Origin of the sequence: Veillonella infantium (assembly GCF_002959895.1) — a bacterium.
Lineage (GTDB): Bacteria > Bacillota > Negativicutes > Veillonellales > Veillonellaceae > Veillonella > Veillonella infantium.
Window position 1 is genome coordinate 1 of sequence record NZ_PPDD01000002.1, and the last position, 230,686, is coordinate 230,686.

Here is a 230,686-nt window from a genome sequence, read left to right on the forward strand (position 1 = left end):
ATTCATTGACATTGAACCTCCTATGTTGAAATGTTGTGGTTGCCAGACCAACTTCATTCTATCACTAGGAGGTTCTTTCCTTTTCTCTAAGAATTTTTACCGACCCCCAGTTTAACTGGGGGTTTAGTCATGCCTATTCGGCGTACAATGCAAAAAAGAACCGCCCCCGAAGGAGCGGTTCTTTCACAATTAAACAGCTGTTACTATACACACATAATCGAATTCACACAGTTCGATTATTTTTTTGTTACATCATTTTGGCGGTCACGTAAGTTACCAACTGGTACATATACGGTACCTGCACTGTGGATTGCATCCACGTCTTGTTGCAATACCATTACAACAGAATAGTCATCAGTTGTGTAGAATTCAGTAGGCATTTTGTCGATGTTTACTTCGCCGCCCAATTGATTCTTCACATCTTGATTATTCTCGATAGCATTCACTAATTCTTTTTTGTTAAGGCCACCAAGGTCATACAAGGATAATTGACGACCTGTTGTAGTGTTGAATGTGAAGCCTTTTACATAGTTGACGCCATTAGCATCACGATCACGCATTGTGTACGTATGAATCAATACACTGAAAATACCATTTTTGTCTGTTTTAACATCGTAGTACATAACTACATTTGTTTTATCAGCGTCTTTGGCATTCAATTTTTCTACGTCGTTTTGTACTTTTGCAACGTATTTTTTGATAGTATTATTGATTGCTTTTTCTACAACTGGACTAACAGATTTAACTGTTGGGAACACTAGATCAAGATGATCTGTAGTTGATTCCACTGGAGATACAGCCACCTCTTTGCGGTCCATATAGCGGTCTGCATTAGGTGCTACTACTTCAACTGCATCGCGATCAACCTTAGTTGCTACAGAGCGTAACGCACGGTTTTGCTCCGGTGTAGCAGTACTAGAGATACGGTATGTTAAATCGTTGCGATTTACTTTATTCGTATCAGCTTGAACTGCTTGCACTGTTGCAGTGTCTTTTGTGACAGGAATTGCTTCGCTTGCTGCGAAAGATACTACTGGCAATGCAGCAGCCATCATGATGAGTACAGACTGTTTTAATTTCATTGTTTAACCTCTTATTGTTGTTCTTGCTCAGCTTTCATCGCTAAAGCTTCTTCTTTATTGAATTTGTGTGTTACAACACGACGAACAAGGTAGAGACCAGAGAAGATGAATGCAAGCAATCCTAACCATTGTGCTGTGCTTTCAAATTGAGGACCTACTAATTCAAGTGGAGATTCACCGCCACCAGTTGTAACAGACAATACAATAATAACAGCTATGATTACACCAATCAAGCTTTCACCAACAATCAAACCAGAAGCGAAGAGAACGCCACGGCGGTTAGATTGTTCAACATCGTACTCAGCGAGTTCGCCAGCACGCATTTTAGCACGAGCTACTAAGTAACGGCCTACGAAATAGCTAATGAAAGAACCTATGATGAGAGGCACTTCCAATGTTGGAGGTAAGTAGATACCCATACCAACTGCCAATGGAGGCAATGTTAAAGAAGCTGTTGTGCTCTTAAGAATTAAGTTAACGATGATTGCTACTACGCCAACACCAACGCCAATCAAGATATAATCCCAATCCATGCTAGAACTGAAGATACCTTGAGCAATTGTAGTCATCAAAGTTGCTTGTGGAGCAGATAATGCAGCATTAGGATCCATTTCAGGACGTGGTAACGCACCTGTGAAGCCGTATGCTTGGTAAAGCAAGTTAAGAACAGGAGCAATTGCAACCGCACCAGCTACGGAGCCAAGTAACAATGCAATTTGTTGACGCCAAGGTGTAGCACCAACGAGTTGGCCTGTTTTCAAGTCTTGCAAGTTATCGTTAGAAATAGATGCAATCGCAATAACTACGGATGTCATAAAGATAGCCATAGCTGTAGCGAATTGTACGCCTGCTTCTGTAGCGAACAAGTTATTTTCAGAAGCGATGAAGTACACCACTAAGGAAGAAATAATAGTTGCCAAGATACCAATACCGGAGATTGGAGATGCAGATGTACCGATAAGACCTGCCATGTAACCACATGCAGCAGCTACAAAGAAGCCGATTAGCAAAGCTACGAGAACACCTACGATAACAAGTGTCCACATTAAGCCTGCACTAATAGGTACTGCAGATACGAAGTCCCAGAATGTAAGAACTAAACCTAAAAGGATGATACCGAACACGATGATAACAGATTTTGTGCTCATATCTGTATCCATACGATGCAATGCACGTTCAGTGGAACTGCTATTCATGGATTTAACAGAAATTTTCATACCTTCGATGATTGGCTTAATCAATGTAATCAAAGTCCAAATCGCTGCGATACCAATAGCACCAGCACCGATGAAACGAACTTTAGATTTCCAAACAGCCATTGCAAATTTAGCTGTAGCACCGCCGTCTGGAGCAAACATATTAGTTAAATAAGGTACGAAGCCAGCCCAAGCGATGAGTACACCAACTAGGATAGCGATACCAGAAGCAATACCGATAAGGTAACCAGCACCTAACAATGCTGTAGAGAAGCCCAATGGAATTTGAGTAATACCCTTGCTACCTACAGGAAGCCAGAAGCTCATGCTGTCGCCAAGGACTTTGAAACCATTTGCACAAAGACTGATAATACCAGCTACAAGACCACCGGATACGATGTCGCCCATACCGGAGCTAGATTGAGGGCCTTGGCCAGCATTGTGGGAACCAACCTTCAAGATTTCTGCTGCTGCACGGCCTTCTGGATATGGTAGATCACTATTTACTACCATGGCACGACGCAATGGAATGGTGAATAACACACCAAGGGAACCACCGCATGCGCAGAGCAAGAATGTTTGCCAGAATGGGAAGCCATTCCAATAGCCAAGCATGAGTAGACCTGGCAAGATAAAGATAATTGCGGACAAAGTACCGGCTGCAGAAGCCTGAGTTTGTACCATGTTGTTTTCAAGAACGTTAGAATCCTTGAAGAAACGTAAGATTGCCATTGAAATAATGGCTGCCGGAATGGATGACGAGAATGTCAAACCAACCTTCAAACCGAGATATACGTTAGATGCTGTAAAAATTACAGTAATCAATGCACCAAGTAGCATCCCACGTAGTGTCAGTTCCGGCAGATGAAGGTCATGGCTCATAAAGTCATGTTTCATAAGTACTTACCTCCTCTGTGAAACTAGAGCTTAAAACAATATAATAAGCTACTTCCATTTTAACGTGTTAAAGCGATGATTTCAATATATATACGATATTTATAATGTATACATGTAAATAGATATAAATTATGCCCCTTATATGCACAAATCGCATATACAACTCCCTTCTATATGAAAATAGAAATCATTATCTTTTATTCTGTACAAATATACAGGATTTTATATAATTAAATTACCGACGATAAGGTCGGCATGTCTTTTAAGGAGGTTGTAAACATTATGGAAACAAGAATTGAATACGATTCAATGGGACCAGTCGAAGTCGACGCTAGACGAATTTACGGACCTCAAACGCAACGCTCGTTCAATAACTTTAAGATCGGTGACCACCGTATCCCTATTGAAGAAATCAAAGCGCTTGCGCTTGTAAAAAAAGCATGTGCTTTAACCAATGCAAAATGTGGCGCAGTAACTGAGGAAAAAGCGAAACTCATCGCTCAAGTAGTTGATGAGATCGTAGACGGCAAATGGGATGATGAGTTCCCGTTAACCGTATTCCAAACAGGTTCTGGCACACAAACCAACATGAATGTGAACGAGGTAATCGCTCACCGGGCTAAACAGTTAGATGAAAGCAACCCGCTCCATCCTAACGACGATGTAAACCGCGGCCAAAGTACAAATGATACATTCCCTACGGCAATGCATATCTGTGGATACTTTGAAATTACAAAACGGGTAATCCCTGCATTGGACGGCCTTATCGCATCCTTTGAAAAATTACAAGAAAAAGGAAAAGGCTTACAAAAAGTTGGTCGTACTCACCTACAAGATGCGACTTTCATCATGGTGGACCAAGAAATTAGCGCCTTTGTGGACGGCTTAAAAACTGCTAAAACTATGCTCCTTCAAAACGCTGACTACCTACTCGATGTAGCCCTTGGTGGCACTGCAGTCGGCACAGGTGTAAACACGCCTAAAGGCTATCTAGACGTTATGGAAACTGTATTGCCAGAGGTAACAGGTGCTCCATTCCGCGTGAAGAACAACAAATTCCAAGGGCTAGCTCTCAAAGATGCGTTTATGATGGCTCACGGTGCACTTAATACATTGGCGACTACCTTATTCAAAATCGCTAACGACGTGCGTTTCTTAGGCTCTGGTCCTCGCTGTGGTTACGGCGAATGGCATCTACCTGAAAATGAACCGGGCTCCTCCATCATGCCAGGCAAGGTAAATCCTACACAATGCGAAGCATTGACCATGGTATGCGCCCAAGTATTTGGCCATAATACAACTATGACGCTCTGTGCAGGCAGCGGTGCGTTCCAATTGAACGTGTACATGCCTATCATGATTTATGATTTTGTTGAAAGCTGTCGCCTCCTCGTAGATGCAATGAATTCTTTCACAACACACTGTATTGACGGTGTAGAATTCGTACCGGAAAAACTCAACTTCTTCGTAGAACAATCCCTTATGATCGCCACATCCTTAACACCATACATCGGCTACGACAAGAGTGCTAAGGTAGTAAAAGAAGCGTACAAACGCGGTTGCTCTATTAAAGAAATCATCTTGGAAGAAAAACTCATGACCGAAGACGAATTCGGCGAAGCAGTTCGCATGAAATAAAATCTCTCTCATCTCTATGACATATCTGTAACATCCTCTCATACCTCAAATGAACGGAAACAGCCCCGATACCAAATGTATTGGGGCTGTATTTTAAATTATGACTTCATTACATATTTAATAAAAAGAAAACCTAAAATGTAAAATATTACTATACCAAGATATACATATGGTAATGAGCTTAGTAATCCATCAATTGGAATACCATAAAAAAAATGATGTAAAACATGAATTATAGGAAATATAATAGCCACGAGTATAATACTATAAAATAAAAACTTAAAAACACTTTTCACTTTACTACTCCCATCCAATAAAGCAATCCAAGAAAAAAGGATGGCCTCTAAAACTAATGGTAAATGAATATGCACAAATACTAACCTCTTTTACGTCTTAAATAGTTATAAATATAATTCCAGGCCACATAAAACAAAAGTATTAATACATATGCGATAACAAAGAAATAAAAGTCTACTTCATCTTCAATCAACTCTGGGTTTGTGACAAGACTATATGGAATACATATAAGTAAAAAAAGTACTAAACCTCGTACAAAATAATTATAAAGCTTTAAAAACATATATTTACTTCCAACATAAACACTATACTTTCACAATACAACTAAAAACCTTATCTCTAATACCTTAAGAGTTTTATAGCAATTAATATCATAAAAAATACGATTAAAAAAACATATGTCATATTGAATAGATTATTAATCTCTTTAAACCCATTTTGCTTAAATGCTTCTATTAATAGCTTTACTTGTTTACGACCGAGTATATATAAAAGTATATGGAATACTATTGCCGCAAGTATTGCTGCTTTTATATTTCCTTCGTATCCACCAGTTATCATTGCACTAATAAGAGCTATATCCATAAGAATAATTGGAATAGTACATATAATAACTCTGTAGATAAAAAATTTACTATACATTAATCTGCACCTATAAAATAGATCTACAATAGCGAACGCTTCGATTTAGTTAATCATTCAATTAAACATCATCCACAATAATATGGCTGTCATGAAATATAAATAATACCGAAAAACCTTCGCATTAGAATAGCTTTTTGAGGACTTAAGTTTAAATGTTGCAATGATTTCAATAATAAATAAGATACCTCCATTTACATAGAGTAAAGAATGGTAATCAACACAAACAAAATTTTAACTCTAATATATCATAAATTTTATATAAGTTCATATAATAAAAAGAGGTATTGTATTTTCATATACAACACCTCTTTTAATTTATTCCCTATGATTTTCTAAAATTTAATAACATTTATAGTCATTAATACGACAAAGGATATGATAAAAACCATCTGTTTCGTACTTAATAGTTCATAGGTCTCGTTAAATGTATCATTTTTGAATGCTTGTATTATCAGTTCTTCTTGTTTACTGAGTTCCAGGTATATATCTAAATGGCATCCAACTGCCACTAGTATTGCTATTTTGAGATATCCTTTATATATATCTGCTGTCATGTCGTAGATTAGAGAGATATCAAATATAGCAAGTAGAATGATACATATAAGAAATTTATGGATAAAGGATGTATTATACATTTTTGTATCCCTATAATGAGCTCATCTTTTATTCTAAGGAGCTCACCTTTACTTCTATGCTACTCCGTCAAAGAATGTAATAACTGTAATTTCTCGTGGGCAGTTAATACGGATTGGGAACCAGTGGCCTGTACCGTTATTGACGTAGCACACGCTTTGTTCTTCTACATAGCGCCCTTTTGTATATGGAGTGCCAGTTGGCACTACAGGAACGCCCATAAATACAATTTGACCACCATGAGTATGACCAGAGAGGGTCAACGGAATTTTACGTTCAATGGCTTCTTCAAAGAATTCGGGGTGATGCGCCAATAGGATAACAAAGGCATAGTCTGGAATACCGGATAAAGCCTTATCAATCATAGCTTCACGTTTTTCTTTTTCTCGATCATTGTCGTACGCAACCCCCGCAATATATACCGGTTGTTTACCACCCATAATTTGAATATTGCTATTCACAAGAATATTCATTGGTGTATTGTGTTTTAGTTCATCTAGTACCTTATTCACATCGTGATGGTATTCGTGATTACCTAATATAAAATCTACACCGTCTGGAATTTGTTTTGCAAAGGTCGTCAGTCTTTCACAGACTTGAGGCAACCAAGCAATTTTATCGATGAGGTCACCAGTAATAACAACGCGATTAGGCTTTTCTACAAGGGCGAGCTTTAAAATTTCATCAAGATCATCTAAGTCGATGCTTGGCCCTACATGAATATCGCTGAGTTGAACGATTTTATAATCCTTTAACCCAGGCGGTAAATTCGTATAACCGAAGCTTTCATGAGTAACCTCAATCTCATGTTGCCCTACATAGGCTGCATAGCTAGAACCGCCTATGGTTGCTAACGGCACTACTGTAGCTGCCGTTCTAAAGAAGGCACGGCGGCCCGTTCTATTTTCCTCTGGCGTTTTACTCCAAATCTTATTGACCGCCCAGTATAATAGGCCAAGCACAATAAACACAGGAATAGCCAAGAATAAACCAAAAAGGAAACCATAACTTTCAGTACGGAATATATTCATCAACGGATAATACATCGTTCCGTATAGATCCACTTGATTGAGTATATAGTATCGGATAGCAGCGAACCACGCACCGATAATAATTAGATAACCTACCCAAGCAGGCCATTTCTTTTTAGGCTTCCACAAGTTGAGGAAAAGCGCCCAAAATCCTACCAATCCTATTATGAGGATAGCAGAAAAAATGATATTAAATAGTAGTCTCATTCATTGCTCCTACAAATTACTTTGCCATCTCCGTCAATTTACCATGAGGACCTGCCCAAGCATAGTCGGCGAACTCATCGCGCTTGATGAGCATCCAGTCCTTTGGCAATTGCTTTTGAATAGCTTCGATTGTTATATTTTTAGCATCTCCTGCATACGTTAAATCGCCACGGAATGCTTTCATAAACCATTTCCGATGAGAGAAAATATGTGTTATTTCTTTTACTAATACAGGTTGTAAAGATAGTTCAAAACCTAGGTCCTGAACTAATTCTTCAAGGCCTCGTTCACCCTCGTCAAAGGTAGATACCATTTCCACCGAAGGGAATTCCCACATGGATCGTAACAACCCACGATTAGGTCGTTTATGCAATAGATAGTAATCTTTGTATTGTAAGATACCTACAAATAGAGGAACCTCTACGACCTTCGTTTTCTTTATGCGCACAGGTAATTTGTCTGTATCCTTATGTTGGTATGCTTCGCACATGTTTACAATAGGGCACTCCCCACAGCGTGGAGACTTTGGAATGCACACAGCAGAACCAAAATCCATCAAGGCTTGGTTAAAATCTCCAGGCCGATCGTGAGGTAATGTGTCCTCTACAATAGCAGTTATGGCCTTCTTACCTTTAGTGCTCAAAATATCATCAAAGATGCGATATAAACGAGCGTAAATGCGCAGCACGTTGCCGTCCACAGCTACCTCTGGTTCGTTGTATGCCATAGATAGCACGGCCCCAGCTGTATAAGATCCTACGCCCTTCAAGGATTCCATAGTCTTACGGTCACGGGGCACGATGCCACCGTAGTTTTCTACGACATCCTTCACGCCAAGGCGCAAGTTACGAGCACGGCTATAGTAACCAAGCCCCTGCCAAGCGTGAACGACCTCATCCTCAGTAGCCTTTGCTAAATCCTCCAAGGTTGGGAATAAACGCATCCAGTTGTCATAGTAGGGCTTCATCGCCTCAATGCGCGTCTGCTGGCTCATCACCTCAGACACCCAAATCTTATAAGGGTCTCCACAATCGCGCCATGGCAACTCCCGTTTATGCACATCATACCACGTCAATAGCTGTGGCACCCACTTAGGGTTCTTTTTATCAGTCATATTACCTCAATATATTATAAATTTAGGACTCTAGTACCACTTTCGTAACTACATAGCCCCTTTTTGTACTTTAATATCCACTAGTCTTATCTTGATGCAAGCTAATAAGGTCCAACTTATCCGTTAATATACAGATCAATACGCGCCAAATGTTCGCTTTCAAGAACGATATCTACAGTGGTCAAATCCATCTTATCTACCGTACTATTGTCTCGACCAAATACGATAGGTCCTTTTAGTTTCTTGCCTTCTAACAGCATTGGCAACCATTGGCGGTCACCATCCCACATGTGCTCATAGGGAATTTCATCGATTGTGAGCCAATGAGGCTCCATTTCGTCCGTTTCCTCTACATTACCTGTGAAAGTACGCAAAAAATATACATAACCTACATGGGTTAAGCTTTCATCAAAAGGAAATTGAAAGTCAAAGGCAGCCACACATTCTAAATCTTCTGGACGTCCATAAAGTCCAGATTCCTCAAACAACTCACGGATAGCACAGTCTCGGAAGCTTTCACCAGCCTCGAGTTTACCGCCAAATCCATTATATTTATCAGCCCCGAAACCGCGTTTCTTACGACCTAGCAATATGCGATTTTGTTCATCAATAGGAAATACGAGCGTCGTCGGTTTCATAGGGCCTCCTTAATCGTTAAAATAATACCCTATTATTATACCATTATTTCATGTACGAATGGGCTAATTATGGTATGATTAAGAGTATAGATTTTCTTATACGGAAGGAGGCACATGATGAATAAACCACTACGATTTAACATCGCACTAGGGCGCACAAAGCCTGTTAATATTCGGAACGAAGAAGTGCGCTGCCCCTTCTGTGATCGTTCAAAATTAACGGATATTCTAGATACATCAGGTCATATCATATGGCTCATGAACAAATATCCTGTATTAGATAAAACATGGCCAACAGTTATTATTGAAACGGAAACGGACGAAGGCGAATTTTCTACATTGCCTGCCGATGAAGCGGCTCGTATTCTCCAATTTGGCCTAGATAAATGGCGTGAAACACGAGAACGGAAAGAGTTCAAATCAGTACTCTTCTTCAAAAATCACGGATACATGTCTGGCGGTTCCATCCGCCACCCTCACAGCCAAATTATAGGCCTTGAGGATTACGATTACCACGAAGATATTACGGCCCAAAATATGGAAGGCTGGCTCTTGTACGAAGATCAAGATGTGCGCATCACCTTATCTACACAGCCCATCATTGGTTTCTTCGAGTACAACATTCGATTCAAACCAGATGCGCCCGTTCGTTCTGTGTCCGTCCGATTGCAACAAGTGCTACGTTATGTTTTGCGTAGCATCGCTAATTACAGTCAGTCTTATAACTATTTTGTATATAATCTTGAGGATGGTTACGACTATATCAAGGTAGTAGCCCGTTATGTCACAACACCACTTTACGTGGGTTACAAAATTCCTCAAACGTGCGACGAGGAACGAGCTGCAAAAATCATTCAAGACATTGCGCCGTACTTCCACGCCTCTAAATAGTTTAATATACAAATTGTATCTAAATAATTTTAATATATTTGAAAGGATGTTTATGAAAGTATTTGCCATCGGCGATCTCCATCTATCTGGCAATCCTCCAACGAAGCCGATGGATATTTTTGGTCCCCATTGGGATAATCACTGGAGCCGCATCAAAGAAGATTGGATCTCCCGTGTAACAGACGAAGATATAGTCTTTCTCGTAGGTGACATGAGTTGGGCCCTTCGACTAGATGAAGCAGCTTGCGACTTACAAGAAATTGCATCCATGCCGGGCAAGAAATATATGATCCGCGGCAATCACGACTACTGGTGGGCCTCCGCTAACAAGATGAGAAATCTCATGGGCGATGCTATCACCTTTTTACAAGGTCATGGTACAGCACAGCTCATTCAAACAGAAGAAGGCCCTCACATCATCGCTTTTGGTGGAACGCGTGCCTATCTCTGCCCTGGCGACTCCCATTTCTCACCAGAAACGGACCAATCGATTTACGAAAGAGAATTGATGCGCACCGAAGCAGCATTACAAGAAATGGATGTGGCTGTGGAAAGACTCCTACAACAACTCACAGCGGAAACAACCATAGAAACAACAGATTCTGAAACAACCATAGAAACAACAGGTTCTAAAACAACAGAGCCATTAACAATAGACATACACAACACACCAGTAACAAAACTGTTATTGTTACACTACCCTCCGTTCAATGAGTCCAACGCTCCTTCAGGCTTTACAGCACTCATGGAGACATACAATGTAGATACTTGTATCTTTGGACATTTACACGATCAAATATCCTTTAAGCGCATTCCAAAGGAATTTGGTTCTACTAAATTAGAGCTAGTGTCTGCAGATTACCTAGACTTTAGACTGAAAGAAATTATGTAAGGAGAGCCCATGAGTCGCATTCATAAAGAACATTTACAAGCAGGATATATCTTTGGTGATACTATCAACCAAGAATATATTTACTTGCCCTCTGGTGAGGTAGGCACTGACCATCCTTTGGCTGTCCTCGAAACACCGACAAAGCGTGAGGATATCACATTGGATGAAGCAGTCCACATGATTGATACATTAACACTAAAACGTTGTAGTCACCCTACACTAGGGAAAAAATCATTTTAATAACAAATAGATTATAAAAGCACATTAATAATCATAACCACCCGTAGAACGGGTGGTTTGCTCTGACCCTATAAGGGTCTTTCTCTAGTGGTGGCCCTCTAAAGAGGGCATTGAATGATCTGACAACCACTCTATTACCACTGGCTGCCCCCTACTCGGGGGCTTTTATTTTGCCTATTTTACTGGCTCACCCGTAAACGGGTCGGTGTATTCTTTAAAGTTTAATGTATCTTGCGCTATATCCTCTTGTAGTTGATTGCGAATATACTCTTTTATCGCTCCTTCATATCGTCCTACCGTATCCACATAATATCCTCTACACCAGAAATGTCTATTTCCATACTTATATTTTAAATTTGCGTGTTTATCGAATATCATGAGGCTACTTTTACTTTTTAAATATCCCATAAAACTCGATACGCTTAAATGTGGTGGTATCGTTACTAACATATGAATATGATCCGGACAGCATTCCGCTTCTATTATCTCTACATTTTTTCTCTTACATAAATCTCGTAAGATTTTACCTATATCAGCTTTTATCCGACCGTAAATTATTTGTCTTCTATACTTTGGAGCAAAAACAATATGATATTTACATCTCCATTTACTATGTGATAAGCTTTTTACGTCATTCATTGACATTGAACCTCCTATGTTGAAATGTTGTGGTTGCCAGACCAACTTCATTCTATCACTAGGAGGTTCTTTCCTTTTCTCTAAGAATTTTTACCGACCCCCAGTTTAACTGGGGGTTTAGTCATGCCTATTCGGCGTACAAATATAACAAAAACCCTTATCTACTATTAATAGATAAGGGTTTTTCTTGTAATATGTGACTTGCCTTCGGTAGAATCGCTACACAAGAATATTCCAAAAAAGTCTAGGAATATATAGATTATCATACGGTAATATGTAGTGTACGTCCTGTAGGTTTATACTCAATAATTTCTACACCTGCTGTATTAAGCATCCGCTTAGATGCTTTTACCTCTTTTGTATCCTTATAGAGATCATCGCGATAAATAACGGCCTTAATACCACTTTGAATGATGGCTTTGGCACATTCGTTACATGGGAAAAGGGTTACATAAATCTTAGAGCCCTCTAGAGAGCCGCCTCGATAGTTTAGGATAGCATTGAGTTCGCTATGTACGGTATAGAAATATTTATTATCGTCTGCCGTATCGCGTTCCCAAGTGAAATCATCATCACTACAGTTTAAAGGCATACCATTGTAACCAATAGATAAAATTTTATTATCATTGCTTACGATACATGCACCAACTTGCGTATTTGGATCTTTAGAACGTTGTGCTGCCAAAATGGCAACGCCCATGAAGTATTCATCCCAAGAAATATAATCGCTACGTTTTGCCATAATTACCTCACTATAAAATAAGCCCCCTTCTACCTATGTAGTTGGGGGCTTACAGTATTAAACGAATAGAATATCGTTATTTAACAACGATATTTACAAGTTTACCCGGTACGTAAATAACTTTTACGATATTTTTACCTTCTGTAAACTCTTGAACACGGCTAGATTCTTTAGCCAATGTTTCTAATTCTTCTTTCGTAATATTTACAGAAACAGTAAGTTTATCGCGAACTTTACCATTTACTTGTAATACTACTTCTACTTCATCTACAACAAGAGCTGCCTCTTCATATACAGGCCAGTTTTCAGTGTGGATGGATGTAGTTTCACCCAATTCATGCCACAACTCTTCTGTCATATGAGGAACGAATGGAGCTAAAAGAAGTAATAAAGAATGAGTCAATTCATTAGCCAAAGCGCTATTGATTGTTTCAGCTTTATCCTTATGAGCGTACATAGCATTTACAAGTTCCATGATGGCAGAAATGGCTGTATTGAAGTTGAAGTTGTTATCGAGATCTTCTGTTACCTTTTTGATAACCCGGTGTAACTCGCGACGCAAAGCGAATTCGTCTTTTGTAAGTTCACCAGTTACATTTTTCTTACCTTCTTCGTTGTATGCATCAACGATACGCCATACACGACCTAAGAAACGATAAGAGCCTTCAACACCTTGGTCAGACCAATCGAGGTCACGATCTACAGGAGCCGCAAAGAGAATGAACAAACGGGCAGTGTCTGCACCATAAGTATTGATAATTTCTTCAGGAGAAACTACATTACCTTTGGATTTAGACATCTTGCTGCCTTCTTTAAGAACCATACCTTGTGTCAACAAACCACGGAATGGTTCGTTAGCTTCGATAAGGCCTAAATCATGAATAACTTTCACAAAGAATCGAGAGTATAACAAGTGCAAGATCGCATGTTCAATACCACCGATATATTGGTCAACGTTCATCCAGTAATTAGCAATTTTTTTATCGAATGGAGCTTGGTCATTTTTAGCATCTGTATAGCGCAAGAAGTACCAAGAGGAATCGATAAATGTGTCCATCGTATCTGTCTCACGACGTGCAGGGCCACCACATTTAGGACATGTAGTGTTTAGGAAGCTTTCAGATGTAGCCAATGGAGATACGGCACCAGATTCAAATTTAACATCCTCTGGCAAGCGTACTGGCAATTCTTCTTCAGGAACGAGTTGTTCACCACATTTTTCACAATATACGACAGGAATTGGCACGCCCCAGTAACGTTGACGAGAAATCAACCAGTCACGAAGGCGGAAGTTTACTTTACCTTCACCAATACCGCGTTCATTAAGAGCAGCTGTAATATTTTTACGAGCCTCTTCAGATGTTTGGCCGTTAAAATCACCAGAGTTAACTAGAATACCATCTTCATGGTACCATTCTTGCCATTTTTCAAGGCTATATTCTTCGCCTTCACGAGCTACAACTTGTTTAATAGGCAAGTCATATTTATGAGCAAACTCCCAGTCACGTTCATCATGTGCTGGTGAACCCATAACGGCGCCTGTACCATAGTCTACTAATACATAGTTTGCAATCCAAACTGGAACTTGTTCGCCAGACATAGGGTTTACTGCATAGGAACCAGTGAACATACCTTCTTTTGGTGCATCTGTAGATGTACGGTCGATATCGCTCATATTGCGCATACGCGTAATGAAAGCTTCTAGTTCAGCTTTATTAGGAGCATTTTCAATAAGGCGTTCTACATATGGATGTTCAGGAGCTAATACAACATAGCTTACGCCGTAAATAGTATCTACACGTGTTGTATACACAGATACACGTTCATTGATGGATGGAACTTCGAAGGAGAACTCTGTACCTTCAGAGCGACCAATCCAGTTCTTTTGCATCAATTTAACACGTTGTGGCCAGTGATCAAGAGTGTCTAAATCAGTTAACAAGCGATCAGCATATTCTGTAATACGCAAGAACCATTGAGACAAATCTTTTTTCTCAACTGGGTTATCACAGCGCCAGCAAGCACCGTCGATAACTTGTTCGTTCGCCAATACAGTATGGCACGTTTCACACCAGTTTACTTTAGCTTCTTTTTTGTATGCTAAGCCTTTTTTATAAAATTGTTGGAAGAACCATTGGGTCCATTTGTAATAATCTTCTTTACATGTTGCAACTTCACGGTCCCAATCATAGGACAAACCAAGTGCTTTTTGTTGCAATTTCATGTTCTCGATGTTGTCCAGTGTCCATGTTTTAGGTGCAATACCATGTTTGATAGCCGCATTTTCAGCAGGCATACCAAAGGAGTCCCAGCCCATTGGATGCAGCACGTTGAAGCCCTTCATTTTTTTGAAACGAGCTACTACGTCGCCGATGGAATAGTTACGCACGTGACCCATGTGTAAGTTACCAGATGGGTACGGGAACATTTCTAATACATAGTATTTTTCTTTAGATTCATCATATTCTGTTTTAAATGTATGGTTATCTTCCCAATACTGTTGCCACTTTTTCTCAATATCTTGGGCTACATATTTTTCATTCATGTAGGGGCCTCCTCATATAGTCAACCTCATTAGTTGCCGTTTTATAATCAATATTTTTATTTTACTACGTACTATGAAAGCAGTCAAACTCTAGCGTTTTACTACTTGTACAGATTTTGTTAAACGTTTTTTCTCTGCCTTAGCTTCCTCTGCTTGACGTTTTTTCTCAGCTTTTGCTTGTTCAGCTTCTTCTTTAGCTTTTCGTTTAGCTAATTCTTTTTCCTCTTTAGCTTTGCGTTTAGCTTCAGCCTTCGCGGCTTTTGCCTTTTCTTTTTCTTCTAAGCGCAATTTGTATTGTTCAAGCTTAGTTAATGGTTTTGTTTCTTCTACTACAGGTTCAGGAGCAACCGCTGTAGGAGATTTAGGAATGCCACGTCCTAAGTCTTTACCTTGAATCATAGCGATAGTACTTTCATCTTCAAAGCCTTTACGCCATGCAGCAAAACCACCAAGCTGTAATTCTTTTACGAGATCTAGTTTCAAACCTAAAGACGTATTATCTTCAAACCAGATACGGTCAGAACCAGAGCCAGTTGGGATGGATAAATAATATAGTTTTAATCGATCATCCCAAGTCATTTTATCTTTGTAATTTGCAAAATAGCTACCTGTGTTTTTCATAGCCAAAGTTTCGCCTTTTGCATAGCCATTAGTATCATGCCATAAACGCATATAGAATGGTACCCCCAGCACTAGTTTTTGAGAAGGTACTTCAGAAATCATTTTCTCTGTATGATTACGAACCCATGGATAACTTGCTACAGGACCTGCTGTTGTACTTTTAGCCCATGTTTCGTCATAGGCCATGAGAACCACATAGTCTACGGAATTAGCAAGGGCACTGCGATTATATACTAAAGACCATTCAGGGCTATCAGAATAACCAGTTACATCAATGGATGTTTTAATATTGTATTGATGTAACTGGTTAGACAAATACGCTACAAACGCTGTTAAACGATCGCGGTCAGCATAGTCGATGTTTTCAAAGTCAAAGTTATAACCATCAAAGCCGTAAATATAGGCATATTGAACAAGGTTATGAGCATATTTTTTCCATACCGATTGGTCTGCTAAAATGCCACTAGTAAAGCCAGGATCGAATCGATTCGTAATTAATGGCCATACGTGATAACCTTTACTCTTATAATCGTTAACATAATCAATACTTACATTAGGACTTGCTTCGAGGCCAAGGCTATGCAATTTGAACCAGCTTGGAGAAATGATATTATCACCACTAGTATTCAGTTTTGCTTGATATGGAGTTCCCTGTGTTGGCCATGGGTCAAAGGCCCAGGACAATGGTGTTTGCATTGTATACGGAGCTTTTACAGTAGAAGCTTGCGGAGCAGGACCTAATGTTAATTGTCCATTATTCTTTGTATAATTTACACCAAGCATAGCTGGATCAGACTCTATATCAACATAAGTCATCCCATTTTTACTTGTGGTAGGCAATTTTACAGGTTCACCTACAGCAGCAGGATTTAAAATAATAGTATTCCCTTGTAACTCTGTTTGAGGTACATATACTGTATAGGATGTTTTATATTGATTAGCTTCGTAATGACGCGTAGTATTCGCTAAAAATTGATCTATAGGAACTAATACTTCTGCTTGAACAGCAGTACTGGATAAAGCTGACATTACTAAAGCTGTTAAAGATTTTAAAATAGTAGATTTACGAATCATGAACTCTCCTAACTCTAGCCCCATAAGGGGATATAATTTTAATCTCTATATTATACCATATTATATAGAATTCATCTCATTTGTTGCATGAAGGGTGCATGTAATTTATAATTTACTTTATATAATAAAAGTTATCACATAAGGAGTTTAATATGCATCAATATCTATTTTTTATAGGTGACTTTCCTATCAGGGCTTATGGTGCCATGTTAGCCTTAGCTATCATCTGTGGTGCCTCGGTTGCCTATGTTTTATTAAAAAAAGATGGTCGTGGTTGGCATGAACATATCATCGACTTTTCCATTACTGTTGCCGTAGCAGGTCTCATTGGTGCCAGATTATGGGATGTATTCTTCTTTGATTGGCAGTACTATGGCAATCATTTACTAGAAATCCCCTTTGTATGGCAAGGTGGCATGGCCATTCAAGGAGGTGTCGTTCTTGGCACCATTGCAGGCTATTGGTACTTACGTAAAAATAATATCGACTTTTGGGCCTTTGCCGATTTATTCGCACCAGCATTGATTTTGGCACAATCTGTAGGCCGTATGGCAAATCTCTTAAATGGCGATGCCTTTGGTCATCCTACGGGCGGTAATTTTGGTATTCTCTACCCTGAAAGCACGTTAGCACATCGCACCTACGGCAATCAACCATTATGGCCAGCCGAAATCTGGGAAGGTCAAATCGACATTCTTATCTTTGTAGCCCTCCTATTATTCGGTTCCTTCAAACATGCTAAAGGCCAAGTATTTGTCCTATACGCTATTCTCTACTCTACAGCTCGTTTCTTCTTAGAGTTCTTGCGTGGTGATTATGTAAATCTAACATTAGGTTTAAAATCTGCTCAAATGACTAGCCTTGTAGCAATCATTGTGGGCATCTGTGTATTTATCTATCTAGGCTATCTAGAAAAGAAAAATCAAGCTGTTAAAGTTGCTACAGAGCCAACAGTTAAAACTAAAAAGCGTAAATAAAACAAAAAATAACAAAAAAAGTCCTTCATTCGTAGGTTTGCCCTTTGAATGAAGGATTTTTATATGTAAGCTATAATTTACGATTTTCCTAGCAAGCTAAATCAATATATATAAAACCTTGTCTTACAAATTTTCTTTAGCTTTTAATGCATCTAGCTCTTCTAATGCTCGATTAGCAATGAGTGCATTCTTCTCTTTTTTCTTACGTACTTTTTGAGGCCATGGATCCATGATGCCAAAGTTGACATTCATCGGTTGGAAGTTAGACCCTTCGTAGTTAGAAATATAGTGGCTAAGAGAACCAATTGCCGTAGTTTTAGGGAAGTCTATAAATGGACGTTCTTCCAAATAACGATCCACTTGTAAACCTACCATAAGACCACTCGCAGCAGATTCTAAATACCCTTCTACGCCTGTCATTTGACCAGCGAAGAATAGACGTGGTTCCTTTTTAAGTTGGAACGCATGATTCAATAACTCAGGAGAGTTAATATATGTATTGCGGTGCATAACGCCATAACGAACGAATTCAGCATTTTCTAGACCTGGAATCATACCAAACACACGCTTTTGTTCGCCCCATTTTAAATGAGTTTGGAAACCTACCAAGTTAAACATGGTGCCTTCTTTATTCTCCTTACGCAATTGTACTACTGCATAAGATTCCTCATTAGTCCGTTTATCTACTAAGCCAACTGGTTTAAGTGGACCATAGCGTAAAGTGTCTTCCCCACGGCTCGCCATGATTTCAACAGGCATGCAACCTTCAAAGTAGATTTCCTTTTCAAAATCCTTCGGTTGCACGGCTTCAGCCGTAGTGAGCTCACGCCAGAATGCTTTGTATTCCTCTTCTGTCATAGGACAATTAAGGTAATCTGCATCGCCCTTGTCGTAACGAGAAGCGGCAAATACTTTGTCGTAATTCAAAGATTCTGCGGTAACAATAGGAGCTGCTGCATCGTAGAAATAAAAACCTGTTTCACCTGTTAAGGCTTTTATTTTATCGCCTAATGCTTCAGACGTAAGTGGACCAGAAGCCAAAATAACAGTGCCTTCAGCAGGAATCTCCGTCACCTCTTCATGGTGAACTGTGATATTAGGATGACCCTTTACCTTTTTCGTCACCATTTCACTAAATAAATGACGATCAACGGCTAAGGCGCCACCGGCAGGTACAGCAGTTGCATCGGCACATTCCATAATAAGGGAACCTAAACGACGCATTTCTTCTTTTAAAAGACCTACTGCATTTTCAATATTGCCAGCCCGCAAGGAGTTACTACATACGAGCTCTGCAAATTGATCTGTTTGGTGCGCTGGAGAACTCTTTACAGGGCGCATTTCATATAAGTCTACATGAATGCCTCGATTAGCGAGTTGCCAAGCCGCCTCAGAACCTGCTAGGCCCGCACCAATAACAATAACATTTTTATTATTCAACTGTTGTTTCCTCTTTTTTAGCTTTGCTAGACTTTTTAGACTCTTTAGACTCTTTAGATTCTTTTACAGTTTCTTCACTAGCTTCGCTTTTTTTCTTTCTTGTTTTCTTTGGTGGCCTAGTTGGACATGTTTCATTGGAACAGAACTTTTTAGTTGTCCCATTTTTATATGTCTTTTCAACCATAATAGAACCACATGTGTCACAGAAATCATGGGTTGGTTTATCCCATAATGTAAAGTCACATTGTGGGTATCGATTGCAGCCGTAGAATAAACGACCACGACGAGACTTACGTTCTACGATTTCCCCGTCCTTACATTTAGGGCAAGTTACACCTGTACTTACTGTAATAGGTTTAGTATTTTTACATTCTGGGAAATTAGAACATGCTAAGAACTTACCATAGCGACCAAATTTATATACCATTGGACTATTGCAAAGTTCACAGGTTTCATCGCTTTCCATAGATGCAATTTCAATGCGATCTACATCGCTTGCATCTTCTAGCTCTTTAGCAAATACCTCGTAGAAGTCAGATAATACTTTTACATACGTATCTTTACCAGATGCAATAGCATCAAGTTCTTCTTCAAGGTCTCGCGTAAAGCCAGTGTTGATGATTTTTTCAAAGTACGCGATCAAGAAGTCTACTACTACAAAGCCTAACTCTGTTGGAACGAATTGTTTATTCGTATTTTCTACATAGTTACGGCTAACGATTGTATCTAGAATTGGTGCATACGTACTAGGACGACCAATACCGAGTTCTTCCAATGTTTTGATAAGACTCGCCTCAGAGTAACGAGGAGGTGGTTGCGTGAAATGTTGTTCAGGCAATACCTCTACCGTATGGGCTGCATCATTCTTTTTAAGAGCAGGCAATTGAGGAGCATCCTCTTTTTTTGTATCTTCATAAACGGCGCTAAAGCCAGGGAAGATAACACGAGAGCCTGTAGCTTTAAACGTATAATCATTTTGAACAGACAACTCAATCGTTGTAGATTCATTTTGTTGTGGTGCCATTTGGCTCGCCATAAAACGATTCCAAATTAACGTATACAGCTTAAGTTCATCACGACTCAAGAAGGGCTCAACCATTTTAGGTGTGAGCTCAAGAGATGTGGGACGAATTGCTTCATGCGCATCTTGAGCAGAACCCTTAGCACCATACATATTTGGTTTAGACGGATAATAATCTTCACCATAGTTGCGAAGAATATAGTCCTTAGCCATAGCTTGCATCTCTTTAGAGATACGCGTTGAGTCTGTACGCATGTACGTAATCAAACCTACGTGGCCATAGGATCCAATTTCAAGACCTTCGTAAAGATGTTGCGCAATCATCATGGTACGCTTCGCACCAAAGTTCAATTTACGCACACCATCTTGTTGCAACGTAGACGTTGTAAACGGAGGTGCCGCTTTACGAGAACGTTTGCGCTTTTCAATATTTGTCACTACTGCATCGGCTCCGCCAATATCATCTACTACGGCTTGTGCTTCACTTTCAGTAGTAATATCGATTTTCTCGCCTTTGATATGAGTCAGTTCTGCTGTAAAAGCCTCTTTTTTAGGTGTTTCAAAGTTTCCTTCAATAGTCCAATATTCTTGTGGCACGAAAGCTTGAATTTCTCGCTCTCTTTCACAGATAAGTCGAACTGCAACGGATTGCACACGACCTGCGCTGAGGCCTTTACAAACCTTTTTCCATAACAAGGGACTCAATTTATAGCCTACGATACGGTCTAATACACGGCGTGCTTGTTGGGCATCAACCATGTTCATATCGATAGTGCGTGGAGACTCTAAAGCCTCTGCTACGGCATTTTTAGTAATCTCATTGAACGTAATACGACATGTAGATGTAGGATCTACATTTAAAATGTACGCTAAATGCCAAGAAATAGCCTCCCCTTCGCGGTCAGGGTCAGTTGCGAGCAATACGGCACTGCTTTCATCTGCATAAGAAACGAGTTCATCAATAACCTTTTTACGAGTTACCAAATTGCTATAACGAGGCGTGAAATCATGTTCGATATCGATGCCCATTTGAGATTTTGGCAAATCTCGTAAGTGGCCCATACTCGCCTTTACAACATAGTTAGGGCCTAAGAACTTTTCAATTGTTTTAGATTTAGCAGGAGACTCTACGATAACCAATACTTTGCCATCAGGATTATATACGCGTGGTTCACGTTGCTCTGGTGGCACGGAGGTTTGTAGTACAGATTTATCCCGTACAACCCCCATTGGAGTAAGGGATTCTTTAGTAACCTTACGCTTTATGGTAGTACTCTCTTTCTTAGTACTTTTCTTTTTACTATCTTTACTAGTACTAGCTGCTTTTGGCTCGCCAATAACGATTGATCGTTTAATGGACAAGTATATCACTCCTAGTCATATTAATATAGCCTCTCGGCGGATGATTCTCTATAGCCCCTTCCATTTCTAACTCTAGTAATAAGGGCTGCAGTTGTTGTAATGGAATAGAGGTCGCTTTCAAAATATCACTAACAGTGATACATCGATCATGAGGTATTTCGCTTAAGATTAGACTCCTATCCACATTAAAGCTTAACATAGAGAGCCCTTGTGTATCAACACCCTGACCCTGATTCCCTATTTGATTGCTATCTTTTACACCCATTGTATCTCTTTTATTTGGTGATGAAAGTGTTTCTTTAGTACTAAACATATCTCGCAAGGTTAAATGATATTCCTTAACGATGTCCTCATAACCAGTTAATACAAAGGCGCCATTACGCATGAGGAATTTATTGCCATCTGCCGTGTGGTCTAATAAATTACAAGGTACTACAAATACATCCCGACCTTCGCTAACAGCCATATCCGCCGTAATCAATGAACCACTACTTCCTTTTGCCTCTACTACGATTACACCTCTACTAAGGCCACTAATGATACGATTTCGAGCAGGAAAATGTTTAGCAGATGGTGGCGTACCAGGTGGGTATTCAGATACAAGTAAACCTTTGTTTTCTAAGATTCGGTCAAATAATTTTGTATTCTCTCGAGGATATGCTATATCTAAGCCACACCCCATGACTACAATACCATACCCCTGACTCGCTAACAGTCCTTCATGACCATGTGCATCGATACCTCTTGCGCCACCACTGACGATAATAGTGCTGTATTTACCAAGCTCTTTACCTAGCATTCTCGCCACATTACGGCCGTACAAGGAACACCGCCGTGCCCCTACAAGGGCAATCCGATTTAACCGTTTATCTAAAAGGGCTCTATTACCTCGCATAAACAATATAGCCGGTGGATTATAGATATGGTTCAAAATAGATGGAAAATCTTTATCTAAAAAGGTAGTAAAATCCATCTTATATTCGTCAATTTTATGAATTATATAATCTAACTTTTCATCCTTTGCCGATGATGCTATAGCACGTTTATCAGCGTTAGGAATATGTGTGTAAGGCTTTAAATTTTCAACCTTCTTAACGGCATCCCAAGCATCATAGGGCGACCCAAAATCCTCTATGAAACGCCGTACATGTGTAGCTCCAACATTATATAAACTTTGCAAGCCTGCAATATAAATAGTATCATCGTATCTAGTCATCTTTTCACCTATTTACCTATTTACCTGTTCTAAACAACATAGCCTCAGAAATATGATGAGGCTCCACTTGTGGGTTTCCTTCAAGGTCAGCTATAGTACGGGCTACCTTTAATATGCGATCAAAGGCACGTCCACTTAAATGAAAGTGGTCAAATATATTACCTAAAACACTCCAAGACTTATAGGTAATATTACATAACTCACCTATAGCCTTATGAGGTACAGCTCCATTAGAGTTAAACTCTAAGCCTTCATAACGTTTTTCTTGCAAAGCAGTTGCCATAATCACTTGTTGTCTCATGCTTTCACTTGTCATGGTAGACGTGGAATGATCTAATAATTGTTCTAATGTAGGCCTTTCAACGGGAATATGTAAATCAATACGGTCCATAATAGGCCCCGATAGTCGTTGCTGATAGTTTTTGACCATCGTTTCAGAACATATGCATTCCCTATGGGGATCATGATAGTAACCACAGGGACATGGATTTGCAGCCAATATACAAATAAAATTTGCCGGATATATATAATTGCCTTGAGACCTGTTGATAGTAATTGTGCGAGACTCTAATGGTTGCCTTAGAGCATCAATAACTTGACGCTGAAACTCTGGTGCTTCATCCATAAATAAAACACCTCCATGAGCAAGTGTGACTTCTCCAGGGCGTCCTTGTATACCTCCACCCACCATACTCGCCAAAGTCGCCGTATGATGTGGATGCCTAAAAGGCCTATTTCTAACGAGTCCATTATCACCGAGTAAACCGATCACATCTTGTATACGACTGACCTCAACCATTTCATTCCAAGACATCGGTGGCAATATGGTAGGTAATCGTTCGGCCATCATCGTTTTACCACCACCGGGAGGACCTATCATAATACAATGATGATGACCTGCAGCACTAATGAGCATGGCGCGTTTACCAAGCTCTTGACCTTGTACATCACCAAAATCTACATCATACGTAGTATTATGGTTTTTATTATCCATCGTATCTGTTAATATCTCATCTTGATTTTTCCCTATTTTTACCTTTTTGGAAGTTGAAATAGATTTAGATTTAACCTGATTTTCTAAGACGGTAATAATATTTTGTAATGAAGACTCGCCATATATAGTAAGATTTGGAATAGCTTTTAGATTATATCCATTTTCTACGCTTGTATATATAGTAGAATAATTAGCTTCTAACCCTGCCAATGACATCGCCAAGGTGCCAAAGGTCGGTAGCAGTGAACCATCTAAGGATAGCTCACCCATAAATAGACATCTATTCAATAAAGCTGAAATATTAGCTTTACGCCCTTTTAACTGCCCCGATGCAACGAGAATCCCTAGAGCAATCGCTAAATCGAGTCCTGCGCTACTTTTACGAATCGTAGCAGGTGCTAGGTTTACTACGATACGCCTCATAGGGAAGTCATATCCACTATTTTTAATAGCAGCCCTCACACGTTCACGAGCTTCTTTTACGGACTGATTTGGTAATCCTACGATATCAAAGACAGGTAACCCCTGCGATATATCGACCTCAACCGTAATAACACATCCATCTATACCATGTAAGGTGGCTCCATATAGTTTTGCATACATAGGTAACCTCTCTAAAAGCACTGCGGCAAATAATGAATGGAACTTTGAAAGTCTTCATGCAAGTACACTTCGATTACATCAAAAGATAACTCTTTCCAGCGCCGTCTTTTCTGATGTAGATCATAGAGAAATAACATGGCTGCCCGTTTAATATGCTTCTGTTTCTTCTTTGTGACCGCCTCTCGAGCCAATCCATGCTGCATTCCACGACGGGCTTTAATTTCAATAAAGTGATACACTAAATCACGTTTAGCAATGATATCAATTTCACCTAATTTAGTTCGATAATTCGTATCTACTACGGTAAGGCCTATTTTTTCTATATATTTAATGGCCACCCGTTCCCCCCATTTTCCCAGTTCCTTGGAATCGAGTTCATTGAATGCTTTACCTGTACTAATCGTTTTCATATATACCTCCTATTTACGTGTAGTAACTACAATAATTTATAGAATAGTTATCACTCAATCTACATCTAAACTTTCAACAGGTAACACTTACTTGTAGCGTAGAATATGGCGACTGTAAAAGTAAATAGAAAAGAGGTTCCTAATAGTCACATCGGTGACCAATAGGAACCTCTTTACGGTTATAAACTATATACAATTTGTATAATAAATCTACCTTACTATAATCACTCAGGTTTAACCCAACGTACGATAGATTTAATAGGTTCAAAGCTCTTGCGATGTAATGGTGTTACACCTTGTTGTTCAACAGCTTCTTTATGTAACTCCGTATAATAGCCTTTATGAATACCAAATCCATAACCAGGGTATTCGTCATCAAGGCTCTTCATATATCGATCTCGCGTAACCTTTGCTATGATGGATGCAGCCGCAATATTAGCGCTTTTACTATCACCTTTAATGATAGATTCCACAGGAATCGTTAAATCAGGCAATTTCATAGCATCGGCTACTACTGCTTCCGCTGGTACGCTGAGAGTTCGAATCGCCTCATACATCGCTTGTCGCGTTGCTTCGTAGATATTGAGTTCATCAATCTTTTCTGGACCGTAGGAAATACAGCTCACGGCTACGGCTTCTTTCATGATGATATCGTAGAGGGCTTCACGCTTTTCTTCAGTTAGCTTTTTAGAGTCATTTAAACCAGGAATCAATGTCATAGGTGGCAATATAACGGCAGCTACCGTTACAGGCCCCGCAATAGGGCCACGACCTACCTCATCGACACCAGCTACATGATACATACCTTGATCATAGAACATGCCTTCATAGTCATACATACTCATCAAACGTTGTTGTTCTTTTAGCTCTTTTTCTTGACGCTTAATGTAAGAAGCAGCCAATTTTTGTACAGAACTACGATCGTCCTCTTGGGCTAAAGACAAAATCTCTAAGGCTTGTTCAGTTTCAAAAAGAGCTTTTATATCTGCCACTTTTAATTTACTAAATGTATCCTTATCCATTTTGCGGGTCCTCACCGTTTTCAGGATAGTATGGTTCTTCATCAACTTTATCGAGAGTAATTGTACCTAGTTTAGTATTGCGGTAGTCTTGCAAGATAATGCGGCGAGCTTTATCAAAATCTACTACGCCACCACTAACGAGACAACCACGACGACGACCGATGCTTTCAAGAATAGTATCCACATCTGTCATCTCTTCTTCTTTTAATTTATAACGTTCAACCAAAATATTTGGTGTATTCGTCAATAAGTGATTAATTAGCTGTTTAATAACATGCTCTAAGTCGTACACATCATCAGAAACAGCACCCGTCATAGCAAGGCGAGCCGCTGCGCGTTGGTCCTCTAATTTAGGCCATAATACGCCTGGTGTATCGAGCAATTCAAGGTTCTTACCAATTTTAACCCATTGTTGACCACGTGTATGACCAGCCTTGTTAGCTGTACGTGTTGCTGCAGAGCCAGCTAAGGAGTTAATTAACGTAGATTTACCTACATTAGGAATACCTAAAATAATAGTACGTACAGAACGACTACGAATGCCTTTTGCTACCCAACGATCGATGATAGGCTTGCTCAAACGCTCTACAGTAGATATTAACTTCTTATTACCCTTGCCAGACTTAGAATCAATAGCCAATACCGTAATGCCTTGTTTAGTAAAGAATTCAGTCCATTCCTTTGTAGCTTTAGGATCTGCTAAATCTACTTTATTTAACAGTACGATATGAGGTTTCTGACCAACCAGCTCTGTGATTACAGGGTTTGCACTAGAACGAGGAATACGCGCATCTAGTAACTCGATAACTACATCTACCTTTTTGATATACTCCGTAATCATACGTGTAGCTTTCGCCATATGCCCAGGGAACCAATGTACAATAGGTGAATCTGCCATAGTATTTCCTTTCATATCTAAATTTTAGCAAAAATAAAAGGCTGCCAACGGCAGCCTTTTATGAACATTAGCGTTTTTCGCGAATACGAGCAGCTTTACCAGTAAGGTTACGTAAGTAGTACAATTTAGCACGACGAACAACACCACGACGCATAACTTCGATTTTAGCTAAGCGTGGGCTGTGAAGTGGGAATGTACGTTCTACACCTACACCGGATGCAATACGACGAACTGTGAAAGTTTCACGTACGCCACCGTTTTGACGTTTAATTACCAAACCTTCGAATACTTGGATACGTTCACGAGAACCTTCCACTACTTTTACGTGTACGCGAACTGTGTCACCAGCGCGGAAAGTAGGGATGTCTGTACGAAGTTGTTCTTGTTCAAGTACGTTAATAATGTTCATTGTTTCCTCCTGTTTGCAGACATTCAATACCTACACCTTATAGGCAGCGGACTGTCTCAAATTAACAGAAATATATTATCATAAATCACGTACTGTTCGCAAGTATTTTCTATATAATTTTGAGAAACTAATTATTTACTTAAAATTGGACGCTTTAACTTACCTAACAAGCGGTATAAATCATCTTTTTCATCATCAGAAAAATCAGAAAATAGTACATTAAGAAATTGGTCATATGAATGTAATAATGACTTACCTAATCGTTTCCCCTCTTCAGTAAGCCCTACTACGGAAATTCGTTTATCCATATAATCGATATGCTTTGTTACATACCCTAATTCAATAAGAATATCGGTCTGCTCTGATACTGTAGCAGGACGCATATTAAGAGCATCTACTAATTGTTTTTGAGATGCCCCTTCAGATCGCATATATAATTCTATAATTATTTTATCACGAGACTTTTCTTTACCATTTGGCACCTTACATAAGGCTTTATATAATTCATCATGATTCATGACAGTTATCTCCTCATACAACTTTGTATATTATAAGATATTCGCCATAGTCTCAAAAAATCCTGCATAAAATTTGTATATTCTTCGTAAAAGCAAAAAGAGGTACCAATGGTACCTCTTCTTTCATATATTACTGTAAAAGTTTTATCTATCTTTTACCCAATATATTATTTTAATGCACTAATGTCGCCGATAATAGCCATTACACTATAAGCTAAACGAACGAGTTGTAAACGGTTAGCTTTAATAGCTTCATCTTTGTCCATAACCATTACATCTTCAAAGAATTTGTTGATGGCTGGAACTAAAGTAGCAGGAACCGCTACAACTGCAGTGTAATCATTTGCTTCCCATGCAGCAAGGCTTGCTTCGGAAGCTTTAGAAGCAGCTTCGAATAATGCTTTTTCAGCATCTTCTTTCAATAAGTCGCTATTAACACCTGTATATTCCACATCTTTTACAAGATTGTACATACGAGTATAAGCTTGAACAAGCTCAACATTTTCATCGATGCGATTTGCTAACAATGCATTTACAAGACCTTCAGCATCAGCAACGGACAATTCGTTGTTGGACAACAATAAGTCGATAACATGATGAGGTACTTCGCGATCAAGGAAGATGTTTTTCAAACGAAGTGTGAAGAACTCTTCAACTTGGTTAAGCAATTCTTCTTGTTTGTCAGCAGCTACATTCAATAATTCCATAGATGCTTTGAAGATTGGACGCAAGCTAATATTCCATTCGCTACCAAGCAAGATGTTCAAGATACCAATTGTTTGACGACGCAATGCATATGGATCTTGAGAACCTGTAGGGATTAAGCCACGGCTGAAAGTAGCAACGATGTTATCAACTTTATCGATGATGGACAATACTTTACCTGCTTCTGTTTGAGGCAATACATCGCCTGCAAAGCGTGGTAAATATTGTTCGAAAATAGCTTCTGCTACCTCAGGAGATTCACCATCGAGCAATGCGTACTCTTTACCCATTACACCTTGTAATTCAGTGAACTCTGTAACCATACCAGTTGTAAGGTCAGTTTTAGCAAGCTCTGTAGCACGTTCTAATACAACAGCTGCATCTTCGTGCAAGCCACATTCTTCACCAAATACACGGCCCAATTTAAGTAAACGTTCAGTTTTATCTGCTAAGTTACCAAGACCTTCTTGGAATACGATTTTAGTCAAACCATCTTGACGGTCGATAAGAGGTTTTTTGCGGTCTTCGTTAAAGAAGAATTTAGCATCATCAAGACGTGCGCGCAATACACGTTCGTTACCAGCTTGAACTACTTCGATGGAATGATCGGAACCGTTACGAACTGTTAAAAACATTGGCAATAATTTGCCCTCTTGGTCAACCAATGGGAAATAACGTTGATGGTCTTTCATTGGAGTAATGATAGCTGCATCAGGAAGTGCCAAGTAGGACTCTTCAAAGCCGCCGCACAATGCTGTAGGCCATTCAACAAGATAGTTGATTTCTTCTAACAAATCATCATCCCAAACGATAGATGCATTTTTAGAAGCTGCAATATCATGTAATTGTTTGGAGATCAACTCACGACGTGCGTCTTGATCAACCATAACAAAGTTTTCTTTTAATGTGTCTACATAGGATGCTGCATTTTTGATAGTGATTTCATCAGCACCTAAGAAGCGATGACCACGTGTTACATTACCAGATTTTACAGTAGCAAATTCTACAGGAATTACGTCTTCATCAAGTAATGCTACAAGCCAACGTACAGGACGTACGAATTTAGCATCTAAATTGCCCCAATGCATAGATTTAGGGAAGTTAAGACCTGTTATCAATTGTGGCAACATGTCTGTAACAATATCTTTTGCAGGTACGCCTGCCGTTTTAGTTTCAGCGTAAATATAGCCGTCTTCTACAACGAGATCAGCTACATCAAGACCTTTACCACGAGCAAAGCCGATAGCTGCTTTTGTAGCATTGCCGTCAGCATCGTATGCGATGGATGCAGAAGGGCCTTTATGGCGTTCACTGATTTCAGCAGATGTATCAGCAAGACCTTTAACGATAAGAGCCAAACGACGTGGTGTACCGTATGTTGCGATGCTTTCAAAAGGAAGATGGGCATCATTTAGTTTTGTTTCAGCCAATGTTTTCAATTGACCTAAGATATTTGGCATAAAGCCGGCAGGAATTTCTTCTGCACCGATTTCAAATAATAAATCCTTTGCCATCTTATTTATCTCCTTTCAAAAGTGGGAATCCTAATTCTTCGCGTTTAGCGAGGTATTGTTGCGCACAAATACGAGCTAATGCACGTACGCGGCCGATGAAAGCCGTACGTTCGCTGATGGAAATAGCGCCACGAGAATCAAGCAAGTTGAATGTGTGGGAACATTTCAAAACATAATCATAAGCTGGTAATACATACCCTGCGCCGCAAACGCGTTTTGCTTCTGCTTCGTACATATCAAACAATTTGAAAAGCATATCTGTATCAGCTAATTCAAAGTTATATACGGATTGCTCAACTTCGTTAGCATGCCAAACATCGCCGTATGTAACGTTTTCATTCCATTTAAGATCATATACGTTTTCTACGCCTTGAATGTACATAGCTAAACGTTCTAAACCATATGTAATTTCTACGGAAACTGGTTTGCAATCGATGGAACCAACTTGTTGGAAATATGTAAACTGCGTTACTTCCATACCGTCGAGCCATACTTCCCAACCAAGGCCCCAAGCACCTAATGTTGGAGATTCCCAGTTATCCTCTACAAAACGGATATCGTGATCTTCAGCGTGAATACCAAGTGTTGCCAAGGATTGTAAGTATAATTCTTGGATGTTATCAGGAGATGGTTTCACAATAACTTGGAATTGATGATGTTGGAACAAACGGTTAGGGTTATCACCATAACGACCGTCTGCTGGACGACGAGAAGGCTCTACATAACATACAGCCCATGGTTCAGGACCAATAGCATGCAAGAATGTAGCAGGGTTCATTGTACCTGCACCCTTTTCGATGTCATATGGATTTTGAACGATACAACCTTGATCGCTCCAGAATTTTTGTAGATTTAAAATAATCTCTTGAAATGTCATTGCTGCCTCCACTTTACACAACCGACATAAAATCAACCATTTCGTTACAAACAAAAAAGTCCCTGTAACGAAAAACGTTACAGGGACGAGTATACCCGCGGTTCCACCCTATTTGGCTTGCGCCCTCTTTTTTCTATGTTGGCCTTTACTAACAGATACCTGCGTTCCTGCCAATGCTCTACAGCGCCTTCAACCAAATGTGAGCTTACACCATCCTCACTCGCTAGAGAGGTTTACTACTCTGCTTCATCGCATATATTATACACAATATTGTAGCAATACAGGGGGATGAATGTCAACACAGATATAAATTAACGGGAATTAATAAAAGTACTTTACATATAAGAATTTAATAATTAAAAGAACAACACTACCACAACCTAGTATACGTTGCCAATTACTCATATCTGCATAGAATATTAATATATTCATCATATGGATACTTAAAATTAGAGAGTTTGCTAATCACAAATTTATTAACTTTATAAAGAAAATTGTAATTGCTTTAAAGTCAACATTTTTTATCTACTTAACTGTTTTAACTGTTGAAGAATTATGGGAAGCATTGTTTGATCTGTATACATTAATAATTTTACAAAATTATCATTCCACGATCCTCCTAATTGTGCTGAAATTTCTAAATGTCCATATTTCTTAAATTGTGCTTTTACATAGTCATCAGAATGTTCATAATTTATTAAAAACTCCCCTTCCAACTCCACATACATCTTTTCAATATCACAAATTAATTTCTCATAGTCACTAATCATTATGCCAAAGTTAGTCCTACCTGAAAAATCCCCTGCCTTCATATAGACAGAAAACTTATACCAATCATCAAATTTTTCTATCAAATCAATTTTTATATCATTCATTAGAACACCTCTTATTTAAATTTGAAATCATCAAATTGTTGCGTATTTTTGTTATAAACATAGTGTATCTCAACACCATTAACATTTTTAGCCATCTTGACCCAACCCAATTCACCAGGCCATCTTTTATAAGTCATCGGAATTGGAAGTTGTTTAGCGCCACGATAATCATATATTATTTTTCCCATAATAGAGAATAATAGAATCAAAAAGATCAAATAAAATGCTAGCTGTATCATTTATCCAAACCTCAAGTTTTGAATTAATACTATTTATATGCCTAAAATTGCCTTCAATATGCCAAAGAATATTACCCAACAAACGAAAAATGCTCCATAGAAATCATAATGGATTTCGGCACCGGTCATATAATCATATCCCATACTATATATAAGAGAAATTAAATTGAATAATGCAAATGCATAGAAAAATATTTTTTTAATAGTAACCATTTTAATTTTCACCTAAAAAACAAAAAATAAATTTAATAATATTATATTTACTACATACAGTATTATTTCTTTCATAATATTAATTATAGATTTTTAAACCTGATGTAAAGCTAATAAATCAACATCGTTATAAACTAATGTCAATAAATTATAGTTTTGATCTATTGAAAATGTTCCTTTAAGGCCGCCTGCATCAACAAATGAGTAAGTACTATCATCAATTTTATAGAATTTACTTTCTAAGGGTACAAAATATTTGTCTAATGCTAATCCGACCTTCTCTGCCTCTTCTTCAGAACACCCTAAAACATCTCGTACACGTTTAAAGTATGGCTTGTGAACATTTTCTATTCTGTCTTCTATTATTTTATTTGTTTTTTTATATGTCTTAAATCTATAGATTAGATACAAGATAGCAAGTAGTAAAGCAATATTCTCTTTCATAATCGCCTCTAAAATATACTAATTTTCCTTATATAATATATGAGAATATAAAGTTAAATGAACCATTATAGTTATATAAATAAATTGTAAACCACCTACCAAAGATAATCAATTCATCTTCGATAGGTGGTTTATTTTATTCACCCTTAGCAATTCGATCTAAGAGTTCAATATAGCTTTGTGTATTTAATGCTGGTGTAAAGTTGTCTAATACGTCTTTAGCACCTGCTGCGTCATCATATAATAAGTCTACGATTGTCATAGCCAAGGCTTGTGCTGTTTTAATGTACGCTACATCAGGTACAGAGATTTCGTATTCTGCACTGTGTAGTACACCACTGATACAGCCAACCCATGGATGGATAACCGGCATCAAGTGAGATACGTCCCCCATGTCTGTACTAGCCGTAATATGTGGACCTTGGTATACATTGGCTTCACCAAAGATAGGATTTGAATTTTCTCGTAATAGAGCATTCATACGTTCATCATTACGCATCGGTAAATAACCAGGTAGGTCTTTGATAACACATGTAGCTCCTACTGCATCACCACCAGCTTTTAAGGCTCTGTTAACACGATGGTTACCATCTACAATAGCTTGAATATTAGAGGCACGCACATAGCTTTCAACTTGAACATAATCCGGCACACAGTTAACCAATGTACCTCCTTGATTAATGATTGGGTGGAATCTGAAGTAGTCGCTTTCTTTGAAAGTTTCACGAATGGAGTTAACCCCCATAACGCCCATCAAAGCAGCATTAAGAGCATTAATGCCTTCATGAGGTGCTTGAGCGGCATGAGCTACCTTGCCGTGATATTCAATCAGTTTTGATACAAAACCATTGGATGTACTACCAAGCCCCATTTCACCAGCTGGAGTTTTGGCAGTCTCCACATGCATTTGCATAGCCATATCGATATCATCAAAAGCACCTTCATAGATAAGCTGTTGCTTGCCGCCCATATATTTCAGTTTTCCTTGTTCACGCAATTTATTGCGGTAATCAATTTCAATCATTTCCTCTGCTGGAACAGCAAATAATACGACATCCCCACCGAGTTGATCCATCACAGCTTGTAAGCCCATAGCGACAGCAAACATATTGGTAATTTGTACATTATGACCACAGCAATGAGCAGCCCCTGTTAAATCATCAGCTCGAGGATGGCGAGGACAGAGAATCGCATCTAATTCCCCCACCATGGCAACCGTATATTTACTATCTCGGCCATTCATTCTACCTTTTACACCTGTTAATGCATGCCCTGTAGTATAAGAAATGCCAAGTTCATCAAACATAGCTTGAACCTTCTTAGAGGTTTTCACCTCTTTAAAACCCAATTCAGGTTCAGCCATAATAGATTCAGCCAATTCTCGTAAACGCGGTTGTGCATCAACAATAGCTTTACAAACACGTTGTTTTACTTCTTCCTTTGTCATACGGCTCATAATATCTCCTTTATAAAATCGACCGTATAAAATACGGTCGATCATGTCATCATGATGTATAGATATCTTCTAAAATATAAATCTATAATTATATCTTAACATAATTTAGACATCTAACATTATGATTTAGTATTAAATTAAACCTTCTAAGTGAAGTACTAATTGGGCTAATGCTGTTGCACAGATGAAAGTACCTGCTGTTACAGCTAGTGCAACAGGAATAATGCGCCAAGATAAGCGACGGAATGCACCAAGGTCTTTCCCTAAGGATAAACCTGCATAAGCAAGTACTGGTGTTGTAGTAGCAAGGAATGTAACTTGGCTAGTTTTAGCTATAATCCATTCTTGACCAGGCATACCTGGTAAGGATGCAACAACACCGACTAAGGAAACCCAGAATACCATAGGCAATTTATTTGCATATGGCAAGTAAGAAATCATAGCCCCAATAGTAGCAAGACATGCTAATACGGCAACGCCGATTAAGCTGTCCCCAAATAGGTGTTTACCGTCCATTACGTTACCTACTGCAGTAATGATAGCAGCAATACAAATAACGATGACAAATTGTGTAATTTTTTCGCTTTTACTCATGATTTGCTGCCTCCTCTGCTAAATCTTGTTCACGTGTACGACCAGTAAAGAAGTTGTAAGCTTTTTCCATTACCGGTAAGGAAATAAATAGGCCGAAGTATACGCCTAATACTGTAGTCAACAAGTTTGCAGCCCCAGCAAGAGCCATAATTTGTTGTTCATAATCTGGATATACTGCAATGATTGGAGCCGTAGCTGCAGCCATCATACTAGCACTACCTACACCAGCACCCATAGCTAATGCCAATGGATGGAACCAACCAGATTGTGCCAACATACCAGCCAATACGGAGGACCACATAGCGCCAATAAGAACACCACAGATGTACATGCCCATAACACCACGGCCCTCAGGAGAGCTAAAGCCAAATTTGTCGATAATAATCGCTACGTTCGGCTCACGGTCTACGGAATAACAAGCACCTACTGCTTCTCGACGCATACCAACTAATAATGCTACAGGTAAACCAAATACAATAGTACCAAAGAAATGACCAAGCTCTTGTAATAACAATGCCCAGCCAGCACTTGTAAGAATACCAAGATTTGGACCAATACCTAAACCTACTTTTACCATCAAGATCATAACGGCAATACCGATATAATCGGCAGATTTTTCCATCTGTTTAATGGTTAGGATTTTAAACTTAGGAATAGAAATTAATAAACCTAGAATCAATGTGTACAATAATGGCAATAATACAACAGGACCTAGTTTTTTTATGCCTATAAATTCAGCGACTACAGTTAACACGAGCGCTAGAAAATGTATTTTGAGATTTCCCAAAAGCTGCATAATGACCTCCTATAAAAACATATAATATAACATTGTTATATTATAAATAATTGTTATTAAAAGTGTCAACTACAGATGTACAATTGTCTATCAGTATTATATTTTTCATACGTATCTTGAGATACAGAAAATATATAGTAGTTATGCTTACTGGAAAATGATATCTCCATTTAACATCTCATAACATGTAAAAAAGGCAGTTTGATTTCTCAAACTGCCTTTTGACTATCATTAAATTATGGAGTTCAAAAACTTAACACTTTGTAGTTGTTTTCCTATTTCTTGCTCGCAGTATGCAAATAGTAGTTTTTCTAGTTCCTTCCATATTGTTTTGGGAAGTTCTATAGGCGTGTCTTCGCCCCACTGGTAAGAAAGAATTTGAGGTAATCCAGCTTTTACAGAAGGAGAAATACTGAGATTCGTCGTTTCTCGTACCTGCAACCAAAATGGATCAATACCATCTTGATGAGTAAAAGCATTAGCCCTAGGCACAACCCCTGCGAGGGATAGTAATTGCCATCCTAGCATTATCGTTCCTAGCTGTACATTGCGGCGCCGTATTTGCTTGGAATAGTTTACAACGGTATCAAACACCTTGCGATCTACATCATACATAGCAAAAAGTTCTTGAATGAGCTCACTGGCCACTGCAGCATAAGCAATATTATCTAAATTCACATCTAATGATTCTACCACATAGGAACCATCAATTTGTGTAACATTTACATATTCACCATCAGATACGACCGTTATATACATGGCACTAAAGGGACGTAAATAGGAACTGTTACGCATGGTCATCATGCGCTTATGCGGTATAGATGCACGTATAATCCCTAAGCTAGGTGTGATAAAAGTAAATACAGAGTATAGCTTATGTTTTTTTCGACTAATGACGATGGCAGGCGTGTTAAAACCACCATTAAGCTTCTTCATGTTCTTCTTCCGTTATTTCCTCTTCAGGTAAAGGTGTTACTTTAATACGGGATACGCGATAGCCTTGCATTTGTGTTACTTCAAAGGTATATCCCAATGCATCCACAGTATCACCAACGATTGGTGTCCGTTCTAAGAGACCAAATACATAGCCCCCAATTGTATCAGAATCGGAATCGTCGATTTCAACGTCCATCATTTCCTCTACTTCGTCTACGAGGACCTTACCATCAAACTCAAAGGATCCATCTGCATAAGCAATTTTAGCTGGTAAGTGTGGTTCATGTTCGTCTTGAATATCCCCAACGAGCTCTTCGATAATATCTTCAAGGCCTACGAGACCAACCATACCACCGTACTCATCTACAACAATAGCTTGATAGATACGACGAGTTCTCATGTATTGTAGCAGTGTGGATAACTTCATTACCTCTGGCACAGTTAAGATATCTCGTTTTACATTACGCAAATCCTTACGCGCTTGGTTAGGACGTTCCATGAGGTCCTTAATATGAACTAGACCAATGATATGATCCTTATCCTCCACACATAGAGGGTAACGCGTATGAGCCTTAGAACGAATAAATTTCATTGCTTCATCGTAACCGTCTTCAACGAAAATACAGTCCACATCTTGACGCGGTACCATAACCTCTTTAGCTCTACGGTCTACAAAGTTAAAAACATTGTCAATCAACTCTGATTCTACTTGGTCTAGTTGACCTTCTTCATGACTTCGAGAAATCATCATACGGATTTCTTCTTCAGAGTACACAAGGTCTAGCTCTGTTAAATATTTTGTTTTGTAAAAGCCCAAAATAACAGTGGAAATTTTGCTAGCAATCCAAATGAACGGATATACCAAACGACCAGCAGCTACTACGATGCGGCTATAGGTATTTACATACTTTGTTGGGAACGATAAGCCCAATGCTTTAGGTACGATTTCACCAAAGATTAAAACGATTAAGCTAATTAATAGCAATAAAAGTATATCTAGTACGAGGTGCATCCATGTACTATGCACATTAAATACCGCTACAAGTTGATCTACGATGTTATCAAATACATAGGTGCCTGTACCAGCAAGAGCCAAAATAAAGAATAAAATCAAAAACTGCGTAGTATTTAAAAAATACTCAGGGTTTTGATAGAGTTTTAATAAAAACTCTCGATCCTTCTCTAAAAGGATATCCATATCCTCAACATGCTCTTTACGAAGGCGGGCAAAGGAGAACTTTGCGACCACAAAAAAGTTAATTAAAAATATACATACAAGGCCAAACCCTATGGGTAACAGGCCATCTACACTATCCATCTTAATTCCTTTCATACAATAGGGAAAACAAGTTAGTAATTATTATATCAGAATTTATTTTCTATAACCAAGTTCAGATAACATGCCGGATTTATTGCGCCAATCCTTTTTAACCTTAACCCAAAGGTCTAAGTACACCTTTGTAGCCAATAGTTTTTGAATATCTACACGGGCTTCAGCACCCAGTTGTTTCAACAAGGCACCTTTCTTACCGATGATAATTCCCTTTTGAGAGTCTCGTTCACAGTAAATAGTAGCACGGATATAGGTTGTACCATCATCACGCGTTTTCATTTCATCTACATCTACAGCGATAGCATGAGGGATTTCATCACGTGTAGCCAATAGAATTTTTTCACGAACAATATCGGAAATGATAAGACGTTCTGGTTGATCCGTAATCATGTCCTCTGGGAAGTATTGTGGACCTTCCGGTAATGTTTCTTCTAATACATGTAGAACTTCATTTAGGTTCTCTTTATCCTTTGCAGAAATAGGAATAACCCCTGCAAATGGATATGCATCTTGATAAGACACGATGGCTTCTAAAAGCTCCTCTTTTTTTAGAGTGTCAATCTTGTTAACGACTAAGAAAACAGGCACTTTTACACGTTTCAATTGTTCAATAATGAAATTATCCCCAGGGCCGCGTTTTTCGTTGCCTGCCACTACAAATAAAACAGCTTCCGTTTCTTTCAAGGACTCAATGGCAGCATCTACCATGAATTCACCTAATTTATGTTTTGGCTTATGTACACCTGGTGTATCCATGAAAACGATTTGTTTTGCTTCATCTGTATATACACAGATAATACGGTTGCGCGTTGTTTGAGCCTTATCGGATACGATAGCGATTTTATCACCAATAAGGGCATTAATTAAGGTAGATTTACCGACATTTGGTCGACCTACAACGGCTACAAAGCCAGATTTGAAATGTTCGTTGTTATTCATTATATGGTGCATCCTCCCGCACATAACCGAGATTACCTAAGATAAATTCTTCTTCAGTACGCATCTCTTTTTTATCTTCATCGTTCATATGGTCATAGCCTAAGATATGTAAGCAACTGTGAGTCGTTAAGTACGCTAATTCTCGTTCAAAGCTATGTCCATATTCAATAGCCTGTTCACGAGTGCGCTCTAAAGAAATAATCATATCACCAAGTAAGTGATGTTCCTCTTCACTGCCTTCATAATCATCCCCTTCATTAAGGGCAAAGGACAATACATCGGTAGGTCTATCGATACCGCGATATTCCTTATTGAGCTCGTGAATCTTTGCATTATCGCAAAGTAAAATACTCATTTCATCTTCTTCAAGACCATATACGCGACTCACTTCATCACAGACCTTACGTATAACAGCCTCAATATTGGAATCCTCTTGAATTCCTTCATCATAGCTAATATTTATATACATGCTTATCCTTTCGCTACATGCTCTTTAGATGCTGCGTTAGTTTCCGCAGTCTCACCAGCTAATTTACGTTCATGATACTGATCGTAAGCTTTTACAATACGGCCTACTAAATCGTGACGAACAACGTCTTGATCGCTAAAGTAAACCATATTAATACCAGGCACATGGCGCAATACCTTTTCAGCCTCGCCAAGACCAGACACAACACGTGGTGGCAAGTCAATTTGTGTCTTATCACCGTTGACTACCATTTTAGAATTGTTACCTAGACGTGTTAAGAACATCTTCATCTGCTCAGCCGTCGTATTTTGAGCTTCGTCAAGAATAACGAAAGCATTTTCTAAGGTACGACCACGCATATATGCTAATGGTGCTACCTCAATAGTACCGCGTTCCATAAAACGTTGTACTTGCTCGATGCCAAACATTTCATGTAATGCATCATAAAGAGGTCGCAAATAAGGATCTACCTTGTCTTGTAATTCACCAGGTAGGAAACCTAATCGTTCACCAGCCTCTACAGCAGGACGAGTCAAAATGATTTTATCAACATTGCGGTTTTTTAAATAGAATGCAGCTAACGCTACGGCTAGGAATGTTTTACCTGTACCAGCAGGACCTATACCAAAGGTAATGGTGTTTTTGCGAATGCTATCTACATAGTATTTTTGACCTTCCGTTTTAGGCGTAATATTTTTACCGCGCATATTAACAGATAAGGTATCTTCAAACATAGTATGTACAGCATCAGCTTTACCGTTCGCTACAAGTTTGGCCGCAATACGAACTTGGGACTCAGTGATGGTACTACCTTCTCTGTATAGGAATACTAGTTCTTCTAAGGTGCGATAAAGGGCCTCTACTTGCTTTTCATCGCCCTTGATAACCACGGTATCTCCACGTGCCACTACATCTACAGAGATGACTTCAAGCATCATATGCAAATACCGATTATGTTGACCTAGTATGGATTGTGCTAGGTCATATGTAGGAAATGTAAATACTTGTTCGCTCATACAACCTCCTAATCTATAAACTTACGAACGGCTTTGCCGTTTAAATAATCACATAAATCACCTTGATGGGCATCCAATTCGTCTAATTTATCATCAATCAAATCTTGTACGCGCCACCAGCCCATAGACCAATTTGTAAAGAGCGTATTATCTTCAGGTGCTCGTCCTACAAGACGTTGTAATACAATGTCAGGATGTAAATGACGAACAAAATTTACAACCCGATCAGCATATTCTTCAGCACTGATTAAGGTGAACTGACCTTCTTGATACCACTTGGCCATCAGTGTATTTTTTACGATATACAAGGCATGTAATTTAACTTGATCAACACCGAGGGCTGATAAGATACGGGCCCCTTCGATGGTATCTTTCATGGTATCCCATGGAAGATTAACAATCATATGTGTAGTAATGTTAAATCCGTATCGTTTAATGCGCAGTACAGCATCAATAAACTGTGCTAAATCATGACCCCGATTAATTTTCTCTAATGTATCATAATTAACCGTTTGTAGGCCTAATTCAATATAGATATCTTTTTGAAAACGATCACGAATATCCGCCAAGATTTCTAGGTATTCATCGGCAATACAATCTGGTCGCGTAGCAATAGCAATGCCTACAGCTTCATCAATACAGCCTTGCTCCATATAGCTTTTAAAATCATCAAGTCCCAAATAGGTATTACTAAAGTTTTGATAATAAGGTATAAATTTTTTCGCCTTATATTTAGGACCTATGTGAGCAATATTTTCCTCTAATTGCATGCGCACTGTCATCCAAGCAGGACGATTTTCATAGCCCGCACCGATTTCACCACAGAAGGTACAGCCCCCTACGCCTGCCGAACCATCTCGATTTGGACAAGTCAGGGGCAACGCAACAGGCAATTTATAAACCTTTTCCCCATAGGTTTCTTTATAATATTTAGATACCATGCGGTATCGCTTTGGTCTCGTTGTATCGGTCATAACACTCCTATTTAACTAACCAATCATCGCTTATTATGTAATATTTCAACTATCAAAAATACTATGTTTATATTACTAACAAGCCTCTATTTCAGGACGTATAAAGGGTTTTACCTCTTTATTAACGTCGATAACTACGGTAAATGGTGTATTAGGTACATTTTCTATACCTAATACATGTGCCGTGTCCTCAGACATTGGCATTTCCACATATTGTTGGCGAATTTTACGCCATTCTTTAAATGTATAGTCTGGAATATACTGAGATGCAATCTCTTCGTTGCGCCAGAATGCTTCCCCTTCTTGTAAAAGTTCTTTTGTCTGCTTCGGCAAACCAACGGCTTCGCTGCGAACCTTACCACGATAGCTAACAAGTGTATCATATTGCAATAGTTCGGCTGCTACTTTGTCACCTTTAAACAAGAAGAAATTATACAAGAACTCAATTTGGTCGATATCTTTCAAATTAACCTTATGATTTCCAGCATCGAGCCAAGCCTGTGTCATTTCACAGAAATAAGAAAAGGCATCTTTTTTAGGCTCCACTTTAGAAGGATCATACTTTTTCATAGGTGGTACATGATTTGTTGCTGTATCTTCACCAGTTATGGATGTATCAGTATGTTCCTTTATGAGCTTGCTTCCAATATAGCCAAAGACAGTTCTAAAACGTTCACTATTATAGAAGCGTTCAAATACATCTTCAAAGTGTTTTAAAAAACGTATATCTTTATACGGTAATACATGAGTGGTTAGTACCTCATATGGCGCTAAAGGATCGCTAATATATTGGTATTCCTCCATACGGCGTACACCAGACCCTTTTAATAATTTCAAGAAACCGATTTGCAGCGCATGAGGTTGTAAACTAAATAAATCGTTGAAGGATAATCCAAATCGAGCTTTATTTTCGTAAGGTAAGCCTACAATTAAGTCCATATGTACATGTGTGCGTCCCGCCTCAATAATAGGACGAATTGCCTTTTGAATGTACGGCCAATCGTTATATCGATTAATAGCATCTAAAGTTTTCTTATGTGTACTTTGCACGCCCACTTCGATTTGAATACGCCCAGGTGGTGTTTCACAGAGAATATTTGTTTCCCATTCCGTCATGAGCTCAGGTTCCATTTCTAAATGGAAGTTAGTCTCTGTATCAGCATCACGCATAAATTCCATCAACGGACGATGGTGATGTGGTGCACAGTTAAAAGTTCGATCTACAAATTTAACTTGCTTTACCTTATGATCCATAAACCATTGTAACTCTTTTAATGTTCTTTCTTGTGGAAAGAATCGAACCGTATTCTTGTTGCCAGATAAACAATACTGACAGGAGAATGGACATCCTCGAGAGGACTCATAGTAGATGATTTTATGTTCTAAATCGACCATATCCTCTTCCACGTATGGGAATGGTATAGTACTGAGATCCTTAACCTCTACGGTCTCAATAGAGCCCATGAGTTGGCCAGAAATATGGCGGCCACGAACGCCAGCAATTTCCTCTGTAAGGCCATCCTTGCCATTTGTTAAGGCCCTAATAAGTTGATAAAAGGCTTCTTCCCCTTCACCTTGTACAACATAGTCTACAGCATGGCAACGATTTAGAATTTCATCGGCTGTGAAAGATACCTCTGGACCGCCTAAGATAATTTTAATATCTGGTCGAACAGCTTTCACCATGTCTACCACATGTAAGGTCATTTCAATGTTCCAGATATAGCAAGCAAAGCCCAATACATCTATATTGCGCTCTGTAATATCGCTAAGAATATGTAAAACAGGCATATTAATAGTATATTCTACTATATCGTATGCCTGTCCGTGAGCCTGCCCATAGGCTTTGAGATAACGCAAAGCCAGGGAGGAATGTATAAATTTTGAGTTTAATGTGGATAAAACTACGTTCATAGGTCCCCTTTATATCATCGAATGGCTCAGCCACCGTCTAGTCATAATATATATATTATACCATTAAAAGAGGCCAAAGATAAAGGAAACAATAGCCCCCACTAATATGACAACACCTACTACGGATAGGATAATGCCACCAAAGAATACTACAGCTGCTAAAACAATTGCTAGAAGGATAATTAAAACAATACGACTCAGCCAGCTGGTACTATTAAAGCTATACACCTTAACATGAGGGCCATATTGATTGTACTCTTCACCGCGTTGATACTCTTCGTTCATATTACTAGGTGTAGAGTCCACATGAACAGAGTCTCCTACCTCTTCAATAGTTACACCATCAAAGTCACGTCGTTCATCATCAGACAGTACCCGTGTATTTGGTTCTGCAGAACGAGCATTACTACCAAAGCTATCGCTACGTTCATTATTTCTATATGTATTTTGATTGTTATTTGTATTGTATTGATCAGACATCGTTACGTCCTTTATATAACCAAAATAATAATTAATTTTATACAACTTATTATATCATATTTTAGATAGAAAAATGCAAATAAATATCCCCTACAGATATAAATTTATATATCTATAGGGGATGTATTATATTAGTATTCTTTGTAACTAATATATGCTAACGCACAGATTAGTCATTCAAGAATTTTTGAAGTAATTCATTAACCATACCAGGGTTAGCACGGCCTTTAGATTCCTTCATAACTTGACCAACTAAGAAGCCAATAGCCTTGCCATTACCGCTCTTGAAGTCTGCCACTGGTTGTGGGTTGTTAGCGATAACTTGTTTAACGATTTCTTCAATAGCGCCTGTATCTGTAATTTGAACAAGACCTTCTTCTTTTACGATAGTATCAGCATCCTTGCCGGATTCCCACATGGATACGATAACTTTTTTCGCAATTTTACCAGAGATTGTACCTTTATCAATAAGGGCAATCATACCAGCCAAGTTTTCTGGGCTTACTTTAGATTCAGCAAATGTTAAACCACTTTCATTAATCATCTTGGACAAGTCACCAAGCATCCAGTTAGCCACAGTCTTAGCATCTGCACCTGCTTTTACAGTAGCATCTAAGAAATCTGCAGTTTTACGAGATACAGTAAGGATTGTTGCATCTTCACGAGATAACCCATATTCAGATACAAAGCGTTCAATCTTAGCATCTTGCAATTCAGGTAATGCACGACGTACTTCTTCGATTTTTTCGTCTGTAATTACGATTGGTACCAAATCTGGTTCTGGGAAGTAACGATAATCGTTTTCTTCGTCTTTTTTACGCATACCAATAGTAATGCCTTGAGCATCATCCCATGTACGTGTTTCTTGATCTACTTTACCGCCAGCTTCAATCAACTTAGCTTGACGTAATGCTTCATATTCAACAACCTTTTGAATAGCTGTTAAGGAGTTTACATTCTTAGTTTCTGTACGCGTACCGAACTCTTTAGTACCGCGCAAACGTACGGATACATTACAGTCACCACGCAAGGAACCTTCTTCCATACGGCCATCAGATACTTCTAAATATTGCAAAATAGAACGTAGTTTTTCAACATATGCTCTCGCTTCTGCACCGGAACGAATATCTGGTTCAGATACGATTTCAAGTAGAGGTACACCTGTACGGTTGTAGTCAACATTAGAAGATTTGGAATCGGAAATAGTGTTGCCACTATGAACGAGTTTACCCGCATCTTCTTCCATGTGAATACGGGTAATACCAATGCGTTTAGTTTCACCATTTACTTCAATGTCCAAATGACCATTTAAGCAAATTGGCAAATCATATTGAGATGTTTGATAGTTTTTAGGCAAATCTGGATAGTAGTAGTTTTTACGGTCAAATTTGTTAAAGTTTAGAATTTCACAGTTCAATGCTAACCCTACTTTAATAGCAAATTCTACTACTTGTTTATTTAACACAGGCATAGCACCAGGCAAGCCAAGACATACTGGGCATACATGTGTATTTTGATCGCCGCCGAATTCAGTGGTACAACCACAGAAGATTTTAGACTTAGTCTTAAGCTCTGTATGAACCTCTAAACCAACGACTGTTTCGTATTTACTACTCATAGAGAAACCTCCCCAGTTGGTGCTACTAATTGACAGTCTGGACGTGCTTGTTCAAATGTGAAAGCCGCACGTAACAATGTTTCTTCACCCATAGCAGGACCAAGCAATTGCATACCGATTGGTAAATTGCTACTACTCATACCTGCTGGAATGCTGATACCTGGGATACCTGCAAGGTTAGCTGGTACTGTACAGATATCTTCTAAGTACATTGCTAATGGATCATTTGCTTTTTCACCAAATTTATAAGACGTATTAGGTGCAGTTGGTGTTAAGATTAAATCCACTTTGGAGAAAGCTTCATCAAATTCGTTTTTAATAAGGCGACGAACTTTCAATGCTTTCAAATAATAAGCATCATAGTAACCAGCACTCAATACATAGGTGCCTAACAAGATACGGCGTTGTACTTCAGGACCAAAACCTTCTGTACGAGTTTTAGTAGACATTTCTACTAAATTATCTGCAGGTACGCGCATACCATAGCTTACACCGTCATAACGAGCCAAGTTAGAGCTTGCCTCTGCCAATGCAATGATATAGTACGCAGATAATGCATATTTAGAATTAGGCAAGGAAACCTCAACGATTTCAGCACCTAATTTTTTGTATGTTTCGATAGCTTCTTCAATAGCTTTACGAACTTCGCTATTGAGACCTTCACCAAAGAATTCTTTTGGTACACCAATTTTTAGATTTTTTACATCATTTACAAGAGCTGTAGTGTAGTCTACACGAGTACCTGGAATGGATGTGGAATCTTTAGCATCGTGGCCAGAAATAGCATTTAATACTAAAGCAGCATCAGTTACATCTCGAGTAACAGGGCCAATTTGATCCAAAGAAGATGCGAAAGCAATTAAACCGTAACGAGATACATTACCATATGTTGGTTTTAAACCTACAACGCCACAGAAGGATGCTGGTTGACGAATAGACCCACCTGTATCAGAGCCAAGAGCCCAGATTGCAGAACCACTAGATACAGCTGCTGCACTACCACCAGAAGAACCGCCTGGTACACAATCAATATTCCAAGGATTAGTCGTTTTTGCTAATGCAGAGTTCTCTGTAGACCCACCCATAGCAAATTCGTCCATGTTAAGTTTGCCTAGACTAACATAATGATTGTCTTGTAAACGTTCGATAACAGACGCATTGTATGGAGGAATAAAGTTTTCTAACATTTTAGATGCACATGTTGCAGGCTCATCTTTAATACAAATATTATCTTTGATGGCACCAGGAATACCTGCCAATGGGGAAATAGCTTCACCTTTAGCAATTGTTTCATCTACAAGCTTAGCTGTAGCCAAAGCGCGATCATGAGAATCGGATAAGTACGCATGTACAGTCGGTTCCACTTTCGCTTTATGTGCAATAACAGCATTCGTCAATTCAACAGCGCTGATTTCTTTATTCACTAGTTTCTTGTGTAATTCATGAATTGTTGCCACAGCGAAACCTCCTATTCTTGTACAACGCGAGGTACTTTAAAGTACCCATCCTCTGCTTCTGGAGCATTGGATAAAGCTAAATCATGATCGAGGGATGGTTTTGTTTCATCCTCTCTAAATACATTGTGCAATGGTACTGCATGAGCCATAGGCTCCACACCATCAAGTTCTAATGCATCTAGTTCAGCAACATAAGTCAAGATGTCGGACAACTCTTTTTCTACATGTGCCATATGTTCTTCCTTAACTTCCAACCGTGAAAGTAAGGCGATTTTTTTAATTTCCTCTTGGCTGATTTTCATCGAGACACATCCTTTCATAATTATTTATTATAAAGCAAATAATATATATTTTCAAAATATTGTAGAATGTATGTCTATTGGATTTCTCCGAGTTCGCGTAGGAGTTCTACAAACTCTTCTTCATTCATAACACGAATCCCCAATTCATTTGCTTTAGTAAGCTTACTACCACTGTCTTCGCCAGCAATAACAAGGGTTGTTTTCTTAGAGACGGAACCTGTCACCTTTGCTCCATGAGCTTCAAGAATTTTACCGGCTTCACTGCGACCCATAACTTCAAGCTTCCCTGTGAGAACGACGATTTCCCCTTCCAGTTGATTACCTGCAGCTTCTACAACATCTACAGTCATCTTAAGACCTGCCGCAGTTAAACCTTCAATGATTTCTACATGAGTAGGATCTTGACGGTATTCAACAATACTATCTGCCATCGTAGGACCAATCTCTTCTACTGCAACGAGTTCTTCCTTAGTAATAGTCATAAACCGTTCCATAGATTTCACGACATTAGCAATTGTTCCGGCTGCTTTAGATCCAATTAGTCGAATACCAAGACCATATAGTACACGATCTAATCCGCGAGATTTAGAATCTCCGATAGCTTTTACTAAATTCTCTGCAGACTTCTTACCCATTCGGTCCATGGTAACTAGTTGATCCACCGTTAAATGATATAAATCAACAACATTGGTGATTAATTTGTTATTGATTAGGTTTTCTACAATGCTAGGCCCGAGACCATCGATATTCATAGCATCGCGAGATGCAAAATGGATAATTTGTTCCTTTTCAATGGCAGGACAATGTTTATTGGTGCAGCGAACAGCGGCTTCACCTTCACGTCGGACTGCAGGAAATTCGCATACAGGACATGTATTAGGAATTGTGAAAGGTACTTCAGAACCAGTTCGTTTTTCTGGAACTACGCGGATAACCTCTGGAATAATCTCGGCTGCCTTGTGAATGATAACATGGTCACCAATGCGAATATCCTTTTCATTGATGAAGTCTTGGTTATGTAATGTAACACGACTTACATTTGTACCGGACACGAATACAGATTCTAGCTCACCAGTAGGTGTAAGAACGCCTGTACGCCCTACATTAATCGTAATATCCTTGAGAATGGTTTCTACCTCTTCTGGAGGATATTTATAGGCTGTAGCCCACTTAGGATCCTTGGCTGTACTGCCAAGTGCCTCTTGATCATCAAAGCTATTTACTTTAATAACCATACCGTCGGTATCGTATGGCAAGTCATGGCGTTTTTCATCCCAATAATTGATAGTTTCAATAACTTCATCAATGGTTTGACACACGCGATAGTGAGGATTCACAGAGAATTTAAAGTTTTCTAGGCTTTTGAGTAATTCCTCTTGGCTATGAATATTAGCACCTACTTCGGAACCTAAAGCATAAGCAAAGAAGGCTAAGTTACGACTTGCTGTAATAGCAGGATCTTGTTGACGCAAGGAGCCTGCCGCCGCATTACGAGGATTCACAAAGGTTGGCAAGCCCTCTTCATCACGTTCTTCATTTATGCGTTTAAATTCGCTATGAGGCATATACGCTTCACCGCGAACCTCGATAAATTCTGGCGCATTCTCTAAATATAAAGGAATGGATTTAATAGTACGCACATTAGCAGTTACATCTTCACCAACGCGACCATCACCACGTGTTACGGCACGTACAAACATGCCGTTCTCATAGTGCAAATTAACAGCTAAACCATCGATTTTAAGTTCTACCACATAAGCAGAAGGCTTATGACCTAATTCCTTCTCTACACGACTAGCAAATGCACGTACTTCATCAGCACTAAATACATTAGATAAGCTCAACATAGGACGGCCATGAACGACCTTTTCAAAGGAACCTTCCACCTTCATGCCTACCCGTTGTGTTGGAGAAGATGGCACAATATATTCAGGATGAGCGGTTTCCAAATCAACAAGCTCACGATATTTTTTATCATATTCAAAGTCACTCATTGTAGGAGCATCTTTTACGTAGTATAAATACTGCGCATGAGTTAGCTCTTGTTGTAACTCTTTAATTCTATCTTTCGGATTCATATTACATCCCTTTTACTGTGCAGTAACACTCTATACGTTCCTAACAAGTAATGTAGAGAGGTTAACTGCGATACACAAGTTTTATTCCTTCTTAACAGGTGCAAATTTTGCCATTACTACACGTACACCTTGTGTAGGGAATTCAATTGTCAGCTTCATACCAGCCCCTTCGCCGGCAACATTGATGACTTTACCATTGCCCCACTTGCTATGAATAGCCGTATCGCCAACCTTCCAATCGGCAATTACTTCATTGCGAACGATTGGCTTTGTAACTGGTCGGCTTGTAACACTCATATGTTGCGGCACATGACGCTTAATATCATCAGGTACTTTACGCTTAGCACGCAAACCATCTACTAATTCTTCTGGAATTTCATCGATAAAACGAGATGGTAAATAGCTGCTAGTCCGTCCAAATACGGTACGCGTAGTGGCATTAGAAATATATAATTCCTTTTCAGCACGAGTAATACCTACATAAGCAAGGCGGCGTTCCTCTTCAATTTCCTCAGGGTTCATCAAGGTGCGACTATGAGGGAATAAACCTTCCTCCAAGCCACCTAAGAATACAATAGGGAATTCCAAACCTTTGGCAGCATGTAATGTCATCAAAGTAACTTTAGACTCTTCTTGCTCGAAAGAATCAACATCATTTACGAGTGCTACTTGTTCCAAGAAGTCCTCCACTGTACCAGTTGGATTTGTATCTTGGAAGTCTTTAGCTACAGATAAAAGTTCACCGATATTCTCAGCACGAGCCTGATCTTGTGGATCTGTACTTTCTTCTAATTGTGCCAAGTAACCAGTTCTATCAAGAATGGCTTCTAAAATATCGAGTACCGATTTATCTTCCATTTCAGCTACAAGAGTAAAAATAAGAATACCAAATTCTTCTAACTTTTCCTTTGTCTTACCTTTAATCGTATCTACTAGATGCAACTGTGTTAATGTCATAAACAAGGATGTACCATTTGCACGAGCATAATCTTGTAGTTTTGCCACTGTAGTAGCACCAATACTACGCTTAGGTACATTGATGATACGCAATAAGCTTAAATCATCGAACGGATTATATAACACGCGTAAATATGCTAAAACATCCTTAATTTCTTTACGATCGTAGAACTTTGTGCCTCCTACCATTGTATAGGGCAATGCTCTCTTAATCAGTGCTTCTTCCAGCACACGAGATTGAGCATTAGTACGGTACAAAATAGCCATATCACCATAAGGTACACCATGGATATCGTGCTTTTTAGCAATAGTATCGCCAATGAAAGCAGCTTCTTCATGTTCAGATTGAGCTGTAAAATGCTGAATTTTAGCCCCTTCTGTTTTATCTGTCCATAAATTCTTCTTAGGACGACCTTCGTTATTTTCAATTACCGCATTGGCTGCATCAAGAATGATCTTTGTAGAACGGTAGTTTTGTTCTAGCTTAATAGATGTACAGTTTGGATAATCCTTTTCAAAGTCCAAAATATTTTGAATATCTGCACCACGCCATGCGTAAATACTTTGGTCAGCATCACCTACCACAGCAATATTTTTCCAATGAGAGGCTAATAATTTAGCCAATAAATATTGAGCGTGGTTTGTATCTTGATATTCGTCGATCATAACATAGCGGAATCGCTTACTATATTTATCTAATACAGCCTCATTGGACTGCAATAATTTAACGGCTACCAATAAAAGATCATCAAAATCTAGAGCATTATTCTTACGCAATTCCCGTTCATAATACTCGTATACATCAGCAACCTTTTGTTGGTAAAAGTCTCTCGCTTGTTTTCTAAAATCAGATGCAAAAAGCAATTTATTCTTTGCGTCAGATATAGCGGCGATCATAGCACCTACAGGATAGTATTTATCGTCAAGGTTTAATGCTTTCAAAGCCGCCTTAATAACAGCTTGAGAGTCAGATGTATCATAGATTGTAAAGTTACTGTTATAACCTAAGAAATTATCTAACTCAAAACGCAAAAATTTGGCACAGAAGCTATGGAATGTGCTGAGCCAAATACGATTAGCTACATCACCTACTAAACCTTCTACACGACTTTTCATTTCTTTTGCCGCTTTATTGGTGAAAGTAATAGCTAAGATTTCATAAGGATTAACACCTTGACCCAATAAATGTGCAATACGAACAGTTAAAACCTTTGTTTTACCAGATCCTGCACCGGCTAAAATCAATAAAGGGCCTTCCGTATGTTGAACGGCTTGTTGTTGCTCTTTATTTAAACCTGTTAATAATGAATTCATCGGAACACCCCTATCGCCCTTACATATACTATAGTTTCATAATCATATAAATAGAGAAGAAGAACGTTGCAAGCAACGTTCTTTTCCCTTTGTATACTACTATACTATTTCATAGCACCAAGAATTGGTGGTACGATTTGTTTTTTACGAGACATAGTATTTGGCAAGAATACGCCATTATCTTTAACTTCTTTTTCGAATGCTTTTGTTACTACAGCTTCTACATCACCGCTGAATAACAATGTAGTACTTTCATCAAGAATATTTGTAATCATGATGTAAGATGCATCATAGTTATTAGCACTGCGAAGAGCTTCTAACGCTTGTACTAATTCACCTTGTTTAGCCAATACGTCTGTTGTATCCATAACGGAAATTTGACCGATAGAAATTGTTTTACCTGCTTCGGAGAATTCTTTCATGTCTGTACGAACGATGTCGTCGTTAGTCAAATCAGAAATATCTGCACCAGCTTTTAACATATCAAGGCCATAGGACTCGATATCTACACCAGCGATTTCCGCCAATTTATGTGCCATTTCTTTATCTGTTTCTGTGCATGTTGGAGAGCGGAATAAAACAGTATCAGAAATGATAGCGGACAACATCAAACCAGCAATAGTTTTAGGAATTTCTTGATTGTTTTCCATGTACAATTTAGTAATGATTGTATTAGAGCAACCTACTGGTTCTAAACGCATAAATACAGGACCATCAGTTTCGAAATCACCAATGCGGTGATGATCCACAACGCCGCACATATTCATAGACTTGTAACCGTCAATGATTTGTTTAGATTCATTGTGGTCTGTTAAATATAAGTTACCACCTTCTGGAGCAAATTCTTCCCAATTCTTAACGATTTGAGGGTGTTCAAAACCAAAATGATTCAATACGTATGTTGTTTCCTTATTTGCTTCACCTGCACATACTGGAGTAGCTGGTGTACCCATTTGTGTTAAGAAATTAGCAAAGGAAATAGCAGAACAAATAGAATCTGTATCAGGGCTTTTATGACCTGCTACATATGTTTTTACATCACTCATAATATACCTCTTTTATATAAATTTCACACTTAATATCGACTTACGTCAATCCGATTTTTAACTCTATTATTATATCATAAATTATATAAAAAAACACGCCACTACTAAGTAGTGACGTGTTTTTATCATTCTAAAAAATTATCTAATGTAAATGATTAGTCGTGATTTTTTTTGCGGTTTGTAAACAAACCAGGCCCAAGTGTTTCAATGATGATGAACAGCATTGGAATGATAAAGATACCAAACAATGTTGCTGTTGTCATCCCTGCTACTACAGTAATACCCATGGATGTACGAGCACCAGAACCAGCACCAGTAGATACTGCCAATGGCAATACACCAAGGATAAACGCAAAGGATGTCATCAAAATTGGACGTAAACGAATTTTTGCAGCTTCGATAGCGGCATCAACAACGTTCATACCACGTTCGTCAACACGGATCTTAGCGTACTCAATAATCAAAATCGCATTTTTGGCAGCCAAACCAACAAGGGTTAAGAGACCAATCTGCATGTAAATATCATTAGCTAAGGAATATCTGCCTGTAAAGTTCAACAAGAATGGAACTAAAGAAGCACCAATCATACCAGATGGTACGGAGAACAATACGGCAAATGGTACCTTCCAAGATTCATACAAGGCAGCCAAAATTAAGAATACAAATACTAGACCTAAACCAAGAATCATGATGGTTTGAGAACCAGCTTTCAACTCTTCACGAGATTGACCTGCCCAGTCATATGTATAACCGGCTGGTAATGTTTTAGCTGCCGCCTCTTTCAATGCATTTATGGCATCACCAGAGGAGTAACCATTCGCTTGAGAACCACCGATTTGTACAGCCATCGCATTATCAAAACGAGTAATACTAGACGGTGTACCTGTTTGTTCTTTCGTAATATAGTTAGAAACTGGAACCATAAGGCCCTTGCTATTACGAACAGCTAGCATATTAAGCTGTTCCGCATTTTGACGGTAAGCGTCTTCAGCTTGAACTACTACTTTATAGTTTTTACCATATGTAGTAAAGTCATTGACTTGAATACTACCATAGAAACCTTGCAATGTAGTAAAGATATCAGCTAATGCCACGCCATCTTGAGCCGCTTTTTCACGATTCACATCAAATTGTAAGGATGGTGTAGATGTATCAAATGTAGTGTAAATAGATCGAATTGCTGGACTCTTACGAGCTTCTGCTAAGAATTCATTAGCACGTTCCGCCATAACTTGTGGGCTGTCACCAGCTTTGTTAATGAGGTACATGCTGAAACCACCTGTAGAACCTAGACCAGGAATAGATGGTGGGTTCATAGCAATTACAGTTGCTTCTGGTACCTTTTCAGCAGCAAAGCCAAATGTTTGACCAACCATGGCATTAATTGATGTTGCTTGTGTTGTACGATACTTCCAGTCAGACATAGTAGCAAAGATTACACCTGCACTTGATTTTTGACCACCACCTAAGAGGTCAAAGCCTGCTACTGTAAATACTTCTTGGAATAATTGCTCATCTTTTGGCTTTTCAGGATCATTTTTACCTTCCAAGAAAGAGGCAATTTTTTCAAGGGTCGCCATCGTACGCTCAGATGTGGAACCTGGCGGCTCATTAACAGCAATCATGTAATAACCGCTATCCTCTGCAGGTACAAAGGATGTTGGTAAGAAGTGGAATACTAAGCCTGTTCCCCCCGCAAAGATAAGCAATGCAATAACGGTTAAGCTCAAACGATGGCTTAAACGAGCCAATTGGATACCATACCAATTGCTGAAACGTTCTAGGCCTGCATTGAATTTATTTAACTGACGATGTACCCAATCTTCACGCTCTTTAGGTGTGTGAGGTTTTAACATCGTAGCACATAGTGCTGGTGTTAATACAAGGGCAACAATCGCAGAAATAACAACAGATACAGCGATTGTTAATGCAAACTGTTTGTAAAGAATACCTGTCATACCACCCATGAAGGCAACTGGTACGAATACAGCTACCAATACAAAGGCGATACCAATTACAGGGCCTTGTACATTTTCCATCGCTTTAATAGCCGCCTCTTTCGGAGGTAAGCCATTATATTTTAATTCATACTCTACCGCTTCTACTACTACGATAGCATCGTCAACAACGAGGCCGATAGCCAATACCATGGCGAATAATGTTAACGTATTGATAGAGAAATCAAGTAATACGAAAGCACCAAATGTACCTAGCAAGGATACTGGAACAGCAATCATAGGAATGATCGTAGATCGCCAAGATTGTAGGAACACATATACTACGATAAGAACGAGTAACAATGCTTCTACAAATGTATGCTCTACCTCTTTAATGGAAGCACTTACGAATTTAGTATTATCTACAACTACGTTATATTGCATATCTGGTGGGAAAGATTTAGATTGTTCATCTAGTACCTTCTTAACATTCGCAATAGTTTCTAATGCATTCGCATCATTTTGTAAGGAAATAGCAAAACCTGCTACCTCTTTATGTGCGGACTTAGCAATAAAGTCATATCCTTTAGCACCAATTTGAATGCGAGCAACATCTTTTAGATGCAATACCTTACCATTAGAGCTTTTAATAGCAATATTACCAAATTGTTCAGGTGTTACAAGACGACCTTCAATTTTGATAGGGTATTGAAATGCTTGTTCCCCATTAGTAGGATTTTGACCAACTGTACCTGCAGCAGCCTGTAAGTTTTGTCCCTTAATAGCTGCTGTTACTTCAGAAATGGTAACACCAAGATTTTGCATCTTCGCTGGATCTAACCAAATGCGCATAGCATAATCAGAACCGAACTCTTGTACAGAACCGACACCCTTAATGGCTTTAATAGCATCCATCATATAGTTGGTACTATAGTTCTTTAAGAATGTAGAATCATAAGTACCATCAGGTGAGTTCAAGGAAAATACCATAGCCATATCACCAGAAGATTTAGTAGTTGTAACACCAACTGCTTGTACCTCTGCAGGTAATTGAGCAAGTGCTGCTTGTACACGGTTTTGTGTATTAACCGTATCCATATCGGCATCTGTGCCTTGATTGAACTGAACAGTCAAAGAGTAACTACCATTACTAGAGCTACTAGATGTCATATAGTCCATATCTTGTACGCCTACGATTTGTGTTTCAATAACACTGGCTACCGTATCATTAACAACTTGAGCCGTTGCACCTGTATAGGCAGTGTTTACACGAACTGTAGGTGGAGAAATTTGTGGATATCGAGCTATCGGAAGGTTCATCATAGAAATGAGACCTACCAAGGTAATAACAATGGCTATTACAATGGCAAAGATAGGTCGATTAATAAAGAATTTCGACACGATCTAGCCCCCTTCTATTTTGTAGCTTTTAATTGTTCTTTTGAAAGCAATTTAGCATTAACCTTCACACCGTTTTTAACCTTAGTTAAGCCATCAACGATGATTGTGTCTCCAGGTGCTAAACCGGCTTTAATAATTGTATCGCTACCACTTGTACCGCCAACTTCAACACTTTTTTGTTCTACTACACCATCAGCATTTACAACATAGATAAAGTTTTTATCCATGATTTGAAGAATGGCACGACTAGGAACAAGAATAGCATCTTTAAGTTTTTGACCAGGAGAAATCACTGTAGCAAACATATTTGGCAATAACAAATGATCAGGATTTGGGAAAGATGCTTTCAACACAAGCTTACCTGTTGATTGATCAAGACTTTTTGCTGCTTGAACAATAGAACCCGGTTGATTATATGTTTCACCGTCTGCAAGTTTTAATTGAATGTTTGGACCATTGGAATCATCGCCAGTTGGATTTTTCATGAAGTCAAGATATTCTTGTTCAGTCATACTAAACTCAACAAAGATAGGATCAATGGAGTCAATTGTAACTAATGTTGTAGAACCAGCTTGTACAAATGCACCCATATCAATATCATCCATACGTAATGTACCGGAATATGGTGCATATACCATTGTGTCACCCAAGTTATCTTGAGCAATCTTTACAGATGCTTGGTATGCTTCATATGCTGCCTTAGCTTGTTCTGTAGTACTGCGTTGCGTATCTACACGTTGCTGCGCAATCGCATCTTGTTGAGCCAATGTTTCATAACGATTAAGATCTACTTCAGCATTTTTATAAGTCGCATTAGCTTGAGCCGCTTGCGCTTCAGCGTTGGCAAGACTAGCTTCGTATTGACGAGAATCGATACGATATAATGGCTGCCCTGCTACAACTTGCTCCCCACCTTTAACATATTTTTCAACTACGTAACCAGTTACACGAGCATGTACAGCTACAGAGTTTTCTGCAACTACTGTACCAGCATAGGTTTGGTTTACCTGTGCATCACTTGCAGTAATTTTGTATGCATTGACACTCACGTCGCCTGCTTGCTGTTGATTACTGCCACAACCAGCAACCATTACAGCGGATACAACGAGAGCCGCTAACATACGGGAATAACGGAACTTCATTATCTGTACTCCTTTACACGAAACTAATCATCTATGTGTCATAATTACATAAATATCTTTATATATTTTACAGGATTCTATAGACAAAGTCAATTTTTTCGATACCCTTCCACCTTTATAAAACATAGATAAAATCTATATAAATTCATATTCATTGTACACAATCAAAGCGACAAAAATTATTGACTTTTATATTTTTCTGTGTACAAAAAAATTCTAGAAGCATAGAACCATTATTAAGCATTCTATACTACTAGCATATATATTCAATATGGTGGAGATGAGGGGAGTCGAACCCCTGTCCAAAAGTGTTGCCATATAGACTTCTCCGAGCACAGTCTATGATTGACGTCTCAGGTTGCTACCGCTCACAGACAAGCTACACAACCCCAGTTCATATTGTCTCGCCTAATTCATATGAACAACTGAATTAAGCCAGCCTACGGTTTGACGTCCATTCACACTTGGTAGGCACAAGTATGAGGGACGTAGCTTATGCAGCTAATGCAAAATTTTCTTCTGCGTTTAAATGTTTTCCCACCGTTTAACGGCCTCATGGAACGCCGACTCGCTATCTATACCACACGCACCCCTGTCGAAACCTTTACATCCCCGTGCGTCGGTCTCATAATTATAAGCCTATTTAGTATTACTGTCAATTATATGAAACCTTCACCAATTCGGTATATTCACTACTCTTAGCCTTCTCAACTTATCTAAATTTGACAGCTTTACCAATCCAAGGATTCTTTTATCACTTATTACTGTCTTTAGTGAATATATTATCTATTATCATGATTATAACTGTTTCATAGCATTATGCAGTGATTGGCACACATAATCTATTTGTTCTTTATTATGCGCAGCAGTCACCGTAAGTCTAATTCTGCTTTCACCAATAGGTACTGTAGGGGGACGAATAGCAGTCCCAATAATACCACTCTCATATAGATACTCAGATACTGCAAGTGTATCTTCATTACGCCCAATTAGTATTGGGAAAATTGGTGTTTCATTGGTAGCATTAATCCCCATGGAAATCAATTTGTCTGCCATATAATTTACATTTTCATGTAAACGCTGTAAAACGGATATATCTGATTCAAGAACATGTAGAGCAGCTAAGGCAGCCCCTATATCAGCAGGAGATAATGCGGTAGAAAATATAAAACTGCGACTCGTATTAACGAGATAATCTATAATAGTGCTATTTGCGGCTACATAGCCACCAACAGAGCCTAAAGATTTACTCAATGTACCAAGTTGTATGTCTACTTCTTTTTCGAGTCCAAAATAGGCCGCTGTACCATGACCATTACCAATAGTTCCAGTTGCATGGGCATCATCTACCATGAGCAGTGCATTATATTCACGGCTCAGTTCATATAGCTTATCTAGTGGTGCAATATCCCCATCCATACTAAATACGCCATCTGTAACTATAAGCTTTTGAGTGTTTCGATCCACCGATTTTAACAAATACTTTAATTCGTCTATATCACAGTGGCCATATGTTTTTATAGTACCTCGACTTAATCTACAACCATCAATAATACTAGCATGATTTAAAGCATCGCTAAAGATAATAGTGTCCTTATCTGCAATAGCTGAAATTGTTCCTACATTAGCCATATAACCTGTATTAAATACGAGCGCTTTTTCTGTATTCTTAAATTTTGCTAATGCATTTTCAAGCTCTGTAAACAATGGAAATGTTCCAGACACAAGTCGAGACCCACCTGAGCCAGTACCATATTCTTGAGTCCCTTTCAGAGCCCCTTCTATTACACGAGTATCAAAAGTTAAGCCCAAATAATTATTTGAAGCCATCATTAAATATTCTTTATCATCTCGTTTTACTCGCACTGCATCTAGAGGACAGTATTCTCTTAAGGTTCGTAAATTATGGTTCTCTATCTTAGAGTCCAATTGTTCTTTAAAAAATTTGTACATTCTATCTCCGTTGAACAAGTACTGGAGCACTCTCCAAATACTCAATTACACTTTCACTATCTATATCAGACCGTACAAAGAAAATACGGCCCCCTATATTTGAGCCCAATTCTTTCATATTAGGAATGCGATGGTATACACCATTGCAAGCAACATAACCTACTGTATAGTCTGGATCATCAGACCAACATAATTCGCCAACAATACCATCTGCTGATTGAACCTTTGAAGCTAATACTAAAGCCTCTCTCATATGTTCATTATCACCTAACGCATGAGAGTCAAAGGAGTCCATATGGCTCACACGTACTCCACGATTGCCTTCATCTAAACGCCCACCAGTAATTGTATCCACTAACATAGCGCCGCGCATGGATTTATCTAAACTTTTTAACATAGAAATAGCTTTGTAAACAGCAGTCTTACTAATAGCAGGATCATCTAATAATTCAATCGCCAATTGGTGGGATTCAGAAATGCTATTAGTTTTATGTTCCTCTACCTTTAGACAGTCAATATATCTAATCTTCTCCGGTGGGATTAAATCTACAGTAATATTGATAAAATCAGCTGTTCCTTTACTGTGATACAGTGCGCGATCAGCTAACGATTGAGCTATAGCCCCTACTTCTTCTAACTTCACAATCCGCTCTGCACCAGAAATATGGTGGCCCCCTTTTTCATGGGGACCACCTTGAGCAGCACGCATGCGTACACTATATAATTCAGCCATTATGACACCTTCCCTTTAACAAGATCATTTTGAGGTACTTGGCTGTGAATTTTACGGAATACTTTTACAAATACTGGTGCCATAATGACTGTAAAAATCATGCCAGGCACTGCTAATGCAACCATAGGTAATGCAGCCTTACCAATATATACAGACAAGGTCAATCGCGCTAATGCAGATGCAATCGGGCCAGAAATCATAATACCGATCATATGATTGTGGCACATCCAAAGAATTAGCCCTACGATAAGTCTAAATTGCATAGCAATCATAACATTCAAAATAGTTTGTGTACCTAGTGCTAAACCGATTAAACTAGATAGACAACCACTAATAATATATTTCTTAAATCCGAATACGGCACATATAGCTACCGCTAACGGGGCTGATAGTTGAAATTCTATACCTGGAATGACATTAGGTATTTTAATAGCACCTAACACAGTAATCATAGCCGTTAAAATAGCAATCTCTGTAATGTACCGGATGTTCTGATTCATGATATTTCTCCTCTACTTAGAAAATGTCAACTACAAATACTGCTCTTTGTTTACATTATAATTTCAATATACATATTTATCAACCAAAAGTACAAAATAAGTTGACAAATATCACAAAAAAATCGAGCCATTATGACTCGATCTTTTTATTTTAATATTTTTGCTGTTCTTTAAGTCTCTTAGCAATATCTCGCTTAGCATCGCGCTCTGCCATATCTTGACGCTTATCATATAGCTTTTTACCAGTTACAAGACCAACGGTTACCTTTACATAACCATGACTGAAATGGAAATTGAGCGGCACTAAAGAGAATCCTTTCTCCTTAACCTGAGCATGCAGTTTATTGATTTCAGATTTATGCATCAACAATTTGCGAGTTCGTTCAGGTTCATGATTAAAGCGGTTCCCCTGTTCGTATGGACTAATGTGAACGCCATACAATAAGAGCTCACCTTTATCAATGCGACAAAAGCTGTCTTTTAGGTTCAGCTTACCTTGACGTATGGATTTAATTTCAGTACCTGTCAAAGCAATACCGGCTTCATAGGTTTCATGAATATTAAAATCATGACGCGCCTTACGATTATCAGCAATAAGAGATGGACTAGATTGTTTCGCCATATATACCTCTATCGTTTACGTTTACTTTTAGATTTCTTAGATTGATTGCGCTTCGATGTTTTATTAGATTTCTTACGACTTGATTTGCCTTTACCAGATTTTTTACTGAAAGTATCATATCTAGAATGGCCGGATTTACTGCTATCACGTCGGGAAGATTTTTTACTGGATTTTCTTGAAGATTTACGACCTTTACGACTACCATAGCCATCGCGACTACTTGCATAGTCAGAACCATTTTGCAATTGTTCTTGTATAGCCATTAGGTTATTGACTTCACCAAGTACAAAGTCGATCTGTTTCTTTTCTACATCGGCTTTTACTAAGGTAACAGTTACCTTTTCACCTAAGTGATAGGTTTTACCTGTTCTTTTGCCTACAAGCACAAAATGTTCTTCATCAAAGAAATAGTAATCATCATTCATCATGCTCATATGCACAAGGCCATCGATACCGTTTTCTAATTCTACGAACATCCCAAAGGATGTAATGCTAGAAATAGATCCTTCAAAGACTTCTCCTACAAATGGAACCATATATTGTGTCTTTTTAAGATCTACTGTATCTCGTTCAGCCTCAGTAGCTACTTGCTCCTGTATAGAAGAATGTTCAACAGCTCCAGCTAAGAATGCTTCCTCTACATCCCGTTTAGAATAACCATTTTTCCAATGCATATCAGCTTTTAAAAGGCGATGAACCATTAAGTCTGGATATCGTCTAATAGGAGATGTAAAATGCGTATAACATGTAGATGCTAAGCCAAAGTGTCCCACATTGTTAATACTATATTTAGCCTGTTGCATAGAACGCAAGGTCATAATTTGAGCTACTTGCTCAATATCTTGACCCTTTACTACATCTAAGATTTTTTGAAAATCTCTTGGTGTTACACCATCAGCACTAAGGACGAGATTTTGCCCCAAGTAATTTAATACCTTTTGGAATAAATCTAACTTTTCTTCACTTGGGTTCTCGTGAATACGATATACCGATGTACGATGCGTATTCTTTAAGTGTGTAGCCACTGTTTCATTGGCAATGAGCATACATTCTTCGATAAGTCGTTCTGCCATGGTACGATCTCGTTTTACAATACGTAACGGTGTACCATCATGATCGAGTAATACTTTATATTCAGGAAAATCAAAATCTAAAGCACCTCTACGACGACGCATTCGATTCAAAATCTTAGAGATTTCTGCCAAATCATGCAGCATAGGCATAAAGTCTTGTAAGTCATGAGGAATAATATTTTCCTCTAATGCTTTATAGACCTCTTTATAGCTACAACGACGTCCTACATGGATAATAGATGGACGAATACGATAGTTTACAACCTTACCATCTTTATCTATTTCCATCATACACGTCATAGCATAACGATCTTCATGAGCATTTAAACTACAAATGCCATTAGATAGAACCTCAGGTAACATCGGTACTACACGATCTACTAAATACACAGATGTACCGCGTTTATAGGCTTCATTATCAATGGCCTGTCCAGATACTACATAATGACTCACATCTGCAATATGTACGCCTAATTCATAATTACCATTTGGTAATTTTCGGCCACTCACAGCATCGTCTAAATCTTTTGCATCTTCCCCATCGATAGTGACCATTTGTAAATCACGAAGATCCCAGCGGGCAGGGTCTTCATGAATAAAGGTATCAATTTTCTTGCTCGCTTTAATAACATCATCTGGGAAGTTAAAAGGAATCTTATGATTCGCCATGATACAGTTAATATCGAGACCTACATCGCCCTTATAACCAAGAATTTCAGTAATAATACCTTCGGGCTTTTTATCGCCTTCAGGCCATTTAGTAATTTTCACTAATACCTTTGCGCCACTACGAGCATCTAATGTATTTTTTAAATCTACAAAGATATCAGTCCCAATTCGCTCATCATCAGGGATAACAAAGCCAAAGTGTTGTTGTCGGTCATAAGTACCCACTACGGTTTCATTAGCTCGTTCAATAACATCAACGATAATGCCTTCTCGTTTATGCTTTGTATAATTAGAAGGTATGACGCGAACGCGAACCTTGTCATTATGCATGGCAGTACCTTTATTTTGTTCTGCTACATATATATCTTCATCTTCAGGCATAATGACAAAGCCAAAAGACTTACGATAGCCCTTATAAATACCTTCATATTCTTCATGTTGTTGCTCTGCATATTGATATACATCAGGTCGCGAAGATATTAATACCCCTTCTCGAGCAAGCATTTTTGCAGAACGAATAAACATCTCAAGATCTTTACCACCACGGATGTGGTTATCCATGGCAGCATCTTCAATATGATATGCATGTGGTTGTATAGATTTATAAAAGTCTAATACTTTCTTCTTCAAATTTTCACCTCCTCATTTGATAAAAAGAAAAAGCCTGCAAAGCAGGCTTTCATCATTAGAATTGATTAATCATTGCCCCTAACACTAAGCTCAACACAGCAAAGATAATCCCCAATATAATCGTACATTTAGATAAGAAAGCGTCTAAACCGCGTTGCTTACCACCAAAAGAAGAGTCTGCCGCACCAGATACAGCACCGCCCATGCCTGCGTTTTTGCTATTCTGTGCAACAACTACTACGATTAATAAAATAGATACGATTACTTCTACAATCATTAAAAAATTTGTCACGACTGTCATCCTTCCTGTGTGGCTCTTGGAGAGTCCAAAACCCGATGTTCTAAATACTTCTCTAATTTACGTTTAACCCTTTGCAACGCATTGTCTATAGATTTGACACTGCGATCAGTGACCTCAGCCATTTCTTGGTAGGAACGTCCGTCTAGATATCCTTCCAAGACCTCCCACTCGAGTTCACTTAAAATATGACCAATATTGCGCTCAATATCATCCAATTCCTCTTGGCTGATAATAAGGTCCTCAGGATTGGTAACCTTTGCTGAAGATAGCATCTCGATCAATGTACGCTCTGATTCCTCTGTATAAACTGGTTTATTTAACGATACATAAGAGTTCAAAGGCGCATGTTTTTGTCTAGTAGCCGACTTAATAGCCGTAATAATCTGTCTAGTTATACAAAGCTCTGCAAAAGCTCTAAAGGACGCTAATTTATCATGTTTAAAATCCCGCGTAGCCTTATAAAGACCAATCATCCCTTCTTGAATGATGTCTTCACGATCTGCGCCTACTAAAAAGTAAGAACGCGCCTTTGCACGAACAAAGTTTTTATATTTATTAACAATATAATCGATTGCAAACTCATTTTGCTCTTCTTGAGCTATGACCACAACTTGCTCATCGGTCATTTCTTTGAAATTGTAATCGGGCTTGCGTGTATGAATTGTGTTCATATGCTCCTCCTTACAATTGAGCAGAAAAACCAATATATTCATTATACTGGAACTATATGTGATTTTCAACTATCAATGGCCACGCCGTAATTTCTCTAGCTTTTCAGCTACTTCAGGAGATAATAACCCTCCTACTTCATTACGTCGCAAGCTAAATTGATCTCGTCTATGTTCATGAGCATATTGTAGTCGTTCCTCTTCCTTAGCTATACGAATCATATTTTGCAATTCTCGAGCTGGAATGCGCAAGCCTCCAGATCCAAGAATTTGATTTTGTTCAGCTCCATCAGAGGTCACAACATATACATTGGTGTATTTACCTTTTCGCAAAAACACCTCTCGCTCAATAAAGGAATCCGCCGTTTCCCCATCTTCAGTATACACTTCGAGGAATCCGCTCGTAATAGCCTCTACAGAGCCGCCAGATTTTGTATATTTACCATCAAATACAAGGATAACTTCATAACCCTTGAATTTTCCGTAATTCAACAATCTATCTCGAAGCTCCATACGGGCATGTTCTAATGATTCATGAGCCAGTTTCTTTAGATGAGTCCAGGCGAATATCACATTATATCCATCTACAATTAAAATATCTTTTAGCATAATTATTTCGCTTGGCGCTGACGCACAGCTTCATACATAAGAACAGCAGCAGCCACAGATGCATTCAAAGAATTCAAATTTCCATACATAGGAATGGTAACGAGGAAATCACATGCCTCTTTCACAACGCGACTAATGCCTTTCCCCTCATTACCAATTACGATAACAGTAGGGATTGTCATATCCGCCTCGTATAAAGTGCGATCTCCTTCCATATGAGCGCCCATAACCCAAAATCCTTGTTTTTGAAGTTGTTTAATAGTTTGAACTACATTTCCAACCTGTACTAGTGGAATTTGTTCAATAGCACCGGCTGATGTTTTAGCAACTGTCGCATTAATAGGGGCATTATGTCGCTTCGGAATAAGTACCGCTGTAGCACCTACACATTCAGCAGTACGAATGATAGCCCCCATGTTATGAGGATCCTCAACGCTATCTGTCAAAATAAGCAAAGGCACTTCATGATTCGTCTCTTGTAGCACTTCACCTAGTTCTTTAAATTGAACGGCAGATACAAGAGCGATAACCCCTTGATGTGGTACCTCTAAATCATATTTATTCATTTGTTTGATAGGCGTTGGACGTACTTCAATACCTTGAGATTTAGCAAGACCAACAATATCAGCTAGACCAGTTTTAACCTTATCTTCACTGACCATAATGCGTTGAATAGAGCGGCCGCTTCTAAGGGCCTCTTTAACTGCATTGCGACCTACAATATAATTATCCATACTACATACCTCGTAGAGTTATTGAAAAGGCTTGCTTCATAACATCTTGTAATCGCTCATCTTGACGCGTTTCATAAAGAAATCCCAGTACTGCTTCAAAAGCGGTACTACTACGATATTCTTGAACTGAACTGCTTTTCGGTACATTTACATTACTATTTCTAGCACGTCGTGCAATAGCTTGTTCTTGTTCTGTAAAAGTATCCTCTATTTCTAGCAATGCCTTCGCTTGTGACTTAGCACAAATAAACTCAGTAACAATTGTGTGCAATACTTGCACCTTCGTTATATTCATTTGTACCACTCGTTCACGGACATACATGGAGTATACTGCATCACCAATATAGGCAAGCATAACTGCATCTGTACTAAGGCATTCCTCTATAGTTCTTTTACGCAAACGAAGCGGCTCTTGTTCAAGAGCCGTCAACTTTTTTATCGCTTCATTCTTTAAGAATTGAAATTGTTTAAATTTCACGTTTTTTCCACCGTGCACCTTGAGGAGAATCCTCAATAGTAATACCGATTTCAGCCAAACGATCGCGGATACAATCAGCTAATGCCCATTGTTTTTGTTCACGACACGCTTGACGTACAGACAATATAACTTGCATTAATTCTTCGTATTCAGCAGCGTTAGCACCTGTGTTGCCTTCCCATGCTTTTTCAAGAATACCAATAACCTCTGTCATGAACTTGAAGATACGTTTTACTTCAGTGATTGCTTCTTGGCAAACAACACCTTCACGGCCGGTCACAGCTTGGTAATAGATGTTGATTTCTTTTGCAAGACCAAACATGCTAGATGTAGCTAAAGCAGTATTGAAGTCATCGCTCATAGCTGCTTCGAATTCTTCTTCATATTCTTTAGCTTTTTCTAATAAGTGTTGCGCTTCATCACAAGGACCTGGTTCACATTTTTCAAGGTACAATAGATTTTCAATAGCAGTGCTTAAACGTTCTAAGGATTTATTTGCTTCTTCTAAACGTTCATCAGAGAAATCTAATGGACTGCGATAATGCGTGCTCAACAAGAAGTAGCGTAATGCATCTGGGCTATATTGTTCTAAAATATCTTTTACCAAGAAGAAGTTATTCAAGGATTTAGACATTTTTTCAGAGTTAATAGTAATGAAGCCATTGTGTAACCAATAACGTACAGATGGATGTTGCCCAGAGCAGCCTTCAGATTGAGCAATCTCATTTTCATGATGTGGGAAAATCAAATCACTACCACCACCATGGAAGTCAAATTCTGTGCCCAAGTACTTTTGGCTCATTGCAGAACATTCAATATGCCAACCTGGACGGCCATTACCCCAAGGGCTTTCCCAATATGGTTCGCCTGGTTTTGCCGCCTTCCATAATGCAAAGTCCATAGGATTTTTCTTACGACCATCAACTTCGATACGAGCACCAGCTTCCATATCATCTAAGGTACGACCAGATAACTCGCCATAATGTTCAAATTTATCAACGCTATAATATACATCACCATCGAGTTCATAGGCATAGCCTTTTTCAATCAAGGTAGAGATCATAGCAATAATATCTTCGATATGTGTAGAAACACGTGGATAAATGTCAGCATGTTGTACACCAAGGGCATCCATTACTTCGAAATAGCTGTCGATATAACGATTTGCAATAGTATCCCAAGATACGCCTTCACCATTGGATGTATTAATGATTTTGTCATCCACATCAGTAAAGTTTTGAACATATGTTACTTTATAGCCTACATGTTTCATATAGCGACGAATTACGTCCCAAGTTACAAATGGACGTGCATTGCCAATGTGAGGATGGTTATATGGTGTAACACCACATACGTACATCTTTGCTTCACCTGGTGTTACAGGGTTGAACACCTCTTTTTGGCGCGTCATAGTATTATAAACTGTAATTTCTCTCATCGTTACCGATGCCTCCATCTTCATAAAATAAAAAGACCCCTCATCTCATACAGAGACGATGGTCCGCGGTTCCACTCTGTTAGGTACCAATATAGTACCCACTCATCGCATAACGGCGCGTCACCGGACAAACCTACCTATAATCGGAATGTCAGCTCGTGAATGCATTTCGTCCACCTATCCTTGAACCCTCCCACCATCGGTTCTCGCTAAAAAGTTAGTTGTAGAGTACTTCTTTCAGTCTTAGCTTTTACTATTAAATCTATATTCAGATATATAAATATTGTATCAATTATCCTATAGAATGTCAATGAAAACAAGAAAATCCTCATCTTTCAATATATCCAAATAATGTATTAAACATGCACATTTCGACTATATAATTTGAAAGATGAGGATGAGGAATTAACGATTAAGCATTTTCCAATTTTTCTTGATCATCATGTTTGCGGCAAATACCTGCAAAGATAGATCCTGTAAAGTTATGAATAATAGAGAATACTGCACCTGCTACTGCCGCTTGAGGAGTAAAATGTTTAAGTGCTAAAGATACGGATAATGCAGAATTTTGCATTGCCACTTCGATTTGCATTGCACGACGAGAAGAAACATCGATGCTTAACGCTTTACATACAAAGTACGTTACTACATAACCACTCACATTTTGTACTAAGCACGCTACGAAAATGATGAAACCAGTTTCAGCAATTTGTTTTTGGTTCACCGCAGTAACAGCAGCCAAGATTAACAATACTGCAATAGCCGCAATTGTAGGGCATACAGATTTAACAGGTTCGATCTTAGAGCCAATGAAGTAATTCAATACGATACCTAAGATGATTGGTACCAATACGATTTTTACGATAGAAATAAACATCGGCATGAATTGAATTTCAATGGAAGATGTGGCACCTGCATACAATACAACGAATAAAGGTGTTAATACTGGAGCCAATAATGTAGAAACAGTCGTTGCAGATACGGATAACGGAACGTTACCATTTGCAAGGAATGTCATAACATTAGAAGCAGTACCACCAGGACATGCCCCTAACAAGATGAATCCGATACCAATTTCTGGTGGGAAATTGAAGATTAAGGCTACCAAGAAACCTGCTAATGGCATCCATAAGAATTGGATAACAGATACGAGGATAACTTTCATCGGTTGCTTAAATACATCAAGGAACACTTGAGCTGTTAATGTTAACCCCATGGCAAACATTACAAATTGTAGCATGTACGCAATGTACGGCGTCATCCAAGAAAATACAGTTGGTAATAAATACGCTAACACTGCCATCAATAGCACTATCCATGAAAGATAACTATTGAATAAGTGGTTAAGAGAACGAATAATACTCATAAAAGCACTCACTTTCATAATAAATAAAAATAAAAGACGCCGATTATTATAGCATTTCTATTGAATAATCTCAATATACATAAAAAAGCTCCCATAACCATAGCTATGAGAGCTTTTAAATTAACTTATGTTACTATTTTGTTAAAGCACTGACATTATCTAAACGATGTAAGCATTTTTCTTTGCCAAGCAATGTAACAATATTATTCAAATCTGGACCATGCATTTGACCTGTTAAAGCCACACGGATTGGCATGAATACGAATTTACCCTTCAAAGCAGTTTCTTTCATAACAGCTTTAATCGTTGCTTTTACAACGTCAGGTGTAATTTCATCAAGTTCTGCCAATGCTTTACGGAATGCACCAAGAACTGTTGGTGCTGTTTCTTCATTCAATACAGCACGCAATTCCTCTTCGTGACCTTCTTCAAGGAATACTGTTTCGCCCATGAACATGCCTACATGATCCTTAATTTGCGCGCCATAGCTAATATGATCGCGGAATGTAGAGCATAACAATGTCAACCAATCAATATCCGCTTGATTTAAGCTATCTGGAGCCAAACCAACCTCTTTCAAATGAGGTAAGCAAAGATGGAATAACTCTTCATCGCTCAAGTTTTTCATGTAGTGGAAGTTGATATGGTTCAATTTATCAATGTCGAATACGGCAGGGTTCTTAGCTACGCGATCCATGGAGAAGGCTTGAATCAATTCATCTTGTGTAAAGAACTCTTCTTCCCCTTCTGGAGCCCAACCTAGAAGCGCTAAGAAGTTTACAAGTGCTTCTGGCAAGTAGCCTAATTGTTTGTATTGTTCAACAGAGGTAGCACCATGACGTTTGGACATTTTCTTGTAATCTTTACCAAGAATCAAGGAGATGTGGCCAAACTTAGGTACTTCCCAACCTAACGCTTCATAAATAGCCATTTGACGTGGTGTATTAGATAAATGTTCCTCTGCACGAATAACGTGAGTAATGCCCATCATATGATCGTCCATTACTACGGCAAAGTTATATACAGGAATACCGTCGGATTTAACGATAACGAAGTCACCTACACCGTTGGACTCAAAGGATACATGACCACGTACCATATCATCGAATGCATATGTTTTATTCAAAGGAACGCGTAAGCGAATTGTTGGTTTACGACCTTCTGCAATATATTTAGCCTTAGTTTCTTCGTCTAAGTGTTGGCAATGACCATTATATTTAGGTGTTTCGCCACGATCCATTTGTTCTTGACGAACAGCATCTAATTCTTCTGGTGTACAGTAGCACTCATAAGCTTTGCCTTCGTCTAATAAGCGTTGTGTCACTTCTTTATATAAATCGAGACGTTCTGTTTGACGGTAAGGGCCATTGTCGCCACCTACATCAATACCTTCATCCCAGTTCATGCCAAGCCATTGTAAGGAGGCTTTGATATTTTCTTCACTTTCACGTGTGGAACGAGCCAAATCTGTATCTTCAATACGCAATACAAATGTGCCTTTTTCCTTACGTGCTAATAGCCAGTTAAACAAAGCAGAACGAGCACCACCAATATGGAATGGACCCGTAGGGCTTGGAGCAAAACGAACTTTCATGGAACTCATGATTATACCTCTCCTTCATATACAGAAACGACAGCTTGTGCAGCAATGCCTTCACGGCGCCCGATAGCACCAAGCATTTCATTTGTTGTCGCTTTAATACTAATACGTTCTAATGGTATTTCTAAAACAGATTGTAAGTTAGCCTTCATCGTGTCGATGTGTGGTTTTAACTTAGGTGTCTCTGAAATAACCATAATATCTATATTATAGGCTTGTAACCCACGTTCTTTCAATAAGGAATTAACCTTTTCTAGTAAAAGCATGCTAGAAATCCCTTTGTACTGGTCATCTTCAGGCGGGAAATAATATCCAATATCGCGCAAACCTGCCGCACCTAACATAGCATCCATCAATGCGTGAATGAGAACATCCGCATCGGAATGACCATCAGGGCCGAGTTCAGATTCGATATGAACACCGCCAAGAATACATGGGCGACCTGCTTTTAATTGATGAATATCATAACCAAATCCAACGCGCATACGTGTATCCTCAATTCCTAAATATCGCTTAGCTACTGCAATATCATTTGGTGTTGTTACCTTTATATTACAATAGTCACCTTCAACTATATGTACAGGCTTACCTACATACTCAACTAGTGATACATCATCAGTACCAAGATACTTTGTTTCATATGCCGTTTGGTGAGCCTCCACAAATAATTCTTTTTGAAAGCCTTGTGGCGTTTGAATTTGGTATAGCTCACTGCGCTGTAATGTTTCTAGAACATTATGGTCCGTATCAATTCGTTTAATGGTATCCGTAGCTGGAACACCTACAGTAGCCGCACCATAGGTATTAGCCGAGTCAGCAACATTATTAAACAGTTCTGTAGAAGCTAATGGTCGCGCTCCATCATGAACAAGGACAATATTGGTATCCTCCGATACAGCCTGTAAGCCACATGCTACAGAGTCTTGACGCTCTTTTCCACCAAGTACTATCTGAACTGGAACAGTTAAATCTAACGCTTGAATATGTTTTGTCATATATTCTTGTTCACCATCGGCTACAACAAGAATAATCTCTTTCAAGCCATCAACATTTGCTACATTTTGCAATGTACGCTGAATGATAGAGAATCGACCCAAAGGGATAAATATCTTATTCTCTTTGTACCCCATGCGACGCCCTGCACCTGCGGCGAGAACAATACAACTAATTACCTTGTCCATTTTGTCCTCCATCTACACGAGCAAAGATCATGCGACCAGCACTAGTTTGTAATATGGATGTAACCATTACCTCTACAGTTTGACCCACATAAGGTTTACCATCTTCAACAACAATCATGGTACCATCATCGAGATAAGCAACACCTTGGTGTACTTCCTTACCTTCTTTCATAATTTGTACGCGAATCCATTCGCCTGCAATGAGGGCTGGTTTCAGTACATTGGCGAGTTCATTCAGATTAAGCACCTCAATGCCTTGTACCCGAGCCACCTTATTTAAGTTGAAGTCATTAGTCATCAACTTCCACTGCTTATCCAAAGCAAGACGCATTAATTTAGAATCTACTTCTGTAAGATCATCATAATCATCTTCTACCACTTCAATGGCTACCTTTTTAGCATCTTGCATCTCTTTCAAAATATCGAGGCCACGACGACCGCGATTTCGTTTTGTAGCATCAGCAGAGTCAGAAATAATTTGTAACTCATTCAATACAAAAAGGGGAACCATTAGAGGTCCTTCAATAAATCCTGTATTACATAGTTCCTTAATACGTCCATCAATAATAACAGATGTATCTAGTAGTTTTGGTGTGCTCGTAGTTTTATCAGATTTATGAGTAGAGAACATTTTAAAACGACTTGTTTTTTTAGTGCCTTCTCCACCCCATTGTTGTACGTAGTTATAGTATATTTCAGGGCCTTTACGAGCCATAATTTTAAGGCCACTATATCCAAAGATAGCACTCAATATAATAGGAATATAAGGTCCTATAATAGGTACTTGATGAAATGCAACACCAATTAAATTTGCAATAATAAGACCGAATAATAAACCGATGGTGCCTGCAATCAATTCTTGATTTGGAATATGAGTAAGAATGCGTTCTAAACGTTTAGCAATGACTAAGCCTTGCTTTAAAATAAATGAAGAAATTAAATACCCAATAATAACGCCTAATAAAGTACCAAAAATTAATACTGAAATACGTGCAATGGTCAATGACATATCCCCAAAAGACTCAAATTGAGAGACCAAATATGGGTCAATAATAGGTGCTAAGCTATCCATTCCTACATAGGCTGCTGTGCCCACAAGAATGGCTATTACATAGCGCAATATCCGATAAATCATCAAATCACCTCCTAATTAAGAAAATACCAACTGCATTGCCTCTTGAATAGATTTAACGCCTCTAATCTTGATAGAACTATCATTATCCTTGATTTGTTTATAATTGCCTTCAGGGATAATAAACTTTTTAAAGCCTAATTTCTTAGCTTCATTGATACGCTGTTCAATACGTGGAATGCTACGAACATTACCAGTGAGCCCTACTTCACCTAAAATGACCATATCTGTAGGAACAATGCGATTTTTTAAATTAGATACGATAGCAACGGCCATAGACAAGTCACAAGCTGGTTCATTTACCTTGAGACCACCAATAACGTTAACGTACACGTCCTTATTACCTAACGTAAAACCACAACGTTTTTCTAATACTGCCAAAAGTACAATTAAACGATTAAGGTCATAACCGATTGCAGTTCTTCTAGGCATACCAAAAGCAGTCGTAACAACAAGGCTTTGTACCTCTACAAGGATAGGACGAACCCCTTCAAGATAAATCATAACGGCGCTGCCACTTTCCTCATCAGATCGTTCTGCCAATAAGGAAGCTGATGGGTTAGATAACTCTTGTAACCCTTCCTCAACCATGGCAAAAATACCTGTTTCAGATGTAGATCCAAAACGATTCTTAATTGAACGCAAAATACGGAATTGGTAAGACCGTTCGCCTTCAAAGTAAAGCACTACATCCACCATATGTTCTAACATACGAGGACCCGCAATATTGCCTTCCTTAGTAACATGTCCAATGATTACCGTTGGAATATTTCGTTCTTTACAGAAGCGAAGGAGGCGCGATGTACATTCTCGCACTTGGCTAACACTACCTGGAGCAGCATCGATATCTCCGGTATACATGGTTTGAATAGAGTCGATAACTAACAAAGAAGGCGTCATTGCATCAGCTTGCTCTAAGATATGATCTAAATCTGTATCAGCAATAACTTGTAATCGCTCACTATTGATATGAAGTCGTTCTGCCCGAAGCTTAAGCTGTAACTGAGACTCTTCTCCAGATGCATATAGTACAGTACCTACCGTATCGGCCACCTTTTGAGATACTTGAAGAAGTAGTGTAGACTTGCCTATACCAGGATCACCACCTAAGAGCATAAGGGCCCCAGGAACAATCCCACCACCTAATACGCGGTCGATTTCACCAAAGGTTGTAGAGACACGAGCGATAGATGAAATTTCAATATCTGGTAAAGCTGTTGGTTTTGTTGTTTGACTTCCCACACCTCGTGAAGGTGTGCGGCTATGTTTAGTTTCTTTAATAATCTCTTCAACTAATGTATTCCATTCACCACATTGTGGACAACGCCCCATCCACTTAGAAGACTCCGCTCCACAATTTTGACAGAAGAATACTGATTTTGCTTTTGCCATAATACCTCAAAACTTTTATAAAAGATAAAAAAGGCCATGAATGATAACCATTCATGACCTTTTATGCATAATTTTACTACATGGTTACTATCATTATTCTATAGTATACCATTTAAGCCATATAATTTATATGAAAGGTAGTCATTAACTATTTATTTTTGTATTTATATTAAATCGTTACAACAATATCATTATCCTTTACATTAGCTTTAATAGTTTTTCCTGCTATCGCCTCTCCTTTCAAAATAAGATCGGATACAGGGTCCTCTATTAAGCGTTGAATAGCGCGTTTTAAAGGCCGAGCACCCATAGTAAAATCGGAACCTTCTTTAACGAGCAATTTCATAGCCTCAGGTGTAATTTCTAAATGTAAATCACGTTCTCCAAGACGTTTTATTACATCACTCATCAAAATTGTTACAATTTTTGTTAAGTCCTCTTCAGTTAATGGATGGAATACAATCATCTCATCAATGCGATTTAAAAACTCTGGTCTGAAGTGACGTTTTACTGCATCCAGAACAGACTTCTTAGCCTCTTTAAAATCTATTCTTTTAGAATCATTAGAATAAGATTCTGCTTTTTTCGGTGCCAAGAAACCTAATTCTGTAGAGTTCTTATGTAATGCTTTAGCACCTAAGTTACTAGTCATGATGATAACTGTATTTCTGAAGTCTACGGTTCTCCCCTGACTATCTGTAAGGCGGCCATCATCAAGAACTTGTAATAGGATATTAAAGAAATCTGCATGAGCCTTTTCTACTTCGTCAAGTAAAATAACGCTATATGGTTTACGTCGAACTGCATCAGTCAATTGGCCTCCCTCTTCATAGCCTACATATCCTGGAGGTGCTCCAACTAAACGAGAAACAGTATGTTTTTCCATATATTCAGACATATCAAGTCGAATCATAGCAGATTCATCGCCGAACAAGGAGGATGCAAGTGCTCTTGCTAGCTCAGTTTTACCAACTCCTGTTGGTCCAAGGAACAAGAAGGAACCAATTGGACGTTTTGGATCCTTTAATCCAGCCCTTGCACGGCGCACAGCTTTTGCTACAGCTGTAACAGCATCATCTTGACCGATGACACGTTTATGTAATTCATCTTCTAAATGAAGCAAGGTTTCTGATTCTTCTTCTGCGATTTTAGTTACAGGAATACCAGTCCACTGAGCTACAACGGCAGCGATATCTTCCTCTGTAACTATTAATTTTTGATCACTTTCTTCTTTAGCTACAGTTTTTTTATCATCAATTTCTTTAACTAGAGCTTGCTCTTCATCACGAAGTTTAGCTGCCTTTTCAAAATCTTGTGATGTGACAGCCGCTTCTTTTTCCTTCTTAACCGTATTGAGTCTGTCTTCTAAAGCTTTAACATCTGGTGCTGCCGAAAATACCTTCATACGAACCTTAGATGCAGCCTCATCAACCACATCGATAGCTTTATCCGGCAAAAATCGATCTGTAATATATCTACTAGATAAAGTAACAGCAGCTTTTAATGCTTCATCTGTAATTTTAGCCTTATGGAAGGCCTCATAACGATCTCTTAAGCCGCTCAAGATTTCAAGAGCATCCTCTTCATTAGGTTCTCCTACTTGAACAGGTTGGAAACGACGCTCTAAAGCAGCATCTTTTTCAATATGCTTTTTATATTCATCAAGTGTCGTAGCGCCAATAACTTGGAATTCACCACGTGCCAAAGCTGGTTTCAAGATATTTGCCGCATCCATAGCGCCTTCAGTGGCACCTGCTCCAACTAATGTGTGAATTTCATCAATGAAGATAATCATATCATCATGTTGTTGAACTTCATCAATCGCTTTTTTTAAACGCTCTTCAAATTCGCCACGGTATTTTGCACCAGCTAACATAGAGCTAATGCTAAGGGAAATAATGCGTTTATTACGCAAAATTTCTGGCACATTCCCGTTGACGATACGTTGCGCCAAGCCTTCAGCAATGGCCGTCTTACCTACACCAGGTTCACCAATGAGAACGGGATTATTTTTAGTTCTACGACTAAGTATTTGAATAACTCGTTGAATTTCAGTATCGCGACCAATAACAGGATCAATTTTACCTTGTTTTGCAGACTCATTTAAGTCTGTACCGAAATCAGTTAATTCACCTAAGTCGCCATTGTTATTCGCTCCTTCTTGACCACTATGATCACCATTAGTACTAGAGCCAAGAATATGACGAATCGCTTCAACTATATCGTCGGTACGAATATTCATAGCCCGTAAAATCCCAACTGCAACACCACCGCCGTCGCTGAGTAAACCAAGTAGAATATGCTCAGTACCAACGTAATTATGATTCATGCGATTAGCTACTTGAACAGCTAACTCAAGTACATTCTTAACACGTGGCGTCATATATATAGATGTTGCTTTTTTATTACCGCGGCCCACTTGCTCTTCTACAGCTTCAAAAATATCTTCTGTAACAATATTAAGCTCTTCTAAGGCCTTAGCAGCAACACCATTTTTAACCTTTGTCAGGCCGATGAGTACATGTTCAGTGCCTACATAGTCATGTCCCAACTCCAATGCGGCTTCTTGAGCAAAGGAAAGAACACGCTGTGCATCATCTGTAAATCGTTGCATCATACTATCACCTCATCTATCTATGTAAATTGTAATTTTTTCTCTTCAAATATATGTAAACAATGGTAGGCTATACCATTGGAATAGCTATTAATGTGAAAGCTTTTGACGGATTACCTTTGCCCGATAGCTATCACGCTCGATATCTGTTAGATTATCATTTCCTGCATACTTTGAAAGGAAATTAGGTCTAGTTATAGCAATCAGCTCATTAAAGGAATCCTTGCCCCATTGAGGTAAAATATTTAAGTCAACGCCTAACTGGATATCACTAAGCTTTGTTAAAGCCTCTTTACCATTTACACGGCGTGCATTCTGTAGAACTCCATAGGAGCGCCATAACACATCTTCTAAACCTTCTTTATCATTATGTAATAATAACTGACGAGATTTTCGCTCTTCTGCAATAATCCCTTCTACAATCTTTGTTAATTGTTCTATTGTATCTTTTTCACTAGTACCCATGGTACGTTGGTTAGAAATTTGATATATATTTCCTAATGCTTCTGAACCTTCACCATATAATCCACGCACAGAGTAGCCCAACTGAATAATACTACGAATGAGGCGTGTAATTTTTCCAGATATAGTCAAGGCTGGTAAATGTAACATTACAGATGCTCGTAAACCTGTACCGACATTAGTTGGACAAGCCGTTAAATAACCAAATCGTTCATCAAAGGCATATGGATATTTTGCTTCAATAGCCTTGTCGATTTTTAATACACGTTCATAAGCTACTTCTAATCTCAATCCAGAAACCATAGATTGAATTCGCAAATGATCTTCTTCATTTACCATAATCACAATTGATGCATCGTCAGAAACCACTAAGTTGCGGTACGGTAGTTTTTCCTCTAAAGCAGGGCTCATCAAATGTTTTTCCACTAATATAGCCCGATCACGTTCACTTAATTGCTCTAGGTTAATATTGGAATATTGATGTCCATCTACGTCTTTTAGGGGTTTAAGCAAACTTCTAGAAAAAGAATTTACTTTTTCTAATGACGACATATCATTTCGATTTGTAAAAAGCACACCATCAAAGTTTCTTGCTAATCGAATCCGACTAGAAATCACAATATGATCCGTTGCGTCCGTATCGAGTTGTAGCCATGAACTTAAAGGAGAGTCTAATATAGTATCTAACATAATAAGAACCTCCTATTCTTTATTGCCACCAATGATGGCTTCTAATTCTTTTATTTTATCTCTTAAGATAGCTGCATCTTCAAATTTCTCTGCTTGAATTGCCATCTCTAATTGATTACGCAATTGTTTAACTTCATACTTAGCTTTAAACACATTATTACCATGACTAGGAACTGACCCTTCATATTCAGAACTACCTTGCAAACGTTGTAATAACGGTTTTATTTCACTAGCAAAGGTTTCATAGCATGTATCACAACCAAACTTGCCTACCCGATTAAACTCATCATAGGTAATACCACATTGAGGGCACCGTTTAGATTGATGAGATTTTAATAAATTATCAGGATAGACCATATTTTTAAAGAAATCATTGGTAAAAAAGCTATCATCCCACATATCATTCATAAAGGAACTATAGGGAGATAATTTTCCCTCTTGTTGTAGTGCTGTAGCACAAGTATTGCACAGATGTTGTTCCGTTTTCTGATTATTTACAATATTTGTCATATGGATAGTAGCTTCATTTTTATGGCAATGATCACATATCACTGATCATCACTCCTTCCGTAGTGTATCCACCATTGTTGCGTATAGCTCACGAATTGCATTATTTCGATGTTCAATATCCGTATTTTTAATCAATGTAGCAAAAGAATTATGCATCAATTGAGCCTCACGACGAGTAATTTTTTCTGCTTGTAGTAATTGAAATAATGATTGGTCTACATCTTTTATATCAATTAAACGATCTACTGTATTTTGACCTTCATAAATACGATAGGTTGTTACAGCTGGTAGAGAATCAGAACTTTCTGGATTTAATTTTGTGATTCGAATATATCCACCTAATCCACGTCTTGATTCCACATCAAACCCACGCTCATTGGAAAATCGCGTACTTAAAACATAACTAATTTGCGAAGGTGCACAATCTAACTCATCAGCTAATTCGTTACGCTTTAAAATTAATTTCTCTTGTTCTTCACGCATACGATCCAATATAAACTTTTCTATTTTATCAGCTATCATACTCATAAAAAACACCTCTTTAACATTTTATTTAATATATATTTTGACTATTTGCTTTTTACATATATCTATTATATTTGACTTTTTGACTTTAGTCAATATAAAGGTCAAATTTCTATACTATACATTTGACCTTTTAATACATCCCCCTATGATTGGACTTAATCTTAAATTATAGGTATAATAAATGAGATATATTTTTATGAAAGAAGGTGTTGTTATGGCAGAAGCATTAGGACAAGAACTGTTAATTGATTTATATTCCTGCGATGAAGATGCAATCTCATCCGCTACAGCTGTACAAGAAAGTGTAGCAACCGCATTTGATTTAGCTGACCTTGATGTTGATGAAATCAGTTGTCAAGTTATGGACGAGGAGATCGCCCTCCTATCTGTTGCACCAGGCTTTCACTTTACATTGCACACGTATCCTGCTCTAGGCTATGTGGCTGTTGATTTGTATTCTTTTGAGCAATCCTTACCGCTCACATTAATTATGAAAGCGTTGCGTAAATCTTTCAGAGCAGAAAAGGTAAAAGCAACAAGTGTACAACGTGGCGACTTTGGTAACGAGCGCGATATGAAGCCACGTCGCAAAACAAAGATTACTACACTTGGTCGTGTTTCTCGTACACGTATTCAACTCAAACAAACAGGCGGCAAATTGAAAAAACAAAGTGCTAAGGTTATCAAAACATTAGCTAAAAAAAGCGGCCTAAAAAAATAGTACAAAGGACTAACCTTATTGGTTAGTCCTTTTATTAGATAGATACAAAAAGGCTAGAGGAAATCCCTCTAGCCTTTTTAAGGTTAATATTTTATTTATAATAGCTTATCTACGAACCATCATTTCTTCAAGATCGAGAACATCAGCAATTTCATCAACATCATCACAGATGTACTCTGCATCGGCTTCTTTTAGTTCAGCTTCTGTACCATAACCATAAGTAACACCGATAGAAATACAACCAAGTTCGTTGGCTGCCTCTACATCATACTTACGATCGCCTACCATAAAGGCCAAACGACGACCATTTTCATCAGTTAAAGGATTGCCACAAAGTTTAAGAGCTTTTTCAAGAATCTCTTTCTTATGCAATAAACCACTTTCATAATTAGCACCTACAATTACATCAAAGTAAGGTGTTAATTCAAAGTGATCTAAAATATCCTTAGCATAATGCTCAGGCTTTGCTGTAGCAACGGCAATAGTATATTGTTCTGTTTTGCATTTAGCCAACAAGTCTACAATATTCGGATACACTTGATTTTCAAATTTACCGATTGTACCATATCGTTCGCGGAATTTAAAGTACGTTTCTTCCGCTTGTTCAAAGGTCATGCCACAATGCTCTTGAAAAGCATCTACCAATGGTGGTCCTAAAAATAATTGCAATGTTTCTTCATCAGGAACATCATAGCCAAAATGTTCCAATGCAAATTTAATACTTTTAAGAATACCTTCTTGAGAATCTGTTAAAGTTCCATCTAAATCAAATAATATTGTTTTCTTCATATTATTTCTTTAAAGCCTCTTTTAATGTATGCCATGCAAGAACCGCACACTTAACACGTGCTGGCATGTTAGAAATATTTTGCAATGCCATAGCATCTTCTAATTCTTCTAACTCATTTTCATCAGTAATTTCTTTTTTAATCATACCTAAGAAAATTTCTACCAAACGAAGAGCTTCTTCAACAGATTTTCCCTTAATAATATCAATCATCATAGATGCAGACGCTTGACTGATAGCACAACCAGAACCGGTGTAAGCAGCATCTTTGATAATGCCATCTTCTACGTTGAGTTGTAATGTTAGATCATCACCACAACTAGGGTTATGGCCATGTTCAGAATTTGTAAAATGAGCTAACTCATGTTTATTACGCTTATCTTGGTTATGTTCCAAAATAAGTTCTGTATATAATTGATCCATTTCCATTGATGGTAAATCTCCTAATCTTTAAAACCCATTACTGAACGAACTGTCTTCAATACTTCTAAGAATGCATCTAAATCTTCCTTACGAGTATATAAGTACATGCTTAGACGAGTAGATGCAGATACATTGTAGAATGCACCTAATGGTTGTGCACAATGGTGTCCAGAACGAACACAAATGCCTTTAGAATCTAAAATTGTAGCAACGTCATGAGGATGTACATCATCTACAGTGAACGCGATTACACCATGTTTTTCCTTAGGATTTTGGGAGCCAATCACATGAACATGTGGCAATGCAACAATTTTAGGAAGAATATATGCTACTAGTTCCTCTTCATAAGCTTCAATAGCATCCATGCCAAAGGATTCTAAATAATCAATTGCCGCATGTAAGGAAACGGCACCGTCAGCATTTGGTGTACCTGCTTCAAACTTATATGGAAGCTCATTGAATGTAGCAGTTTGTTCTTTTACATATTCAATCATATCCCCACCCAATAGGAAAGGTGGCATAGCTTCTAATAACTCACGTTTACCATAAAGTACACCAATACCTTGAGATGCACACATTTTATGACCAGAGAATACGAAGAAATCGCAGTCTAATTCTTGAACATCAATTTTTTTATGAGGTGTAGATTGAGCACCATCGAGAATTACTACAGCACCTACGGAATGCGCTTTTTCAGTTAATTCTTTTACAGGGAATTCCATACCAAGCACGTTACTAACATGAGCAAAGGCAACAATTTTAGTGTTATCATCAATTTTATCGATTTCACCATCTTTTAAGTGCCCATGTTCATCAAGGTACATATATTCTAAGGTTGCCCCTGTTTGTTCTGCTACATATTGCCATGTTACAAGATTCGCATGATGTTCCGCAACAGTAATGACAATCTTGTCACCTTTCTTCACATTATGAAGACCATAGCTATGAGCAATCAAGTTCATAGATTCTGTACTATTACGTGTAAATACAACTTCTTCACGCTCACGAGCATTGATAAATTCAACTACGCGATCACGTGCATTTTCATAGTCTTCAGATGCTTCAATAGCTAAAATATGAGAGCCACGATGTGGATTACCATTACGTTGTGTCATATGTTCCACAACACGATCAATTACGGATTGTGGAATTTGTGCAGTAGCACCGCTATCTAAATAGATAACACGGTGCCCATTATGCTCTTTATGTAGTATAGGAAAGTCTTTGTATGCTTCTGCAATTGGTCTCATAAAAACGCCTCTTTAAATTTTATTACGTACAGCTGCTAATGCTGCTTCTTCAATCGTTTCATCACCAATGCGATCAATAATAGGTCGAATCATAGATTCTACAATGATATGTTTTGCTTCTACTTCACTAAAGCCACGGCTCATGATATAGAACAATTTATTATGATCAATTTGGCCTGCACTCGCTGCATGATTACCCACTACATTATCTTCTTTACACAATAATAGAGGTAAAGAAACAGATTTTACAGTTGGATCTAACAATAAGCAAGTATCTTCTTCCGCACCTTCAGAAGCTGTTGCACCATGAAGGAAATCAAGAGTACCACGGAAAGATTTTTTAGAATTGCCACTAAGAGCACCTAATGTATGAATATCACTGAAGGATTTTTTACCACCATGACTCATAATCATGGAGATATCAAATTTTTGTTCTTCGTTACCAAGATAAGCAATATCATGAACCATACGAGATTCTTGACCTACTAAATCATGATAGTAGTTCAAAATATTTTCGCTACCACCAAGTTCAATGTTAATGTATTCTACATCTGCTTTATCTTCCAATTTTGTATAACGATGTTCGATATGTTGTACATGTTCAGGTAAAAGATTTACCTTTTTCACTACAACTTTACCGCCTTCTTTTACATCGTATTCATTTAGATAGCTAACATTTGTTAAAGCTTCACCAGCGCCAGTTACATAGAATTGTACCTCTAGTTCTGCCCCTTCACCAACGATGAATTGGAAACGGTTAGCTACACGTGCATTAGCATCAATGCGGATGCCTACAACTTCCTTTGCCTTAGCAGGAACATTGATAGCATAACCTTCTGCATTATCCACCAATGCTTGAACAGCATCCTTATTAGCACCTTCATATGTAGCATTTAACAGTGCTGTTCCTGTAGGCAATGGTGAAAGTATATTTTGATTCGCTTCTACAGCGATGGATTGTACAGATGTATCTTCTCCAGCTAGAGAGCTTACAGTATGGTTAACACGTAACCATCTGAATGTCGGTCTAGGGAGTTCATTAAATAGTAATTCGCTCATAATTCCTCCTTAACCGATAGAACCTTCTAATTCAAGATTGATTAGATTGTTCATTTCTACAGCATACTCAAGTGGTAATTCTTTGGAGATTGGCTCAACGAAACCACGAACGAGCATTGCACGAGCTTCTTCTTCACTAATACCACGTGTCATGAGATAGAAAATCGCTTCGTCGGAAATACGACCGATTTTAGCTTCATGACCTAAATCCACATTATCGTTTTCTACGATAATAGCTGGAATTGTATCAGATTGAGACTCTGCATCAAGCATCAAGGATTCACAAGATACAGTCGCTTTGGAATGTTCTGCTTTAGGGCCAATTTTCAAAAGGCCACGGTAAATAGCAGCACCACCGGATTTGGAAATAGATTTAGAGTTTACATTACTAGTTGTGTAAGGAGCATTATGAACTACCTTACAACCAGTATCAAGGAATTGTCCTTCGCCAGCAAATGTTACACCTGTGAATTCAGCATGTGCACCTTCACCGTTAAGGATACTCATTGGATACAAGCAAGATACTTTGGAACCGAAGGAACCAGATACCCACTCAATAGTACCACCTTTACCAACTACACAACGTTTTGTGTTAAGGTTGTACATGTTTTTGGACCAGTTTTCAATTGTAGAATAACGCAAAGTAGCATTATCCTTTACAAACAATTCAACGGCACCGGCATGAAGGTTAGATACGTCGTATTTAGGAGCAGAACAACCTTCGATGAAGTGCAATTTGGCCCCTTCTTCCACGATGATCATAGTATGCTCAAACTGACCAGCACCTGGTGCATTCAAGCGGAAATAGGATTGCAATGGAATCTCTACTTGTACACCTGCTGGAACATATACGAAGGAACCACCAGACCAAACGGCACCATGAAGAGCAGCCCATTTATGATCTGTAGGTGGAATCAATGTCATCCAGTATTTTTTTACGATTTCTTCATGCTCATGAAGCGCAGTTTCGATATCAGTATAGATAACGCCTTGTTTAACAAGATCTTCTTGGATACTGTGGTATACAACTTCAGAGTCATATTGAGCACCAACACCTGCAAGAGATGTTTTTTCCGCTTCTGGAATACCTAAGCGGTCAAAAGTACTTTTAATTTCTTCTGGAACTTCGTCCCAGTTTTCTTTCATATCTACTTTTGGCTTAACATAAGTATGGATATTTGCCATATCTAAGCCAGAAATATCAGGAATCCAATTTGGAATACCCATGCGATTGTAGATTTCTAAAGATTTCAAACGGAAGTCAAGCATCCATTCAGGTTCATTTTTATTAGACCAAATTTCACGGATAATATCTTCTGTTAAACCAGCATCAGAAATATAAGAATATTCAAAGTCATTCTTAATATCGTAGACACCACGGTCCATATCCGCGACTTGGGTTTTCTTTCTTTCTTCCATTGTGCCTCCTATGCTAATGCTTTGTATGCGTCGTAACCTTTTTCTTCGATTTCACGTACAAGAGAAGCATCACCAGTTTTAACGATCTTACCATTGATCAATACATGAACGAAATCAGGTTTTAATTTTTGCAAGATTTGGTTATGGTGAGTGATGATCAATACAGCATTTTCTTCGTTGTGGAAACGTTGTACACCTTCAGATACGATACGAACCGCATCTACGTCAAGGCCGGAGTCTGTTTCATCAAGAATAGCCAATTTAGGATTTAAAATGGACATTTGAAGAATTTCATTTTTCTTGCGTTCACCACCGGAGAAGCCTTCATTTACATAACGTTGTGCATAAGATACATCGAAGGATAATTCATCCATTTTTTCTTTCAATTCTTTTTTGAAAGATAAAGCACGTACATTTTCACCAGTAATTGTAGATTTTGCAGTACGGATGAAGTTTTCTACTGTAATGCCAGGAATAGAAATTGGATTTTGGAAGGACATAAAGATACCTGCTTTCGCACGATCATTTACTGCATCTTCCGTAATATCTTTACCATCAAAAACAATAGATCCGCTATCTACAGTATATGTAGTGTTACCCATAATAGCATTGGCAAGTGTAGATTTACCTGCACCATTTGTCCCCATTACAACATGGATTTCACCTTTATTAATTGTTAAGTTGATACCTTTTAAGATTTGTTTACCTTCAACGGATACCTTTAAATCTTTTATCTGAAGTAATTCAGCCAAAATGTTCACTCCTTCTCATAATGTATGTATTAATAAAAAACATACAAGCATTATATGTAAAACGTATATATTGACACATATAAAAAGGCGGTACGCACTAACGTGAATACCGCCGTAATTCTCGCCAACTTAGCAAGTATGTGCATAACAATCTATAATCATTATACATTCTTATCTAAATGATAGCAAGATATTCCTACTAAAATATACAGGAATTAAAAGAATATCATATATTACATATATTGATAGGTTTTTATTAATATTCATTCTCATCCTATTCGATTCTCAATATTAAATTATAGGTTAGAGAAATCGAGGGTGCCAAACAAATCATCATATGTTTCAGCACGACGAATTTGTGTAACAGAACCGTCTTTATGTAATAACAACTCAGCAGAGCGCAATTTACCATTATAGTTGAATCCCATGGAGTGACCATGCGCACCAGCATCATGAATGATGATACGATCACCAATATCGATTTTTGGCAACTCACGTTGAATAGCAAATTTATCATTGTTTTCACATAAAGAACCAGTTACATCGTACACGTGATCCTTAGGTGCATTTTCTTTACCCATTACAGTAATATGGTGGTAAGAACCATATAATGCTGGACGCATAAGGTTTGCCATACAGGAATCTAAACCGATGTAGTGACGATAAATATCCTTTTTGTGAATTGCTGTAGAAACTAAGTAACCAAATGGACCTGTAACCATACGGCCACATTCATAAGCCAATGCTACATCACCAAGGCCATTAGCTACTAGAATTCTATTATAGGCCTCTTCTACACCTTTACTAAGTGCATTGAAATCTACTGGTGTTTGTTCTGGTTTATAAGCAACACCTACGCCACCACCAAGATCAATAAACTCAACATTGATGCCTAGTTCATTTTTAATATCTACTGCTAGATTGAAGCAAAGTTCAGCAGTGCCAACTAAGCCATCAATATCAAGCTCGTTAGATACAACCATTGTATGGATACCAAAGTGTTTTACACCTTTAGCTTGCAATTGTTTATAAGCTTCAAGAATCTGTTCACGTGTCATACCATATTTAGCTTCTTCAGGAAGGCCGATAATTGTATTGCCTCCTTCTTTTAAGGAGCCTGGGTTATAACGTACGCAGAATGTATCAGGCAAAGAACCATGATTTTTTTCCAAATATTCAATATGAGTAATATCATCAAGATTGATGATAGCACCTAATTCAAGTGCTTTTTTATATTCCACATATGGTGTGTCATTAGATGTGAACATAATATCATGACCTGTAATGCCCACTTTTTCACATAGCATTAACTCTGCTAAGGAAGAACAATCGGCACCTACACCAAGCTTTTGTAATACACGCATAATATATGGATTAGGAGTTGCTTTTACAGCAAAATATTGTTTGAACCCTTTATTCCAAGAAAATGCATTAATGAATGCTTTCATATTTTCAATGATACCTTCTTCATCATAAATATGGAATGGTGTTGGGTATTGGGCAATAATATTTTCCAATTGTTCAGCTGTAAACGGAACTGTTTTTGTGTTCATAATAACCTCGCTATACAAATAAAAGACCCATCAAACGATGAGTCTATTATCCTAATTATTATTTAAATAAAGCTTTATCAAGGCTATAGCGACCTGCGCCAGCGAAGAACAACATAAGAGCACCAAAGCCCATTTGAGATGGGTAATCCCAACTAAAGAAACTACCGTTAATACTCAATGTTGTTGCCATAGCTAATGTACCGATGAGCATAAGAGATCCAATTCTAGTGAATAGACCTAAAACAATAAGGATACCACCAATCATCTCAGCACAAGATGCCATAGTACCTAAAATTTCATAACCACCAGGTACACCTAATGGTGCCAACATAGCTCCAACTTTATAAAGGCCTTCAGCACCGCTCAAGTACTTTAAATATCCATGATAAAACATGGAAATACCAAGTGCCAAACGGTAAATTAAGAGGCCAAAATTAACATAATTAGGTTTACTTTTAAAAATAAAGCTTAACATAGTAATCCTTCTTTCAAATCAAAATAAAAATCGAAATAATTCGATATCGTTATTATAGAGGAGAAAAAGTACCATGTCAAACTAGACTCAATATTAAATTCTATAGAATTATAACATATGTGGTATACAAAATCAATTTTATCGATTTGATAAGCCACATATAATCTTCTAATTTAATACCTAAAAAGTCAAGAAATATTCTGTACCTAGTAATACAAAAAACCATTTAATTTTCAGATATATAAAAATAATCCTAATGAAAAAGTGAACATATAGTTCCTAATTCATTAGGATTATTCTAAATCTTATAGATTATGCGCTAAGCAGTTGATTACATCATACCGCCCATGCCACCCATTGGAGGCATTGCAGGAGCTGCAGCATTTTCTTCTACTTTATCAGCTACGATTGTTTCAGTAGTCAATACAAGAGATGCAATGGATGCAGCATTTTGAAGTGCAGAACGTGTTACTTTAGCAGGGTCTACGATACCAGCTTTAACCATGTCGATATATTCTTCAGTCAAAGCGTTGAAACCAACACCAGCTTCTGTATTTTTAACTTTTTCTACTACAACGGAACCTTCAAGACCAGCATTGTAAGCGATTTGACGAAGAGGTTCTTCTACTGCACGTTTAACAAGGTTAATACCAGTTTGAACGTCACCAGTTTCTTCCAATGTGTTCAATGCAGGGATGATATCGATGAATGTAGTACCACCACCAGCTACGATACCTTCTTCAACAGCTGCACGAGTTGCGTTCAATGCGTCTTCGATACGAAGTTTTTTATCTTTCATTTCAACTTCTGTAGCAGCACCTACTTCGATAACTGCAACACCACCGGATAATTTTGCAAGACGTTCTTGTAATTTTTCACGGTCGAATTCGGAAGTTGTTTCTTCTACTTGTGCACGGATTTGGCTTACACGTTTAGCGATTACGTCTTTATCGCCTACACCATCGATGATTGTAGTTTCATCTTTAGTGATGCGAACTTGACGAGCTGTACCAAGATCAGTAAGTTCTACAGAATCAAGTTTACGGCCCATATCTTCAGTAATTACAGTACCACCAGTCAAAATAGCGATATCTTCAAGCATAGCTTTACGACGGTCACCGAAGCCAGGAGCTTTTACTGCTACGGCTTTAAAAGTACCACGCAAGCGGTTTACTACCAATGTAGCCAATGCTTCACCTTCTACATCTTCAGCGATGATAAGAAGTTCTTTACCTACTTTTACCACTTTTTCAAGTGTTGGCAACATATCAGCGATAGCACTGATTTTACGGTCAGTAATCAAGATGTATGGATTATCCATTACAGCTTCCATACGGTCAGGATCAGTTACCATGTATGGAGAAATGTAACCACGGTCAAATTGCATACCTTCTACTACGTTTAATGCAGTTTGCAAGCCTTTGGATTCTTCTACAGTGATAACGCCGTCGTTACCTACTTTTTCCATAGCTTCAGCAATTAAGCCACCGATTTCTTCGTCCGCTGCGGATACACTTGCAACTTGAGCGATTTCAGCTTTACCAGAAACTTTAATGGAACGTTTTTTAATTTCTTCAACCAAAGTTTTAACTGCTGTTTCAATACCTTTTTTCAAGATCATTGGGTTAGCACCAGCTGCTACGTTGCGCATACCTTCTTGGATCATAGCTTGTGCCAATACTGTTGCAGTAGTAGTACCATCACCTGCTACGTCATTAGTTTTAGTAGCAACTTCTTTAACTAATTGAGCGCCCATGTTTTCAAATGGATCTGGAAGTTCGATATCACGAGCAATAGTTACACCATCATTTGTGATTGTTGGGGAACCGAATTTTTTATCCAATACAACATTACGACCTTTTGGTCCTAATGTAACTTTTACAGCGTTTGCCAATTGATCAACGCCACGACCTAAAGCGCGACGAGCTTCTTCATTAAACAAGATTTCTTTTGCCATATGTATTACCTCCTAGATAATAACAGTATCTAATGTAAGGGAATGTATATGCCCGTAGGCAGTATAGAATGTATCAATAGTATGTTTAGCTCTATACAGATATATTAGCTATTATAGTACTGCTAAGATATCGCGTTCGCTAATGATCAAATGAGTAGCGCCATCGATTTCTAATTCGCTACCAGCGTATTTTGCGAACATAACAGTATCGCCAACTTTAACTTCTGGAGCTACACGTTGACCATTGTCATAAACTTTACCAGCACCTACAGCTACTACTACGCCTTCTTGAGGTTTTTCTTTTGCTGTATCAGGAAGGAAAATACCACTTTTAGTTTTTTCTTCTTTTGCTTCTAAACGGATAAGAACGCGGTCAGCTAATGGTTTTAACATATGATGTCACTCCTTATTTACTAGTTATTATTTACAATTCATTAGCACTCTAAGTAGTCGAGTGCTAATCACATGTATTATTATAACCTATGTCAAAATAAATGCAAGTAGAAATTTTGATTTTTTGACTTTTTAGTTTTTATTTGATGTTAGACACAAAAGACTAGTATAAGTTTTGATTCTTATACTAGTCTTTGTATCTATTTTGAAACTTGATTAATTAATGCTTTACAGATATTAACAATACTATCTCGTTTCTTCATACTTAGGGCGCGAATACGATTATAGGCTTCCTCTTCTGATATAGAGTACAGCTCCATCAATATACCGGTTCCTTTTTGAATGATTTTACGATCCTCTAATGATCGTTCTAATTCAGCCATTTTTTCGCGTAGCTCAGCATCACTATGATAACGCCCTAATGCCATTTCTAAGGTTGGAACCAATTGTTCTTCACGAACAGGCTTAATTAAATATCCATATACGCCAGATTCTCTAGCCTTATTTATTAAATCCTGTTGACTATAACTTGTTAATAGAACTACAGGTGCTTCATGGTGAAAGCCAATTTGTCGTGCTGCTTCGATGCCATCTAATTCTGGCATTTTTACATCCATTAGAACAATATCAGGTTTATATTCTTTGCAAAGCTTGATGGCTTCAACACCATTAGTCCCTTCTGCCACAACTTCATGACCACAGGATTCAATAATATCGCGTAGATCCATACGTATAAGGGATTCATCATCCACTATTAAAACGCGCATTTACTTCTCCTTCTTCATATGTATTGTCACTAGAACACCGGCATCAGTATTTTTAACAGATAGACGCCCTTTTAACTCATGGGTAACTAAATTATTAATGATAGTTAATCCTAAACGCTTATTCGAGTTAATAGAGAAATCTTGAGGTAACCCTTTTCCCGTATCAGAAAAATCTAATACAATATATTCCTCTAATTCCGAAACAGCTAGACGAATCTCCCCTGCTTTACCATCTAAACCATGTTCAAGGCTATTAGTAATTAATTCATTAGTTATGAGGGATACATAACTTGCCATATGAGAGGAAATCAATATATCTTCTCCACTATAGGTAAAGGTAACCTCTTGGTCTTGTCTGATCATACTCATGCGCAACAAACGACATAACTCGTCATAGATTGATCGGATACCAATATAATCCTCATCATAATGGGACACAATATCGTGAACCAAAGCCATACTTTCAATACGATTGATTCCCTCTTGTAAGGCTTGTTTAACTTCTGGCAGGCTAGAACGTCTTGCTTCCATCCGTAGTAATCCCGCTACGGTTTGTAAATTGTTTTTTACACGGTGATGAACCTCTTTGATAATAGAATTCTTTACCAGCAATTCTTGTTGCTGCTTACTTTCACGGGTACAATCGTGAAGCACGAGGAAACAACGTGTTTCATTGCGTCCCATAGCAATAGGAATCATATGCTGACGAATTACCATATCTTGATAGATTTCTTCACTAGTGTATATCGTTCTATCATCCAACACTTGTTGTATGGCAGAAATTTTTAAGGTACTGCTATAAATTGATGACCCTACTAGTCGTCGATCAAATCCAAGCAAATCTACTAATTGTATAGCCGACTCATTACCATAGAGAATTCTATGAGAATCATCGAAGATGATTAAACCATCGAAATAAGAAATTGGCTCATACGATTGTATTTGCTCATCTGTAGCAGTTAACATGAGACGTTGCATCGTATCAGATAAGATATATTCTTGTTCGTATTGATTTTTTTTAATAGACGGAGATACTGTAAAAGCTATCCCCCCAATAATACGACCACCATTGTCGACAACAGGAAAAACATGTTGTCGTTGATCATGCTCTACCCCAATAAGAGGTTGACCATTTCCCATCATAGAATGCCACGTATTATTTCCTTTTATTTGTCGAGTAATAACACCTTGCTCGCTCCGTTCAATGCATAGCATATCTGCACGTTGCTGCATATCACCTTGTGATTTTTCTAGAAGAGGCGTAAAAATCTGTATCCTTTGACGGGTCAATGACTCGCCAAAGGATATAAGTTTACTAATATGCTCAAGTAGTGAGGTTTGTAATGGTCCTAATGATGTTGTATTTAAAATATCTTGACCGATATCCACAATTAATCCTCTTTCCAAGATACATGACCAATTTCAACACTTGGTTTTGCATTCAATGTTAAATCGCCAAATTTACCAGCTTTAGCCATATAATAGGCACGACAACCAATCATTGCAGCGTTATCGGTGGACAAAATTTTATGAGGCTTGTAATAGGTAAAGCCTTCTTCCTTACACATAACCTCTAAGGCTTGTTGTAAGCCTTTATTAGCAGATACGCCTCCCGCAATGGTAATACGCGTTTCACCTAATGTATGAGCTGCATCTTTCGTTTTTTCAACTAATACATCAACAATAGCCTTTTGGAAGGACGCGGCAACATCGGCTTGGTTAATAGGTTCATTCTTTTGTTGCTTGCTATTTAAATAGTTTAATACAGCAGACTTTAAACCACTAAAACTAAATTCAAAATTACCAGGCTCACTTAAAGCCTTTGGAAATTCAATCGCATCTGGATTACCTTCAAGGGCAAGTGCATCAATATGAGGGCCACCTGGGTAAGGGAAGCCCATAACACGAGCAATTTTATCAAAGGCTTCACCCGCTGCATCATCACGAGTCTGACCAAGAATATCAAACTCTTCGTACCCTTTTACATGAACTAGCATTGTATGACCACCAGATACAACGAGGCTCAAAAATGGAGGTTCTAATTCTGGATTAGCTAAGAAATTAGCAAAAATATGACCTTCCATATGGTGAACTGGTACCAAAGGAATGCCTGTAGCAAAGGATAATCCCTTTGCAGCAGCTACACCAACCAATAATGCCCCTACGAGACCAGGACCATAGGTAACACCGATGTGGTCAATATCTTGTAACGTTACATTCGCATCGCGTAGCGCTTGATCTATAACAGGTATAACTTGTTCTATATGGTGACGTGATGCGATTTCTGGCACAACGCCACCAAATTTTCTATGAATCGGCACTTGGCTAGAAATAACATTAGATAAAACAGTGCGTCCATCCTTTAAGACAGAGGCTGATGTCTCATCACAGCTACTTTCCAAGGCTAATGTGTATATACTCATTCTATTTCCTCTGAAACGAGAGACATAATATAAGCATCCTCTTTTGGCTCTGAATAATAATCTTTGCGAATCCCTTTAACAGAAAACCCAAGATTTCTATACATTGATAAGGCAGGCAAATTGGATATGCGTACCTCCAAGAAGATTTCGTACATACCTCTCTTGAAACATTCATCTATTAATTGTTTAGTAAGTTCTGAGCCATATCCCTTACCACGAGCAGAAGGAATAATGGCAATATTTGTTATTTGTCCTTCATCATATACGAGCCAAGCACCAGCATAACCAACAATATGATTGTCTTCGCAAATAACCATATATAATTTATTATCTGCCCCTTCAAGTTCAGCAAGTACAGATTCTAAACTCCATGGAACAGAAAAGGACTGTTGTTCTATATCATAAATGACCTGGGCATCATCGATGGCCGCTAACCGAATCTCCATTATTCTGCTCCTGCCGCTTCAGTCACTATCACAGTAGGATTTTGGTTTAACATTTCAGGATTATCCTTATGTCGCTCCTCCCATAACACCTCTGCCTCAGAGCGACGAATATAGTAAGGAACCATATCCATTGGATCGCATATCTCTTCACGTTCTATCAATTCACGACCTGCTAATAGTAAGGAGCTTGCCTTCGGAATACGTTGTGAAATATCTAGGACAGTCAAATTAGTATCCCTTTCCTCTAAAAGCTTTTCAATTCGCTTGATACCATCCCCTAAGAATAGGACCTCTTCCTTTGTTTCTCTAAATTTATCTAATAAATCACTAGCAGCAATAACAAATGGATCCTCTTTACATACCAGTTTGTTATTTTCATATCTATATAAACCAGCATATACATGCTTTTTCTGAGCATCAATAACAGTACAAATTGTACGATTTGTATATGAAACATTACGAGCTAAGCTGTCCATTGTCATCACACCATACAATGGAATTTGTAAGGCATAAGCCATTGCTTTTGCAGTCCCCATGCCAATACGCAATCCAGTGAAAGAACCAGGCCCGATACTAACGATAATACCTTTTAACTCATTCTTTTTTACTTGAGAGGCACGCAATAACATATCAATATGAGGTATTAGTTGCTCAGAATGAGTTAATCCAGCTTGGATAGTCAACTCACCAATAAGGTTATGTTCATCCATTAAAGCCACACTCGAAACGAGTGAGCTTGTCTCAATTCCTAACCACATATGGGCCTCCTATTTCTACTAAATCACCCTCTGAAAGGTAATCACTACCTAATGTGATAGATCGACTTGTATCATCAATGCGCGTCAAATAAATCCATAATGTTTCATCTGGTAATTCATCTGGGAATTTATCGGCCCATTCCACAATGGATACGCAATCCTCTGTATATTCGTAGAAGCCAATATTTTCAAGCTCGCTTATATCATCTAAACGATATACATCAAAATGATATAAATGTGTTCTATCCACATCATAAGTATTCATGATTGCAAAGGTAGGGCTTGTAATCTCCTCTGTAACTCCAAAGCCTTTCGCAATACCTTGGGATAGGTGCGTTTTTCCTGTCCCCAAATCACCAATTAAAGCAATACATAAAGGTTCTCCGCTTTGTTTGACCCATCTGCCTAATAACTGTCCAAATTGTTGTGTATCTTCTACTGTATGAGTTTCTAATTGAACATGTGCCTTATGATTCATGAAAATGATTATATCCTTTCGCTTCTATGGTCTTAATCGTTTTATCCGGTGTTACCATCTGAACATGACATGGTCCAGATATAACTTCACCGATTATAGTAATGCCAGATAAATTCTCTAATTTAGGAATCAATGCTTTAGGAGCCGTGAATACTAGTTGAAAATCCTCACCACCATATAATGCATAATCCACTGGATTAGTCTGTAAATACTTAGCTAATTCATAAGTTTCTTCATGAAGTGGAACAGCTTTTTCCTCTATAACAATGGATACGTTACTAGCCGATGCAATTTCATTTAATTCACTACCAAGACCATCACTAATATCATTCATACTATGAATTCCCAGTTGTCTCAATTGTTGACCTAATTCAATTTGTGGATCAGGTCGTTGATGACCAACCTTCGTCATAGCATAGCCATCTAAATTATAGGATAACGCACCTAAACCTGTGGCAGCATAACCTACATAATTTGTAATACCCACAATATCGCCAACTTGCGCACCACTACGCATAATAGCAGTGCCAGTAGGAACTTCTCCTATGATGGTAACAGTCCACACCATAGGTCCTTCTGTACGCACCGTATCTCCACCAAGTATATTGAGATGATATCTAGCACATTGAGCTTTAATGCCTCTATAGATTTCATCTAGAATAGCAGTATCAACATATTCAGGTGCCGCCACAGATAACACTATTTGTCGAGGAGTCCCCCCCATAGCAGCAATATCACTTAAATTGGCTGTCATGAGACGATAGCCTACATCATAAGGTTTCATATAGCGAAAGCTAAAATGAACACCTTCCACCATCGTATCTGTACTAATTAGTTGATCTGTTTCATTTGTAGCACGATACACTGCGCAATCATCACCAATCCCTGTAATTACAGTGCTCGGATCATGTATTGTATCATTTTGAATGTGGCTTATGAAATTAAATTCCCCTACCTCTTTTAATTGCATCTCATCACCTGGCTTCCGATTAGTATACATATTGTATTGTAACATATATAAAAGACAACAACAAAAATAGCAGATAGTTGATATATCAACTATCTGCTATCAATGAGCCTAATATAATTATTTTTTAATTAGGTTTGTCATCCGTTTAACAGGATCTTTCGTATCAAAGGAACCTACAGTAAGAACCTTTTTACCATTATTAACGAAGAGAACGCCATTAATATTATCAAAGGATGTCAATGTATTTACAATGGCAGCCATTTGCAATTTAACAGTTAAGTCCCCACCATTACCTTTTACGAAAGCGTCATTCACTTCTACAGAAGCAATACCGTCCTTTACAGTAACAGATGTGATTTGAATATCCTTAGAGAATACTGGATATTTTTGTGCTCTATCAGCTTTTAACATAGCTAGAAGAGCCGCTTTAGGCGTTACTTTATCCGCCTCCATCTCAACGGTTGATTGTGTTACCCCTGAGCCATCCTCTGTTGGAACAAAGAAGGCCATCTTAACCTTTTCTTGAGATACTTTCGTTGTTTCTGCATCCTTATTGACTTTCGTCTCTTGCACAGGTTCACTTTTACCTGTTGTAGGAGCTTGATTAGGTGTACAACCTGCTACAAATGCAAGCAAGCCTACACAGAGGATCGACAGAACTTGTTTACGTAATTTCATCGATTAACCTCCAAAGTAACTAGCAATACCATTGGCAATGCGATTAGCAAAGTCTTCTTGTGTTTGAGGAGATTGCAATGCTCGTTCCTCATTAGGATTGGAAATAAATCCAAGCTCTACAAGAACGGCAGGCATATTAGTATGTCTTAATACATACAAGTTGCCTTCTTGAATGCCACGGTCACCATTGAATCCTGGTACACTAGCAATTTGAGATTGTACCTTTTGTGCTAAACGGGCATCATTACCTGTTTTAGCATAGTAGTATGTTGCAATACCACCAACACTTGGATTGTTAAATGCGTTAATATGCACGCTGATGAGCGCATCAGAATTGCTACGGTTCGCTACATTAACACGAGCACCTAATTCATCAACACCACTTGCATTAGGACCATATACGTCTACGTCTGTAGTACGAGTCATAAGCACTTTAGCGCCACGATTTTCTAAGGCTTTTTTCAAGTACATGGAAATCGGTAGTGTAATATTTTTCTCTTGTACACCATGAGGTCCAACGGCACCAGAGTCACTACCACCATGACCTGGGTCAATAGTAATTGTCTTGCCAGATAAACCACCGCTAATAGAATACTTGCCAGATCCTGTGGGCATATTTTTCGCAGGATGTGCAGAAGGAGATGGACGTTTGCCATAGTAAGCAGGTTTAGGTGCTACACCTTTTTTCTGTACATCTACAACGATGCGATACGGTTTCTTATTAATCGTATCTTTCTTTAGGGAAAATACCTTTACATCACTCGTATCGATAGATGAAGGTGTCTTGATTGTTACCTTCACATCTCTGCCGTCCTCTGTAAGTCTAGCAGAACTAGCTATGCTAGAGTCCATATTAATATTCTCTTTAGCAGTTTTTAACTTTGTGTTCTTTAAGGTAACAGTCGTCGTTTTCCCATCTTTGCTAATCGATGCAGATGCTTTCACAGGTGCTGATAAATCCATTACCATACGAACATATGGCACAGGTGCATCAGTTCGTGTCACCCATCGAGCATCTTCAAGATTAGCTGCCTTTGCTTGAGTCAAGAATAGAGGTAAAGCCATCAAGACAGCAAGGCACATAAAAAATAGTTTACGCAATACATTCACTCCAATCTAACTGACATACGTAGTGTCCAAACCATAGAGATGAGTCGATGATATCTTTGTGAATCAAAGTCTCATCGTTCCAATCTATCCATAAACTAATGTTAGATTATAGATAGATTATTTCATACAAACATGAAGATTAGTATGCCGATTATACATATTACTATATAAAGTCTTTATACAGTAAACACAAAAATCAGTTGCTTAAAATTATTTTTTGTGCTATACAATCGATACTAACGTTCAGTTGTAATTTGCCATTCATTCCCATCCGTACTAATGTGAATACGTCCCATCGTATCTGTACGGTAAATGGCAATATTGTTCTCCTGCAAACGACGCAATGTTATATCGTGAGGATGACCATAACTATTATACATGCCATTTGAAATTAATGCACTTTCTGGTTTAATAGATTTCAAAAAATCTTCAGAGCTACTTGTGCGAGAACCGTGATGTCCTACCTTAAGAACACGAGCAAACAGTCTAGAGTTCTGCTCTTTTATGAGTTTTTTCTCTTCTTGTAATTCTGCATCACCAGTAAAGAGCATAGAGAATTTACCAAAAATTAATTTACCTACGATAGAGTTATTATTAAGATCTGGCGCCCCTTTTTTATCTGTTAAAGGTTCCGCCCATGGTGCATATACTAGAAATACAGCACCGTGACCAAAATCAACTACATCTCCACTACGCAATGTGGAGCGTTGGATTTTATTTTTATCAATCCATTTCTCATAGGTTTTATACATATTATTATCAACAGAAATGCCATCATCATACACATGTTCAATGGGCATAGCTTTCGCAATAGCATAGAAGCCACCCATATGATCAGCATGTGGATGTGTAATGATAATATTTTTTAACTTAGTAACACCCATAGATTTTAGCTGAGCTACAATATTTTCACGATGCTCTATGTCACCTGTATCAATCATACTATATTCATCGCCAACCTTAAGCAGTATAGCATCCCCTTGACCGATATCTAACATATATACATCTAGCTTACCTTCAGGTGTAGTTGTCTTAGTATCAATAGAGTAAGCCCCATTAGCACTAGAGGTCGCCTGATTAGCAGCATTAGCTACATCTTTATTCGTACATCCTGCAATAGAAAAGATTGGAATACATAGCACTAATAAAAAAGCTATAAAGCGTTGTATTTTATTTGTCATTCTTATTCTCCCAATAATTCACTAATGACACAGCCTATAGAAGTACTTACATCACTAGGTGTATATCCCCAAGTTTTCGTATCACTTAGTATATCTGCACTGCGGCTATGTACATAGACCCCTAAAATGGCACTATCCTGTAAGGAATAGCCTTGGCTGATAAAGCCTGCAATGACTCCGGTTAATACATCCCCCATACCGCCAGTTCCCATACCAGTGTTTCCGATAGTATTAACATATACTGTACCATCAGGTAGTGCCACAACAGAAGGAATTCCTTTTAGAACAAGTACTACCTGATGAGCCTTAGCAAATGCTCGTGCCAATGTAATATAGTGACGTTCAATCCATTTTATAGGCAAATCAATAAGTCTACTAAATTCACCTAAATGAGGTGTCATCACGCAATATGGTAACTGTCGTTCCATCTTATATATAGACTCAACCTTACCATCTCGCAATGCATCTTTATCTACAGATCCCACATGACCTAATGCATATAACGCATCAGCATCAATGACTAGAGCACCTTCATAGCAATCAATAACATGATTTACTAAATCCGGAATATCTATTGTACGTCCCAAACCGGGGCCAATAGCAACTACTTGACGGCCTTCATAAATGGAGTGGTTTTCATTGATAGAGGTAACCATCACTTCTGGTATGATACGTCCTTGTACTGCCCGTTTAATTATCTCTGGAACACACAATGTAACTTTACCAGCACCACTATGAACAGCAGCTTCTGCAGCCAACATAGGGGCTCCCACCATATCACTAGAGCCACCAATAATTAGGGTATTTCCATTTACTCCTTTATGAGCCATTGGAACTCGATAATTAATTAGTGTTTCTGCTAAATCTGAATCAATAGTTATAGTGCTATCACGATTAACTAATACTTGCTGCCACGGAGCTCCTAAAGGGGCAACAATAACTGTTCCTCCTATAGCCTTGCCAGGATACAATAATAGACCTTGTTTTATCGCACCAAAGGTTACTGTATAATCATAAGACAATGTGCCCTCTGAGATTTGACCAGCAGTTGCATCAACACCTGCAGGTACATCAATAGCCCACAAATCAAAATTATATTGACTACGCATAGTATCAATAACGTGCAATATATCTATTGTGGTATCTCGAAGACGTCCAGCTAACCCTGTTCCCATAATGCCTTCTACAACTATAGCTACATTTGACCAATCATTAAAATCATCAAACATATCAATGATACAGCCCATTGCTTCACATCTCTTGAGTTGAACTGCAAAAAGGTCGCTACATTTGCTCGTATCACCTACTAGTGCAATTTGTACAGGTACACCTTGCTCTAAAAGATGACGAGCTGCTACAAGGCCATCTGCCCCATTATTACCTGTGCCACAGATAAATAGTACAAAACTATTGATAGAACGTGCATTATCTAAGGAAAACAAGTCATATTGTCCCCACAAAGCATCCACAATGCCACGTCCTGCATTTTCCATTAAAATTTCTAACGAGACACCTAATTGCTTAGGTACTTCTTGATCTATATATCGAGCATCTTCAGTTGTTAATATTTGCATCTTATGCTCCTTCAAGTATAACTGTACTCATTGCATATGCTTTGCAATGACTAATCGACACATGTGTATCCGTATAGCCTAATGTTTCATAAATATCTTTAAAAGTATCTTGTAAACGAATTAAGGGAGCCCCTAATTCATCATGACCGATTTCTATATCTTGCCAAGATCCATGACGCATTCCCGTACCTAATGCTTTAATGAAAGCCTCTTTAGCGGCATATATACCGGCATAAGACTCGTAACGCCCCTTATTTCGACTTTCACAATAATCAATCTCATGAGGCGTATATACACGGTCGCGAAATGATTGAGATTTCTCTAAAGCTTGACGGATGCGGTCAATTTCTATAATATCATTCCCTAATTTCATAATAACTCCTAAATTACCCTAACATATATATTATACACTCTTAAAGTGGATAAAAACATAGATAAAATCTAGGCATTTACAGAGAATGGCAATGTGGCTAGACTGTAAATTTCTACCTTACCTTTACGGTTAACCGCCACGTACATCTGACCATTACGGTAATCCATATCCTCTACTTCCATTCCTGAAGTATAAGGACTTATATTCTTTACTATGCCTTCATTATCGACGAAAACGAAGGTCGTTAAGGTTGTAAAAATAGTGTTACCATTAGCAGCATAAGCACCATTATTATTTAAGTCGGTATGCTCTGCATCAATCTTATACGTTTTTACCTTATTAAAATTTGAATCATAGTAGTTAATAGTACGATGAGAATTTGTTAAAGGCACAATCGACACATATTCATTACGGTCTTTATCAAAGGCAAAATTAAATACCTTTTCTTTCAATTTAATAGGCGCTTCAACAATCATACTATCCGCCTCTATAGGCGTAACAATAAATCCATCTACAACAGCATTAGTAGTATAGTAGCGATTGTTATTCGGATTATAGGTTAATGTATTCATATGACCTAATAAACGTTTTTGACTATATTCATACTTAGCAACCACTTGCAACGTTGTGGGATTAATTTCATAAATAATTTGCTTTGTATTATCAGCATTTATACATGCGAGGACAAATACATCTTTTTTTGAGTTATAACAAAAGCCTTGGCACTGATTAACAGAACTATCTAATGGTATCTCCGCCAATCGTGTTAACGGCAAAGGCATTTGGACCGCACTTACAGGTTGTGCAAGCTTTGGTATATCAAAGACATTAGCAATATAATCAATCACACCTTGATCCATATTATCACCTCAATCAAACAAAAATGTATATAATCGTATATTAATTCATAAATATAAATATATAAAAAATAGGCGGTAAGACAAAAGTCTTACCGCCTAAAGTTGGTGCCGGAGGTGGGACTTGAACCCACACGGTGTTACCCGCTTGATTTTGAGTCAAGTGCGTCTGCCATTCCGCCACTCCGGCGTCTCGGAACATTTGTTATTATACAGATATCCCAAAACAATGTCAACACATTTTTTATATTTTATCTAAAATATTTTGAACCGTCTCCATACCGATGTCACATTGTTGCTTCCACGTAAGAGCTACACCTGTTATATAGCCTTTACGAGCATATTCCACATCAGTAGGAACACTTTCAGCACCATAATCTAGCTCGCCTGCCAACCAATAGTAATCCTGCCCTCTTGAGTTAATGCGAGCATCAATAATATTGCTATAAGTTTGTAAACCTTGGCTAACCATTTTAAAATGATCCCAATCACATACGCCACGTAACGGAAAGTTCACATTTAATAGGCCATCAAAATTCCCTTTCACATAAATTTTTTCTATCAATTCATGGATAAAGGGATGCATTTCATCCCCTCGTTCAGGAGAATATCGTTCCACAGATAATGCTAACCCTGGAATGCCATAAAAACAACTTTCCATAGCAGCAGATACAGTACCAGAATATAGCACATCTGAGCCCAGATTAAAGCCATGGTTAATACCTGAAATCACAAGATCAGGCATATCATCACTCAATAAATAACTAAGGCCAAACTTCATGCAATCAGAAGGAGTTCCCGTTAGAGCATAAAGGCGAGGATTTTCATCCTCGCCATTGTACGCGTCTAATTTTAAAGGAATCTCAGTCGTCAATGCATGGGATTTAGCACTTTGCTCATTTGCAGGTGCTACAACGGTAATTCGATAATATTGACTTAAGTACGATGCAAGACGGCGTAAACCATCTGCTAAAATACCATCATCATTACACATTAAAATATGCATAGTCACTCCTACAGATTCTATTTTTTATTCTTATTCATATTGCCCATACGTGTTAATTTCACGTCATTCAAACCAACAGCTCGCGTATGAACTGTATGAGACCATTCCTTATTATGACGACGGAACCAACCTAAAATATTTACAGGAACCCAAGAGTATACAAAAATTGGATATAACAAATAGTAGAACCAAATTTTAGGTGGAACTTTAATTTTTAACAACACAATAAGTGGGAACAAATATTGACCAATACCGATAATTTGCCATACAGACATCGGCATAATTTGATATAAAATATTTGTATAAATCGGCACATATGCATTGATATATGAAAATACTAAATATATAGTTGTCAACAACAAGAAATAAGGCTGACTAACTTGTAAAATGCCATCTAGGATAACGATATTTCCTTGTTTAATACCTGCGGCAAATAATTTAGGAATATATCGATCCGCACAGTCAAATTGACCTTGTGCCCAACGTAAACGTTGTTTACAAGAAGCCATCATAGTCGTAACTTTTTCATCATACACAATGGCATCGTGAGCCCAAGTAGTTTTAAGACCATGTGTTAATAGCTTCATAGAGAATTCCATATCCTCAGTCAAGCTATTACAATCCCAGCCATATTCACGGATGATAGATGTGCGTATACACATACCAGTACCACCTAGTGCTGTGGACAAGCCAATGCGGTATTTTGCTAAATGCCACATATGATTAACCATCCAAAACATGATGGAAAATGTACCCGCAACCCAAGAGTCTGTTGGGTTTTTAGAGTTCAAATAACCTTGAATTACAGACTCACCTTTTTCAAGATGATCATTCATTTCTAACATAAATTGAGGATGTACTAAATTATCGGCATCAAAGATAAGAAAGGCATCATATTTCCGATCCATTTTTTCCACACGATCAAACATCCACCCCATGGCATAGCCTTTGCCTACTTCTTCTTTATTGAATCGTTCATGTACATTGGCACCAGCGGCACTTGCTACCTCAGCAGTCTTATCTGTACAGTTATCGGCAACAACAAAGATATCGTACAACTCATCAGGATAGTCCAAACTACGTAAGTTTTTTACTAACTCACCAACTACGGCTTCCTCATTATGAGCACACACAACGATAGCAAAGGAATTTTTAGGGGTATAGTTTTTATGTACTCGAGACCGCCACATACCAATTACGGCGAGCACAAAATAATAAACCGTATAAATTACGATTATTACCTGCATAGGGATCAATATCAGATCCAGTAGGTAATTCATACTATTATCCTCCACACACTTATTTACGCACTATATTTAACGCCCCATTAACAAGGCCAAATACTACATAACCAGCAAAGATCATTACTGCCCATGTATGCCAATCATATACGAGACAAGCTATGACAAAAATAGCAGTTAGTACAATGGAAAGTTTATTAATATAGATTGCAGTTTTACCTTTGAAGTCTGGGTATTTTACTTCACTAACCATTAAGAAGCCTACACCAATCATGCAAACTACTAATACAAATTGAGGAACCTCTACACCACTCAATACGTAGGTAGCCGCCAAGCAACCTGCAGCCGGAATTGGCAATCCTTCAAAGTAACCATGAACTTCTTCGGTTTTAATGTTAAAGCGAGCAAGACGGAATGCGCCCAATACAGCAAATACTAATAATGGTACATAGGCAATCCATCCCAAACCATAAAGCTCTTTCATATATAACATATAAGCTGGTGCTACACCAAAGCCTACAACATCTGACAAAGAGTCTAATTCACGACCCATAGGTCCTGCCACACCTAAAGCTCTTGCTACACGACCATCTAAACCATCAGCAACTAAGGATAATAGTACGCAGATAGCAGCATAGAAGGTATTCCCTGTGGCAGAGAATGTGATACCTAGAACACCAAAAGCTAAATTAGCACTGGTAAACAAATTTGGAATAATAGATTTATTCATGACGCAACCTCCCGATAACAGTGTCTCCACCTGTAATATGTTGACCTTTTTCCACGAACAACTCTACATCCTTATCCATGTAGATTTCAGTACAAGAACCGAATTTAATCATCCCGTACAATTGGCCGCGTTCAAGCACGCTATCAAGGTCTGTCCAAGATACGATACGACGCGCTAAAAGGCCTGCAATTTGTGTTACCAATACGGAAGTGCGATCATTTTCAATACAAATAGTATGACGTTCATTTTCAAAACCTACACTATCTTTAAAAGCAGGCAAGAAACTACCCATTGTGTAGTGACGGTATGTAATTTTACCATCAATAGGCGCACGATTAGCATGTACGTCAAAAACAGATAGGAAAATAGTTACTTTTTTACACTCTTTATGTAAGTAAATATCTTCGTATACATCAGAAATATCCATAATTTTACCATCCGCTGGAGATAAAATTAAATCTGGATCTTGAGGGATTACACGTTTAGGATTTCTAAAGAAATTGACGAAAAATAATGCCAGAATAAATGAAATAATCGCAATTACATAATGTCCTAAAAATCCTAATACCACCGCGATAATGAGCATAGCCCCTATCAGTGGAAACCCTTCCTTAATTATTGGTCCTGTAGGCACGATTCAACACTCCTCTATTTATTTCTAATAACGGTCCACATAAACTTTGGAATAGCCAACATGCGGCCAATCCGTTGAGGTTCTAAATATAATCGATACAACCATTCGAGACGATTGCGTTGCATCCATTCTGGAGCCCGAGGAATATTACCTGCCAACACATCAAAGGAACCACCTATGCCGATAGCAACAACGCCATCCAGGTGACTCAATTTTTCTGAAATCCATTGTTCTTGCTTTGGTACGCCTAAGGCAACAAAGACTAATTTTGCCTTAGACTCACTAATAGCTTTAACGATTTCTTGTTCCTCTGTGCTATCGAAGAATCCATCATGAATCCCTGCTATATTTAACGGTCCAACTTGGGCAGATAAATTATCAATTGCTCGTTGAGCAACACCAGGTGCTGCCCCTAAGCAGTATACAGGAATTTGCCGTTCAGCCGCAACTTTAAATAATCGTTTAGTTACGTCTACACCAGTTACGCGTTCAGGAACATGTTCACCTTGACGCTCTGCAGCCCACAAAATGCCAGCCCCGTCAGGAACGACGAGACTAGCATTATTCAATATGGTGTGCAATGTAGGATTTTCATTTGCCAACATAACCATTTCTGCATTAGCCGTGGCTACTAAATGTAGTCCCGGCTCTTCAGTTAATTGTAAAATACGTTGGACAGCCTCATCCATTGTTACACAATCGATAGGCACAGATAAAACAGAAATACGTTTATTCAATGTAATACTCCATTATCAACCACTATAATTTGGTGCTTCAACGGTAATGCTTACATCATGCGGATGACTTTCTTTTAAACCAGCCGCTGTAATTTGAATGAATTGAGTATTTTCAATCATTTCTTGGATGTTATGACATCCGCAATACCCCATACTTGCACGCAAACCACCAACCATTTGGAAAATTGTATCAGCCAACATACCTTTATAAGGCACGCGACCTTCAATACCTTCAGGAACTAATTTCTTAGCTTCTGTTTGGAAATAACGATCTTTACTACCAAGTTTCATAGCTCCTAAGCTACCCATGCCACGGTATACTTTATAGGAACGACCTTGGTAAATCACTGTTTCTCCTGGACTTTCATCAGTACCAGCTAAAATATTCCCCATCATGACTACATTAGCACCAGCAGCAATAGCCTTAGCAATATCGCCAGAATATTTAATACCCCCATCAGCGATGATAGGAATGCCATAGCGACGACCTACTTGAGCAGACTCGTAAACAGCAGTAATTTGAGGTACCCCAATACCTGCAATAACGCGAGTTGTACAAATAGAACCAGGTCCAATACCAACCTTAACAGCATCAGCACCAGCTTCAATAAGAGCCTCTGTACCAGCTGCAGTAGCAACATTGCCTGCAATAACAGGAATATGAGGATAAGCTTGTTTAATTTCTTTCAATGTACGTAGTACGCCTGCAGAATGCCCATGTGCTGTATCTACAATGATTACATCAGCCTTTGCAGATACAAGTGCATCAAGACGGTCATATAAATCTTTAGACACACCAACAGCAGCACCAACTAATAGGCGGCCACTACCATCTTTAGCTGAATTTGGATATTTTGTCGCTTTTTCAATATCTTTTATAGTAATTAATCCTTTTAAGTTTCCATCATCATCTACAAGAGGTAATTTTTCAATGCGATGTTCACTTAAAATTGCTTTCGCCTCTTCAAGAGATGTACCTTCTGGTGCAGTAACAAGGGAATCCTTTGTCATGCATTCTCCGATTTGGCGAGTTAAATCAGTTTCAAAACGCATATCGCGATTTGTAATGATCCCTACTAGTTTACCATGTTCTGTGATAGGTACACCAGAAATTTTATATTTTTCCATAATTTCTGCTGCATCAGATAGTAAATTTTGAGGGCTTAAGAAAATAGGATCGACGATAACACCATGTTCAGAGCGTTTTACCTTATCAACTTCATGGGCTTGTTCTTCAATAGACATATTTTTATGGATAACACCAAGGCCACCTTCACGAGCCATAGCAATAGCCATACGGGATTCAGTAACTGTATCCATCCCAGAACTAATCATAGGGATATTCAATGTAATGTCACGAGTTAGTTGAGTTTTTAACTCTACTTGATGTGGTAGTACATCAGAAGCCGCTGGTACTAACAAAACATCATCAAAAGTTAGTCCACGCATACCGAATTTATCGTCTCTCATATTTAATTCCTTTCCGTATAATAAAACAAAACTACGACCCGCCTAGTCCATCTGGACTAGGCGGTCAGTCGTAGCTTAGCGTTCAGACCGCAAAATGCCGCCTTCCATATAATCATCTTTTTTCATATCTACGAAGATAATCTTTACTGCGTCAGCAGGTACATTAACGATATCAACCGCAGCTTTAGTGATAGCTTCACCTAATTGTTTTTTTTGTTCTTTTGTGCGCCCTTCAACGAGCTCTACATGAATAAGTGGCATATTGACCTCCATAGATGAAAATGAAATAAATTTGTTTGTTCTATTATACGGTATGAGGAACAGATACACAAGGGAAAAACCCAGATAAAATCTAATATTATCGCTACTTATGTACTTATTATTCCTACCTCTTAATTATACAATATTCTAAGAAATTTTTCACCAAATCTTTTTTCTAATTCTTCTTTCATTACAGATTCAAGTTTTTCCATTCCATATTGACTTGCAAACTCTAGTACATCCTTGCGAGCCTGTACCAATATTTCAATATCTTTAATAATATTAGCAACCCGTAAATCAGGTAATCCTGATTGAGCTAAGCCAAATAATTGACCAGAACCACGAAGCAGTAAATCTTGCTCTGCTAGTTCAAAGCCATCCTGTGTGTGTTCCATCAATTTTAATCGCTCTTGGCTCACATCATTTTTAGAATCACTCACAAGAATGCAATAAGATTGATGAGATCCACGACCTACACGGCCACGTAACTGATGCAATTGAGATAGGCCAAAACGTTCTGCCCCTTCAATACACATAATGGTCGCATTTGGCACATTAACACCAACCTCGATAACGGTAGTGGAAACGAGCAATGAAATCTCACCCCTATGGAAGGCATTCATCACTTCATCCTTTTCACTTGGTTTCATGCGCCCGTGTACAAGACCAACTTCATAGGCCTTGTAAAAGTACTCTTTTAACTCCAGATATAATTCCTCAGCAGCTTGCAAGTCTAATTTCTCAGATTCTTCAACAAGTGGGCATACTACATAAACTTGACGACCTTCTGCCATCTCCTTGCCAAAGAATGTTCTTAATCGTTCCTTATACGAACTATCTACAACATAGGTTTTGACAGGTTTGCGTCCCGGTGGCATTTCTTTGATTAAGGATACTGCTAAATCACCATACACAGATAATGTCATGGTTCGTGGAATTGGTGTAGCCGTCATGATGAGCACATGAGGATATGTCCCCTTTTGTTGCAATCGTGCCCGCTGCTCCACACCAAAGCGATGTTGTTCATCAATGATAACAAGGCCTAAATTATGGAAGTTTACGCCCTCTTGAATAAGCGCATGAGTACCGATGATCATATTAATTGATCCATCTGCTAAACCTTCATAGATACGTTCTTTTTCTTTTCTTGTAGTGGATCCCGTTAATAATTCAATGGTAATACCTAAATTACAGCACACCTCTGTTATACCTTCATAGTGTTGGGCAGCCAATATCTCAGTAGGAGCCATCAATGCCCCTTGGTACCCATTCTCGATGGCTTTCAACAAACTCAAGGTAGCTACAACCGTTTTACCGGAACCTACATCACCTTGCAATAATCGTTGCATAGGCCGTTCATCTTCCATATCGATACGAATGTCCTCTAATGCACGCTGTTGATCACCTGTTAAGGAGAACGGTAAATTTTCTATACACTGAGCCATTAAGTCTCCATTGGGACCCATCTTAGGACCTTTATGACATTGTTCTTTATTTCGTAACAATGCCAATCCAGATTGCATAACAAATAACTCCTCATAAGCTAGTTGATGACGCGCCTCTTCATATCGCTCTGAAGACTCTGGGAAATGCATCATTTTAAATGCATCATAACGAGTCATATATTGATGTACTTCACGAACTTTAGCAGGCAAAATCTCTGGCAACTCATGATTAGCTGCAAACCAATTACGTACCGATGAGCGCACCACAAATTGAGATACCCCATCTGCAAGAGCATAAATGGGAACGATACCACGATCAGGTTCTCCACCGTCTCCCAAATTTTCTATTTGGGGTGTATTCATTTGCATAGACCCATATTGGAACTCTGCTTTACCATACGCATATAGACGCTGACCCTTTTTGTAAAAGTTCTTCTTATACCCTTGGTTAAATAGCACAATCTTTAAAGGACCTGTACCATCTTCAATGACTACTTCTAAAATAGACAATCGAGGGCGAGGACGTTTTTCTTGTACAGCAATAACATTCCCAACCACACCACCAGTCATGCCAGACTTTAATTCACCAATTCTATAAATCGTACGGCGGTCTTCGTAGCTTCTAGGAAAATATGTCAACAACGATGTTACATTCGTAACCCCTAGCTTATGTAATTGTTTCTCTCGACCAGGACCAATCCCCTTTATGGTCGTCAATCGTTCATCCATAGAAACTCCTTTAAATATACGATAAACACATGAGATATATCCAATTTCTGTATATCCTTGTGTAAAAGCCCACTCATATCATAGAATATGATATATAGTATACCTTATATTGTAGTATATTTCATAAAAAGAGCAATATGTACGATAAAAACACTTGCTTTACGCTACTCTTTATGATAATATACTTTTGTTATGTTATAGATTAAGCTTGGAGGTGGAAACTATGGCAAACCTTTGCGAAGTATGTGGCAAATCCACATCTAGCGGTATGAACGTGAGTCACTCTCACATTCGCACAAGAAAAACTTGGAAACCGAACATTCAAAGAGTACGGGCGGTTGTAGACGGTGCTACTAAAAAAGTAAACGTATGCACTCGCTGCCTTCGTTCTAATAAAATTACACGCGCGTAAAATAAAAAGTACATGTACTCTTTGGGGTTCTAGAGCCCCAAAAAAAGCAGTTAGTTCATTTGAACTAACTGCTTTTTTTGTTATCTATGTACCTATTACTAAAAGTTACAAGGTAATATTTGGAATGTAATACTGTTTAAATAGCTTTATGGCATATTGATCTGTTAAGCCGGCTACATAATCTACTACATCACGGGTAGAATAAAACTCTCTTGTACTTTCACAACCCTCCATATCGTCAGGATGTTCCATAAAGTGAGTAAATAAGTTTTTCACCACATGAGATGCCTTATTTCGATCTGGAATTAAAGCCGGCGCCAAATAAACATTTTTAAACATAAATTGACGGAATAGATTCATAGTCATCTCTATATCACTAGACATAGAAATAACAGGTTTATCTAAAGACTCTCGCACCATATCTTCAACCATGGCGGTGATCATACTAGAAGGAGTCATTCCAAAGTGTTCACGCACTTCAAAAGGTAATTCCTCAGCGGTCAACATACCAGCGCGCTGTGCATCATCAAAATCATGACACAAATAGGCAATGCGGTCTACGATACGAATAATTTGACCTTCCAAAGTGACAGGGATATGTGCCCCTGTATGACCTACGATGCCATCACGTACAGCAGTGGTTAAATTAAGACCTTGATGGTCGCCATGCTTTTCTAAAACCTCAACCATACGCAAGCTTTGTTCATTATGATTAAAGTGACCAACCATATCACGCAACGCATATTCACCGACGTGACCAAATGGGGTATGTCCCACATCATGCCCCATAGCGATAGCTTCTACTAAATCTTCATTTAGTCGCAACGCACGAGCCACTGTACGACCTATTTGTCCTACCTCAAGGGTATGGGTCATACGCGTACGATAATGGTCACCTGGCGCAATATAAACTTGTGTCTTATGCTTTAACCGTCTAAAACATTTACTGTGAATAATGCGGTCCCGATCACGTTGAAAGGCAGTTCTAAGTGAATCGGGGGCTTCCTCTAAATCACGGATGGCATCACGGCTTTTCGCTGCATAAGGAGAGAGGAGTAAAGCCTCCCTCTCCTCTATTTGTTCCCGTATATTCATTTACCCTCCGATGCACGGTTTTTATCGATCAATTGCATAACTAGAGATGCTGTTTCTTCGATGGATTTATTAGAAACATCTAGCACTTGGCAATGTAAACGACGCATAATAGCTTTTGCATATTCTAATTCAGATTGAATACGCTCAATAGATGCGTAGTTTGCTTCGTCTTCAAGACCGATAGCGCGTAACCGTTCACTACGAATATTATTTAATTTGAATGGGTCAATAATAAGGCCCACGATTTTTTTTGCTGGAATTTTAAATAATTCCTCTGGTAATGGTACCTCAGGTACTAATGGCAAATTGGCAGCTTTAATCTTTTTGTACGCCAAGAACATAGATAATGGCGTCTTACTTGTTCTAGATACACCAATAATAACTACATCAGCCTTTTCAAAGCCCGATGGATTTTTACCATCGTCATATTTTACGGCAAATTCAATGGCTTCTACCTTTTTGAAGTATTCTTGGTCAAGCTTATGAACCATACCAGCTGTCATACGAGGCTTTGTGGATGCAACAGTACCTACAGCATTGAGAACTGGGCCCATAATATCTACAGCAGGAATATTGTATTCCGCCACTTTTTCATGAAGATATTTGCGCAAAGACTCAGATACAATGGTATGACAAATAACATGATTACCGCGTTTTGCATCTGCTATAATTTCATCAATTTGGCTTTCACTATCAATATAAGGAATACGAACAATTTCAATTTGTTCCTTATCATATTGACTCGCCGTAGCTCTTGCTACAGCCTCTGCAGTCTCCCCAAGGGAGTCCGATATTGCATAAATAATTTTTTCTGCCATTCTATCAACCTCAATGTATGCTACATTCTAAAAATACTTTCGCTACCGTCGTTTTAGATACACGGCCTACAACCTTTAGACGTTTCTTGTTTTCCACATCCTCGCGAACGACGACAGGTAAACAATCCACTTCATAATCTATCATTTTCTGTGCAGCCTCTACTAATGTATCGGTAGGCTCCACTGTTATAACCTTACTTACAGGGGTCATAATCATAGATATAGGCATTGTGTGCGAATCTGTTTGCCCCATAGAGGCACGCAACAAGTCCTTACGAGATACTACACCTACTAAATAGGAATCATCACACACTAGAATAGTCCCTACATCTTCAGTAAATATAGTAACAATCGTATCATACAAACTTGTATCCCCGTTGACCACGACGGCTTGAGATAATACATCACTTACCAGAAATGATTTTAATCGCTCCGCCGTTTGTGTTTCTTTTGAAAGTCCCACATAGTAGTAACCTACATTCGGACGCGCATCCAAAACACCTAGCATAGTTAACACCGACAAATCTGAACGCAATGCAGATCTAGTAACCTCTAAATGTTCAGCAATAGCACTGCCCGTTACAGGCCCTTCTTCACGAACGATTTGAGCAATTTGTTCTTGTCGTTTCGACAGTTTCACACGGTAACCCCCTTTCATCTCTGTTTGTATTATATCCTAAGTTACCATTCAGAAAAAGAGGAGACCAACGGGCCTCCTCTTTCAATACCACTATATGATTACCAAGTTAAGTCATCAGTTTCTTGACGACCACGACCAGTCATAGCATCGAGCATAATTCGTTGTTCGATTTGAGCCACCATTTTCTTAGTGTTCACAACCGCATCTGGGTTAACAGAAATGGAATCGATACCACTCTTCACGAGGAATTCGCAAAGTTCAGGATACACGCTTGGCGCTTGGCCACAGATGGATACAGTTTTACCATCTTTGTGAGCCACTTCGATGAGATGGCGAATTGCTCTACGAACTGCTAGATTCCGTTCATCATAGATATGTTGAACTGTTTCGTTATCACGGTCACAGCCAAGAACGAGCATAGTCAAATCGTTAGAACCAATGGAATAACCATCTACATATTTATTGAATTGATCAGCTAAGATAATATTGGATGGAATCTCAGCCATGAGCCATACTTTGAAGTCTTTACCGCGTACAAGACCTTCTTGAGCCATTAAATTAGTTACTAATTCAGCTTCCTCTACAGTACGGCAGAATGGAATCATAACTTGTAAGTTTTTGAAACCAAATTCGTTACGTACTTTTTTGATTGCTTCTAATTCTAATTTGAAAGCAGGTGTATATTTTGGATCATAGTAACGAGCTGCACCACGCCAGCCAAGTAATGCACTGGATTCATGTGGTTCATATTTGTCACCACCGTTGAGATCACGGTATTCGCTAGATTTGAAGTCGCTCAAACGAACTACTACTTGGCGAGGAGCCAATGCTTGACAAACTTTACGCATACCTTCTGCCAATGTATTAACTGCAAAGTCACTGCGACCAGTTTCAATAAGGTGTAATGGGTGTTCGTGAATGAAAGTAGTCCAAATGAACTCTTCACGCATTAGACCAATACCATCACATGGTAATACACCATGTTTTTCAGCTAAATCAGGATTGCCTAAATTCATGTAAATTTTAGTGCCTGTTACAGGAACATATTCAGTTGCAACACTTGCAGTAGCTTGTACTTCTGGCTTTTTAACGATATCTTCTAATACACCATCGTATACGATACCATTTGTAGCATCAACAGTAATCATTTGACCATCTTTAATGGATGTTGTTGCTTCATGGCTACGGCTCTTAGTACCTACGATACAAGGAATACCAAGCTCACGGCTAACGATGGACGCATGACAAGTCATACCGCCAGCATCAGTAACAATAGCTTTTGCCTTTTTCATTGCTGGTACCCAGTCAGGAGCTGTCATAGCAGTGACAAGGATTTCCCCTTCTTTGAATTCATCAATATCCTCAGGATTGATGATAACATGAGCTTTACCGGCTGCATTACCAGGGGAAGCTGGCAAACCTTTTACAATAATTTCACGATTACCTGCATCTAATGTACTAGGTTTTTCAGTTGTTTTTGGCTTTTCTTTACGGGACCAAACTGTTTCTGGGCGAGCTTGTAAAATCCAAATTTTACCGTCTCGTTCATCTACACCCCACTCCATATCCATGTAGCAACCATAATGTTTTTCGATTGCTTTTGCGTATTTAGCAAGCTCCAAAACTTGAGCATCTGTAATAACTTGTTGTTTAGCTTCATCTGCTGGAACAACTTCTTCAACACAGTCCCCGTCAGCTTTACGAACTAAGCGGATATGTTTGTCATTAATCATGCGATCAGTAATTTCCATTTTGGCTTTATCTACATGGAAATTATCTGGTGTAACTGTACCTTGTACAACGTACTCACCTAGGCCCCAAGAACCTTCGATAAGGATGTTGTTATCGTTACCTGTTACAAGGTCAACAGTGAACATTACGCCAGCCGCTTTAGAGAATACCATCATTTGAACGGCAGCACTCAATGCTACTGTCATATGATCGAAACCTTGTTTTACACGGTAGTATGTTGCACGATCTGTGAAAGTAGATGCATAACATTCTTTTACTTTCTCGATGATAACATCAGCACCACGTACATTTAAATATGTATCTTGTTGGCCAGCAAAGCTTGCATCTGGCAAGTCTTCTGCGGTTGCACTAGAACGAACTGCTACGAATGGGTTTTCTTCGTTTACTTTTTTACCAAGTTCTTCATAAGCATGACGGATAGCATCTGCCAACTCTTTTGGCATTACTTCTTCGCAAATCATGCGGCGAATTTTAGCACATACTTCACGCAATAATGCAGAATTTTCTACATCATCTAACGCATCAAGTTCAGCGCGGATTTTATCTTCCAAACCTGTTGCTTTCATAAACTCACGATAACCATGAGCAGTTGTAGCAAAACCGTAAGGTACAGGTACATTAGTGGAGGATGTCAATTCCCCTAAGGAAGAAGATTTACCACCAACTAAATTAACATCTTCACGTTGTAATTCATCAAACCAAAGTACGTATGCTGTTTCGCGATTCATGTGAGAACCTCCTAGTCAATTAGTGCAACACATTAAACCTTTTACACATAAATAGTATACCTTAATTTAAAATCTGTCAATTTATATGAGGGTTATTATGCAAATAAATCTCCCTATATATATCTAAAAAGTTTTTCAGCACTCGCCCCGTTAGTCCCCATATGGTGTATTGTTCATAGGGATAGAAATAGACGGAGTAGTTTTGTCTAATTTTCCAGTCAATGTTGTAGCCTTCTAATAAATGGAATGGAAAGTCCTTTAACGGTCTTGTAGCTATATCTAGATGACCTACAGTTGGCTCCATGTCTAATAGATATTGTAATGGAACGGTGAATACCTCTCCTACTTCATCAGGATTTGGTTTTAAATCACTTGTATGTAAACGTACGGCTACAGCATATAATTTGACACCTATCGCAGATACGAGACAGTCTAAATTACCAAGTAATTCAATTTGATCTAAATCTATGCCCAATTCTTCAGAGCACTCACGCATGGCAGCATGGGCACTGCTTTTATCATTAGGTTCACAGTGGCCACCAGGAAAGCTAATTTCACCAGGCTGACGGCGTAGCTTATTACTGCGTACAGTAAATACTACGTGATCTTCCCCATCGATTTCTAGTAATGGTACTGCTACGGCCGCAGTTATAACATCAATGTCGGTAAGAACAGTATGTTCTCGTTTTTCTAGGAAATTAGATAGTTTCTTGTCCATATATAGTCCTCTTACTTTATAGTAAAATTTATACAATATCCATATAAATCTTTTATGTATCAAATTAGTATTTTATATTTATCTTTTATATTTATCTTTTATATTCATCTTTTATATTCATTATACATTAACTTGTACCTAAATTTTGGAGTTACTATTAATAGATACAATAGAGGAAAATCTTATAAAGAAAATGGACAAAAAAACTGTGATGAGGTTTCTACCCCATCACAGTTTTATATTAGTTAAATTTAATTTTTATAAATTTACGCTTACCTACTTGAACGATCATGCCCTCTTCAAGGGTAAGGTTTTCTTCTGTATATTTTTCTCCATTTACTTTAAAAGCACCAGCTTTAATGGAGCGACGTGCTTCACCATTAGAGGCAGTCAAACCAGCATCTGTACAGAATTGTGGTACAAAGATTGGTTCTGTTGGCGCATCCATAGCGTATTCAGGAATATCTGTAGGTAATGCGCGTTGTTGGAATACACGTTTGAATTCTTCTTCTGCCTCAAGAGCAGCCTCTTCACCATGGTACAAACGAACAATGGTACGAGCTAATTGCATTTTAGCGTCACGTGGATGTAATTCACCACTTTCAAGACGTTTTTCCATGTCCTCTTGTTCTTCAATTGGCATATCTGTAACGAGCATGAAGTAGCGCATCATCAATTCATCAGGAATAGACATTGCTTTACCGTACATTTCTTTAGGTTCTTCGTCGATACCGATGTAATTGCCTAAAGATTTACTCATTTTTTGAACACCGTCAAGGCCTTCAAGCAATGGCATTGTGATAACAACTTGAGGTTCTTGACCTTCTAATTCTTGTAAATGACGGCCCATTAACAAGTTAAAAGTTTGGTCTGTACCACCAAATTCAACATCAGCATGTAATGCTACAGAATCTTGACCTTGCATCAATGGATACATAAACTCATGAACACCAATAGCACGACCTTCTTTAAAGCGTTTATTGAAATCATCACGTTCCATCATACGCGCTACAGTGTAAGAACTTGCCAAACGTAGAACATCAGCAAAATTCATGGATTCAAGCCATTCACTGTTGTCGCGAACGATAGTTTTTTCAGGATCCAACACTTTGAAGATTTGTGTTTTATAAGTTTCAGCATTTTTCAATACTTCTTCTTTTGTAAGTGGTGGACGAGTTGCGCTTTTACCAGTAGGATCACCAATACGTGCAGTGAAACCACCGATAACAATCACTACTTGATGACCAAATTCTTGGAACAAACGTAATTTACGAAGTGGTACAGTATGACCCAAATGAATATCTGGCGCTGTTGGGTCCAAACCTAGTTTTACAACTAACGGTTTATTTTCCTTAATGGATTTTTCTATTTTCTTTACAAGATCTTGTTCATTAATTAAATCTGCTACGCCGTGTTTAATTTGGCGTACTTGTTCTTGAGCACTAACCATGATAATCCTCCTCGAAATACTATTGTTTTAGTATACCATTATCTAAAAACTTTCACAATTATATATATAGTATTGGTTTTAAGCCTTTTATGATATAATATTTATAACTGCGTAATAGAATTTACGTTATATTTACTAACAAAAGAAAAAAGAGGTGACTCTATGAGTAATAACTCAAATGCGAGAAGCAGCCGCCGTTCTAACGGTAGCGGCTCTACACCGAAGAAAACAAGTCCAAAGCGTCTATTTTGGATTTGTGCCCTTCTCCTTATACTCATCGTAGCCGGAGGTGGCTGTGGTTTTATCAGTGCCACACTGTCTAACCTACCAGATGTATCCAATGTACGTCCTTCCGCATCGTCTCAAATTTACGATGTGCACGGTAATCTCATCACAACGGTTCATTCCACAGAGAATCGATTACCAGTACCTTTAAAAGATGTACCAAAGGATTTACAAAATGCCTTTGTTGCTACTGAGGACTCTCGCTTCTACTCCCATCACGGTATCGACCCAGTTGGTATCTTACGTGCTGTATGGGTTAACCTTGTTCATAGTGGCGTATCTGAAGGTGGTTCTACTATCACTCAACAGTTAGCGCGTAATGCATTCTTGTCTCAAGACAGAACATTTAAACGTAAAATTTCTGAAGCATTACTAGCACTAAAAATTGAACAACACTACACTAAGGATGAAATCCTAGAAATGTACATGAACCAAATTTACTTTGGTCAAGGTGCATACGGTGTACAATCTGCAGCTCATGTGTACTTTGGTAAGGATGCTAGCCAATTAACGCTTGCTCAAGCAGCGCTCATTGCGGGCTTACCACAAAGTCCTAACTACTACTCTCCATTCAATGATTTGGAAGCTAGTAAAAAACGTCAAGCCGTTGTATTAGGCCAAATGGTTAAATACGGATACATTACACAAGAGCAAGCTGATGAAGCGCGTCAAGCAGATTTAGGCTTAGTGGCAAAACAAGAACAAACGCATGAAAAATCTAATGCGTCTTACTTCATTAACTATGTTATTGCACAAGTTTCTGAAAAATATGGTGACGATGCAATCTATAAAGATGGTTTAAAAATTTATACTACTCTCGATATGGATGCACAAAATGCAGCTGTAGCAGCAATGCAAAACTTGCCTAACTACTACACAGATAGCAATGGTTTACATCAACCACAAGGTGCTATCGTAGCTATGAACCCTCATAATGGTTACATTATGGCTATGGTTGGTGGCCGTGGTGATGATGCATTTAACCGTGCTACACAAGCAGAACGTCAACCAGGTTCCGCTATGAAACCATTTGTATATTTGGCAGCTATTCAATCTGGTAAAACTCCTGGTTCTATCGTAGATGATAGCCCTGTTACATTTGGTAACTGGAGCCCTAAAAACTATGAAAATGACTTCGTAGGTAGCATTACATACCGCTATGCATTACAACATTCTCGTAACGTAGCTGCCGTAAAAATTGCTGATGAAGTAGGCATGTCTAAGATTATTAAACTTGCTAAAGAAATGGGTATCTCTACTCTAACTGATCAAGATAATAACTTGTCTACTGCACTTGGTGGTTTAACTCATGGTGTAACACCTCTTGAAATGGTTCAAGCTTATGGTGTACTCGCTAATGGTGGTATCAAAGTTCAACCTACGGCAATCGTTAAAATTGTAGACCGCAATGGTCAAGTTGTGGAAGAAAACTCCATCCAAGAAAAACGTGTTGTAGATGAAAAAGATGCAGCTATCATTACAAATATGCTAGAATCCGTTATAAATGGCGGTACTGGTGGTAATGCCGCAATCGGTCGTCCTGCAGCAGGCAAAACTGGTACAACAGATGATTCCAAGGATGCTTGGTTCGTTGGTTACACGCCTGATTTAGTAGCTGCCGTTTGGATTGGTGATGACTATGGCTCGGAAACATTACGAGGCATGACCGGTGGTGACACACCTGCTATTATGTGGGGCCAATTCATGGCAAATGCGCTTGCCAATACCCCTGCTTCTGACTTCTCCGTTCCTGCTAGCGCTCAATCAGCTGTTTCTGAAGGTTATTATAATCCTGTAAAAGCACAGCCGAAAAAAGAAGCTGCTAAGGACGAAAAAGCAGACAAAAAAGACGATAAAGACAAATCGAAAGATGAAGCTGTAAAAGATGACAGTGGCTCAAAAGATGATGCAACTGAACAGAAATCTAATTCATCCAAAAGTAAAAAGTCTAGTAAAAAAGATCGTTAATCTCATACGCTAAAGGAGCGGAACAAGTGTTCCGCTCCTTTCTTTTACGTAAAAAAAGTAGTAAGTTCAAAGAACTTACTACCTTTTTTATTGCTTTATAACTATATAATCATCCGCAGCATACAGATATGCAATGATCAATTAGAGATCTATTAGAGAAAGTATACACTTTTATTTCAGAACTACATTGGTAGCCCCTGCACCACCTTCGTCATAGCCTGCTGTTTCAAAATGAGCCACATGCGGTAAGGTGCGCAAATATTGATGTACACCTTCTCGTAATGCACCAGTCCCCTTACCGTGAATAATGCGCACTTGATTAACACCACCAAGTAAAGCTTGATCAATAAATCTACCAACAGAAACTGTCGCTTCATCTACCGTTTGTCCAAGAATATTAATTTCAGTACGAACCTCTTTTTGGCGTTGTACGGCAGAGCCACCCATACGTTTTCTAGTTTTAGGCATAGCCGCTTTTTGTTCACGTTCTAGTTTATTGCCCTCTTCACGTGTGGTAGATTGCAATTCATTAACCTTAACTGTTGCAGTTAAGCCATTAATATCTACATTTACACGATTGCCATTGATAGCTAATACGGTACCTAATGAACGTAAAGATGTAACATATACTGCTTGGCCTACCTTAATAGCATCTGCCGTCAAGGACTTACGATCATCATCTACTGGGGCTTCTGGTACATGTACATTAGAAATGCCCTTACGTGCAGCATTAATAGCAGATTGACGCTTATCCTTATTTGTTTCGGAGAATTGCGATTTCAATTGCTTGATAATCGCTTCCCCTTCGACGCGTAAACTACGTTTCATAGCTTCTGCATCTGCTTGAGCCTTGGCTAAGATTTGTTTACGTTTTTCATTAAACTGTTTCTTTTCCTTCTCTAATTGGCCGCGCATGCGACGTGTTTCATCAAGCTCTTTCTTTAAGGCTCTTTCACGTTCAGATGCCTTACGAAGTTGCTCATTCAAATCTGAAAGAACTTCTTCCATTTCATGGCTACCAAATTGAGATTTATACTCTGCCGCGCGCGTTACGATATCTTTTGGTAAACCTAAGCGGGCCGCAATACTCAATGCATGGCTACTACCTGCTACACCAATATGAAGTCGATACGTTGGCTTTAAGGTGCGCTCATCAAATTCTACATGGCCGTTTTCGATTCCTTCTGTATGGTATGCATAGTTTTTAAGCTCATTATAATGGGTACTTACCATCATAAGAGAACCTTTTTTACGGAAGAACTCAAGGATAGATACAGCAAGTGCACTACCTTCCTCTGGATCTGTACCAGAACCAAGCTCATCCAGCAATACCAAGTCATTTGGGCCACAATGTTTAATAATGGAAATAACTTGTGTCATATGAGCAGAGAACGTACTAAGGCTAGCCTCAATACTTTGTTCATCCCCAATATCGGCAAAGATATTTTGGAATATAGGCAACATTGAGCCGTGGTCTGCAGGAATAAATAGACCACATTGGTTCATTAAACTCAATAACCCTAATGTTTTAAGGGATACTGTTTTACCGCCTGTATTAGACCCAGTAATCAATAAAATACGGTACGATGTACCTAATTGAATATTTGTAGGTACTACCACATTCGGTGGGATTAATGGGTGCCGAGCTCTCATGAGATTGACAGTTCTGTCTGTGCTCAAGATGGCCGGTACACCCTTATAAGAAATAGCAAGGCTCGCCTTACCATATACAAATTCGATGTGGGATACCTTTTCACAAGCATCCATCAAATCATTACTATGTTGTTTTACAAGGGCTGATAATTCACGGTAAATACGCAATACCTCTTGCTCTTCACCAATCAAAGCCTCTTGTAATTCATTATTTAGATTCACCAAGCGCATCGGTTCAATATAGAGTGTTTGACCCGTTGCAGAACGGTCGTGAATAAGACCATCAAAATATTGGCGATATTCCTGTTTTACAGGGATTACATAGCGATTGTTACGCTGCGTAATGATTGTTTCTTGGAAATACTTCTGATTATCCTTGTCGTGTAAGATAGCTTGAATATCATTTTTAATCTTTTCACGAGTTTTAATAATCGTATTTCTTAGACTCGCCAACTTAGGAGATGCTGTATCAAGCAATTCCCCTTTTTCATCAAAAACGCGTTTAAAGCGATTTTCAATGCGATCTGTATTTGGCATATCCTGTACCCATAAGGATAGCAAAGGATATTCCATATATTTCGTTCTAAAGAACTTTGTCATGCGCTTATAAGCACCAATGGTTAAATAAATATCCCACAATGCTTCACGCGTAAGGACAAAGTCTTTACGACTCTTTTTACAGGATTCGCGAATATCTCGCGTACCGCCTAACGGTTGTTCTACCTCAGTTTGCAAAGACCGCATTGCCTCTGCCGTTTCATCAAGGTTCTCTTGAATAGCTTTTGCATCTGTCATAGGTTCGATGTGCATGGCTAATTCTTTAGCAATGGTAGAACTACAATGTTGTTGTAATTGTTCTTTTATATGGTGAAAGTCTAATACATCTTCGTTAAACAATGTACTACCTCTTTTATAAAATACCTCTAAAATAGTGGCCCCTTGTAATAGGTGTATCATCCTTGCCTACACTTTTAGGAGGAGCCTCTTTTGTTCCATTTTGAATGGATACATAATCTGCTACGATAATACGCAATCTCTTTGGATCCATATGACGTCCATCGATGCGCAAAATATGTAGCCCTTTTCGGTGTAACTCTGGCACATACGCGCGCATATCCATTTCATGACTATTCATGATGTGCATACGGCAATACGGATCCGTACGAAGTGGGAATACTTCCCCTTTACGGTCCTTCAATGCGTAATCTTCCTTTACACACGGCATAGGGCAATTTTCTTTTTTACCTGTCCCTACAAAGCTAGCGATGGCACAGTATTCAGAAATCATCATTTCCGTATAGCCATGAACCATAACCTCTAATGGCAAATTAGTAGATTTTTGTAAGCTTACGAGTTGCGTCAAGGTTAACTCTAAGGATGGCGCTATGCTACTCATATGTAAATCTTCCCATACTTGTAATGCAGAGCCATTAAATATGTTAAGACCTGTATCAGCTTCAATAGCACCTGTATACCCTAAGTCACGAAGCCACAATAAGGCTTGAGGGACGTGAATAGAAATGCTATCTGGTTTCGCCTCAACTATGGCCTTAAGGGTATTCATATACGCCTTTACTTCATCATCTTTCACAACCCGAGGGGTAGCAAATACACAAAGTACATTATGGTCTTTACAAAGCTTAGCTACCTGTTCGTAGATGCTAAGTTCATAAGGCTTACGTTGTAAACGGTCACCACCGAAGATAATCTTCTTAGCGCCCCCGTCAATAGCTGCTTTCACAGCCTCTAGTTCATCAACGCGAGCACTCACCATAGGCTCAGAATATTGAACCTTACCCTTAGCAACCATAGATGACATATCTTGAGGCTCTACAGCCAGCTCAGCCCAAGCAGTTTCATGATCTGTAATTAACAGAGTTTCTAAAGACTCCACTGCATCGCGACGCAATGCATTCAAAACACTAGCAGGCCACATATATGGACCTTTTGGAATAGACATAGAGGCTAGAGTAAACAATGTATTACCTAATCTACCCACTTGGTCTGTAACCTTCTCTAAACTAGTCGGTTTATTATTAGCATAAACTGGTTCAAACTCATTAGATACTGTCACAGTACGACCGTCGTTTAATACAAAGGTAAGATTTGTACATGGCTGTTCTCGGTCTGTATTAATAGATAGATAACCATGTACTTCTAATTTAGCACTAAAGTCTTGTAAGCCCCGTTGCTTTTGAGATTTTGGCGTAGATGCCAAGAATACTTGTCCTGCCGCAAAGCCTTCATCAGGTTTACCTACAAAATGTTTTTCATTTACTAAGGACCAATTCTGATCAATTTGGTAGTACGTAATACTACCAGAAGCTTGCATTACCTTTAAGAGTGAACCTTTTTCAATCGGTTCTGTTAGGTACAAATGAACTTGTCCCTTTTTGACCTCTGCTTTGCCGATCAATTTCCCTTGATTATTTGGAGCCACAACGGTCATCATGGATTTCCCTACATGGTCTGTTAAGTAATCAGTAGAGAACCCACGATTAAATCCTGATGCCAATGCATCGGCATCAGCAGCATCCATATGAGCTGTATCTAAAATATGGCGATACGTTCCAATAACTTGACGCACATAGGAAACCTTTTTCATGCGTCCTTCTACTTTAAAGGACGTAACACCGGCTGCAACGAGTTCATTCATATGCTCACTATAGTTAAGATCCTTTGGACTTAACAGATAGGCTTCATGTTTTGGCAACAAGCTAGTGCCAGATGAATCTAATAACTCATAAGGCAAGCGGCAAGGTTGTGCGCAGGCACCACGGTTACCACTGCGACCACCGATAAAGGAACTCATCAAGCATTGACCAGAATAGCACACACATAAGGCACCATGTACAAAGACTTCGATTTCAGCTGTACAGTTTTTACAAATATGTTCAATTTCAAGGAGGCTCAATTCACGAGCCAATACAACACGGGTAAAACCGAGGCTTTCATAAAAACGAACAGCATCTAATGTAGCAGCCGTCATCTGCGTACTGCCATGCAAGTGAAGTTTAGGAGCCACTCGTTGTGCCAATTTAGCAACTGCTAAATCTTGAACGATAATAGCATCCACACCGATGCGCTCTAAGTCCTTTAAATACGCCTCGAGATCCTTTAATTCGGAATCACCTATGAGGATATTTACGGTTACATATACGGACACATCTAAAATATGAGCCAAACGAATAGCCTCAGCCAGTTCTTCAATGCCAAAGTTTGCTGCATGAGCACGAGCATTAAAGCCTTTACCGCCAAGATAAATAGCATCAGCCCCAGATTCTAAAGCGGCTATAAAGTTTTCCATCGTACCGGCAGGAGCCAATAATTCCATGGATAATCCTTTCTACCTAACTAAAGGTATAACTATAGTACTAAAAGGGTTTACCATATGGTAAACCCTTTCAATATACTGCTTGAGATTAACGTAATCTGCAGTTAATTTCTGCTAATGCATCGATAATAGCTTGAATGTTACCATCAATATCTTCATCATTCAACGTGCCTTCCATAGAGCGGAATTGCAAGTTGTATGCAAGACTGCGGTAACCAGCTTCGATATGTTCACCTTCGTAAACGTCGAAGATAGATGCACTTTCTAAATATTCGCCACCATGCTCTTTAATGATAGATAAAATTTCACCACTAGATACGGACACAGGTGCCACAATAGCAAGGTCACGGCTAGTACCTGGGAATTTACTGAAAGATGTATAGCGGAATGGTGGAATCGTTAAGGATAATACTGCTTCCAAATCGATTTCAAACATGTATACTTTTCCTGGTAAATCAAAGTTTTTGCTCACTTGTGGATGTAATTCACCATATTGAGCAATCATTTTACCATCAACTACGTATTGAGCACTTACGCCTGGGTGGAAGTAAGGTTCAGTGCTACGATTAATTTCGTAGCCTGTAACGCCTAATTCAGCTAACAACGCATCTACAATGCCTTTTACATCATAGAAATCTGTAGTGCGTTCTGCTTGGTTCCAGCCAGCTTGGTTTGCCTTGCCCATCAAGATACCACAAGCCATAGGGCGTTCATGAGGTACCTCTGTCAAAGGCAATGCTTTTGGTTCATATACATTCGCTGTTTCAAACAACCAAAGATCCTTATTTTGTTGCGCAATATTGCGTTTCGCAGCTTCGATAACAGCCGGCACCAATGTAGTACGCATATAAGGGAATTCTTCGGAAATAGGATTCAAAATTGGAATGGCTGTATAACGGCTATCCCCTTCAGGAAGCATCATATTGGAAAGGCCATCTTTATGCATAAAGCTAAATGTAATGATTTGAGTCATACCCAATTTAGCTAACGTATGTGTTACCTCTTTCGTAAGAGCTTTCTTAGGCGTCATACCACCAGAGGACAATACGGCTACAGGAATTGTAGGAGCGATATTATCATAGTTATAAATACGAGCTACCTCTTCAGCGATATCAGGCATTACTGTTACGTCACCGCGCCATGTTGGAACGAGGGCAGATAATTGGTCCCCTTCTTCAGTTACAACGAATTCAAGAGCAGTCAAAATGCGAACCATTTCGTCTTTTTCAATGTTTGTACCCAAGTAATCGTTGATTTGTTTTGCTGTGAAAGTAACGGTATGTTGCTCTACAGGGTTCTTGTACACATCGATAACGCCTACGTCAACTTTACAGGATGGGCAAATTTGTTGCAACAACTGTGCTGCTCGGTCGATAGCATAGGCAGTGTATTTATGGTTTACGCCACGTTCAAAACGTCCAGATGCTTCAGAACGCATACCAAGCGCTTTTGCAGTACGGCGAATGGATGGTCCATTAAACACAGCAGCTTCAAGCATAACAGTAGTAGTTTCATTTGTTACTTCGCTATCAAAGCCACCCATGATACCAGCTACACCTACAGGGCGTTCTGCATCGGCAATAATAAGCATAGAATCATTTAATTCACGTTCAGAACCATCAAGTGTAACAAGAACTTCTCCATTTTTAGCACGTCTTGCCACTAGTTGATGCCCTTTTACATGGTCATAGTCATAGGCATGCATAGGTTGACCAAGTTCTAACATAACATAGTTTGTTACGTCTACTACATTATTAATAGGACGGATGCCGCTGTTACGCAAACGATTTTGCATCCACAATGGGGATGGTTCAACCTTTACATCTGTAACGATACGAGACATGAATCGCGTGCAAAGATCATCCGCTTCGATAGATACAGATGCTTTGCCTTCAATGGACTCACCATTTTCGTTAACCATGATAACAGGGAATAAAGTTTTTTGATTTGTCATCATGCCGAATTCACGGGATAAACCAACCATGGAGAAACAGTCCGCACGGTTTGCAGTCAATTCAAATTCATATACTATGTCGTTTAAGCCTAATACATCTTTTACATCAAGGCCGATTGGTGTGCCTTTAGGAAAGATATAAATACCTTGTGCTTCTTCTGGCAATACTAAATCGCTGGAGATACCAAATTCTGCAACAGAACAGAACATACCTTCAGATACCTCGCCGCGCAATTTACCTTTTTTAATTTCTGTTCCATCAGCTAAGCGAGATTTATGGTATGCTACAGGTACGATTTGACCTACCGCTACATTTGTTGCTGCTGTTACGATTTGTTTTGTAACAGGCTCACCTTCTTCAGTAAGGCATTCAACTTGACATACTTGTAATTTATCTGCATCTGGATGTTTTGTGATTTCTACGATTTTACCAGTATAAATTTTCTTAATGCCATTATCCATAGCAATGACATCTTCTACAGGAATCCCTGCTTGTGTTAATTCATCGGCCAATTCTTGAGCAGGACGATTCATATCCACAGGCACGTATTCGTTCATCCACTGTAAACTTGCTTTCATGAGTTCCTCCTAAAATTGTTCCAAGAATCGTACATCATCTTCAAAGAATAGACGTAAATCATTAATGCCATATAAAAGCATAGCAATACGTTCTACGCCCATACCAAAGGCAAAGCCTTTAACCTTTTCAGGATCGTACCCATTAATACGCAATACATCAGGATGAACCATACCGCATCCTAAGATTTCAAGCCAACCTGTATGAGAACATACACGGCAACCTTCACCACCACACATTACACAGGAAATATCTACTTCTGCAGATGGTTCTGTGAATGGGAAGAAGCTTGTACGGAAACGTACCTTTGTTTCATCCCCATACATATGACGCAAGAAGGACTCTAATGTGCCTTTCAAATCAGCAAATGTAATATGCTCATCGATGATGAGACCTTCCACTTGATGGAATACTGGGGAATGTGTTGCATCATAATCCCAACGATAAACCTTACCCGGCGCAATCATACGGATTGGGCTGTTAGGTTCATGACGTTGCATTGTACGAGCTTGTACTGGAGATGTATGGGTACGCAATAAGAAGTTTTCTGTAATATAGAAGGAATCTTGCATATCACGTGCAGGATGGTCTTTAGGCAAGTTTAAGCATTCGAAGTTAAAGTAATCCTGTTCAATTTCTGGCCCCTCTTCAACGGTATACCCCATTTTCATGAAGAAGTCCTCAATCATTTCATTAACCTTAGTTAATGGATGGATATGACCAGCTTTTTGTGCACGACCAGGCAATGTAATATCGATGCGTTCTTGTTCTAAACGAGCGTTTAACTCTGCCGTTTCCATACGAACTTTAACCGTATCAATTTCGGCTTCTAATGCTTCACGAACAGCATTAACGAGGGCGCCAGCCTTCGGGCGTTCTTCTGGAGATAATTTACCAAGACCTTTTAGTAATGCCGTTACCTCACCTTTTTTACCTAAATATTTAACGCGTATATCTTGCAGTGATTGTATATCTGTCAACCCTTTAATCGCATCAAGAGCTTCAGCCTTAATCCGTTGTAATTCTTCTTTCATTAAAGCATCCTCCTATATTTAAAAGTCTAAACTATATTATACCAAATCAGGGTTGTCTTCTTCAATAAAACGCCATGGTAATTCAGGTAATGACTTCTCTTCTAGTACAAAAAATGTACCACGTGCTAAATGAACTAGTTCACCTAATTCATTATAGATACGTGCTGTCGCAACCATGGTTGTTTTACCACTGTGCTCTACATTAGCTACACCACGCAATACGGTACCACCCTTAACAGCTTTCACATAGTTACCATTAAGATCAATAGTGCTAACAGATTTGCCCAATGTGAAACAAGCGGTCCCCATTACACTATCTGCTAAACCAATACAAACGGCACCATGTAAATCCCCTCGGAAATTACAATACTCTGTATCATTTGTTTGTAAGGTCATTTCTGCATGACCTGGTTCAACTGCTGTAATTTCAGAATCTTTTACCCAAGAAAATGGATTCTGATTTCGTAATTCGTTGAAATATTCTAACAATGTTGTAGCCATAAGTTTCTCCATTCAATATACTTACCCGTAGATTAGGTAATCTACATACCCCGTTTATTACAAATTGCTTGTATGAAAGTTTCATAAGTATATAGCACAAATTACATACAAGCATATAAAAATGGTGCGTTACATCATACATATTGTATCATGCAACGCACCATATGCGAATAACTCTATCTATTTATTAGTATGTTCTTAAAAATACAAACTTACAGTTTAAGACTATTCATAATGTAATGCATCAATTGGATTAAGTTTTGCCGCCTTGCGAGCTGGATAAATACCAAAGATCAAACCTATTGCCATAGAAAAGGCAAAAGACATTACAATAGTTGGTACAGATATAACCGTACTCATACCCGAAGCCATGCCAATCAGCTTAGATGAGCCTATGCCGAGTATAATCCCTATAATGCCCCCCATCAGACTGATAACAACAGCTTCGATAAGGAACTGTGTAACGATAACACTGTAAGTTGCGCCTAAAGCTTTACGTACCCCAATCTCTCGAGTACGTTCAGTTACGGATACGAGCATAATATTCATAATGCCAATACCACCAACAACGAGCGAGATAGCAGCTACAGCGCCAAGGAATAATGTTAACGTTCCTGTAGTTTCCTCCATAGTTTCCATGATGGAGTTCATGTTCTGAATATTGAAATCATCTAGATTAGTATCCTTGATCCCATGACGTACGCGCAATAGGTTTTCAATATCGGATTGTAATCGATCGATACCGTTTTCATCCTTACCTACTACGTAGATCATTCGAAGATAATCAACACCTTCTACCCGTTCCATGGCTGTAGTATACGGGATAATAACCATATCATCTTGGTCATTACCCATAGCACCACTGCCCTTACTATTAAGAACACCAATGATACGGAATGGAATATTTTTGACACGAATTTCAGCACCTACTGGATCTTCATCACCAAATAGATTCTTAACAACTGTTTTACCTACGACTGCAACGCGTTCACGATTCTGTACATTCTTTTCAGATAAGAAGCGACCGGATTTCATAGACCAATTGTTTACATCTAAATAGTTATAACTAACACCAGATACAGAAGTGGTCCAATTCTTATTTTGATAAATTACTACATACGAACCATTTGTCATCGGACTGGCAGCTTTTACACCATCTAGTTTTGCAATCGCTTCGTAATCAGAAACCTTTAAAGACTTCATAGAACCTGCAGAAGGTCGAACCCCTGGTGTGCGCGGTGCACCAGGCATAACCATCAATAAATTAGAACCTAGGCTAGAGATGGAGTTTTGGATATCTTGCTTTACACCATTACCAATAGATACTAAGGCAATTACGGCAGCTACACCAATGATGATGCCTAACATGGTTAAAATGGAACGCATTTTATTAGCAATGAGGGATGCCCATGCCATTAAGAAACTCTCTTTATACATGTGGCACCTCCTGTACAGACGTCATATTGAGATTTTGAGAATCCTCTACAATCAAACCATCACGCAATACTACATTACGACTTGCATAGGTTGCAATTTCAGGTTCATGAGTAACGAGGATAATTGTACGCCCTTCATCATAGAGACCTCTAAAGATATTCATAACATCAATAGTCGACTTGGAGTCAAGGTTGCCTGTCGGTTCATCGGCCATGATGATAGCAGGATTATTCGCTAACGCGCGAGCTATGGCTACACGTTGACGCTGACCACCAGATAACTCAGATGGCAAGTGATCCATACGATCCCCAAGGCCAACAGAGGATAACAATGCAGCGGCACGTTCATTACGTGACTTTTTATCCATCCCTGCATAAATCATAGGGAGCGCCACATTCTCTAAAGCTGTCAATTTTGTTAATAAGTTAAAACTTTGGAATACAAAGCCTATTTGTTTGTTTCGTACAAAGGCCAATTCATCGTCGGATAAGGTTGCAACCTCATCGCCATTTAGGCGGTATGAACCTGTTGTTGGTCTATCTAAACAACCAAGTATGTTCATAAAGGTAGATTTACCAGAACCAGATGGACCCATAATAGACACAAATTCGCCTTTGTTGACCTGTAAATCGATGCCATGCAGAACAGGCACCGATAATTTACCATTTACATAGGTCTTCGTAATCCCTTGTATATCGATTACTGCTTGATTCATATTCACCTACTATTAGAACGGTCCACGGCTATTATTCTTAGGTGCTGTTACATCACCACTTACGATGATTTCATCACCTTCAGATAAACCTTTTAGAATTTGTACATTAGTATCACCAGTTACACCTGTAGAAACAGCTGTACGTACTGGTTGACCATCTTTAATAACATATACATATTCCCCTTGCTTATCTGTACGCACTGCAGTAAGAGGTACTACCAATGTATTTTTAATATCTTCGCCAAAGATAGTTGCACGAGCCGTCATAGATGGTAAGAAATTATTAGAAATATTTTCAGGAATTTGAACTTTTACGGTATAGTACACAACGCTATTGCTTGTAGCGCCCATATTGCCTTTTGTACCTTTTGCAATTTCAGACACGTAACCTGTGAAAGTTTCACCTGGTTTAGAGTCTACTGTAAATTCTACTTTAGCACCCTGTTTAATACTACCAATATCTGTTTCATCTACAGTTAGGTAAATTTCTAAATCACTTAAATCTGCAATCGTAGCGATAATCATTTGTGTAGAAATGCCAGTACTGATAGTTTGACCAGCTTTCAACGGTGTACCAATAACAGTACCAGACATTGGCGCCGTAATAGTAGCATCATTTAAATCTGCTGCTGCACGGTCATACGTAGATTTTGCCCGTTCATAAGCTGTTACAGAATCATCATAGGTTTGTTGAGCAATAGCATTTTGATCGGCTAATGCTTTATAGCGGTTCATATCAAGTTCGGCCTTAGCTAGTGCAGCACGAGCATCATCTGCAGAGGCTTGTAATTGACGTGTATCAATATAGGCAATCACTTGACCTGCTGTAACTTGATCGTTCTCTTTAACTAAAACTTTTTCAAGTTTACCAGCCACATTCGTAGAAACGTCTACATAATTAACAGGGTTAATAGTACCTGTAGCACTAATACTTGTTTTTACATCACCCTTTTCTACCTTACCAGTAGTATATAAGTTTTGTGTTTGCTTAGAACCTTCACTATGCATGTAGTAGTATGTACCACCACCAAGAACACAAAGAACAACAGCACCAGCAATAATGCGTTTACGATGCTTTTGTAAGAATTCTTTCATTATAATCTCCTTATATTAAGACGAAGATATTTGCACAACATGTATCATTTCTAACAATACTAATAGTATCTTTAAATTATACAGTACCAATTACTTTTATGCAATATAATTTTATTCATGAATAAATGATGATAAAAATAGAAAATGACCCTTCCGGGTCATTACTAGAATTAACTACTTAATATGGATAATAGTGTATAGTCCTTCTCTTGAATAGGAAAATCCAAAAGCTCTGCCTCCTGATAGGAAATAGGACGAATATGACCATCTATATAGCCCAATAATCGATTATCTGTACCATTCATTAATAAATCAATACAAGTTTCACTCATACGAGCCGCTAAAATGGAGTCAAATGCAGAGGGACCGCCACCGCGTTGTAAATATCCCAATACGGTCAAGCTCGGATCAAATTCCGTATGTTCCTTAATATAGGATTTTACTTCCCCACTATTGTAAGCACCTTCAGCAACGAGTATCACACTATATTCTTTACCACGTATCTGTGTTTCCTTTAAATGACGACATACATCATGTAAAGGCATAGGCTTTTCGGGAACGAGTACAATTTCTGCACCACAGGCAAGACCCGCTTTAAGCGCAATATGACCTGCCTTACGTCCCATTACTTCGACAATGGCTACTCGTTCATGTGAATTAGAAGTATCACGAATTCTACCAACCGCATCAACCACAGTATTGAGCGCCGTATCAAAGCCTATAGTATATTGAGTACCACCCATATCATTATCTATGGTACAAGGAATAGTCATTGTGGACATACCCAATTTCGCTAAACTGGTAGCACCGCGCATAGATCCATCACCGCCGATAACAATAAGGTGATCAATACTATGAGCCTTTAAAATATCATAAGCCTTTTTTTGAACATCCTCATTTTGGAACTCTGGAAAACGAGCTGTTTTTAGCATCGTTCCACCTTGAGTAATAATGCCTCCCACAGAGCGGTTTGATAAAGGAATAAATTGCTCTTCCATAATGCCTAAATAGCCACGTTCAACGCCGAACACTTCAAAACCTTCATGTATTGCTTTTCTAGTTAGCGCTCTGATGGCGGCGTTCATGCCAGGTGCGTCTCCGCCGCTTGTTAGTATTGCGATTCTTCTCATATCCATTACCCCCTTGTGGTGTACGTTGTTTGGATATAGCTTCTGACTTACGTCCTTTACCTGCCTGATTAGACGTCTTCTGTTTACGACGTTTATCACAGCAAGATGTATTAGATCCTACCTTATTAGAACCTAGTGTATGAGAAGTTCGTTTATGAGCTTCTATTTTCTTAGGTATTCTACTATCATTTGTATTTCTAGTAACAGAATTATTTAGTTTTAGTTCTTGAGATGATTCTTTATCATCTCCATTGTTCATATCATTGGGTTGACGTCTTGCTTTAAATTGCACGCCTGAAGAAACTAATTCATCTTCAATACGTTGCATAAAATCATAGGTCCGACCATTTGTTGTATCTAGTACAAAATCACACTGCTTATATACTGGTTTCCAGGATTGTATCATAGCGTGTACAAAAGCATGTACATTATTGTAATCCATAGTTGGCCGTTTCCCAATTCGGCGATTTACACGGCTCACAATACGAAATTGTGCAGCGCGAATACCAATAATATATGAGTATTTTTTTAATACTTTTAACGTACGATGTTCAATCGGAAAATTACCACCTACAGATATAACCGCTTCATGGTATAAGCATACCTTTTTAAGTACATCCATTTCAGCACGACGGAATGCTTTTTCTCCAATTTTCTTGAATATTTCAGCAATAGGCAACCCAAAACGACCTTCTAATACGCGATCAGTATCTACAAATTGCCATCCCTTGCGTTCTGCAAGATTACGACCGAAATGACTTTTGCCACTTCCCATAGAACCGATGAGCATAATATTGCGTTTTATTATCATCTATTTATGTGCCCCTTATTATTTCATATCCTTCATTGTACTATAAAATGCTACAAAAACAAAGACAGACTATAGATTAACTCTCTATAATCTGTCTCTATTAGTATTACTAAAAACAATTTATATGTTAAGACCTCATAGTTGGTTTCACTGCACAATGTACATATACGACATTGCCTTTCCGTTCTATGTCCTCTATTTCTATACGGCGTGAAGGTTCTTTCTCATCAACAGTATTAATCCAGTTTATAAGTCGTTCTGTACTCCCTAATACAGTTAACTCTAATACACCTTCATGCTCATCAGTACTAACAATCATTAATGGTTCTCCTTGCAAAGAATCAAAAACACTTGTATTAGAACTCGTGTTAGATACCTTATTTTGCGTAAATGACTCTAACAATTTGGCTTCCTTAGATACAATATAATCTGACTCAGCATGCATTTTAATAACATAGTTTTCTTGTCGCTCTTTCAATTGAGTAACTTTCTGATTTAAACTAATAAATCCATATAGTGAACTACTAATGATGATGCTCCACACTATTACGATCATTAGTATCTTCTCTACTGGATGTGTTGTGCTCTCCTTTAGATCCTTCCACATGGAATGTATATATACCTTTATCTGCTTTAACTGTTCCATGACACTCCATCCCTATTAGTCTGTGTTGAAGACTAGCTATAAACTTACGACACGCATCATCAGTAACACCTACACCATCCACACTAATCTGTCCATCTTTTATATGGAGGTGCTGTAAACTAATACCTTGCTCCATAGCTATATCAATGACATATAGGACTATAGTATTTTGAATCATAGATGATGTATTATTTTTTGAACTATTCTTAAGAATTTGATCTTTAACGGCTATTATATCTGCATACTGTTTCCCTATAGACTGATACTGTGGATTTTCTAATAGACTCAATAGTTCTGATTTTTCAGCTTTATAATGTTCGTAACTAGACCAGCAATAACCTAAAGATAATAATCCTACTATTCCGTATATAATACTCATTCCATATAGATAATATCGATATCTGTGCCATATACCATGCCAATATAACGAACGAGGCATTAAATTAATGTGTCTATCCTTACCAGCCCAAGCCAATCCATTTAAGCCCCCTTGCTGCCATACCAATGGCCATATCCCAATCTAGTTGGCCTAGTTTACACCGATTACGACCACGACCTAAAAATAGTAGAGGAATATACTCCGTCTCTCCATATATGGAGATAATAGCTTCCATATCCTTTCGTTCCTCTTCAGTTAACTGTTCTAAACCATACAGCTTAATGCCTTGTATTTCATCTACGCCAAACTCCTGCAATCTAGCCTCAAGCTGTTCTATCCCTTCTGATACATCGGTACTAGTAATTGGAATTCTACATTCTTGAATACATATATCGTTCCACCATAGCCATAAGTGTAAATTACCCTTTTCAACAACGCCAGTTACAGTCCCACTACGCCGCATCAAACTGTAACAAATAGGGATAGGCCAAAAATCAATTACATCTACTGGAGCATAAGTGTCTCGTATTCCTTGTTTTAACAATTCTAATGAATGACGCTCTACAGCTACCATAAACATATGATAATTATGTCTTGGATATTCTCGACGACACGCATCCATTTGGAAGCAATCTCCATCAAAGCTAAAGTAATCCTCTACATTCCACTTGATGAACTCTTTCATATCAAAATCGTGAGGATCATAAGGTGCCACATGCATTTGTGTATCGATATTTGCAACAATGCTGTAGGCACCATCATCTAAATCATACATTTCAATAAATTTTCGAATATCCTCATCAATAGGTGCACTGCGTTTCATTTCTAGTGCATCGGTAATGACCATAGTTTTATTTTCTACATGAGCTGTAACACATACAATACGTTCATCTGTAATGCATACTCCAGTATGTATTTTCTTTTTTCGTTTCATAGATTCACCTCAATATGGTTTTACCTTTATAACATGCATATTATTATCCTTATCTACCGTCACATACATATGTACTCGACTGACAATTTTGTGACGCTTCAATTTCCCATAACTCATAACATGACGAGGGTTTTCTGATACTGAGTCAGCTTCAATCGTTATTTCCACGTCCGCATCATCAGCTACTATTAGCTTTTGCTGAAAGTCCCATGTATTACCCGCTCTACAATAGCCTACAAACCAATGTGCTCCACTTTGAGCAGCATAGTGTGCCTCTTCTAAATGCAATTCATCTATAGCATTACCTTCACAAATTTGACCAATACGCAGCCCCATAAAGGCTAACAATAATAAAAAAGACATTGTAAGTATCGCTACATATGTAATAAATCCATCATTATGGGCCCCCATGTTCATGACTCTGTTCCTCATGATATTTATACCAATCATATATACTACTTTGACCTATAGCAACTTCATATATAGCTAATCCTCCATATCCAGCAGTATATTGCTTATCACCAGTAAATCGATTAGTAATATACCAACGCATGTGGATAGTTTCACTTTCATCTATACTAAATGGATGCTCTTGTGTATACCCCACATTTCGCTTATCTTTTGTACCTATAATGCGGCTACCACTAACCGGCTGCAAGCTGCCATCCGTAAGTTTTCTATACAGCGCATGGCGTTGTACAGTTAATGTAGTCCGTTTAGTATCGTGAACATATAAAGTCTTATTTCTATCCTCTACAGTTACCTGTACAGGATTCCATATAATTTGAGCTACGACCATACGCCTTGTATACCGGCCATCCTCCATCATCGCAACACTATCTATTAATTTTGCATTCCACATAACTCCGTAAAAAACTATCCCTAATAACAAGGTTAGAACAATAGTAGAAATAGTTATACTCATAAGTGTGGAATACAAAATAAAACCACTTTGTTTATCATGAGTACTCAACGTATTTCCTCCAAAACGAGAGATAAGCTATACACAATAGTTTCATTATCTATGGCCTGTACAGTTAATCGTTGTAGGGCAATGCCATTTTCTACGGTAGGTTCTATGTGTGTTTTATAAGTAATAGATTCCCTAGGGCTCATAATAAATTGAGAGTTATGAATCCCTTCCTGAATGTGACCTGTTTTGTAATACTGGGACTTACTTTCCTCTAAATATGTTACAGTGTCTTGTACTATATAATCCCAATAATAAGCCTTATAGATTGTCAGGGTCGCCATCCAAAATACAGATAGTATAACAGGCAATATAAACATAATAATGGCTGTTGATACTAAGGCATCTCCATACATAAATCCCTTAGTGTACTTCTTCCCATCGAATACGTCCCGTCTGCACAGATATCCATATACGATTTCTCTCACCACTTTCTCGATCCCGTAAAATAAGTTCCGTTCCATCATAAGGCAATCCTAGAGAAGAAAAGGAGATAATCGTTAAAGGTTGTACATTTTCAATCCCTGTAGGTAACGATATATCGACTGTATGATGATGCGCATCCTCCTCTAAGGTATAGCTATCTTTATTTAATATGAATAACATGCGCCCTTTCCCATTCGACTTATGACCAAGCATGGACCAAAGTTGAACCTTTTTTAACATATATACCACTTCTTGAGTACTTCCATTTAAGGTATAACGACTGGGCGTCGTAACAATAGGCAAAGACAGAGAAATCAAAAGTAAAAATAAACTAATAGCAATAATCCACTCGGCTAACAAAGAGCCAAACTGATGATGTATAGGTTGTGCCTTAACCATTGATATAACACCTCCATATAGGACCCGCCATGTAAGGCACACCAACCACCAAAGCATAGAAAGGGACCAAATGGAATATATCGATTACGATAGCTCGTTAGTAAGAGATAGAGAGAACCAACGCAAAAGGCTACGTAAAAAAAGCATATAATCTCCCAGGGCGTAAGCCACATGGAAATAGCAGAAAACCATTTCACATCGCCTAGTCCAAAACCTTTATGACTAATAAGACGAAGTCCATATGTAATAGTACCTACAGTCATAACACTTATGATTGTTATAAGCATAGACTTATCATTTAGAAAGCTGTACAAAATGCCACCTATAACAAGCACTAAGGCCCCTTCATCAGGTAATATATAGTAATGCATATCGATGGTAGCACCTGCTATGATGATGAGTGAAAACACAGCATACAAAGCAACGTGAATAAAGGATATTACCTGGGATGAAACTATAATAGGTAGTACTATGGATGCTATATACACGATCAGGGCTATAACATAATGCGTCCCTTTCATACCTTGTCCTTCCATACAATCAACTATAGATATGTAAATCTAACGATTGATATAACTACATATATATGAAAACCTAAAACTACATATATATGAAAACCTAAAACTACATATATATGAAAACCTAAAACTACATTCCTATCATTAATACATGCACATTAAATACTAAATACTAAATACTAGTTACTTGATACTGATATTAGATGCTAGATGCTAAATTCTAGATATAAGTTACGTTAAGGTGCGTCAGGTGCTTTAACTACAACTGCTTTTGCAGTACCGCCATTAACCACTTCATAAGTAATGGTATATTCCTTATCCTTTGCAGTCTTAACATGTTCTGTAAGATAACCTTCTTTATATAGATTTTCTACAGTTGGTGGTGTATCTACATTCTTGTCAATCATATAGAGCTGCGTTGCATTTTTTATGATTTGAATATCTGCCGTTTCCTTCGCATTTCGTGCTCTATCAGCAGCCGATAAGAATTGTGGCATCGCAATAGCTGCTAATATGGCAATAACGGCTACCACAACCATTAACTCGACAAGGGTAAAGCCCCCTTTTCTCGACTTCTTGAGATTTTCCCGAACACGAGAAATATGTAAATGGTCTAAAACCCATTGACCACATAATTCTAATCGAGAATTTAAACCATGAACCATATGTATAACAGAACTCATAATATCCTCCTTATAATGATTAAATAACAGCTATCCATTTATATTGACCTCTATTGTTCTAACTATAAATAGCTATTGTGCTAACTATAAATAGCTATTGTCCTCCCAACTTAGCAATAGACGTAAATAATGGATACATAACAGATACAACTAAAACAGCTACACCAATTCCCATTACAGTTAGCAAAATTGGTTCTAAAAGCCTCTCTAGTCGGGCGATATATTTTGAAAGTATAGATTCATAGTAATGTCCACAATGATGTAGCATCTTAACGAGCTCTCCACTTTCCTCGCCAATAGAAATCATTTGCCATATAAAGGAATTTCCAATATTCTCAGATCTAAGGCTCTCTTCAAAAGAATGACCCGTTAATAACTTTGCCTCTACTTTCTCACTACATTCGGCACCATACATATTGCCCCATAAAGGTCTTGTGATATTCATAGTATGAATAATAGAAATTCCAGAATCTAACAAAAGGGCCCAAACCTTTAGCATACTTGTATAGTAAATGCAGGTCATCCATTGGTATCTGTGAGCCAACAGCCAAAGCCAACGATGTACTTTGCGTTTTATACTATGTTGATGGTATGCAAAGACTAAAGCGCCTATACCTACACACTGCATAATAAAGACTAATATAGGATGATTCTTTAGCCCTTGTCCTAATGCAAAGAGGGCTCGTGTCATCAATGGTAATGTAATATGCATGGTAGTAAAAACCTTCTCAAAGGATGGAATGATAAACAGGATGGTAACGAGAAAGAATACGTTCATCATGAGAAGAAGAAATATAGGATAAGAAATAGCACTCATAACCTTTTGTCGCAATTGTCGCTCCCAGTCATAGTGACGTGAAATGTATTGTAAGCTTTCACCTAAAGTGCCTGCTGCCTCTCCACTTTCTAGTAGTGCTAAGGCTATCGCAGGGCAGCCTTCACTACGCAATGCTTGCGATAAGGTTTGACCTCTCTCAATCGATTCATAGAGGGCTGTATATAAAAGCCCTTGCTTCCCATGACAGAGTAACTGTAATGCCCTCCGTAAAGGCACACCAGACTCGATGAGTAGTCCTAATTGATAAGTTACATCTACCACCATGGTATGATTCCACTTATGCTTTTTCTTATTTACTTGTAAAGTGATTTTATAAATCTTATATCCATCGCGCTTTAACCGTGTACCGACCTCCTGTTCTGAATCTGCCCACATCAAACCTTTTACTGTTTCATTATTCTCATTTTTTACGACATATTCATAAGCCTCCATATCTGCACCTACGATAATTGTTGATCTAATAGCATATGTAGTTGATGCTGCGTTCCATATTGTGCTTTTACATCTCGTACGGCCATTTCTAGTGTTTTCATAGGCAGTTGTGTTTCTTGAATAGAGATAATTTGCGGTTCCTTACGGGTGCGTATTAAATTTGCCACTGCATGAGTGTTTAACAAAATATCACGAATGGTAATAAACTTTTTATTCCACCTAAGGAGTCGTTGACATATAACAGCACGTAACACTTGAGATATTTGACTGCGAATCTCCTCTTGTTGTTCACCAGGAAATAGTGAAATCATGCGGTGAACTGCCATCACGGCCCTTTGCGTATGCATAGTGGCCATCACAAGATGACCCGTTTCGGCCGCATGAAGTGCGGCCTCTAATGTTTCACGATCTCGAAGCTCTCCAACCATAATGACATCTGGGTCTTCTCGCAATGCATCGCGAATACCATTAGACATAGACTTAATGTCGGCACCTAATTGGCGTTGATGAATTAAAGATTTCTTAGGCTTAAACTCAAATTCTATGGGGTCTTCTAAGGTAATGATATGACGCTCCATAGTTTGATTTATATAGTCAATACAACAGGCTAAGGTAAAACTTTTCCCACTACCTGTAGGCCCGCATACAAGCAATAGACCATCATGTGCTTCACATAGTTTTTGAAGTAAATGTCCTTCACTGTTATCCTCTAGCTTAAGTTGTTGATGGCACAATAACCTCAGTGTCCCACATATCGTTTGATTAGCCTTATATAGATGAACACGTATACGCACGCCACAACAGGAACAAGCTTCATCGAGAGATTGCCATTCATAAGAGGCTATACCACAACGTCGTAAAATATCTTCAATTAAGATAGTAGTACATATAAACGAAGTAGCCTTCAATCCATCACCATGTCGCAAATAGATAGGCTCACCACATTGTAGATGAATATCTGTAGATGATAATTGTATTGCTTGTTCAACAATGGTTTCTAAACTTCCACTATTACAGCATGAGTCCACAACGATGCACCTCCTCTATCGATGTAACATGCTGAGATACAGCTTCACGAGCGGAATCCTCTAGGGACACAAGTAAATGTGCTTCTAATTGATCCCAGTGAACTGAATTGGTTGGTATTTCTAAATATTCAAAGAGCGCAGTCCGTCCATGATACGTGGTGCCATCAAATTTTCGAACTAAACGTTGCGCTATTGCCCCCATTAAAGTAGCCCGTATTAAATACGGTTCTACCCCCATATCCATGAGACGCGTTACAACACCAATAGCTGTGTTTGTATGAATGGTAGATAACACTCGATGCCCTGTTAAAGCAGATTTAACGGCCAGCTCTGCAGTCTCCTTATCCCTGATTTCACCAATCATAATCGTATCTGGATCTTGCCGTAGCACTGATCTAAGCCCTTTGGCAAATGTAAAGCCAATCTTCTCATTAATACCAATTTGTATGGCTCCTTTAATTTCAGCCTCTACGGGATCTTCAAGACATATGAGCTTTGTTTCCTCTAGATTTAACATGCGTAACATGGCATATAAAGTAGCCGTTTTACCACTACCTGTAGGTCCACAAATTAGAAGTAAGCCATAAGGACGTTTTAGTAATTGTTTAATATGCTCATAAATATCTGCACGCATCCCTAGCGCTTTTAAATCTTTATGGCTCCCTTCATTTCCCATAAGTCGGCAGACCAAAGTCTCACCATATAGGCTAGGCAATGTGGATACGCGCATTGTTACAGATGTATCCTTATGACTCCAAGCCCATCGACCATCTTGAGGCAATCTTTTTTCACTAATATCTAATGCACTACAAACCTTGATGCGGTTGATAATAAGTTCAGCCTCTTCAGAAGTCACAGTCATATTTGTTCGTAGTAATCCATCTTGTCGTAACCGAACTTGGACACCACTTTTTGTGGGATCAAAGTGAATATCGCTGACATGATGTTCTAAAGCATATAGGATAATGTCGTCTAATGTTACGTCTACATACATGGTCACCTCCTATACCTTGCGGTATGTTTTTACCTCACACTAGCGTATGGCGTTATAGGTTTCGACATCATCCCCAAAATCCCTTTTTTATTTTTAAAAATCCACGAAGCGAAAACTTTTCTATTTTTAGGCATACAAAAAAGGCGCCCCGAAGGGCGCCCTTATTGGACTTTTAGCTAAGACGATTTTTATTTTAAGTTATAGAAAACGTCATTACCTTTATATTGTGCTGTTTTGTATAACATTTCTTCAATACGAAGCAATTGATTGTATTTAGCTACACGTTCAGAACGAGCTGGTGCACCAGTCTTAATTTGGCCAGCATTTACAGCTACTGCAATATCAGCGATAAATGTATCTTCTGTTTCGCCAGAGCGGTGAGATACTACACATGTATAACCTGCGCGTTTAGCAAGTTCCATAGCGTCAAATGCTTCTGTTAAAGTACCGATTTGGTTTACTTTTACAAGAATAGAGTTACCTACACCAAGCTCAATACCACGAGCTAAGCGTTTTGTATTAGTTACGAATAAATCGTCACCAACGAGTTGTACACGATCGCCAAGGCGTTCTGTCAATAATTTCCAACCATCCCAATCTTCTTCAGCAAGACCATCTTCGATGGATACGATTGGGTATTTACCTACTAAGTATTCGTAGAAATCCACCATTTCAGCAGCTGTTTTAACTTTGCCTTCGCCAGCTAAATTGTATTTGCCATCTTCATAGAATTCAGAAGATGCAGAATCAAGAGCTAATTTAAAGTCTTTACCAGGTTCATAACCTGCCGCTTTAATAGCTTCACAAATTACTTCTAACGCTTCTTCATTGGATGCCAAGTTAGGAGCGAAACCACCTTCGTCACCTACGGCAGTGCTAAGACCTTTATCATGAAGTACAGATTTTAATGTATGATATACTTCTGCACAGCTACGAAGAGCTTCAGCAAAGGATTCCGCGCCTACAGGCATGATCATAAATTCTTGAATATCTACGTTATTATCCGCATGTGCGCCGCCATTCAAGATATTCATCATAGGAACTGGCAATTCTTTTGCGTTGAAACCGCCAAGGTATGCAAATAATGGCAAATCTAAGGATTCAGCTGCTGCACGAGCTACTGCCATAGATACACCAAGAATTGCATTAGCACCTAAGTTAGATTTATTGTCTGTACCATCTAATTTCAACATCAAGTTATCGATAGCTACTTGTTCAGTCGCATCATAACCAATAATGGCAGGACCGATTTTAGCATTTACATTATCGATAGCTGTTAATACACCTTTACCGGAGTAACGGGATTTATCACCATCACGTAATTCTACAGCTTCAAACTTACCTGTGGAAGCACCAGATGGAACAGCTGCTGTTGCAATAGTACCATCTTCTAAACATACTTCAACTTCAACAGTTGGGTTACCGCGGGAATCTAAAATTTCTCTTGCAATGACTTGTTCAATTACTGCCATTTCTTCACCTCATAAAAATCTAATGGGATAACTGTCATGCGACAGATATTATATATTGAGCAAAACCATATAGGTTATAACTCTTGTTAACTACTAATATAGTGAAAGTTCTATATTATACTTTTTTTACTAAACTATGACCTGTCATAGATTCTGGTTGTTCTATACCAGCCAAGTCTAATAATGTAGGAGCAATATCACATAATTTGCCAGCCTCTAATGTAGCTGATTTTAAGGCATCACTCATTAAAATTAAAGGAACCAAGTTTGTTGTATGCGCCGTATGAACTTTGCCAGTTTCATGGTTAACCATAAGCTCCGCATTACCATGATCTGCTGTAATCAATAAGTGGCCATTCTTACTGCGTATAGCCTCAACGATACGACCTAAACAAGTATCTACAGCCTGAACTGCTTTAACAGCTGCTTCAAAGCTACCTGTATGACCTACCATATCTGGATTTGCAAAGTTTAAGATGATCATGTCATACGTTTCATCTTGAATAGCTTGTACAACTTTATCGGTTACTTCATAAGCGCTCATCTCAGGTTGCAAATCATAGGTTGCCACTTGAGGAGATTTCACAAGTATGCGGTCCTCACCTTCAAATGGTTCCTCTTTACCGCCGTTGAAGAAATACGTAACATGAGCGTATTTCTCTGTTTCAGCAATACGCAATTGACGATAGCCGCCTACGCTTAGTACTTCGCCTAGTGTTTCAGATAAAATGTCCTTTTCATACACAATATGAACTGGTAAACCATCTTCATATTTAGTCATAGTCGCCATGTATAAAGATAATGGTTCACGGTTAAAGCCATCAAAGTCTGGCAACACTAAGGCTTTTGTAAGCTCACGACCTCGGTCTGGACGGAAATTACAGAAGATAACAGCATCGCCATTCTTGATCGTTCCTTCAGCATCAATTACCGTAGGAAGAACAAACTCATCTGCCGCATCTTTGTCATAAGATTGTTGCACCGCTTCACAGACTGATGCGGCTCTTTCACCTTGACCATTTACAATCGCATTGTAAGCAAGTTCCACACGGTCCCAACGATTATCACGGTCCATCGCATAGTATCGACCACTCACAGTAGCAATTTTTCCACAGTTTAGCTCTGCCATATACGCTTCTAAGTCTTTTAAATAGCCTTGTGCACATTGAGGGGCTACGTCACGACCATCGAGCAAGGCATGTACATAAACGTGCTCAATACCATTGTCATGAGCGCCTTTAATAACAGCCTTGATATGTTCTAAAGAACAATGCACATTGCCATCAGAAACTAGGCCAATAAGATGTAAGCTTTGTTTTTTGCCTACTTCATACAGTTCCTTTATAACAGGGCGATTATAGAACTCGCCAGACTCAACGTCTTTAGTAATACGAGTTAAATCTTGGTACACAATACGACCAGAGCCAAGGTTTAAATGACCAACCTCAGAATTCCCCATTTGGCCTTCTGGAAGGCCTACCGCTAGTCCTGATGCTTCTAATTTTGTATGGGGATACATATCCCACAATTGATTAAAACAGTGCGGCTTCGCCTGTACTACAGCATTGGTTGTATCTGATTGATCTCCCATGCCAAAGCCATCTAGGATAACTAGCATTACGGGAGCCTTTAATTTAGCCATTTTTAACCTCATATTAAGCGCTTACTTGATTCGCCGCTTTAATAATATCAATAAATTCATCAACTACTAAAGATGCACCACCTACAAGGGCACCATCAATATTTGGTTCCCCAAGGATTTCACGGGCATTTTCGGATTTAACACTACCACCATATTGGATGCGCACGGCATCAGCAGTCTCATCATCGTATAAAGAACGAATGTAATCACGAATTTCTTTACATACCTCTTCAGCTTGATCGGCAGTTGCTGTTTTACCTGTACCGATAGCCCAAATTGGTTCGTACGCAATAATCAACTGACTAACTTGTTCCTTTGGAACGTCAACTAAAGCACCTTTAAGTTGAGATGTAATCCAGTCTAGAGTATGCCCGGATTCACGTTGTTCTAAACTTTCACCAACACAGACAATAGGAGTCAAATTATGGTGAAATGCACTTTTGATTTTTGCATTTACCGTCTCATCTATTTCACCATAATATTCACGGCGTTCAGAGTGACCAATAATAACATAATTGACGCCTATCTCTGTAAGCATAAGTGGTGAGATTTCACCAGTGAATGCACCAGCATCATGATAATCCATAGTTTGTGCGCCTACTTCAATAGCTGTATCTCGTGTTAGTGCTACAGCACGTTCGATAGCTGTGAAAGGCGGGCAAACAACTACATCACAGGATAATTCCATATCTTGTAACACGCTGTTAAACGCTTCGATCAGAATAAATCCAGACGCAATGGTGCCATTCATTTTCCAATTCCCTGCAATAATGGGTTTTCTCATATTATGCCTCAGACAATGCAGCAATACCTGGTAGAATTTTGCCTTCTAAGAATTCTAAAGATGCACCACCACCTGTGGAGATATGGCTAATTTTATCTGCTAAGCCACTTTTTTCAATAGCCGCTACAGAGTCGCCACCACCAACGATAGTCATCGCATCGGATTCAGCTACAGCTTTTGCTACTGCATTAGTACCAGCTGCAAAGTTTTCCATTTCAAATACACCCATAGGACCATTCCAAATAATAGTCTTCATTGGCGCCAATGCTTCTACATAGAGCTCCCGTGTTTTAGGACCAATATCTAGAATCATCCAACCATCTTCAATATTTTCAACGTCAACGATTTTAGTATTAGCGTCGTTGCTGAAAGCATCAGCTACTACAGCATCGATAGGTGTCAATAATTTAGCACCTGCTACGCGAGCTTCCATAACAAGATCTGTAGCAATAGCTTCTTGACCTTCTTCAAATAAAGAGCTACCAATGTTGCAGCCTTGTGCTTTAATGAAAGCATTTGCCATACCACCGCCGATGATCATTACATCAACCTTAGGCAAAAGATTTGAAATAACAGAAATTTTATCTGTTACCTTAGCACCACCGATAATAGCTGCCATAGGTGTTTTAGGATGAACTACAGCTGCACTTAATGCATCAATTTCTTTTTTGAGCAAGAAACCTGCTGCCATAGGGATATAGTCAGCAATACCAACTACGGATGCTGCATTACGGTGGGATACACCGAATGCATCGTTGATTGCTACATCAGCAAGAGATGCCAATTGTTTAGCAAATTCAGGGTCGTTTTTAGTTTCTTCATTATGGTAACGCAAGTTTTCAAGCATCAATACATCGCCTGGTTGTAATGCTTTTACAGCCGCTTCAACCTTAGGGCCAATGCAGTCATCTACGAATGCTACTGGCTTGTTGATAAGCTCAGATAAATGTTTTGCACATGGTGCCAAAGACATTTCAGGTTTGCGTTCCCCTTTTGGACGACCAAAGTGAGAAGCAAGAATTACCTTTGCCCCTTTTTCAATTAAATAATTGATAGTAGGTAATGCACTACGAATACGAGTGTCATCAGTGATGACACCGTCTTTCATAGGAACATTAAAATCAACACGAACAAATACTGTTTTATTATCTACTTGTAAACCTTCGATTGTTTGTTTCATCAAAGCCTCCCGATTATAAGCCTTTGCTTGCTACGAATGCTGCCATGTCGATAAGACGTTCGGAGTAACCCCATTCGTTATCATACCAAGAAACAACTTTTACCATATTGCCATCCATAACCATTGTTAAATCAGCGTCAACAATGGAGCTACGTGGATCGGAGCTGAAGTCACAAGATACTAATGGCACATCAGATACACCTAAGATACCTTTTAATTCGCCAGCAGCTGCTTTGCGGAATGCTTCATTGATTTCTTCTTTAGTTGCAGGTTTTTCAAGTTCGCAAACAAGATCTGTAGCAGATACGTCTGGAGTTGGAACGCGCAATGCAAAGCCATCTAATTTACCTTTTAATTGAGGCAATACTTTAGCAACCGCTTTTGCTGCACCAGTAGTTGTAGGAATGATAGACATAGCTGCTGCACGAGCACGGCGAGGGTCTTTATGACGTGCATCAAGAATTTTTTGGTCATTAGTATAGGAATGAATAGTTGTCATCATGCCGCGTTTAATGCCGAATTCATCGCATAATACTTTAGCAAATGGAGCCAAGCAGTTTGTTGTGCAAGATGCGTTAGAAATAATATGATGTTTTGCAGGATCATACATATCTTGGTTAACACCCATAACCATAGTTAAGTCTTCGTTTTTACCAGGTGCAGAAATTAATACTTTTTTTACAGTAGGTTGATTCAAATGAACTTTTGCTTCCTCTGCATCACGGTATTTACCAGTACATTCCATAACAATTTCAACGCCTTCTTCAGACCAAGGCAATTTAGAAGCATCGCGGTCATGGAATACGCGAATTTTCTTACCGTCAACATAAATGTTGTCTTCATCAAATGTTACTTCGTTAGGAATTGTGCCATGAACAGAGTCATATTTTAACAATAATGCAGTACCTTCATTATCGCCAGTAGCATTGATTGCTACAACTTCTACGTCAGGATTGTTAATCGCTGCACGTACTACACATTTACCAATACGACCAAAACCGTTAATACCAACTTTTACTGCCATTGTTAGATCCTCCTAATAACAAAAATATTCTAACAAAATATTTAACTACTAACTTCACTTATAACGCTGAAATTTGTAACAATTGACGCATACCTTCTGCAGCTTGCTCATCAATGATAAGTATGCCTTTTTGACAAGCTCTCATAACACCAATAATGGCACTCGATTTATCTTGTCCACCAGCCACAGCAATCACATTTGGAATTTTTGCAACATCTGGAAGAGATAAACCAATATTATTAGTGGAATAAATCAACTTACCATCTATATCGCAATATTGACCAAGAGCTTCGCCAACAGCATGATTATCTACTAACTGCTTACGCACATCATCAGCTATATGGCGCTGATCCGCCATGCGCATAGCTGTACCAATACCAAACAACAGTACGTCAGTCCTACTAATGAGATCCCCAATTTCCTTAATTTGAGGTTCGCAAGTCATGAGCATATGCAATGAGTCTTGTGAAAGCCCATCAGGTAAATGGAGCATTTTATAGGTCCCACGAAGTCGTTCAGCCAGCACTGAAGCAATTACGTTAGCTTGATATTCAACTACCTCACCAACGCCCCCACGGGCAGGTACAACAATAGGATTAAATGGTAATACAGGCATCTCTTCAGCTACTGCAGCCATTGTACTGCCACCACTGATAGCAACTACAGAGTCAGGCTCTAATAATTCCTGTAATAGCTTTGCTGCTGCAAAACCTAACTTTTTAACCATCAACGTTCCTTCTGTGGGAGTGATGATAACCCTATCGATATGAAGCGCTTCAGTCAATCGATGTTCTAGCTCGTTAATACGATCTAATTCATTTAAAAAATTTCGCAACTTTGGAACAATTGCATGTCCCTCATCAGTGAGAAAAATTCCTGGTTTATAAATGTCTACAAGACCATTAGCACGCATTAGCTCAATATGACTTCGTACGGTTCGCTCTGGAAGGTCCGTTGCAGTAGCTAATGTCCTACGGCCTATAGGCTCTTCATAAACTAGGTGGTTTAATATTTTGTATCGCTCCTTTAATACACTAACGATTTCAGGAACAATACGTTCACATATCATTAGAAACTCGTTCATCGGGTCCCTCCTTTACCCGTTAGGATTGTATGAATCGTTTTTCGTCCCATGTGAACAAAATTCGTCCCACCCAAAATAAAAAAATACTTTTACATCTGTATTGTATACCCTATGTAGATTTTATTCAAGACTTTATAGGAGAAAACGACATAATTTAGATATTTTATACAACTTTGTACCTAAATTATGTCGCTTTATATGATTATATTATTTTGTACCGAAGATACGGTCACCAGCATCGCCTAAACCAGGCAAGATGTAACCATGATCATTAAGTTTTTCATCAAGGGCCGCTACATAAATAGGAACATCAGGATGTTCTTTATTCACTGCTTCCACACCTTCAGGAGCCGCAACAAGACACATTAACTTAATATTTTTAGCGCCTTTTTCCTTTAACAATGTAATAGCAGCTGCTGCACTACCACCAGTAGCTAACATTGGATCTGTTACTATAAAGTCGCGTTCGCCTACATCAGAAGGTAACTTGCAGTAGTATTCTACAGGTTTCAATGTTTCTGGATCACGGTATAAGCCAATATGACCAACCTTTGCAGTTGGAATCAAGTTAAGCATACCATTGACCATACCTAGGCCAGCACGAAGAATTGGGATAATACCCAATTTTTTACCTGCAATACGTTTGCCAGTCATTTTAGTTAAAGGTGTTTGTACTTCTACATCCTCTAATGGAAGGTTACGAGTGATTTCATAACCCATCAACATAGTAATCTCATCAAGTAATTCTCTAAAATCCTTAGAGCCTGTTTCTGCATCACGCATCAATGTAACTTTGTGTTGAATCAATGGATGTGTCATAACATTAACTTTCATGACTGTCCTCCTATAAATAATTTACATACCCTATCGGTATCCATTTAATATTCATATTTACTCTATCACAGATTAATAAATCATGCCATAAAAATATTAAAAGGGATGTGCCTAGGCACACCCCTTTTATGCTACTTATAGGTTTATAGAACTACAAATATGTAATTGTTATAGTTAATCTAATAGATTAGTATAAAGGATACGCTTCACAAAGTGCTGCCACACGTTTGCTTGCTTCTTCATGAATTGCTTTGTCTTCAGGATTTTTAAGAACAGTTGCAATGATATCTGCAATTTCTTCCATATCTTTTACTTGTAAGCCACGTGTTGTAAGAGCTGGTGTACCAAGACGGATACCGCTTGTTACAAATGGGCTAGCAGGATCGAATGGAATAGTATTTTTATTACATGTAATACCAACTTCATCAAGTAAGTGTTCTGCTTCTTTACCTGTTAAACCAGTATTGCGAACATCTACAAGCATAACGTGAGTATCTGTACCGCCAGAAACAATTGTTAAGCCTTTTTCTTGCAATGCAGCAGCCAATGCTTTTGCATTATCAATAACTTGTTGTGCATATACTTTAAACTCAGGTTGTAATGCTTCACCAAATGCTACAGCTTTAGCAGCGATAACATGCATCAAAGGACCACCTTGAATACCAGGGAAGATAGCTTTGTCGATTGCTTTTGCATATTTTTCTTTGCAAAGAATCATACCGCCACGAGGACCACGCAATGTTTTATGAGTTGTAGTAGTAACGATATCAGCATGTTCTACAGGATTTGGATGTAAACCTGCTGCTACAAGACCTGCGAAGTGAGCCATATCTACCATGAAGATAGCATCAACTTCATGAGCTACATCAGCCATTTTTTTGAAGTCAATTTGACGGCTATAAGCACTACCACCAGCGATAATCAATTTAGGTTTTGCTTCTAAAACGATTTTACGGAACTCATCATAATCGATTTGTTGAGTTTCTGCATCTACACCGTAAGGTACTACATTGAAATATGTACCAGATACGTTAACAGGAGAACCATGAGTTAAATGACCGCCATGGGACAAATTCATGCCTACAATAGTATCACCTGGTTGTAATAATGCGAAATACACACCAAAGTTTGCTTGAGAACCAGAGTGAGGTTGTACGTTGGCATGTTCTGCACCGAACAAGCGTTTTGCTCGTTCAATAGCTAATGTTTCGATAACATCAACATTTTCACAACCGCCATAATAACGTTTACCAGGATACCCTTCTGCATATTTGTTAGTTAATACGCTACCTTGAGCTTCCATTACGGCTTGAGAAACAAAGTTTTCAGAAGCAATCATTTCTAATTTATCGCGTTGGCGTGCTAATTCTTGATTGATAACAGCTTGAATATTAGGGTCTTGTTTTTCTAAGAAACTCATGAGTATCCTCCTCGTGCAAAACGAATATATATAGGTAATGATGTATTACTTCTCTAATGTTTTAATTTTCTCTACACGGCGTGCGTGACGGCCACCTTCGAATTCTGTTTTCATAAAGATGGCAACAATATCATTAGCTAGGCCCGGACCAATAACGCGTTCCCCCATTGTGAGAATGTTAGCGTCATTATGTTCACGACATGCATGAGCAGAGAATGTATCATGACAAAGAGCAGCGCGAATACCTGCAATCTTATTTGCTGCAATACCGATACCAATACCAGTACCACAAATCAAAATACCTCTGTCTGCTTGACCAGATACGACTGCATTTGCTACAGGTACAGCAATATCAGGATAGTCGCAAGAATCAGCTGTATGACAACCAAAATCCTCTACTTCATGTCCCAATGCATTTAACAATTCCTTAACGGATGCTTTTAAATTTAATCCGCCATGATCACAACCAATTGCAACTTTCATAATTTCATCTCCTACGCCTTCTGAGGCACTGATGTAAGACCAGTTTCTACTAAGTGATAAATTTGTTCCGCACATTGATTATATACGGTTTGATCAGCCCCATATGGGTCTGTAACATCACCATCTTGACCACCCCACTCGGAAATCGTTTTGATTTTACCTTCCTCAAACGGGAATTGGCGAAGTAGTACAGATTTGTGATCTTTCGTCATACCAATGATAAGATCTGCTGCATTAACGAGATCCATCGTCAATGGTCTCGATTCATGATCAGAAATATCTGCAATGGAACGGACGGCTTCTACGGCTTGTTCAGTTGGTTTTGCTCCATAGGCGGCAAATAGACCAGCTGATACAGTCGTCACATCCTTATGTTGCTCCGCTGCAAGGGCCCGTGTAATACCTTCAGCCATAGGGCTACGGCAAGTATTACCGGTACATACAAATAAAATATTCATAATAACATCCTTACTTAATCACATTTTGTGATTACTTTATACATTATAGCAAATTCATCCAATATGTAAAGACATATTTCTATTATCAGTGGACATTTTTATTTCAGTAAATTTACTTATAAATGATATGATGACTCGAGGCCTTTTCCATGCGGTTCATAATGGCAACACCAAAACCGTCGTCATCAACACCTTCTGCCAAGATTAAGGCAACATGATTTTCGTTAAAATATAATAGGCTTTTATAAAAGTCATGGCCTAATGATAAGGCATCACCATAGTTGCCAAAACAATGGAATATAAAGCGTGTATCCTCTTTCATAAGGTTATACGTTTCATGACTCACTAAACAACCTATAGGCCCTTCTATCCCCTTTGATAGCTCTTTAAAAGTACTTGCCACCCGCTCTGGACTACCTACAACAACTGTCATAGGTGCATCAGGAGCATAATGGGTATACTTCATACCAGGAGCTTTAGGCTTAGTTGTGGCATTAACGAGAGCAGTATCATACTCAACCGTAGATACAACAGCTTCAAGTTGTGCTTTTGTTATTCCACCTGGTCTCAATATAATGACCTTGTCATCATGTACCTCTACAACAGTTGACTCTACACCAATCATACATGGTCCTGCATTTAAAATATAGGAAATTCGACCATTCATATCATGGTAAACATCTTGTGCCGTTGTCGGACTTGGACGTCCAGATATATTAGCACTAGGAGCTGCTACCGGTACACCGGTACGCTCTAATAAAGCTCGACAAATCGCATGATCAGGACAACGTAAAGCAACACGAGATAAACCACCTGTAGCACGATCTGGCACTAAATCTGATTTAGGCAATGTGATTGTCAATGGACCAGGCCAAAATGTATCCATTAATAGTTGTGCAGTCTTCGAAACCTCTGTTACTAAAGGTTTTATACTTTCACTATTGGGAACATGTAAAATCAATGGATTATCTGAAGGACGACCTTTAGTGGCGTAGATTTTATCCATCGCCTCCGGATCAAGCCCATTAGCGCCAAGTCCATATACAGTTTCTGTAGGAATGGACACCAATTCGCCATTACGCAAAGCGCGAGCAAGCATATCTAGTTCTTGATCTGATGGATTTGTAATAATTTGAGTATCCATATTATCCCTCATATACAGCTGTTACAACGCGGTCATTTCCGCCGAGATCAGTAATACATCGAATATTAGAGTACTGCCCTGTTTCTTCTAATAAAGCCTTTACAGCCTCAGCTTGATCAAAACCTATTTCAAAGGCAATATGGCCTTTTGATTTTAAATATGTGCCACATGTTTTAGCCAAAATACGATAGAAATCAAGTCCATCTTCACCGCCAAACAAGGCAATATGGGGCTCATTTAATACGTCCTGAGACAATAATTTAGCATCCCCAGTACGGATATAAGGTGGATTTGATACGATGAGATCAAACTGTTCATTTTTACCATCTAAGGCAGAAAACATATCGGACTCTAAGAATTGAACACGATCATTTAAGTTAAATCTTTCACTATTTACCTTAGCCAATGACAAAGCATCGGTAGATATTTCAATACCCATGCCACAAGCATTCGGCAAATAGTGCAATAGACTTAATAATATCGTGCCAGGGCCCGTACATACATCAAGGATACGAATATTACTATCCTTTTGATACGTGCCTAGTACATGCTCAATCAACGTTTCTGTATCAGGTCGTGGAATCAATACCTTATCATTAACCTTAAAGGTCAATCCCATAAAGTCCTTTTCCCCAATAATAGCCGCTACACAATGCCCCTTAGCTCGTTCTTGAACGAGAGGTCTGAAAGCATCGAGTTCCTCTTGAATAAGCGGTTGGTCATAATGGGTATATAGATAAATACGATCCTTGCCTAAAACGTGAGAAAGCAGTACTTCCCCATCAAGTCGAGGTGTATCCATCTCCTTGCTTTGAAAGTACTGCTCTGTCCACTGGAGAATACGACCGATTGTCCAAATCTCCTTATGCATTTGTATTAGCCTCCTGCATTTTTGCCGCTTGGTCAGCAGCATTTAAGGCTTGAATGATTTCATCTAGATCACCATTTAAAATAGCATCTAATTTATACAATGTTAAGTTAATACGATGATCTGTTACGCGACCTTGTGGGTAGTTATAGGTACGAATACGTTCACTACGGTCACCTGTACCAACCTGGCTCTTACGGTCTGCAGCCATGCTAGAAATAGCCTCTTGTTCAGCTTGGTCTTGCAATTTTGCACGCAATACACGCATAGCTTTTTCACGGTTTTGTAATTGAGAACGTTGGTCTTGACATGCTACAACGATACCAGATGGTAAGTGAGTAATACGAACAGCAGACTCAGTTTTATTAATATGCTGACCGCCCGCACCACTCGCACGATAAGTGTCGATTTTTAAGTCTTTTTCATTAACTTCAATATCAACATCTTCCATTTCTGGCAATACCGCTACTGTTACGGTAGATGTATGTACACGGCCTTGTGTTTCCGTAGCAGGTACACGTTGTACACGATGTACACCAGATTCAAATTTCATCTTGGAGTATACATTTTCACCATCTACGGAGAAAATAACCTCTTTAAAGCCACCAAGTTCAGGTTCATTAGCATCAATAATCTCGCAACGCCAGCCTTGGCTTTCCGCATATTTTGTGTACATACGGAACAAGTCGCCTGCAAATAGTGCCGCTTCATCACCACCGGCACCACCGCGAATTTCAATGATAATATTCTTATCATCATTAGGGTCCTTAGGCAATAAAAGGATTTGTAATTTCTCTTCTAATTCCTCTTTTTGAGGTTTTAGCTCTTTTAATTCCTCTTGTGCCATTTCACGGAATTCTTCATCCATGGATTTATCTTCAATAACTTCCATAGCTTCATCAATACCAGCTAATACTTTTTTATAAGTACGGAATGTTTCAACTGTTTCAGATAATTGAGCATGTTGACGTGTTAATTTACGCCATTCATCTTGGCGTGCAATCACTTCAGGGTCACTGATGCGCTGCTCCAGGTCCATAAATTTATCTTCAATAACTTGTAATTTATCTACTAACATGTTTATTCCTCTTCATATGCATCACTCTCAGGAGGGCGAACCTCTTCAAGAGCTCGTATAGCAACTTCAATTTGATCATCTTCTGGTTCACGTGTGGTCATGTACTGTAATGCAAGACCGGGTTTGATAAGAGCTTTCACAAAGGAATGCTCACTACGACCAGCAAGACGAATAACCTCGTACGCAATACCTGCCACTACTGGCATGAGAAGTACGCGGCTTACGATACGTTCCAACAAATTAGGCCAACCTAAAAAGGCAAATACAAAGATACTTACTACCATAACGATAAGTAAGAAATTTGTACCACATCGAGGATGTAAACGACTTTGTTTACGAACGTTTTCTACGGTAAGAGGCAAGTCTAATTCATAGGTATGAATCGTTTTATGCTCGGCCCCATGATATTGGAAAACTCGTTGAATATCCTTCGTAAGCCCAATCCCCCAAATATAGAGTAGAAAAAGAACTAAACGAATGACACCTTCAATGAGATTTAATACTATATGATTATCCTGTACACCAGGAATGAATTTTACGATAAATGTAGGCAATGCCAAAAATACAGCAATCGCAAATATGGTGGAAATAACCATAGTAATGGCAATTTCACTATTAGACATTTCTTCCTCTTCATCGCCAGCGGCTTTAGCAGAGAAGGACAATGCCTTCATGCCAATAACTAGAGATTCATAGAGGGCTACACAGCCCCGAAGAAATGGTTTTTTCAAAATTGGATATGTGTCAGCAATAGATTTTGTAGGCTCTTTTTGAACTACAATAGTTCCTGATGGTTCTCGTACAGCTGTTGCTGTAACACCAGGCCCCCTCATCATGACACCTTCGATCACAGCTTGTCCACCGACAAACTTTTTAATACGTTCTGTGTTCACAAGAGCTCCTCTCATAAACAAATAGAGGCAGAGCCCATAGCCCTGCCAATAGATGCTACATTACATGACAAATTATTTGCCGTAACGTTTGTTAAATTGTTCAATACGACCACGAGCTTGAGCTGCGCGTTGTTGACCAGTGAAGAACGGATGGCATTTGGAGCAAACGTCTACACGAAGGTCTTCTTTTACAGAGCCAGTTTTGAATGTGTTGCCACAACCGCAAGTTACTGTAGCTTCTTTATAGTCTGGATGAATACCTTGTTTCATTCTATACACCTCTTTCCGACAATCAATATTATTCTTATAGATTATAGCATGACATATGCACAAATGCAAGTTGCCAATACTATTCCTTGGATGCTTGTTTTTCTTCAATAGACTCAGCTAAGATGGTCTCTAAGTCACTTTCATTAAGGATGTCACGCAATGCGATGAGCTCCTCTAAAGAAAGGGTAATACCCTTTTTCATACTTGTATATTCACTATCCCAAGCACGAAGGTCAAACTTAGGATTATATTTGCCCCAGCTTGTGCATGTTAATTGTTTTTTCCAACCGTCTTTATCTTCAGATAAAGTACCAATGACTTTGAAGATTTCAAAATTAATAACAGCCATGGGTCCTCCTTTCTTACACATTCGTGTAGTATGTTTCATACCTACTATATTTAGTAGTTTATATTTTTTAGGATACGATATATTTTAAACTAAATACTGTACTTTTACAATTAGTTTTTATAATCGCTATAATCTTCAATATCAATAGATGTTGTTGGTGGCATTACTTGTGCACCCACTTCATCTACCGTAAACTTCCAATTCGCAGTTGCTTCTGTAACAGCCTTGATGTAGGCTTCGTCAGCAGCTTGTACAGATGAAATTAATCGGGCTTCGTCTTTTACATCCAATACACGTCGACGTACACTGCTAAGCATATAACCGAATGACTCATCTGTTTGAACAAGCATGGAAATTTCTTGAATCAAGGTTTGTCCTGTACCACTACAGAAATATGCATACCACATATATGCCAATTCAGCATCCGGGAACATCCAGTAAATATCCTCTGTAGGTGCCTCTGTAGTAATATCTACGTCAACATGATCAGCATAACGTTTAAATGTAAGGAAATATGCTCCACTTTCAATTAGAGCATTACGACCTAATTCAGAAACTCGGCTGTCGATACAGTAAATACCATCTTGACCTAAGGCTACATCAGTTTGACCACCTGGTAGTAAAATAGAACGCAAAGACAATCCATAATTTAACACCGTGAATACTGGTAATTGAGCAAAAACACCATGAGGTAATGGAATATAGTTAATTGTTTTCCACTCATCTCCTACGCGTTCACGAAGACCTACACGCATCTTTTTAATATCATATTTACCATACACAATTTCGTAAGCCCCTAGTGGAGTCCATTCGCGGATTGCTTCTACACGCTTTTGATTCAAGAAGAATTGCAATGCCATATTATTTAAACCCAATTGATTTTGCGCCATTGTAGCAGGTAAGAATAATTGTGCAGTTCCTTCTGGAACAAGATTATGTAAACCATTAGCCACTTCTTCCACAATATCTTCAGAGGATTGGAACATACCAACTGTGCCCGTAAAAATATGATCAAAATAGCTGCGATGAGGCCATTGATTAATAATTTGTGCCATTGGATATAATCGTGTCAAAATGCTATAGCACACTGGAGATGCCGTATAAAGCACAACTTTTTTATCTTCATAAGATTGAAGGATTTCTTCAATCATACCTGCGTATTCTTCTACATAAGCATATAGAACGAGTTCTCCCGTTTTACTATGGGCTTCGATACTTTCACGAACAGGTGTCTCCCAAATAGTACCAACATCTAAACCATCCAAAATACCTGTATCGCTAATAAAATCAAACAATTCGACTTTAAAGGAAGGACCATATAGAGCTTGGAATGTATTCAAATCATATGGAACAGGGCCAAAAGACTCTACTGTAGATTTTTCTGCTAACGCATATAAATCATCAGCCGTAACGCCCCACTCACGGGAGCTAGCATTACTAGAAATTAATTGATCTAACACTTTAAAACGCATTAACTCATTTACAATATCAATACCTTCAATGCCATGAGTAGCACAAAGGGCAATAAATTCTTCGTTATTTACTTTCATATTAAACCTTTCCAGCTGAAGGACATAAGTGATTTAAAAAACATTCTTCACATAATGGCTTACGAGCCTTACATAGTTTACGACCATGATAAATCAACCAGTGATGTGCAGCCGCCCAATCCTCTTTAGGAATTGCCTTCTGCAACTTTAATTCCATCTCTTCTGGGGTTTTAGCAATACCCAGTTTTAATCGGTTAGACACACGGAATACATGAGTATCTACAGCAATCGCTGGCGTACCAAACAATACAGATACTACCACATTTGCAGTCTTACGACCTACACCAGGTAATTCAACAAGTTGGTCAAACTCCCGTGGCACTTCCCCATGGTATTGTTCCACTAGAATCTGACAAGTTGCAATCAAATTTTTTGCTTTAGATTTATAAAGGCCACAGTCCTTAATCAGAGTTTCTAATTTGGTAACCCCAATTGCTAACATCTTAGCAGGATGATTTAACTCAGGGAACAATCGTTTAGTAACGATATTAACCCGTTCATCAGTGCATTGTGCAGATAAGACAACAGCTACTAATAATTCAAATTCATTTGTATACTCAAGGGCAGGTTTTGCATCAAAATAATGCTCTTGTAACAGTTTTAACTGCTCTGCCTTTATTGCTTTTGTTACACGCATACAGCTCTCCTTTCTCACTTGTGAAAGTACAGACGCGTACAACTTATATCTTACCATACGTATTCATTTAGTTCTATGTTATAATAAATTACGTTATTCTAATATAGAATACAGGAGGTCAACATGAGTAATATTAATGATACATTAAAACGCATAAATGAGCTAGCAGCAAAGAAAAAATCTGGTCAAGAACTGACATCTGAAGAATTAGCCGAAAAGAAAGAGCTATATAAAATCTACTTAGAATTTATTAAAGGGCAAATTACAGACACCTTAGATCGTGTTGAATTTGTAGATCCAGATACAGGTGAACGTACGGCTCCTAAACGAGCGCTCGAAAACTTGGCTAAAGAAGCAGACAAAGATATTAAAGAACATAAAGATATCCACTAATATAAAAAAAGCCACTTGATACATGTATCAAGTGGCTTTTCACATAAGTTTTACTTATCTATTATAATTTGCCAAGACGTTTCATGGCATTATAAATTTTTTCCGCAAGGCCTGTCATTTGGAATTTTGGAATACCGCATGCTGCAACGCGAATACCATTTGCTAAAGCAATAACATAAATATGCTCTTTCTTCAACTCTTCACAAATAGCATTAGCAGAATCTGTAGGGATAGTAATAAAGAAACCACCGCGGTAAGGCAACATAGGAAGGCCTACTTGTGCAGCCTCTTGTTTAAAGATGTCAGCACGATCCCGAATCAATTTATAATAGCTATTACGTTCAGCTTCATATTCCTTAAACTTCGCTGGATCAGCCACAATATTAGCCATTGTACGCATTGCTGGACGACAAATGTTAGACCATGTAGCACGACTTGTAGATTTATTAATTTCTAAGAATTCATCAGCAATTTCTTCATCATCAGAAATACCAATCAAGGCACCAACACGTTGCCCATACATAGTGAAGCCTTTAGACAAGCTATAGCAAACACATGTAAGAATTTCTTTTGGCAAATGACTGAATTTACTAAAGAATGCACGAACCTCTTCTTTTTCACCAGAATAATCAAGGTATGCTACATCAATGCCAATGATTACATTATTACGGCCTATAGCAACGAGTTCTTTCAAGAAGTTAAGGATAGATTCCCAATCTTTGTCCTCTATAGAGTAACCTGTTGGGTTATTACCAGGTGTATTAAACACAATTAAAACATTTGTTTGTTTAGCAGCTAATTCATTAACTCGATTTTGAAATGCTTCATGGTTAAAGTTATTATGTTCATCAAATAAAGAATATGTAACAAGTGTACGACCTACATCACTACAAATTACGCGATAGGCACCCCAGTACCAATCAGCTGTCAAGACCTCATCACCAGGTTCTGTATAGTTATGAATTAAGTGATGGATACCGCCAGTACCACCAGCTGTAGCGATGCTACGGATGTGACCTTCTGGACGAGAATTACAAAAACATTCTTTCTCAGCAGCTGCTAAAAACTCTGGAATACCTGCAATTGGGGCATAACCAATATGTTCAGTGTCATTAAGACCCAAATATTCTTCTTTAACGGTTTTGAGGAAAACTAATTTGCCATCTTCATCGTGAATAGCACCTAAAGTACCATTTACAACGTTCTCTCGACCATTTTCTTTAGCATCAGCTAATGCTTGTCCAGCAGTTACAAAGATCACATCTTTAAGTTTTTTCCCTTTCGCATGCTTTGCAGCAACACTTGTCATAACTTACACCATCCTATCTAAAATGAATTATTACATATTTATCATACCTAAACTTATTTAATTATACAATGTGTATTTAGTAAATATATTGTATACATAAGAAATTATACTGACTACTAAAAAATGTACTATAAAATTAAGGTGTATAGCCTAATAAAAGATTTTATAGAAAAAATATTTATAAAGAATATATCAATTTTTTATATAAAAAAAGACCACTCATTTGAGTGGTCTTTAGTATCCTTAGAAGGAGTAGCCTACACCAGCGTGTAAACCTTTTGCAGTTTTATCGTTGTTGTTTACGCTATATCTATCATAGCCATAGTATACGTTCAAGTCTACATCAGGGCGAACTTCATATTGAGCACCTACTTGGTAAGTTTGCTTAATGTCGTTACCCCAACCAGCTTTAGCAAAACCGTTTACTTTTTCTGTTAATGGCACATGACCAATAACACCAGCTTGGAAGCCTAGTTCAGTGTCATTTGTACGAATTGCAGTACCTGCACCATATACATTTACGTTTGGATGTACTTTGTAAACTAATGCTAATTGATGATCTTTAATGTCGCCATTTTTAGCATTTACTTTATCGTAAGAGTATTGTACTGCAGTTTTATCGGAAAGATCGTGTTGTAAAGAAACACCGAAACCATCGTTGCTATTACCGCCACCTTTGGATACATGTTGTTTAAATGCATAATCAGCTTGTACCTTAGTGGAACCATCGCTAATTTTTGTTACAGGTGCTGCAGCAAATGCGCTACCTGCTACAACTGTTGCTGCTAGAGTTAATAATACTAATTTCTTCATTTGTACCTCCTATTCACATACCTATTGGTATGTCTTACTAAGTTACTTATTTACGAATGTTTTGATTATACACTCTATAAATTAGCGTTTCATGAATACAGGGATATCTGGGATACCGCTGTTAGTTGTTGTAGTGGATGCTGGACGAGATGTAGTAGTTGTTTTACCGAATTCTGGTACGCTTTTAGTGTTATTGCCAAAACCAGTTGCTACAACAGTAACTTGAACTTTATCGCCCAAGCTTTCATCGATAACAGAACCGAAGATGATATTTGCATCAGGGTCTGCTGCATCAGAAATAATTTGAGCAGCTTCGTTTACTTCAAAAATACCCAATTCGGAGCTACCAGAAATATTAAGCAAGATTCCTTTTGCACCATCGATGGAAGTTTCCAATAATGGGCTATTGATAGCCATTTTTGCAGCATCTGCAGCACGGTTTTCACCTGTACCTTCACCAATACCCATCAAAGCTTCGCCTTGATTAGTCATAATAGTTTTAACGTCTGCAAAGTCAAGATTGATTAAACCAGGAATTTGGATCAAATCGGAAATACCTTTGATACCTTGACGAAGAACTTCATCAGCTTTGCTGAATGCATCAGATACGGAACATTTTTTATCTACAACTTGTAATAATTTGTCATTAGGAATAACAATAATTGTATCAACTTTTTGAGTCAAGAACTCAATGCCTTTTTCTGCCGCAGCACGACGACGTTTGCCTTCGAATGCGAAAGGTTTAGTTACAACGCCAACTGTTAATGCACCAACTTCTTTAGCACATTCAGCTACGATTGGAGCAGCACCAGTACCAGTACCACCGCCCATACCAGCAGTTACGAATACCATATCAGCACCTTCAAGAGCTTTAGTAATTTCTTCACGGCTTTCTTGAGCTGCTTCTTCACCGATTTGTGGGTTAGCACCAGCACCAAGGCCTTTAGTAACTTTTTCACCGATTTGAATTGTTACATCCGCTTTAGACAATTCAAGCACTTGGTTTTCTGTATTAACGGCTAAAAATTGAACACCTTTAATTTGGTTATCAACCATACGATTAACAGCGTTATTACCGCCGCCACCAACACCGATAACTTTAATATTTGCAAAATCAGACATTGAACTTCCTCCTCTTATCGTTATCTATTGTATCAATATACGTCCCAATGTATCGATTTATATACTGACTATCTTATAACAATTACATTTATTTTACACTAAAATTTGAAAACTTTCCACTATATAGAATGGGATTTATTAGAACCGCTTAGTCATAATTATCTTGCGTATAGCGCCTACATTAATAAATACACGTAACCCAAATCCAATAAGGGCCACATAGTATAGGTTAATGCCTATTAAATCACCAACATATACAAGAATAACAGCTAATACCATATTTGAAAAGAACCCAATGACAAAGTTACTAAGATCAAAGGTTCTTTCCAATGCTGCTCGACTGCCACCAAATACTGCATCTAAAGCTGCTAGAACAGCTACCGAAGTATAATTCGAATAACTAGCAGGGATATGAAGTGGTGCTATCCATCCTAAGATAGCCCCTATAATTAGGCCAATGATGGCAAAGATATAGATATTCATTCTTTACCTCCTAACTCATTAGGCTTCATATGTTCTTCTCTAAAAGTACCTGTGAAAGCAGGAATCGCTACATCCTCTTCTTGCTTTATAGTTACCTTTATTCCCCAATGTTTAAGTGAATCTACTACACCACCGCGCATAGTTAGCGCAGAATTTAATGTCTTTGGATCTCCAATAGCTTTCACCGTAAAGGGAGCTCCAAAGACCTTACCATTTACAGTAATAGTCGGTCCTGAACATCGTATTTCAGACGTTCCTATGAGGCGTTGATCATTAATAGCTATCGCTTCAGCCCCACCAGCCCGTAATTCATTAACAATTCTTAGAATATCTTCATCATGAATTACATACAAATTGGGATTTTCCCCACTTTGTACAGGCTTTAAGCTATCTTCAATCAACACACTAACGCCCGGCCCTTTAACATTTGTTAAAGCCGCTTTCATCATAAGCTGTTCATCAGCTTTACCACCGCCATTGGCACCAGATTTTTTTAGTGACTCAATTTGCTTTAACAAAGCATCACGTTCACTCTGGGCCTCTCTCAATTGTACCGCCAAATCGCCAGTCCGTTGTAAGCGAATATTTTCTTCTATATTATCTTGAGTCATCTTATATTGGGTAACAACCATGAACCCTAATATACAGCTGACTATGGCAATTGCCCACCGTTCGTGTCTCACGACTATCATCTACCTTTATATTCAACATGACCTTATCTATCTTGTTTCTTATCATCCTTCTTAGTAGATGAATTCTCTGTAGTCGGTGCTCCATTCTGATGCTTTTTAACTTCTGGCATCACATCGGTTTTAATGTACGGCGATGAAACATTAACATCTATATACTGTACATTACCATGTGTCTTTTTAATATCTTGTAACATCGACTGAGTTAGCTCTGCTTTTTTAGCTAAGTCTTTGCCATCCCCCAGTCGAATCTGTACACCGGAAACAGTATATGCCATTATCGCATCAGGATCCCCAATATTAACCTCTGCAATATTTTTGAATGTCTCCTCATCGAGTGAATTCAAATATTCAAGAGCCGCCAATATTGGCTTATCTACTACCGTATCACCTAATAGTATATTTCCAGCTTTCACACCAGAAATCATAGGAACAGATGTGTCTTGTATAGCTGGCTCAGATGCAATCACTTGTCCCTTACTATCAAGGGTTAAGTATCCAAACTGAGCCGGTACGACTGCAACTGCCTTGCGTTCTACTACATTTACAACCATTGTCAGTGGCAACTGATAGCTAATCTGAGCCTCTTCGACACGTAAATCTTTCGATAATCTAGTTTTTAATTTTTCTGTACTAATCTGCAATATATTAACAGGTTCATGAATATCACCAGCTACCATTACATCTTGTACAGTTACCTTATCCGATCCAGTAACTTTTAAAGATCCAAAAGGAATAGGTAGTGTAAACAACCCCACCAACACGAGAGTAACTGCACCACCGATTTTTAACACTCGTTTTCTAAATACAGCCCGTTCATCACGAACAGGTGTAGAAGACTGCATCTCCCCAGAGTTGGATGGATGGTTTTGCTTATCATCCATAGTTAACTCCTTATCTTCTATTAGCCCTTAAAATTTCCCTATACTAGCTGTTAATAGAATTTTTTCACATAATGTTGGGAAGTCAATTCCCATTTCTTTTGCTGCTTTTGGTACTAAAGATGTTGCTGTCATACCAGGCACAGTATTGTATTCAAGAACATACATATTATCTGCATGATCTGTCATAACATCAACACGAATTACCCCACTGCCTTGTACTTCACGATACACAAGCTCCCCTATGTGTTGCATTTCAGCAGTCATTTCTGCACTAATAGGCGCTGGCACCAAGTATTCTGTAGCACCTACAGTATATTTGCTCTTGTAATCATATTCGCCAGAATGTGGACGAATTTCAATAACTGACAATGCTTTACCATCTAAAACAGATACTGTAAATTCACGACCATCAAGGAATTGTTCTACCACAAGAATAGGGTCATATTTAAGAGCTTCCTTTACAGCCTCTTCTAACTGAGCTTTATCGCGAACAATAGTAACCCCAATGCTAGAACCTTGCGTAGCAGACTTCACAACTACGGGAATTGTAAAATCCTTACGAATATGTTCAATAATAGCTTCTGCAGATTCAATATTACCATTAAAGGACTCAGAAGCCGCAGTAGGAATATTGGCACCTTTAAATACATCTTTACTTACTTTTTTATTCATCCCTACTGCATGAGCCATAATACCTGACCCAGTGTATGGAATTTCAGCCATTTCTAATAGGCCTTGCAACGCACCATCTTCGCCGTAACGACCATGAATTGCATTAAATACAACCTCGCCATCTAAGTCTTCAATATCTTTTAATACAGTGCGCGGATTGAGTTCTAAGGTTTGAGCATTATAACCTTTGCTTTCAAGTGCTTCTGCAATAGCAGCGCCAGTACGGCGAGATACTTCAGCCTCTTTGGAAGGACCACCCATTAATACGATTATTTTTTTATCTTTCATTGTAAGCCTTCCTCCAATATAGCTAATAATTTTGGTCCATATTGATTAATAGAACCTGCACCCATGGTGATAACCAAGTCATTAGGTCTTACTACTTTCGCTAATACCTCAGGCAAATCGTCAACAGACTGTACATAATGTACATCTTGACCTGTGGCCGCTTTAATAGCATTTGGAATTGTATTGCCATCAATGCCAGAGATTGGATCTTCACCAGAGCTATAGATATCTGTCATATATACTTCATCAGCGCTTGTGAAAGCAGTAGCAAATTCATCCTTTAACAAGCTTGTGCGAGTAAAGCGATGTGGCTGAAATACACAAATAACACGATGTTTTTCTAACTCTTTAGCAGCCTTTAAGGTAGCTTTAATTTCAGTAGGATGATGTGCATAGTCATCAACAACCCATACACCTGCTACGTGACCTTTAGTTTCAAAACGGCGTTTTGCACCGATGAATTTACCTAAGCCTTTAGTAATGATGCGCGTTTCTACACCGCAACAATCATGTGCCACAATAAAGGCAGCCAAGGAATTCAATACATTATGTTCACCAGGTACTCGTAAGCGAATGCGCTCAACATTCACACCATTATGGTATACATCATATACCAAAGTAGAGTCTACATAGTGAATATTTTTAGCTACATAGTCATTATTATCACTTAATCCATATGTAATGAAATTACGATTTACACGGCTCATAACATAACGAATATTTTCATTATCGCCACATACGATTGCTTTGCCAGATTCTGGTAATGTTTCTACGAACTCACAGAATGCATTTAGCAAGTTATCCATCGTTTTATAATGATCCATGTGATCATCTTCAATGTTAGTAATAACAATAGTGTGTGGACGTAGTTTCAAGAAAGAACCATCGCTTTCATCTGCTTCTACTACAGAGAAATGGCCTTTCCCAAGACAACTACTACCTTTTAAATAATCTACTTCACCACCGATTATAACTGTTGGATCAGCTTCTGCTTCTACTAAAATTTGACCAATCATGGATGTAGTAGAAGTTTTACCGTGAGCACCAGCTACTGCAATGCCATCTGTTACGTCTAACACAGCTTTTACAATATCGGAACGGTGTAAAATTGTAATACCTTGTTCTTTAGCAGCTACAATTTCAGGGTTATCTTCGCGAATAGCCGTAGAACGAACTACAGCATCAACGCCTTTTACATAATCTTTATTATGACCAATATGAACTGTAGCGCCCATATTTCTGAACTTTTCAATAACTGCAGAATCAGCTACATCTGAACCAGATACGTCATAACCTTTTTGAATTAAAATATTCGCTATAGCACGCATGCCAGACCCACCTATACCAATAAGATGAATCTTATGAATACCGTCTAACATAAAAGCTCTCCTTGTTACTTTGCAATAGATAATGCTAATTTTGCAATATCATGAGCCGCATTAGGTTTACCTAACTGCAACGCTCGTTCTCCCATTTGTGACAATAAATCACGATTGGCCATAAACATTTCAATTTCCCCTATCAAATCATGGGCACTTAACATTTGATCAACAATCATATGCGCTGCCCCTTCTTGAACAAAAATACGGGCATTATAGGTTTGATGATCTTCCGCTGCATATGGATATGGTACCAATACAGACGGAATACCTCGAACTGCTAGTTCAGCAAGACCGATAGCACCAGACCTAAAGACTGCTAAATCAGCTGCCGCCAATGCTTTTGGCATATCGTGTAAATATGGCAGGATCAATGAGGAATTACCTAAATCATCACCATCGGTAATACCAAGCTGAGATAACACAGATTGATATTCCCCATCCCCTGTAATATGGATTAATTTAATTCCATCTGTTCCTTGAAAATGCTTATGTACATCTATCATAGCATTATTGATAGTTCTCGCCCCACGAGAACCACCGGCTATAAGAACGGTGAACGTGTCATCACTTAAATTAAAATAATTACGTCCATCTTCCCTAGTATCAACTAATACATCAGGACGTACTGGATTACCAGTATATACTACGCGTTTTGCCTTTGAAAAAGATGCTTCTGCATCCTTGTAGCCCATAGCAACTACATCAACAAAACGGCTTAGAATTTTATTTGTAATGCCTGCAATGACATTTTGTTCCTGTATCAACGTTGGAATATTGCGCAATGCTGCAGCCATAAGAATAGGACCACAAACATAACCACCAGTACCAATAACTACATCAGGCTTAAAGTTGGAAATGATTGCATTAGCTTTCACAAGAGAAAAAGCAGTCTTGCCTAACGTCACCAACGTACCAAAAGATAATTTACGTTGCAAACCTTGTACAGGTAATGTAGTAAATTCAATGCCTTCTTTAGGCACTAAGGTAGCCTCTAAGCCTCTTTCCGTTCCTACATATAAAACCTGTGCATCAGGGTTCTGTTTCATAATTTCCTTATATATAGTTATTGCTGGGTATATATGTCCACCAGTGCCACCACCTGAAATAATGATACGTTTCATTAATGGTGTCTCCCTTCTTGCAACATATGAACACAGTTTTTAAAATCATCGCCACGTTCTTCAAAACAGCTATACCAATCAAAACTTGAACAAGCTGGCGATAATAATACAATATCACCTTGGGCAGCCAGTTTATAACCCTGTTCTACAGCATCTTTCATAGATGAAGCTCTATAAATAGGCTGAACACCAGCCTCTTTTGCAGCAGCTTCAAATCGATCCGCCGCTTCCCCCATAAAGATAACAGCTTTTGTATGATGTTTAACAAGCTGCATAAAGTCTTCTAAGGGAGTCATTTTATCATGACCACCAGCTAATAAAATAACTGATTGATCAAAGGATTCCAATGCTTTTACAACAGAATCTACATTGGTAGCTTTAGAATCATTATAGAATGTAATTCCATCAAGAGTTTTAACTCGTTCTAATCGGTGTTCAACACCATGGAACTCACTTATAATACGATGAATGGTTTCTACCGGCACCCCTAATGCATAAGCTAAAGCGATAACAGTTAAAATATTTTCAATATTATGACTACCTGGAATGTGGATATCAGCACTACTAATAACAGGTGTTGCTGTACCATTCTTTGTTACATAACATTGTCCTTTATCATAGTAAGCACCATTTGAAACCACTTGATGTTGACTAATTTCAAGGATATGGCTAGGTACACGATGTTTCATGTCTGCTACAATAGGATCATCAATATTAAGAACCATAAAATCTGTACTCAATTGATTTGCAAAGATGCGTTCCTTCGCAGCAATATAATTTTCCATTGTCTTATGACGAGCTAAATGATCTGGTGTAATGTTAAGCATAATAGCACCAATCGGTCTAAAATGCTTAATTGTTTCTAATTGATAGCTAGATAACTCAGCTACCAAAAAACCATCTGCTGGCATGGAATAAGCTACTTCACTAAGAGAATCGCCGATATTGCCACCAACGCGAACTGGCTTTCCAGTTCCTTCCAATACCTTAGTTAATAATGTTGTAGTAGTGGTCTTACCATTTGTACCTGTAACGGCTACAATTGGCGATTTAGATAACTCATAAGCCACTTCTACTTCACTAACCACATCAATACCACGAGCTTGAGCGGCTTTTACAATGGGAATATCTAGAGAAATACCTGGAGAAATAACAATGCGATCCACACCATCAAGCAAGGATTCATCTTGTCGACCTGTAATAATATCTACACCTGCGGATACAAGTCTTTTTTCCTCATCTGCAGGCAGTGTAACAGGCTTATAATCATTTAACACTACATGGGCCCCAACTTGAGCTAATACCCAAGATGCGCCTATACCGCTGGCACCAGCGCCAAGTACAAGTATATGTTTATCTCCGTATTCCATCTATATCACCTAAATTATCAACAAAAATAATGTATTCCTATCTTATAAGCATACCATTATTTGCGTGTTCCGTTAAGTATTATCTTACAAAGTTATAGTCGCTAAAACGACGCCAATAACAGCTAATACAGCGCCACCAAACCAGAAGCGATTAACAACAGTTTGTTCAGCCCAACCAGACAACTCAAAATGATGGTGAATTGGGCTCATTTTAAATACGCGTACACCACGAGTTTTAAAGGATATAACTTGAATAATAACAGACAATGCTTCCATAACAAAAATGCCACCAATTACAACGAGTAGCAATTCTGTTTTAGTCAAAATTGCCATAGCTGCAAAAGCACCACCTAAAGCTAAGGAGCCAGTATCCCCCATGAACACCTTCGCAGGGTTTACATTGTATACCAAGAAACCAAGGCATACAGCGGCTACAATGGCGCCAAAGTAAGCAACGCTTTCAGCACCAGTAGAGTTTGTTGTAGATGCAGCCATAAGACCAATCACGGAGAAAGCAATGGCAGCTACAGCAGAGGTACCACTAGCTAATCCATCAAGACCATCTGTAAGATTTACTGCGTTCGTAGCACCTACGATAATTAAAAACGCCAAAACATAATAAGCCCAACCTAGTTGAAGATGTATATCTGCTACAGGAATCCACAATGTGGTAGGAATAACCATAATTTCAGTAATACAGTAACAGAATATGGCCGCCAAAATAAATTGACCTAGCAACTTTTGCTTAGCTGTTAAGCCAAGATTACGTTTTTTAACTGCTTTTACAAAATCATCAAAGAAGCCCAATAAACAATGGCCCAATGTTAAAAATAATAACATGCCTGTACCTACATTCCATGGTGCGAAAATAGCAACACCAAGAACAAGGGCAATCATCATGAAAGCACCACCCATTGTTGGCGTACCCGCTTTTGCTTGATGACTTTCTGGACCCTCTTCACGAATACTTTGTTGTGCGTGTAAAGAACGCAACATAGGAATAGCAATTTTACCTAGCACTACTGTAATGATAAAGGTCACTACAAAGGCTAATAGAATATGATATATCATATGAACCCTCTACTCATTAATAAACAGATGACGGCTAGATATAACTAGCCGTAACCTTTTATTCTCGATCTTTTAACTCTTCAACAACCCGTTCCATTCGCAAGCCTCGAGAACCTTTGACAAGGATAACATCCCCTTTTTCACGAATATCGCTATAGGCATTAGCCATTTCTAAATGACTATTACAACGGAATGTAGTTAAACTTGCTTTTTTTGCTTCCTTAGCTATAAAGGCCGCAGCATCACCAAATGTGAATACTACACTATAGCCTTCTTCAGCAAGCAATTGACCAATTTCACGATGCGCTTGTTCAGTATAATCACCAAGCTCAAGCATATCACCAAGCATAGCGATTTTACGTTTGCCTTCTAGTTGACCTAATGCTTTAATCGCTTCAGCCATAGAGGAAGGATTTGCATTATATGCGTCATTTAAGATAACAATATCTTCAAATGGTACGATTTCTTGGCGCATAGGAGTGCCGGTAAACTCACTTAAGCCTTTACGAATAGTATTGGATTTAATCCCCAAAACACGACCTGCTACGATGGCTGCCAATGCATCATATACATTGTGTTCACCAATCATAGGTAAGAAGATATCGAAAACTTCGTCATAACATTTGCAAGTAAACTTAATACCGTCTTTTTTATAACGCAAATGGCTACCAATACAGGTAGCATTACGTTCGATACCATAAGTAATAGTTTTACCTTTAGCAAGGCTATCCATAGCCTTAACATATGGATCATCTTCATTGAGAATAGCCACACTATTTTCAGGCAAACAACGAATTAATTCACCTTTAGCTTGTGCAATGGCTTCACGAGAGCCTAACAACTCAATATGGCTAGTACCAACATTGGTAATAATGCCCATAGTTGGTTCCGCAATCAATGCAAGCTCTTCAATTTGACCAAGGCCACGCATGCCCATCTCTACGACACATGCTTGATGTTCTGCAGTTAAGCGCAACAATGTTTTTGGCAAACCAATTTCATTATTAAAGTTTTTTTCAGTTTTCAAAACATTAAATTCTGTACCAAGTACAGCGGCCACCATTTCCTTTGTTGTAGTCTTACCAGAAGAACCAGTTATAGCCACTACAGGAATATCAAAGCGACGGCGATGATACCGCGCCAAATTCTGATACGCTACCAAGGTATTTTCAACCTCGATACATGCGATACCTTTTACGGCACGACCTTTTTCTACGATTGCACCTGTAGCGCCCTTTTCAATGGCCGTGTTGATGAAATCATGACCATCAAAGGTATCACCTTTTAAGGCTACAAACAAAAAGCTTGATTCAATCGTTCTTGTATCAGTAGATACATCTAAAAACTTAATATTGTCGGTATGTGTACTCGTCCCCTCTGTGGCTTCTACCACTTGAGACAATGTAAATTCTGCCATATTAGATCTCCTTGAGGGCTGCTCGCGCCTCTTCACGATCATCAAAATGAATCGTTTTATCCTTTAAGATTTGGTAATCCTCATGCCCCTTACCAGCAATTAGTACAATATCCCCAGGTTTTGCATTTTGTATTGCATGTTGAATCGCTTCCCGACGATCAACGATTACTTCATAATGAGAGCCTTCACGAAGGCCTTCTTTAACGCCTACTTCTACATCTTTCACAATTTGTACAGGATCCTCTGTACGAGGATTATCAGATGTTACATATACTACATCACCATATTGTGCAGCAATACGACCCATGATAGGGCGTTTTGTCGCATCTCGGTCACCACCACAACCAAAGACTACAATAATGCGATTTTCTTGAATAGCCTTTGCAGTTTGTAGAATATTTTCTAGCCCATCTGGTGTATGTGCATAATCTACAACCACAGCAAATGGTTGACCTTCTTCAATGAGCTCAAAACGGCCAGGCACAGCGCTAAATGTTTTCAACGCTTTATCTATATCTTCCATAGATATGCCTTCTAATAGACAAGCACCAATAGCAGCCAAAGTATTATATACATTAAATAAACCTGTGGTATTCATAGCTACTGTATAGTCATGACCATCATAAGAGACAGTGTAACGACTAGACTTAGGTGTCATTTCTACATCATGAGCATTCAACGTACCTTTACCATCAATACTGTAAGTAATGATAGGTGCCGTTGTTTTCTCAATTACACGATGACCATATTCGTCATCGATATTAATGATAGCCCCTTTACCAGATTTACTTTGATTAGGTGCGCTAACTTGTTCAAATAATTTACACTTAGCTGCCAAATAATTTTCAAAGGTCTTGTGAAAGTCCAAATGATCTTGTGTTAAGTTTGTAAATACCGCTGTATCATATTCAACACCAGAAACTCGCCCCAATGCCAATGCGTGTGAAGAAACCTCCATTACGCAATGTGTAACACCTTCCTCTACCATTTGATGAAGAATATGTTGCAAATCCACTACATCAGGTGTCGTATTATGAATTGGATATGTTGTATCACCAATCATAATATGAACAGTACCAATAACGCCCACTTTATGACCTTGAGCTTTCAAAATATGACGAATCATATGCGTTGTAGTCGTTTTACCATTCGTACCAGTAACACCAATCATACGCATGGAATTTGCTGGATAATCAAAGAAATACGGTACACATGCCATCATAGCCTTACGAGTGTCCTCTACAGTGATAATACAAACATCACCACTTACCTCTACTGGTTTAGATACAAGTACTGCTACTGCGCCAGCTTCTACGGCTTTATTTACATAATTATGACCATCTACAGTGGCACCATCTAAAGCAATAAATAAACTACCTACTTTTACAGCACGAGAATCAGCTGTAATATCAAATACTTTAACAGCTGTATTACCTTCTACATGCGTTGTTTGTAAGGTTTTTACTATATCTTGTAATTGTTTCATATACAATCTCCTTTACATGCAAAGGAAAGCAGCCCAATACGAGCTGCTTTGCCTGCTAGTCTATAATTTGCTGTTTCTCTTGTACAGTGCGTTCAGTAACAGCGCTTTTTGTGCTATAAACAAAAGAATCAGGCAAAACCATCCCTAGTTGTTGTTCTGCGATTTGTTGGATACGAACAGGAGACTTCAAGGAAGCCACTTCAACATCCAAAGCATCATTATCTTTTGTTAATTGTACTACAGCTTGCTGTGTTTTAACTACTTCGTAGCCCAATTTTGTGCTGTACGCATTCATAACCATCATAATAAGCAAAAATGCAACCAATGCAGCAATACCATATACAACTTGCCACATCATAGGACTCAAATCTAGAGCCACACTTGCACTACGTTTTCTCCCTTGTGAAGCGACCAACACATCGCTTTTTACTTGGCCCACAACAGCCTTTCTCGCTAACATAAACACTAACCCCTTCCAATTCTACAACTTGACGGCTACGCGCAACTTCGCGCTTCTAGCCCTCGGATTAACCTCAATCTCCCCTGCACTTGGCTCTATAGCCTTATTCTTCGCCTTCACAACAGCTTTGTGGTTACATACACACATCGGTAGTTCTGGAGGACATATACATGCTGTACTCAACTCTTTGAAAGTTTGTTTTGTAATTCGATCTTCCAAGGAGTGGAATGTGATAACCCCAATTTTCCCCTTTGGTTTCAACATGGATACAGCATCTACAAAACTATCATGCAAGATAGCTAATTCTCTATTTACTTCAATGCGAATTGCTTGGAACGTCCGTTTTGCCGGATGCGGTCCATCTTGACGCGCCTTCGCAGGTATTGCTTGTTTAATAATTCTAACTAAGTCACCAGTAGTGGTTATTCGTTTTTCTTGACGTGCATTAACGATGAATTCAACAATCCGCTTAGCCCATCGTTCTTCACCATAGTCACGGATAATTTGCAATAGTGCTTCAGCATCATATTCATTAACAACTTCCTCTGCTGTTAATGGTGCTTCCTTATCCATCCGCATATCAAGTGGACCATCATTCATATATGAAAAGCCACGTTCTGGTGTATCTAATTGATAACTTGATACGCCAAGATCAAAGATAAAACCATCTACTTCATAGATGCCCTCATTTTGAAGAGCTTCCTTTAAGTTAGAAAAGTTTGTCGGTATCGTTAACACCTGACACTTTAAATCAGATAGACGCTGTCGAGCCACGCTCAATGCATCTTCATCTTGATCTAAACCGATTATCATGCCTTCTGGGTCAAGCATTTCGCCCACTGCGTGCGCATGTCCTGCCCCACCAAGGGTACAGTCCACATAAATGCCTTTTGGATTAGTTACGACGGAGTCCACCGTTTCGCGTAAAAGTACGCTGGTATGATTAAATTCCATCATAGCCTCCTATAACATAATCCCTTCAAGCCCTTCGACTAATTCTTCCATACTTTCAGCCACTTGATCATCATAGTAATCATATTTTTCGCGGCTCCAAATTTCAACGTGATCCCCAGCACCGACAATAACGGCCTGTTTATCAAGGCTCGCATATTCACGTAGTGGTACAGGAATGAGGACACGACCTTGTTTATCATACTCAAGCTCAGCAGCACTACCAAAAACAAAACGTTTTAAGGCACGTACGCTAGCTTTAGTGGAGGATTGTGATTGTAAAGCTGTAGAAATTTTCTTCCACGCTTCTTCGGTGTAAATAGCTAAGCAGTTATCTAGGCCCTTAGTCACAATGCATACTTCGCCTAGTTGTTCACGTATTTTCGCGGGTATAATCATCCGCCCTTTTGTATCAATGGTGTGATTATATTCTCCCATGAACATACGTATCACCGCCCTTTACTATTCCTTATCCACCACTATATGGTAAATTCTACCACAATTCCCCACCATTCACAATAAAAAATCCATTTTTATCCCACTTTTTTATATTTTTCTTTCATAATCTCTATTTTTCTCGTTTTTTCTTCGATACATATGTTCGAAAATAAATAATAATTAAATCATAAAAACCACTATCTACCACCAAGAGGAATTATATAGATCTATCTGTATCTAATCCCCACTACAAGATAGCTATCCACTCCATTACACCAAAATAAAAAGATATATATGGAGATAATCACCACACATCCACACAAAAAGAAAACCGCGTAGCATTTCTGCTACGCGGTTTCTATACCTACGATAGATTATTATGTAACCCATCGGTTGGGAGGCATATTATTTAGTTGTTTTTACAGCTGCTTTTGGAGCTTGTTGTGGTTGTTGTGCAATCACTTTATCAAGAAGTTCACGAATTTCTTTGTTTTGTGCTTGCAAATCAGCCACTTTGTCTTCAAGAACTTTTACAGTTGCAGGAGATGCTTTAGGAGCTGTAGGAGCATTACCAATACCGATTGTTACACCAGCATTTGCCATTACGCTATGGTCACCACCATAAGCTGCACCAGCATGGATTAACAAATCAGGATTTGCATAATGAGCTACACCCAACGCAGTAGATGTTTTACCTTTGTAAGTACCAACAGCGGCCATAATTTGAGCTTTTTGACCTTCATGGTATTCGATAGGTTTCAATGCTGCCAAAGCTGCTGCATTAGCACCTACAACTTTAACATCACGTTCTACGCTGCTAATGCGGCGAGAGTTTTCTGCGATTTGTGCATCATGTTGTACAAGTGTTGCATGATCTTGTAATGCAATGTTAGAAGCTTTCAAGCTATAATTTGCAGCTTCTGCTAATGTACTGATATCTTGAGTATTTTTATTTACTTGTAAGCCCAATACATTAACTTTTTCATTATTTTCTAATGCAATAGCACCAATGTTTTTAGTTAATTTAACGTTTTCATCAACTTTAGTATTTACATTTGCAATTGCTGTTGCATTGTTAGAAATGTCTTCTGTATTTTTGTTTACTTGTAAACCTAATACACTAACTTTTTCATGATTTTCTAGTGCTAGAGTACCAACAGCTTTAGTTAATTGTGCATTTTCATTAACTTGGTTAGCTACTGTAGTTACACGGTTATCTACCTTAGTGATATTTGTAACATTAGTATCTACTTTAGCATTTAGAGTGTTGATGTTTGTAGTATTTGTATTAACTTGGCTAGATACTTTACTAATATTGCTTGTGTTTGCATTAACTTGGTTAGTTACATTTGTAATATTAGTTGTATTTTGGTTAACAACATTATTAATATTAGCAATATTAGTTGTATTAGTATTAACTTGTTTAGATACATCGTTAATAACTTTACTATGTTCATCAACTTTGTTGATTACTTTTTGTACAGTTACATTAGTATTTTGAATTGCTTCAGCATTTTGCTTGATCGCTGCTTTGTTAATATTGATGTTTTCAGTGTTATGTTTGATTGCTTCAGTATTAACAGAAACTTGGCTTTGAACATTTTTAATGCGTTCTTCGTTAGCATTTGCTTTTTGAGTATTAACATTAACTTGTTCTTTTACTTTGTTTACATCAGCGCTTACATTTTGTAAGTTCTTAATTGCTTCAGTATTTTTGCCAACTTGATCTTTCAAACCAGATACATCAGTTTTGATATTGTTGATTACAGTATTTTGATTATTAACTTTCACATCAATATCATTTACCTTGCTATCGATATTTGTAACTTTATTATCGATGTTTGTAACTTTTGTATCAATGTTCTTAACATCATTTTGAACATTAGAAATATTGTTGTTTACAATATTGAGTTGTTTATCAACTTTAGCACTAATGTTGTTGATATTATTATTTACAATGTTGATTTTTTGATCAACTTTAGCATTGATGTTTGTGATATCAGCTTTAACTACTGTCACATCAGCTTTAATATTGTTTACATTCTTTTCAACGTTAACAACATTAGCTTTAATGTTATTAATATTGGAAGTATTATTTTGAATGTTTACAGTATTAGCTTGGATATTGCTGTTTTGAGCGTTAATGTTTTGAGTAATATTTTCTACTTTTTGAGCTACATTAACGATTGTAGTATTGCCTTTACCAACTTGACCTTTCAAGGATTCAATAGCTTGAGAGTTAGCATCAACTTTACCAGTTAAGTTATTAATAGCTGTTGTATTAGATTCAATACGGCCAGTATTAGCATTTACTTTAGCAGTTACATCTGTGATGTTAGCAGTGTTGCCAGCAACTTGTTTGCTAATGTTTGCAATAGCTGTTGCATTGTGAGCAATGTTAGTTGTATTATTTGTAACTTGTTTGCTTACATTAGCAATAGCTGCAGTGTTATTAGCAATATTTGTAGTGTTAGATTCTACTTTATTGTTAATATTAGCAACATTTGCTTTGATATCAGTAATAGACTTGCTATTATTAGCAATTGCATTTGCATTAGCTTCAACTTTAACATTTACTTCATTAACTTTGTTGTTGATAGTTTTATTGATTTCTGTGTTGTTATTAGCAATCTTAGCATCAATATTTTGATCTACTTTGTTAATGATTGTTGTGTTGTTTTCGCTAATAGCATTTGCAATATTTTTGTTAATAACAGTGTTATTATTAGTAATTGCAGTGTTGATATCGTTTCTAATTACTGTGTTGTTAGCTTCAATCTTAGCGTTGATTGTGTTTTCAACATTAGTAACTGTTGTACCAACTTGACCTTGTAATTTCTTAATAGCATCTTCATTAGCACTGATACGTGTAGAGTGATCTACAATGTTATCTTGTAAGTAATCTAAACGTTCATCATGACGATCTACACGTGCAGTAAGACCAGCTACATCACCTTTAACACCATCAATCTTAACATTTACATCACCAATCTTAGTATTGATTGTATTGTTGATTTGTTTGTTGTTTTCATTGATTTTTACATCGATGTTTTTATCAACTTTGTTAATGATTGTTGTGTTATTAGCCGTAATCTTAGCATCGATATTTTGATCTACTTTGTTAAGGATTGTAGTATTGTTAGCTTCAATCTTGTTATTGATAGTAGATTCGATGTTAGTGATAGTAGTACCAACTTTGCCGTTCAATGCTTCGATAGCTTTTGTATTCTTGTCGATAGCAGCTTTGTTATTGCCAATGAATGTACGGTTTTCCATTGCAATTGTACCAGCTACATTGATGTCTTTTTCATTTTGGTCAACACGTTTAGTAAGACCATTCAAGTCACCTTTAATACCGTCAACTTTAACATTTACCTTGTTAATTGTATTGTTAATTTCCTTGTTGTTTTCAGTAATTGCATTTGTGATATTTTGGTTAATTACAGTGTTGTTAGCTTCAATCTTAGTATCGATATTTTTATTAATAACTACATTGTTTTCAGTAATTTTGTTATTAATAGTAGTTTCGATATTTTGAACTGTTTTACCAACTTGACCTTTTAAATCATCAATAGCTTTAGTGTTATTAGCAATATTAGTAGTATTTACTTTAACATTATCTTCTACTGCTGTAATACGTGTAGAGTTATCTACAATGTTATCTTGTAAGTAATCTAAACGTTGGTCATGACGATCGACACGACCTTTCAAGCCGTCTACATCACCTTTAACACCATCAACTTTAACGTTTACGTTGTTAATTGATGTAGTATTTTTAGCAATATTAGTTGTGTTATTAGTAATATTTGTAGTATTTTCATTAATACGTTTGCTATTATCAGCAATTGCTACTACATTAGCTTGAATGTTTGTAGCATTGTTAACAATGTTAGTAGTGTTATTTTCTACTTTACCATTAATATTAGTAATTTCTTTTTTAATATCATTGATTACTGTAGAAGATTTACCTACTTGACCTTTTAATTCATCAATAGCTTTTGCATTAACATTGATATTTGTAGTGTTATTTGCAATAGCTACTTTGTTGTCGCCAATGAATTTACGGTTTTCAAGAGCAATTGTGCCAGCTACGTTGATGTCTTTTTCATTTTGTTCTACACGTTTAGTAAGGCCAGCTACATCACCTTTAACACCATCAACTTTAACGTTTATATTGTTGATTGCAGTTGTATTGTTAGCAATGTTAGTAGTGTTAGCATCTACTTTCACATTAGTTGCATCAATACGTTTGCTATTATCTACGATAGCCTTTGCATTAGCATCCACTTTAACGTTTACATTGTTAATTGCAGTTGTATTGTTAGCGATATTAGTAGTATTAGCATCAACTTTAACGTTTACGTTGTTAATTGCTGTAGCGTTTTTAGCAATATTAGTTGTGTTGTTAGCAATATTTGTAGTATTATTTTCTACTTTACCATTGATATTAGTAATTTGTTTCTTAATATCGTTGATAACTGTAGAGGATTGACCTACTTGACCTTTTAACTCATCGATGGCTTTAGCATTGATGTTGATATTTTTAGTATTGTTTGCAATAGCAACTTTATTATCGCCAATGAATTTACGGTTTTCCATTGCAATTGTACCAACTACATTAATATCTTTTGCATTAGCTTTCACACCATCTTCAACTATAGAGATACGTGTGGAATGATCAGCAATATTATCTTGTAAGTAGTCTAAACGTTGATCATGACGATCTACACGACCTTTGAGGCCATCCAAATCACCTTTAAGACCATTCAAGTCACCTTTAACTCCATCAATCTTAACATTTACATCACCAATCTTAGTATTGATTGTGTTGTTGATTTGTTTGTTGTTTTCATTGATTTTTACATCAATGTTTTTATCAACTTTGTTAAGAATAGTAGTGTTATTTGCATTGATTTTAGCGTCAATGTTTTGATCTACTTTATTAATGATTGTTGTGTTATTATTATTGATTTTTTGATCAATATTTTGGTTAATAACAGTGTTGTTAGCTTCAATCTTAGTATCGATATTTTTATTAATAGTTACATTGTTTTCTGTAATCTTATTATTAATTGTAGTTTCGATATTTTTAATTGTAGTGCCAACTTGACCTTTTAACGCATCAATATCTTTTGCATTTTTATCAATTGCAGCTTTATTATCGCCGATGAATTTACGGTTTTCCATAGCGATAGTACCAACTACATTAATGTCTTTAGCATTAGCTTTAACGCCATCTTCTACTACAGTGATACGTGTAGAGTTATCTACAATATTATCTTGTAAGTAGTCTAAACGTTGATCATGACGATCTACACGACCTTTAAGGCCATCCAAATCACCTTTAACTCCATCAATCTTAACATTTACTTCACCAACTTTTTTGTTGATTGTATTGTTAATTTGTGTGTTATTTTCGTTGATTTTTACATCAATGTTTTTATCAACTTTGTTAATGATTGTTGTGTTGTTAGCATTGATCTTAGCATCAATATTGTTATCTACTTTATTGATAATAGTAGTATTGTTAGCTTCAATCTTATTATCGATAGTTTTATTAATTACTGTATTGTTTTCGTTGATTTTATTAGTAATTGTATTTTCAATATTTGTGATTTGATTGCCAACATGACCTTTTAACTCATCAATAGCTTTTTTGTTAGCACCGATAAGTGTACGGTTTTCAATAGCAATTGTGCCTGCTACGTTGATGTCTTTAGTATTTTGATCAACGCGTTTAGTAAGACCATCTAAATCGCCTTTAACACCATCAATTTTTTGATCAACTTTAATGTTATTAGCATTAATCTTAACATCGATGTTATTGTCTACTTTATTAAGAATTGTAGTGTTATTAGCTTCAATCTTAGCATCAATATTTTTATTGATTACTGTGTTGTTTTCATTGATCTTATTAGTAATTGTATTTTCGATATTAGTGATTTGTGTACCAACATGACCTTTTAAGTCGTTGATTGCTTTTTCATTATTGGAAATACGAGCAGAATTAGCATCAATACGTTTACTATTATCTGTAATAGCTTTGGCATTAACTTCAGTCTTAGCATTTACATTGTTAATGTTATTGTTAATAACTGTGTTATTTTTTTCAATCTTAGCATCAATATTACCATCTACTTTGTTGAGGATTGTAGTATTATTAGCTTCAATCTTCTTATTGATTGTAGTTTCAATATTAGTAATTTGTGTGCCAACATGACCTTTTAACTCATCGATAGCTTTTTGGTTTGCACCGATAAGTGTACGGTTTTCCATTGCAATTGTGCCAACTACATTAATGTCTTTTGTATTAGCTTTTACACCATCTTCAACAATAGAGATTCGTGTGGAGTTATCTGCAATGTTGTCTTGCAAGTAGTCCAAACGTTGGTCATGACGATCAACACGACCTTTAAGGCCATCCAAGTCACCTTTAACACCATCAACTTTTACATCAACCTTGTTAATTGCAACTGTGTTTGCTTCAACTTTATTGTTGATATTAGTGATGTTGTTTTTAATATCTTTAATATCTACTTGAACATTACCAATATTTTGACCAACTTTACCTTTCAAATCAGCAATATCTTTAGTATTGATATTAACTTGATTTTGAGTGTTAGCTACATCAGTTTTAATAGTTTTATTGTCTTGTTCAAGCGCCTGGATACGACCTTCATGATCAGCTAAAGCTTTACCATTATAATCAACTTTTGCGCTTACATTATTTACAGTATTATTAATATTTGTAATATCAGTTTTAACGGCATTGATCTTAGTATCAACATCATTGTTTACTTTATTAATAATAGTTGTGTTGTTAGCTTCAATCTTAGAATTAATTGTTTTGTTAACTTCACTAATAATGTTAGTTTTGCTATCGTTGATTTTAACATCTACATTGTTATTAACTTCGTTGATAATCTTAGTGTTATTTTCATTAATCTTATTATCAATTGTAGTGTTAATATTATTGATTGTTGTGCCAACTTTACCTTTCAATTCATCGATGGCTTTTTTGTTCTCGTTGATAGCTTTTTTGTTATCACCGATAAGTTTACGGTTTTCCATTGCAATAGTATTGTTGAAAGTAATGTTAGCTGTATTTTCTTCAACTTTAGTAGTTAAATCAGCAATAGATTTGCTATTTTTATTAACATTTACAGTTAAGTTGTTAATAGCTTTTTTATTATCACTAACTTTAACATCTACATTATTGATATTTTGATTGAGTTCATTTTTAACATTAGAAATGTTAGTATTTAACTCATTTTTCGTATTATTGATAGTTGTTTTAATATCATTAATCTTAACATCTACATCTTTGTTCACATTGTTAATAATAGTAGTGTTATTATTTTCAATTTTTTGATCTACTTGATTAAGAATTGTAGTGTTATTGTTTTGTATTTCATTTTTAATATTTTGATTTACTTGATTAATAATATTAGTATTATTAGCTTCAATATGTTTTTTTACACTAGCATCAATGTTAGTATTTACATTATTAACAACATTATTTGTGATCTTTGTAATTTTATTATCGATTTTTACATCAATATCATTGTTAATTTTAGTAAATTTAGCATCAATATTATTGTTAATATTTGTGATGTCTTGTTTAATGTTAGTGATTTTAGTGCCAATTTGACCTTTTAATCCTTCAATATCTTTGCTATTTTTATCAACTTTAGCGTTGATTTTTGTAATATTAGCATTGATTTTATTAATATCAGTTTTTACACTCTCAACCTTATTATTAACAGTATTAATATTAGTAGTATTGATATCTACCTTTTTATTTACAACGTTAATGTTATGTGTATTTTTCTTAACATTTTCAACATCAGTAGTTACAACTGTATAGTAGTTATTAATTACGGTATTACCATTGGAACCGCCTTTTTTAGGGATTTGTTGTTGCTGCTGTTGTTGTGGCACTTGTTGTTGCCATTGTTGCTGTTGTTGTTGCTCTTGAGGATGTTGACGTCGCTGTTGTTGTTGCGGCACTTGTTGTTGCCATTGTTGTTGCGGCACTTGTTGTTGCCATTGTTGTTGCTGTTGTTGCTGTTGTTGTTGCTGTTGTTGTTGCTGTTGTTGCTGTTGATCTAATTGTTGTGGATCAACTTGATGTTGATCTTGCATATGACCCCAAGCATTTTGATCAGGTGTTAACCATCTTTGGCTACCAATAAGATCAGCTCTAGCCCAATCCTCAGGGCTGGATGCATTAGCAACACCTCCAGAAAAGCTAGCCGCCAAAATAACAGCTGCTACAATTGTAGTAGCAGATTTTTGGTGAGACTTAGCTAACTCAGACGTTACGACATAAGCGTGCTTCGTTGCACTCCATACAACTTTGAATACCTTATTCATATTAAGTTCCCTCCCAACATTTGTGGCTCTCACCCCACAATGAAGAAATAAATCAAATATTGCACTCTTTTCACTAAACATTCACAATATTTAACATAATACTACCATATATTATTTTAAATTTCCATAAAAAAATTAATAAGTTAAACTTATGCTTCATTTTTTACTCATTCAAAAATAAGTAATTATCCGCATAAACACTGTGTTATTAATAATATTGAATTATGTAAAATGAAAATTTATATTTTAATTTAATTTTATATTTATACGATACTTTTTATTTACCTCTATAAAAATTATGAAAAAAACCTCATCAATGTATGCTTTATACATTGATGAGGTTTTTTTGCCTCTATTTATATAGTTTTATTCCGATTATTAGAATTTAGATTCAATAGCGCCTTGAAGATCGCCTTTTGGCAAGAAGCCAATTTTACGGTCTACTACTTCGCCATCTTTTAAGATAACAAATGTAGGCAATACTTCAACTTGTAAATTACGTGCTAATTCTGGTTCTTCATCTGCATTTACTTTTACAAAGTTAGCTTTACCTTCAAGCTCACCTGCAATTTCTTCGATGATTGGCATCATACGTACGCAATAACCGCACCATGGAGCCCAGAAATCAATAACAGTTACGCCACCTTGATTTACTAAATCTTGATATTCAGCAGTTTTTAATTCTTTTAATTCGCTCATTATACCCTCCTACGGTAATTGAACTAATACACAATCTTGAATGACATGCAAGTTTAAAGCATGTGCTTTTTCAACAACAGATGGTTTATCCGCTCCCGGTTGTAACCACACAGTTGGAATGCCAAGTTCTTTGCATTCATCAAGTGCAGCTAAACCCGCTGATTCTGGTACAACAAAATCCACAACAGCTGGTACAACAGGAAGTACAGAAAGACTAGAGTAACACTTGTCTCCATCTATTTCTGCAACATTAGGATTAACGGGATATACTTCATATCCATGATCTTTAAGACATTTATAAATCTTATAGCCGAACTTTTCGGTTTTATGGGTGGCTCCAATAACGGCCCACACCTTTTGATCTAAAGCTTGTTGAATTGTCATTTCGACCACCTCTTATATACTATTATAAATAAATATCGAATTTTGTCAATGTAATGTATCGAAATTTATAGTTATCGAATTATACGCTTTTAGCAAACATTTTAGAACTAAAATCAATGTATCTATTATCATTCAATAATAATTGTTTTTTGCCTCAAACTAGGAACTGAGAGGTCTAAATGAAGTAAATCAGAAAGGCTTATTTGTGGATGAGCATACCTAGCACCATCTATAAGCCCACCTGCAACAGCTAACTCGCCTAAAATCCTAGATGCTGACCATTGCTGTTCTCGTAATTCGCGGATTGTAATACTCTTTTGACGTTTAGATAGCCTATGTCCATCCGCATCTACTAAAAGTGGGGCATGACCATACTTAGGAACTTCTATATCTTTATAAGAATAGCATTGTTGTAATGTGTTATATAAATATAATTGTTGCCCTGTTGTATCAAGTAAATCATTACCGCGAATAACTTCAGTTATTCCCATAGCTATATCATCTAATACAACTGCCAAATTATAAGCATACATACCATCACCACGACGTAATACATAATCATCTAATTCACATTCTAAATGGATATGTTGAGCCCCCTGCCAGCGATCATCAAAATTTAAATCACAAGTATTCACGGCTAGGCGCAAAGATGGCTCTTTACTATTACGTAAATCTTGTATTTCAAAATCACATAAATGGCGACATTTACCATCGTAACGATGAACTACTTCTCCTGCATGAGGCGCTGATGCTATAGATTGTAGCCGTGCTCTATTACAAAAACAAGGATAAATTAGTTTTTCTAATGCTAGATATTCTAGTATGTCTGCATAATATGTTTGTCTTTCACTTTGCCAATAAGATACCTCAGGTCCACCTACACGAGGCCCTTCATCCCATTCAAAGCCAAGCCATTCTAAATCATCTAGTAAAGCTTCACCCAATTCTCGTTTTGACCGTTGCAGGTCTATATCCTCCATCCGTACAACATATTTTCCGTTTTGTTGACGTGTGGAGATATATGATAAAAGTGCTATCCACACATTACCAAGATGAATATATCCTGTTGGACTAGGCGCAAATCTACCTTTCATGAGAACTCTCCTATAGCAGAAAACAAGTGGCATATTCATTATGAATATGCCACTTATCCATTCAAAGATATGTCAAACTAAAAATTAAAGCAATATCATTTATAGATATAAAATTATTTAGCCTAAAGACACAATGTTATCAAAAACATTACCAGCATCTTTAATTTTTTGTTCGTTACCCATTGTGCAAATATGATTATCATTCAGTACAGGTTCTACCACATCTGCTAGTGCAACAATATCTTCTGGCTTACATGCAATCACTTGTTTACGGAACTCTACTTTGTCCTCTAATTTAGCACCGCTGAAGTACATACCCATTGCACGTGGTCCACGCAATGCGGGTGTCATTGGCAAGTCTAAAGAACTCATAGTACCAATAATATACTTACGCATTTCACGGTCAGTCAATGTGAAGTCACGAAGGTATTGAGGCAACTCTTTATATACATCTAAAGTTTCTAACAAGTTAGGATCACGATAACTACAGAAAATCATATTGCCATCATCATAGAAATTAGCAAATGCTCCGTAAGCACCACCTTGAACACGAATACGAATCCAAAGGTATTCATAACGTAATATCGTTTCTAATACGCTCATGGGACCAACATGTTTGAAACCATGATCGATGAAATTACCACCTTGAGCTACGTATTGAACCTTACCAGCTGTAACGATACCATCATTGCCGGAAAGACGAGTGATTTGTAATACATCATTACTCAATTCGGCAGTATCCCAAGTGTCAACCAATGGTTTCATTAGGTTTTTAAAAGCTTCTAATTCGCCTTCTTCACCGACAAACATAATATCTACATTATTAGCACGGAAAATTTTTCGAGCTACTTCAGCTAATTTTTCTGGTAATAATGGCAAAGCTGCTGGATTAGATGCTAGCTCGCTGATTTTTTGATAGTACCCTAAATTGCCATTGTCTCTAAACTTGCCAACTGCAGATACTTGAGCCATAACACGTTGACTCACGATAGAATTACCGCGGCGGAATGCCTCATTATCCCAAATAGCTTTGCTTTCTTGAACAAGCTCAGTTAAACGGCGATCATCACTGTAATCTGCCTTTTGTACCACTTCATTAATCAAGCGGCATAAATCAGGTAGTTTAGCATGTAATGCTTTTGCACGCACAATCATAAGAGGTGTAAACTCATCGCGCTTACCATCTTTACTGATGGCCGTAATGTCAGAACTCAATCCACCTAAATTCATATTGATATCTTTAGCCAATGCTTCATAACCGCGTTCGGATGTATCAACACGACCTAGGATGTCACTTAAAATATCAGCGTAGAATAAGTCATCTTCTGTGAGGCAGTTCAATTTAAAGTACAAGCCTACATAATTGATACCCTTTGTGAAAGTAGGTACAAAATGTACTGTAGTATTACCGATTTTACTTTCACGGCGTTCTACAGCTTCCATATTAGGATTTAAATCAGATAACTCGAGCAATGGAATAGATGCTAGAGCTTCATCGCTATCTGGTGTTTCTTGACGAATTTTAAGGCGTTTTGTTTGTTCTACAATCGCGTCAATCTCCTCTTTTGTCATATTCGCTTTTACAGCAGCTAAATGTTCTTTAACCTCTGCATCTTTGCGCTCTTGAAGACCACGTTCAGGATAGATAGATACAAGAACTTTATGGTTGTTATTCAAGATAGAATGACGAATTAAATCTTCGAAATATGTACCAGCTAAGCCGTTTCGAATATTCGTTAACGCCTCTTCATAGTGTAATAGTTCCAACGGGTCATTATCGTATAGCCAATTATCCATCATACGAATAATATACGCCAAACCGATAGGACGTCCACCGAAATCACTTTCACGAAGAGCAAATTCAATGCTATTCAAAGAAGCCTCTAATAATTCTTTATCTAAGCCTTTGTCACAAAGATCTTGTAAGGTAGATTCTACGATGCGTTGCAAGTCAGCTTGTTTATCTAAATTAGAACCTGTAGCTTGTACTGTCCACATAGGTTGACGAATGCTATCTAAATAATAGCCGCTTACGTCAGAGCCGATACCAGCTTTTACCAAAGCCTGTTTAAGAGGCGCCGCTGGAGATGTCAACAAAGCATGTGTCAACACTTCAAAAGCCAAGCTATGTTCAGGCGTTACATCAGGTAATACATAAGCGAAGGAATGCAATGTGCGATTATCTGTTGGTTCTTCAGAACCTACACTATATGGATAGCTCACCACTTTACCTTCTGTAAATGGAGCTTGTAGAGCTACCTCAGTATGAACGTCAATAGCATCAAAATGACTTAAGTACTCATCATTCAAGAATGCTAATTGCTCTTCAATATTCATATCACCATACAAGAAGATATAGCTATTAGATGGATGATAGTGAACACGATAGAACTCTTGGAATTCTTCATATGTTAAATCTGTAATATAATCAGGATCCCCACCAGAGTCAACACCATAGGTCGTATCTGGGAAAAGCTCGCGCATCATTTGTCGTTCCAATACAGAGTCAGGAGATGAGTAAACACCTTTCATCTCATTGAACACAACACCTTTATAGGTAAGTTCATCATCTGCATTTTCGAGCTCATAATGCCAACCCTCTTGCATTACGATTTCTGCATCTTCACGAACACGTGGGTAGAATACTGCATCAAGATATACATCCATCAAATTATGGAAGTCTTTATCGTTCTTGCTGGCTACAGGATACATTGTTTTATCCGGATATGTCATAGCATTCAAGAACGTATTTAAAGAACCTTTTACCAGTTCAACAAAGGGCTCTTTCAATGGGAATTTTCGAGAACCACATAGAACAGAATGCTCCATAATATGTGCCACACCGGTACTATTGTAAGGTGTTGTTCTAAATGCAATATTGAATACTTTATTAGAATCTGGTGAATCAATATAAATTAAACGAGCACCAGATTTTTCGTGCTTCATTTCATAAGCGGTACCATTGATCTCATCAATGCGCTCAATGCGGTCAAGGCGAAAGCCAGAATAAACCTTATTTATTTCCATGCTGTCCCTTCTTTCTATATAAATATAATTAATTTCTTCCTAACAATTCATTATAACACATCGACAACTCTATATATAGATGTTAAGAATAATTATCGAAACACAAAACCCCATAGGCATTATCGCCTATGGGGTTCATTTTATTTATTATGTTGCATTTGCCACTTTTGATTGCGGCGCAAGGTTAACAAGCCTTCTAACACTGCTTGGAATTGTACAAAGCTTAACGTATACGGTGGGTACATATCAGGTACTACCTTATAAGAAATAGTAACTTCGGCCTTATCATAATCGTAGAAAATGCCATGTAAATTACTTACCGTAGTATAACCAGTTTGAGCTTGCTCCAATGTTGGAATAGGCTGATTTTTTAGATTTCCTAGTAGATCGCTAATGAAACCTTCCTTACGACCTTGGTCATTGAGCATTTCATCCATAAAACTACGTAGACTATCCATAAATAGATTAACCTCTTTGGTCTAACAATAAGCCATTGTGAATTACACGAACAGCATCTTTAACGCGGTCTTCAGCAACAAGGCAAGAAATACTAATTTCAGAAGTAGAAATGATTTCAATATTGATGCCTTCTTGACTCAAAATATCAAACATTTGAGCTGCCACGCCTGGTTGACCTAACATACCTGCACCAATGATAGATACTTTTGCCATTCTTTCGTCAATATTTACAGCTTCAATATCAACAGTTTTTTGTAATTCTGCTAATACTTCACGAGCTAGTACAACATCATCCATAGCTACAGTGAAGATGAGGTCAGTTTTAGGTTCACCTACGGCGCGGATAGATTGAACAATCATATCAACATCCACATTTTTTGCAGCCAATGCTTTGAACACAGTTGCTGCAACACCTGGTTTATTTTCAACGCCTACAAGGGCTACTTTTGCTGTATTAGTATCATCAGCTACGCCAGTAATTACGTGTTTATTTGCTTCCACAGTATAATCCTCCCGAATAATAGTACCTGTATTGTCACTAAATGTTGAACGTACGTGAATAGGTACACCATAACGGAAACCCATTTCTACGGCGCGAGGTTGCATTACACCTGCACCAAGACGTGCCATCTCAAGCATTTCGCCATATGTTACTTCTTCTAATTTGAAAGCCTCTTTTGCAACGCGAGGGTCTGTAGAGTAAACGCCTTCAACATCTGTGAATATTTCACAAACATCAGCTTTCATTGCGCCTGCCAATGCAACAGCAGTTGTATCAGAACCACCGCGACCTAAAGTAACCATATCACCATATTCAGTAATACCTTGGAAACCTGCAACCACTACGATATTGCCTTCATCCAAAGCTTCAAATACGCGATTTGGATCAACGCCTAAAATACGGCCTTTATTGAATGTATCACTACTTGTAATACCTGCTTGGTCACCTGTTAAGGACATAGCTTTATGACCACGTTCGTTGAAAGCCATCGCCATTAATGCGATCGTTACTTGCTCACCTGTAGATAACAAGCGATCCATTTCACGACCATAAGGCTTAGATGTTACTTCTTTAGCCAATGCTACCAAGTCATCTGTTGTATCACCCATAGCGGATACAACGATAACGACTTTATCGTCTTCTTTCTTCTCACGAAGGACGCGATCAACAATATTAAATATTTTTTCTGGTGTAGCTACGGAACTACCACCAAATTTTTTAACGATTAAGGCCACAATAATCCCTCATTTAACTTATCTACTAAAAATCAATATGCATATACTTTACCACAAACAAATAGCACTGTAAAGGGATATAAGGCAATTTATCCACTATATAAAAACAAAACTCTTTTGAGTGCGGACACGATTTCAGTGTGATTATTTAAGTTATCCTTAAAATTTACATACAAAAAGACCAGCCCTAAGGCTGGTCTTTATTAGTTGATTAAGTTAATTAAGCAACTGTGATTTCTTTTTCGGATTCCCACAAACCGTGGATGTTGCAGTAAGATACAGCAATCAATTTACCAGATTTGTTCAAGGAAACTGCCAAAGAACCTTCAGAAATTGCATGTACAGGGCCTTCGTTTGCAGTTGCGCCATCACCATGTACGTTGAAGGAAATTTCACCAACTTCGAATGGCAATTGAGTACCTTCAGCTACGAAGTACAATTTGATCCATTCAATATGATGTTCTACAGTGTTAGGATGTGCGATATCTTTACCAACGGACAAGTTTACGTGGAAAGTTTCACCTGCTTTTACAGTGTCAACAGTTTCGATAACAGGAACGTGTTTTTCAGTAGCGAAATCGCCGGATTTAATGTAATCATGTACAGCCATAGTTAACCTCCTGGTTAGTGTTATATACATACTTAATGTCAAGAATATTTAGCACCTTGTGCTTATGACTATATTATACATTTTCGATATAGTTTTAGCAAGAACTTTTTCGAAAATTTTAGATTTATTTATATTCAAGCCCTGCGTATTAGAACTCAATCCCTTTAGCAGCCTTAATTCCTTTTTCATAGGCATGTTTTACTACATTCATTTCTGTTACTGTATCAGCTATATCAATGATTTCAGGCTTCGCATAACGCCCCGTTAAAATAACGTGTAAACGCTTAGGTTTATGTTTAAGCATATCTACTACAGAATTTACATCAATAAGTTCATAATTAATGGCATTGTTGATTTCATCCATAATGATAAGATCCCATCGGTCGGAATTTACCTCTTCAACCAGTGTACGCCAAGCCTCTTGGGCTGCCTCTTTGTGACGTGCCAATTCAGCGTCGCTAACCTCATTCCGTTTATAGTAAATAAAGCCTTTACCCATGGAGCGAATTTCTACTTGGTCCCCTAATCTAGCAAGACCTGCTAGTTCGCCATAGCCATTACCACTTTTAATAAATTGTAGTATGAGAACCTTAAAGCCTTGACCAACAGCACGCAATGCAACACCTAAAGCGGCCGTAGTTTTTCCTTTACCATTGCCAGTATTAACTAAAATTAAGCCTCGTTCACTCATATTTAGCTCCTTTTAGCTTTATAGTTAGCGCATATATCAACAAAATGTTGTGCTCCTTCATCAGAGCCAGCAAAGTTCAAATGTAAATACGATGCTAATACATTATCCGTAGCATAGCCGCCATCATAAGATTGAGGTTTTCGGCCTCCTTCTAGGTGGAAAGCCCAAGGGAAATCCTCTACAGTTGGTTCCATCGTAGAGAAATGGAACTCATGCCCACGAAGAGATGTATCTGCGGCACCTAATAAGGTATCTCTCTTAGCTGTAGCCGTAACATACCCTACTTTTTGTAGCTTTTGTTGCATAATGCAATTAGCAGGTACAATACCTACTGTATCATATACGGCTCCCTCAAAATCGTGGATACTTTCACATAAATACATAAGGCCACCACATTCTGCATAAATAGGCATACCTTTCCCATTAGCTTCACGGATAGACTCCTTCATTGACTCGTTACTAGAGAGTTGGAACAAGAACATTTCAGGGAAGCCACCACCAAATACAAGGCCATCTACTTCGGGAATCACTAAATCATTAAGAGGGCTAAAATAAACGAGCTCGGCCCCCTTCTCTTCTAAGGCAGCTAAACTTGCGGGATAGTAGAAAGAGAATGCCTCATCATAGGCAACGCCAATTTTAACTCGCTTTTCAACGGATTTAGCATCTACAGCCTCTGGCAACTCAATAGCAGGTGCACTAGACGCAATATCCCACAATTGATCTAGATTTACCATTTTCTCAACGGCTTCGCGAATCGTGTTGATTGCCTCTGTTGGATCAATCTCAGTAACAGGTGTGAGTCCTAAATGGCGCTCAGGAGAGTGCATACGGTCATCTCGATAAATAGCACCAATAACAGGTACACCTATTTTATCCATGCCTTCACGAACCATACGCTCATGGTTGGCAGAACCTAAGCGGTTCAAGATAACACCGCCAAAGTTTACCTCTGGATCATAATCACGGAAACCTTTAGCAATAGCTGCCGCACTTTCACCCATCGCCTTGCAATCGATAACAAGCACCACCGGTGCATTCAATTGCTTAGCAATTTGAGCTGTGGAGCTAACGCCTTCTCGACCACCATCATAAAGGCCCATAACACCTTCAATAATAGCAAGGTCTACTCCATGCGCCATAGTAGCAAAGAAAGGATTTAATTTGTGAGGTGGCACGAGCCACGTATCTAAATTATAGCTGTCACGGCCGGATGCAATTTTATGAAAGCCCGGATCAATATAATCCGGGCCCACTTTAAAGGATTGCACCGCACGTCCACCATTTGCATAAGCAGCCAATAAGCCCGCTACGATAGTTGTTTTACCTACACCAGAGTTAGTGCCAGCAATAACAACACGTGGAATATGTACTGTGTTCATAGATATTACCTCGTAATACGACGTGTTTGTTAACGGTCCTTACGTTTTGCAAGGATTGTAGACAAGTAGTTGAGTTTAGTATCTTTTGGCATATTATCAAGGCCTACGAATACTTGCTCATCTGGCAAACCTACACGGCTAATCATAACCGCATCATCTGCCATATCGTGTTTAAGCAATGTTTCTTGTACTTCATCAAAGTTTTTGTACACTTTCATGATTACTGCATCATCAGCTACGGCTAATACAGCATCGATTTTTTCTTTAGGTGCTGTAGCAGGAACGATAGCTAATACTTCTTCCTTCTCTACGATTGGATAACCAAGGTGGGAACCAATAGCACAGAATGCAGTAACGCCAGGAATTGTTTCGATTTCATGACCTGTATTTTCAATCAAGCGATATACATACATGTATGTGCTGTAGAACATAGGATCACCCAATGTTAAGAACACAACGCTTTTACCTTCATCTAAGTAGGACAAGATAATACGTTTTGCTTCTTGCCAGCCTTCCTCTTGTGTAGCATCATCCAATACCATTGGGAATACTACAGGAACGATTTCTGTATGTTCTTGAATGTATGGGGAAGCAATATTAAGTGCTACAGAACCATCTTTCTTTTCTGTTTTAGGTGTGATGATAATATCTGCTTCACCTACGATACGAGCAGCTTTCACAGTCATTAATTCAGAATCGCCAGGGCCTACGCCAATGCCATATAATTTACCTTTCATGGGGTTCTCCTATTCTTATAGTTACATTCTATTTATAATTACAATATCTTTTATTATAACTAATTTATGCAAGATATACAAAACTACTATTTAATATTTGGAATTGTTGGACGATGTGGACTACGTTTGCCATACAAATCATCAATACAATCTTGCACATGTTGACGGAAGATATCTTGTATTGCTTCATATTCACCAAGTGCGCTATGGATTGGTTTAACTTCATAACCATAATCGGCAAGTTCATTAATAACGCTATCTTCTTCGTCACCAAAGAGATCGTTTTGTGCATGATCTCCAAGAACTAATAATAATGGGTGCACATAAATTGTATTTGGACGCTTCCCATCAAGCCATTCCCATGGCATAGCTACGTCAGCCACATAAGGAGCATTCTCTAAAACGGCGATACGTACATTTGTGAGGCCATCACGAATCAATTTGAACTGTAAATTACCATACGAGGAGTTGCCGGAGCCTAGGCCACCATGACCAACTAGTAATAAACCGTCGTCCTTAGAAATGTTAAGAGATTTAATGAAACGGTCAATTAAGATTTGGTAATCATCTGGATGCTCTTCTTGCCCTATATAATATACGAGAGGTCTACCTACACGCAATACTTCTAGTTGCCCCTCCCCTTCATGAGCAAGGATATTATTTTTCAATTTATCAAACTCTTCACCGCCAGTGAAGTGAAGCGGTTGTACATACACATGTGTATACCCGTCTTGGATGAGTTTTTCTAACGCCCCTTGTTCAGTAGGCACCTCAATACCACGTTCACGTAAACGCTTAACGATGATACGAGAGGAAAATGCTAGTTCCACAGTATAGTCCGGATACGCTTTACGGATATGTTCTACTACGGAATCAATATTATGTTCACGAGCACTGTCAACAGTGGACCCAAAAGCAACAACTAAAATAGCTTGTTTCATGGAAGTCTCCTTATCTAATTAATAATGTATCTTAATCATACCATAGACGACACCTTAGGGGCATACCATAGGACGTATAAAATGGATATTATAAATATTTTTCATAGTAAAAGTAAAAATCCTCCTCATTGGATTTCCAACAAGGAGGACTTTTACGTATATAAAGGAGTGTGGAGAGATGTATATCTAATTATGTGAGAGATCAAACTAAGAAATCATACCTTGTGCTTCCATACGAGAGTTTGTCATTACAGGTTTTACAGATTCACGAGGCATGGGACGCTTCCGATCAGACATGCGGATAGCTTGGCCTAAATGTTTTAAGAATAAATCTTGTACATACGGGTTTTCACCAAGGCCTTCATTCCAAATCTCTACATTGTACCCTTCTTCTGCGAGCAACGCATAAATGGAATCGGAACGTTCACCGCCGAGATAATCCATTAAATGTGTAGAACCAATGAGCGCTAATGGTACTACTAGTAAATCTTTGTGGCCCATGCGATCTAAGAACGTAAGAGCTTGTTTAAATGTAGGGAATCCATTAGTAGTAAATACTACCACATTTGGTGCTGCGCCGTACATGGCTTTCAATTGCAATGTACTAAACTCCAATTGATTTTGTCCATTCGCCATGAGCACTACAGATTTATTAAGTGCTTTTGTATTAACATGGCGAACAATACTTTCTAATGTAGCTTCATAATCGTCAGCATAATTCTTTACACCTAAAGACGTGAGTAACGGTTTACCAATATTCACTTGGCTAAAACCGTATTCATTGCTATGCAAAAACTTTAATGCTTGTTTACGCATTTGTTGGTAACACTGATCTGCTACTAATGTTACGGGTTGAATGTATACTTCATCAACGCCTTTGCGAGCAAAATCTTGCATAGCCTCTGTGAAAGAAGAAATCTTATCATCGTACTTCTCATTCCACTTCTCTACTAATGCATCTGATAAAAATACACGACGTACCTCCATATCTCTATACATGGAACGTACTTTTTTCTCTATACTGCCAATGGATTTCTCCACAGCATCTTGATAAATTGATCCAAAGGATGCAATAATTATGCCTTTCATATGTGACCTCCATATCGCTCATACATGATACAACCTTCATAACTGAAAATTGTTATCAACTACTATGTAATAATAGTACAAGATTAATGTATAGAAGTCAATGAGAAAAAATATCAAAATCAACCAAAATAATGTATAACCGATGCAACACCACATAAAAGAAGAAAAAATATAACAATAAATTTAATTCGACCTGTAAAGGTATCATACCTTCTCTTGTCGCCAGCTGTGATTTTGCCAGAGCGATTATGACGCCATAGATCAAAGACACAAGCAATACAAAGAATAATAATTAAAATATACTTCAAATCAATCATATAACTTGGTAAAGCAATATAATCGCTAAACAATGAAAGTCCAAAGAAACAATTCCCTAAGATACCAATTACAATTTTAACTATTCGTTGCCTAGCCATAATGACGAGATAATTCACCATTAATAAGCCAAAGAAACCAATTAGAATATTCACAAACATATCTACCCTACTAATTTAAAACCATAGTACTCTAATCTATTTAATATATACATTACACTATTACTTCAAGATACACCAAATGGTGTTGAACGCAAAGGAGTCCAACACCATTTTTTAATTAAGAATCATATTAAAATCTAAAAGAATACTACCCAAACTATCACTAATCCATATAAAAATATGATTGCATGAATTGTTAGAATTGAATTAATTATACTTTTCTTTTTTCTCTCGTCGTCAGTATTTATATATCTATACCTATGTAACCATAATATACAACAATATATAATAACCGCTAATACCATACCTAAATAAAAATATGTATCTGATACAAAATAGTTAATTTCATACAGTTTATTTATTAAGTATCCAGCAATTAATACAGCAAACAATATAAACTCTATTAGGACTTGTGATTTATTCTTTACTTTATACATAAGAAAAATATCATACAATAGCCATATGCTAATGCCTAAAATTAATAAATCATATATCATAAACTATTTCCTATTTCATAGAATATAAACCTAGAGGTCTTTTACAAATTGCTAAGAGCTCTTACCAAATAATAAATAAAAAAGCTTTTCCACCTATCCTAGTATTATGTAGTAAATCGTATACATTCTGTTTTAAAAGAATTTGTTCTCTCTCAAAAAACAAACATAGTCCTTCTCTCTTTTAAATGATAATTTTATTTTACTAAAATGTTATATTTATATTTATTATATAGCATATTTTGATGGGACGCCTACATAACTACAGTAATAAAAATGATGCCCTGTACTTGTGTAGCGACATCAGGAACGAGGAGCAAACAAGTATAGGGCATCATTTTTAATATATTTGTAGTAATATTATGGGGCCCCATCAAAATATGCCTAAATAAAGATCAAATAAAATTACTCATGTATTCACATATTCATATCCTTATAACCAAAAAGAATGTAATTATAAAAGCTAATACTATACTATGTTCATCACATTAATTTCTTTAAAAACACCTTATTTTCCTATACTTCTAGGGGTATAGGGTTTATTGACACCCCTATTACCCTTTGTTACGATTGGCGTAAGGTTATATATATGCAATTAATCTATAGTAGTCTATAAATCTATAACTATTTATATTAGTTTATCTACACTACTAAGATTATTGCATAGACTGTAGTTTAGTTATGGATAGGAGTATTAAAATGAAAAAACAATTAGCATTAGCATCCGCCATTTTAGGTCTAGCAGTATCCGTTGGTGCACCTGTTGTATCTCACGCGGCATACCAATTAAATGAAGAAGTAAAAGATCCTACACCAGCATTGAAAGAGGCATCTACTATTGGTGTTCGCACACATGAAACTAAAGAACTTCAAAATCTTCAAAACAAAGATGCCATCGTTGTTATGAGCTTTGGTACAACTTACAAAGATACTCGTGCTAAAACTATTGATGCTACTGTAGATGCTATTAAAGCAGCTCACCCAAATACTAAGGTAGTTACTGCTTTTACTAGTCATATCATCCGTGATCGTATTCAACAAAAAGAAGGTATTACATATCCTACACCTGAAGAAGCGTTAGACCAATTAAAAGCTGAAGGTTACACTCGTGTAGCTTTAACATCTTTGGATGTTATTCCTGGTATGGAATACAACTACGACGTAGCTGTTTATAACCTTTACAAAAACAACTTCAAGAAAATGACTCTTGGTACTCCACTTATGTACTGGATGGGTCAAGAAGGTCAAACTGATGAAGTTGTACAAACAATTAAAGCTGTTCAATCTCAATTCCCTAAATTAGGTAAAGAAGATGCACTTCTTATCATGGCTCATGGTACTCCAGATCCTTCCAATGCTTACTACTCTGTAATCCAAGATCGTATCCATTCCCTTGGCTTGAAAAATGTATACATCTACACTGTAGAAGGTACTCCAAATCTTGAACAAGTTGTACCTCAATTGAAAATGCACGGTATTAAACATGTTACATTGATGCCATTCATGATGGTAGCTGGTGATCATGCTAATAACGACATGGCAGGCAATGAACCAGATTCCCATAAATCCATCCTTGAAAAAGACGGCTTCAAAGTAGATACATACCTTCATGGCCTTGGTGAAAACCAAAATATCCGTAATATCTTCGTTGAACGTGCTAACGAAGCTTGGGATGCATTAGAAAAATAATTTACTTAACAATTAAATTGTATCGTTAAAAACGTACATAGGAGTACATCATGAAAAAACTACTACTTGGTAGTATCGCTTTGGTTATGATTGTACTAGCACTAGCTGGGTGTGGTAAATCCACATCCAGCTCTTCTGCTACTACAAAGGAATTGACCTATAACGGTCAAACCTATACAGTACCAAAGGATCCACAAAAAATTGCTGTATTATCTAATTCCGTTTTATCTATGCTTTATGCTGTCGATGGTAAAGCCATTAGCCGTGCCAATACAACGGATAAATTACCCCCAGAATTAGAAGCTCTACCCGCTCTTGGTCAAACTGCAAATATCAACATGGAACAACTATTAGGCTTGAAACCAGATTTGGTATTGGGTTTAGTAAATCAACATAAAAAATATGAATCCCAATTACAAGCTAATAATATTCCAACCGTACTTTTTGATTACGATGGTATTAAAGATAATGTACCAATGTTAACATTCCTTGGAGAATTAACCAATCATCAAGACAAGGCTAAATCTGTTATTACTACCTATGAAAGCAATATCACCAAGGTAAAAGATGCAGTTAAAAATCAACAGCCTGCACGTGTTGCCGTGTTACGTGCCACAGGGAAAGGTGTAACTGCCGAAACTGATGAAGCAGTTACTGCATCCATGGTAAAAGAGCTAGGCATGACAAATGTTGTTGCCTCCCACCTAGAGGGTACAACCAAGGACAAAACTGTCCCTTACTCTCTTGAAACATTGACTGCAGATAATCCTGATATTATCTTCGTCGTTACCATGGGTAAAGAAGAAGAAATTACAAAGGCCATGAAGAAAGCCATGACAGATAATCCTGCATGGGCTAATTTGAAAGCAGTACAAAATAACCGCGTTATTTATTTACCTTCCAAACTATTCCTATTAAACCCAGGTCTACAAACACCTGAGGCTATGGCTCGTTTAGTAAAAGAAGCATACGGTATAGACGTTACGTTTTAAAAACCAAAAAGGGACTATAACAGAATGCATTTAGTACATTCTAGTTATAGCCCTTTTTTTCATATCTATTATTCAAACTTAATTATATTTTGATAACTACCATTTCATGCTTTTCATAATGTTTGTTACCACTATAATACTAGTTATCAGTCAACAGCTACAATAAACCCTTCACACGTACATATGGTTTATTGTCAAAGTTATCTACTTGCACGTCTACAGAGAACACCTCTTTAAAAAGTGAATCCGAGGTAATATCCTTTGTGTCTCCTGCTGCGATTAAGTGACCAGCTTTTATAACAGCCATGTAATCAGAGTATTGTACAGCTTGCGTTAAATCGTGTAGTACCATGAGAACTGTTAAACCTTGCTCTTTGTTAAGGCGTTTTAAAAGTTCCATAATTTCAAGTTGGTGATTGATGTCTAAATAGGTTGTTGGCTCATCTAATACAAGGAGTTTTGGCTCTTGTGCTAATGCCATAGCAATCCAAACCCGTTGCCGCTCACCACCAGATAAAGATGGTATCAGTTGATGACGAAGATGATCTGTTTTCGTAATAGACAATGCATAATCTACGATTTCTCTATCCTCTTTTGCCGTATTCTTCCACCAGTTTTGGTACGGATAACGACCACAGTACACCAGCTCCTCTACGGTCATATCCTTTGGCATATTCGGTACTTGTGGTAAGAATGCCATTTGACGAGCCAGTTTATTTTGTGAATAAGAGGATAATGGCTTATCAAAGATGGTTACGCACTCACTAGGACTAGAAATATAACCGATCATAGAACGTAAAAGTGTACTTTTACCACATCCATTAGGGCCTATTAAGGTCGTAACTTTTCCCACTGGAATCGATACTGAAATATCGTGTAAAATATGACGATTTCCTAGGGTAACGGATAGCTGTTTTACAGCAATAGCAGAATTATTTGTACTCATCAGCTATCCCTCCTTAATAGATATAAGAAGAACGGCGCTCCAAAGAAGGCCATGATAATGCCTACAGGAATTTCAATGGGACTCATGAGAACGCGCCCTACTGTATCGCTTACAACGAGAACAAAAGCACCTAATAGTGCAGATCCTGGCAATAGATACGCATAGTCATTACCGATAATAAGCCGTAGCATATGAGGAATGACAAGACCGACAAAGCCGATGAGGCCTGCAATACTTACGGCACCAGCCGCCAACAAAGCTGCTACAGCAGTCATCATAAAGCGCGTTTGTTCAACCTTAAGACCAAGACCTTTTGCCGTCTCATCGCCAAGGCTTAAAATGGTAAGTCGTTTTGCCCCCAAACAAGCTAGGAAAAGACCTATCATGGCGTACGGGAATAAAACCTCAACCTGTGGCCAACTACGAGCCGATAGGCCACCTACCATCCACAATAAAGCACCTTGTACACGGTCTCCGTAAAATACGAGAAGCGCTGATATACCAGAACCTAAAAAAGCAGCTACTGCTACACCGGCTAAGATGATGCGACTAGGTCGCACTCCATTCTTCCATGCCAGTGCATATACCATAAGAGCTGCCCCCATCGCACCTAAGAAGGCTACGAGAGGAACGATGTAATCGTATCCTGGGAACAAAATTAGTACGATAACACCGGCAAGACCTGCACCAGAGGATACCCCTACAATTTGTGGATCCGCCAGTGGGTTTTTCATAACCGCTTGTAATATAGCCCCCGATACTGCAAGACAGGCCCCTACCAAAGCAGCCACAATATTACGGGGCAAGCGAATATTCCAAATAATCTGTGAAGCCGTATCTGTTAATTCATCAGCCCATAACGTTCTCCATATCTCTGCTAGCGATACAGGTGTAGAACCCCAAATAAGAGATATAATCATACAAGCTATAACGGCTATAAGTAAGATAAAAATCACTGATAAACGAAAAGCTTTTCGTTCGTTAATTGATGCCATACGAACCCCCTCTCCATACCGTCATATATCGAATAAGTTATTTTTTTATACTAATTTTTTGACTTAGTACCACCTATTATAGAGATACTACCAGTTAAAAATATTTATTTTTAACTGGTGGTATCTCAAAAATCAGCTATATTACAAGAAAACTAATCTATTACATTGCAATATATCAGTAACTTATCATAAAAAATATATACAGTAAAACCCGAATCGCAAAACTACATATACGATTCGGGTTTTGTATTATTTAGATTCTTTGCCTTCTACGAAGAGCATGTCATTGCGTTTAACGTCTGTGTAAAGCAATGCATTACATACGGAAGCAGCGATTGGGCTACCACCTTTATTACCTTTTACAGTGATGTAAGGAACTGGGGATACTTCCATCAAATAATCTTTAGATTCTGCTGCACCTACGAAGCCTACAGGGATACCAATGATAAGAGCTGGTTTAATGCCTTCTTCAAGAGCAAGACGCAATACTTCGTACAATGCAGTTGGTGCATTACCGATAGCTACGATTTGGCCTTCTAATTGTTTGCCAAATGTACGCATAGCCGCGATAGAGCGAGTTACACCCAATTCTTTAGCCATTTTAGCTACGTTTTCGTCTTTGATCAAGCAGTGTACTTCATTACCGCGAATTTTAAGAGCTGGTTTAGAGATACCTGTGCGAACCATTTCTACGTCAGTGTAAATATTAGCACCATTTTCCAATGCTTCGATACCTTTTTGAACAGCACCAGGGCTCATTCTTACGAGTTGAGCGTATTCAACGTCACCAGAAGCATGTACAGTACGAGATACTACGCGTACTTCATCATCTGTTAAACCTAAATCTTTTACATAGTCGTAAATGATTTGCATACTTTTATCTTCAATCTCTTTAGGATTTTTAACGTAATCCATTAGTGTCCTCCCATAATTTGAAAAATTCATCATTCGATGATACCACGTGGCTTTCAATCTTAACCCGTGGACGATCGATAACAATAACATGGATGCCAAGATCCATGGCTGCTTGTAATTTTGTATCAGCACCACCTACAAGGCCAGAGTTTTTCATAACTACAACACTAGCCTTTGTATCGTGGAACATAATGCGGTTCATATCGTAAGAGAATGGACCTTGCACTGCAACGATGCGCTTTGGACTCACATTGAGGTCTTCCATCATTTGTAACACCTCTGCAGTTGGCAAAATTCGTGTCCATACTTCGCAATCTTGCAAGGCTTCAGATTTGGCAAAGATGTGCATTGTTTTACTACCAGTAGTCAAATACACATGACTGTTATTGTCCTTCGCTAATTGGCCAGCAAGATTAGCTGCTTCCACTTCGTCTACTACGATATGTAATTTATCATACTCTGGTAATGGTACCTCTTTACGTTCAAAGCGAACAAAAGGTATACCTTCGGCCTTTGCTGCATCTTGAGCCGTAGCTGTAACAATAGCAGCATACGGATGACTTGCATCAATTAAGAGTCGTACATTGTGCTCTTTAATCAAGTTTTGCATCGCCTCTTGGTCAAGACGGCCCGTATGTACGGTAATGCCTTTATGGGCAGCAAGCTCTGCACCATATTGACTAACAACCGTAACAAGCACATCTTCACCAGTCCGTTTTTGGATTTCTACTGCTAAGGTACGACCATCCAAAGTACCGGCAATGACCCAAATCATAATTTGTAGCCTCGAGGTGTAATCATACGACCATTTTCAACATAGGTTTGGCTGTTACCAATGATAACAAGTGTTTGCATATCTACTTCTTCTTTTGTGAAGTTTTCAAGGTCAGAAATCACCATATGTTGACCTGGACGACCTGCTTTTTGCACGATACCAACAGGTGTTTTAGGGTCGCGGTATTTAAGGACGATTTCGCGAACTTCATCTAAGTGAGTAACGCGTTTTTTACTGCGTGGGTTGTACAAGGAAATAACCATATCGCCTTGTGCACAAAGGTCAGCACGTTTTTTAATAAGATCCCATGGAGTCATCAAGTCGCTCAAGGAAATTACTGCAAAGTCATGCATCAAAGGTGCACCCAATACAGATGCTGCTACGTTTACAGCACTAAGGCCTGGCACGATATCTACGGAAGGGCGTTTTTCTGCTGGTACTTTGTTAGCAAGTTCCAATACGAGGCCTGCCATGCCGTATACGCCAGAGTCACCAGAGGATACTACAACTACTTGATGACCTTCTACCGCCAAATCAACTGCTTGTTGGCAACGATCTACTTCTTGCATCATCGCTGTACCTACAGTTTCTTTGCCTTCAATAAGGTCTTTAATCAAGTCGAGATATGTCAAATAACCTACCACGCGGTCAGCTGCTAAGATAGCTTCACGCGCTTGAGGCGTCATAAACTCTTCATCGCCAGGGCCGATACCGATTACTTTGATGTTACCTGTGCAATAGCTACCGTTGTTTTGGGATAAATTGTTTTGTGCTGTATTAATGTTCGGCTCTTGGCCGCTAGTAATGCCGTTGTCTCGCATACGTTTCCTACTCCTATAGTTCCTTTTACAAAATTAGATTCTTTTAATTTTTCTTCTTCAATGAGTGGTGCCATCTCGTCCTGTGTATAGAACACAATAGGCCACCCCATAATTTGCATAGCCTCTAAGAGGCCTACTTCATCTTGTTTAACGATGACCGATGCTGCCGTTACAAGGCTCTTTGGTGAAAGCTTATGGGCTGCCAGAGATTGTTGAATAGCATCAAGAATCAATTCCTTCGGCGTGTCTCGACGACAGCCAATGCCCATCGTATAGGTACGAGGGCGCAAAATCAATTGATGACCATACTCGGTTATTACTTTGTCCGTAATGACCACCCGAGAAGCACCCTCTTCAGAGCTTTCATTTTTACATGGCATAGACTCTAGTTGATCTAAAGAAACAACGTGAACCATTCCATGTTCACCAATATGAGCTTTTGTAACTTCCGCTAAATGCTCAGCATTCTCTAAGCTTGCATCGATATAATAATCAACCGGCTCTCCTCCTACGATGGCAGAGTTCACATTGATTAAGGTTTGAAAATCATCCACCAACAGATGCTCATGGCGCGCCAACACGTCAGGCGCTGGCAATCCGTTTACATCCGTTGCGGTTGTAATGACAGGGTCTGCATCGATGGCCAGCGAAATGGACTGCGTCCATTCGTTGGCGCCCCCAAGGTGACCAGATAACAAGCTAATCACATGGTGTCCTACTTCGTCCATAACGACTACAGCAGGATCCTTGGATTTATGCTCAATATATGGTGCAATCATGCGCACTACGATACCGAGTGCCATAATACATAACACTTGGTCGTAATCTTTGAAAATCTGTCCAATATGGTTTTTGAGGGAATCAAAATAGATAGCCTCACCACCAGATGGACGGTTTTCTTTTTCAAAGCAATCTGCATGAGGTGCCACCAAAGACTTAATGCGTTGACCTAACTTTGCACCTCGTTCAGACACAGAAAGAATAGCTGTTCTATTCTTCTTACCTCCCGTCAAAGGCGCAACAGTTTCTAGTTCTTTCATCATACTAGTCCTTAGCACTGCGGTACATGTGAGCAAAGCCTTTGTCGTAAAGCTTAGATAATTCGTATTCACTATCTAATACATGGCTTACTACAATCATAGCTTGGCGCAATACGCCTTCTTTTGCTACGATGTCCGCAATGGTTTCCAATGTGCCACGGATAATGCGTTGGTCAGGCCAAGACGCTTTTACCACGATAGCCACTGGAGTCGTTTTGTCGTAACCGCCCTCGATGAGTTCAGCTACAACCTTATCTAACATTTGAACGCTAAGGAAAATACACATAGTAGCTTCATGAGATGCTAACATGCGCAATTTTTCCTTTGGAGGCATTGGTGTACGGCCTTCCATGCGCGTAATGATAACTGTTTGAGATACATTAGGTAGTGTATATTCTTGTTTCAAAGCCGCCGCTGTAGCAAGGAAAGAACTTACACCTGGCACGACTTCATAAGAAATACCCATGCCAGCCAGTGCATCCATTTGCTCTTGAATAGCACCGTAAATAGCAGGGTCACCTGTGTGAAGGCGAACTACGCTTTTACCAGCCTCAACAGAAGCTTTCATAACAGCCAACACCTCATCAAGGTTCATAGTCGCACTGTTATGGATTTCACAGCTTGGTTTACAAGCCTCTAAAATGGCAGGGTTTACCAAGGAGCCAGCGTAGATAACAACGTCTGCCTCTTGCACTAAACGATACCCTTTGCGAGTAATTAACTCGGGATCCCCAGGGCCTGCGCCTACGATATGTACGTCAACCATATTACTCTCCTTCTGCGATACGCGTTGCAGATACAATGAAAATCGGACTCAATGGGTCTAACAAATGATATGGACCAGCCTTGCGGTAACGGCTGATGGACATTTGGTAACCTTCATAGGTGAAAGGACGACCTTTCAACTCTTTAAGGATTGTATAACCAGTTTCCATCGTTACTGCAGTTACCACTAGACGACCGCCTACTTTTAATAGACGTTGCGCCTCATCCATGATGCCTGTCATACCTCCAGCACTGCCGCCGATGATAACCGCATCAAGTTCAGGCAATTCTTCCATGCCTTCTGGAGCTTTGGATTTGATAACAGTCATATTATTAACATTGAATTTCTTCATGTTTTCATTGATAAGGTCGATACCTTTATCAAAGCGCTCAATCGCATATACATGCCCTTTAGGAGCTGCCAAGGCTGCTTCAATGGAGATAGAGCCTGTACCAGCACCTACATCAAGAACGATGCTATCCTCCTCGATGCGCGCCTCATTCATAACGGCTTTGCGAATCTCGCATTTCGTCATCGGCACGTCGCCGCGAATAAATTCCTCATCAGGAATTCCGAAAAAATGTCTCATCCTAGTACCACCATTACAGAATGACCAAAGCCTTCAAGCTCAGTTAATACCTCTAACGTGGAGTCTACGATTTTTTCATCATCATAGCTCAAACGCTTAAGGGCTGCCGCTCTCGTTTCTTTTGGCCAACCTGCATCTATTAAAATACGCGCAATATGCGCTGGATTATATTCAGGATCCGTCAAGAACCCCATCTTTTTACCTGCTTCATATACGAGCTTCTCTGGTGCCGGTTGGCGACCGTGAAAGCTCATTAAATCCGCATCATGCCACACCTCATTAAGTCGTGCGAAGGCAAAGGTCATAGAACTAATGCCGGGCACAACCTCAATAGGGTTAGCAGTAAATTTCTTTTTCAAATACGGTAACAAGCTGTAGTAGCCTGTATCACCGCTTACCATAACTACAACATCATGGTCGTTGAGCTCACGCTCAATTTGCTCAGCCAGTAAGCTAAGCTTACCTGTCACAGGATATGTAATTTGACCAGGCTCTTGAAAGTCCTCTAAAGAACGTTCACTACCTACCAATACTGTGGCATGTTTAATTAAATTAAGGCCTCTAGGCACCACATAATCAGGATTACCTGGACCAATGCCTACGATATACAAGGTATGTGCCATTGTTCAAGCTCTCCTATCTCTTTTGCATGCTTATCCATTGCCAAAATCTCACCTTTTAAGGTAGTAATAATGATACCTACCTCCGCTTCGTTAGCAATATATCGCTCACTACGCAAAGATGCACGATCTACAACACGTTGGTATACGCCAGTCAGTCCTTCTCGTTCTAAAATAGGGAACGTAGACTCTGTAGTTTGGCAATTAAATAGCTCTTCACACACCGCTTGAGATGCCCCTTCTAAAGCGGCGTAGGCCACGATACTTTCCATGCGGCCATCACTCATGCGATTGTGGGTATGGAAACTACCACTAGCTAATTTTATGAGCTTACCAATATGACCGATGATCAAGATACGCTTGAAGCCAATTTCAACTGCCTTTTCCAGCATAAAGCCGATAAAGTTACTTGTTTCTGCCATTTGGTTCTTATGAATACCCAGTACTTGTTCTGCAAGATCCTGACCAATACGGCCCGGCACGAGAACAGCCGTTTCACAACCATTAGCTTTCATAACTTTTAACTGAGGCACCAACGAGTTTTTGAACCCTTCTTCACTCATAGGCTTAACGATACCTGTAGTACCGATAATGGAAATACCACCTTCGATACCGAGGGTATGATTTAACGTTTTCTTAGCTAAGACCATACCATTTGGTACGCTCACTGTTACTGTTACACCTTGGCCATGTACACAATGCTCTTCAAAGACGATGTTCATCATCGCCCTAGGCCCTGGATTGATAGCCGGTTCTCCTGGCGGCATAGCAAGGCCCGGTTTTGTTACCGTCCCTACGCCAAATCCCGCTCGGAATCGTAGTTTACCAGTATTATCAAGAGTCACCGTCGTTTCCACATCATTGCCATGAGTTACATCAGGATCGTCGCCGCCGTCTTTCATAACGGTCACCTTAGCCTCTGTATCGGATATAACCTCTACGGCTTTAATAGGCACTTCAATATACTGACCTTGAGGATTTTCAATGACCACTTGGTTCACGATGTTCTTATCTAAGAGGGCCAATAAACCAGCTTTCATACCTGCCGTAGCACATGAACCTGTGGTATAGCCACCCTTCATGTCCTCTACTTTCATAAGGCCTCCTACACCGATAGGGTTAGCGACTTCAATGAATCAAACTAACCCTATCTTATGGACATATGTTATTAGGAACGGAAGTTAACGAATTGCAATTCTACAGGAATATCCAATTGTTTTAACATTTGGATTACTGCTTGCAAATCGTCTTTATCCTTACCAGATACGCGCACTTGATCCTCTTGGATAGATGCTTGTACCTTAATTTTCATGTTTTTAATTGCTTTTACTACTTCTTTAGCATTTTCTTTTGTAATGCCTTTTTTAATAGTAATGATTTGGCGAACTGTAGCACCAGCAGCTGGTTCAACTTTGCCGTAGTCAAGATTTTTAATCGCTACGTTACGTTTAACCATTTTGCCTTTTAAAACATCGATAATGGCATTCAATTTATATTCATCATCACCGATGATTTTGATAGTGTCACCTTCAAGACTAATTTCCGCTTTAGAACCACGGAAATCATAGCGCGTACCAATCTCTTTTTTCGCTTGGTTTACCGCATTATCTACTTCCTGCATATCCACTTCGGACACAACGTCAAAGGAACAATCTTTAGCCATTTTATACCTCCTACACCTGAACCCGTTGGGCATGGGGTCCATAGCATTACTTTCATCATCCTCATATTCCAAGTGAAAGTGTAAATGTACACCAAATCGGAATATATCTCTATAATTATACCTTATAACAGGCTTATTTTCTAGGTAAATCGAGATTTTTAATTATAACTATTATTAATCATAGAAGAATTATCCATTGGATATCTATTGAATAAATATATAGATAAATATAAAAAATTTATACATATAATCAATATAGTCAAGAAATAGAAAAAGACTGCACTCTTTCAAATGCAGTCTTAAGGTTATAATTATAAAATTGTGATTTCATCGTAAGTAGGTTGAACTACTAGCTCGCCTTTAGAGTTAATAATCCCCCATTTGCCTTTAATTTTTACAGGGCTGTAACCATGAGAGAAGCTACCAGTACCAGAAATATCTTTCATAACTGGAGTTTCTGTCACTGTACCATCAAGGGATAGAATCTTATAATTACCATCTTTATTATATATCCATGTATACGTATCACCAAGGAACGTTTTTACGTTCATAGATTTATCGCCTTTATAGATAACGCGACCAGTAGCCATATCTACTACATAACGATTTGTATCGTTAGTAACGGACATTTCGTGCTCACCTACAAACTCGATAGAATCGTATTTAAATGGTACCTCTTGCTTACCTGTTTCCATATCAAAAATACCGTATTTATTAGTATCTTTATTTTTCAATGTTAACAATACATTGTTTACATCGATTGTACCAGCTTCATAGTTGCCAGGTTGAATTACATATTGACCTTGACGATTCATAAAGCCTAATTTGCCTTCATTACGAACCAAAGTACCATGTTCTTCCATAGGGTATACATAATCGTTCTTACTGTCGATTACAACAGTACCATTACGATCAATATAACCACGCTTCATACCATCATCTACAAGACCGCCAAGGCCATCAAGATATACGCCACCATGATTATAGAAATAGCCCATACCTACAAGACCTAGAATACCACCAAGGCCAAAGTGACTTACCTTACGGCGGAATTCAGCCAAGCCATTTTTATATGGATATACTTCATTAGATGGAGCATTAAACAATACAGTACCTTTACCATCAATAGCAACTGCTTTGCCATTAGCTTTTACGAAGGCACGGTCCTCACTAAATTTAGTTTCTACATCAGATAATGCTTTAAATTGAGGCTGAATTACTACATTGCCAGTAGCATCTTTAAATCCTAGTTTACCTTTTTCTGTGAAAGCTACATAAGAATCACTTGGATAGCTTTGGCCAACAGTTTTAGGATCGAAATCATTTAGCTCTTTAACAGCCGTATTTTTCTCATTAAGACTGCTATATAAAGCTTCTTGAGCTTCTTTGCCAGATTCTAATACAGTACCATCGCCTTTAATATGAGAAATTTTATTTTTACCTTCCTCAACAAAGAAAGTACCATCCTTCTTACTAGATGCATCTAAGGATTTATAGGCTGGAGCGAGTACAACTTGACCATTTGTACCTACGATACCCCATTTGCCCTTTTCTTTTACAAGACCTAAATAGCCCTGTTGTAGTAAGGAATCATCTTTCAATACCTTCATAGCCTTTTTTACACCTGCTGGTGGCTCTTTAACAGCACCAGAAATAGGTACAAAAGTATCAAGTCGACCAATCCCCACACCTACACCTACGGATGTACCACTAGAACGGCTAGAGGATTTTTCTGTAGTTGTTGTTGTAGATGTAGCAACAGTTGAAGTATGTTGTTCACGTGTAACTTTTGTACTAGTAGATGTTTTTGTATCTTGATTTGTTACTGTTGTACTAGTAGTAGATGTTGTAGTAGATGCTGCGAAAGCACTTGTAGACATAGCCGCCAACACACAAGCGACTAATAAGGATTTCTTGTTAAGATTCATAAACCTCTCCTTTTACAAATTAAACTTAGGTACAAAACAATCATATCTATACCAAACCTATATATTAAAAATATATAAAATTTATTAACATAAATTATACTATAGAAACCTTCAGAAAAACAACAAAGAATGAAAAATTCTTCATTTACTTTTTATTTGATATAATACTATCTATGAAAACAGCAACCATAATTGACTTGATTGTAGATTCTGATGTACATACGCAGTCTATGAATCATATTATAAAACAACAGCATATTTCACAACGTATGAGGCGGCGATTGCGAAATGACGGTATCATAACAGTAAATGGCAATGCTGCTACGTGGAACACCCTAGTACATGGTGGTGACCATCTCGTTATGAAATTGATACCAGAGCAAGAATTTAGTGTAAGCCCTATGAATCTGGATATTGTCTACGAAGATGAGTATATTCTAGTTATCAACAAGGAGGCTGGTGTACTCATGCATCCCACCTCTACGGTACGAGATCATACCTTAGCAAATGGTGTTCTACATTACTATCAAGAGACAAATCAGCATTATGATTTTCATCCGGTTCATCGATTGGATAAGGATACCTCTGGCATTGTTATCATCGCAAAAACATCTGTAGTACAACATGCATTTGATAAAAAGCGAACTCATTTTCATAAAAACTACGATGCTATTGTAGAAGGTCAATTACCTACTAATTCTATAAGCATTCAGTGGCCTATCGGACGTAAACTAGGTAGCATTATTGAGCGTTGTTGTACAAGCGAAGGTAAACCAGCTCACACAGATATAACGGTTCTTAGTAGTAATGCCATTAGTCAAAATATGGGAGACCAATACTTCACACATGTTCAATGTTTGTTACATACAGGGCGAACCCATCAAATTCGGGTCCATCTATCTCAACTGGGATATCCTCTGGCGGGAGATGATTTATATGGTGGTCATTTAAACTATATTGGACGCCAAGCACTCCATGCATCACGGGTTAGCTTTTACCATCCCATGACAGATGAATGGTTAGAACTACAGGCACCAATACCATCGGATATGAAGGCATTACTGACCTACTAAGGTAATCAATATTTACTAAATAAACACTAATACATAAAAATTAACCCACATGGGCCATAAAATTTGACGAATTTTATGCATAAGTTATACAAAAAATATTGGCCCTTTATAGTGTTTCTTGATATACTTAACTTGAATTGATATATGATTGCAATAACACTAGTTTTTTATCTAGCTCATATGCGCTAGAAATACTAGCAGTCACAGTATTAATAACATGATATGACAGGCCCTATGGCCAAGGAGGACAACATGCCATTAGTTACTACTACAGAAATGTTCAAAAAAGCCTATGAAGGCGGCTATGCTGTTGGCGCTTTCAATGTAAACAACATGGAAATCGTACAAGGTATCGTAGATGCAGCCAAAGAGGAACAATCCCCTCTTATCTTGCAAGTATCTGCAGGCGCTCGTAAATATGCTAAGCATATTTACCTTGTAAAACTCGTAGAAGCAGCTCTTGAAGACAGCAACTTACCTATCGCTCTTCACCTTGATCACGGCGATTCCTTCGAAATCTGTAAAGACTGTGTAGACGGTGGTTTTACATCCGTTATGATTGACGCATCTCACCATGATTTCGATGAAAACGTAAAAATCACTAAACAAGTTGTTGAATATGCTCACGCTCATGGCGTTGTAGTAGAAGCAGAGTTGGGCCGTTTAGCTGGTGTTGAAGATGATGTAAATGTATCTGATGCAGATGCTCGCTTCACTGATCCAGAACAAGCTGCTGAATTCGTACACCTTACTGGCGTAGACTCCTTAGCTATTGCTATTGGTACTAGCCACGGTGCTTACAAATTTAAAGGCGACCCTTACCTTGACTTTGATCGTTTGAAAAAAGTTGGCGAATTGTTGCCTAACTTCCCAATCGTATTGCATGGTGCATCCTCCGTATTGCCTGAATTCGTAGCTAAATGTAACGAATTCGGTGGCAACATTCCTGGTGCACAAGGCGTACCAGAAGAAATGCTTCGCAAAGCAGCTCAAATGGCAGTTTGCAAAATCAACATTGATACAGACCTGCGCCTTGCAATGACTGCATCTGTACGTGAATACTTGGCTCAAAATCCATCCGAATTTGACCCTCGTAAATACTTAGGACCTGCTCGTGATGCTATTAAAGGCATGGTAGCTCACAAAATTAAAAATGTTTTAGGTTCTTCCAATAAACTATAATCAATGGCTAGTGGATTTTTAAAAGGAACCTTAATTTTAACCATTGCCGGTTTCGTAGTGAAAGCCATCGGTAGTATTAACTGGATTCTTCTATCTCGCATCTTGGGTGGTGAAGGCATCGGTATCTACCAGATGGCCTTTCCTATCTATTTGTTACTATTACAAATTTCGAGCGCAGGTGTGCCGATTGCCATCTCTATTTTGACGGCAGAACGATTAGCCTTACACGACTTTGGTGGTGCTAAGAGAGTATTCAATATATCTTTTACAATGTTAACCATTACAGGCTTTATCGCCAGTCTTGCCATGTACTTTGGTGCAGATTGGCTAATCTCTAGTGGTCTCATTGCTGAAAGCCGTGCCTACTACTCTATCATCGCGCTCGCTCCGGCAGTATTCTTTGTAACGTGGATTTCCTGCTTCCGTGGGTATATCCAAGGCTATGAAATGATGACGCCAACGGCGGTCAGCCAAATCGTAGAACAACTGTTACGTGTTATCGTCATGCTCGGTGCCGCAGCTATCTTGTTACCTTATGGTCTACCTGCTGCGGCTGGTGGTGCTAGCTTAGGTGCTGGTGTCGGTGCCTTTGGTGCCTTTCTAGTGCTCTTGTACTATTACTACAAATTGCCTAAGGCAAGTAGCACTGGTGATAGTTATGATGGTCCTCGTGAATCAGCTAAAGAAATTTTGTCACGACTCTTAACATTGTCTATTCCAATTTCCTTAGCAAGTATCATGTTGCCATTAACAGCCAACCTCGATTTGCTCATCGTACCACGTCGACTCTTAGATGCTGGTTTCCCCATGAATGAAGTAACAGAACTGTTCGGTTATCTTACAGGTATGGCGGTGCCACTCATCAACTTGGCAACCATTATTACTGCGGCTCTTGCAACAAGCATTGTCCCAGCTATCTCTCATGCCTTTGCCAAACGCGATCAAGAAGGTATTTATGACCGCACTGCAGGTTCTATGCGACTTACATTTATGGCAACTGTACCATTTACGGTGCTATTATATGTACTCGCTGCACCTACAGTAACCTTGATTTATAATGCACCTAAGGCAGAATTAGCAACGCAAATTACTGCGTTCTCTATCTTCTTCCTCGGTGTGCACCAAGTAACAACAGGTATCTTACAAGGCCTCAACAAGCCGCGTATCCCAGTAGTTAATATGGGTATTGCTCTAATAATCAAGGTCATCCTTAACTGGACATTAACGGCCATCCCATGGCTTGGTATCGGTGGTGCTGCTTGGGCAACAGTTGCTGATATTGGCTTTGCTGCATTGCTTAACTTGATTTATATCAAAAAATACACAGGCTACTTCCTCGATATTTCCTTACTTTGGAAAAACGTGGTCAGCGCCGGTGTCATGGGTATACTCATCTTCTTGAGTTACCACTACTTAACAGATATCTTACCAATGTGGGTTAACTTCATACTCACAGGTATCGAAGGCTTATTACTCTACGTTATCATCATGGTTCTTTTAAAAGGACTTAATAAAAACGATGGTGCAAGCATGCCACTCATTGGTAGATTTTTTAGATAATAACTTAAAGAGGTTTAACACATATGTGTTAAACCTCTTTTCTTTTACATCAACTATGACATTACTTTTTACTGGTACTTAATGTTTTATCTTTCATAATATCCCGAATAGTAGGATTTGTTTGTATCACATCTAACATTACAGGTGAAATGCCGATTCCCACAAAAGCCTTATCATTCCAAGCTTTACTATATTTAGCAGCTACATATTGAATTGTATCTCGCAATTTATAGTTACTTACGTGAACATCATCAGGTTTGTATAAATAATACGTATAAACATACTGATTATCATACAAAACCATACCAAATAGTGTTCCATTTTCCTTGTTAGCTTCAAAGTATAAAGCTGGAACACCATTGTTCCAAACTGTAGCATATTGTAATCGCTTATGACCTTTTAAACCATATTTTTTAACAACAGTTCTTAAGTAACTATGCAAAATATTTTGTTTTTCAACACTAGCACCTTCTATAAATGGTTGCTTACCAAATACAGCTTTAATGCGTCCAGACATATAAACATCATATTCAGCTGGGCCTATAACCTCATGTTTCTTGAATTCACTATTTTTTAATACCCTAAATGTATAAGGTCCCAAATGAACAGGATCAGTATATGCTAACACATCACTAGCAGGCTTAATAGAAGGTAAAACAAAATTAGCCAAAGGTCCCATTGTATCTGAAATGGAACGTTGAGTATCACCTTTAATATAATTTTTTATAATATCTTTATTAAGAGATTGACCAATATGATAAGAAATAGTAGGTGTTTTAGCTAATGTAAAGTTAATTGTCCCCACAACCAAATAATCATCAAAGCCTATTACATCCCACGTTGCTTTTTCAAGTCCAGGATAAGTAAACACATCGCCATCTACAAATCGAACTGAGTCTTTTCGCTTTTCTAATCTCTCATTCAAAGTATTCTGTAAAAGAGATTTATTTAAATCAGTATACTCTATATTTGTATCTTCCCATTTAGAACCTTTAGGCTGTTGTCTTGTTTCATATCTAAAATCAGATACGGCGTTAATAGTTCCTCCCACACTCTTAATGGAAGACTTAGACATATGTTTAGGATCAATAGACCAACCTACTATACTTTCTTTCGAGCCTGTAAATTTAATATCAGCCCCATTCTCTGTAATAATATATACACTCCTAGAATGATGTATTGCTCTAGTCAATTCTTGTACTACATAAATATCATCATCTAATTTTTCATTATCATAATTTGGGTCATGTTGTGCCCATTTTTTAACCTCAGACTCTTGGTAGTCATCAACCTTCTTAGCGAATTCTCCTTGAATACGATATTCTTGATACGCTTCTTTCCCAATATCTGGGCGAGCCCCAGGAATATTAACATCAATGGCCTGAGATACGCCTATAGTCCCTATAAAACCAATACAACTTAACAATAACAAACGTCTTAGTATCATATCTCTCTCCTTAAATACATATATTTGTTTATGATTTTAACACTTATTTTATATTTTATCAATTTCACTTGTATAGAAAAATATAGAAAAAAAGTCTGACTATATAGTCAGACTTTATAGTTTATGCTGTTATACCCATCATAGTTAGGATTTCCATAATAATTGGTATAGCTACCACAAATAATATAGTACTAATCATGACAAGTCCTGTAGCAAATGGCAGATCAGCTTTGGATTCATTAGCTACGATTGGTAATACTGCAATAACGGGACCTGCCGATTGTACAACAAATGTAATAATCGCTATTGGTTCTAGGACAATACCTGCTCCATATTGCAATCCCATAATGACACAGAACATGATAATCGGTGAAATCACAAAACGACCTATAATACCGCCAATAGAATCTTTATTGAGCTTCATGCTTTTTAGGCCCGCATCATGAAGTACGATACCAATATAAATCAATGATAATGGGGTTACCATATCACCTAAGTAATTCAATGTAGTATGTAAAATAGGTGCTAAAGGAATTTCAAAGAATAAAAATATCAATGCTACAAAAAAGCCTAACAATGGAGGTGGTAATAACTTTTTCAAATCAAATTTAAACTTCTTACGCTTTGTTTCTGTATCTACTGTGCTATTACTTATACCATCCGTTTTACTATTATCAAAACCTAATTCGGCATTAGGCAGTGGATCTAATTCTATAAGGAATACCCCAACCATCCATACTGAAATAGTGTTACCGATATAATATAACAAGAAATATGGTAGCGCATCTTGACCAAAGAGGGCGATTTGCACTGGCAATCCAATAAATAAGCAGTTATCATTCACCACCATATTGATAAAAATACCACGCCGTCCACGAGGAACTTTCAACATTTTCATCATAAAGAACGCTACGATATATGCTATTACATAAGTTAATGTAACGGCTAGCATCCCATATCGAAGATCCCATAAATCCGATGTATGTAGATGATGCAATACAGATACGAATACACCGGCTGGTAACGCAACAGACATGATAAATCTAGATAAGTTACCACTAAATATAGGGTGAAACATCCCTCGCCCTTTTAGTATATACCCTAGCGAGATTAGCAATACAATAGGTATGATGCTCTGTAAGGATGTAAGAAAAACCATAGTAAACCTCCCGTACAGTTTATTCGTAATCTATCATACCATGTTTTTAACAAAACATATATGTATATAATTTTCCTACAAAAGCAATATGAATTTTAGAAAATGTATCATTCTTAACATATTTTAGTACGTATAAGTTTTATAATTAATTACAATAGTAGTATTATTTATTCACGAATATTTGATATACTAAAATTATACTAATTGTACAATATTTTACACATATGAGGTGATATTATGACAAAACCATTTATTGGTGTATCTGGTAATATCTTACGAGATACTAGTGGTGCCTATGTAGATTTGTTACGTTCTTACGTAAACCAAGACTACCCACGCTCCATCGAAGAAGCTGGTGGCATTCCAGTTATTATTCCTTTTACTAAAAATCTTGATGTGGCTCGCGAAACAGTATCAAAACTAGATGCCTTATTATTATCTGGCGGTCACGATGTATCCCCACTTAATTACGGTGAAGAACCATTACAAGGTTTAGGTGATGTATTTCCAGAACGAGATCAATTCGATTTTGCTTTACTGAAAGCAGCAGAAGAAAAACAAATTCCTATCTTTTGTATCTGTCGAGGCATCCAAATTTTAAATGTATATCGTGGCGGGTCTCTATACCAAGATTTGAAGTATGACGAAAACTGCACGATTAAACATTCCCAAAATCAAACGCCTTCTCTTGGCACGCATACGGTAGACATTGAGTTTGAATCTAAATTAGCTAGTGCCATTGGCCGCTCCACATGGATTACAAATTCTCACCATCATCAAACAGTAAAACATGTTGGTAAAGGATTACAAGTGGTAGCAAGAGCTAAGGATGGTACTGTAGAAGGTTTAGAAGACTCTTCCTATCCTTGGCTAGTAGCCTGCCAATTCCATCCAGAAATGATGTCTGAAAACGACGAGAATGCAAAACGTTTATTTGCTGCCTTTGTAACAGCAGCTCGAGAAAATATAACTAAATAATAGGAAGGTTTTAGTATGAAAGAAACAGGAAAATTTGGCTTTTGGAGTATTGTACTCCTAGGCATCAATGGTATTGTAGGGACTGGTATCTTCCTACTACCAAACAAAGCGTATTCTATCATTGGTTCCGCTAGTTTAGGCGTCCTACTATTTGACGCCGTTATTGCAGGTTGTATCGCCCTTTGCTTTGCAGAAGCAGCTAGCCTATTCACACGTAATGGCGGTCCTTATCTATATGCAAAGCACGCATTAGGTGACTTCTGGGCCTTTGAAGTGGGCGTTCTCAAATGGATTGTAACTGTTATTGCTTGGGCGGCGATGGCCGTTGGCTTTGCTACCGCACTCGGCGCAGCAGTACCAGCATTAAGTAATGATTTTGCAAAAGATGTCATTTCAGGTATCTTAATCATAGGTCTTACGATTGTAAATATCTTTGGTGTTAATGTATCTAAATTCGTTAATAACTTAATTACCATTTCTAAACTTGTTCCTCTTGCTCTATTTATTGCGATTGGCATCTTCTTTATAAATGGTGCTAACTTTTCACCAGTCTTTCCTCAAGACATCTATGTAGATGGATCATTTGCACAAGCAGCAGTTCTTCTATTCTTTGCCTATACAGGATTTGAAGTTATTGCCATTGCTGCAGAGGATATGAAAAATCCTAAAAAGAATTTGCCACGTGCGATTATCATGTGCATGCTTCTTGTATCTGTCCTATATATGGCTATCCTTGCTGTATCAATTGGTGTACTTGGTACTGACTTAGCAAATACAAAAGCTCCAGTACAAGATGCATTTAATGCAATCGTTGGTCCTGTTGGTATGTATATCGTATTAATAGGTACCTTGATTTCTATGGGTGGTATCAACTTTGCAGAAGCTTACTATGCACCTCGTGTAGCAACATCCATGGCAGAAGATGGTATGTTGCCAAGTGCTCTAGCCAAACGCAATCGTTACAATGCACCATATGTAGCAGCTATTGTTACAGCTATTGCTAGTGTATTACTCGCATGGTCTGGTTCCTTTACTACACTAGCAGCTATTAGTGCGGTATCTCGTTTTACACAATACCTACCAACATGTTTGGCCGTTATTATCTTCCGTCGCAAATGGGCAGATAAAGCTCGGTCCTACACCATCCCTGGTGGCTACTTAATCCCAGTCATCGCTATTGGCACATCTCTATGGATGCTCGCTCAAGCACAAACTAACCAATTATTATGGGGTCTAGGTGGCTGTATCGTAATCTTGCCATTCTACTACTCCTACTGGAAAAAGAAAAAAGCAGGTCTCATTAAGGACCATGACGAAATGTAAATAATATAAAAAACTACCAGTTATTCACATCATCTAGTAACATTCCTTTAGTAATAAAAGGATACTTCAAAAGATCTATGTGTAACTGGTAGTTTTTATTTTATCTAGTAGTCGAAGTTAAATATACCTAATTAGTAGTATCGACTAATATAAATCATCTTCGATGATGGTTTCCTTTGTTAAATCCTCTTCGATATAGCCAACCTCATCAGTAACTTCGTCTTCGTCGCGTGTATCGATATAGATACTAATAAGCGCTAGTCCACCCTCTTCATTGAGGGTTGCAATGGCACTCATAGGGCCATAAGTTAAGATAAGACCATCTTCTTCATCACGAATGATATGAGGAACCGCATCAAAATGTTGATTCATTAATTGATCAAAGTAATCCTCTACATCGAGACCACTTTCAAGGGTAATCGATTCAGCATCACCCTTTTGAAATACTACACGAGTGTCTTCATCGATATATTGATAGAAATCATCTACATCTACATTCGCTGTTTCAAGCCACATACTTAAGGCTGTAAGCCAATCTTTCACAGTCGTTGGCAGCGTAATAAAAGCATACTCACGTTCATCATCACCAAAGCGAAGATCATCATACTCAATGCTATAATTTTCCTGACTAGAAACGATGCGATCTACAAGGCCCTCATCGTTGACATCTACGAAAATCATGTACACGTAATTATCGCCGCTTTCATAAGAAACAGTCAGACCATGACGGCCCTCGTGAAATAAAGAGTCCTCTTCGTACACATCGGTAATATGCATCACCTTGCATGTAACAGGCACATTATCTGCCTTGATGGACTCCGCCATAGAGGATAAGAACTCAATCGTTTCATTACGATTACGCCCAATAATACCACGACCAGTGGACATGTATTCGCAATCCTCTGACAAGAAAGATTCGATACCGTGAATATCCGCAGATTCGAGAATAGATTTTATCAATAAAAGAGCTTGTATTTCAGTCATACTACGCCTCCTATACATTGTATTAATTACTGCTACTATTGTAACACAATTAAAGCAGGTAATATGTATCATCACTTGATTTTCTATATATTTATCTTATACTTATAAAGTACATGTAGATTTTATATTGGAGGAACCCATGAAATATACAACCATCGTTTTCGATTGTGACGGCACTTTACTCGACACGGCTACAGATTTAGCGAATGCCGTAAATCATGTACTACGTACACACAACTTCCCTGAAAAAACTCTAACAGAAGTAAAAGCAGCTCTTGGTAATGCAGTAACCTATTTAATGCGTCAATGTTTACCAAGTTCTGTAGCAGATAGCGAATTAGAACCATACATTGAGGAATTCAAAGCATACTATGGTGAGCATTTAAAAGATACAACAGCTCCCTACCCAGGCATCCTAGATATGCTTGATGTATTGCGTAAACAAGGTTATAAACTTGCCATCGTATCTAATAAAATCCAAGAAGGCGTTACACCACTAAATAAGGAATATTTTGGTGATCGTTTACCTGTTGCCATCGGTGAAAGACCTGGCTTACAACGTAAACCAGCACCAGACATGGTACTACAAGCGCTAAAAGAACTAGATTCTACACCTGAAGAATCTATTTATGTTGGCGATTCTGAAGTAGACGTAGCAACTGCGGAAAACTCCGGCTTACTTTGCATCGGTGTTACATGGGGCTTTAGAGAGGAATCTCTACACCAAGAACTAGGCGTAACACATATTGCCCGTAAAGCAGAGGATATTCTAGGCATTGTAGAAAACTTAAATAAATAATATCCTAAATTATAGTCATTAACCTATAGCAAGTTCATATAAATCAATCGATTTACGAGTTAAAACCCCAAAAAAATAATCCATTCGGCTCCATTGTATTTGGCATAACTGTATTCCCTTTGGGTAAAAGTATCTTATAATAGATTAATAACTATATAAACTCTTGCCCGATAAAAGAGGCTCCCTATGCTCACAAGTTGACTACGGGGAACCTCTTTTCTATTTACTTTCACGATACCTATTTACCAAACTATTATACGCCCACTAATATAGTGGTCTGCTTGAATATAAAAAGCTGAATCAATATAGCTTATTTATAACTGAACTGCGCATCCATAATCATTTGGCGCAACTGTTCTATACGAATACCTTCAGGTAACTTATGTCGATAAAACTGTAACTTATAGTAGTATCGAGTGTCTTCATAATCTGTCACTAATACCATATCTGTGCGGTACTCTAATGGCCACCCATACATAAATTCAGCTAGTAAACTACGCACGCCATCATTATTGACCTCTATAACATCATGCTTAACAGGCAATACCATCTTAACTGTAGGTTCTGGAATCGTTCTATCTTTAACAATCTGCTTGACCTCTTTATCTAAGGATGCACTACCATTATCAATAGATCTAGCCTTTACATGCATAAATACCCCATCAGAGGTTCTAAACACTCTACCATCAATATCCTTTGTTTCGCCTTGCGTTTCAATAGCCTCCTTTAATACTCGGAATTGATACGGTCCATAAAACTTGGTTTCAGTAATAGCATCTAATGCCTCATCATATTGACCATTATGTACATTCTCAACACGTATAAGAGGTTTAATATCATTGGCTTGTGAAAGCATTGGTGATACCAAACAGAGCCCTAGACTTAGTAATATAATACAACGTTTCATACATATATCCCCCATTGAACTCTAATATTAACTGTATTGTAACATAATAAGAAAACAATCATGAATACGATTACAAAACGAAAAAGGTTCCTATTGGTCACCTAGGTGACTATTAGGAACCTCTAATCTATTTACTTTTATTATTGACAACACTATATTGAACTTGAGGCCTCTAAATGGGTCCAGCCTTTGCTAATCAACTCGAGGATTGGCGGTGATCAATATGAGTACATACAAAGTATTATCGTTAATGATTTCCTTTGGCATACTTGTGGCGACCATTATCATGGCAGCAAAGTGATTGACCTCTAGCTAAAAGCTAGCTTTCTTATCGTGGCATGAAAAAAGGCCCGACAGTGGAGTCAGACCGTTTCTTCAATTTCATTTTCGAGAAGCGAGAGCTGGCGACCAAACCATTTATGCCTCACTTAGATATAATTATATCATATCTAAACAGGGAAAGGAATCATATGGTTCCTTTCCCTATTTTCAATTATAAATGTTCTGGTGCATACGATAGTGACTTACATCACCGACAAGATATTCTCTCACTTGCTATATTATTAATATATTCCTACTGGGCTGACGGATAAGTAGAATTGACTACATGCACAGTAGCACACATCGTGTGATAGCCGACCGTCTGGGCAAAATTTTGTTCAGACGGTCTTTTTTTGTGCTCTCATAGCAAATATGCTAGACAATCTTTAATCATCTCACCTATATGAAAGGAGTTTTCTTATGAGAAATCGTTGGCTTATTGCACTAGCAGCTATTGGTCTACATATATCCATCGGTAGTGTGTACGCGTGGAGCGTGCTTACACGACCTATCATGGCTGATATGGGCTTCACCATGTCACAAACGACATGGACCTTCTCCTTAGCTATTCTGATGCTTGGATTGTCTGCAGGCTTTTTAGGATCTTTTGCAGAAAAAATAGGTCCTAAGAAAAGCGGACTTCTTTCCATGGTGTTCTGGGTGGCAGGCCTATTTGGTACGGCCTATGCTCTTAGCATTCATAATCTTACCTTACTCTATCTTTTCTATGGTATCATTGGTGGCATCGGACTAGGTATTGGTTATATAACACCAGTATCTACGCTCGTAAAATATTTTCCTAAGCGCCCAGGATTTGCTACGGGATTAGCTATTATGGGATTTGGATTTGCTTCACTCATTGCAGGACCGCTTATGCAATTCCTTGTAGCTCAAGTAGGCTTAGTGAATAACTTCATTATTCTCGGCATAATTTATCTCCTAGTTATGAGCACCTCTTCGCTTTATTTGAAAGCACCGCAACAAAAACAACCTACTCGAACTACGAAAGATAAATCCACTATGTATGTTCATAACCATGGTATGCTAGCCAATGATGCTATGAAAACTTGGCAATTCGGTGCCCTTTGGTGGATCTTCTTTGTTAATATTACCTGTGGTATAGGTCTCCTATCCTTAGCGTCCCCTATGGCACAAGAAACCATTGGTATGACACCTGCAGCAGCTGCATCACTAGTTGGTATCATCGGTATATTCAATGGTGGAGGTCGCATTGCATGGTCTACTATCTCCGATTACTTTGGGCGAGCGCAAACTTACATACTGTTTTTTATTATACAAATCATCGCATTCTATTTACTCTCCCAAACCAATAGTGCCCTCACATTCCAAATTTTAATCCTTCTTATTATCACCTGCTATGGCGGTGGCTTCTCCTGTATGCCAGCATATCTTGCAGATCTATATGGTATACGCCAACTCTCCACTATTCACGGCCGTATTCTAACGGCTTGGGGATTAGCAGGCATCGTTGGTCCTATGCTCGTATCATACTTTCACGAAGCAGGATATGGATATACTACTGCCTTAATATGCTTTGCTCTTCTATTCGTATTAAATACAATAATTGCTATAATCTTAAAAATATTCGGCAAACGAGGGCTGCATAACTGATACTTAATTCTAGTACAATAAAAATTGTAAATGAATTATCACAACCAAAATCCCCCAAATTAATTACAAATCGAAAGAGGTTCCTATTGGTCACCTAGGTGACTATTAGGAACCTCTAATCTATTTACTTTTATTTTTGACCGCACTATATTGAACTTGAGGCCTCTAAATGAGTCCAGCCTTTGCTAATCTTCTAGAGATTGGCGGTGATCAATATGAGTACATACAAAGTGTTATCGTTGATGATTTCCTTTGGCATACTTATAGCGACCATTATCATGGCAGCAAAGTGATTGACCTCTAGCTGAAAGCTAGCTTTCTAATCGTGGCAATGAAAAAAGGCCCGACATAGAAGTCAGACCGTTTCTTCAACATTAAATTCTAGAAGCGAAGTCTGGCGTCGAAACCATTTATGCCTCACTTTGATATAAATTATATCATATCTAAACAGGGAAAGAAATTGAAGAATTTCTTTCCCTGTTATCATTGTACGCCAAATAGGCATATATATGTTTATTAGGCTCTACTATTTTATTACTTATTGCAATTCAAGATAAGCTAAGACGTTAATCTTAGATTAAATAAGTCAATATCTCTATTATACATATCTCCAGTATTTAACAACTTTACATCTAACAACATATTTTTTAGTTGCTCCAAAGTATAATAGCCATTTACTCGATATGAAACAATATGACGATATTCATAGTCCTTATCGCGTGTTATAAATTCTAATCTACCCTCTCCATTAGATAATTCATAATCCAATAATAACCCCGGAATACCATCAAACCAGACGAAGCTTTTACTAATCCGAGACAATCTAATCTCTTTATTTAAGGTATGACCATATAAAGAATTAATATACTCAATATGGGTCTCAAAGTTATATGGATCATCTGGTTTGGCATTCAATAAAAAATGCTGTTGCTTATCATGTAGTGGAATCATCTGAAGGACTTGATTTACTCCATGTGGTCCTTTATGCGTTACAGTATAAGATTTAGATTCATATATACTGTCCTTATCTGTCGATTCTGTACGAGTTGAACCATTTAGTACCCGATACTGTAAATTCTTCGACATCGTAATAGTAGAAAATTCGTTAAGTCTATTCAACGAACGTACCGAAGGCAACACATAATTGGCAAGAATTCTATTCGCTTTTATATTACGTTCTGACTCTGATTCAGATCCTGCAACATACGTACCAATACTATGACTAGTATTAGGATTATCTTTGCTTGTAAAAGTAATGCCTACAATAGTACCTTGATTTGATTTATCCAAATTAGTAACATTTAGATTCCAATATTTTGTATTATCTAATTTTTTATAAATAAATGTTCTTTCAGAACCACCTTTTTCAACAACATTATAATCTCTAGCGACATATGTACTGCCAGTAAGACCTTCTAAGGTATAGTTATGTTCACTATTTTGAATCTTAAATACACTTGAAAATGGAACTGTGAACTGTATCCCACTATTTTCTGTATGTTCTATTATTTCTGTTTGTCCATCTATTGGCGTCATAAACTGCTTAAAATCATGGCGTAACGTTTTCTCCAATTCAGCATCATCAGATATCTTACGCCATTCTTTTAATTTTTCAAAAGTACCATCAGCTTTAATTTGATTAATCATAGCCTGTGTACTAGCAATTTGCTCCAATGCGATTTTAGGACTAAGATATACATAATCTTTATACTCATCTTCAGGTATTTTGGAGTTTGCACCAGGTAGGTCTACATCTATAGCATGACAAGATACACAAATTGAACTCAATACAATAGCACTTAATAATAATCGTTTTAACATATACATCTCTCCACAAAAAGTAATTTTAACTGTATTGTAACATAATAAGAACATAATTATGAATACGATTACAAAGCGAAAAAGGTTCCTATTGGTCACCTAGGTGACTATTAGGAACCTCTAATCTATTTACTTTTATAATTAACAGCACTATATTGAACTTGAGGCCTCTAAATGGGTCCAGCCTTTGCTAATCTTCTAGAGATTGGCGGTGAGAGAACGTATGAAAAAAGGCCCGACATAGAAGTCAGACCGTTTCTTCAATTTCAAATTACTAGAAGCGAAGTCTGGCGTCGAAACCATTTATGCCTCACTTTGATATAAATTATATCATATCTAAACAAGGAAAGAAATCGTATGATTTCTTTCCCTGTTTCATTTATAAATCTTCATTATACATACGAATAGCATAAAGTTCTTTAAATCTAGGAGATTCTACTTCCATATTTTTCATCATATAAATGAGTCCCCCTCACCTACAAATCTATCTCAAACCGCAAAGATAGGTACAACTAAATTATCACTAATTAAACTCTTATCAATACTTTGGTTATCAAATTCATCAAAAGCCTATTAACTCTTTGGCATTTACCCCTCACTAAGACACAGGACAGTATTTAAACTGCCCAATACAAAAGATTTTCTTAACATAAGCTCTCCTTAATAAGTATTAACTATATTCTGTATATTGTGACATAATTGAACATCGATACACAAATGATAGCCTAAAATGTTCCTAGCATCACAGAAGCGATGTTAGGAACCTCTTTTCTATTCTATGTTTTTAATGATTTAGAAATTTCGCTGTTAAGCCATACCGATTTATTAATGTACTCATTTAAATCTTTAAAACCTAAGTATTCAATCATATTTCGTAATTACATATGTGTATATAAAGTTTTCCCTCTACTTTAATCAATGGATAGCATTAAATTGGCATCTATATATAAAACTTTTAGTGTTTAATTCCACTTCACTAAAATACTATTTACTATTGAATTTGAATTATTATTTAGTTTAAATAAAATTTTAATCTTATATTTTTTTTGTTGTCACTGAATTAAATAAAGAATCTTGAACACAATTAAATTTATCAGGAAATGACATTATATCGCCATGTTTTAATACATGACTCGTCCCTAATACTCCACGTTTTTGAACTCTTGACCGCTTATCTATTTCTTCGGGTGTCATTTGTGATGCAATTGAAAATAAAACCTTTTCGAGACGATTATTAATCTTTATATTACGTTCCATTTTACGTCTCAATATACCAAAACAACCGACTGGAGATATATATATATCCTCCGGAGCATCATCAGAAATAATTTCTGGTAAATATGTATATTCACACTCCCCTTTTTTAGTACCATAATTTATAAAGTAATTATTATCTAACTCTATGTATTCATTTGTAAACGAAAAAAAACTATATTCGTTATTTAAAGAAATATCATAATTACTAATATCAATATTATTAAAAATAGATTCTTTTTTTAATTTTAACTCTTTAACAAGACGAGTCCCAATCCATTCTATAACAGGAACAGCCCAAGAATTACCTAGACCTTGATATCTATTTGTTTTACGTGCACCATTTATATCTGTGTAGCCATCAGGAAACCCCATTAACCGCTCACACTCTAAGGGTGAAAGTCTTCTGATTCTCTCGTTTTGAACAACAAATAGTGACCCATTATAAGCTGCAGCATTTCCGTTCCATTTTGTACCATATGCGGAATATAGGCAGTCCGTATATTCTCTGAAAACCTCAAAAGTAGAGCCATTTTTTTTAAATCTTAATTCTGGGGGTTTTTCTATTGTGTTTTTAATAGTTTTCTGAATCTCAAACAAAATATTTTCTGGATTAATACTTTTATCAGTAGCAATAACATATAGTCTTTTTCGTTGTTGTGCTAACCCATAAAAACGTGCATCTATAATGCGCCAAGCAACATTCCGTTTTCTCCCTCTAAGAACCCCTGCAGATGGCCATTTATGATGTTTGACACACAAAACATCATCAAGTCCAGCTAAGTATGCTATAAAACTACCAAAAGCGTTAGTTTTATCTCTTAGTACACCCTCAACATTTTCCCATAACACAGCCGCTCTAGGTAACCCCTGTCTAATTCTTAACTCATCATTTTTATTTACAATGTCAACAAATTTTAATGTCAAATTTCCCCTTTCATCATCCAATCCATTTCTTAATCCTGCTAAAGAAAAAGCTTGACATGGAGTTCCCCCACAAATAATATCAGGTAAAGCAATATCATGAGCCTCTAATAACTGAGGAATATTATTCATATCGCCAACATTACAAATTTCAGGGTATTTTTCAGCCAGTAAAGCAGAAGGAAACTTTGCAATTTCAGAAAACCATTCAAATTTAAGATTAAGGTTCTTCCATGCAACTGATGCAGCTTCTATACCAGAGCAAATACTACCAACACTAAATTTTTTATTCACTTATTTCTCCTTTAAATCAGCTGCTTGTTTAATAACATTAACGAGTTCATCTCTCCATCGCTCAATATCATACCAAGCACAACCTACACAACCAGACTCAGCAGCTTTCCCCTTTATAGGAATACTAGAGTCCCAATTTTCATCACCTTTATAAAAGAATGGTATACCGTATATAACTCCACGTTTACCCGTTTGAAAACAAGATCGGCACACTTCTCGTTTTTGTTGATTTCTTTGATTACTTATTAATTGAAATTTATCCTTAATTTCTTGTTCACTCATATTATCGGGATTATCACTTTTGGTATTCTCATCCCATCGTATTTCCGAAAATTTATGATCAGGCAAACAATGTGCTGATGATTTGGCCTCAAAAGCATCAAAGTGATTAAGCGTTTTCACTATCCGATTTCTTAATTTAGGGCTCCATGTTTCATATCCATTTCCACTATTTATAAATCGACTAACCGGAAGTAACATTAAATGAGTCTTATTAGATTGACACTTTTCACAATATCGCTTTATATCTGTAGCTATTGTATAGCCAAACTCCTTTAAATCTTGAATTCTTCTAGCCCAATTAGGATTTTGAGGAAGTTCACACGCTTGACATTTCCATTGACCATCCGATAAAGCACTGAAAAATTCTCGAGTAACTCCAGCATTTTTCTTCTCTTCATCCCACCATTTCATCTCTTGTTCCAACCACTTAGAATAATTCTCTGGTTTTAATTCCTCATAAAGACTATTTAAGTACATTAATAACTTTTCATGTTCATCAGGTTGAATAGAAATACCTGTTCTACGATATTCAACAGGTACCCAACGTTCCTGAATCATTCCATCATAATTAAAATTAACCATTAAATATTCTTCAGAGGCTTTACTATGAATTTTACGCTCATTAGAAATAATTTTAAATTTATTATCTACCATGCTATTAACCCTCATTTTCCTAAGCTAGTTCGACTTTTTTTAATTTTACTACAAATATCTATGTTTTAAAACCCACTATAACACTGATTTTTTATGAGTATAAATTCCTGTATAATATATAGCGTATATTGTAAATATTTATAATTAAAGGTAAATCCATGCTAATCTACTCATCTACAAAGAAATCATTCATCCAGGATTTCGAGCAAGGTATCTTGGTAAAAAAATTACATCAAACGTTAACAGAAAAATATCGTCGTGTTGGTGAATCTGAGATTCATTCATGGCAAACTTCTTTATCTTATATGGCTAATGTTATGCGTGATTTTGCCATACCAGACTTAGCTGGTGTTGCGATTGAGTATATTGTTCCAAATACTCAAAAACGGGTAGACTTTATTATTACAGGATTGGATCAGCAAAATAAAGAACATGTAGTCATTGTCGAATTAAAACAATGGAGTGAAGCTTTCAAAATAACAGATAAAGATAATATTGTATCTACCTATCTTGGTGGTGGTATTCGTGAAACAACGCATCCCTCCTATCAAGCTTGGTCCTACTGTAGTCTCATTGAAAACTTTAATGAAGATGTGCAGAATCGACCTATTGAGCTTCATCCATGTGCCTTCTTACATAACTTTGATGAAAGTATTTCACCAGAATTGCGAGATCCTATTTATCATGGAATACTAGATATATCTCCAATGTTTACATTGGGACAAATGGATAGACTCCGTGATTTTATAAAAACGTATATTCCTAAGCCTGACACTACAAACATTATGGAATCAATAGAGCATGGTAAATTAAGACCATCTAAAGCTCTACAAGATTCTATATTAAGTATGCTACAGGGTAATAAAGAGTTTGTACTTATCGATGATCAAAAAGTTGAGTTCGAACGAATTAAGAGTACTGCATTAGAGGCTATTAAGAATAATAAAAAGACCGTTTATATTGTTCGTGGTGGTCCAGGTACCGGTAAAAGTGTTGTGGCTATAAATTTATTGGCAGAATGTATTCATAGTGGTTACATGGCACAGTATATTACTTCAAATGCTGCTCCACGAAATGTATATAGTGCCATACTACAAAAAGGATTAAAAAAAACAGAGATTAAAGCACTATTTCAAAGTAGTAGTACATTCCATACACGTTCTAAAAATGCACTTCAAATTGCAATTGTCGATGAAGCTCATCGACTACGTGAAAAATCTGGAATGTACCAAAATGAAGGTGAAGATCAAATCAAAGAAATTATTAATGCATCTCTATTTAGTGTCTTCTTTATTGATCGAAATCAGCGTGTTACCTTCAAAGATTC

General features: G+C 38.0%; 209 protein-coding genes, 1 tRNA gene, 1 other RNA gene, 1 riboswitch and 1 other annotated feature (1 of these 213 cut by a window edge). Of the genes, 21 read left to right on the top strand and 190 right to left on the bottom strand.

What is annotated here, in order from left to right:
• Positions 1 to 236 precede the first annotated feature (236 nt).
• Together VCHSUH03_RS01315 and VCHSUH03_RS01320 are read right to left on the bottom strand one after the other, a co-directional pair.
• Positions 237 to 1,082, bottom strand: a complete 846-nt coding sequence (locus VCHSUH03_RS01315) for a polysaccharide deacetylase family protein (protein ID WP_105093797.1) — start codon at positions 1,080 to 1,082, stop codon at positions 237 to 239.
• Between the two features lie 11 nt (positions 1,083 to 1,093).
• Positions 1,094 to 3,175 (bottom strand): OPT family oligopeptide transporter, encoded by a 2,082-nt coding sequence (locus VCHSUH03_RS01320; protein ID WP_105093798.1) that lies wholly within the window; start codon positions 3,173 to 3,175, stop codon positions 1,094 to 1,096.
• A gap of 282 nt (positions 3,176 to 3,457) precedes the next feature.
• Here VCHSUH03_RS01320 and VCHSUH03_RS01325 point away from each other — a divergent pair, with 282 nt between their 5' ends.
• Positions 3,458 to 4,813 carry a class II fumarate hydratase gene (locus VCHSUH03_RS01325; RefSeq protein ID WP_105093799.1) on the top strand — a complete coding sequence of 452 codons (1,356 nt, stop codon included), beginning with the start codon at positions 3,458 to 3,460 and terminating at the stop codon, positions 4,811 to 4,813.
• Positions 4,814 to 6,444: 1,631 nt separating this feature from the next.
• Here the strand turns inward: VCHSUH03_RS01325 and VCHSUH03_RS01350 are convergent.
• The 3 genes from VCHSUH03_RS01350 to VCHSUH03_RS01360 all read right to left on the bottom strand — a co-directional run bounded on the left by VCHSUH03_RS01350 (position 6,445) and on the right by VCHSUH03_RS01360 (position 9,378).
• Positions 6,445 to 7,626, bottom strand: a complete 1,182-nt coding sequence (locus VCHSUH03_RS01350) for a metallophosphoesterase (protein ID WP_105093804.1) — start codon at positions 7,624 to 7,626, stop codon at positions 6,445 to 6,447.
• A gap of 16 nt (positions 7,627 to 7,642) precedes the next feature.
• Positions 7,643 to 8,740 carry an A/G-specific adenine glycosylase gene (gene mutY / locus VCHSUH03_RS01355; RefSeq protein WP_105093805.1) on the bottom strand — a complete coding sequence of 366 codons (1,098 nt, stop codon included), beginning with the start codon at positions 8,738 to 8,740 and terminating at the stop codon, positions 7,643 to 7,645.
• 116 nt (positions 8,741 to 8,856) lie between these two features.
• Positions 8,857 to 9,378: an 8-oxo-dGTP diphosphatase gene (locus VCHSUH03_RS01360; RefSeq protein WP_105093806.1), complete on the bottom strand. Its 522-nt coding sequence runs from the start codon at positions 9,376 to 9,378 to the stop codon at positions 8,857 to 8,859.
• A 117-nt stretch (positions 9,379 to 9,495) separates the two neighbouring features.
• On the opposite strand from VCHSUH03_RS01360, the gene VCHSUH03_RS01365 reads away from it, so the two are divergent.
• Genes VCHSUH03_RS01365 through VCHSUH03_RS01375 form a run of 3 tightly spaced genes read left to right on the top strand, consistent with a single transcriptional unit; the run spans position 9,496 to position 11,401 of the window.
• Positions 9,496 to 10,269, top strand: coding sequence for a DUF4931 domain-containing protein (locus VCHSUH03_RS01365; protein WP_105093807.1), 774 nt, complete (start codon positions 9,496 to 9,498; stop codon positions 10,267 to 10,269).
• Between the two features lie 52 nt (positions 10,270 to 10,321).
• Complete coding sequence (locus VCHSUH03_RS01370) at positions 10,322 to 11,161, top strand: metallophosphoesterase (protein WP_105093808.1); 840 nt, start codon at positions 10,322 to 10,324, stop codon at positions 11,159 to 11,161.
• A 9-nt stretch (positions 11,162 to 11,170) separates the two neighbouring features.
• Positions 11,171 to 11,401: a hypothetical protein gene (locus tag VCHSUH03_RS01375; protein WP_005385164.1), complete on the top strand. Its 231-nt coding sequence runs from the start codon at positions 11,171 to 11,173 to the stop codon at positions 11,399 to 11,401.
• A 174-nt stretch (positions 11,402 to 11,575) separates the two neighbouring features.
• Here VCHSUH03_RS01375 and tnpA read toward each other — a convergent pair whose 3' ends face one another.
• The 4 genes from tnpA to VCHSUH03_RS01395 form a co-directional block, all read right to left on the bottom strand.
• The gene (gene tnpA / locus VCHSUH03_RS01380) at positions 11,576 to 12,040 is read right to left on the bottom strand and encodes an IS200/IS605 family transposase (RefSeq protein ID WP_043005932.1); all 465 of its coding nucleotides are present in this window, start codon (positions 12,038 to 12,040) and stop codon (positions 11,576 to 11,578) included.
• Between the two features lie 262 nt (positions 12,041 to 12,302).
• On the bottom strand, positions 12,303 to 12,782 hold the full coding sequence (locus VCHSUH03_RS01385) for a deoxycytidylate deaminase (protein WP_105093809.1): 480 nt from the start codon (positions 12,780 to 12,782) through the stop codon (positions 12,303 to 12,305).
• A gap of 76 nt (positions 12,783 to 12,858) precedes the next feature.
• Positions 12,859 to 15,327: a leucine--tRNA ligase gene (gene leuS, locus VCHSUH03_RS01390; protein ID WP_105093810.1), complete on the bottom strand. Its 2,469-nt coding sequence runs from the start codon at positions 15,325 to 15,327 to the stop codon at positions 12,859 to 12,861.
• Positions 15,328 to 15,417: 90 nt separating this feature from the next.
• Positions 15,418 to 17,022, bottom strand: coding sequence for a glycosyl hydrolase family 18 protein (locus VCHSUH03_RS01395; RefSeq protein ID WP_241567121.1), 1,605 nt, complete (start codon positions 17,020 to 17,022; stop codon positions 15,418 to 15,420).
• A gap of 152 nt (positions 17,023 to 17,174) precedes the next feature.
• On the opposite strand from VCHSUH03_RS01395, the gene lgt reads away from it, so the two are divergent.
• Positions 17,175 to 17,999, top strand: a complete 825-nt coding sequence (gene lgt, locus VCHSUH03_RS01400; RefSeq protein ID WP_105093811.1) for a prolipoprotein diacylglyceryl transferase — start codon at positions 17,175 to 17,177, stop codon at positions 17,997 to 17,999.
• Positions 18,000 to 18,122: 123 nt separating this feature from the next.
• Here the strand turns inward: lgt and trmFO are convergent, their stop codons facing one another.
• From trmFO to VCHSUH03_RS01675, 54 genes are all read right to left on the bottom strand, one after another.
• Positions 18,123 to 19,439 (bottom strand): methylenetetrahydrofolate--tRNA-(uracil(54)-C(5))-methyltransferase (FADH(2)-oxidizing) TrmFO, encoded by a 1,317-nt coding sequence (trmFO, locus tag VCHSUH03_RS01405; protein WP_105093812.1) that lies wholly within the window; start codon positions 19,437 to 19,439, stop codon positions 18,123 to 18,125.
• Positions 19,432 to 21,822, bottom strand: coding sequence for a type I DNA topoisomerase (gene topA / locus VCHSUH03_RS01410; protein ID WP_105093813.1), 2,391 nt, complete (start codon positions 21,820 to 21,822; stop codon positions 19,432 to 19,434). The genes trmFO and topA overlap by 8 nt, the downstream gene beginning before the upstream one ends.
• Positions 21,812 to 23,038 (bottom strand): DNA-processing protein DprA, encoded by a 1,227-nt coding sequence (dprA, locus tag VCHSUH03_RS01415; protein WP_105093814.1) that lies wholly within the window; start codon positions 23,036 to 23,038, stop codon positions 21,812 to 21,814. The genes topA and dprA overlap by 11 nt, the downstream gene beginning before the upstream one ends.
• 16 nt (positions 23,039 to 23,054) lie before the next feature.
• On the bottom strand, positions 23,055 to 24,635 hold the full coding sequence (locus VCHSUH03_RS01420) for a YifB family Mg chelatase-like AAA ATPase (protein WP_105093815.1): 1,581 nt from the start codon (positions 24,633 to 24,635) through the stop codon (positions 23,055 to 23,057).
• A gap of 11 nt (positions 24,636 to 24,646) precedes the next feature.
• Positions 24,647 to 25,045: a YraN family protein gene (locus tag VCHSUH03_RS01425; RefSeq protein WP_105093816.1), complete on the bottom strand. Its 399-nt coding sequence runs from the start codon at positions 25,043 to 25,045 to the stop codon at positions 24,647 to 24,649.
• Between the two features lie 224 nt (positions 25,046 to 25,269).
• Entirely contained in the window at positions 25,270 to 26,067 is a 798-nt protein-coding gene (locus VCHSUH03_RS01430; protein WP_105093817.1) for a ribonuclease HII, read from the bottom strand.
• The gene (ylqF, locus tag VCHSUH03_RS01435; protein ID WP_105093818.1) at positions 26,060 to 26,965 is read right to left on the bottom strand and encodes a ribosome biogenesis GTPase YlqF; all 906 of its coding nucleotides are present in this window, start codon (positions 26,963 to 26,965) and stop codon (positions 26,060 to 26,062) included. Before ylqF ends, VCHSUH03_RS01430 begins: the two co-directional genes overlap by 8 nt.
• Positions 26,966 to 27,032: 67 nt before the next feature.
• Positions 27,033 to 27,374 carry a 50S ribosomal protein L19 gene (gene rplS, locus VCHSUH03_RS01440; RefSeq protein WP_005377523.1) on the bottom strand — a complete coding sequence of 114 codons (342 nt, stop codon included), beginning with the start codon at positions 27,372 to 27,374 and terminating at the stop codon, positions 27,033 to 27,035.
• A 131-nt stretch (positions 27,375 to 27,505) separates the two neighbouring features.
• Positions 27,506 to 27,892: a MarR family winged helix-turn-helix transcriptional regulator gene (locus VCHSUH03_RS01445; protein WP_005386549.1), complete on the bottom strand. Its 387-nt coding sequence runs from the start codon at positions 27,890 to 27,892 to the stop codon at positions 27,506 to 27,508.
• A 167-nt stretch (positions 27,893 to 28,059) separates the two neighbouring features.
• Positions 28,060 to 30,111 carry a glycine--tRNA ligase subunit beta gene (glyS, locus tag VCHSUH03_RS01450; RefSeq protein WP_105093819.1) on the bottom strand — a complete coding sequence of 684 codons (2,052 nt, stop codon included), beginning with the start codon at positions 30,109 to 30,111 and terminating at the stop codon, positions 28,060 to 28,062.
• A 1-nt stretch (position 30,112) separates the two neighbouring features.
• Complete coding sequence (glyQ, locus tag VCHSUH03_RS01455; protein ID WP_105093820.1) at positions 30,113 to 30,988, bottom strand: glycine--tRNA ligase subunit alpha; 876 nt, start codon at positions 30,986 to 30,988, stop codon at positions 30,113 to 30,115.
• A 521-nt stretch (positions 30,989 to 31,509) separates the two neighbouring features.
• Positions 31,510 to 31,863, bottom strand: a complete 354-nt coding sequence (locus VCHSUH03_RS01460; protein ID WP_105093821.1) for a WapI family immunity protein — start codon at positions 31,861 to 31,863, stop codon at positions 31,510 to 31,512.
• Positions 31,864 to 31,874: 11 nt separating this feature from the next.
• Complete coding sequence (locus VCHSUH03_RS01465) at positions 31,875 to 32,102, bottom strand: hypothetical protein (RefSeq protein ID WP_105093822.1); 228 nt, start codon at positions 32,100 to 32,102, stop codon at positions 31,875 to 31,877.
• Positions 32,103 to 32,408: 306 nt separating this feature from the next.
• Entirely contained in the window at positions 32,409 to 32,759 is a 351-nt protein-coding gene (locus VCHSUH03_RS01475; protein ID WP_174683253.1) for a hypothetical protein, read from the bottom strand.
• A 136-nt stretch (positions 32,760 to 32,895) separates the two neighbouring features.
• Positions 32,896 to 34,215, bottom strand: a complete 1,320-nt coding sequence (locus tag VCHSUH03_RS01480; protein WP_105093825.1) for an amidohydrolase — start codon at positions 34,213 to 34,215, stop codon at positions 32,896 to 32,898.
• A gap of 132 nt (positions 34,216 to 34,347) precedes the next feature.
• Positions 34,348 to 34,809: a hypothetical protein gene (locus tag VCHSUH03_RS01485; RefSeq protein WP_105093826.1), complete on the bottom strand. Its 462-nt coding sequence runs from the start codon at positions 34,807 to 34,809 to the stop codon at positions 34,348 to 34,350.
• Positions 34,802 to 35,605, bottom strand: coding sequence for a DUF3100 domain-containing protein (locus VCHSUH03_RS01490; protein WP_105093827.1), 804 nt, complete (start codon positions 35,603 to 35,605; stop codon positions 34,802 to 34,804). The genes VCHSUH03_RS01485 and VCHSUH03_RS01490 overlap by 8 nt, the downstream gene beginning before the upstream one ends.
• A gap of 231 nt (positions 35,606 to 35,836) precedes the next feature.
• Positions 35,837 to 36,541 (bottom strand): DNA repair protein RecO, encoded by a 705-nt coding sequence (recO, locus tag VCHSUH03_RS01495; RefSeq protein ID WP_105093828.1) that lies wholly within the window; start codon positions 36,539 to 36,541, stop codon positions 35,837 to 35,839.
• On the bottom strand, positions 36,528 to 37,859 hold the full coding sequence (locus tag VCHSUH03_RS01500; RefSeq protein ID WP_105089242.1) for a hemolysin family protein: 1,332 nt from the start codon (positions 37,857 to 37,859) through the stop codon (positions 36,528 to 36,530). Before VCHSUH03_RS01500 ends, recO begins: the two co-directional genes overlap by 14 nt.
• Before the next feature lie 54 nt (positions 37,860 to 37,913).
• On the bottom strand, positions 37,914 to 38,813 hold the full coding sequence (gene era / locus VCHSUH03_RS01505; RefSeq protein WP_105093829.1) for a GTPase Era: 900 nt from the start codon (positions 38,811 to 38,813) through the stop codon (positions 37,914 to 37,916).
• Entirely contained in the window at positions 38,806 to 39,282 is a 477-nt protein-coding gene (gene ybeY, locus VCHSUH03_RS01510; protein ID WP_105093830.1) for an rRNA maturation RNase YbeY, read from the bottom strand. Before ybeY ends, era begins: the two co-directional genes overlap by 8 nt.
• A 2-nt stretch (positions 39,283 to 39,284) precedes the next feature.
• Entirely contained in the window at positions 39,285 to 40,298 is a 1,014-nt protein-coding gene (locus VCHSUH03_RS01515) for a PhoH family protein (protein WP_005386516.1), read from the bottom strand.
• Between the two features lie 8 nt (positions 40,299 to 40,306).
• Complete coding sequence (mnmL, locus tag VCHSUH03_RS01520; protein WP_105093831.1) at positions 40,307 to 41,272, bottom strand: tRNA modification radical SAM protein MnmL/YtqA; 966 nt, start codon at positions 41,270 to 41,272, stop codon at positions 40,307 to 40,309.
• Between the two features lie 75 nt (positions 41,273 to 41,347).
• Positions 41,348 to 43,186, bottom strand: a complete 1,839-nt coding sequence (locus tag VCHSUH03_RS01525) for a B12-binding domain-containing radical SAM protein (protein ID WP_105093832.1) — start codon at positions 43,184 to 43,186, stop codon at positions 41,348 to 41,350.
• A 63-nt stretch (positions 43,187 to 43,249) separates the two neighbouring features.
• Positions 43,250 to 43,666: a transcriptional regulator gene (locus VCHSUH03_RS01530; RefSeq protein WP_105093833.1), complete on the bottom strand. Its 417-nt coding sequence runs from the start codon at positions 43,664 to 43,666 to the stop codon at positions 43,250 to 43,252.
• A 169-nt stretch (positions 43,667 to 43,835) separates the two neighbouring features.
• The gene (gatB, locus tag VCHSUH03_RS01535) at positions 43,836 to 45,284 is read right to left on the bottom strand and encodes an Asp-tRNA(Asn)/Glu-tRNA(Gln) amidotransferase subunit GatB (RefSeq protein ID WP_105093834.1); all 1,449 of its coding nucleotides are present in this window, start codon (positions 45,282 to 45,284) and stop codon (positions 43,836 to 43,838) included.
• A complete protein-coding gene (gene gatA, locus VCHSUH03_RS01540) occupies positions 45,281 to 46,741 on the bottom strand; it encodes an Asp-tRNA(Asn)/Glu-tRNA(Gln) amidotransferase subunit GatA (protein WP_105093835.1) in 1,461 nt (486 codons plus the stop codon). The genes gatB and gatA overlap by 4 nt, the downstream gene beginning before the upstream one ends.
• 11 nt (positions 46,742 to 46,752) lie before the next feature.
• Positions 46,753 to 47,043: an Asp-tRNA(Asn)/Glu-tRNA(Gln) amidotransferase subunit GatC gene (gatC, locus tag VCHSUH03_RS01545; RefSeq protein WP_004696952.1), complete on the bottom strand. Its 291-nt coding sequence runs from the start codon at positions 47,041 to 47,043 to the stop codon at positions 46,753 to 46,755.
• 74 nt (positions 47,044 to 47,117) lie between these two features.
• The gene (gene ligA / locus VCHSUH03_RS01550; protein ID WP_105093836.1) at positions 47,118 to 49,121 is read right to left on the bottom strand and encodes an NAD-dependent DNA ligase LigA; all 2,004 of its coding nucleotides are present in this window, start codon (positions 49,119 to 49,121) and stop codon (positions 47,118 to 47,120) included.
• Positions 49,122 to 49,202: 81 nt separating this feature from the next.
• Positions 49,203 to 51,392, bottom strand: a complete 2,190-nt coding sequence (gene pcrA / locus VCHSUH03_RS01555) for a DNA helicase PcrA (protein ID WP_105093837.1) — start codon at positions 51,390 to 51,392, stop codon at positions 49,203 to 49,205.
• A 104-nt stretch (positions 51,393 to 51,496) separates the two neighbouring features.
• The gene (locus VCHSUH03_RS01560; RefSeq protein ID WP_008601052.1) at positions 51,497 to 52,438 is read right to left on the bottom strand and encodes a manganese-dependent inorganic pyrophosphatase; all 942 of its coding nucleotides are present in this window, start codon (positions 52,436 to 52,438) and stop codon (positions 51,497 to 51,499) included.
• A 155-nt stretch (positions 52,439 to 52,593) separates the two neighbouring features.
• A complete protein-coding gene (locus tag VCHSUH03_RS01565; RefSeq protein WP_008601054.1) occupies positions 52,594 to 55,776 on the bottom strand; it encodes an efflux RND transporter permease subunit in 3,183 nt (1,060 codons plus the stop codon).
• Positions 55,777 to 55,790: 14 nt separating this feature from the next.
• Entirely contained in the window at positions 55,791 to 56,918 is a 1,128-nt protein-coding gene (locus VCHSUH03_RS01570) for an efflux RND transporter periplasmic adaptor subunit (protein ID WP_008601056.1), read from the bottom strand.
• Positions 56,919 to 57,190: 272 nt separating this feature from the next.
• Positions 57,191 to 57,532, bottom strand: a transfer-messenger RNA (tmRNA) gene (ssrA, locus tag VCHSUH03_RS01575).
• A 184-nt stretch (positions 57,533 to 57,716) separates the two neighbouring features.
• Positions 57,717 to 58,871, bottom strand: coding sequence for an 8-amino-7-oxononanoate synthase (gene bioF, locus VCHSUH03_RS01580; protein WP_105093838.1), 1,155 nt, complete (start codon positions 58,869 to 58,871; stop codon positions 57,717 to 57,719).
• Position 58,872: 1 nt separating this feature from the next.
• Positions 58,873 to 59,604, bottom strand: a complete 732-nt coding sequence (locus VCHSUH03_RS01585; RefSeq protein WP_105093839.1) for a 6-carboxyhexanoate--CoA ligase — start codon at positions 59,602 to 59,604, stop codon at positions 58,873 to 58,875.
• Positions 59,604 to 60,104, bottom strand: a complete 501-nt coding sequence (locus VCHSUH03_RS01590) for a hypothetical protein (RefSeq protein ID WP_105093840.1) — start codon at positions 60,102 to 60,104, stop codon at positions 59,604 to 59,606. The genes VCHSUH03_RS01585 and VCHSUH03_RS01590 overlap by 1 nt, the downstream gene beginning before the upstream one ends.
• Before the next feature lie 151 nt (positions 60,105 to 60,255).
• A complete protein-coding gene (gene smpB / locus VCHSUH03_RS01595; RefSeq protein WP_004697155.1) occupies positions 60,256 to 60,726 on the bottom strand; it encodes an SsrA-binding protein SmpB in 471 nt (156 codons plus the stop codon).
• Positions 60,727 to 60,734: 8 nt separating this feature from the next.
• On the bottom strand, positions 60,735 to 63,098 hold the full coding sequence (gene rnr, locus VCHSUH03_RS01600) for a ribonuclease R (RefSeq protein WP_105093841.1): 2,364 nt from the start codon (positions 63,096 to 63,098) through the stop codon (positions 60,735 to 60,737).
• Positions 63,099 to 63,153: 55 nt separating this feature from the next.
• On the bottom strand, positions 63,154 to 63,390 hold the full coding sequence (gene secG, locus VCHSUH03_RS01605) for a preprotein translocase subunit SecG (RefSeq protein WP_004695991.1): 237 nt from the start codon (positions 63,388 to 63,390) through the stop codon (positions 63,154 to 63,156).
• A 5-nt stretch (positions 63,391 to 63,395) separates the two neighbouring features.
• Positions 63,396 to 64,070: an RNA polymerase sporulation sigma factor SigH gene (gene sigH / locus VCHSUH03_RS01610; RefSeq protein WP_004696966.1), complete on the bottom strand. Its 675-nt coding sequence runs from the start codon at positions 64,068 to 64,070 to the stop codon at positions 63,396 to 63,398.
• Between the two features lie 72 nt (positions 64,071 to 64,142).
• A complete protein-coding gene (locus VCHSUH03_RS01615) occupies positions 64,143 to 64,676 on the bottom strand; it encodes an NYN domain-containing protein (RefSeq protein ID WP_004697429.1) in 534 nt (177 codons plus the stop codon).
• 2 nt (positions 64,677 to 64,678) lie between these two features.
• Entirely contained in the window at positions 64,679 to 65,410 is a 732-nt protein-coding gene (rlmB, locus tag VCHSUH03_RS01620; RefSeq protein ID WP_105093842.1) for a 23S rRNA (guanosine(2251)-2'-O)-methyltransferase RlmB, read from the bottom strand.
• A 1-nt stretch (position 65,411) separates the two neighbouring features.
• Positions 65,412 to 65,888: a Mini-ribonuclease 3 gene (locus VCHSUH03_RS01625; protein ID WP_105093843.1), complete on the bottom strand. Its 477-nt coding sequence runs from the start codon at positions 65,886 to 65,888 to the stop codon at positions 65,412 to 65,414.
• Positions 65,878 to 67,326, bottom strand: coding sequence for a cysteine--tRNA ligase (gene cysS, locus VCHSUH03_RS01630; protein WP_105093844.1), 1,449 nt, complete (start codon positions 67,324 to 67,326; stop codon positions 65,878 to 65,880). Before cysS ends, VCHSUH03_RS01625 begins: the two co-directional genes overlap by 11 nt.
• 48 nt (positions 67,327 to 67,374) lie before the next feature.
• Positions 67,375 to 67,580: a binding site (T-box leader), on the bottom strand.
• Positions 67,581 to 67,738: 158 nt separating this feature from the next.
• Complete coding sequence (locus tag VCHSUH03_RS01635; RefSeq protein WP_227282943.1) at positions 67,739 to 68,692, bottom strand: bile acid:sodium symporter family protein; 954 nt, start codon at positions 68,690 to 68,692, stop codon at positions 67,739 to 67,741.
• A 133-nt stretch (positions 68,693 to 68,825) separates the two neighbouring features.
• Positions 68,826 to 70,295: a glutamate--tRNA ligase gene (gltX, locus tag VCHSUH03_RS01640; RefSeq protein WP_105093846.1), complete on the bottom strand. Its 1,470-nt coding sequence runs from the start codon at positions 70,293 to 70,295 to the stop codon at positions 68,826 to 68,828.
• Between the two features lie 2 nt (positions 70,296 to 70,297).
• Positions 70,298 to 71,473, bottom strand: a complete 1,176-nt coding sequence (ispD, locus tag VCHSUH03_RS01645; RefSeq protein WP_105093847.1) for a 2-C-methyl-D-erythritol 4-phosphate cytidylyltransferase — start codon at positions 71,471 to 71,473, stop codon at positions 70,298 to 70,300.
• A complete protein-coding gene (locus VCHSUH03_RS01650) occupies positions 71,457 to 72,608 on the bottom strand; it encodes a PIN/TRAM domain-containing protein (RefSeq protein WP_105093848.1) in 1,152 nt (383 codons plus the stop codon). The genes ispD and VCHSUH03_RS01650 overlap by 17 nt, the downstream gene beginning before the upstream one ends.
• A 15-nt stretch (positions 72,609 to 72,623) precedes the next feature.
• Positions 72,624 to 73,997 carry a DNA repair protein RadA gene (gene radA / locus VCHSUH03_RS01655; RefSeq protein ID WP_105093849.1) on the bottom strand — a complete coding sequence of 458 codons (1,374 nt, stop codon included), beginning with the start codon at positions 73,995 to 73,997 and terminating at the stop codon, positions 72,624 to 72,626.
• Between the two features lie 169 nt (positions 73,998 to 74,166).
• Positions 74,167 to 76,614, bottom strand: coding sequence for an ATP-dependent Clp protease ATP-binding subunit (locus tag VCHSUH03_RS01660; RefSeq protein WP_105093850.1), 2,448 nt, complete (start codon positions 76,612 to 76,614; stop codon positions 74,167 to 74,169).
• A gap of 87 nt (positions 76,615 to 76,701) precedes the next feature.
• Positions 76,702 to 77,763: a protein arginine kinase gene (locus VCHSUH03_RS01665; RefSeq protein ID WP_105093851.1), complete on the bottom strand. Its 1,062-nt coding sequence runs from the start codon at positions 77,761 to 77,763 to the stop codon at positions 76,702 to 76,704.
• Positions 77,764 to 77,775: 12 nt separating this feature from the next.
• Positions 77,776 to 78,273 carry a UvrB/UvrC motif-containing protein gene (locus tag VCHSUH03_RS01670; RefSeq protein WP_241567122.1) on the bottom strand — a complete coding sequence of 166 codons (498 nt, stop codon included), beginning with the start codon at positions 78,271 to 78,273 and terminating at the stop codon, positions 77,776 to 77,778.
• A gap of 48 nt (positions 78,274 to 78,321) precedes the next feature.
• On the bottom strand, positions 78,322 to 78,801 hold the full coding sequence (locus VCHSUH03_RS01675; protein WP_105093853.1) for a CtsR family transcriptional regulator: 480 nt from the start codon (positions 78,799 to 78,801) through the stop codon (positions 78,322 to 78,324).
• Positions 78,802 to 79,015: 214 nt separating this feature from the next.
• Between VCHSUH03_RS01675 and VCHSUH03_RS01680 the strand changes: the two genes are divergently transcribed.
• Entirely contained in the window at positions 79,016 to 79,522 is a 507-nt protein-coding gene (locus tag VCHSUH03_RS01680; RefSeq protein WP_005386379.1) for an S-adenosylmethionine decarboxylase family protein, read from the top strand.
• A 105-nt stretch (positions 79,523 to 79,627) separates the two neighbouring features.
• Here the strand turns inward: VCHSUH03_RS01680 and VCHSUH03_RS01685 are convergent, their stop codons facing one another.
• The 32 genes from VCHSUH03_RS01685 to recG form a co-directional block, all read right to left on the bottom strand.
• Positions 79,628 to 80,311, bottom strand: a complete 684-nt coding sequence (locus tag VCHSUH03_RS01685) for an HAD hydrolase-like protein (RefSeq protein WP_105093854.1) — start codon at positions 80,309 to 80,311, stop codon at positions 79,628 to 79,630.
• Position 80,312: 1 nt separating this feature from the next.
• A complete protein-coding gene (gene sufU, locus VCHSUH03_RS01690) occupies positions 80,313 to 80,738 on the bottom strand; it encodes a Fe-S cluster assembly sulfur transfer protein SufU (protein ID WP_024066921.1) in 426 nt (141 codons plus the stop codon).
• A 14-nt stretch (positions 80,739 to 80,752) separates the two neighbouring features.
• The gene (locus VCHSUH03_RS01695; RefSeq protein WP_105093855.1) at positions 80,753 to 81,982 is read right to left on the bottom strand and encodes a SufS family cysteine desulfurase; all 1,230 of its coding nucleotides are present in this window, start codon (positions 81,980 to 81,982) and stop codon (positions 80,753 to 80,755) included.
• Positions 81,983 to 81,994: 12 nt separating this feature from the next.
• Entirely contained in the window at positions 81,995 to 83,041 is a 1,047-nt protein-coding gene (locus tag VCHSUH03_RS01700) for a SufB/SufD family protein (protein ID WP_105093856.1), read from the bottom strand.
• 9 nt (positions 83,042 to 83,050) lie between these two features.
• A complete protein-coding gene (sufB, locus tag VCHSUH03_RS01705) occupies positions 83,051 to 84,460 on the bottom strand; it encodes a Fe-S cluster assembly protein SufB (RefSeq protein ID WP_060924274.1) in 1,410 nt (469 codons plus the stop codon).
• 8 nt (positions 84,461 to 84,468) lie between these two features.
• Positions 84,469 to 85,212 carry a Fe-S cluster assembly ATPase SufC gene (gene sufC, locus VCHSUH03_RS01710; protein ID WP_105093857.1) on the bottom strand — a complete coding sequence of 248 codons (744 nt, stop codon included), beginning with the start codon at positions 85,210 to 85,212 and terminating at the stop codon, positions 84,469 to 84,471.
• Between the two features lie 296 nt (positions 85,213 to 85,508).
• Complete coding sequence (locus VCHSUH03_RS01715; RefSeq protein ID WP_060924272.1) at positions 85,509 to 86,765, bottom strand: diaminopimelate decarboxylase family protein; 1,257 nt, start codon at positions 86,763 to 86,765, stop codon at positions 85,509 to 85,511.
• A 58-nt stretch (positions 86,766 to 86,823) separates the two neighbouring features.
• The gene (locus VCHSUH03_RS01720; protein ID WP_105093858.1) at positions 86,824 to 87,240 is read right to left on the bottom strand and encodes a DoxX family protein; all 417 of its coding nucleotides are present in this window, start codon (positions 87,238 to 87,240) and stop codon (positions 86,824 to 86,826) included.
• 331 nt (positions 87,241 to 87,571) lie between these two features.
• The gene (groL, locus tag VCHSUH03_RS01725) at positions 87,572 to 89,197 is read right to left on the bottom strand and encodes a chaperonin GroEL (protein WP_024066582.1); all 1,626 of its coding nucleotides are present in this window, start codon (positions 89,195 to 89,197) and stop codon (positions 87,572 to 87,574) included.
• Between the two features lie 111 nt (positions 89,198 to 89,308).
• The gene (gene groES, locus VCHSUH03_RS01730) at positions 89,309 to 89,590 is read right to left on the bottom strand and encodes a co-chaperone GroES (protein WP_004696047.1); all 282 of its coding nucleotides are present in this window, start codon (positions 89,588 to 89,590) and stop codon (positions 89,309 to 89,311) included.
• A gap of 200 nt (positions 89,591 to 89,790) precedes the next feature.
• Positions 89,791 to 90,357, bottom strand: a complete 567-nt coding sequence (locus tag VCHSUH03_RS01735) for an ANTAR domain-containing response regulator (RefSeq protein ID WP_105093859.1) — start codon at positions 90,355 to 90,357, stop codon at positions 89,791 to 89,793.
• On the bottom strand, positions 90,358 to 91,746 hold the full coding sequence (locus tag VCHSUH03_RS01740; protein ID WP_060924269.1) for a sensor histidine kinase: 1,389 nt from the start codon (positions 91,744 to 91,746) through the stop codon (positions 90,358 to 90,360). It abuts the gene before it with no gap.
• A 2-nt stretch (positions 91,747 to 91,748) separates the two neighbouring features.
• Positions 91,749 to 92,780, bottom strand: coding sequence for a tRNA (adenosine(37)-N6)-threonylcarbamoyltransferase complex transferase subunit TsaD (gene tsaD, locus VCHSUH03_RS01745; protein WP_060924268.1), 1,032 nt, complete (start codon positions 92,778 to 92,780; stop codon positions 91,749 to 91,751).
• Positions 92,777 to 93,226, bottom strand: coding sequence for a ribosomal protein S18-alanine N-acetyltransferase (gene rimI / locus VCHSUH03_RS01750; RefSeq protein ID WP_105093860.1), 450 nt, complete (start codon positions 93,224 to 93,226; stop codon positions 92,777 to 92,779). The genes tsaD and rimI overlap by 4 nt, the downstream gene beginning before the upstream one ends.
• Complete coding sequence (gene tsaB, locus VCHSUH03_RS01755; protein ID WP_105093861.1) at positions 93,226 to 93,984, bottom strand: tRNA (adenosine(37)-N6)-threonylcarbamoyltransferase complex dimerization subunit type 1 TsaB; 759 nt, start codon at positions 93,982 to 93,984, stop codon at positions 93,226 to 93,228. The genes rimI and tsaB overlap by 1 nt, the downstream gene beginning before the upstream one ends.
• A complete protein-coding gene (tsaE, locus tag VCHSUH03_RS01760) occupies positions 93,968 to 94,462 on the bottom strand; it encodes a tRNA (adenosine(37)-N6)-threonylcarbamoyltransferase complex ATPase subunit type 1 TsaE (RefSeq protein WP_060924265.1) in 495 nt (164 codons plus the stop codon). Before tsaE ends, tsaB begins: the two co-directional genes overlap by 17 nt.
• Positions 94,452 to 95,432: a thiamine-phosphate kinase gene (gene thiL / locus VCHSUH03_RS01765; RefSeq protein ID WP_060924264.1), complete on the bottom strand. Its 981-nt coding sequence runs from the start codon at positions 95,430 to 95,432 to the stop codon at positions 94,452 to 94,454. Before thiL ends, tsaE begins: the two co-directional genes overlap by 11 nt.
• Positions 95,433 to 95,549: 117 nt before the next feature.
• Positions 95,550 to 96,110 (bottom strand): GerMN domain-containing protein, encoded by a 561-nt coding sequence (locus VCHSUH03_RS01770; RefSeq protein WP_060924263.1) that lies wholly within the window; start codon positions 96,108 to 96,110, stop codon positions 95,550 to 95,552.
• A 3-nt stretch (positions 96,111 to 96,113) separates the two neighbouring features.
• Positions 96,114 to 97,211, bottom strand: coding sequence for an N-acetylmuramoyl-L-alanine amidase family protein (locus VCHSUH03_RS01775; RefSeq protein ID WP_105093862.1), 1,098 nt, complete (start codon positions 97,209 to 97,211; stop codon positions 96,114 to 96,116).
• Positions 97,212 to 97,456: 245 nt separating this feature from the next.
• Positions 97,457 to 98,401 carry a ComEC/Rec2 family competence protein gene (locus VCHSUH03_RS01780; RefSeq protein ID WP_060924261.1) on the bottom strand — a complete coding sequence of 315 codons (945 nt, stop codon included), beginning with the start codon at positions 98,399 to 98,401 and terminating at the stop codon, positions 97,457 to 97,459.
• A 2-nt stretch (positions 98,402 to 98,403) separates the two neighbouring features.
• Positions 98,404 to 99,975, bottom strand: a complete 1,572-nt coding sequence (locus VCHSUH03_RS01785; RefSeq protein WP_060924260.1) for a bifunctional ADP-dependent NAD(P)H-hydrate dehydratase/NAD(P)H-hydrate epimerase — start codon at positions 99,973 to 99,975, stop codon at positions 98,404 to 98,406.
• Position 99,976: 1 nt separating this feature from the next.
• The gene (acpS, locus tag VCHSUH03_RS01790; protein ID WP_024066570.1) at positions 99,977 to 100,348 is read right to left on the bottom strand and encodes a holo-ACP synthase; all 372 of its coding nucleotides are present in this window, start codon (positions 100,346 to 100,348) and stop codon (positions 99,977 to 99,979) included.
• A 68-nt stretch (positions 100,349 to 100,416) separates the two neighbouring features.
• Positions 100,417 to 101,208, bottom strand: a complete 792-nt coding sequence (locus tag VCHSUH03_RS01795) for a hypothetical protein (RefSeq protein ID WP_105093863.1) — start codon at positions 101,206 to 101,208, stop codon at positions 100,417 to 100,419.
• A gap of 103 nt (positions 101,209 to 101,311) precedes the next feature.
• Positions 101,312 to 101,395, bottom strand: a tRNA-Leu gene (locus VCHSUH03_RS01800).
• Positions 101,396 to 101,449: 54 nt separating this feature from the next.
• Complete coding sequence (surE, locus tag VCHSUH03_RS01805; RefSeq protein ID WP_060924258.1) at positions 101,450 to 102,211, bottom strand: 5'/3'-nucleotidase SurE; 762 nt, start codon at positions 102,209 to 102,211, stop codon at positions 101,450 to 101,452.
• A 17-nt stretch (positions 102,212 to 102,228) separates the two neighbouring features.
• Complete coding sequence (locus VCHSUH03_RS01810) at positions 102,229 to 103,491, bottom strand: glycosyltransferase family 2 protein (RefSeq protein ID WP_105085711.1); 1,263 nt, start codon at positions 103,489 to 103,491, stop codon at positions 102,229 to 102,231.
• Positions 103,492 to 103,510: 19 nt separating this feature from the next.
• Positions 103,511 to 104,182: a CDP-diacylglycerol--serine O-phosphatidyltransferase gene (gene pssA / locus VCHSUH03_RS01815; protein ID WP_024066566.1), complete on the bottom strand. Its 672-nt coding sequence runs from the start codon at positions 104,180 to 104,182 to the stop codon at positions 103,511 to 103,513.
• Positions 104,175 to 104,816, bottom strand: coding sequence for a phosphatidylserine decarboxylase family protein (locus VCHSUH03_RS01820; protein ID WP_060924257.1), 642 nt, complete (start codon positions 104,814 to 104,816; stop codon positions 104,175 to 104,177). The genes pssA and VCHSUH03_RS01820 overlap by 8 nt, the downstream gene beginning before the upstream one ends.
• 14 nt (positions 104,817 to 104,830) lie before the next feature.
• Positions 104,831 to 105,553: a WecB/TagA/CpsF family glycosyltransferase gene (locus VCHSUH03_RS01825; protein WP_060924256.1), complete on the bottom strand. Its 723-nt coding sequence runs from the start codon at positions 105,551 to 105,553 to the stop codon at positions 104,831 to 104,833.
• Between the two features lie 15 nt (positions 105,554 to 105,568).
• Positions 105,569 to 107,023, bottom strand: coding sequence for an IMP dehydrogenase (gene guaB, locus VCHSUH03_RS01830; RefSeq protein ID WP_105093864.1), 1,455 nt, complete (start codon positions 107,021 to 107,023; stop codon positions 105,569 to 105,571).
• 75 nt (positions 107,024 to 107,098) lie between these two features.
• The gene (locus VCHSUH03_RS01835) at positions 107,099 to 107,284 is read right to left on the bottom strand and encodes a 4-oxalocrotonate tautomerase (protein WP_060924254.1); all 186 of its coding nucleotides are present in this window, start codon (positions 107,282 to 107,284) and stop codon (positions 107,099 to 107,101) included.
• Positions 107,285 to 107,415: 131 nt separating this feature from the next.
• Entirely contained in the window at positions 107,416 to 109,458 is a 2,043-nt protein-coding gene (gene recG / locus VCHSUH03_RS01840) for an ATP-dependent DNA helicase RecG (protein ID WP_105093865.1), read from the bottom strand.
• A gap of 223 nt (positions 109,459 to 109,681) precedes the next feature.
• Between recG and rpmB the strand changes: the two genes are divergently transcribed.
• Positions 109,682 to 109,870 carry a 50S ribosomal protein L28 gene (gene rpmB, locus VCHSUH03_RS01845; protein ID WP_005386334.1) on the top strand — a complete coding sequence of 63 codons (189 nt, stop codon included), beginning with the start codon at positions 109,682 to 109,684 and terminating at the stop codon, positions 109,868 to 109,870.
• Positions 109,871 to 109,975: 105 nt separating this feature from the next.
• Here the strand turns inward: rpmB and VCHSUH03_RS01850 are convergent, their stop codons facing one another.
• From VCHSUH03_RS01850 to tyrS, 6 genes are all read right to left on the bottom strand, one after another.
• The gene (locus tag VCHSUH03_RS01850; protein WP_105093866.1) at positions 109,976 to 110,965 is read right to left on the bottom strand and encodes a deoxyguanosinetriphosphate triphosphohydrolase; all 990 of its coding nucleotides are present in this window, start codon (positions 110,963 to 110,965) and stop codon (positions 109,976 to 109,978) included.
• Entirely contained in the window at positions 110,962 to 111,783 is an 822-nt protein-coding gene (locus VCHSUH03_RS01855; protein WP_105093867.1) for a pyruvate, water dikinase regulatory protein, read from the bottom strand. The genes VCHSUH03_RS01850 and VCHSUH03_RS01855 overlap by 4 nt, the downstream gene beginning before the upstream one ends.
• Positions 111,784 to 111,793: 10 nt before the next feature.
• Positions 111,794 to 112,423, bottom strand: a complete 630-nt coding sequence (locus tag VCHSUH03_RS01860; protein WP_174683254.1) for a helix-turn-helix transcriptional regulator — start codon at positions 112,421 to 112,423, stop codon at positions 111,794 to 111,796.
• Between the two features lie 98 nt (positions 112,424 to 112,521).
• A complete protein-coding gene (gene ppsA, locus VCHSUH03_RS01865) occupies positions 112,522 to 114,903 on the bottom strand; it encodes a phosphoenolpyruvate synthase (protein WP_105093868.1) in 2,382 nt (793 codons plus the stop codon).
• A gap of 76 nt (positions 114,904 to 114,979) precedes the next feature.
• On the bottom strand, positions 114,980 to 115,621 hold the full coding sequence (locus VCHSUH03_RS01870) for an NUDIX hydrolase (protein ID WP_105093869.1): 642 nt from the start codon (positions 115,619 to 115,621) through the stop codon (positions 114,980 to 114,982).
• Between the two features lie 241 nt (positions 115,622 to 115,862).
• Positions 115,863 to 117,071 (bottom strand): tyrosine--tRNA ligase, encoded by a 1,209-nt coding sequence (gene tyrS / locus VCHSUH03_RS01875; protein ID WP_105093870.1) that lies wholly within the window; start codon positions 117,069 to 117,071, stop codon positions 115,863 to 115,865.
• A gap of 162 nt (positions 117,072 to 117,233) precedes the next feature.
• Between tyrS and VCHSUH03_RS01880 the strand changes: the two genes are divergently transcribed.
• Positions 117,234 to 119,324 (top strand): transglycosylase domain-containing protein, encoded by a 2,091-nt coding sequence (locus VCHSUH03_RS01880; RefSeq protein ID WP_105093871.1) that lies wholly within the window; start codon positions 117,234 to 117,236, stop codon positions 119,322 to 119,324.
• Between the two features lie 171 nt (positions 119,325 to 119,495).
• Here VCHSUH03_RS01880 and VCHSUH03_RS01885 read toward each other — a convergent pair whose 3' ends face one another.
• The 40 genes from VCHSUH03_RS01885 to nth form a co-directional block, all read right to left on the bottom strand.
• Positions 119,496 to 121,874: an endonuclease MutS2 gene (locus tag VCHSUH03_RS01885; RefSeq protein ID WP_105093942.1), complete on the bottom strand. Its 2,379-nt coding sequence runs from the start codon at positions 121,872 to 121,874 to the stop codon at positions 119,496 to 119,498.
• A gap of 13 nt (positions 121,875 to 121,887) precedes the next feature.
• Positions 121,888 to 124,311, bottom strand: a complete 2,424-nt coding sequence (locus VCHSUH03_RS01890; RefSeq protein ID WP_105093872.1) for a U32 family peptidase — start codon at positions 124,309 to 124,311, stop codon at positions 121,888 to 121,890.
• A gap of 88 nt (positions 124,312 to 124,399) precedes the next feature.
• Positions 124,400 to 126,844, bottom strand: a complete 2,445-nt coding sequence (pheT, locus tag VCHSUH03_RS01895) for a phenylalanine--tRNA ligase subunit beta (protein ID WP_105093873.1) — start codon at positions 126,842 to 126,844, stop codon at positions 124,400 to 124,402.
• Between the two features lie 9 nt (positions 126,845 to 126,853).
• The gene (gene pheS, locus VCHSUH03_RS01900; protein ID WP_005386321.1) at positions 126,854 to 127,876 is read right to left on the bottom strand and encodes a phenylalanine--tRNA ligase subunit alpha; all 1,023 of its coding nucleotides are present in this window, start codon (positions 127,874 to 127,876) and stop codon (positions 126,854 to 126,856) included.
• 36 nt (positions 127,877 to 127,912) lie between these two features.
• Positions 127,913 to 128,377, bottom strand: a complete 465-nt coding sequence (locus tag VCHSUH03_RS01905; RefSeq protein WP_060924243.1) for a PaaI family thioesterase — start codon at positions 128,375 to 128,377, stop codon at positions 127,913 to 127,915.
• A gap of 225 nt (positions 128,378 to 128,602) precedes the next feature.
• On the bottom strand, positions 128,603 to 129,814 hold the full coding sequence (locus tag VCHSUH03_RS01910) for an ABC transporter permease (protein WP_105093874.1): 1,212 nt from the start codon (positions 129,812 to 129,814) through the stop codon (positions 128,603 to 128,605).
• Positions 129,807 to 130,529, bottom strand: a complete 723-nt coding sequence (locus VCHSUH03_RS01915) for an ABC transporter ATP-binding protein (RefSeq protein ID WP_105093875.1) — start codon at positions 130,527 to 130,529, stop codon at positions 129,807 to 129,809. Before VCHSUH03_RS01915 ends, VCHSUH03_RS01910 begins: the two co-directional genes overlap by 8 nt.
• A gap of 12 nt (positions 130,530 to 130,541) precedes the next feature.
• Complete coding sequence (locus tag VCHSUH03_RS01920) at positions 130,542 to 131,624, bottom strand: efflux RND transporter periplasmic adaptor subunit (protein WP_105085731.1); 1,083 nt, start codon at positions 131,622 to 131,624, stop codon at positions 130,542 to 130,544.
• A gap of 170 nt (positions 131,625 to 131,794) precedes the next feature.
• On the bottom strand, positions 131,795 to 132,709 hold the full coding sequence (locus VCHSUH03_RS01925; protein ID WP_241567124.1) for an ATP-dependent 6-phosphofructokinase: 915 nt from the start codon (positions 132,707 to 132,709) through the stop codon (positions 131,795 to 131,797).
• Positions 132,681 to 133,565, bottom strand: a complete 885-nt coding sequence (locus VCHSUH03_RS01930; protein ID WP_105093877.1) for a shikimate kinase — start codon at positions 133,563 to 133,565, stop codon at positions 132,681 to 132,683. Before VCHSUH03_RS01930 ends, VCHSUH03_RS01925 begins: the two co-directional genes overlap by 29 nt.
• A 127-nt stretch (positions 133,566 to 133,692) precedes the next feature.
• The gene (locus VCHSUH03_RS01935; RefSeq protein ID WP_082717862.1) at positions 133,693 to 133,884 is read right to left on the bottom strand and encodes a hypothetical protein; all 192 of its coding nucleotides are present in this window, start codon (positions 133,882 to 133,884) and stop codon (positions 133,693 to 133,695) included.
• Between the two features lie 205 nt (positions 133,885 to 134,089).
• On the bottom strand, positions 134,090 to 134,686 hold the full coding sequence (locus VCHSUH03_RS01940; RefSeq protein ID WP_167388599.1) for a fimbrial assembly protein: 597 nt from the start codon (positions 134,684 to 134,686) through the stop codon (positions 134,090 to 134,092).
• Positions 134,670 to 135,524 carry a hypothetical protein gene (locus VCHSUH03_RS01945; protein WP_105093878.1) on the bottom strand — a complete coding sequence of 285 codons (855 nt, stop codon included), beginning with the start codon at positions 135,522 to 135,524 and terminating at the stop codon, positions 134,670 to 134,672. Before VCHSUH03_RS01945 ends, VCHSUH03_RS01940 begins: the two co-directional genes overlap by 17 nt.
• A 9-nt stretch (positions 135,525 to 135,533) precedes the next feature.
• Positions 135,534 to 135,941, bottom strand: coding sequence for a hypothetical protein (locus tag VCHSUH03_RS01950; protein ID WP_105093879.1), 408 nt, complete (start codon positions 135,939 to 135,941; stop codon positions 135,534 to 135,536).
• Complete coding sequence (locus tag VCHSUH03_RS01955) at positions 135,922 to 136,386, bottom strand: hypothetical protein (RefSeq protein WP_420917988.1); 465 nt, start codon at positions 136,384 to 136,386, stop codon at positions 135,922 to 135,924. Before VCHSUH03_RS01955 ends, VCHSUH03_RS01950 begins: the two co-directional genes overlap by 20 nt.
• Positions 136,387 to 136,493: 107 nt before the next feature.
• Positions 136,494 to 136,850, bottom strand: coding sequence for a hypothetical protein (locus VCHSUH03_RS01960; RefSeq protein ID WP_105093880.1), 357 nt, complete (start codon positions 136,848 to 136,850; stop codon positions 136,494 to 136,496).
• 7 nt (positions 136,851 to 136,857) lie between these two features.
• On the bottom strand, positions 136,858 to 137,160 hold the full coding sequence (locus VCHSUH03_RS01965; protein WP_231723917.1) for a hypothetical protein: 303 nt from the start codon (positions 137,158 to 137,160) through the stop codon (positions 136,858 to 136,860).
• A gap of 113 nt (positions 137,161 to 137,273) precedes the next feature.
• Positions 137,274 to 137,855, bottom strand: coding sequence for a prepilin peptidase (locus VCHSUH03_RS01970; protein ID WP_024064538.1), 582 nt, complete (start codon positions 137,853 to 137,855; stop codon positions 137,274 to 137,276).
• 218 nt (positions 137,856 to 138,073) lie between these two features.
• Positions 138,074 to 138,520, bottom strand: a complete 447-nt coding sequence (locus tag VCHSUH03_RS01975) for a competence type IV pilus major pilin ComGC (protein WP_060924230.1) — start codon at positions 138,518 to 138,520, stop codon at positions 138,074 to 138,076.
• 94 nt (positions 138,521 to 138,614) lie between these two features.
• The gene (locus VCHSUH03_RS01980) at positions 138,615 to 139,790 is read right to left on the bottom strand and encodes a type II secretion system F family protein (RefSeq protein WP_060924229.1); all 1,176 of its coding nucleotides are present in this window, start codon (positions 139,788 to 139,790) and stop codon (positions 138,615 to 138,617) included.
• Between the two features lie 8 nt (positions 139,791 to 139,798).
• A complete protein-coding gene (locus VCHSUH03_RS01985; protein ID WP_105093882.1) occupies positions 139,799 to 140,818 on the bottom strand; it encodes a type IV pilus twitching motility protein PilT in 1,020 nt (339 codons plus the stop codon).
• Positions 140,802 to 141,812, bottom strand: a complete 1,011-nt coding sequence (locus VCHSUH03_RS01990) for a GspE/PulE family protein (protein ID WP_105093883.1) — start codon at positions 141,810 to 141,812, stop codon at positions 140,802 to 140,804. The genes VCHSUH03_RS01985 and VCHSUH03_RS01990 overlap by 17 nt, the downstream gene beginning before the upstream one ends.
• Before the next feature lie 188 nt (positions 141,813 to 142,000).
• Positions 142,001 to 143,284 carry a phosphopyruvate hydratase gene (gene eno / locus VCHSUH03_RS01995; protein ID WP_105093884.1) on the bottom strand — a complete coding sequence of 428 codons (1,284 nt, stop codon included), beginning with the start codon at positions 143,282 to 143,284 and terminating at the stop codon, positions 142,001 to 142,003.
• Positions 143,285 to 143,399: 115 nt separating this feature from the next.
• The gene (gpmI, locus tag VCHSUH03_RS02000; protein WP_105093885.1) at positions 143,400 to 144,926 is read right to left on the bottom strand and encodes a 2,3-bisphosphoglycerate-independent phosphoglycerate mutase; all 1,527 of its coding nucleotides are present in this window, start codon (positions 144,924 to 144,926) and stop codon (positions 143,400 to 143,402) included.
• A gap of 13 nt (positions 144,927 to 144,939) precedes the next feature.
• Positions 144,940 to 145,710 (bottom strand): triose-phosphate isomerase, encoded by a 771-nt coding sequence (gene tpiA / locus VCHSUH03_RS02005; protein WP_105093886.1) that lies wholly within the window; start codon positions 145,708 to 145,710, stop codon positions 144,940 to 144,942.
• 1 nt (position 145,711) lies between these two features.
• Positions 145,712 to 146,890 (bottom strand): phosphoglycerate kinase, encoded by a 1,179-nt coding sequence (locus VCHSUH03_RS02010; protein ID WP_060924223.1) that lies wholly within the window; start codon positions 146,888 to 146,890, stop codon positions 145,712 to 145,714.
• Positions 146,891 to 146,903: 13 nt separating this feature from the next.
• A complete protein-coding gene (gene gap / locus VCHSUH03_RS02015) occupies positions 146,904 to 147,914 on the bottom strand; it encodes a type I glyceraldehyde-3-phosphate dehydrogenase (RefSeq protein ID WP_105085797.1) in 1,011 nt (336 codons plus the stop codon).
• 58 nt (positions 147,915 to 147,972) lie between these two features.
• Positions 147,973 to 148,998, bottom strand: a complete 1,026-nt coding sequence (locus VCHSUH03_RS02020) for a sugar-binding transcriptional regulator (RefSeq protein WP_060924221.1) — start codon at positions 148,996 to 148,998, stop codon at positions 147,973 to 147,975.
• Positions 148,999 to 149,205: 207 nt separating this feature from the next.
• The gene (gene upp, locus VCHSUH03_RS02025; protein ID WP_060924220.1) at positions 149,206 to 149,832 is read right to left on the bottom strand and encodes a uracil phosphoribosyltransferase; all 627 of its coding nucleotides are present in this window, start codon (positions 149,830 to 149,832) and stop codon (positions 149,206 to 149,208) included.
• A gap of 187 nt (positions 149,833 to 150,019) precedes the next feature.
• Entirely contained in the window at positions 150,020 to 151,252 is a 1,233-nt protein-coding gene (locus VCHSUH03_RS02030) for a serine hydroxymethyltransferase (RefSeq protein WP_105093887.1), read from the bottom strand.
• Positions 151,253 to 151,297: 45 nt separating this feature from the next.
• Positions 151,298 to 151,735, bottom strand: a complete 438-nt coding sequence (gene rpiB, locus VCHSUH03_RS02035; RefSeq protein ID WP_105093888.1) for a ribose 5-phosphate isomerase B — start codon at positions 151,733 to 151,735, stop codon at positions 151,298 to 151,300.
• An 11-nt stretch (positions 151,736 to 151,746) separates the two neighbouring features.
• A complete protein-coding gene (locus VCHSUH03_RS02040; RefSeq protein WP_105093889.1) occupies positions 151,747 to 152,193 on the bottom strand; it encodes a low molecular weight protein arginine phosphatase in 447 nt (148 codons plus the stop codon).
• Between the two features lie 112 nt (positions 152,194 to 152,305).
• On the bottom strand, positions 152,306 to 153,337 hold the full coding sequence (locus VCHSUH03_RS02045) for an L-threonylcarbamoyladenylate synthase (protein WP_105093890.1): 1,032 nt from the start codon (positions 153,335 to 153,337) through the stop codon (positions 152,306 to 152,308).
• A 1-nt stretch (position 153,338) separates the two neighbouring features.
• Complete coding sequence (gene prmC, locus VCHSUH03_RS02050; protein ID WP_105093891.1) at positions 153,339 to 154,208, bottom strand: peptide chain release factor N(5)-glutamine methyltransferase; 870 nt, start codon at positions 154,206 to 154,208, stop codon at positions 153,339 to 153,341.
• Positions 154,201 to 155,283 carry a peptide chain release factor 1 gene (gene prfA, locus VCHSUH03_RS02055; RefSeq protein WP_105093892.1) on the bottom strand — a complete coding sequence of 361 codons (1,083 nt, stop codon included), beginning with the start codon at positions 155,281 to 155,283 and terminating at the stop codon, positions 154,201 to 154,203. The genes prmC and prfA overlap by 8 nt, the downstream gene beginning before the upstream one ends.
• A 2-nt stretch (positions 155,284 to 155,285) precedes the next feature.
• Positions 155,286 to 156,191 (bottom strand): DUF1385 domain-containing protein, encoded by a 906-nt coding sequence (locus VCHSUH03_RS02060; RefSeq protein ID WP_105093893.1) that lies wholly within the window; start codon positions 156,189 to 156,191, stop codon positions 155,286 to 155,288.
• A 57-nt stretch (positions 156,192 to 156,248) separates the two neighbouring features.
• Positions 156,249 to 156,446 (bottom strand): 50S ribosomal protein L31, encoded by a 198-nt coding sequence (gene rpmE / locus VCHSUH03_RS02065; protein ID WP_004696185.1) that lies wholly within the window; start codon positions 156,444 to 156,446, stop codon positions 156,249 to 156,251.
• A 79-nt stretch (positions 156,447 to 156,525) separates the two neighbouring features.
• Positions 156,526 to 156,795 carry a YdbC family protein gene (locus VCHSUH03_RS02070; protein ID WP_005386267.1) on the bottom strand — a complete coding sequence of 90 codons (270 nt, stop codon included), beginning with the start codon at positions 156,793 to 156,795 and terminating at the stop codon, positions 156,526 to 156,528.
• A gap of 110 nt (positions 156,796 to 156,905) precedes the next feature.
• Entirely contained in the window at positions 156,906 to 158,345 is a 1,440-nt protein-coding gene (locus VCHSUH03_RS02075; protein WP_105093894.1) for a hypothetical protein, read from the bottom strand.
• 1 nt (position 158,346) lies between these two features.
• On the bottom strand, positions 158,347 to 158,982 hold the full coding sequence (nth, locus tag VCHSUH03_RS02080; RefSeq protein ID WP_105093895.1) for an endonuclease III: 636 nt from the start codon (positions 158,980 to 158,982) through the stop codon (positions 158,347 to 158,349).
• Positions 158,983 to 159,105: 123 nt separating this feature from the next.
• Between nth and VCHSUH03_RS02085 the strand changes: the two genes are divergently transcribed.
• A complete protein-coding gene (locus VCHSUH03_RS02085; RefSeq protein ID WP_105093896.1) occupies positions 159,106 to 159,375 on the top strand; it encodes a DUF896 domain-containing protein in 270 nt (89 codons plus the stop codon).
• A 61-nt stretch (positions 159,376 to 159,436) separates the two neighbouring features.
• On the opposite strand, the gene VCHSUH03_RS02090 is transcribed toward VCHSUH03_RS02085, so the two are convergent.
• The 30 genes from VCHSUH03_RS02090 to VCHSUH03_RS02235 all read right to left on the bottom strand — a co-directional run bounded on the left by VCHSUH03_RS02090 (position 159,437) and on the right by VCHSUH03_RS02235 (position 196,532).
• Positions 159,437 to 160,684: a pyridoxal phosphate-dependent aminotransferase gene (locus VCHSUH03_RS02090; RefSeq protein WP_105093897.1), complete on the bottom strand. Its 1,248-nt coding sequence runs from the start codon at positions 160,682 to 160,684 to the stop codon at positions 159,437 to 159,439.
• A gap of 243 nt (positions 160,685 to 160,927) precedes the next feature.
• On the bottom strand, positions 160,928 to 161,497 hold the full coding sequence (locus VCHSUH03_RS02095) for an outer membrane beta-barrel protein (RefSeq protein ID WP_105093898.1): 570 nt from the start codon (positions 161,495 to 161,497) through the stop codon (positions 160,928 to 160,930).
• A gap of 81 nt (positions 161,498 to 161,578) precedes the next feature.
• Positions 161,579 to 162,619: a cell division protein FtsZ gene (gene ftsZ / locus VCHSUH03_RS02100; RefSeq protein ID WP_105093899.1), complete on the bottom strand. Its 1,041-nt coding sequence runs from the start codon at positions 162,617 to 162,619 to the stop codon at positions 161,579 to 161,581.
• A gap of 138 nt (positions 162,620 to 162,757) precedes the next feature.
• On the bottom strand, positions 162,758 to 163,102 hold the full coding sequence (locus VCHSUH03_RS02105; protein ID WP_005386246.1) for a small basic family protein: 345 nt from the start codon (positions 163,100 to 163,102) through the stop codon (positions 162,758 to 162,760).
• Entirely contained in the window at positions 163,099 to 163,794 is a 696-nt protein-coding gene (locus VCHSUH03_RS02110; protein WP_024065456.1) for a DUF881 domain-containing protein, read from the bottom strand. The genes VCHSUH03_RS02105 and VCHSUH03_RS02110 overlap by 4 nt, the downstream gene beginning before the upstream one ends.
• A gap of 23 nt (positions 163,795 to 163,817) precedes the next feature.
• Positions 163,818 to 164,675, bottom strand: coding sequence for a cell division protein FtsQ/DivIB (locus VCHSUH03_RS02115; RefSeq protein ID WP_024065457.1), 858 nt, complete (start codon positions 164,673 to 164,675; stop codon positions 163,818 to 163,820).
• A 27-nt stretch (positions 164,676 to 164,702) separates the two neighbouring features.
• The gene (locus VCHSUH03_RS02120; protein ID WP_105093900.1) at positions 164,703 to 165,635 is read right to left on the bottom strand and encodes a D-alanine--D-alanine ligase family protein; all 933 of its coding nucleotides are present in this window, start codon (positions 165,633 to 165,635) and stop codon (positions 164,703 to 164,705) included.
• On the bottom strand, positions 165,632 to 167,014 hold the full coding sequence (gene murC, locus VCHSUH03_RS02125; RefSeq protein ID WP_105093901.1) for a UDP-N-acetylmuramate--L-alanine ligase: 1,383 nt from the start codon (positions 167,012 to 167,014) through the stop codon (positions 165,632 to 165,634). The genes VCHSUH03_RS02120 and murC overlap by 4 nt, the downstream gene beginning before the upstream one ends.
• Positions 167,015 to 167,028: 14 nt before the next feature.
• Positions 167,029 to 168,138, bottom strand: coding sequence for an undecaprenyldiphospho-muramoylpentapeptide beta-N-acetylglucosaminyltransferase (murG, locus tag VCHSUH03_RS02130; RefSeq protein WP_105093902.1), 1,110 nt, complete (start codon positions 168,136 to 168,138; stop codon positions 167,029 to 167,031).
• The gene (gene murD, locus VCHSUH03_RS02135; protein WP_105093903.1) at positions 168,138 to 169,508 is read right to left on the bottom strand and encodes a UDP-N-acetylmuramoyl-L-alanine--D-glutamate ligase; all 1,371 of its coding nucleotides are present in this window, start codon (positions 169,506 to 169,508) and stop codon (positions 168,138 to 168,140) included. Before murD ends, murG begins: the two co-directional genes overlap by 1 nt.
• A gap of 84 nt (positions 169,509 to 169,592) precedes the next feature.
• A complete protein-coding gene (gene mraY / locus VCHSUH03_RS02140; protein ID WP_105085816.1) occupies positions 169,593 to 170,579 on the bottom strand; it encodes a phospho-N-acetylmuramoyl-pentapeptide-transferase in 987 nt (328 codons plus the stop codon).
• A 58-nt stretch (positions 170,580 to 170,637) separates the two neighbouring features.
• Positions 170,638 to 171,996, bottom strand: a complete 1,359-nt coding sequence (locus VCHSUH03_RS02145) for a UDP-N-acetylmuramoyl-tripeptide--D-alanyl-D-alanine ligase (protein WP_105093904.1) — start codon at positions 171,994 to 171,996, stop codon at positions 170,638 to 170,640.
• 1 nt (position 171,997) lies between these two features.
• The gene (locus tag VCHSUH03_RS02150) at positions 171,998 to 173,482 is read right to left on the bottom strand and encodes a UDP-N-acetylmuramoyl-L-alanyl-D-glutamate--2,6-diaminopimelate ligase (RefSeq protein ID WP_105093905.1); all 1,485 of its coding nucleotides are present in this window, start codon (positions 173,480 to 173,482) and stop codon (positions 171,998 to 172,000) included.
• A gap of 55 nt (positions 173,483 to 173,537) precedes the next feature.
• Positions 173,538 to 173,942 carry a cell division protein FtsL gene (gene ftsL, locus VCHSUH03_RS02155; protein ID WP_060924202.1) on the bottom strand — a complete coding sequence of 135 codons (405 nt, stop codon included), beginning with the start codon at positions 173,940 to 173,942 and terminating at the stop codon, positions 173,538 to 173,540.
• A 21-nt stretch (positions 173,943 to 173,963) separates the two neighbouring features.
• The gene (gene rsmH, locus VCHSUH03_RS02160) at positions 173,964 to 174,896 is read right to left on the bottom strand and encodes a 16S rRNA (cytosine(1402)-N(4))-methyltransferase RsmH (RefSeq protein WP_105085819.1); all 933 of its coding nucleotides are present in this window, start codon (positions 174,894 to 174,896) and stop codon (positions 173,964 to 173,966) included.
• 9 nt (positions 174,897 to 174,905) lie between these two features.
• Complete coding sequence (gene mraZ, locus VCHSUH03_RS02165; protein WP_060924200.1) at positions 174,906 to 175,337, bottom strand: division/cell wall cluster transcriptional repressor MraZ; 432 nt, start codon at positions 175,335 to 175,337, stop codon at positions 174,906 to 174,908.
• A 399-nt stretch (positions 175,338 to 175,736) separates the two neighbouring features.
• Positions 175,737 to 183,707: an ESPR-type extended signal peptide-containing protein gene (locus VCHSUH03_RS02170; RefSeq protein ID WP_167388600.1), complete on the bottom strand. Its 7,971-nt coding sequence runs from the start codon at positions 183,705 to 183,707 to the stop codon at positions 175,737 to 175,739.
• 378 nt (positions 183,708 to 184,085) lie between these two features.
• On the bottom strand, positions 184,086 to 184,406 hold the full coding sequence (gene trxA / locus VCHSUH03_RS02175; RefSeq protein ID WP_005386226.1) for a thioredoxin: 321 nt from the start codon (positions 184,404 to 184,406) through the stop codon (positions 184,086 to 184,088).
• A gap of 9 nt (positions 184,407 to 184,415) precedes the next feature.
• Positions 184,416 to 184,790, bottom strand: a complete 375-nt coding sequence (locus tag VCHSUH03_RS02180; RefSeq protein ID WP_105093907.1) for a CoA-binding protein — start codon at positions 184,788 to 184,790, stop codon at positions 184,416 to 184,418.
• A 128-nt stretch (positions 184,791 to 184,918) separates the two neighbouring features.
• Positions 184,919 to 185,884: a tRNA glutamyl-Q(34) synthetase GluQRS gene (gluQRS, locus tag VCHSUH03_RS02185; RefSeq protein ID WP_105093908.1), complete on the bottom strand. Its 966-nt coding sequence runs from the start codon at positions 185,882 to 185,884 to the stop codon at positions 184,919 to 184,921.
• A gap of 117 nt (positions 185,885 to 186,001) precedes the next feature.
• On the bottom strand, positions 186,002 to 188,911 hold the full coding sequence (locus VCHSUH03_RS02190) for an insulinase family protein (RefSeq protein WP_105093909.1): 2,910 nt from the start codon (positions 188,909 to 188,911) through the stop codon (positions 186,002 to 186,004).
• Between the two features lie 140 nt (positions 188,912 to 189,051).
• Positions 189,052 to 189,369, bottom strand: a complete 318-nt coding sequence (locus VCHSUH03_RS02195) for a hypothetical protein (RefSeq protein ID WP_005386222.1) — start codon at positions 189,367 to 189,369, stop codon at positions 189,052 to 189,054.
• 7 nt (positions 189,370 to 189,376) lie between these two features.
• On the bottom strand, positions 189,377 to 190,606 hold the full coding sequence (locus VCHSUH03_RS02200; protein ID WP_105093910.1) for an aspartate kinase: 1,230 nt from the start codon (positions 190,604 to 190,606) through the stop codon (positions 189,377 to 189,379).
• A 220-nt stretch (positions 190,607 to 190,826) separates the two neighbouring features.
• A complete protein-coding gene (locus VCHSUH03_RS02205) occupies positions 190,827 to 191,216 on the bottom strand; it encodes a class II SORL domain-containing protein (RefSeq protein WP_105093911.1) in 390 nt (129 codons plus the stop codon).
• A 148-nt stretch (positions 191,217 to 191,364) separates the two neighbouring features.
• Positions 191,365 to 191,907: a cob(I)yrinic acid a,c-diamide adenosyltransferase gene (gene cobO, locus VCHSUH03_RS02210; protein ID WP_105093912.1), complete on the bottom strand. Its 543-nt coding sequence runs from the start codon at positions 191,905 to 191,907 to the stop codon at positions 191,365 to 191,367.
• A 2-nt stretch (positions 191,908 to 191,909) separates the two neighbouring features.
• On the bottom strand, positions 191,910 to 193,289 hold the full coding sequence (locus tag VCHSUH03_RS02215) for a cobyrinic acid a,c-diamide synthase CobB (protein WP_105093913.1): 1,380 nt from the start codon (positions 193,287 to 193,289) through the stop codon (positions 191,910 to 191,912).
• A gap of 29 nt (positions 193,290 to 193,318) precedes the next feature.
• The gene (cobI, locus tag VCHSUH03_RS02220; protein WP_105093914.1) at positions 193,319 to 194,026 is read right to left on the bottom strand and encodes a precorrin-2 C(20)-methyltransferase; all 708 of its coding nucleotides are present in this window, start codon (positions 194,024 to 194,026) and stop codon (positions 193,319 to 193,321) included.
• A gap of 86 nt (positions 194,027 to 194,112) precedes the next feature.
• Positions 194,113 to 194,967: a sirohydrochlorin cobaltochelatase gene (locus VCHSUH03_RS02225; protein ID WP_105093915.1), complete on the bottom strand. Its 855-nt coding sequence runs from the start codon at positions 194,965 to 194,967 to the stop codon at positions 194,113 to 194,115.
• A 207-nt stretch (positions 194,968 to 195,174) separates the two neighbouring features.
• On the bottom strand, positions 195,175 to 196,056 hold the full coding sequence (locus tag VCHSUH03_RS02230; protein ID WP_105093916.1) for a sirohydrochlorin cobaltochelatase: 882 nt from the start codon (positions 196,054 to 196,056) through the stop codon (positions 195,175 to 195,177).
• Positions 196,057 to 196,175: 119 nt separating this feature from the next.
• Positions 196,176 to 196,532 (bottom strand): hypothetical protein, encoded by a 357-nt coding sequence (locus VCHSUH03_RS02235; protein ID WP_105093917.1) that lies wholly within the window; start codon positions 196,530 to 196,532, stop codon positions 196,176 to 196,178.
• A 1,193-nt stretch (positions 196,533 to 197,725) separates the two neighbouring features.
• Here VCHSUH03_RS02235 and VCHSUH03_RS02250 point away from each other — a divergent pair.
• Together VCHSUH03_RS02250 and VCHSUH03_RS02255 are read left to right on the top strand one after the other, a co-directional pair.
• Entirely contained in the window at positions 197,726 to 198,715 is a 990-nt protein-coding gene (locus VCHSUH03_RS02250) for a sirohydrochlorin cobaltochelatase (RefSeq protein ID WP_105085829.1), read from the top strand.
• A gap of 50 nt (positions 198,716 to 198,765) precedes the next feature.
• Positions 198,766 to 199,707: an ABC transporter substrate-binding protein gene (locus tag VCHSUH03_RS02255; RefSeq protein ID WP_105093919.1), complete on the top strand. Its 942-nt coding sequence runs from the start codon at positions 198,766 to 198,768 to the stop codon at positions 199,705 to 199,707.
• Between the two features lie 157 nt (positions 199,708 to 199,864).
• Here the strand turns inward: VCHSUH03_RS02255 and VCHSUH03_RS02260 are convergent, their stop codons facing one another.
• The 12 genes from VCHSUH03_RS02260 to VCHSUH03_RS02315 form a co-directional block, all read right to left on the bottom strand.
• Positions 199,865 to 200,653 carry an ABC transporter ATP-binding protein gene (locus VCHSUH03_RS02260; RefSeq protein ID WP_105093920.1) on the bottom strand — a complete coding sequence of 263 codons (789 nt, stop codon included), beginning with the start codon at positions 200,651 to 200,653 and terminating at the stop codon, positions 199,865 to 199,867.
• Positions 200,653 to 201,648, bottom strand: coding sequence for a FecCD family ABC transporter permease (locus VCHSUH03_RS02265; protein ID WP_105093921.1), 996 nt, complete (start codon positions 201,646 to 201,648; stop codon positions 200,653 to 200,655). The genes VCHSUH03_RS02260 and VCHSUH03_RS02265 overlap by 1 nt, the downstream gene beginning before the upstream one ends.
• 249 nt (positions 201,649 to 201,897) lie before the next feature.
• Positions 201,898 to 202,563 carry a precorrin-8X methylmutase gene (locus VCHSUH03_RS02270; protein ID WP_105085833.1) on the bottom strand — a complete coding sequence of 222 codons (666 nt, stop codon included), beginning with the start codon at positions 202,561 to 202,563 and terminating at the stop codon, positions 201,898 to 201,900.
• Positions 202,550 to 203,338, bottom strand: coding sequence for a precorrin-6A reductase (cobK, locus tag VCHSUH03_RS02275; protein WP_105093922.1), 789 nt, complete (start codon positions 203,336 to 203,338; stop codon positions 202,550 to 202,552). Before cobK ends, VCHSUH03_RS02270 begins: the two co-directional genes overlap by 14 nt.
• Positions 203,335 to 204,024 carry a precorrin-3B C(17)-methyltransferase gene (cobJ, locus tag VCHSUH03_RS02280; protein WP_004697003.1) on the bottom strand — a complete coding sequence of 230 codons (690 nt, stop codon included), beginning with the start codon at positions 204,022 to 204,024 and terminating at the stop codon, positions 203,335 to 203,337. The genes cobK and cobJ overlap by 4 nt, the downstream gene beginning before the upstream one ends.
• Positions 204,025 to 204,053: 29 nt before the next feature.
• A complete protein-coding gene (locus tag VCHSUH03_RS02285; protein ID WP_167388604.1) occupies positions 204,054 to 205,199 on the bottom strand; it encodes a cobalt-precorrin 5A hydrolase in 1,146 nt (381 codons plus the stop codon).
• Positions 205,200 to 205,203: 4 nt separating this feature from the next.
• Positions 205,204 to 205,965, bottom strand: coding sequence for a precorrin-4 C(11)-methyltransferase (gene cobM, locus VCHSUH03_RS02290; protein ID WP_009351723.1), 762 nt, complete (start codon positions 205,963 to 205,965; stop codon positions 205,204 to 205,206).
• 1 nt (position 205,966) lies between these two features.
• Positions 205,967 to 206,554 carry a precorrin-6Y C5,15-methyltransferase (decarboxylating) subunit CbiT gene (gene cbiT / locus VCHSUH03_RS02295; RefSeq protein WP_009351736.1) on the bottom strand — a complete coding sequence of 196 codons (588 nt, stop codon included), beginning with the start codon at positions 206,552 to 206,554 and terminating at the stop codon, positions 205,967 to 205,969.
• The gene (gene cbiE, locus VCHSUH03_RS02300) at positions 206,551 to 207,177 is read right to left on the bottom strand and encodes a precorrin-6y C5,15-methyltransferase (decarboxylating) subunit CbiE (RefSeq protein ID WP_105093924.1); all 627 of its coding nucleotides are present in this window, start codon (positions 207,175 to 207,177) and stop codon (positions 206,551 to 206,553) included. The genes cbiT and cbiE overlap by 4 nt, the downstream gene beginning before the upstream one ends.
• On the bottom strand, positions 207,153 to 208,271 hold the full coding sequence (cbiD, locus tag VCHSUH03_RS02305) for a cobalt-precorrin-5B (C(1))-methyltransferase CbiD (RefSeq protein ID WP_105093925.1): 1,119 nt from the start codon (positions 208,269 to 208,271) through the stop codon (positions 207,153 to 207,155). Before cbiD ends, cbiE begins: the two co-directional genes overlap by 25 nt.
• Positions 208,272 to 208,342: 71 nt before the next feature.
• Positions 208,343 to 208,837: a YajQ family cyclic di-GMP-binding protein gene (locus tag VCHSUH03_RS02310; protein WP_004696277.1), complete on the bottom strand. Its 495-nt coding sequence runs from the start codon at positions 208,835 to 208,837 to the stop codon at positions 208,343 to 208,345.
• Between the two features lie 311 nt (positions 208,838 to 209,148).
• On the bottom strand, positions 209,149 to 210,765 hold the full coding sequence (locus VCHSUH03_RS02315; RefSeq protein WP_105093926.1) for a WG repeat-containing protein: 1,617 nt from the start codon (positions 210,763 to 210,765) through the stop codon (positions 209,149 to 209,151).
• Positions 210,766 to 210,938: 173 nt separating this feature from the next.
• Here VCHSUH03_RS02315 and VCHSUH03_RS02320 point away from each other — a divergent pair, with 173 nt between their 5' ends.
• The 3 genes from VCHSUH03_RS02320 to VCHSUH03_RS02330 all read left to right on the top strand — a co-directional run bounded on the left by VCHSUH03_RS02320 (position 210,939) and on the right by VCHSUH03_RS02330 (position 214,580).
• Positions 210,939 to 211,838, top strand: a complete 900-nt coding sequence (locus VCHSUH03_RS02320; protein ID WP_105093927.1) for an RluA family pseudouridine synthase — start codon at positions 210,939 to 210,941, stop codon at positions 211,836 to 211,838.
• Positions 211,839 to 212,090: 252 nt separating this feature from the next.
• Complete coding sequence (gene fba, locus VCHSUH03_RS02325) at positions 212,091 to 213,020, top strand: class II fructose-1,6-bisphosphate aldolase (RefSeq protein ID WP_077708526.1); 930 nt, start codon at positions 212,091 to 212,093, stop codon at positions 213,018 to 213,020.
• 3 nt (positions 213,021 to 213,023) lie between these two features.
• Positions 213,024 to 214,580 carry a putative polysaccharide biosynthesis protein gene (locus VCHSUH03_RS02330; RefSeq protein ID WP_105093928.1) on the top strand — a complete coding sequence of 519 codons (1,557 nt, stop codon included), beginning with the start codon at positions 213,024 to 213,026 and terminating at the stop codon, positions 214,578 to 214,580.
• A 61-nt stretch (positions 214,581 to 214,641) separates the two neighbouring features.
• On the opposite strand, the gene VCHSUH03_RS02335 is transcribed toward VCHSUH03_RS02330, so the two are convergent.
• Both VCHSUH03_RS02335 and VCHSUH03_RS02340 read right to left on the bottom strand, forming a co-directional pair.
• Positions 214,642 to 216,027, bottom strand: coding sequence for a hypothetical protein (locus VCHSUH03_RS02335; RefSeq protein WP_105093929.1), 1,386 nt, complete (start codon positions 216,025 to 216,027; stop codon positions 214,642 to 214,644).
• A 121-nt stretch (positions 216,028 to 216,148) separates the two neighbouring features.
• Entirely contained in the window at positions 216,149 to 217,186 is a 1,038-nt protein-coding gene (locus VCHSUH03_RS02340) for an AEC family transporter (protein ID WP_105093930.1), read from the bottom strand.
• Positions 217,187 to 217,423: 237 nt separating this feature from the next.
• Between VCHSUH03_RS02340 and VCHSUH03_RS02345 the strand changes: the two genes are divergently transcribed.
• Both VCHSUH03_RS02345 and VCHSUH03_RS02350 read left to right on the top strand, forming a co-directional pair.
• Positions 217,424 to 218,164, top strand: a complete 741-nt coding sequence (locus VCHSUH03_RS02345) for a gamma-glutamyl-gamma-aminobutyrate hydrolase family protein (RefSeq protein ID WP_105093931.1) — start codon at positions 217,424 to 217,426, stop codon at positions 218,162 to 218,164.
• A gap of 15 nt (positions 218,165 to 218,179) precedes the next feature.
• Positions 218,180 to 219,487: an APC family permease gene (locus VCHSUH03_RS02350; RefSeq protein ID WP_105093932.1), complete on the top strand. Its 1,308-nt coding sequence runs from the start codon at positions 218,180 to 218,182 to the stop codon at positions 219,485 to 219,487.
• Positions 219,488 to 219,631: 144 nt separating this feature from the next.
• Here VCHSUH03_RS02350 and VCHSUH03_RS02355 read toward each other — a convergent pair whose 3' ends face one another.
• Positions 219,632 to 220,471 carry a hypothetical protein gene (locus VCHSUH03_RS02355; RefSeq protein WP_105093933.1) on the bottom strand — a complete coding sequence of 280 codons (840 nt, stop codon included), beginning with the start codon at positions 220,469 to 220,471 and terminating at the stop codon, positions 219,632 to 219,634.
• A gap of 139 nt (positions 220,472 to 220,610) precedes the next feature.
• Here VCHSUH03_RS02355 and VCHSUH03_RS02360 point away from each other — a divergent pair, with 139 nt between their 5' ends.
• Positions 220,611 to 221,270 (top strand): HAD family hydrolase, encoded by a 660-nt coding sequence (locus VCHSUH03_RS02360; protein ID WP_105093934.1) that lies wholly within the window; start codon positions 220,611 to 220,613, stop codon positions 221,268 to 221,270.
• A gap of 310 nt (positions 221,271 to 221,580) precedes the next feature.
• Here the strand turns inward: VCHSUH03_RS02360 and VCHSUH03_RS02365 are convergent, their stop codons facing one another.
• Entirely contained in the window at positions 221,581 to 222,177 is a 597-nt protein-coding gene (locus tag VCHSUH03_RS02365) for a hypothetical protein (RefSeq protein ID WP_105093935.1), read from the bottom strand.
• Positions 222,178 to 222,427: 250 nt separating this feature from the next.
• Between VCHSUH03_RS02365 and VCHSUH03_RS09660 the strand changes: the two genes are divergently transcribed.
• The 3 genes from VCHSUH03_RS09660 to VCHSUH03_RS09665 all read left to right on the top strand — a co-directional run bounded on the left by VCHSUH03_RS09660 (position 222,428) and on the right by VCHSUH03_RS09665 (position 224,423).
• Positions 222,428 to 222,478 (top strand): hypothetical protein, encoded by a 51-nt coding sequence (locus tag VCHSUH03_RS09660; RefSeq protein WP_353511575.1) that lies wholly within the window; start codon positions 222,428 to 222,430, stop codon positions 222,476 to 222,478.
• Between the two features lie 267 nt (positions 222,479 to 222,745).
• A riboswitch (ZMP/ZTP riboswitch) is annotated at positions 222,746 to 222,833 on the top strand.
• A gap of 85 nt (positions 222,834 to 222,918) precedes the next feature.
• Positions 222,919 to 224,130, top strand: coding sequence for an L-lactate MFS transporter (locus VCHSUH03_RS02370; protein WP_105093936.1), 1,212 nt, complete (start codon positions 222,919 to 222,921; stop codon positions 224,128 to 224,130).
• 242 nt (positions 224,131 to 224,372) lie between these two features.
• On the top strand, positions 224,373 to 224,423 hold the full coding sequence (locus tag VCHSUH03_RS09665) for a hypothetical protein (RefSeq protein ID WP_420917989.1): 51 nt from the start codon (positions 224,373 to 224,375) through the stop codon (positions 224,421 to 224,423).
• A 265-nt stretch (positions 224,424 to 224,688) separates the two neighbouring features.
• On the opposite strand, the gene VCHSUH03_RS02375 is transcribed toward VCHSUH03_RS09665, so the two are convergent.
• The 3 genes from VCHSUH03_RS02375 to VCHSUH03_RS02385 all read right to left on the bottom strand — a co-directional run bounded on the left by VCHSUH03_RS02375 (position 224,689) and on the right by VCHSUH03_RS02385 (position 229,359).
• The gene (locus VCHSUH03_RS02375) at positions 224,689 to 225,951 is read right to left on the bottom strand and encodes a hypothetical protein (RefSeq protein WP_105093937.1); all 1,263 of its coding nucleotides are present in this window, start codon (positions 225,949 to 225,951) and stop codon (positions 224,689 to 224,691) included.
• A gap of 1,035 nt (positions 225,952 to 226,986) precedes the next feature.
• A complete protein-coding gene (locus VCHSUH03_RS02380) occupies positions 226,987 to 228,423 on the bottom strand; it encodes a DNA cytosine methyltransferase (protein ID WP_105093938.1) in 1,437 nt (478 codons plus the stop codon).
• The gene (locus VCHSUH03_RS02385) at positions 228,424 to 229,359 is read right to left on the bottom strand and encodes a restriction endonuclease (protein WP_105093939.1); all 936 of its coding nucleotides are present in this window, start codon (positions 229,357 to 229,359) and stop codon (positions 228,424 to 228,426) included. It lies immediately after the preceding gene.
• A gap of 158 nt (positions 229,360 to 229,517) precedes the next feature.
• On the opposite strand from VCHSUH03_RS02385, the gene VCHSUH03_RS02390 reads away from it, so the two are divergent.
• On the top strand, positions 229,518 to 230,686 hold the 5' portion of the coding sequence (locus VCHSUH03_RS02390; RefSeq protein ID WP_105093940.1) for a DUF2075 domain-containing protein. 781 nt of this gene lie beyond the right edge of the window; 1,169 of the gene's 1,950 nt are visible here — the first part of the coding sequence; its start codon is at positions 229,518 to 229,520; its stop codon lies off the right edge, out of view.

What these genes read in the sequence shown, in the direction of transcription:
- cobI (WP_105093914.1), bottom strand. Translation starts at nt 194,026, where the DNA reads ATGAAAGGTAAATTATATGGCATTGGCGTAGGCCCTGGCGATTCTGAA.
- rpmB (WP_005386334.1), top strand. Translation starts at nt 109,682, where the DNA reads ATGGCAAACCTTTGCGAAGTATGTGGCAAATCCACATCTAGCGGTATG.
- VCHSUH03_RS02225 (WP_105093915.1), bottom strand. Translation starts at nt 194,967, where the DNA reads ATGAAACAAGCTATTTTAGTTGTTGCTTTTGGGTCCACTGTTGACAGT.
- rsmH (WP_105085819.1), bottom strand. Translation starts at nt 174,896, where the DNA reads ATGGAATTTAATCATACCAGCGTACTTTTACGCGAAACGGTGGACTCC.
- VCHSUH03_RS01425 (WP_105093816.1), bottom strand. Translation starts at nt 25,045, where the DNA reads ATGAAAACGATTAGTACAGGTAAAGCATTCAATGAACTCGATTCCAAG.
- tsaD (WP_060924268.1), bottom strand. Translation starts at nt 92,780, where the DNA reads ATGAGTATATACACATTAGCCTTGGAAAGTAGCTGTGATGAGACATCA.
- glyS (WP_105093819.1), bottom strand. Translation starts at nt 30,111, where the DNA reads ATGGCAAAGGATTTATTATTTGAAATCGGTGCAGAAGAAATTCCTGCC.
- tnpA (WP_043005932.1), bottom strand. Translation starts at nt 12,040, where the DNA reads ATGAATGACGTAAAAAGCTTATCACATAGTAAATGGAGATGTAAATAT.
- pssA (WP_024066566.1), bottom strand. Translation starts at nt 104,182, where the DNA reads ATGAATAAATCTATTATTCCAAATTTGTTTACCAGTGCTAATTTAGCT.
- guaB (WP_105093864.1), bottom strand. Translation starts at nt 107,023, where the DNA reads ATGAGAGACGATAAATTCGGTATGCGTGGACTAACTTTTGATGATGTT.
- VCHSUH03_RS01695 (WP_105093855.1), bottom strand. Translation starts at nt 81,982, where the DNA reads ATGAGACCAATTGCAGAAGCATACAAAGACTTTCCTATACTACATAAA.
- VCHSUH03_RS02270 (WP_105085833.1), bottom strand. Translation starts at nt 202,563, where the DNA reads ATGGATTACGTTAAAAATCCTAAAGAGATTGAAGATAAAAGTATGCAA.
- VCHSUH03_RS02085 (WP_105093896.1), top strand. Translation starts at nt 159,106, where the DNA reads ATGAGTAATATTAATGATACATTAAAACGCATAAATGAGCTAGCAGCA.
- groES (WP_004696047.1), bottom strand. Translation starts at nt 89,590, where the DNA reads ATGTTAAAACCATTAGCTGACCGCGTTCTTATCCGTTTAGAAGCAAAA.
- gap (WP_105085797.1), bottom strand. Translation starts at nt 147,914, where the DNA reads ATGGCAGTAAAAGTTGGTATTAACGGTTTTGGTCGTATTGGTAAATGT.
- VCHSUH03_RS01870 (WP_105093869.1), bottom strand. Translation starts at nt 115,621, where the DNA reads ATGGACAAGAAACTATCTAATTTCCTAGAAAAACGAGAACATACTGTT.
- VCHSUH03_RS01880 (WP_105093871.1), top strand. Translation starts at nt 117,234, where the DNA reads ATGAGTAATAACTCAAATGCGAGAAGCAGCCGCCGTTCTAACGGTAGC.
- VCHSUH03_RS02235 (WP_105093917.1), bottom strand. Translation starts at nt 196,532, where the DNA reads ATGTTTGTGAATATTCTAATTGGTTTCTTTGGCTTATTAATGGTGAAT.
- pheT (WP_105093873.1), bottom strand. Translation starts at nt 126,844, where the DNA reads ATGAAAGCAAGTTTACAGTGGATGAACGAATACGTGCCTGTGGATATG.
- VCHSUH03_RS02260 (WP_105093920.1), bottom strand. Translation starts at nt 200,653, where the DNA reads ATGAGTACAAATAATTCTGCTATTGCTGTAAAACAGCTATCCGTTACC.
- VCHSUH03_RS01635 (WP_227282943.1), bottom strand. Translation starts at nt 68,692, where the DNA reads ATGAGTATTATTCGTTCTCTTAACCACTTATTCAATAGTTATCTTTCA.
- VCHSUH03_RS02150 (WP_105093905.1), bottom strand. Translation starts at nt 173,482, where the DNA reads ATGAAACAATTACAAGATATAGTAAAAACCTTACAAACAACGCATGTA.
- VCHSUH03_RS01950 (WP_105093879.1), bottom strand. Translation starts at nt 135,941, where the DNA reads ATGAACATGGGGGCCCATAATGATGGATTTATTACATATGTAGCGATA.
- VCHSUH03_RS01490 (WP_105093827.1), bottom strand. Translation starts at nt 35,605, where the DNA reads ATGCAGCTTTTGGGAAATCTCAAAATACATTTTCTAGCGCTCGTGTTA.
- pheS (WP_005386321.1), bottom strand. Translation starts at nt 127,876, where the DNA reads ATGAAAGAAGAATTACAACGGATTAAGGCTGAAGCTCTTGATGCGATT.
- VCHSUH03_RS02375 (WP_105093937.1), bottom strand. Translation starts at nt 225,951, where the DNA reads ATGTTAAAACGATTATTATTAAGTGCTATTGTATTGAGTTCAATTTGT.
- sufU (WP_024066921.1), bottom strand. Translation starts at nt 80,738, where the DNA reads ATGGAAATGGATCAATTATATACAGAACTTATTTTGGAACATAACCAA.
- VCHSUH03_RS02320 (WP_105093927.1), top strand. Translation starts at nt 210,939, where the DNA reads ATGAAAACAGCAACCATAATTGACTTGATTGTAGATTCTGATGTACAT.
- rlmB (WP_105093842.1), bottom strand. Translation starts at nt 65,410, where the DNA reads ATGGATAATTATATTGTAGGTCGCAATGCAGTTAAAGAGGCCCTTAGA.
- gatB (WP_105093834.1), bottom strand. Translation starts at nt 45,284, where the DNA reads ATGAGTAGTAAATACGAAACAGTCGTTGGTTTAGAGGTTCATACAGAG.
- VCHSUH03_RS01485 (WP_105093826.1), bottom strand. Translation starts at nt 34,809, where the DNA reads ATGAGTAAAAGCGAAAAAATTACACAATTTGTCATCGTTATTTGTATT.
- VCHSUH03_RS01445 (WP_005386549.1), bottom strand. Translation starts at nt 27,892, where the DNA reads ATGAATCATGATGAATTATATAAAGCCTTATGTAAGGTGCCAAATGGT.
- leuS (WP_105093810.1), bottom strand. Translation starts at nt 15,327, where the DNA reads ATGAATGAAAAATATGTAGCCCAAGATATTGAGAAAAAGTGGCAACAG.
- VCHSUH03_RS01925 (WP_241567124.1), bottom strand. Translation starts at nt 132,709, where the DNA reads ATGAACGCCGCCATCAGAGCGCTAACTAGAAAAGCAATACATGAAGGT.
- rimI (WP_105093860.1), bottom strand. Translation starts at nt 93,226, where the DNA reads ATGGAGATTCGGTTAGCGGCCATCGATGATGCCCAGGTCATTTATGAT.
- radA (WP_105093849.1), bottom strand. Translation starts at nt 73,997, where the DNA reads ATGGCAAAAGCAAAATCAGTATTCTTCTGTCAAAATTGTGGAGCGGAG.
- VCHSUH03_RS01670 (WP_241567122.1), bottom strand. Translation starts at nt 78,273, where the DNA reads ATGACAAATATTGTAAATAATCAGAAAACGGAACAACATCTGTGCAAT.
- VCHSUH03_RS01430 (WP_105093817.1), bottom strand. Translation starts at nt 26,067, where the DNA reads ATGGATAAGGATACATTTAGTAAATTAAAAGTGGCAGATATAAAAGCT.
- VCHSUH03_RS01360 (WP_105093806.1), bottom strand. Translation starts at nt 9,378, where the DNA reads ATGAAACCGACGACGCTCGTATTTCCTATTGATGAACAAAATCGCATA.
- trxA (WP_005386226.1), bottom strand. Translation starts at nt 184,406, where the DNA reads ATGAGCGAATTAAAAGAATTAAAAACTGCTGAATATCAAGATTTAGTA.
- cobM (WP_009351723.1), bottom strand. Translation starts at nt 205,965, where the DNA reads ATGGTTGACGTACATATCGTAGGCGCAGGCCCTGGGGATCCCGAGTTA.
- prfA (WP_105093892.1), bottom strand. Translation starts at nt 155,283, where the DNA reads ATGTTAGTAGATAAATTACAAGTTATTGAAGATAAATTTATGGACCTG.
- VCHSUH03_RS02265 (WP_105093921.1), bottom strand. Translation starts at nt 201,648, where the DNA reads ATGGCATCAATTAACGAACGAAAAGCTTTTCGTTTATCAGTGATTTTT.
- rpiB (WP_105093888.1), bottom strand. Translation starts at nt 151,735, where the DNA reads ATGAAAGTTGCAATTGGTTGTGATCATGGCGGATTAAATTTAAAAGCA.
- VCHSUH03_RS02385 (WP_105093939.1), bottom strand. Translation starts at nt 229,359, where the DNA reads ATGGTAGATAATAAATTTAAAATTATTTCTAATGAGCGTAAAATTCAT.
- murC (WP_105093901.1), bottom strand. Translation starts at nt 167,014, where the DNA reads ATGTTAGACGGTATTCATAAGATTCATCTTATTGGTATAGGTGGGTCT.
- VCHSUH03_RS02215 (WP_105093913.1), bottom strand. Translation starts at nt 193,289, where the DNA reads ATGAACACAGTACATATTCCACGTGTTGTTATTGCTGGCACTAACTCT.
- gluQRS (WP_105093908.1), bottom strand. Translation starts at nt 185,884, where the DNA reads ATGAAAGGTAGATTTGCGCCTAGTCCAACAGGATATATTCATCTTGGT.
- VCHSUH03_RS02030 (WP_105093887.1), bottom strand. Translation starts at nt 151,252, where the DNA reads ATGAGTTTCTTAGAAAAACAAGACCCTAATATTCAAGCTGTTATCAAT.
- VCHSUH03_RS02095 (WP_105093898.1), bottom strand. Translation starts at nt 161,497, where the DNA reads ATGAAGAAATTAGTATTATTAACTCTAGCAGCAACAGTTGTAGCAGGT.
- VCHSUH03_RS02075 (WP_105093894.1), bottom strand. Translation starts at nt 158,345, where the DNA reads ATGAAAGTAAATAACGAAGAATTTATTGCCCTTTGTGCTACTCATGGC.
- VCHSUH03_RS01650 (WP_105093848.1), bottom strand. Translation starts at nt 72,608, where the DNA reads ATGATTTATCGGATATTGCGCTATGTAATAGCCATTCTTGTGGGCACA.
- VCHSUH03_RS01675 (WP_105093853.1), bottom strand. Translation starts at nt 78,801, where the DNA reads ATGAGTATGATAGCTGATAAAATAGAAAAGTTTATATTGGATCGTATG.
- VCHSUH03_RS01965 (WP_231723917.1), bottom strand. Translation starts at nt 137,160, where the DNA reads ATGTTAAAAAAGGTTCAACTTTGGTCCATGCTTGGTCATAAGTCGAAT.
- VCHSUH03_RS01560 (WP_008601052.1), bottom strand. Translation starts at nt 52,438, where the DNA reads ATGAGTGATGTAAAAACATATGTAGCAGGTCATAAAAGCCCTGATACA.
- VCHSUH03_RS02355 (WP_105093933.1), bottom strand. Translation starts at nt 220,471, where the DNA reads ATGACTGAAATACAAGCTCTTTTATTGATAAAATCTATTCTCGAATCT.
- tpiA (WP_105093886.1), bottom strand. Translation starts at nt 145,710, where the DNA reads ATGAGAAAACCCATTATTGCAGGGAATTGGAAAATGAATGGCACCATT.
- VCHSUH03_RS02255 (WP_105093919.1), top strand. Translation starts at nt 198,766, where the DNA reads ATGAAAAAACTACTACTTGGTAGTATCGCTTTGGTTATGATTGTACTA.
- VCHSUH03_RS02120 (WP_105093900.1), bottom strand. Translation starts at nt 165,635, where the DNA reads ATGAAAGATAAAAAAATAATCGTATTAATGGGTGGTCCTTCCAAAGAG.
- VCHSUH03_RS02070 (WP_005386267.1), bottom strand. Translation starts at nt 156,795, where the DNA reads ATGGCTGTTATTAATTTTGAAATCTTCAAAGTCATTGGTACTTTATCT.
- VCHSUH03_RS02205 (WP_105093911.1), bottom strand. Translation starts at nt 191,216, where the DNA reads ATGGCTGTACATGATTACATTAAATCCGGCGATTTCGCTACTGAAAAA.
- rpmE (WP_004696185.1), bottom strand. Translation starts at nt 156,446, where the DNA reads ATGAAACAAGGTATTCATCCAGACTATAAAGAAGCTACAGTAACTTGC.
- ftsZ (WP_105093899.1), bottom strand. Translation starts at nt 162,619, where the DNA reads ATGTCTGATTTTGCAAATATTAAAGTTATCGGTGTTGGTGGCGGCGGT.
- VCHSUH03_RS01320 (WP_105093798.1), bottom strand. Translation starts at nt 3,175, where the DNA reads ATGAAACATGACTTTATGAGCCATGACCTTCATCTGCCGGAACTGACA.
- VCHSUH03_RS01465 (WP_105093822.1), bottom strand. Translation starts at nt 32,102, where the DNA reads ATGATACAGCTAGCATTTTATTTGATCTTTTTGATTCTATTATTCTCT.
- VCHSUH03_RS02110 (WP_024065456.1), bottom strand. Translation starts at nt 163,794, where the DNA reads ATGATAGTCGTGAGACACGAACGGTGGGCAATTGCCATAGTCAGCTGT.
- dprA (WP_105093814.1), bottom strand. Translation starts at nt 23,038, where the DNA reads ATGACTAGATACGATGATACTATTTATATTGCAGGCTTGCAAAGTTTA.
- acpS (WP_024066570.1), bottom strand. Translation starts at nt 100,348, where the DNA reads ATGAAATTAGGGAATGATATTATAGAAATTGACCGCATCCGTCAAGCT.
- cbiE (WP_105093924.1), bottom strand. Translation starts at nt 207,177, where the DNA reads ATGGCACATACCTTGTATATCGTAGGCATTGGTCCAGGTAATCCTGAT.
- VCHSUH03_RS02145 (WP_105093904.1), bottom strand. Translation starts at nt 171,996, where the DNA reads ATGGCAGAATTTACATTGTCTCAAGTGGTAGAAGCCACAGAGGGGACG.
- ligA (WP_105093836.1), bottom strand. Translation starts at nt 49,121, where the DNA reads ATGAATCCGAAAGATAGAATTAAAGAGTTACAACAAGAGCTAACTCAT.
- VCHSUH03_RS02360 (WP_105093934.1), top strand. Translation starts at nt 220,611, where the DNA reads ATGAAATATACAACCATCGTTTTCGATTGTGACGGCACTTTACTCGAC.
- ylqF (WP_105093818.1), bottom strand. Translation starts at nt 26,965, where the DNA reads ATGGCAGATTCACCTATTGTACATTGGTTCCCTGGGCATATGGCGAAA.
- VCHSUH03_RS01700 (WP_105093856.1), bottom strand. Translation starts at nt 83,041, where the DNA reads ATGAGCGAATTACTATTTAATGAACTCCCTAGACCGACATTCAGATGG.
- VCHSUH03_RS02370 (WP_105093936.1), top strand. Translation starts at nt 222,919, where the DNA reads ATGAGAAATCGTTGGCTTATTGCACTAGCAGCTATTGGTCTACATATA.
- VCHSUH03_RS01500 (WP_105089242.1), bottom strand. Translation starts at nt 37,859, where the DNA reads ATGGATAGTGTAGATGGCCTGTTACCCATAGGGTTTGGCCTTGTATGT.
- VCHSUH03_RS01615 (WP_004697429.1), bottom strand. Translation starts at nt 64,676, where the DNA reads ATGCTAAAAGATATTTTAATTGTAGATGGATATAATGTGATATTCGCC.
- gpmI (WP_105093885.1), bottom strand. Translation starts at nt 144,926, where the DNA reads ATGGCTAAATTAAAGGCTCCCGTAATGCTAGTTATCCTAGATGGCTTT.
- VCHSUH03_RS01975 (WP_060924230.1), bottom strand. Translation starts at nt 138,520, where the DNA reads ATGAGTTCTGTTATACATATGGTTCATGGTTTAAATTCTCGATTAGAA.
- surE (WP_060924258.1), bottom strand. Translation starts at nt 102,211, where the DNA reads ATGCATATTTTAATGTGTAATGATGATGGTATTTTAGCAGATGGTTTA.
- VCHSUH03_RS01735 (WP_105093859.1), bottom strand. Translation starts at nt 90,357, where the DNA reads ATGCGCGTTTTAATAGTGGATGATGAATCCCTTATACGTATGGATCTA.
- VCHSUH03_RS02230 (WP_105093916.1), bottom strand. Translation starts at nt 196,056, where the DNA reads ATGAAAGGCATAATTATTGCATCCTTTGGATCAATTTATCAAGATGCT.
- cobK (WP_105093922.1), bottom strand. Translation starts at nt 203,338, where the DNA reads ATGATTTGGGTCATTGCCGGTACTTTGGATGGTCGTACCTTAGCAGTA.
- VCHSUH03_RS01915 (WP_105093875.1), bottom strand. Translation starts at nt 130,529, where the DNA reads ATGAATCAAGCAGTAATCGATATACAAGGGATTACGAAGACCTATGTA.
- VCHSUH03_RS01855 (WP_105093867.1), bottom strand. Translation starts at nt 111,783, where the DNA reads ATGGCAGAAAAAATTATTTATGCAATATCGGACTCCCTTGGGGAGACT.
- VCHSUH03_RS01905 (WP_060924243.1), bottom strand. Translation starts at nt 128,377, where the DNA reads ATGGCTACAACATTGTTAGAATATTTCAACGAATTACGAAATCAGAAT.
- cbiT (WP_009351736.1), bottom strand. Translation starts at nt 206,554, where the DNA reads ATGAGACATTTTTTCGGAATTCCTGATGAGGAATTTATTCGCGGCGAC.
- VCHSUH03_RS01850 (WP_105093866.1), bottom strand. Translation starts at nt 110,965, where the DNA reads ATGAATATACGGGAACAAATAGAGGAGAGGGAGGCTTTACTCCTCTCT.
- VCHSUH03_RS02285 (WP_167388604.1), bottom strand. Translation starts at nt 205,199, where the DNA reads ATGAAAGAACTAGAAACTGTTGCGCCTTTGACGGGAGGTAAGAAGAAT.
- VCHSUH03_RS01315 (WP_105093797.1), bottom strand. Translation starts at nt 1,082, where the DNA reads ATGAAATTAAAACAGTCTGTACTCATCATGATGGCTGCTGCATTGCCA.
- VCHSUH03_RS01785 (WP_060924260.1), bottom strand. Translation starts at nt 99,975, where the DNA reads ATGCAAATATTAACAACTGAAGATGCTCGATATATAGATCAAGAAGTA.
- VCHSUH03_RS01365 (WP_105093807.1), top strand. Translation starts at nt 9,496, where the DNA reads ATGAATAAACCACTACGATTTAACATCGCACTAGGGCGCACAAAGCCT.
- mutY (WP_105093805.1), bottom strand. Translation starts at nt 8,740, where the DNA reads ATGACTGATAAAAAGAACCCTAAGTGGGTGCCACAGCTATTGACGTGG.
- VCHSUH03_RS02180 (WP_105093907.1), bottom strand. Translation starts at nt 184,790, where the DNA reads ATGACAATTCAACAAGCTTTAGATCAAAAGGTGTGGGCCGTTATTGGA.
- VCHSUH03_RS01585 (WP_105093839.1), bottom strand. Translation starts at nt 59,604, where the DNA reads ATGGCTGAATTATATAGTGTACGCATGCGTGCTGCTCAAGGTGGTCCC.
- VCHSUH03_RS01935 (WP_082717862.1), bottom strand. Translation starts at nt 133,884, where the DNA reads ATGATTGTTAGTACTGATGAGCATGAAGGTGTATTAGAGTTAACTGTA.
- VCHSUH03_RS01325 (WP_105093799.1), top strand. Translation starts at nt 3,458, where the DNA reads ATGGAAACAAGAATTGAATACGATTCAATGGGACCAGTCGAAGTCGAC.
- VCHSUH03_RS01665 (WP_105093851.1), bottom strand. Translation starts at nt 77,763, where the DNA reads ATGTTAGATACTATATTAGACTCTCCTTTAAGTTCATGGCTACAACTC.
- VCHSUH03_RS01480 (WP_105093825.1), bottom strand. Translation starts at nt 34,215, where the DNA reads ATGAGCCGTATGACAAAGGAAGAAGTAAAACAACGTGTTTGTAAAGCT.
- cobJ (WP_004697003.1), bottom strand. Translation starts at nt 204,024, where the DNA reads ATGACGCCTCAAGCGCGTGAAGCTATCTTAGCAGCTGACCGCGTGGTA.
- VCHSUH03_RS01930 (WP_105093877.1), bottom strand. Translation starts at nt 133,565, where the DNA reads ATGATAATAAAACGCAATATTATGCTCATCGGTTCTATGGGAAGTGGC.
- era (WP_105093829.1), bottom strand. Translation starts at nt 38,813, where the DNA reads ATGAATAACAACGAACATTTCAAATCTGGCTTTGTAGCCGTTGTAGGT.
- VCHSUH03_RS01385 (WP_105093809.1), bottom strand. Translation starts at nt 12,782, where the DNA reads ATGGCAAAACGTAGCGATTATATTTCTTGGGATGAATACTTCATGGGC.
- VCHSUH03_RS01375 (WP_005385164.1), top strand. Translation starts at nt 11,171, where the DNA reads ATGAGTCGCATTCATAAAGAACATTTACAAGCAGGATATATCTTTGGT.
- VCHSUH03_RS01515 (WP_005386516.1), bottom strand. Translation starts at nt 40,298, where the DNA reads ATGAGCGAACAAGTATTTACATTTCCTACATATGACCTAGCACAATCC.
- VCHSUH03_RS02250 (WP_105085829.1), top strand. Translation starts at nt 197,726, where the DNA reads ATGAAAAAACAATTAGCATTAGCATCCGCCATTTTAGGTCTAGCAGTA.
- VCHSUH03_RS01795 (WP_105093863.1), bottom strand. Translation starts at nt 101,208, where the DNA reads ATGGATCAAGGTGTGATTGATTATATTGCTAATGTCTTTGATATACCA.
- VCHSUH03_RS02040 (WP_105093889.1), bottom strand. Translation starts at nt 152,193, where the DNA reads ATGAATATTTTATTTGTATGTACCGGTAATACTTGCCGTAGCCCTATG.
- VCHSUH03_RS02045 (WP_105093890.1), bottom strand. Translation starts at nt 153,337, where the DNA reads ATGGATACTCAAATTATTACAAATCCATCAGATCAAGAACTAGATATG.
- pcrA (WP_105093837.1), bottom strand. Translation starts at nt 51,392, where the DNA reads ATGAATTCATTATTAACAGGTTTAAATAAAGAGCAACAACAAGCCGTT.
- tsaB (WP_105093861.1), bottom strand. Translation starts at nt 93,984, where the DNA reads ATGTGGTTAGGAATTGAGACAAGCTCACTCGTTTCGAGTGTGGCTTTA.
- glyQ (WP_105093820.1), bottom strand. Translation starts at nt 30,988, where the DNA reads ATGACATTTCAAGAGATTATTTTAAATCTACAAAAATTCTGGAGCGAT.
- ispD (WP_105093847.1), bottom strand. Translation starts at nt 71,473, where the DNA reads ATGGACAAGGTAATTAGTTGTATTGTTCTCGCCGCAGGTGCAGGGCGT.
- VCHSUH03_RS01420 (WP_105093815.1), bottom strand. Translation starts at nt 24,635, where the DNA reads ATGTATGCAAAACTATATGGAGCCACCTTACATGGTATAGATGGATGT.
- VCHSUH03_RS02340 (WP_105093930.1), bottom strand. Translation starts at nt 217,186, where the DNA reads ATGGTTTTTCTTACATCCTTACAGAGCATCATACCTATTGTATTGCTA.
- cbiD (WP_105093925.1), bottom strand. Translation starts at nt 208,271, where the DNA reads ATGAAAGTAGAGGACATGAAGGGTGGCTATACCACAGGTTCATGTGCT.
- mnmL (WP_105093831.1), bottom strand. Translation starts at nt 41,272, where the DNA reads ATGACCGATACAACGAGACCAAAGCGATACCGCATGGTATCTAAATAT.
- VCHSUH03_RS02060 (WP_105093893.1), bottom strand. Translation starts at nt 156,191, where the DNA reads ATGAGAGGAGCTCTTGTGAACACAGAACGTATTAAAAAGTTTGTCGGT.
- sigH (WP_004696966.1), bottom strand. Translation starts at nt 64,070, where the DNA reads ATGAACACAATTCATACACGCAAGCCCGATTACAATTTCAAAGAAATG.
- smpB (WP_004697155.1), bottom strand. Translation starts at nt 60,726, where the DNA reads ATGGCGAAACAATCTAGTCCATCTCTTATTGCTGATAATCGTAAGGCG.
- VCHSUH03_RS01680 (WP_005386379.1), top strand. Translation starts at nt 79,016, where the DNA reads ATGGCAGAAGCATTAGGACAAGAACTGTTAATTGATTTATATTCCTGC.
- VCHSUH03_RS01780 (WP_060924261.1), bottom strand. Translation starts at nt 98,401, where the DNA reads ATGACAAATAAAATACAACGCTTTATAGCTTTTTTATTAGTGCTATGT.
- thiL (WP_060924264.1), bottom strand. Translation starts at nt 95,432, where the DNA reads ATGCAATTAAAAGAGGTAGGGGAATTTAATTTCATAAGCCACATTCAA.
- murD (WP_105093903.1), bottom strand. Translation starts at nt 169,508, where the DNA reads ATGGAATACGGAGATAAACATATACTTGTACTTGGCGCTGGTGCCAGC.
- gatC (WP_004696952.1), bottom strand. Translation starts at nt 47,043, where the DNA reads ATGAAAATCAGCCAAGAGGAAATTAAAAAAATCGCCTTACTTTCACGG.
- VCHSUH03_RS02020 (WP_060924221.1), bottom strand. Translation starts at nt 148,998, where the DNA reads ATGAACGAGTTTCTAATGATATGTGAACGTATTGTTCCTGAAATCGTT.
- ppsA (WP_105093868.1), bottom strand. Translation starts at nt 114,903, where the DNA reads ATGAATCGCGAAACAGCATACGTACTTTGGTTTGATGAATTACAACGT.
- VCHSUH03_RS02115 (WP_024065457.1), bottom strand. Translation starts at nt 164,675, where the DNA reads ATGGATGATAAGCAAAACCATCCATCCAACTCTGGGGAGATGCAGTCT.
- tyrS (WP_105093870.1), bottom strand. Translation starts at nt 117,071, where the DNA reads ATGGTTAGTGCTCAAGAACAAGTACGCCAAATTAAACACGGCGTAGCA.
- VCHSUH03_RS01590 (WP_105093840.1), bottom strand. Translation starts at nt 60,104, where the DNA reads ATGAATCAGAACATCCGGTACATTACAGAGATTGCTATTTTAACGGCT.
- VCHSUH03_RS02330 (WP_105093928.1), top strand. Translation starts at nt 213,024, where the DNA reads ATGGCTAGTGGATTTTTAAAAGGAACCTTAATTTTAACCATTGCCGGT.
- VCHSUH03_RS01835 (WP_060924254.1), bottom strand. Translation starts at nt 107,284, where the DNA reads ATGCCACTTATTCATGTAGAGCTCGTTGAAGGGCGCACAAAAGAACAA.
- VCHSUH03_RS01970 (WP_024064538.1), bottom strand. Translation starts at nt 137,855, where the DNA reads ATGGAAGGACAAGGTATGAAAGGGACGCATTATGTTATAGCCCTGATC.
- VCHSUH03_RS01370 (WP_105093808.1), top strand. Translation starts at nt 10,322, where the DNA reads ATGAAAGTATTTGCCATCGGCGATCTCCATCTATCTGGCAATCCTCCA.
- tsaE (WP_060924265.1), bottom strand. Translation starts at nt 94,462, where the DNA reads ATGAATCATAAGGCACATGTTCAATTAGAAACTCATACAGTAGAAGAT.
- VCHSUH03_RS02195 (WP_005386222.1), bottom strand. Translation starts at nt 189,369, where the DNA reads ATGGATAGTCTACGTAGTTTTATGGATGAAATGCTCAATGACCAAGGT.
- bioF (WP_105093838.1), bottom strand. Translation starts at nt 58,871, where the DNA reads ATGTACAAATTTTTTAAAGAACAATTGGACTCTAAGATAGAGAACCAT.
- VCHSUH03_RS01395 (WP_241567121.1), bottom strand. Translation starts at nt 17,022, where the DNA reads ATGATTCGTAAATCTACTATTTTAAAATCTTTAACAGCTTTAGTAATG.
- VCHSUH03_RS01525 (WP_105093832.1), bottom strand. Translation starts at nt 43,186, where the DNA reads ATGAACGTAGTTTTATCCACATTAAACTCAAAATTTATACATTCCTCC.
- VCHSUH03_RS01715 (WP_060924272.1), bottom strand. Translation starts at nt 86,765, where the DNA reads ATGAACACAAAAACAGTTCCGTTTACAGCTGAACAATTGGAAAATATT.
- murG (WP_105093902.1), bottom strand. Translation starts at nt 168,138, where the DNA reads ATGAAACGTATCATTATTTCAGGTGGTGGCACTGGTGGACATATATAC.
- VCHSUH03_RS01350 (WP_105093804.1), bottom strand. Translation starts at nt 7,626, where the DNA reads ATGAGACTACTATTTAATATCATTTTTTCTGCTATCCTCATAATAGGA.
- VCHSUH03_RS01810 (WP_105085711.1), bottom strand. Translation starts at nt 103,491, where the DNA reads ATGAATTACCTACTGGATCTGATATTGATCCCTATGCAGGTAATAATC.
- VCHSUH03_RS02310 (WP_004696277.1), bottom strand. Translation starts at nt 208,837, where the DNA reads ATGGCTAAAGATTGTTCCTTTGACGTTGTGTCCGAAGTGGATATGCAG.
- VCHSUH03_RS01990 (WP_105093883.1), bottom strand. Translation starts at nt 141,812, where the DNA reads ATGTATGTAGACGTAACATTAGACGACATTATCCTATATGCTTTAGAA.
- groL (WP_024066582.1), bottom strand. Translation starts at nt 89,197, where the DNA reads ATGGCAAAAGAAATCTTGTTTAATGAAGAAGCTCGTCGCGCTTTAGGT.
- mraZ (WP_060924200.1), bottom strand. Translation starts at nt 175,337, where the DNA reads ATGTTCATGGGAGAATATAATCACACCATTGATACAAAAGGGCGGATG.
- recO (WP_105093828.1), bottom strand. Translation starts at nt 36,541, where the DNA reads ATGAAGAAGCTTAATGGTGGTTTTAACACGCCTGCCATCGTCATTAGT.
- VCHSUH03_RS01720 (WP_105093858.1), bottom strand. Translation starts at nt 87,240, where the DNA reads ATGTTAAGCTTTATTTTTAAAAGTAAACCTAATTATGTTAATTTTGGC.
- VCHSUH03_RS01660 (WP_105093850.1), bottom strand. Translation starts at nt 76,614, where the DNA reads ATGATGCAACGATTTACAGATGATGCACAGCGTGTTCTTTCCTTTGCT.
- rplS (WP_005377523.1), bottom strand. Translation starts at nt 27,374, where the DNA reads ATGAACATTATTAACGTACTTGAACAAGAACAACTTCGTACAGACATC.
- sufB (WP_060924274.1), bottom strand. Translation starts at nt 84,460, where the DNA reads ATGGAAGAAAGAAAGAAAACCCAAGTCGCGGATATGGACCGTGGTGTC.
- mraY (WP_105085816.1), bottom strand. Translation starts at nt 170,579, where the DNA reads ATGATATATCATATTCTATTAGCCTTTGTAGTGACCTTTATCATTACA.
- cobO (WP_105093912.1), bottom strand. Translation starts at nt 191,907, where the DNA reads ATGAGTGAACGAGGCTTAATTTTAGTTAATACTGGCAATGGTAAAGGA.
- VCHSUH03_RS01910 (WP_105093874.1), bottom strand. Translation starts at nt 129,814, where the DNA reads ATGTATAAAGAGAGTTTCTTAATGGCATGGGCATCCCTCATTGCTAAT.
- VCHSUH03_RS01475 (WP_174683253.1), bottom strand. Translation starts at nt 32,759, where the DNA reads ATGAAAGAGAATATTGCTTTACTACTTGCTATCTTGTATCTAATCTAT.
- VCHSUH03_RS02315 (WP_105093926.1), bottom strand. Translation starts at nt 210,765, where the DNA reads ATGAATCTTAACAAGAAATCCTTATTAGTCGCTTGTGTGTTGGCGGCT.
- eno (WP_105093884.1), bottom strand. Translation starts at nt 143,284, where the DNA reads ATGGCAGTAATTGAACAAGTCATTGCAAGAGAAATTTTAGATTCCCGC.
- VCHSUH03_RS02350 (WP_105093932.1), top strand. Translation starts at nt 218,180, where the DNA reads ATGAAAGAAACAGGAAAATTTGGCTTTTGGAGTATTGTACTCCTAGGC.
- VCHSUH03_RS01530 (WP_105093833.1), bottom strand. Translation starts at nt 43,666, where the DNA reads ATGTCTGATCAATACAATACAAATAACAATCAAAATACATATAGAAAT.
- cysS (WP_105093844.1), bottom strand. Translation starts at nt 67,326, where the DNA reads ATGAGAGAAATTACAGTTTATAATACTATGACGCGCCAAAAAGAGGTG.
- VCHSUH03_RS02335 (WP_105093929.1), bottom strand. Translation starts at nt 216,027, where the DNA reads ATGATACTAAGACGTTTGTTATTGTTAAGTTGTATTGGTTTTATAGGG.
- VCHSUH03_RS01955 (WP_420917988.1), bottom strand. Translation starts at nt 136,386, where the DNA reads ATGTGGAATGCAAAATTAATAGATAGTGTTGCGATGATGGAGGATGGC.
- VCHSUH03_RS01920 (WP_105085731.1), bottom strand. Translation starts at nt 131,624, where the DNA reads ATGAAAGAATTCTTACAAAAGCATCGTAAACGCATTATTGCTGGTGCT.
- upp (WP_060924220.1), bottom strand. Translation starts at nt 149,832, where the DNA reads ATGAAAGTTAATGTTATGACACATCCATTGATTCAACACAAAGTTACA.
- VCHSUH03_RS01770 (WP_060924263.1), bottom strand. Translation starts at nt 96,110, where the DNA reads ATGAAATTACGTAAACAAGTTCTGTCGATCCTCTGTGTAGGCTTGCTT.
- VCHSUH03_RS01945 (WP_105093878.1), bottom strand. Translation starts at nt 135,524, where the DNA reads ATGAAACGAAAAAAGAAAATACATACTGGAGTATGCATTACAGATGAA.
- VCHSUH03_RS01960 (WP_105093880.1), bottom strand. Translation starts at nt 136,850, where the DNA reads ATGTATGGAGATGCCTTAGTATCAACAGCCATTATTATGTTTATATTG.
- VCHSUH03_RS02365 (WP_105093935.1), bottom strand. Translation starts at nt 222,177, where the DNA reads ATGAAACGTTGTATTATATTACTAAGTCTAGGGCTCTGTTTGGTATCA.
- VCHSUH03_RS01460 (WP_105093821.1), bottom strand. Translation starts at nt 31,863, where the DNA reads ATGAATGATATAAAAATTGATTTGATAGAAAAATTTGATGATTGGTAT.
- VCHSUH03_RS02105 (WP_005386246.1), bottom strand. Translation starts at nt 163,102, where the DNA reads ATGAATATCTATATCTTTGCCATCATTGGCCTAATTATAGGGGCTATC.
- VCHSUH03_RS01570 (WP_008601056.1), bottom strand. Translation starts at nt 56,918, where the DNA reads ATGAAGTTCCGTTATTCCCGTATGTTAGCGGCTCTCGTTGTATCCGCT.
- VCHSUH03_RS01890 (WP_105093872.1), bottom strand. Translation starts at nt 124,311, where the DNA reads ATGGAATTATTGGCTCCTGCCGGTACGATGGAAAACTTTATAGCCGCT.
- lgt (WP_105093811.1), top strand. Translation starts at nt 17,175, where the DNA reads ATGCATCAATATCTATTTTTTATAGGTGACTTTCCTATCAGGGCTTAT.
- VCHSUH03_RS02345 (WP_105093931.1), top strand. Translation starts at nt 217,424, where the DNA reads ATGACAAAACCATTTATTGGTGTATCTGGTAATATCTTACGAGATACT.
- VCHSUH03_RS01685 (WP_105093854.1), bottom strand. Translation starts at nt 80,311, where the DNA reads ATGAAGAAAACAATATTATTTGATTTAGATGGAACTTTAACAGATTCT.
- ftsL (WP_060924202.1), bottom strand. Translation starts at nt 173,942, where the DNA reads ATGTTAGCGAGAAAGGCTGTTGTGGGCCAAGTAAAAAGCGATGTGTTG.
- VCHSUH03_RS02170 (WP_167388600.1), bottom strand. Translation starts at nt 183,707, where the DNA reads ATGAATAAGGTATTCAAAGTTGTATGGAGTGCAACGAAGCACGCTTAT.
- VCHSUH03_RS02190 (WP_105093909.1), bottom strand. Translation starts at nt 188,911, where the DNA reads ATGGAAATAAATAAGGTTTATTCTGGCTTTCGCCTTGACCGCATTGAG.
- VCHSUH03_RS02010 (WP_060924223.1), bottom strand. Translation starts at nt 146,890, where the DNA reads ATGAAACAAACAATCGAAGGTTTACAAGTAGATAATAAAACAGTATTT.
- gltX (WP_105093846.1), bottom strand. Translation starts at nt 70,295, where the DNA reads ATGAGTTCCATGAAAGTTCGTTTTGCTCCAAGCCCTACGGGTCCATTC.
- prmC (WP_105093891.1), bottom strand. Translation starts at nt 154,208, where the DNA reads ATGCATAAGGAGATTTGGACAATCGGTCGTATTCTCCAGTGGACAGAG.
- nth (WP_105093895.1), bottom strand. Translation starts at nt 158,982, where the DNA reads ATGCGTGTAACAAAAGCAATAAAGGCAGAGCAGTTAAAACTGTTACAA.
- VCHSUH03_RS02090 (WP_105093897.1), bottom strand. Translation starts at nt 160,684, where the DNA reads ATGACAAGTGTTGCTGCAAAGCATGCGAAAGGGAAAAAACTTAAAGAT.
- VCHSUH03_RS01980 (WP_060924229.1), bottom strand. Translation starts at nt 139,790, where the DNA reads ATGGAGGCTTATGAATATGTCGTAAAAAATGAGAATAATGAAACAGTA.
- fba (WP_077708526.1), top strand. Translation starts at nt 212,091, where the DNA reads ATGCCATTAGTTACTACTACAGAAATGTTCAAAAAAGCCTATGAAGGC.
- recG (WP_105093865.1), bottom strand. Translation starts at nt 109,458, where the DNA reads ATGGATGAACGATTGACGACCATAAAGGGGATTGGTCCTGGTCGAGAG.
- ybeY (WP_105093830.1), bottom strand. Translation starts at nt 39,282, where the DNA reads ATGTATATAAATATTAGCTATGATGAAGGAATTCAAGAGGATTCCAAT.